The following is a 230686-nucleotide window of genomic DNA, read 5'->3' on the forward strand; positions in this document are numbered from 1 at the left end:
CCGCCCGGGTAGACGAAGGAGTCGCGCGGCGCGTACCAGCACCAGCCCTCCACCTTCAGCAGGGGGCTCGAGGGCCGCAGCGCGTAGACGGGATGGTCCTTCGCGAGGAACTCGAGCGACACCAGCTCGAAGGGCGATGCCAGCTCACCCACGTAGGGGTAGTTGCCGGCAACGAGCTTGCCCTTCAACTGCTTCACGTAGGTGAGGTGCCCGCGCGCCACCGAGGCGATCTTCGCGCCCACCTTGGCCACCGTGCGGATGATGGGGGTGCCATCCACGCGCGTGGTGGCCACCAGCTCGCCGCCGTTGAGCTCCAGCGTCGTGGTACCCGGAGAGGCGGGGACGCCGCGCTCGCGGACGTAGTTGCGCACGTGCTCCGACGAGTTGAAGTAGTGCGTGAAGAAGCGCGAGGGCGTCACTCCATCCGGAGCGGTGCGGCCCGCGAGGTCCAGCCCCAGGTACGTGAGCGAGTAGGCGCCGAAGCTCGAGGTCTGAGCCTCGGAGTCGACGATGTACTGGTTCATGTAGATGGCGCGGTTGGTTGCGGGCTGGAGTCCCTTGGGCAGCAGCGCGGCGGCGGCCTCCGCGTCCGCGGGAATCCAACTCGAATACAGCATGCGGCTGTTGATGACGAGCTGCGGTGCGGCGAGAGATGACTCGGACACGTGTACTCCCCCCTGCGAGTGTGGTGGAGCGTGATGCCAGCGCAGGAGGGAGGGGAGGCGCAAGTAAAGAGCGCCAGGAGTGTCCGGTCAGGCGGCGGGAGCGGCCGACTCGGGGGGCTTGCGGCCCACGCGGTTCTTCCGCGACTTCGTCAGCACGTGCTTGAGGTAGCGCCCGGTGTGGCTCTCCTTCACCTCCGCCACCTGCTCGGGCGTGCCCGTGGCCAGCAGCTGGCCGCCGCCCGCGCCGCCCTCGGGCCCCATGTCGATGAGCCAGTCCGCGCTCTTGATGACGTCCAGGTTGTGCTCGATGACGAGCACCGTGTTGCCCGCCTCCACCAGCCGGTTGAGCACGTGCAACAGCTTGCGGATGTCCTCGAAGTGCAGACCCGTGGTGGGCTCGTCGAGGATGTACAGCGTGCGGCCCGTGGCCACGCGCGCCAGCTCGCGCGCCAGTTTGATGCGCTGCGCCTCGCCACCCGACAGCGTGGGCGAGCTCTGCCCCAGCCGGATGTAGCCCAGGCCCACGTCCTCCAGCGTCTGCAGCACGCGCATGATGTCCTTGTGCGCGCTGAAGTGCTGCATCGCCTCGCGCACGCTCATCTCGAGCACCTCGGCGATGTTCTTCCCCTTGTAGCGCACCCGCAGCGTGGCCTCGTTGAAGCGCTTGCCGTTGCACACCTCGCACGGCACGTACACGTCCGCCAGGAAGTGCATCTCCACCAGCTTCACGCCATCGCCCTCGCACGCCTCGCAGCGTCCGCCCTTGATGTTGAAGGAGAAGCGTCCCGGCGTGTACCCGAACGCCCGCGCCTCCGGCGTCATCGCGAACACGTCGCGGATGGAGTCGAAGAGCTTCGTGTACGTGGCCGGGTTGCTGCGCGGCGTCCGTCCAATGGGCCGCTGGTCGATGTCGATGACCTTGTCCAGGTTCTCCAGCCCGGTGATCGCCTTGTGCTTGCCCGGCACCTCGCGGCTCTCGTACAGCATGCGCGCCGCGGCGGGGTAGAGGATCTCATTGATGAGCGTGGACTTGCCCGCGCCCGACACGCCCGTCACCGCCACGAACATGCCGAGCGGAATCTCCACCGTGACGTCCTTGAGGTTGTTCTCCTTGGCGCCCTGGATGACCACCTTCGTCTTGCCGGGCACGCGGCGCTGCTCGGGGATGGCGATCTCCTTGCGGCCGGAGAGGTACGCGCCCGTGGAGCTCTTCTCGTTGGCCATCACCTGCGCCGGCGTGCCCTCGGCCACCACCTGGCCGCCCAGCTCGCCCGCGCCCGGCCCGAAGTCCACCAGCCAGTCCGCCTCCTCCATCGTCTCCTCGTCGTGCTCCACCACCACGACGGAGTTGCCCAGGTCCCTCAGCCGCTTGAGCGTGGCCAGCAGCTTGCCGTTGTCCCGCTGGTGCAGGCCGATGGACGGCTCGTCGAGGATGTAGATGACGCCCGTGAGCTCGCTGCCCATCTGCGACGCCAGCCGGATGCGCTGGCTCTCGCCGCCGGACAGCGTGGACGCCGTGCGGTCCAGCGTCAGGTACGACAGGCCCACGTCCTCCAGGAAGCCCAGGCGGCTGCGGATCTCCTTCAGCAGCTCGGTGGCGATCTTCCGCTCCGTCTCCGTGAGCTGCATGTCCCTGAGCCAGCGCAGCGCGTCGCCGATCGTCTGCCGGCTCAGGTCCACGATGGAGCGCCCGTGCACCTTCACCGCCCGGCTCTCCGGCTTCAGGCGCGCGCCGTCACACGTGGGGCACGGCTTGTCGCTGAAGAACTTCTGGTAGTAGGTGCGCATCGCCTCGGACGTGGTCGTCTTGAAGCCGCGCATCAGCCTGTTGACCAGGCCCTCCCACTCCATCTCGTAGCGGCCGCCATCGCCCCACTTCACGGTGAAGCGCTTGCCCTCGGCGCCGTACATCAGGATCTTCTTCGCCTTGGCCGGCAGCTTGCCGTACGGCGTGTCCAGGTCGATGTCGAAGTTCTCGGCCAGGCTCTCCACGAAGTCCGCCGTCCAGCCCTCGCCCTTGTTCATGCCGCTGGCCCACGGCTCCACCGCGCCGTCGCGCAGGCTGCGCGAGGGGTCCGGGACGATGCGCTCCGGATCCATCTCCGCCTTGGTGCCCAGGCCGTTGCAGTCCGAGCACATGCCCAGCGGGTTGTTGAAGGAGAACGAGGACGGGCTCAGCTCGCCGAAGGACAGGCCGCACGCGTGGCAGGCGTTGAGCTCGCTCATGATGCGATCGCTCGCGATGCTGCCCGTCTCATCCGTGATGATGAGCATGCCCTTGCCCTCGCGCAGCGCCGTCTCCACCGCGTCGGTGAGCCGCGTGCGCACCTCCGGCTTGAGCACCAGCCGGTCGATGATGAGCGCGATGTCGTGCTTGGACTTCTTGTCCAGCTCGATGCGCTCCTCCAGGCTCTTCACCTTGCCGTCCACGCGCGCGCGGGAGAAGCCGCGCTTCTGCGCCTCGGTGAGGATGTCCTTGTGCTCGCCCTTGCGGTTGGTGACCACGGGCGCCAGCACCATCACCTTGGTGCCCGCGGGCGACTCCATCAGCGTGTCGACGATCTGCTGGGCGCTCTGCTTGCCCACGCGCTTGCCGCACTGGGGGCAGTGCTGCACGCCCACGGACGCGAAGAGCACGCGCAGGTAGTCATGCACCTCGGTGACGGTGCCCACCGTCGAGCGCGGGTTGTTGCTGGCCGCCTTCTGCTCGATGGAGATGGTGGGCGACAGGCCCCGGATGGTGTCGTACTTGGGCTTCTCCATCTGCCCGAGGAACTGCCGCGCGTACGCGGAGAGGCTCTCCACATAGCGGCGCTGGCCCTCGGCGTAGAGCGTGTCGAACGCCAGCGAGCTCTTCCCCGAGCCGGAGACGCCGGTGAACACCACCAGCTTCTTCTTCGGAATCTCCAGGGAGATGTTCTTGAGGTTGTGCTCCTTGGCTCCACGGATGGAGATGACGTCTGGCTCGGACATGGGGGCGCGATCTACCACTGAAAGGGCGCGCAGGTAGGGGATTCTGGCGCGCGTGACATTGAATGAGCCTCAACACCTGGCTTTTCAACGCGCATCCCTCCGCCGCCCGGGTGGAGAGCGAGCAGGCGGGAGGGGCTGGGGAGGCGGCCGGTTCCGCGTTAGGGTGCCGGGCCCATGCCCCCCATCCCCGAGCGTCTGCGCGGCTCGCCGCTGCTCGTCGTCTCCAGCCTCATGTTCGCCGTGATGGCCTTCAGCGCGCGCACGGTGGCGGGGCGGTTGTCGGTGGGGCAGGTGGTGTGCGCCCGCTTCGCCATCGGCCTCGTCTTCCTCGCCTTCTACTTCCCGCTCACCCGCACCCGTCCACGCATGGGACGGCCCGTGTTGTGGACCCTGCGCGGCCTCTTCGGCGGTGGCTCCGTCTACTTCTACTTCGTGGCCATTGATCGGCTCGCGGTGGGGCCGGCCACGCTGCTCAACGCCTGCTGGCCCATCTGCGCCGCCATCCTCGGCATCTTCATCCTCGGCGAGCGCGTGAATGGCTACCTGGCCACCGGGCTCATGGCCACCACCTGTGGAGCGGGGCTCGTCATCTGGAGCACCGTGCAGGGGGGCCTGGTCCTCACCTCGGGCGTGGGCGCGTGGGCCGGGGTGGCCTCCGCGCTCCTCAGTGGCGCGGCCGTCATCGCCCTGCGCGCCCTGCGGGGCGACACCGACGCCGCCTCCATCTTCCTCTCCTTCTGTCTCTTCGGGCTGCTCTTCGGCCTGCCCTTCGCCCTCCAGGACTGGCGGCCCGTGACTCCGGACATGGTGTTGCCGCTGCTTGGCGTGGGCCTGTCCTCCGTCGTGGCGCAGATGATCTTCACCTACGCCATGGGCTACGTGACGGCCGCGGCCGGGGGCATCACCACGCAGCTCACCCCGGCCTTCTCCTGGCTGCTCGGCGCGCTGCTGTTGGGCGAGCCTCTTCGCCCGCTCGCGATGGTGGGCTCCCTGGTGTGCATGGGTGGTGTGCTGTGGGGGACGGGGCTGGTTCCTCGCCTACTCCTACCCGATGTACGTCCCGCGCCCTGAGCGGGGAGTCCGGGGGAGTGGGTGTTTCCCTTTCTTGCCTCCGAGCTTCCGGTTTTTTCCCGTCACCTGCCGAGCACTCCGGAAATCTTTTCAACGAGGCAGGGCCGGAGGGGCAGGGTGATGCCCACTGGAGTCCAATAGTTTTCCCCGTAGTCCCTCGACTTGTCACAGCGGTGGGTAACACCGGGATGCCGCACCGCGGCGGGCCCCGGGGTTGCAAGAGCCCTCACCCAAGGTGTGGCTGGTGATCGCGCGGGTGGCCGTGGGCGCTCGCCGATCCGGGGAGGCTGCGATGTTGGGATTGCGCTGGGTGTGCGTGGCCGCGTGCCTGATGGCGCTGGTGGGGGCGGGCTGTGATCGGCCGTCATCGCATCGGGCTCCGTCGGGGCTGGGAGCGTCACCGGAGAAGCTGGAGTTCGGGCTCTCGGCGGTGGGCGTGACCAAGACGATGAAGGTCCGGCTGTCCAACCGGGGCCGCGCGCCCTTCATGGTGCACGGGGCCCGGGCCACCCTGCCCAACGTGGAGGTGGTGCCCTTCGACGCCTTCGAGCTGAAGGCCGGCGGTGAGCGCGAGGTGGAGGTGCACTTCACGGCGGACGTGGAGGGCACAGTCTCCGGCATGCTGGAGGTGCTCACCGACGCGGACAACGTGGGCCGCGAGGGCGTGGCGAAGCTGGGCCTGGATGGGCAGGGCGTGAAGGCGTTCGTGGAGGTGCCGGGACGCGCGCTCGATTTCGGCAACGTGGAGCTGGGCCAGGTGGAGATGCGGGAGTTCGTGGTGCGCAACCCCACGCAGGTGGAGACGCCGGTGCGCGTGTCCTTCGAAGGGGCGGACGCGGACCAGTTCAGCTCGAGCGAGGCGGAACAGCCCTTCGTGCTGCGGCCGGGAGAGGAGCGCCGGGTGCCGCTGGCCTTCAATCCGCAGCGGCTGGGCGCGGCGGCGGCGCAGGTGCGCGTGGGGGTGGAGTGCCCCATGTGCGAGCCCATCGTCGTGTCGTTGTCGGGCACGGGCATCGCCACGCTGCTGGAAGTGACGCCGCTGCGGGTGGACTTCGGCCGCGTGCCGGTGGGGGCCACCGCCGAGGAGCGCGTCATCGTGCGCAACCTGGGCACCGAGCCCATGGCGTACGGCGGGGTGAAGCTGCTGGACAACGCGGGCAATGCCTTCCGCGTGGTGAGTGCGCCCGCGGTGGGCGCCGGGGTGCTGGCCTCGGGTGCGGTGGCGGAGATTCGCGTGGCCTTCTCGCCCACGGTTCCCGGCCCGGTGCGCGAGGCGCGCCTGGAGTTGGACGTGCGGCCCATGGGCACCACGAAGCCGGGCCCCAAGGTGTCGCTGCGGGGCGAGGTGGGCAACTCGTGCGTGGTGCTGCAGCCGGAGCCGCTCGACTTCGGCGTGGTGGCCGAGGGCATGAGCGCCACCCGGGACGTGCAGGTCATCAACCGCTGCCGCAACGACGTGCTGCTGAGCGACGTGACGCTCACCACGAAGAAGGGGGGCTACTTCCTGCTGGCGACGGCGCCCGCCAGCCTGCCCATTCCCGCGGGTCAGTCCGTCGCCGTGCCCGTCACCTTCAGGCCGCGCGCTGGCGCGGGCGCGGGGGAGGGAGAGCTGTCCGCCAAGATTCTGAACGGCACCAGCACCTCCACCGAGGTGGTGCAGATGAAGGGCGAGGGCAAGGTGTTCGCGCCCTGCGATTACGTGCTGGAGCCGGAGGTGGTGGAGTTCGGCAGCGTGCCGGTGGGCTCCGAGGTGACGCTCGGCGCGTCGGTGCGCAACACCGGTACCTCCGAGTGCTTCCTCCAGGGGATGCAGGTGGCGGGAGGCTCGGATGACGCCTTCCGGGCGGAGCGGCTGGGCAACCAGGTGCTGAGGCCGGGACAGCGCGCGCGGCTGCTGGTGCGCTTCAAGCCGGGCGCGGAAGGGGAGTTCTCCGGCATGGCGGAGGGGTGGGTGAACAACCCCAGTGCCGGCCACCTGCTGGTGCCGCTGAATGGCCAGGGCGTGCAGGGGTGCTTCTCGGTGCAGCCCACCAGCCTGGACTTCGGCGTCACCCGGCTCACCTGCGGCCCGCGTGAGCGCGAGCTCATCGTCTACAACGACTGCCCCGGGCCCACCACGATCCGGGCCCTGCGCACCGAGGGCGACGCCGCGGACTTCAAGGTGTCCCACGGCTTCACGTTCCCGGCGGAGCTCGCCGCCAGGAGCCGGGCCACCCTCACGGTGACGTACGAGCCGTCGAGTGACGGGGATGACGCCGCCGCGCTGCGCTTCGACCTGGCCACGGGCGCGCCCTACACGGTGGGCCTGGTGGGCAAGGGCGAGCTGAAGAACGAGCAGACGGACGAGTTCGTCCAGGATTCGCAGGCCAAGGTGGACGTGCTCTTCGTGGTGGACAACTCGGGCTCGATGATGGACGAGCAGCAGAGCCTGGGCGCCAACTTCTCGGCCTTCCTCTCCCACGCGGGCAAGGCGGGCGTGGACTACCACATCGCCGTCACCACCACGGGCATCGAGCGCTCCTCGGGCGGCTGGGCGACGTGCCCGGGTGGTGCCGAGGGCGGTGAGAATGGCCGCTTCTTCCCCGTGGACAACTCCTCGCCCCGCATCATCAAGCCCACCACTCCCTCGGCCGATGCCGTCTTCGTGCGCAACACCAACGTGGGCGTGTGCCACTGGAACGAGCAGGGCCTGGAGGCCATGTACCAGGCCCTGTCGGCTCCGCTCGTGTTCTCCGGGGATGACCCGCGCACGCCCCAGTCGCTGGACGGCAACGCCGGCTTCCTGCGCGAGGACGCCAAGCTGGCCATCATCGCCGTCACCGACGAGGAGGACTTCTCGCCGCAGCCGGTGGCCGCCTACGAGACGTTCCTGCTGGGCCTCAAGGGTGGGGATCGCTCCAAGATCCTCTTCTCCGCCATCACCGGGCCGGGCGACCTGACCACCTGCCCGCGGGCCAGCAGCACCGGCAGCCGTTACATCCAACTGGCCCAGTCCACCGGCGGCGTGGTGGAGAGCATCTGCACGCCCAACTGGGCCGAGTCCCTGGAGCGCATCTCGGAGAACGCCTTCGGTCCCAACCGCTCCTTCCCGCTCAGCGAGACGCCCTCGGACACCTCGCGCATCGTGGTGCGCGTGGATGGGGTGGTGGTGACGGACGGGTGGACGTACGACGCGACCACCAACAGCGTCATCTTCGACGTGGACAAGGCGCCGCAGGCCGGGGCGAGCGTGCAGATCACCTACCCGGTGGGCTGCTAGCACCGGGAGTGTGAGGGGCTTGAGCGGGGGCGCTCCTGGCGGGGCGCCCCTTCTCATTTTTGACACACTGCGCGGTAAACCCACTCGACAGGACGCGAGGGGCGGGGCAGGGTGGTGGGCACGATGGCTCCGGAATCCCTCCTGGTCGCCGCAGTGGGAGACATCCACGGCCGTTTCCGCCGCGTGGAAACGTGGCTCGACGCGCTGGCGGAGGCGCGGGGCCGGCCGGTGGACCTGGTGCTGGCCGTGGGAGACGTGGAGGCCTTCCGGCACGCGGATGATCATCGGCGCAAGGCGGCCAAGCGCGCCATGCCCGCCGAGTTCGCCGAGTACGCGGACGGCGTCCGGGAGATGAAGCGGCCGTTGTACTTCATCGCCGGCAACAACGAGGACTTCGAGGCGCTGCATGACTCGCCGGAGGGTTTCCAGCTCGCGCCCAACGTGCACTACCTGGGGCGTGCGGGCCTGAAGGAGCTGCAAGGGCTGCGAGTGGGGTACCTGTCGGGCATCCACGCGCCGCGCTTCTATGAGCAGCCGCTGAAGCGTCCGCGCTCGTTGGATACGGCGAAGCAGGCCGGGTACTTCCGCGCGCCCGAGGTGGAGAAGGTGGCGGCGCTGCGGGACATGGATCTGCTGCTGGTGCACGAGTGGCCGCGAGGGCTGCCGCAGCGGGCGCAGGAGCGGGAGGTGCCACCGCCGGGCCGGACGCTGCCCTCGTACTGGATTGGCAACCCCATCACCCGGCGGCTGGTGGAGACGGTGCACCCGAAGTGGGTGCTGTGCGGGCACTCGCACCGGGCCTTCGCGGTGTCACTCGGGGGCAACGCGGCCAGGCCCCTGTCGCGCGTGGCGTGCCTGGACCAGGCGGCGCGGCCCGAGGAGTCGGTGTTCTGGATGGAGTTCCAGGGCCGCGAGGTGACGTGCGCCGGGTGGGGTATTTCTGGCCAGGTGTCGTGGCGGGCCGGGCAGCCGTGGGGCCTGGGCGTGCTGCCGGCGCCCCTGGATACCGAGCCCCTGGGCACCACCGGCTACTGACACGCGGCGGGTGAGGCGTCAGTGCCCTCCGCCGAGCAGGCCCACGAAGACGATGGCGTCGAGGAGCACCACGCCCAGCCCGAGCCACATCCGGCGGATGGGCGTCCGGGCCACGAAGGTCAGCACCAGTCCGCCGCAGAGCAGCAGCGCCTCGAGGAGGAGGAGCCCTGAATAGTGGAGGCTCGAGCGGTAGCGAAGGCCGCCCACCTCCGTGCCGAAGCGGTACTCCTCCGGGTGGAGCAGGTAGGAGACCAGCGTCGCCCCGCAGAGCGCCAGCAGCAGGAGGAGGAGCACCCGGAGCAACCCGTTGAGCCACCGGAGCCAGCGCGAGGCCGGTGGGCTATTCATATTTCACGGTCAGGTCCATGTCCTTGCCATAGGCCCGGAACATCTTGACGAAGTTGGGCATCTGGCCCACGAGGTCGATGCATCCGGCGGAACCCGGGTTGTCGCCTCCATGAATGGAGAACCCGCTGCGTCCGTAGGTCTTCGTCCCGGACTTGGGTTTCAGCCAGATGCGGTGCTTGCCCCAGGAGCTTTCACCCCCCGGCCAGCCGCCACGCCCCAACTCGTTGATCAACTTGTCGAGCAGGCTGCGCTCCGGCATCTGTTGGTACTCCCCCTGGGAGACGAGCCACTCTCCCTCGGGAATGGGCCCCTTGTCCGCCTTCTCCTGGTGCTCCTTGGTCTGGTAGCCGCTCCTTCCCGAGACCGCCGGCCAGCTGGTGGCGGAGATCTTGTCGGGGAAGGCCTGCCTCCAGCGCAGCATGTGGCCGTTGAAGTGGAGCGTGGCGGGCTCCACGGAGGCCCGGGGTGCCATGATGCGGGCGAGCTGTTGGATGACCTGCTCGTCCGTCAGCGAGGAGACCTGGACGGTGGGCGCCGAGGCGGTGAGCAACTGCCTCGCCTTCTGCATGCCCATGGGGGTGCTGCGAATGAGGTGCATCTGTTGCCCTGTCCAGGACATGCCGTGTTCCTCCAGGTTCCGTCAGCCGCGATCAGGTGAACTCAGTGGCTTCCGTCGAGTACGTCAAGTGCGGAATGGTTTCCGGCCAGGTGGCGTGGCGGGCCGGGCAGCCGGGGGGCCTGGGCGTACTGCCGGCGCCGCTGGACCCCGAGCCCCTGGGCATGGGGTACTGAGGCGCGTCACCATCGGTGCCAGGTGAAGAGGCAGTCGATGAGTTGGGCCTTGCCTACCTCCCAATTGGCCGTGCGCGGGACGAGGTTGGGCACAGGGGTGAGGAGGATGTCGTTGGACAGGCGGGTGAATCCGAAGGTGGACTCGATGAGTCTGGCGAGCTTTGCCTCGTGCGATTGGAATTCAGGGGGGAAGGGGGGAAAGCGCAGCCAGTAGTCCGCTCCGGGCAGGCTCTTGTCCGTGTGAGAGGCGTAGAGGGCATACACCGGGGCGAGCTGGCTCAGCAGAGCGACGACGCAGTCGTCACGAGGCCCCCCTGGCTTGAATCCCGGGAGGGAGACCCGAACACTGTAACAGGGGTCATGGTAGGGAACGGTCGTGTCCCAGAGATGGCTGTTGGGGAACGTTTCACGAAGCTGCTGGATGAAGCCCGTCCAGGCAGGTGAAGGTGTCACATGGGCGTGGACCAGCGCGGTGAGGCGCTGGCCTTCTTCTGACGCGTCGTAGCGAGGATCCTCGTTGAGAATGCCAGCCGGGTGGTAACGGTGGACGAGGTGGACGAGCTCGTCGGCTGTCGGTTTCGGATACATGAACGGGGTCCTCTAGAAGTGACGCTGGAGAGGATGTTTGGCCCGTCTCTCGTGGCCGAGGCGCACGGAGGGTTCTGTTGTCATGGAAACGTCATCGGGTTGATTCCTGGCGTCCGGAATTTGGTTACGGTTGCACCCGGGATGGAGCCGGACACTTTGTCCGTCAGGATGCTCTGCATGTGCTCCCTGAATTTGATGCAGGCCAGGGCGGTTGGCTGGTGCTCTCTCAGGACACGACGTGCGGCATGGTCCGCCGCCTTGGCGGCTTCCACTTGTGCGAATTCATTCGTCACCCACACATTCCCATACTTTTCCGGGACGCCCACTTCGAGATCGCAGGTAGCGGCTGAAGAGAACATCGGGGAAATCTTGCCCAGCAGGATGAGCACCTGGGCGACCTTCCATCCTCCTCCGTCTGGCCCGGCATAGGGCACGACGTTGGTGAACTGGAACATGGACGGCTGGATGTGGCCGCCGACGCATGCAAGCTGACAGACGCCAATGGCCGCCAGTAACAGCAGGACCCTTCGTCCAGTGGAGGATGCGCGAATGTACATGGGACCTCCCTTGGACAGACATGTGATGGATGTCTTCAGAACTGCCCGGAGAACACCACGCCGCCGAGGCCGCCGGACACGTTCATCGACATGCGCGCGGCTCGGGCCGCCGGCTCCTCCTGGCGGCCGTGGAGCAGCAGGGGCATGCCCACGCCGAAGAGGGTGCCCGCGGCGGCGCCCACCAGCACGTCCGTGAGGTAGTGCTTGTCCGCGCCCATGCGCAGCAGCCCGATGGAGGCCGCCGCCGGCAGCCCAATCGCCCAGATGAGCCAGCGGTTCTTGTAGCCACGCAGCTCGGACACCGTGCCCGCCGCCGTGACGAGCGCGAAGGCCATGTTGGTGTGCCCGCTGTAGAAGGACAGGTTGTTGTCGGTGGGGTGTTTGGTGAGGGGCTTCTGGTCCTCGGGCAGCACGTGGACGAAGGGGCGCTCGCGGCCCACCGAGAACTTCACCGCCTGGTTCACCAGCGCGGCCACCGCCACCGTCTCGATGATGATGGTGGCGTCCTCCGCGTAGTAGCGCGGCGGCGCGCCGCTCCCCGAGGACAACAGGTACTGCCCCCCGAGCACTCCGGCCGGGAGCAGGCCGAAGCCCCCGATGTTGCTCCACAGGTCCCAGCGATCACGCCCCTCGGGCGTCTCCGCCGCCACGCCTCGTCCCCACCGGTCCAACGCGTTGAGGGTGTCCGTCCCATCCGCCGAGCGGTCGCACCAGCGGCAGGTCGCCGGGGCCAGCTCCTCCTTGAAGACGGTTTCGCTGGCGATCCACAGCAGTCCGGCGGTGCCGGTGATGATTCCCTCGCGCGTCCAGTTGAAGTCGAGCGCATGAATCGTGGGGGCGTCCGCCGCCTGCTGGGCACCCGAGGGGAGGGCCTCGGAGGGGACCGGGGCAGCGGCCAGGGAGGCGAGCGCAAGAAAACAGAGAGCGGTTGGCATGCCGGCCAGCATAAATAGCGCCCCCGCCCCGTTCTACACTCCGCTGCCCCGTATGACCGATTCCCGCCGTACCCTCCAGGTCTTCCCCGACAATGGCCGCCGTCAAGCCGCCCTGCGCGCGGCTCGCGGCCATGCGGGAGTCGTGCGTGGAGATGCCTTCCTGACCTGGGAGGGCTTCCTCGACGCACTTGGAGGGGGGCGGGAGCTGGGGCGCCGTCCGTGCTCGCCCGTCGTGGCGCGTACCGTGGTGGCCTCGCTGGCCCAGGGATTGAGCGATACGCCCTTCGGCGACTACGTGCACGAGCCCGCCTTCGCCCGCGCCGCGCTGGAGGTGCTGCTGGACCTCAAGGCCGGCCGGCTCTCCCCGCGCGAGTTGCAGGACGCGCTGGAGGTGCTCCCTCCCGAGCGGCGCAACCGGGCCCGGACGCTCGCGCTGTTGCACCACGCCTACGAGCAGAAGATGGCCGAGCTGGCCCTGGCGGACCGCGAGGACGTGGTGCGCGGGGCGCGCGAGGCCCTGGAGCGCCAGGCCTGGCCCGCGGCGTGGGACGACGTGGGCGGCATCGTGCTGCACGGCATCTACGATGTGCGGCCCTCGGGGCTGGAGCTGCTGATGGCCCTGGCGGCCGTCTGTGACGCGCGCCGGGTGACGATGCGCGTGGAGACGCCGGTGGGTGGCTCGCCGGTGGCGGACGCGGCGCTGGCGGCCCTCTTCCGCGCCTTCGAGAACCGGGGCGAGACGCTGTCCCACGTGGACCTCTTCAAGGCGGACGTCACCTTCGAGTCCCGCCCCATGGTGGAGCTCGGCCGCCACCTCTTCTCGCCCCGGGCGGCGAAGGACGTGCTGAAGGACGCGGTGGAGGGCCTGCGGATGTGGAGCGCGGGCTCGGTTCGGGACGAGGCCCGGCTCATCGCCCGGGACGTGCGCCGCAAGGTGTCCGAGGGTGTGCCACCGGGGAGCATCGCCGTGGCGTGGCGCGACCTGGGCTCCGAGGCCCGCTGGGTGGCGGACGCGCTCGGCGAGCTGGGCGTCCCCGTGCGCCTGCCCTGGGGCGAGCCGCTCGCGCTGGCCGGCCCGGTGCGTCTGGCGTTGGATCTGCCGCTGCTGGTGGAGGACGGCTTCCCCGCCGAGCGCGTGGCCGAGCTGGTCTCCAGCCGTTACGCGCCCATGCTTTCCCGGGGAGCGCCCGCGGCTCCGGCGACGCTCCTCACGCTCGCGGCCGTGCGGGATGACCGCCTGGGCGCGACGCGGGGCAAGGGCGCGTATGACCTGCGCCTGGAGTCCCTGGCGAAGCGGCTGGAGCCGTTGCCGGACCAGGTGCGCAAGAAGGAGCAACAGCGCGCCCATGAGGCCCGGGTGCTGCGCGAGCGGTGCCTCTTCCTGTTGGAGTCCTGCCGCCGCATTCCGGAGCAGGGGCGGGCCTCGGAGCTGCTCGCCGCGTGGTGGCAGGTGGTGCGGCGGCTGGGGTTGCTGGACTCGGAGGGGGCGCTGGAGGCCACCTCGGAGGAGGGCCTGGGGGCGCTCGTGCTGGATGCGCGGGCCCGGGACGATGCCGCGCGGGCGGCGCTGGCCCAGCGGGTGCGTGAGCTGGAGCGGACGCTCGCGGCGGTGGGCGGAGGCCCCCGGCTGAAGCGGCGCACCTTCGGCCGCTGGCTGCAGGACATGATGCGCGACGTGCACCTGCCCGCGCGTGGGCCCGCGACGGGCGCCGTGGAGGTGCTGGACGTCCGCGAGCTGGAGGGGCGCACCTTCGACCATGTCTTCATCGGAGGCCTGGCCGAGGGCCGTTTCCCCGGCCGCGAGGCGCCCAACGCGCTGCTGGGAGACGCCGAGCGCATCGCCCTCAACAAGCACCTGGGCCGGGACATCTTCCGCCTCACGGGTGGCGAGTTCGAGGATCGCGCGCCCTGGCGTCTCACCGAGGATCGGCTCTTGTTCGCCAGTGTGCTGGCCGCCGCCGGTGAGACGGTGAGCCTGTCCTTCGCTGTGGAGGGGCAGGGGGGCCAGGAGCAGGCGCCCTCCACCTTCCTGGAGGAGGTGCGGCGGTTGACGGGCGCTGCGTGGGAGGCGCGCTCGCTGCCGGCCATCGTGCCACTCGACGAGGTGCTCACCGAGGCGGAGCTGCGCCAGCGCGTGGTGCTGGAGTCGCTCGCGCTCCAGCGGCTGCGCGTCTCCACGCCGGACCCCGCCCGGAACGTGCTGCAGCGGCACTTCGAGGTTGCACCGTGGCTCGTCTCGGCGAAGGAGATGGTGCAGGTGGAGATCGAGCGCCTGCACTTCTTCGGCGACACGCGCAAGCGCGCGGGCCGCTACACCGGCGCGGTGGAGGATCCGGCCCTGGGCGAGGCCATCCGCGAGGCGTTCCGCTTCAACGAGGAGCGGCCGTTGTCGGCCTCGGCGCTGGCCCGCTTCGGGAACTGTGGCTTCCAGGGGTTCCTGTCCTACGGGCTCAAGGTGCCCGAGCCGGAGCAGCCGGGCGAGGAGTTCGATCGCCGGGGGCAGGGCGTCTTCTGGCACCGGGTGCTGGAGGAGTTCTTCAAGCGGCTCAAGGAGCGCAAGCTGCTGGGCCGGGGCCTGGAGGAACTGCCGGAGACGCTGCTGGACGAGGTGCTGGACGAGGTGCGGGAGCACTTCGAGCAGCGGCACTACGTGGGCCACCCGGCGTTGTGGCGGCTGGCGCGCGAGCGGGCGAAGAACATGGTGCGCCGCATCCTCATGGACGAGCGGCGGGGCCTGCCCTTCGAGCGCTTCGAGCCCGCGGGTTTCGAGCTGCGCTTCGGGCCTCGCAACCCGGCGGAGGGTTGGAAAGACGTGACGCTCCAGGTGGGCGAGGACGTCATCCACTTCGAGGGCACCATCGACCGGTTGGACATGGCGGACGGCGAGGTGGGCGTCATCGACTACAAGTCCGGCAAGCTGTCGAAGTCGGAGTTGAAGAAGAAGCTGCTCGACTCGGACTTCCAGCTGCCGCTCTACCTGTACGCGGCGCGGGCGAGTGGTCATCGCCACACGCGCAATGCCGCGTGGTTCTCGTTGCGCACGGGAGACGTCATCTACCTGTCCGACGTGTTGGAGAAGGACGCCGTCGAGCTGGAGGAGTTGCTGTCCACCGAGCCGCAGGTGCGGGAGCGGCTGGCGGCGGAGGCGAAGCCCAACCTGGCCAACGCGGTGGAGGCGTTGGTGAACACGGTGAGGGCGGGGCAGTTCGCCATGAGACCGAAGGACTGCGGGAGCTGCGGTTACCGCGCCGTGTGCCGCATCACCGAGCGGCGGCTCGTGGAGGAGGAGGGTGCCCATGAGTAGGCCCTTCCACCTGGCGCTGGAGAAGAACCTCGCCCTGATGGCGGGTGCCGGCGCGGGCAAGACGTACAGCCTGGTGACGATGACGCTGCACCTGCTGGCCGGGGCGCGCGAGGGGGCGGCGCCCTTGCGTCCCGCGCGGCTGTGCATGGTGACGTTCACCGACAAGGCCGCCGCGGAGATGCGCGCGCGAGTCCGGGCTCGCCTGGATGCGCTCGTGCAGGCCGAGCCGACGGCGCTGCAGGAGCCGGAGCTGCGGGCCTCGCTGGAGAGGCTGGGGCAGCCCTTCCCCACGAAGGACACGTGGCGTGCCCTGCGCGAGGAGCTGGGCTCGGCCTCGGTGGGCACCTTCCACTCGCTGTGCGGCCAGTTGCTGCGCCGTGCGCCGCCGGGCTCGGGGGTGGACGCGTCCTTTGAGGTGCTCGATGATCTGGAGGCCCGCACCCTGGTGCTGGACGTGTGCGAGCGCGTGGTGCTGGACGCGCTGGAGGCCGGTGACGCGGGCGTGCGCGAGCTGTGCCAGGAGCTGACGTTCTCGGGCTCGGACTTCACCGAGGGACTGGTGTCCTCGCTGTCCGCCACGTACGGCAAGCTGCGCGAGGAGGGCCTGCACGCGGCCGAGGTCCGCACCTCCAGCGCGGACGAGATGCGTGCCAGCTTCGAGGCGCTCGTCGAGCGATGCCGGGGCCTGTGCGCCACGGTGAGCGAGCTGGACACCAAGAAGGGCGAGTGGCGTGAGCTGCGCGAGAAGCTCGAGGCCGCGCTGGAGGGCATCACTCCGGAGAATTGCTTCGAACCCGAGCGGTTGCCCTCGCTGAAGGCGGCCTTCCTGGAGGATGGCCGCGATGTGCGCCGGCTGAAGAAGGAGCCGGGCAACTCGATGAAGGAGCTGTACTGGGCCTTCTTCGGGAAGAGCGACGGTTCGGTGATGCGGCTGGAGGACGTGTACGCCGCGTGGCGCACGGCGCCTTTCGAGGCCTCGTTCCGCTCGCTGCTCTCCCAGGTGGAGAAGCGCCACGAGGAGGAGTTCACCCGGCGCAACGCCCTGGACTTCACCGCGCTGCTGGTGAAGACGAGGGATCTGCTGCGAGACCTTCCGGACTACCGCCGCCAGGTGCAGGAGCGCCTGGGCGCGCTGATGGTGGACGAGTTCCAGGACACCAACCGTCTTCAGCTCGAGCTGGTGCTGCTGCTGGCCGAGAAGCGCGACGGAGGCCCGCGTCCGGTGCGCCCGGAGGAGAGCCTGGTGGACGTGCTCCCGTTGGAGCCCGCCTTCCTGTGCGCGGTGGGAGACCGCAAGCAGTCCATCTACGAGTTCCGCGGCGCGGACGTGTCCGTCTTCAAGGTGCTGTCGGACAAGATCGTCGCCGAAGGTGGAGTGCTCGACTTCATCCAGGGCAACCGGCGCTCGGTGGCGCCGCTGCTCGACTTCTTCAACCATGCCTTCCCCGGCGTGCTCAAAGCAGGCGAGGGTGGCGCGCGCCCCTACGAAGTGGTGTACGCACCCGAGCAGGATGACTTCACTCCGGTACGCAAGTCCCCGCTTCAAGCGCCGGCGGTGGAGCGGCTCGTGCTGGACGACGAGGAACTCTCCACGGGGGAGTTGCGCGCGGCGGACGCGGAGTCGGTCGCGAAGCGGTTGAAGGTGATGCTGGCTCCCGGGCCAGAGCAGATTCTCGTGGCGGTGAGTAAGGAGAGCGAGGAACTGCGTCCGGTGCGTGGCGGGGACGTGGCCATGCTCTTCCGGACCTTCACGCACCTGGAGGTGTACCGGCAGGCGCTCATCCGTCACGGCATTCCGCACCGGGTGCTGCGCGGACGGGGCTTCTACGGCGCGCAGGAGGTGCTGGACCTGGCCTCGCTGTTGTCGCTGCTGGCGGACCCCGAGGACGCGCTCGCCTTCGCGGCGGTGCTGCGTTCGCCGATGGTGGGGCTGTCGGACGCCGCGCTCTTCCGGCTCGCCGGGCCCGAGGGCCTGTCGTTGTCCGCCGTGGAGCGCGGAGGCTTCTCCTCGCTGGAGGGCCTGCCCGAGGGCGAGCGGGCACGGCTGGAGCGCTTCCTCACGGCGCTGCCGTCGCTGCGGCGCGAGAGGGATCGGCTCGGAGTGCGGGCGCTGCTGCTGGCCTCGATGGAGGTGACGGGCTACCGCGAGTCGCTGGCGGGCACGCCGTACGCGGAGCAGGCGAGCGCCAACGTGGAGAAGTTGCTCTCACTGGCGGGCCGGCGTGACGAGCGTGGCACGGGTGGCTGCGTCACCTTCGCTCGCGAGTTGCAGCGGCTGGCCAACGAGGAGCCCACGGAGGCGCAGGCGGATCTGCTGGAGGCGGGAGATCCTCGTGCGGTGCAGCTGCTCACCATCCACCGCGCCAAGGGCCTGGAGTGGCCGGTGGTGATGGTACCGGCGCTCGGCGGCCTGCGGCGCTTCTCCAGTGGGCGAGCGATCTTCGAACGGACCCATGGCCTGTGTTTGCGGCCGTGGTTGCTGGACAGCCTCGAGAAGTACCGCTCCCCCCGTTACGACGAAGTGAAGGACGAACTGCGGCGGCGCGAGACGGCCGAATACCGGCGTGTGTTGTACGTCGCGCTCACCCGTGCCCGCGACAGGCTCATCCTCTCCGGCGGCGAGGAGCGCGGCGCGTCCGATTCATGGTGGTGCCTGCTCGACGAGCGGCTGGGCGAGGACACGCGGTTGCGCGGGCTCGTCGAGGACCTGGACGTGGAGACGTTGCCCGCGCCCCCTGAGCTGGACGAGACGGAGGACGTGGACCCGTTGGAGCAGGAGGCCCGCGTCGAGGCGGCCCTGCAGCGGGTGCACGACATTCCGGCGCTGGCCACGCCCGAGGTGGCGGCGGTGGGGACCGAGGCCGTGCAGGACTTCATGGTCTGTCCGCGCCGCTACCGTTACGTGCACCAGCTCGGGCTGCGAGCGGAGGGCGCGCCGTGGGAGACACCGCCGCGCGTGTCACCGCTGTACATCGAGCGGGACGCCTGGGGCTCACCGTCGTTGGGTGTCTCGGACCGGGTGTTGGCGCTGTTGCGCGGGGTGGACTTCCGGCTCGCTGGGACTCCGCCCACGGAGCGGCGGGGCCGGCTGGAGGCGCTCGTGCGCGAGGTGGGCTGGGACCTGGGGGAGGACGGAGTGGAGGAGGCGCTGGCCACCGTGGAGCGCTTCCTGGGCACGGCGTTCGCTCGCAAGCTGGCCGCGGCCCCCGTGTCGGCCGTGCATCGCGCGTTGCCCTTCGTGCTGTCCCTGCCGGGAGAGGCCCCCGCGGCGCTCGAGGGCGAAGTGGACCTGCTGTGGCAGACGCCCGCGGGCGAGGCTCGGGTGGTCGTCTTCAAGCCGGGCAAGCGGCCGCCTCGGGGTGTGGAGGCGCATGCCGAGTCGCTGGCGGCCGTGCTGCTGGCCGCACGGCGGCTGGTGCGCGAGGACGTGCCCGTGGAGGTGGGGGTGGCCTTCCTGGGCGAGGACGTGCCGGAGCCGGAGTTCCCCGCGCCCGCCGTTGACATGCAAGTCATTGCCGAGCGCCTGCGGGAAGCGGCTCGGGGGCTGGTGGAGGCGGATGTCCAGGGCCGCTGGCCGGGCCGGGAACCGTCCGTCTGCCAGACTCTGGCCTGTGGTTATGCCGGCCATTGCCATTCCGTGGCACTTCCCACTCCAGGCCGATGACGGCCCGTGGGGAAGCATGGTAAGCGGGCCGCAATATGCCGAACGTCGTCGTCATCGGAGCGCAGTGGGGAGATGAGGGTAAGGGCAAGGTCGTGGACCTGCTCACCGAGCACGCACAGGTCGTCGTCCGCTTCCAGGGCGGCAACAACGCGGGCCATACCCTCGTGGTGGGTGGCCAGAAGACGGTGTTGCATCTGATCCCCTCGGGCATCCTCCATGCGGGGAAGACCTGTGTCATCGGCAACGGGGTGGTGTTGGATCCCGCCGTGCTGGTGAAGGAGATCGACGCCCTCAAGGAGCGCGGCTTCCTCAAGGACGACGCGCACTTCCTCATTTCGGACAACGCGCACGTCATCTTCCCGTGGCACAAGCTGCTGGACTCGTACCGCGAGAAGGCCCGTGGGGTGAGCGCCATCGGCACCACGGGGCGTGGCATCGGCCCGGCCTACGAGGACAAGGTGGCGCGCCGCGGCATCCGCGTGCGCGACCTGCTCAACGCCGAGCGGCTGCGCAAGCGCATCGACGAGCGGCTCCCGGGTGTTCGCGACGAGCTGCGCGAGCTGTGCCGCGCCGCCAACGAGACGGCTCCCGAGCTGGACGTGCAGAAGTTCCAGGACGAGTTCGCCGCGCTGGGCAACCGGCTGCGTCCCCATGTCACGGACGTGTCCCTCTACCTGTCGGGCCAGGTGCAGCGCGGGGCGCGCATCCTCTTCGAGGGCGCCCAGGGCACGCTGCTGGACGTGGACCATGGCACCTACCCGTTCGTCACCAGCTCCAACTGCGTGGCGGGCAACGCGGCGGTGGGCTCGGGCCTGGGTCCCACCACCATCGACAAGGTGATGGGCATCAGCAAGGCCTACACCACGCGCGTGGGCAGCGGTCCGTTCCCCACGGAGCTGACGGACGAGACGGGTGACCGGCTGCGCAAGGTGGGTGACGAGTTCGGCGCCACCACGGGCCGTCCGCGCCGCTGCGGCTGGCTGGACGGCGTGGTGCTGCGCTACGCGGTGCGCGTCAACGGGCTGTGGGGCATGGCGCTCACCAAGCTGGACGTGCTCTCCGGCCTCAAGACGCTGCAGATCTGCAACGCCTACGAGCTGGACGGCAAGCGCATCACCGAGCTGCCCGGGGACTACGAGGACCTGGCGCGCGTCAAGCCGCTCTACGAGACGCTGCCGGGCTGGGACGACAAGCTCGCCGGTGTGCGCACCTTCGACGAGCTCCCCGAGGCCGCCAAGCGCTACGTGCGCCGCGTGGAGGAGATCTCCGGCGTGCCCGTGGTATGCATCTCCGTGGGTGCCGACCGCGGCGAGACGGTGCTCCTGCAGAACCCCTTCCGGAGCTGAGCCGTCCGCGGTTGAGGAACTCCGGACACTCGGAGTTCCTGGGAAGTCAGGCCCCAGACTCCCCTGGCGGGAAAGCGAGAGAGCGGGTGGCGGATGTCAGCCCCCCGCCTTAGCTTTTTTCGTATGAACCGGGGCGATCCGAGGGCAGGTAGGCAGGTGTTCCGCCCACATGCAGTGCTCGCGGCCATCATGGGTGCCGCGACCCTGCTCTGGCTGGGCGTCTTGGTGTACCTACTGCGTTTCGACGGGGTTCCGGTCCAGACATTCCTCTCGGCGATCTTCTTCGTCCTCTTCTTCGCCGTGTCGGTGACGTACTACGGCCGCACGCGGATCATCGTGGACTCGGGAGGCATCACGTACCGGGGCATGGTGCGCACGCGGCACTTCTCCTTCGCGGACATCAACAAGGTGGACGTACTGCCCGGGCCGGTGACGGTGTACGCCGTGCGCGGCAAGCGGGGCCTGGTGCACTTCACCAGCCTCTTCGCGCACCACCGCCACCTGGCGCGGCTCCTCGTCGAGCGGGCCGGGCTCTCGCCATTGCGCGCCTGAGCCTCAGGGCGTCAGGGCAAAGGTGGCGAGCAGTCCTACCATCGCCAGTGCCGCCCCGAGGCCGATGAGCCATCCTTCCCAGCGCACCCGCGGGCGCTCCGGCATGTCCTCGCCGGAGGGCGTCGCGGGTGTTTCGTTCGTGGGGGCCGCTTCGGCCGGAGCGGGTGTCTCGGCTGGGGTGGGGGCTGGCTCGGGCGGTGTCTCCGTCTCGGGCGAGCCCATGGGGGCCTGGAAGCGCAGCAGCGTGCGGCCCAGCTCGATGACGTCACCCTCGTGGAGCGGGGTGGGGGCCTTCACGGGCTTCCCGTTGAGGAAGAGGCCGTTGGGGCTCTCCAGGTCCTCCAGGAGGAAGGTGCCCTCGTGGTGGCGGATGCGGGCGTGGCGGCGGGACACGGCGATGTCCCGCAGGCGCACGGCCACGTCCCTGCCACGGCCGAGCTCGGTGTTCGCCTCGGCGAGGGCGAAGGTGCGGCCCACGTCCGCCCCGATGAGGCATTGCAGGGAGGCGGCCCGTGAGGGCGGTGGCTCCTCCAGGTCCATGAGGAGGTGCTTGAGCACGGCCACGGTGCCCACCTGCCGCTCGGCGTCTCCGTCCGGTGTCTTCACCTTCAGCCGCATCTCCTCGGACAGGCCCACCACCTCTCCCGGCAGCACGAGGCGGGGGACTCCCGGCGGGACCCCCACACCCCCCACCGTGAAGGCGTGGGTGGCCTCCACCATCAGCCGGTGGCTCTCGATGCGCAGCGTCAGCAGTCCCGGGGGGAGCCCCTCGAGCCGGACGTGGTCCTCGGGGGCGCCCCCCAGCAGGTGGATGCCCTCGGCCAGCTCGAAGGGGGTGGCGGTGCCCATGTGCTCGAATTCGAAGTGCATGGCCCTGGCCGAGGCAAACCCGGTGCCGCGGCGGGCGGGTGGAATCGCGGGGGGTTGCCGCGTCCAGGCCGTCTCGTCTCCGGCCCGTCGTCCACGGGAGCGGACGGGGCCCGGGTCCCTTCTCCGAGACATCCGGGGGAGGGGGCCCTAGGATTCGCGGCCCCGATGCGTTCCGCCTCCCGCCTCCTGACGCTGCTGACGCTCACGCTGCTCGCCACCGCCTGTCGCGACGAGCAGGCCGGCCCGAAACCCCGTGCCAAGGCCCTGCCTCCGCCCGCCCAGGCCCGTGTGCTGGACGCCGCGCCGGCGGACCTCACGTACCGCGGCGGGGTCACGTTCGGTGGGGGCGCGGTGCGCTACCTCGGGACGCGTGTTTCTCCGCCGGTGGCGGCGCCCGGGCAGCCGGTGAAGCTCGAGCACTACTTCCAGGCCGTGAGCGAGGTGCCTCGGGGCTGGCAGTTCTTCGTGCACGTGGTGGACGCCGCCAGCGGGCAGATGGTGGTCAATGCGGACCATGACTTCGCGGGAGGCGCGGCGCCCCTGGGCTCGTGGCCCGTGGGCAAGGTGGTGGAGGACGTCCACACGGTGCCGATGCCTCCAGCTCCCGCCCGGGTGCTGCTCGGGTTCTGGCGGGGAGACGAGCGCCTCGCGGTGGACGACCCGAAGGCTCACGGCGGCGACAACCGGATGCTGGGCCCGCAGCTCGGCGGTGCTCCCCCGTCCCTGCCCGAGTACACCGTCCGCCGCGCGGCGAAGGCCCCTGTCATCGACGGGGAGCTCGATGACGCGGTGTGGAAGGACGCGGCCCCGGTGGTGTTGCGCGGCAGCTTCGATGGCCGCCAGCCCTCGCTGCGCACCGAGGCGCGCCTGGCCTACGACGATCAGAACCTCTACGTGGCCTTCGACGTGGAGGACCCGGACGTCTGGGGCACGCTGCGCGAGCGGGACGCGCCCATCTACGAGCAGGAGGTGGTGGAGATCTTCCTCGACGCGAACGCGGACGGGCGCACCTACAACGAGATGCAGGTGTCTCCGCACAACGTGAACTTCGATGCGTACTTCCCCGCGCGCCGGCAGGGCATGGACCTGAGCTGGGACTCGGGGATGAAGACGGCGGTGAAGGTGCGCGGCACGCTGGACAATCCCGAGGACCGCGACGAGGGCTGGCGCGTGGAGATGCGGATTCCCTTCGAGCGGCTCGCCGAGGTGCCGAACCGTCCGCCGAAGAAGGGGGACCGCTGGCGCTTCAACCTCTACCGGTTGGAGCACGTGAAGCGGCAGCAGGTGGAAGGCCAGTCCTTCTCGCCACTCTTCGTGGGGGACTTCCACGCGCTGCCGCGCTTCGGTTGGCTCGTCTTCGAGTAGACGTTACGAGTGGGGGGAGATCTCCCAATGGGCGTCCGCGATGGAACGCTCGGTGGGGTCTCCCAGGAAGCGCAGGAAGCCGCGCAGCTCGAGGGTGTCGATGAGCTCCTCGGCCTCCAATTCCGAGAAGCCCTTCGTCTCCACGAGCAGGTTGCGCATGAGCGACTTGCCTCGCAGGTAGCCCACGGGCTCGCCCGGGGCCAGCATGTGCTTCAGGTCGGCGGTGAGCTGACGCAGATCCAGGTCGTCGGAGATCATCACCTCAAGGCTGGGGATGCGCGGCCGTGTGGGCAACCCTGGACTGGGGAACAGGGGGCTCGGCGGGCAGGAAGGTGCTCAGCCGGACATCGTGCCCATCGCTCTCCAGGGTGATGGCCCCGTGCACGTCCGTCCGCAGGCACTCGGTGCCCAGCGAGCGGTAGCGGGCTTCCACCTCGGGATGGGGGAAGCCGAAGCGGTTGCGGCGGCCCACGCAGAAGACGGCGAAGCGGGGACGGAGCCGTGTGAGGAACTCCTCGGTGGAGGAGGTGCGCGAGCCGTGGTGCGCCGCCTTCAGCACCGTCACCGGCCCCAGCTTCCCACTGGCGAGCAGCGCGGCCTCGCCCTCTTCCTCCACGTCGCCGGGCAGCAACACGGTGACGTCGCCATGGCGCACGAGCAGCACCACGCTCTTGTCGTTCACGCCCTCCATCAACTCGCGGTCCTCGGGCGGGCCGAGCACCTCCAGGGTGGCCTCGCCCAGCCGGAAGGACGGATGGCCGAGCTGCACTTCCTCCACGTGCGCGCCGGTGGCCGCGGCGATGAGTTGTTTCGACAGGTGCCCGTCCGTGCTGTCCGCGGAGAGCCAGAGGCGTTCGGTGGGGACCTGCCCCAGGGCGGAGATGAGCCCGAGCGCATGGTCCGGGTGGGGGTGGGAGAGGACGGCCAGGTCGAGCCGCTCGATGCGGGAGGCGCGCAGGAAGGGGACGACGACGCGGAGTCCCGGGTCCGCGCCACCGGGCACGCCGCCCCCATCGATGAGCGCATGGTGTCCCCGGGAGCTGAGCACGATGCCGTCGCCCTGGCCCACGGCGAGGAAGGTGATGCGCAGACCGGGCTCGGGGACGAGGCGCGGCAGGACGAAGACGAGCGCGAGCCCCATGGGGACGAGCAGGCCCCCCAGACGCGCGCGCCGCTCACCGAGGGCCCAGCACGCCAGCCCCGCGGCGTAGAGCAGGGAGGCCGCGGTGCCGAAGGCGGGCAGGTCCATGGTGGCCAGCGGCACGTGCGCGAAGAAGCGGGTGAGCCACAGCAGCACCTGCGAGGCCCACGCACCGCCCCACAGCAGCGGGGTGGCCAGCACGGGCGCCACGACGTAGAGGGCCGCGCCGCCCGCGGCGAAGCCGGTGAGCAGGCCGCACAGGGGCATGCAGACGATGTTGGAGACGAGCCCCGCGAGGCTCGCGCGTCCGAAGGTTCCCGCCACCAGGGGCAGGCTGGCCACCGTCACGGCGGCGCTCGCGCAGAACGTCTCCAGCACCGTCTCCCGGGTGCTCGCGAGCAGGCGCTTGAGCCGATGTTGTTCCTGTGGATTGGGCGCGGAAACGGGAAGGGCCTCGCGCAGGGCGGGGGTGAGCATCAGCAGGCTGAAGACGGCGAGGAAGGACAGTTGCAGCGACAGGTCCGCGACGCTGGAGGGAGTCCACGCGACGAGCAGCGCGGCGGCGGCGGCGAGGCTGTTGAGCCCATCGGCCCGACGCCAGAGCGCGAGTCCCAGCAGCACCACCGTGGCCATGACGGCCGAGCGCACCGCGGGAGGCTGGTTGCCGGTGAAGACGACGTAGGCCCAGACGAAGGGGATGGATGCGGGGGCGGCCAGGCGCCGGGCATCCACGCGCCGCAGGCCCTGCACGCGCGCCCCGGCCTGGACGAGCAACTTTCGCAGCAGCGCCAGCGTCATGAGCGCGAGCGCCGCCACATGCAGGCCACTCACGCTGAGTACGTGTGCCAGTCCACTGCGGGAGAAATCCTCTTCCAGCCCGTCATCGAGCGCGGCGCGCTGTCCGGCGGCCAGGGTGAGGAAGAGGGCGGCGGCCTCGGTGGAGGGGGCCACGGCGTGGACGGCCGTTGTGAGGCCCTCCTGCGTGCGCACCAGGTGCTGGCGCCAGCGCGGAGGAGGGGAGAGCACCAGCATGCTCGCGCTCTGGAAGCTGCCGGTGAAGGCGAGTCCCTGTCGCCGCCGGGTTGCGGAGAAATCCTTTTCTCCGGGATTCGACGCGGACTCGAGCGGCTTGAGCCGGGCCTCCACGCGGATGCGTTGGCCGGGCAGCAGCGAGGGGGGAGCCCCATGGGCATACAGGCTCGCGTGGAAGCGGACGGGGTTTCCGGTGCCCTGTCCCATGCGGGCCACGGCCAGGAGGACGCGGGTGGAGTCCTCGAAGCGGTCCACGCGCTCCACCTCGCCCTCCAGCACCGCGTTGCCTCCCGCCAGGAGGGGAGGCGGCACATCCACCCCGGCTTCCAGACTCGCCAGGCCCGCGCCCGTCAGCCCCAGACACAGGAGCACGCCCAGATGGGCACCAGGCAGGCGAGCGAGCGCCAGGGAGGCCGCGCCCACGAAAGAGGCGGCCATAAGCTGAAATAATCCATTAATGGAATCCGTTCTCAGTCCCAAACCCGCGCCGAGCATCAAGCTCACAGCGGGGAAGAACAGAGGACGCCCGGTCAGATCGCGCCACGAATAACGGCCCACGCCCCACCCCCACCGCCCAACGACCCGATCCGTCCCGTCGTGGTGCATCGCCCTACCGGGCGGCCGCACACACGTAAAGGCGCGCAGGCTAGTCAGGAAATTCCGGGCGGGTCAAGACTGCAATGTTGCTGTAAGGGGTGAATCGTGGTATTCGTGAGCAGCTTTCCGAGGCCGGGTGAGTCGAGCCAAGCCATCCTAGAGGAGGCGGTAAGAGTGCAGACGAGCTTCAAGACCGGCGACAAGGCTGTGTACCCTGGGCAGGGTGTGGGCGAGGTGATGGGGATTGAGCACACCGAGGTCGCCGGGCAGCGGCAGTCCTTCTACGTGCTGCGCATCCTGGAGAATGGGATGCGGATCATGATCCCCATCAACAAGGTCGGTTCGGTCGGCCTCCGGGAGATCATCAGCGAGGAGGACGTCAAGCAGGTCTACTCCATCCTGAAGGAGAAGGACATCTCGGTGGATTCCACGACGTGGAACCGTCGGTACCGGGAGTACATGGAGAAGATCAAGACTGGCTCCGTGTTCGAGATCGCCGAGGTTTTGCGCGACCTCTACTTGCTGAAGGGAGACAAGGATCTGTCGTTCGGTGAGCGCAAGATGCTGGATACGGCGCGCTCGCTGCTCATCAAGGAGCTGTCGCTGGCGAAGGACTGCTCCGAGGAAGAGATCGAGTCGGACCTGAAGAAGATCTTCAACCTGGCCTGATCCGCCCCTGGCGGAGGTAGAAAGCCCCGGTTCCCCGATGGTGGGGACCGGGGTTTTTTCATGTCCTTTTCGCATGTCCACTGAGTCGGAGCTTCAGGAGGAGCGGGACCGGCGCATCGCGGAGTTGGAGGAGCGGCTCCAGCGGCGCGGGGTGGGGGTGAAGGCGCCGGTGGCGGTATTGGCGCTGGTGGTGGGCGGGGTGTTGCTGGGGCTGTTGTGGAAGGACCTGGCGTACTTCTTCTCCTCGAGCACGCCGCTGACATTGGGAGCGGAGGGCGAGTACCGGTACGAGGCGCTGGAGTCGAACCGCTACGTGCAGTTGCACGGGGTGCCGGCGCTGCGAGGGGCGTACGGGCGGGAGGGCGAGGACGTCTACGTGGTGGTGGGGCTGAGGGAGTCGCCGTTCCTGGTGCGCCGGAGGGCGCTGCCTGGGGAGGAGTGGTCCCCGGGGAGGGTGCCGCCGAGGCCGGATCCGAGGCCCTTCGGAGTGCGAGGCCGTCTGTTGGCGGAGGAGGACGCGAAGCGCTACGGGGAGGGCTTCAAGCTGCTGAGGGAGATGGGGGAGGTGCAGCCGAGGGACGGAAGGCTGTGGCTGGTGGTGGAAGGGGAGAGGCCGGGAGGGGACAAGGGGTTGGTGTTGGCGGCGCTCGTCCTGGTGACGTTCATGCTGGGAAACGCCGCGCTGCTCTACCGGGGGCTCAAGGGAAAAGGGCTCAAAAGAAAACCCGGGTAACCCAATATCCCCTCTCCCCCCGGGAGAGGGACGGGGTGAGGGTATCCGGGCCCCGGGTTGCCATACTCCCTCTCCCTCTGGGAGAGGGTTGGGGTGAGGGTCTACTTCCCAGCCCCCGCCTGAGTCTGCGCCTGAGTGAGGGCCTTGCGGATCCTCGGCGCGAGAGATCCCCATCCCTGGGAAATCTTCTGATCCAGCTCGAGGGCGGCGGAGAGGTGCTGGACGGCGGAGGACGGGTCGCCGTTGGCGAGGGCGGCATTGCCGGCGCGCCACTCCTCCTGGAAGCGAGCGAGCGTAGTCGCCAAGGGTTCCAGCCGGGCACGCCGGGCGAGGGAGAGGGCGGAGTCGACATGGCCCGCTTCGTACTGGGCGAGGGCCTCGGCTTCGGCCTCCTCGTTGGAGACGAGCCCGGCCTGGGGCTCGGCGGGAGGGGGCTTCACGGAAGCCTTCCCACTCGTGGCCTTCACGCGCCCACCGGGCTCTCTTCTCCCTCCAGAGCCAGCGATGGACTCGGCGCTGAGGGGCCGTGCTCCGGAGCCACTCCGCACCTTCGTGGCCGGCGTCGGAGCCGAGGTCACCGGCTCCACCGCCTCGGTCTCGGGAGGTACCGCCTCGACAGGGGGAGCCACCTCGACCGTCTCGGCCTCCGCCTCGGGAACGACCTCCGCCGGAGCCTCGGCCACCGGCTCAGCCGCCACCGCTCCCAACCGCACGAAGCGCTTGGTGGCGAGCGTGAGGAACACGGCCACGAGGGCGCCGGTGGCGACGGCGAGCAGGAGGATGCGGCGGGAGCCCAGCCCCACCCGGAGTGACGAGCCCGTGCGGGTGGAGGAGGTCCGGGGGCGGGCCGGGGCGGGACCGGGTCCGCGCAGCTGGAGGATGGCATTGCCGAGGGCGAGCTCATCCCCGGAGCGGAGCTCCACCTCGCTGGAGAGGCGGGAGCGGTTGACGTAGGTGCCGTTCTGGCTGCCGAGGTCCTTCAGGGTGAGGCGGTCCCCGCGGCGGGTGAGCTGGGCATGGCGGCGGCTGATGGAGGGGTGCTGCAGGCGCAGGTCCGAGGTGGAGGCACGGCCGAGCACGAGCACGCCCTGCTTGATGGGGAGCAGCTGGCCGACGCCGGGGCCGCGCTCGACGTAGAGGAAGGCGGGGGTGTGGCCGGGGTCCTCGTACTCGCCGGAGTCGAAGCGGGTGGGCAGCTCGCGGTCGCGGCCCTCGCGGGAGGAGCCGCCGGGGCCGCGGCGGGGGCGGCGGCGGGGGCCGGCGGGGAACTGGGGGACGCGCTGGGGACGGGGGTCGTCCGCCTGGAGGGGGGCCACCTCGTCATCGTCGAAGGGGAGCTCGACCTCCGGCTCCTGGCGCGAAGCCGAGTCCCCCGGCGGGCGGGGCGAGCGGGGCGGGCGCTTGGGATTGGGAGGACTCATGGGGGTGCATTCTCCCAGATTCGACGGCTGACGGAGATGGGGGCGGGCAGGGGAGCGGAAGGATAGTCCTTTTTCGGCGGCCTGGAGTGCCCACGGGGCGTCAGAGTTGTCTCACACTGTCAGGCACTTGTGGTCCCGGACGTGGGGAAGTCCTAGAGTCCGGCTTTCCAACCCTGGGTGGACCAGCGGAGGTTATCGCACGTGGCCGCAGCATCGATTCGCCTCTTCAACACGATGACGATGCAGAAGGAGACCCTGGAGCCGGCGGTGCCGGGCAAGCTGGGGGTCTACGTCTGCGGCCCGACGGTCTACAGCTACGTCCACATTGGCAACGCGAGGACGTTCACCTCGTTCGACGTGGTGGTGCGCTACCTGCGCTACCGCGGCTTCGAGGTGAAGTACGTGCGCAACTACACGGACGTGGACGACAAGATCATCAAGGCGGCGCACGAGACGGGCGAGGAGCCGGTGGCGCTGGCGGCGCGCTTCGTGGAGGCCTTCCGGGAGGACGCCCGGGCGCTGCACCTGCTGGAGCCGGACGTCTCGCCGAAGGTGAGCGATCACCTGGCGGAGATCATCGGCATCATCGGCAAGCTGGTGGACAAGGGCCTGGCGTACGAGTCGAAGGGAGACGTGTACTTCTCGGTGAGGCACTACCCGGAGTACGCGAAGCTGTCCAAGCGCAACCTGGACGACCTGTGCGCGGGTGAGCGGGTGCAGCCGGGCGAGCAGAAGCACGAGCCGCTGGACTTCGCGCTGTGGAAGGCGGCGAAGCCGGGCGAGCCCGCGTGGGACAGCCCCTGGGGCAAGGGCCGGCCGGGCTGGCACATCGAGTGCTCGGCGATGAGCGCGAAGTACCTCGGGGAGACCTTCGACATCCACGGGGGCGGGTTGGATCTGATCTTCCCGCACCACGAGAACGAGATTGCCCAGAGCGAGGGCGCGAGCGGGAAGACGTTCTCGCGCTACTGGATGCACTGCGGCTTCCTGGATCTCGAGGGGGCGAAGATGTCCAAGTCCCTGGGGAATGTGGTGAGGCTGAGGGACGCGCTCACGAAGGTGGATCCGGAGGCGTTGCGCTTCTTCTTCGTGGGGACTCACTACCGGCACCCGCTGAACTTCGCGGACAAGGGGCTGGCGGACGCGGAGCAGCGCATGGAGTACTTCTACGAGACGCTGCGCAAGGTGGACGAGCGCGTGAGCGGGAAGGACTTCGGCAAGGGTCCGCTGTACGGGGAGCCGCACAAGCACCTCACCGAGTTCGAGTCGCAGATGGATGACGACTTCAACACGGCGGGAGCGCTGGGGGCGTTGTCGGGGCTGTTCGCGCAGATGAACGAGCTGACGGACAAGCCGCCGGTGAAGGACAAGGCGCAGGTGGGAAGGACGCTGCAGGCGCTGCGTGAGGACGTGCGGAAGGTGTCGGGGGTGCTGGGCCTGTTCGAGGACGAGCCGGCGCAGTGGCTGTTGCGGCGGAGGGATCGGGCGGTGAAGGAGCGGGGCATCGACGTGGCGAAGGTGGAGTCGCTCATCCAGGCGAGGACCGAGGCCCGCAAGGCGAAGAACTTCGCGGAGGGAGACCGGCTGCGCGAGGAGCTGAAGGGGATGGGAGTGGAGATCCTGGACACGGCGGCGGGCACCGTGTGGAAGGTGGCCCCGCAGGCGTAGCGAGCGAGGCCCCAACCTCCACCGCGTCAACATCCCCTCACCGCGTCAACCTCCCCTCGCCCTCCGGGAGAGGGACGGGGTGAGGGTGCCTGTCCCCCGGGTTGAACCCGTTCTCAAGCCGAGCAGGTGAACACGGCGGCGTGGGGGAAGCGCAGATAATCCCGCCAGTACGCCTCTCCGAGAGCCGCCAGTCCCTCGGGAGCGATCTCCGGCGCGCACCACACGATGTCCCGGAATCCAGCGGACCGAAGCGAGTCCTCGTAGGTGGACCGGGACCAGTGCCAGGCGGTAACGGAGAAGGGCATCTCGGGCACCGCGCTGACGAGCTGCGTCTCATCCCCTTCCTGGCCGCGAGAGCGGAGCTCGAAGCCATAGGGCCGGTAGTAAGCGTGCTCCGTCACACGGGCGTCCGGGTTCATGCAGATGGACACCAGGCGGCCGCCGGGGGCGAGGGCGCGACGGAGCGTGGCGCACATGCCGCGCATCTGCTCGACCGAGGAGGCGTAGTGCAGCAGGTACGTGGCCATCACCACGTCGAAGGTGCCGAGCGCTCCGGCCTGGGCCGCGTCCTGGACGAAGTACTCGATACCGAGCGGAGCCTGCTGCTCCTGGTAGCGGGCGTAGGCGATCATTCCCTCGGAGGAGTCCACGCCGACGACCCGGTTCGCGCCCCGCTGTTTGATGCGCCGGCTGTACAGCCCGGTGCCGCAGGCCACGTCGAGCACCGAGCGCCCGGCGATATCGCCCAGGGCCTTGAAGAAGGTGAACTCCTCGAAGTACTTCCGGACCGGAGCCTCCGCGGTGGCTTCCGTTATCTTCGCGAGCACATCGTACTGGTTGATCATCGGGGTCCTCGGGTGCCGGCTCGGGTGGGGCGATGGGGCAGGGCAGAGGGTCGGCCGTTCAACCATCCAGACGAAGAACCCCCCTGCTCCAGCGGTCAGGTCATGGTAGGGGCACACGAGCCATGAAGCGAACGCTGGTGCTCCTCGCCGCCCTGATCCCCCTGCCGCTCGCCGCCCAGTCCCAGCTCACGACACCGGCGGAGAAGTCCGCCGCGCAGAGCATCGAGGCGGGGGACCTCCGGGCCCACATCGGCTTCCTGGCCTCGGATCTGCTCGAGGGCCGGGGCCCTGGCACGCGGGGGGACGCGCTGGCGCAGCAATACATCGCGGCCCAGTTCCAGCTCCTGGGCCTGAAGCCCGCGGGTCCCAACGGCAGCTACCTGCAGCCCTTCGATCTGGTCGGCATGACGGGCCACCCCGAGACGCTCACCTTCAGCAACGCGACGGAGCGCATGGAGCTCCGGTTCCACGACGACTTCATCGCGAGCTCGGGGGTGCAGGAGGCGGAGGCGGTGCTCCAGGACTCGGAGCTGGTGTTCGTGGGCTACGGCATCCAGGCGCCCGAGTACCAGTGGGACGACTTCAAGGGGATGGACCTGAGGGGCAAGACGCTCCTCATCCTGAACAACGATCCGGAGGATGACCCGAAGCTCTTCGCGGGCAAGGCGCGGCTGCGCTACGGCCGGTGGGACTACAAGTACGAGCAGGCCGCGAAGGTGGGGGCGGCGGGGGCCATCCTCCTGCACACCACGCCGAGCGCGGGGTACGCGTGGCAGGTGGTGCAGACGTCCTGGTCGGGCGAGCAGTTCGAGCTGCCGGCCCCGGAGGGCACGCCGCGCCTGCAGATGAAGGCCTGGACGACGGACGAGGCCACGCGCCGGGTGCTGCGGCTGTCGGACGTGGACCTGGACTCGCTGCGCTCGGCGGCCCAGCGGCGGGACTTCCGCCCGGTGGCGCTGGGGGTGAAGGTGTCCACGCGCTTCGCCAACCGGGTGCGCCGCCGTCCCACGGCGAACGTGCTGGGCCTGCTGCCGGGGAGCGACCCCAAGCTGTCCAAGGAAGTGGTGCTCTACACGGCGCACCATGATCACCTGGGCGTGAAGGACGACGCGAAGCCGGGCGAGGACGCCATCTACAACGGCGCGGTGGACAACGCGTCCGGCGTGGCGGCGATGCTCGAGGCGGCCGAGGCCTTCACCGTGCTGCCCAAGGCGCCGCCGCGCTCCATCCTCTTCGCGTCGGTGGCGGCCGAGGAGCAGGGGCTGCTGGGCTCGCAGTATCTCGCCGAGCACCTGCCGGTCCCTCCGGGGCGCGTGGCGGCCAACGTCAACATCGACGGGCTCAACATCCACGGGCGCACGCGGGACGTGACGGTCATCGGCCTGGGCAAGTCCTCGCTGGACGGGCCCCTGACGGCGCTGGCCCGGGCGCAGGGACGCATCATCAAGGCGGACCAATTGCCGGACCGGGGCTTCTTCTACCGCTCGGACCAGTACAACTTCGCCCGGCTGGGCATCCCCGCCGCCTACTTCAGCAGCGGCATGGACTTCATCGGCCGGCCGCCGGGGTGGGGCAAGGAGCGCCGTGAGAAGTGGGAGGCCCTGCACTACCACCAGCCCTCGGACGAGCTGGGCCCCGAGTGGGACTTCTCCGGTGCGGTGGAGGACGTGCGGCTCTTCTTCCTGCTCGGGGCCCACGTGGCCCGGACGCGCGAGTTGCCCCGCTGGAACAAGGGCGACGAGTTCGAGGCCCCCCGGCTCCAGGCGCTCGAGGCCCTGAGGAGCGAGGGGGCGAAGTAGCTCCCGCTTCGTCCTTCCGTGGGCGGATCGGCGATTTGGAACCGGCATCCCCGCACTCAGGGTGTTAAACCCCTGAGCCATGCCTGAGTTCCAACTCGTCAGCGACTACAAGCCCCAGGGCGACCAACCGCGCGCCATCGGTGAGCTCACCGAGGCCCTGCTGCGCGGCGACCGCTACCAGACGCTGCTGGGCGTCACGGGTTCGGGCAAGACGTTCACCATGGCGAACGTCATCGCCAACGTGAAGCGGCCCACCCTGCTCATCGCGCACAACAAGTTGCTCGCCGCCCAGCTCTACGGGGAGTTCAAGGCCCTCCTTCCGCACAACGCCGTCGAGTACTTCGTCTCGTACTTCGACTACTACCAGCCCGAGGCCTACATCCCCACCACGGACACCTTCATCGAGAAGGACTCCTCCGTGAACGATGAGATCGAGCGCATGCGCCACTCGGCCACGCACTCGCTGCGCACGCGCGACGACGTGCTCATCGTGGCCAGCGTCTCCTGCATCTACGGCCTCGGTACCGCGCGCTCGTACGTGGACATGGCCGTCACCGTGAACGTGGGCGCCGAGCTCGGCCGCGACAGCTTCATCCGCAAGCTGGTGGAGAGCCAGTACGAGCGCAACGACCTCGACTTCCACCGTGGAACCTTCCGTGCCCGTGGCGACACCGTGGAAGTGTTCCCCGCCTACGAGGAGGAGCGCGCCGTGCGCGTCAGCTTCTTCGGCGACGAGGTGGAGAAGATCACCGAGTTCGATCCGCTGCGTGGCGAGACGCTGGGCGCGCTGGAGAAGGTCGTCATCTTCCCCGCGAGCCACTACGTCACCGAGGTGGACACCCGGCGGAGCGCGCTCCAGACCATCCGCGACGAGCTGTCCGAACGCCTCCAGGAGTTCAAGCGCGAGGGCAAGTTGCTCGAGGCCCAGCGGCTGGAGCAGCGCACGATGTACGACCTCGAGATGATCGAGCAGGTGGGGTACTGCAACGGCATCGAGAACTACTCGCGGCACTTCTCGGGCCGGAAGATGGGCGAGGCCCCGCCGTGCCTGCTGGACTACTTCCCGCGCAACATGCTGGTGCTCATCGACGAGAGCCACCAGACGGTGCCGCAGATCGGCGCCATGTACCGCGGGGACCGTTCGCGCAAGGAGACGCTGGTGGGGCACGGTTTCCGCCTGCCCAGCGCCCTGGACAACCGCCCGCTCAAGTTCAACGAGTTCGAGGACATGGTGCAGCAGGCCGTTTTCGTCTCGGCCACTCCCTCCGAGTACGAGCTGCAGAAGTCCAAGGGCGTGGTGGTGGAGCAGATCATCCGCCCCACGGGCCTGACCGACCCCGAGGTGGAGGTCCGTCCGGCGCGCAACCAGGTGGATGACGTGCTGGAGGAGGTGCGCAAGCGCGTGGTGAAGCAGGAGCGCGTCCTCGTCACCACCCTCACCAAGCGCATGGCGGAGGACCTCACCGAGTACCTCACCGAGGTGGGCGTCAAGGTGCGTTACCTGCACTCGGATATCGGCGCCATCGAGCGCACCGCCATCATCCGCGACCTGCGCAAGGGCGAGTTCGACGTGCTCGTGGGCATCAACCTGCTGCGCGAGGGCCTCGACATCCCCGAGGTGTCCCTGGTGGCCATCTTCGACGCGGACAAGGAGGGCTTCCTCCGCAGCCACGTGTCCCTCATCCAGACCATCGGCCGCGCCGCCCGCAACCTCAACGGCCGCGTCATCATGTACGCCGAGTCCCTCACGGACTCGATGAAGCTCGCCATCGAGGAGACCAACCGCCGCCGCGAGGTGCAGCAGGCCTACAACGCCCAGCACGGGATTACCCCCAAGGCGGTCAAGAGCAACATCCTCGACCTGTCCGAGCACCTCTACGACGCGGACCCGTCCGCGCTGCCCATGGCCGCCGACTCGGCCAACGACGTGCTGGAGCCCAAGGAGATCAAGCGCCTCATCGGCGAGTTCACCAAGGACATGCAGCACTACGCCGACGAGATGCAGTTCGAGAAGGCCGCGGAGATCCGCGACCGCATCCTCCTGCTCAAGGACATGGAGCTGGGACTCAAGCCGCCCAGCCGCACGCTGCTCAAGGCCCCGCCCAAGCCGGCCGACGAGAAGAAGCCCGGCACCCCCGGTCCCAAGGGCAGGCGCGGAGGCAAGGGCGGCGGTGGCCCGCCTCACGGCAAGACGGGCATCGGACCGAGGAAGAGCCGCTAATTCCGTATGGACGCGAAGCTCGAAGCCAAGCTGGAGTCGCTGCCCACCGAGCCCGGCGTGTACCTGATGAAGGACCGCCGCGGAGAAATCATCTACGTGGGCAAGGCGGTCAACCTGCGCAACCGCGTGCGCTCCTACTTCACCCGCACCGGGGACACGCGCGCCTTCGTCTCGCTGCTCGACCAGTTCCTCGGCGATATCGAGACGGTGCTCGTCCACAACGAGAAGGAAGCCCTCCTCCTCGAGAACGAGCTCATCAAGAAGCACAAGCCGCGCTTCAACGTCCTCCTCAAGGACGACAAGCAGTACATCTCCCTGCGGCTCGACCGGACCCAGTCCTATCCCCGCCTGGAGGTGGTGCGCCGGTACGAGAAGGACGGCGCGCGCTACTTCGGCCCGTACTCCAGCGCCAGCGCCATCCGCGAGACGCTGCGCATCATCAACCGCTACTTCCACCTGCGCACCTGCACGGACCACGTGCTCGCCAACCGCAAGCGGCCCTGTCTGCTGCATCAGATCGGCCGCTGCCCCGCGCCCTGCGTCTACCCCGTCCCCGAGCACGAGTACCGCAAGAGCGTGGACGAGGTGGTCCTCTTCCTCGAGGGCAAGGCGGGAGAACTGGTGGAGGGGCTGCGCTCGCGCATGAAGCAGGCCGCCGGCGAGCTCAAGTTCGAGGAGGCCGCGCGCATCCGCGACCAACTGCTCGCCATCGAGCGCAGTCTCGAGCGCCAGAAGGTGGCCACCACCGACTTCAAGGACCAGGACGTCTTCGCCTTCCACCGCGAGGGGGACCGGCTGCTCGTCTACGTCCTCTATGTGCGCCAGGGCCGGCTCAATGGCGGCCAGGCCTTCCCGCTCGGCAGCCAGGAGTTCCCCGACGAGGAGCTGCTGCCCTCCTTCGTCAACCTCTATTACGACCAGGGCAACTTCGTCCCCGAGGAGGTGCTCCTCCCGCTGGACGCCGAGGAGCGCGAGGGACTCGAGGCGCTCCTCACCGAGCGCAAGGGCGAGAGGGTGCGCGTCATGGTGCCCAAGCGCGGCGAGAAGCGTGATCTGGTGGACATGGCGCAGAAGAACGCCGAGCAGGCCGTCATCGAGCGCCGCCGCACCAAGGACGAGACCGAGGTGGTGCTCCGCCGCCTCCAGGATCGGCTCCACCTGCGCAACCTGCCGCGCCGCGTCGAGTGCTTCGACATCTCGCACTTCCAGGGCTCCAGCATCGTCGCCTCCCAGGTGGCCGCCACCGATGGGGAGATCGACAAGTCGCGTTATCGCCGCTACCGCATCAAGACCCTGGAGACGCAGGACGACTTCGCCAGCATGCACGAGGTCATCTCCCGCCGGCTCAAGCGCGGCCAGGAGGAGGGGGACCTGCCCGATCTGTTGGTCATCGACGGTGGCAAGGGACAGCTCGCCAGTGCGCTCGCCGCCGCCAAGGACCTGGGGGTGGAGGGCGTGGACATCATCTCCCTCGCCAAGAGCAGGGATCTCGAGGTGCACGACCGCGACGAGGAGAGCGCCCGCAGCCCCGAGCGCGTCTTCATCCCCCACCGCAAGGACCCCATCGTCCTGCGGCAGAATTCGGCGGAGCTGTACCTGCTCGCCCGCCTGCGCGACGAGGCCCACCGCTTCGCGATTACCTTCCAACAGAAGTCCATGCGGAAGGGCAACTTCCACTCCGTCCTGGAGGACATCCCGGGGGTGGGGGAGACACGCAAGAAACTGCTGCTGCGCCAGTTCGGCTCCCTCAAGCGGGTGCGCGAGGCCACCATCGAGGAGCTGGCCGAGGCGCTCGGGCCCACCCTGGCCGAGCGGGTTCACGCCGCCCTCCACGGCCACCCCGAGGAGGATTCGGAGGATCCCATCCGGGAAGCCTCCCTGGCGGATGCGGGTGCCCTGGTGGACGAAAAGTCAGAAGAAGGGTCGCCACCCGGCTCGCCGTGATTAATTTCCGGTCGAAAGCGGATGCGGCAAGAGCGCTGAATCCGCGATGTTCCTGGGGTTTTTCATTGCGGCTGGGCTTGGCGCTGATTTATAGCGGACACGTCCAGTCGAGACGTCTTCAAGGGGCGAGGGACCGATATGAGGCTCTATCCGAAGGTGATTCCGATCATCTCCCGGGAGGTCGTCCAGAGGCTGATGCAGGACGGGGATATCGAGGTAGAGCCGATGCGCGTGGCTGATGCCGAGATGGACCTGTCCGCCATCATGCGGGAGTACCTGGCGAACGAGGAGCGCGTGAATCAAGCCACGCGCGAGGCCCTGGAGCGCCGGGGCTACGACTACTCCAAGTTCAACCAGGTCAAGCGTGAGATGGCCGACGTCCGCGGTTTCAAGATGGGTGACGAGGGCATCGAATACGTCATCAACCAGATGATCGAGTTCCTCCTCATCAGCCGCAATGTCGAGGAGGTGTATGCCGCCGACAACGTGCTTCGGCAGAAGATCCACGTGGTGATGAAGAAGCACCTGGACGTGGATGACGAGATCGACAAGGAGGCGCGTTCCCGCCTGAAGCACCTGCAGGAGGGCACCAGCGCTTTCGACATCGAGTACAACAAGACGGTGGAGCAGATCCGCCGCGCTCGGGGCCTCATCTAACGGCCGAGGCGGGCGCTCGTCCGCCTGGCCGCTTGGGGCCGCCAACCACCGCCTCCGCTGCCTACCCTCCCTGGAGGAGGCAGCGTCGATGGCGGGATTCCTCTCCAGCTTCGTGCTCACCGGGCTGCTCGCAGCAGCCAGCCCGGGGGGCTTCAGTTTCGATGGGCCCGAAGTGTCCGCGCGGACGACGGGCAACGTCGGTTTCTTCACACAGGGTACCATCCCCTTCACGGACCTCTTCGAGCGGGGCACCGGCTGGGCCGAGCTGTCCGTCCAGGACCGCATCGAGGACTACCGGGCCACCTATGGGGATGCCGGCAGCCTGGTGGCCACCTTCGACATCGGGGGTGACTCGTACCGGGTGGAGCTGGACCAGGTGGGCTTCCCACCGGCCCAGGCCCTGGCCACGAAGCCCGGGATGGGGCCCTTGCCGGGAGCCCCGGCCCAGCCCATCGCGGGCGGGGTGGTGCTCAATCAGGACATGCACGGCGGGGCGGTGCTCGGCTTCTACAACACATCGCGGGTGCACGCGGCGGCGGCGGTCTGGGGTATCGGGCGCGTCTGGCGCAATGGGGAGCTGCTCACCGACGCGGCCCTCATCCATGCCGCCGCGCTGGACCAGGGGTCGCACGCGGACGATGACACGTTCCGCACCCTGCCCGTGGCGCGTCCGGGAGACACCGAGCTGACCGTGCTGGCGTGGAACCTGCCTCGCGAGGCCGAGCCGCGCGGATTCATCCAGTTCGACTTCGACAACGTGGCCATCACCGTGAATGGCCGGGACGTGCCCGCGGTCGCGGTGGTGCCCACGGCGGGCAATCTCGCCGGAGTAGCGCCACCGAGCTCGCCGGTGCCGGGTGGCACCTCCCTGGGGGCCGTTCCCAACAGCTCCCTGTCGCAGCAGGGGGTGGGGGGCTCCGGTGTGGCGGGGACCCAGCCCGGGGCGGTGGATGGCCTGTCGGATCCGGCGAGGACCCAGAATCTGGCGCCGGTGGCCGACACCACGCTGCCAGGGCCCGCGGCGCAGCAGGGGGTGGTCCTGGATCCCTTCCTGGACGAGGGCCGGGTGTCACCCGCCACGCAGGATCCCACCCAGCCGGGGGTGACGTCTCCCGGGTTCTCGACCACGCCCATCGTTCCGGATGCCTTCGTGACTCCGGAGATCCCGGGGCGTGTGGCGCTCAACGAGAACCAGCCCGGGGCGCCCGGCCAGCTCGACGCGCAGTTCCCCGGGCAGCGGACACCCATCGTCCCGGAGTCCTTCCAGAACAACCCCGCGCGCCTGAGCGGTGATCAGCAGCCCCAGCCCACGCTGAACGGCTTCGTGCCGCTGACGACGGCGACGCAGCAGCCCAGCTTCCTGGCCACCCAGGGCTCCTTCTCCGTGGTGCCGCTGGTGCCTGGGGTGGCCGGGCCGGAGTTCGCCTTCGGGGGGACCCGGGTGTCGGCCGGGGTGATTCGCACGCCGAGCCCGGGCCAGGTGCAGACGCCCGCCGTGCCGCTCGTGGCCACGCCCCAGCCGCTCAACGCGCAGCAGCCGGTGCCGCTGGTCGCCGGGCCGCAGCCGCTCAACGCGCAGCCCGCGGTGCCGCTCATCGCCGCACCACCGCCGCTCAACTCGCAGCCCATCTCCGGCACGCTGCCCGGCGCCACCGCGCCGACGACGACTCAGGGCGCGGGCTCTCTGCCGGGCCTGGTGCCCGCCAACCCCAACGCGGGCGCGAGTCCCGCCGCGACGACGCCGGCCGTGTCCTCGCCAGGAGCCGCGCCCTCGCCGTGACCGTCGAAGGAGAGCGGGGCGTTGCCAACGCCCAGCTCCTCGGCCAGGGCGGTGAGCACCTCCTGCGCACACGCCAGCCGCGCTTTCGGCACCCGCGAGAGCGCGCGCTGCACGGCGGTCTCCACCGTGCCCTCGGCCGGGACACTCAGCCCCTGGCCCGCCTGGGTGAGGAAGAGGGGGGCCCTGCGCGCGTCGAGTGGGTCCGCCCTGCGCTCGACGAGCCCCCGCTTCTGCAGGCGCTTCATGACGCCGGTGAGCGTGCTGGGATGGACATGGAGGATCTCCGCGAGCCCTCCCGCGGTGATGCCGGGGTACTGGCCCACGAGCCGCACCACCAGCCGCTGCGGGCCCGTCAGCCCCAGCGTGGTCTCCATGTGCTTGGAGGTGGAGCGCAGTCCCTGGTCCACTGCCCACAACAGGCGCAGGAACTCCATCACCTCGTCCAACTGGGGGGCTTCGTTCCCGTTCGCGGCGGAGGCGGTGCCGGCCGCGTCGAACTCCTTCAGGGGGGCCATGGGAGGCTCGTGGCCGGTTTGGCGGGCAGGGGCATCATCGGGGGCGTCCTTGGGGAAGGTGCTTCACGGTGCCAGTGGCTCCGTCTCCCTGAGCAATGCCCGTGCCTCGTCCGCTTCCCTGTATGGGGTGGTGCGTCAAAGCCTCCAGGAGTGGCAAAGCGCGCGCCCTGGTATGGCGAAATGCCGCTGTCGGCGCACGCCGCGGCACCTCCGGAGGGGGGAGCGAAAAATTGACCCCCTGCTACCGGCCTGTAGCTTGTCGCACATGACAACACCCGCTGCCGCCCTCGTTGCCGTTCCCGCGACGCTGCGCCGCTCGGGGGCCGATCCGCTCCGCCAGTCGATGGAGCACCTCGGCCACGTGCTGCCCGAGCGTGCCGATTCCACCGTGCTCCTGGACTTCCTGGAGGACGACCTGCGCGAGGGGCTCGACGCGCTCGGAGATGTCGAGGCGCACTTCACCGACGTGCTCGACGCCCTCCATCCGGACGCGCTCTCCCCCCTGGGAATGCTGCAGGCGGGAGACGAACAGTTGGTGCTTCAACGGTTGGAGCTGTTGATGGACGTGGTGACGCGGGTGCGCCGCCGGCTGTCGCAGGCGGCGGGGTTGATGCGTCAGACGACTACCACTTGAGCTGTTCCTTGCCCTGGGCCTGCTTCGCCTTCTCGCCGGGGCGGGAGTACGAGGTCAGGGTGGCGCGCACGGCACCGAGGTCGATGGTGCCCACGGCCGCGAGCGGCAGCCGGCGGTCGTCGTCCGTAATCCAGACGTGGACCTCGCGCTTCATCTTGGGGTTGTCCAGGCGCACGGCGACGCCCTCCAGGTGCCAGGCGTCGAACTCGCCGAGCGGCAGGGACACGTGCTCCCGCTTCACCACGGAGCCCGTCATGCGCCACATGCGGCGCACGCCGTAGACGTCGAAGCACACGGGCAGGCCCTCCTTCAGGGGCAGCTGGCGCAGCATGTAGATGGCCCCGGCCACATCCATGCCCTCGTGCTCGTAGGGTTGGTTGCTGCTGCCCGGCTTGCCCCGGACGACGTAGTCGATGCGGACGTTGCGCTCCTTGGCGTTGAAGGCCACGTCTACGGTGCGGTGCTGCTCGTTCTCAGTGGCCTCCTCGGTGTAGCGCGAGGGCCGGAGCGTCTTCGGGTGCATGTAGCTCATCGCGGTGGCATTCACCCGGCGCACCTTGGAGAAGAAGGAGTTGGTCTGGACCTTGATCTGCACCGGCAGCGAGCCGTCCTTCTTCTTCTGTACCGACATGGTCATCTTGCCGGCGGTGGCGCCCATGGCGTCGAGGTCGAACTCGAGCTCCTCGCCCGGAGCGAAGGACAACGGGGTGCGCAGGGCGGGCAGGCGCTGGGCGCAGGCGGGCACGGAGGGCTTTTCAGCCGGAGCCTGCTGGGCCGGAGCGGCGGGCGCCTTGGTGTCCTCGGGACCGTCCGCGTCGGGCAGCTGCGCCCAGGCAGCGGAGGAGAAGCTGAACAGGAGGGCTGCGAGGGCGGTGCGCATGGCGGTCATCCTTGATTCCAGGTGAGACGTCTCCAATTCACTTGGGACGGACGCCCGAACGCTTCGCGTATTCGGACGCTTCCCAGCGTTTCCTCAAACGGAGGGTCATCTCCCGGCGTACCTGCTCCCACTGCCGGGCATCCGTCTCCACTTCATAGCCCGAGCGGGTGAGCCGCCGCGCGGCCTCTCGGGCGAATGTCCGCTCCCCGAGCGACTCCAGCAGCTTCAGGTACTCGTAGTCCTCGAGCCCCTCGCGGATGCTCTTGAGGCGCAGGGAGACCACGGGCTGGTGGCGGGAGAAGCCCGGCCGGGCCGGAGTGCCCGGGTAGAAGAGGGTGCCGTCGCCGTTGCCGCCGAACTCGAAGACGTCCTTCCACGGGTCCTTGGTGTTGTAGGCGAAGACAGTGTCGAAATAGAGCTCGCCGTCCACGCCGGAGAGGAAGGCCAGCGGGCCCATGGCGCGGTTGAGCGGGGTGGGGTGGTCCACCATGTACGAGGCCCAGCCGCTGTAGACCTTCTCGGCGGCGGCGTCCGGGGTGGGCCCGCCGTTGCAGCCGTGCGAGTTGCAGCTCTGGTACCACCACACCTTCACGTGGGGGTCGAGCTTGCCGCGCAGCGTCTGAAGCGGGACGACGTTGCGGCACGTCTGGGGCCCGGGGCGGGGGAAGAAGCAGTTGAGCGTGGGCGCGAGGATGTCCGCCGAGCCACGCAGCGCGTCATCCAACGGGGCGGTGACGAGCACCGGCACGTCCTGTTTGGCCGCGCGCACGCGCAGGGCCTGGGTGCGGACGAGGGCCACGTCCTCGGGCTTGGGCTCGTCCTTGGCGTAGAAGAAGAGGCGGGCCTTCCAGCCCTTCTGGCGGAAGTGCTCGGCGAAGGCGCGGTAGTACGCGGACTTCTCGGCGTCGGTGCGGGCCGCCCTGCTGTCGCGCACGTCGGCGGTGGTGAAGCGGGCCCCCGAGTCCAGCGCGGAGCCCTCGAGGAAGGGCCCCATCTCCTTGTCGTACGCGCTGAAGTCCACCACCGCCTTGCCGCCCTCGAAGCGCACCGGCGGCGCTTCCATGCTCATGCCATGGGCGCTGACCCGGTGGGCCAGCAGGGCGCTCACGTAGTCGCGCAGCAGTGCCTGGGCCTCGGGAGACTCGGGCTTCAGCCCGTGTGCCTTGGAGATGCTGTAGAGCGAGATGCCGAAGCTGTTGGGCAGCGAGGACGTGGCGGGCAGGACGAAGGGCTGCACCTCCGCGGTGAAGGGGACGGGCGCCAGCGCCTTGCCCCCGGCCTCCACGTGCAGCGCGCCCTGGTACGTGCCCGGCGCCTGGGACTCCGGGGCGCACAGCTCCACGTAGAGGACGTTGGGCGCTCCCTCCGGCCCCGGCGGGGACTCCACCGGCACCAACGCGTCCGGCCACAGCCCCGTGGCGCCCTGGGAGTTGGAGGGCGTCTTCACGTCCAGGTACGCCTCGCGCCACACCGAGGCCTCCAGCGTCTTGCCCTCGGGCCCGCGCAGGGCCAGCGGCTTCACCTTCAGCCGCGCGCCGCCGGGGGGGAGCACCACCTGGGCGGCCTCGCACTCACCCCGCGCGAGGCTCAACCGGGCTTCCTTCGCTCCCTTCAGCTCGACGCCGGGCCGTACCTTCTCCAGCGCGGACACCACTCGAGGTTCGGGCGCCGCGGTCAGCATCTCCGCGAGCAGCCACCCCATCGCCCAACCCGCCCCCATGTCGCCCCCCTCCGCGGCCCCCGGCCGCTCTAGGTTCCGCTTCGCGCCGTCGTCATGACGGACGCCATGATCTTCCCCTGCTGGTACTCCGTCAGCTCCGCCACGAGCGAGCCCAGGGCGAGCTCCGCCTCGATGCGCACCGGCAGGCGGCGCGCGTCCGCGGTGAACCAGGCCACCATGTCGCGCTTGGAGGCCAGCTTGCCGGAGAACTCCGTGTACACGCGCATGCGGAACACGTCCTGCTTGCCCAGCACCGTGTCCAGCGTCTCGCGGGCCTCCACCTTCGCCTTCATCTGGAAGGTCCTCGAGCCGGTGAAGACGGGGTACGCGTACTCCTGGCCCACCTCCAGCACACGGTTGCGCAGCGCGAAGGTGGCCCCGGCCACGTCGAGCGTGCCCTCGGCCAGCTCGTGGATGGACTCGCGAGGCGTCTCGCCCTCCCTCTGCTTCACCACCTGGGCGGACTTGCCGTCCTCGGCCAGCTTCACGCGCACGCGGCGGCGCTTGTTGTTCTGGTCCTCGTGCATGTCCGAGCCCAGCACCCGCTGCGCGCCGAAGTCCCAATAGGAGACGTATTTGTCCTTCACGGGCCACACGCCCGCGATGGCTTCCGACCTCGCCAACGACACGATGGGCCAGACGTCCTTGCCCCACTGCTTCATGGGGGCGCCCACCGTCACCTGCGCCGAGCCCGCCGTCATCCCGAGGTACTGGATGCGGTAGCGCGCCTGCTCACCGGGACCGAATGCGGACCGCAACCCACCCTGGGCGAGGGCAGCCCCCGACAGCAGGAGGCTCAACAGCATCCCGGTGAACATTCCCTTGGACTGCATGCGCATCAATGGCTCCTGGCAAGGTAGGCAGCCGCTGGCCGAGGTGCCAATCGCACCTCCAGCCGCACTTCTCTGACTGCCACCTCACGGACGAATCGCGGGGTGGCCCATTCAACCGCAGAATTCCACCCGGGTGTGCGCTGGTTCAGGGGCGGGGAGTTGCCGGTAGGACAGCATGCGGCCGGGCACGAGCCGGGCCCGGGTGAGAGGGGGGAGCCCTTCCCCCGGCGAGGCTGCTAGCCTGAGCGGAGCCCGGCCGGCGTGGAGCCGGTGCCCGGCCCAGGAGGGACGCGATGCCGCTGGACTACTACGAGGACGAGGACGAGAAGGACTCGGGCTCGAAAAACGGCCGTAAGGACTTCGACTGCCCTGAGTGCAACGCCAACAACCCGCTCGAGGAGGCGCTCGCGGACGGCCAGGAGTTGCTCTGCAACTATTGCGGCTGCGAGTTCTCGGTGAAGGCCCAGGACAACGGCCGCTTCAAGTTCAAGGAACTGTGAGCGGGCCGTGAGCCCCGGGCGGGGCCCCCGCGCTCAGGCGCGCTCGCCGAAGATGGCGGTGCCCACGCGCACCAGGGTGGCCCCTTCCTCGATGGCCAGCTCGAAGTCGTGGGTGGTGCCCATGGACAGGCCCGTCAGCCCGTGCTGGCGGGCCAGCTCCCGGAGGGTGCGGAAGTAGCCCCGGGCCACCTGCTCGTCCTCGGTGGGCGGGGGCAGGGACATGAGGCCCTCCACGCGCAGCCCCGGCAGCGCGCGCACGGACTCCAGGAAGGGCCCGAGCGTTTCGGGAGCCAGCCCGCTCTTGCTGGCCTCGCCGCCCACGTTCACCTCCACGTAGCAGGGAATGGGCGAGTCCTGCCGGCGGCGCGACAGCTCCTGGGCCACCTCCAGCCTGTCCAACGCGTGGAAGGAGAGGGCGGCCTTCGCCACGTACTTCACCTTGTTCGTCTGCAGCGGCCCGATGGCGTGCCAGCGCAGGCCCTCCAGGTCCGCCAGCTCCGCGGCCTTGTCCCGCAGCTCCTGGGCGTAGTTCTCCCCGAAGTCGCGCTGGCCCGCCGCGTAGGCCTCGCGGATGAGGGCCGCCGGCTTCAGCTTGGACACGGCCACCAGGGTGACGGAGCCGGGCTCCCGGCCCGCCCGGGCACACGCCGCGGCCACCCGGGCTCGAATCCCCTCCAACCGCTCGGCGACGCTGCTCATGGCTTGCTCCAGGGAAGGGGGACGCCAGCCCGGGCGAGCAGCTCCAGCGTCTCGCCGAGGGGCAGGCCGATGACGTTGGTGGGGCTGCCCTCGATGCCCGCCACGAGGAAGCCGCCCTTGCCCTGGATGGCGTAGCCACCGGCCTTGTCCAGGGACTCGCCGGTGCTGGCGTACCAGGCGATCTCCCCCTCACTCAGGGGGCGGAAGGTGACGCGGGTGCGGACCACCATGGAGTGTTCGCCGGGGTGCTCGCCCCCGGGGCCGGCGAGCGCCACGCCGGTCTGGACCTCGTGTGTCCTACCTGACAGACGGCGCATCATGTCGCGGACCTCGGCCGCGTCATGGGGCTTGCCGAGCAGCTCGTCGCCGAGGACGACGGTGGTGTCGGCGGCCAATACCCAGGCCCCGGGAGTGCGGGTGGCCACCGTTCTGGCCTTTTCCCGGGCCAGCCTCAGCACGTAGGCTGTGGCGGCCTCGCCCTGGTGGGGGGTTTCGTCGATGTCCGCCGCGGACACGTCGAAAGCCAGTCCGAGCTGGCCGAGGAGCTCGCGCCGCCGCGGCGAAGCGGACGCGAGAACGAGCCGGGTTTGACCCACTGAGGTGTGCATGTTACGGCTCGCCTCTAGCAGAACTGCGCCCTGGAGTGGACCCTGGATGAATCCCGCGGACCTGCTCGCGGCCATGTCGCGCACGGTGGAGCAGTTGGCCGCCTACAACGACATCGCGAAGGCTCTGACCTCGACGCTCGAGTTGCGCGAGGTGCTGAACCTGATGATGGAGAAGGTGCGCAGCCTGTTGCGGCCCCGCAACTGGTCGCTGCTGCTCCAGGATGAGCGCACGGGCAAGCTCTACTTCGAGATCGCCGTGGGCGAGGGCTCGGAGGTACTCAAGGGGCTGCAACTGTCCCCGGGCGAGGGCATCGCCGGGGCGGTCTTCTCCTCGGGGACGGCCCGGCTGGTGGAGGACGTGACGAGAGATCCGCTGTTCGCCGCCCGCTTCGATGAGGCCTCGGCCTTCCGGACCCGCTCCATCGTGGCGGTGCCGCTGATTGCCCGCGGGAGGGTGCTGGGGGTCATCGAGCTGGTGAACGGGGCGACGGACCGGCCCTTCACGCAGGATGACCTGATGGCGCTGACGGCCATCTCGGACTTCGCGGCCATCGCCATCGAGAACGCGCGCAACTTCCGGCGGGTGCAGGAGCTGACGATCACCGACGAGCACACGGGCGTGTACAACGCCCGGCACCTGCGGGCGCAGCTGGAGCACGAGGTACGGCGCTCGCAGCGCTTCCACCACCCGGTGTCGCTCATCTTCCTGGACCTGGACCGCTTCAAGTCCATCAACGACGCGCACGGGCACCTGGTGGGCAGCGCGGTGCTCAAGGAGGTGGGCGAGCTGCTCGTCTCCTGCTGCCGGCAGTTGGACTACGTGTTCCGCTACGGCGGGGACGAGTTCGCCCTGCTGCTGGTGGAGACGGGCACGGACGGGGCGCTGACGAGCGCCACGCGCATCCGGGACACCTTCCGCAACCGGCGCTTCCAGGAGGCGGCGGGGTTGGATCTGCAGCTGACGGCGAGCCTCGGGGTGGCGACGTACCCGGAGCACGCGCTGTCGTCGGTGGACCTGGTGAGGGCGGCGGACTTCGCCATGTACGCGGCGAAGGCGCGGGGCCGGGACGACGTGTGCGTCGCGGTGCCGCACGCGGACATGCCCGGCGGCGTGGCCATGATGCCCCGCAAGAAGTAGGGCGGCGGCGCGCGTCAGTAGACGAAACAGTCGAACTGCTCGATGACTGCCCTGAGTTCTTCCGGGGTGGTTTCGAGCTTCTTCGCGACGGCGGGAGCGTACTTCGTCAGAGCCACCGTGGACGGCGGCTGGTTGTGGAGATCGTCCACGACGACACGGCCAAACAGATCGGGCCACTTGCCGCGACGTAGCTCCGAAGCCCTGCCGATGGGGTCCAGGAAGGTGAAACAGGGCCACTTGGGAAACCGAAGGGTCCGGGGGTCACACCCCATGAAGCGGCAGCCGTCCAGGCGGGCTTCGGAGAAGTCGCAGTCCTCGATGGAGCCCAGCTGGTACTCCGGCTCCGTTCCGTACTCGGGCCAGTGCCCGAAGTCGCACCCCGACAAGCGCCCCTTGAACCGGCAGCCCTTCAGAGAGGCACCTATCCACTGTTGATGGTTCTTCAATTCCTGCTTCACGTCGAAGGTGCAGTCGATGAAACGAACTCCGGTGATGAGCAGATTCCTGGCGGAGACCTTCAGGACGACGGTGCAATTGCGGAGCGTCAGATTGGGCCCAAGAAAATAGATTGAATTCTTGTCCGTTAGCTCCAACCGCTGGTTTTCGAGCGCCTGATTCTCGATGATGACGTTCGGGGATGGCTTCATGCCGGTCCTGTTCAGAAGGTGAGCATCCGGAAGAACTCGTTCGCCATGCGTCGGCCATGGTGCGCGAGGTTCGACGCCGTTCCGGAGAGAATCTCGTCTGCCTCAATACAGAATGCAGTCGAACTTCTCGACGACGGACCTGAGCGCTTCGGGGGTGGTCTCGAAACGTTTGGCAATGGAGGGGGCGTGATAGGTGATGGCTCTGGTGGACGGAGGCCGCGTGTGTAGATTTTCTATGACGACAAGGCCGAACCGGCCCGGCCATTCGATGCTATTCAACTGCTGGCTGTGTCCAATCGGGTCCAGGATGGTGAAGCAGGGCCACCTGGGAAATCGGAGGGTGCGGGGATCACTCCCCATGATGCGACAGCCATCCAGAATGGCCTCGGAGAAGTCGCAGTCCTCGATGGAGCCCAACTGGTACTCCGGCTCCTTGCCGTACTCGGGCCAATGCCCGAAGTCACACCCCGACAGCCGCCCCTTGAACCGGCAGCCCTTGAGTGAGGCTCTTATCCACTGCTGGTGGTTTTTCAGTTCCTGCTTCACCTCGAAGGTGCAGTCGGTGAACCGTACGTCGCGAATGAACAGGTTGCTGGCGGCCACCTTCAGCACCAGGGTGCAGTTCTTCAGCGTCAGATTGCGGCCCAGGAAGTAGAGGGTGCCTTTGTCCGTCAGTCCCAGCCGCTCGTGTTCCAACTGCGTGTTCTCRTAGAAAACCTTCTTGGCAATCATCCGCCGCCCTTTCAGAAGGTGAGCATCCGGAAGAACTCGCCCGCCATGCGCCGGCCATGGTGCGCGAGGTTCGACGCAGTTCCGGAAAGAATCTCGTACCGGCGACCGTTCGCTGGGTCAATGACGTCGACACCCTTGCTCAGGCTGAAGTCGTAGAGATGTCCAAGCTGGTCTTTCACCGTATTTTGCACGAAGCGGCCCCGGGCCTCGCGCTCCAATAGGTGCGCCAGCCAGTATTCGCCCTTCTTGAGGGCATCATTGATGGCTTGACGTTCATTCGGGGAGAGCCTGTGGGAGCCCCACTGCTGGGCGGCCTCGGTGACTGCCTTCTGGAGTCTGTCGCCCACCTCGTCCGTGACGGGGATGTCGTGGAGGGACATGCCACGACGCAAGTGCCACCTCTGCCCATTGGGGAGAATCACCTGCAGGTTGCCGCCCCGGTGGCGGATGGCCACGGTACCCGAGAAGCCGTTTCCGGAAGCGGCCCCACCACCCCGCCCCTTCTTGAGCATCACCACCGCCAGGGGGCCGTGCGGCGTGGCCGCCACCGTCTCCACCGCCGCCACCGCCCGCGCCAGCGCTCCCTCCTGGGCCGCCAGGGTTTCCACCCGCCCCAGTACCGCGGCGCCACCCTGCGCCCGCCATTGCGCGCTCGCCAGCCCGTAGCCCGGTAGCGCCCGTACCCGCGCCGCTACCTCGCCCACCGTGCGTCCGGTGAGTGCGCCCACCGCTAGAAGCATCGCCCGCGCCGCGTCCGTGCCCAGCAGCCGGGCGAAGCCCTCGCCCGCCTCGCGCAACTCCGCGAGGCTGGTGGCCTCGTGCGCTCGGGTGGCCATGGCCGCCCAGCCGTCCATCAGCCCCCACAGCGTGTCCACGCCCAGCCAGGCCACCAGCACGACGGACAGGCCAGCGGCCAGTAACTTGGTGGTTGGCTCGGGCACCAACCAGAGAGCCAGGTATGCCCCGAGCGTCCACATGCACGAGGCCACCAGCACCTGCGGGTCCAACTCCCGCCCCAGCGCTGCCTTCGTCTCCTCCAGCACCGAGCCAAAAGCCAGGGCGAGTGCCAGCGTGCGCCGGTCGTCCGCCTTGAGGTAGGGCCCGTCGTCCAGCAGGCGCAGGCAGTCGCCCCCGCCGTGTCCCCGGGTGCACCACAGCAGGTACCCCTCGCGCAGGGCCTCGTCCGCCACGGGCTTGAGCCGACTGTCCTCGTCCTCGGGCACCAGCGTGAGGACGCGGCCCTTGTCTACCTCGGCCACCCACGTCCCGCTCATCTGCTCCCATTCCGGGTGCTGCTCCACCTGTCCCTTCAGCCACTCGCGTGCTGCCTCGCGCGGGCTCTTGCCCTCGTGCTGCACCTGGTGGGCGATGTGCCGCAGGGCGCGCTGGAAGTCCGCCCGGCTCACCGGCACCGGCCGGGTGGTGCCACCGCCCGGCTCCACCACCGCCACCTCGTACACCACCGCGCCCGTGAGCTCGGCGTCCGAGGCCGAAGGGCTTTCCTCCTGGGGAGCCGGTGGCGGGGTGAGCGACAGCGAGGGTCCCCGGCCCGAGAACATGCTCCCCGGAGGATGGCCCGTGGCACATGCCGAGAAGAGCAACGGCACGAGCAACACCCACCAGCGGCGCGGCGGCGGGCCCATGGGTTGGCGACTCTTCACACGAGGGGACATGCCGCACCGCTCCCTCCAGCCGGGCGGGCTGGGGCCTGGGGTTTCCGCGAGTACACGGAAACGCGGGCGCGACCGTCAAGCCACTGGGTAGGAAGAGCAGTTGAGGATGTGTCGGGTTGGAAATGGGCACGAGCGCTACGGGAAGGTGACGTTCCCCAGGGTGACGGTGCGCTTCTGCTCGGCGTCCCAGAGCGTGAGGGTGTACGTGCCCCGCGCCTCCGTCTCCGACGCGGGCACCTCCACCACCACGCGGCGCCTGGGCTTCTGCTCGTCGGCAACGGCTTCACGTGGAGGAATGGGCTCCGGCTGCCAGAGAGGCAGCACCTTCAACACCTCGCCCTTGGGCCCACGCAGCACCGCGCCCGCCGCCATCCACGGCAGCGTGCCGGGATTCTTCAGCCACACCTCCACCGCCACCCGGCCCTCGGCGCGGTAGCTGTAGACGTCACGCGGGACCAGTGCGTTGCCCTTCGGCTTGGTAACGATGTCCGACAGGTCCTTGAAGGCAATGCGCCCCTTTTCCAGCAACCCCGACGCCAGCACGCCCCGGAGTCCCTCGGGGGCGCCGCGCTCGGCGCGCAGCTGGTGCACCTCCTCCTGGCACTGCCGGGTCTCGGCCCGGGCCACCTTCTCCCCCTCTTGGAAGGACGCCATTGGGCGGGGCTCGCGAAACACCTTCACCTGCTGCATGCCCAGGGCAGGGTGGGCCAGCAGGACGAAGGTGGCGCAGGCGGGGGCCGCGTCATCCGCGAAGCACGCCTCCACCTGGAGGCGCTCCCCGGCCGCCAGGTTCTCCGGGGGAGTCAGTGTGAAGCCGCGCTGGCCCACCGACACATCCGCGAAGCGCTCCCGCTCCTCCAGCCGCACGGACTCTGGCCGGAGCGCCGTGTCGAAGCGCAGCGTGAGGGGCAGGTCCGGGCTGATGCACACCACGGGCGGCTCCGCGGGAGGCCTGGCCGTCAGCACCAGCTGGGGACTCGCCGTTTCACACACGTCCGGTGAGGACGGCTCGGCGGCCTGGGAGGAGATGGCGAGGAGGGCCAGCGCGAGCAGGCCCACGGGGGACGCAAGGAGCACGGGGAGTCAACCTCCAGGGGAAGGCGAGGCGGGGTGACGGGAGGCGTTGGCCTCTACCACACCTCCCTGTTTCCGTGCCCCCTGCGTCCTACTCGAAGCGCTCCACCGCCCGGAGACCTTGTGTAGTGATGACCACGGCGGCGTCGGCGGGGCCGCCAACGTCGTCCCGGGGAACACCGAGCGTCTCGCCGTCGCGGGTGACCAACTCCAGGCACACCGGGCGCGTCCTCCCGTCACGCCAGCTGGCTTGCGTGAAGCGGCCGTACACGCGCTCCGGCCCGAGGTAGAGCCGCCCGGTGAGCGTTAAATTGCTCAGCCGCTTCATGCTCTCAACCTCCATCGGCGTGGACTCGCGCACGGTCTTGAGCAGGCGGCCCTCTTCTTTATCGGGATCGCCAAAGGACGCGATCCCCACGTCCCCAATATCGACGCCCAACTCCTTCATCGTCTCCACGGCACCGGGAGGGCAGTCGGCGGGCCGGGGCGGGGGGCGCACCACCTGGGGCGTACCGGTGCAGCCGGTGAGCAGCACGGTGCAGAAGCCCACCACGCACATCTCCTGGCGGCCCGGCACACAGTGCAACGCCTTGCGCCGCGACCGGGCGGCGGGCTTCTCGTCGGGCTTCGGGCGGGTGTCGTTCTCGCGGAGCATGGAAGTGAGCGCGGGGAAAGGGTCCGGGAATGCAGCCGCGCTCCTTTCAGCTTCGGACGGCTCGCCCGGCTCCGCCACTTCGCGGACGAGCGCGGCGTGCAGCGTGGGATGGCTCGTCCACCACCTGGCAGGTGCTGGCACCACCGGAGCGGCCAGTGCCGGCGAGCGCGCGTCCCTGGACTCCAGGCGGGAGTGCAGCGCCCATGTGCCCGCCAGCACCAGCAGCAGGGCCACGGCCGCTGCCGCGGCGCGAACTGGCCGCCCTCGGCCCGGCCTCCGCGCGGGGGGCATCTCCGCCACCACGCCGTGCCCGGGTGCGGCGTCGTGTCTGGCTTCGGGGGCGGGCCCGGGTGCGGCGGCGGCCTCGTGCGCCGACACGGGCAGGGGCGGCTCATACAGCCGCGCTTCCAGCGATTCCACCATCGCCTCGAAGCTTCCGGCCGGCCCCTCTTCTTCCAGCGCGGCCACGGCGGCGGCGGCAGGTGCCTGGGGCGGGGGGGGCGGCTCACTCCGCGCTTTCTTGCGCACCCGCCCGCGCCGGGGCATCACCGCCTTCAGCTGCTGCTGGACGCGCTCCCACGTGCTCCGGTCCACCACCTGGCCGGGGAGCTCCTCCGTGGTGCGCACCTCCGGGGCGAAGGGGTCCATCAGCGGCATGTCCCAGTCCGCCCCCGCCCCCGCCAGCGCCGCCTCCAGCGCCGCGGCCACCGCGTCCATGTCCGCCAGTCTCTCCCCGGGCTCCTTCTCCAGCATGCGCATGCACACCTGATTGAGTGCCACCGGCACCCGCGGGTTGCGCTCGTGCGGCGCCAGCGGCGTGCGGGTGCGGATGTCCTCCACCATGCGCGGGTTGCCCATGCGCGAGCCGAAAGGCAGCCTGTCCGTCAGCAGCTCGTACAGCGTGACGCCGAAGGCCCACACCTCGTCGGCCACGCCCGGCTGGTAGCGCGCCTCCTCCTCCGGGTGCTCCCGGAGGAAACGGTACGTCTCCGGGCTGGTGTACTCGGGTGTCCCCGGCGGCAGCCGCCGCATGCGCGGCAGCGTGGCGCGGCCCTCCAGGTGGCCCACCCCGAAGTCCACCCACACCGGCCTGCCGTCCGCCGCCCTCACCAACAGGTTGTCTGGTTTCACATCCCGGTGCAGCACGCCCCGGCGGTGCACCACCGCGAGCGCCCGCGCCGCCTCCAGCATCAGCGTGGCGCCCGTGCGCGCCGAGGGGTTGTGCTCCAGCGCATGGCGCAGCAGCGTCCGGCCCTCCACGTACTCCATGACGAGGTAGAAGTAGCCCTCCTCCGGGTACGGCCAGCGCCCATGGCCCAGCACCCGCACCACGTTGGGGTGCTCCAGGTGGCGCAGAATATCCAGCTCCAGCTCCCCCGAGTGGCTCACCGGCAGCGAGCGGAACAACTTGAGGACATAGGAGCGGCCCTCCCACCCGGCCAGGAAGACGTGGCCCTGGCCGCCCTGGCCCAGCGGGCCCACCACCCGGTACTGGCCCACCTTTTCATCGGGCTGGGGCAGTCTGTAGACCCACGCTCTCCTCACTGGTGCTACCTCCAAGGTTCGGAGGCTAACATGACTCGTTGGCTCCTCCCCTCTCGGAGGGCGGGGTGGAAGCGCTTCACCGAGACGGGCTCGCCGGGGCGAAGCGCAGCCGATGGGACGCGCTCCTGTTCCGCGTGTTTCACGACGCGGGCGTCAGACGGGTGCTGGCCCGTTCCAGGTGTAGATGTCTACACTTGGTGTGGGTGTTTTCGTTACATTTTCAGGTGTAGATATCTACACCTGAAGCCGCTCGGAGCCTTCTGGGCGAAATCCCCGCTCATCCAGGCGTGAGGCGCGCTCAAGGCCCGGGGAACGCGAATGGCGGCTCTGGCCGGTCCGTTTCCCGAGAGGGGACTTCCGTGCCGTCGCGTGTGTCCCGGGCCGGTTCGAGCGGCAGCTCCAGGGTGAAGACGGCGCCGGCTCCCGGCCGGCTCTCCACGTGGATGTCGCCTCCGGACGCGCGGGCGATCTCCCGGGAGATGTAGAGGCCCAGCCCCAGTCCGCCGTACTGCCGCGTGGACACCGCCCGCTCGAAGCGCCCGAAGATGCGCTCGAGATCCTCGGGCGCGATGCCGATGCCGTGGTCCCGGATGCTCCAGTGCGCGCGCCCTCCCGAGGAGGTGACGTGGAGATCCACCGGGTGGCCCACGCCGTACTTCAGCGCGTTGGTGATGAGGTTGGTGAGCACCTGCTCCAGGCGCATCCGGTCCCACTGGCCGGTGGTGGCGCCCGCGGTGGTGACGTGCAGCGTGCAGCCGGCGGCCCGGGCCTGCTCGGAGAAGCGCTCGGCCAGGTCCCGCGTCAGCTCCACCAGGTCCACCTGCTCCAGCCGCAGGCGGAGCCGTCCGGAGGTGAGGCGGGAGACGTCGAGCAGATCATCGACGAGCTGGGACAGGCGCCTCTCCTGCGCGAGCGCCTTGTCCACCTTGGTCATGAGGCGCCCGGTGCCCACCCCGTCTCCACGGGTGGCCAGCGCGCGCTGGAGGGTCTGAAGGTGCAGGCGCAGGGGCGTGAGGGGCGTGTGCAACTCGTGGGAGGCCACGGAGAGGAAGTCCTCGCGCAGGCGCACCGCCTCCTGGGACTGGCGGTAGAGCCGGGCATTGTCCATGGCCACCGAGGCGCGGCGGGCCAGCTCCCGGGCGAGTGACAGCTCATGCGGGCCATACTGGAAGCCCGGCGTGTCCGAGACCAGCAGCAGGGCCGCCAGCGTCTGTCCCCGCACGGAGATGGGAAGAGCGATGGCGGTCCGCGTCCCGAGCCGCCGCAGCAGCTCCGGGTAGCGTGCGCCGGCGTCCCCGGCGTGGCGCAGGGCCGCGAGGGCCTCGTCCGCGAGCAGGGGCTCGCCGGTGCTCAATACCCGCACGGTGGGTTGGAGCGAGCTCCAGTCCGGAGGGGCGAGCTCCGCCAGCTCCCGCAGCAGCTCCTGCCGGGCCGGCTCCTGGTGTACCCAGGCCGCGCGGTGCAACCGGCCCACGTCATCCACCCTGTCCACGAGGCACCACTGGCCCAGTTGGGGAACGGCCAGCCGCGCCACCCGCTCCAGCGTGTGCGTCTCGTCGTGCAGCTCCGCCAGTTGCGTGCTGGCCTCGATGAGGAAGTGCTGCGCCTCCTCGGCGCGCTTGCGCGTGGTGATGTCCACGAACGTCGACACGATGCCCACCTGCCCGCCGCCCTGGCGCATGGGGTACGACCAGCGCTCCACCGGGAAACACGTGCCGTCCTTGCGCCAGATGACGTCGTACTCGCCGTGGTCCTCGAGTCCCTCGTGCAGGGCCCGCAGGATGGGGCACTCGCTCTGGGGAAAGGGCGAGCCATCCGCGTGCGAGTGGTGCCACAGCTGGTGCGCATCCCGGCCCAGCAGCTCTCCGGCGTCCGCGTAGCCGAGCATCCGCAGCGCGGAGCGGTTGACGAAGGTGCAGCGCCCCTCGAGGTCCAGCCCGAAGATGCCCTCCGCGGCCGAGTCGAGCAGCAGCCGGATGTGGGACTCGCGATCCTCGAGCTGGGACTGGGTGGTGCGCAGGCGCTCGGCCATTTCGTCGAAGGCGCGCCCCACCCTGGAGAGCTCGTCGCGCCCGGTGAGCCCGCCGCGGGCCTCCCAGTCGCGCGCGGCGAAGCGCTGGGCCGTGGCGACCAGCCGCGCCACCCGGCGCGTGAGGACGAAGTGGAAGAAGAGCCAGAGCAGTCCCGCCAAGACCGCCAGCAGGGCGCTGCGCTGCACCACGCTCGCGCGCACCTGGTCTCGCGCCTGATTCTTGAGGACGGAAAGGTCCCTCTGCACCACGAGCATCCACACCCGCTCGGAGGTGGGCTCGCCAGCGTCCCCGGACACCCGTACGGGGTAGCGGGCCACGAGGTCCTCGCCATCCACGGTGGTCTGGATGCTGCCCGCGAGGTGCTCGTGGGCCCGCTGGACGAGCGGCTCCGTCTCCGGGGTGAACAGCTCGGGATGGAGCGCCCGGCCCGGTTGCCCCATCTCCACGCGCCGGTTCGAGGCCACCACCCGGCCGGTGTCGTCGAGCAGCAGCGCGGCCTCGATGTGGGGATCCGCCCCGAGGCTGGCGACCTCCTCCTGGACGCGCCCGGTCTTGCGCAGGTTCAGGAGGAGCTCCAGGTGCTCCTTCTGCTCGCTCATGCGCCGGGCAAGCTCCTGGCGGGTGAACTCCTCCACCCGGCGGCAGGCCAGGCGCGTGTTCTGATGCAGATCGTACAGGCCCACCGTGGTGGCGAAGAGCAGCAGCACCGCCGGGATGGTGATGCGCAACGGCGGAAGGGATGGCAGCCGGGCGCGCTTCATCACCGGACCTCCTCGAGCACCTCGAGGGACCGCACGTCCAGCAACCGCTCGGGCCGCATCGGCTCCTCACGGTCGAGTCCACCCTGAGAGGAGAGGAAGAAGGGCCCGCTTCCCGGCCAGGGGAAGGTGCCAACGCGCGGGGGTTGCTCCTCCACGGGCGCGCAGGCGGACACAAGCACGAGGAGGGACAGCAACGGACCGGACACCCTGACGAGGCTTCGCACGGAGACTCTTCCTGGAGCACCTCGTCAAACGCTTGGGTCGGGGAGGGGGTGCCGCAAGGCTCCCCGGGCGGGCACACCGGGAAGCGTCGTTCCGTCCGGCGGCCCTGGCGCGAGGCCTCGTCTCAGGAGGCCGTGGGCTGGGAAGCGCGGCGCGGGCGCTCCACGGCGGCCTTGAGCTGGCCGCAGCCGGCGTCGATGTCGATGCCGCGGCGCTGGCGCACGGTGCTGGGCAGGCCGTAGCTGGCGAGGATGTCCTGGAAGGCGCGCACGGCGTCGGGGCCACTGGGCCGCTGGGCGTAACCCACCGTGGGGTTGAGCGGGATGACGTTCACGTGCGCGTCCATCCCCTTCAGCAACTGGCCCAGGGCGTGCGCCTGCTCGGGCGTGTCGTTCTTCCCGGAGATGAGCGCCCACTCATAGAAGATGCGGCGCTTGCGCTTCTCCGAGTAGTAGCGGCAGGCCTCCATCAGCTCGGCGAGCGGCCACTTGCGCGCCGCGGGCACCAGCGCGCCGCGCTCCTCCTCCGTGGCCCCGTGCAGGCTGACGGCGAGCTGCACCGGCCTGTCCTCGTCCGCCAGCCGCCGGATGCCGGGCACCACGCCCACGGTGCTCAGGGTGATGAAGCGCGGCGCCAGCGCCAGCCCCGAATGGTCCACCATGATGTCCACCGCCTCCATGGTGCCCTCGTAGTTATGGAGGGGCTCGCCCATGCCCATCAGCACCACGTTGCGCAGCGACTCGTTCGTCTCGCGGAGGATGCGGGTGACGTGCAGCACCTGGCCGATGATTTCCCCGGGCGTCAGGTGGCGCACGAAGCCCATCTGCCCGGTGGCGCAGAAGACGCAACCCATGGCGCAGCCGGCCTGGGTGCTGAGGCACACCGTGGCCCGGCCCTTGAACCGCATGAGGACCGTCTCCACCGTCTGCCCGTCACGCAGCCGCAGCAGCAGCTTCCGGGTGAAGCCGTCGGAGCTGAAGACCTCGTGGTGGGTGGTGGGCCGCTCCAGGCGGGTGCGCTCGCGCAGGGCCTGGACGAGGTCCGGCCGCAGCCCGGTGAGGGCGTCGAACGATTCCACCTGCTGGCGGTAGAGGGCCTCCCAGAGCAGGTCACGGTGGTAGGCGCTGTAACCCCAGCCAGCGAGCAGCTCGCCGAGGGCGGCGCGGGGCAGGTCGTACAGGTTGACCAGGGGGGTGGGGGGCGTGGGCTGCATCGTCACGGAGCGATAACACACCTGGGCGCCCGGCTCATGGGGGGCGGGCGGCCGGGCAGGCCCCGGGCCGGCCTCTCCTCCTTCCCTTCAGGACAAGAATCGTGCACGGCCGCCTGGAGCCTGGACAGTCAAGGGGGGATGTGGGAGCCGCCCCCAGGGTTTACTGTCGGGGTGTGAGATTCGAGCAGCGGTGGGATGTACTGGTGGTCGGTGGAGGGGCCAGCGGCACGCTGCTGGCGGCACAGCTCTTGAGGAAGGCCTCGGGGCCCCTCCGGGTGGCCCTGCTGGAACGCACGGGGCGTGTGGGTCCCGGCCTCGCCTACTCCACGGAGAACGCCAGTCATCTGCTCAACGTCCCCGCCGGGAGGATGAGCGCCTTCCCCGAGGACCCCGAGCACTTCCTCCGGTGGATCCGCCGCCTCGAGCCGGACACGGGCCCGGGTGATTTCGTCCAGCGCAGGCGCTATGGCCAGTACCTGGAGGCGGTGCTGCGCGAGGCGCGCGAGGGCGCGGTCCCCGGGGTGGGCCTGGAGTTCCTCCAGGGCGAGGTGTTGTCCATCTCCCAGGAGGGAGACGGCGCGAGGGTGGCGCTGGTCCGGGGCCCGGTGCTGAAGGCGAGCACGGTGGTGCTGGCGGTGGGCAACGCCCTGCCCGCGGACCTGCCGGTGGCGGACGGGGGCCTGTACGCGAGCCATCGTTATATCCGCTCGCCCTGGCTGGAAGGCGCGCTGCGTCGTGTGCGGCCCCACCATTCGGTGCTGCTCATCGGCACGGGGCTGACCATGGTGGACACGGTGCTCTCGCTGGCCGAGCGCAGCCACGAGGGCCGCATCCACGCCATCTCCCGGCACGGGTTGCTCCCGCAGGTGCACCGTCCCGGCGTGGTGCCGGGCCCGTCCGTGGCCCTGGCCGAGCCCCAGCGCGTCCGCTCCATCCTGGGCGCGCTGCGCCACCACTCCCGGCACCCGGGCGAAGGCGGGGACTGGCGCGCGGTGATGGACTCCCTGCGGCCGGTGACGGCCTCGCTGTGGCGCGGCCTGCCGGAGCCCGAGCGCCGCCGCTTCCTGCGCCACCTGCGCTCCTTCTGGGACGTGCACCGCCACCGGATGGCGCCCGCGGTGAACGACACGCTCGAGCAGCTCCAGCGTGCCGGCGTGTTGCGCATCCACTCGGCCCGCGTGCGTGGCTTCCAGCTCTCGGACGAGGGCTGGGTGCTGGCGCGCGTCCGGCCCCGGGGCTTCTCGCGCGAGGCCACGTTCCGCGTCCAGCACGTCATCAACTGCACCGGCCCCGATGCCTCCATCGGCCGGGGCCACCCGCTGCTGCGCGGGCTGCTGGAGTCCGGGCTCGCCCGCGCGGATGCGCTGGGGCTCGGCCTGGCCACGGACGAGGAGGGCTCCCTGCTCGACGCGCAGGGCCGCGCCTCCTCCGTGCTCTTCACCCTGGGCCCCCTGCGCCGGGGTGACCTGTGGGAGAGCACGGCCATCCCCGAGATACGGGTGCAGGCGCTCTCCCTCGCACGGCGGCTGTTGGAGCAGCTCACCTCCCGTCCGGGCGTGTCCGCTTCCGAGTCCGCTCCTCAACCCACGCCCTTCCCCTAGGGCATCACACCTCCGCTCATCTCCGCTCCATATGGGACTTCAAATCCAGAAAGAGACCTTCGAGCCCGAGGAGTACGAGCGCTTCAGCCAGCGTCTGGCGGACAGTCTGGAGGCGCTCCGGCGGATTCTGGCGCGTCCCGGCTTCGGCGTGGGGCCGCGCACCATTGGCGCCGAGCTGGAGATGTTCCTGGTGGACGCCGCGGGCTTCCCGCTGCCGGTGAACCGGCAGGTGCTGGGCCAGACGATGGACCCGCGGGTGACGGTGGAGATCGACCGCTTCAACCTCGAGTGCAACCTGCGGCCGGGGCCGCTGGCGGGGCGGCCCTTCACGGCGATGCGCGAGGAGTTCGAGAGCGCGCTGGCCGAGGTGCGGCGCGCGGCGGCCACGCAAGGGGCGCGCGTGGCGGTGACGGGCATCCTCCCCACGCTGCGCGAGAAGGACCTGGGCATGGGCTCGATGACGGCGCTCCCGCGCTACCGGGCGCTGTCGGCCGCCATCCGCCGCCGGCGCCGGGAGGAGCCGCTGCGCGTGGTCATCGGCGGCGAGGACACGCTCACCCTCGAGTGGGACGACGTGACGCTGGAGGGCGCCAACACCTCGCTGCAGTACCACCTGCGCGTGGACCCGTCGGACTTCGCGAGCATGTACAACGCGGCCCAGCTGGCCACGCCGGTGGTGCTCGCGGTGAGCAGCAACTCGCCCTTCCTCATGGGACGGCGGCTGTGGGACGAGACGCGCGTGGCGCTCTTCCGCCAGGCGGTGGATGACCGGGGCGAGCCCCAGTCCGAGGCGCCGCAGCACGGGCGCGTCACGTTCGGCCATGGCTGGGTGCGTCAGGGCGCGCTGGAGCTGTTCGCCGAGTCGGTGGCCCTCTATCCGCCGCTGCTGCCGGTGCTGGGGCCGGAGTCCCCGCTGGAGTGCCTGTCCCGGGGCGGATTGCCCCGTCTGGACGAGCTGCGGCTGCACCAGGGCACTGTGTGGAGCTGGAACCGCGCCATCTACGACCCGAGCGGCACGGGCCACGTGCGGATAGAACTGCGCGCGCTGCCCGCGGGCCCCACGGTGGTGGATATGCTGGCCAACGGCGCGCTGCTGCTGGGCCTCACGCTGGGGCTGAGCTCGGACATGGAGGCGCTGCTGCCGGGGCTTCCCTTCTCCTGCGCCCGGGGCAACTTCCTCCGCGCGGCGAAGGAAGGGCTGGACGCCAGGCTGCTGTGGCCCGAGCGCCACGCGCCCTCTCCGCGGCTGGTGTCCGCGGGGGAACTGGTGGAGCGGCTGCTGCCGGTGGCCCGGGCGGGGCTCGTGGACGCAGGGGTGGCCTCCGAGGAGGCGGACGAGCTTCTCTCCATTGTGCAGGCCCGGGTTCGCGCGGAGTGTACCGGGGCACGCTGGCAACGGAAGATGTTGGCCCGGTTGGAAGCCCACATGCCCCGGCAGGACGCTCTGGCGGCCCTGCTGGAACGTTACATGCTCCTGGCTTCGTCCGGCAGGCCGGTCCACGAGTGGCCGCTGGACTGAAGTGAGGGAATCCCGCTTCGAGACTTGCGGCCTGCCCCCTTCCTTTGCGACGCTCGGCTCCGTCTTCCATGCCCCTCGTTGCGTTGGTCTGCCCTGGTGAGTGAGCCTGTTGCTGCGAAGGTCCTCGTCGTCGAGGACAACCGGACGATGCTGGCCTTGATGCAGTACTACCTGAGCAAGGACTTCACGGTGTTCCTTGCCCGGTCCGCTGAAGAAGCACTTGAAGTCCTCCAGCGGGAACAACTGCACGCGGTCGTATCGGATCAAAATCTTGGTGACGGGCTGATGGGGGTCGACCTCCTCAAGCGCGTCGCCGAGCTACAACCCCATGCCGCGCGCATTCTGGTGACGGCGTCCCAGAAGCTGGAGGACGCGCAGAAGGCCATCAATGAAGCGCGAGTGAACCACTTCCTCACGAAGCCGTTCACGGAACAGGAGTTGAAGAACACGGTGGGCCAGGCGGTCCACAACGCCGCCCTGCTGTCCATCCGCGACAAGATGGTGCAGGAGCTCAAGGACCAGCTCGGACTGGGCCGGGGAGGTGCCGGCAAGCCCGCCGCGGGCAAGCCGGGAGCCCCGGGTGCACCAGGAGCGCCAGGCGCGCCGGGTGCGCCCGCCATGACGCCCCGTCCCAAGACGGCGGAGCCCCAGAAGGCGGATGCCAAGGGCGCCGCTTCCCAGTCGCTCATCCCCGAGAGCGAGCGGCTGGCGTTCCGGGACGGTCTGACGAGCCTCTACAACCACCGCTACTTCCAGGAGGCGCTGAGCGCGGGCCTCCTGAGTGCGCGGCGGCGGGAGCAGAAGCTGGCGCTGGTGCTCATCGACATCGATGGCTTCCGCCGCTTCAACCTCTCGCGCGGCTACGCCGAGGGCGACAAGCTGTTGCGCCGGGTGGCGCAGATGGTGACGGACATGATGGAGGATCCCGTCACCCACGCCCGGAGCGACAACTCCTCGGAGATCGCCGCCCGGTACGACTGGGACGTGTTCGGCGTCATCCTCTGCAATGCCGACGTGGAGCGGGCGCGTACCTACGCCGAGAAGCTCCGCAAGGCGGTGGAGGAGCTGGACTTCCCGGAGGGTACCGGCAGCGACGTGGGCGAGGTGACGGTGACGGCCGCCGTGGCTGTCTTCCCGGACCAGGCCCGCAACGAGCAGGAGCTCATCTCCGCCGCGGAGAAGGCGCTGCGCTCCTCCAAGGCGAGCGGTCCCAACCGCGTGGTGTTGGCTCCGCGCTAGTTGCTCCCGCCCACGTGTCGGTGGGCGGACAGGTGACCGACAAGGCCGGCTGCGTGTCGGCCCCCTCCCAGGGATGGTGGCTCCCACCCCCTTCCCTGGGAGAGTCGAGCCATGAAGATGTTCGTTGTGAGGCCGTGGATCGCCCGTCTGGCGCTCGCGGCCGTGCTGAGCGGGTGCCCGCAGCAGGAGCCTCCGAAGGAGGACCCGGTCCAGACACCGGTGGCCCGCCATTCCTACGTGTCCTTTCCGGCGCTCGGTGCGCCCACGCCGCTGCAGGTGGCGGGGCGGCTGAGCATTCCCACGAGTGCGCAGGGCAAGGTGCCCGCGGTGGTGATTGCCCACGGCTCGGGGGGCGTGGACACGCGGGGCAGCTACTACGCCCAGGCGCTGCACGAGGCGGGCATCGCCACGCTGGAGATCGACATGTGGGCCGCCCGTGGCCTGTCCGGAGGCTCGGAGGGCCGTCCGAGGGCCGTGTCCGAGACGATGCCGGATGCGTGGGGCGCGCTGAAGTTCCTGTCCTCGCACCCGTCCATCGACGCCTCGCGCATCGGCATCATGGGGTTCTCGTGGGGCGGGGTGATGTCCATGCTGAGCGCCACCCGGAAGTACGCGTCGGGCGCCGAGCCGGGACAGCGCTTCGTGGCGCACGCGCCCCTCTATCCGGTGTGCTGGGTCTACAACCGCGTCCCCGGCTACGAGTTCGGTGAGCTCACGGGCTCGCCCGTCTTCCTCCAGGCGGGGGAGGCCGATGCGTATGACGATCCGGACTCGTGCCAGCGGCTGGTGGACAGCCTGTCGCCCGCGGATCGCGACGACATGGCGCTGACCGTCTACCCGGGCGCGACGCACGGGTGGGATCGGCTGGAGCCGGCCATCCGCATCACGGATCCGTACGCGCACACGGGCAAGGGCGGAGAGGTGGACATCGTGCCCTCGCCGGAGACGGCGGAGACGTCGCGGCGGGCCGTGGTGGACTTCTTCCGGACGCGGTTCGGCCTGTCGCCCTGAGCCCGTCTGGGGCTCACTGCCTCACGGGCCGGATTCGTCCTCGGTGCCGCGGCGCAGGCCGAGCATGCGCCGCAGCTCGCGGGCGGACTGGCGGCTCACCTCCACCATGTGGCCGCGGGCGGTGCGAGCGAGGTAGCCGCCCGTCTCCAGCGGCTCCAGCCGGGTGACGTGGGCGAGGTTGACGAGGGCGCGGCGGTGCACCCGGTAGAAGCCCTCGGTGGGCAGCCGGTCCACGAGCTCCTGCAGGGTGAAGTCCGTGAGGAAGTCGCCCTGCGAGGTGAAGACGGTGACGAGCTCGTCCTCGAGCGTGGCGTGGGAGATGGTGCCGGGGTCCACCAGGACGATGCCCTGGCGGGTGGGGATGGGCAGGCGGGCCAGGGGCCGCGCGAGCTGCTCGATGGCGGAGCCCTTGCCCGGCTCCGGGGCCTTGGCGGCGAGCCGGACGCGCACCCGCTCCAGGGCCTTCTGCAGGCGCGAGGCCTCGACGGGCTTGAGGACGTAGTCGACGGCGCCGTGCTCGAAGGCCTCCACCGCGTGGTCGGCGTGGGCGGTGACGAGGATGACGTGGGGGCCGCCCGAGGGCAGCAGCGCGAGCGCGTCCATGCCGCTGAGCCCGGGCATGTGGATGTCGAGCAGCACCACGTCCACCCCGCCGGCGCGGACGGCCTCGAGCACCGCCTCGCCATCGGCGGCCTCTCCGTGGACGGTGACATCGGGGAAGGCCGTCAGCAGGCGCGAGAGACGTTTGCGGGCGACGAGCTCGTCATCGGCGATGAGGACGGACAGGGGAGGGCTCACGGGGCCGAGTCTAATCCCTTCAGCGAGGACCGCGAAGGCGCCCCCCCGGACACGGCCCCACGGTTGCCATGAGCCCCGTCACACCCCGCTGTGGGCTCGTAGGAGGATGTCCGCCACTCCCTGCAGGACGGGCTCGAGCGCGCTCCGCCGCACGCGTGTCGAGACCAGGAAGCGAAGCTGGAGCGTCTGGAAGTCAGGCAGGCGTCCGGAGCCGTTCAGGGTCACGGCGCAGGGTTGGCCACGGTGGTACCTGCGGAAGTGCTGCTCGGCCCCGAGGTCCAGGACGCTGGAGTCCACGTCCTCGATGATGACTCCGTGGATTTCCTCGGCCCGCTTGGAGAAGGGGACGAGGGGAATGCGCTGCTCGGCGGCCAGGCGTGCGAAGAATGCGTCCAGGCCGGGGCGGGCGCGCTCGAGCCACCGCTCATATGGCGCGGACTTCTCCCGGAAGTATCGGCCGATCGCGGTCCCGTCATCGCCTGGCGGCCGCGCGTAGGACACGTTGATGCCACTGCCGACGAAGAGGCCGTAGTACTCGCTGTCGAGCTGTGCGCCTGCCTGCCCGCTCATCCGTTTGCCTCCTGGGTGACTGCGAGCGAGTCAAACATGCTTCCTGTGGGGCGAGGGAGTGCAAGAGTCACGGGATTGCACTTCAGGGAGGGTTCTTCATGAGGAAAGCAGCCGAGGTGGTGAAGGAGATCAGCGCGGCACTCCGGGAGGTGGACGAGCAACTGCGCCGCCATCCCTATCCCGAGGCGCTGGAACGGGGCGAGGTGCCGGTGGCCGCGCTGCGGGCGTTTCCCGGGACGCAGTACCACGTGGCCACGAGTGACCTCCGCTCGATGGCGATGATGGTGCAGCGATTTGGCCACACGCCCGCGGGCGGTTTTCTCAATGGCCTCCTGCAGGGCGAGTTCGCCGCGCTGGAGGGCTTGCGGGTGCTGGCTGGCAAGTTGGGGATGACGCGGGAAGACCTGGAGCGATACGAGGTCACGCCCGAGGGTTTCGCCTACGCCACGAACATGGCCTGGATGGCGGCGAACGTGTCCGTGGCGGAGTTCGCGGTGGGCATCCTGGTGAACTTCCCCGCGTGGGGACTCACCTGCGGGCGGATGAGCCGGGCGCTGCGAGCGCGTTATGGCTTCACGGAACAGGAGACCGCGTTCCTGGATGGCTTCGCCAACCTGCCTCCGCTCGAAGACGCCATCCTTCCCATCATCCAGGAGGGATTGGACCAGGGCGTGGAACCCCGGTTGCTCCACCGAGCGGCACGCTTCTTCCAGGCCTACGAGAAGATGTTCTGGGACGCGATGATGGCGGCGGCCCTCAGTCCGAATGGATGACGGCCTTGAGCGACTGATGGTTTCGTCGAGACGATGATGTGCGGCGGAGCCGTCGTCACTTCTTGCGCCCCTTGCGTTTGAGCGTCGCGCCGCGCGCCGGGGCGATGTCGATCGCGGCGTCGACGCCGGCCTCCAGCACGAGCCGGTTCCGCGCTGCTTCGATGGCACGGTGCAGGCGTTCCTCGAGCACCTCACGAGGGGGCAGTTCCGTCAGGTACTCGGCGACATGGATGCCCCGCGTGTCGAGGTCCAGGTACTCGACCGTCTCGCGCTTCTTGCCCGCGCACAGGATGATGCCAAGCGGGGGCTGCTCGGATGGCTGGCGCTCATGGCGGTCGAGCCAGCGCAGGTACAGCTCCATCTGCCCGGAGTCGGCGGGCTTGAAGTCGCCGAGCTTCAGCTCGATGGCGACGAGCCGCTGCATGCGCCGGTGGAAGAACAGGAGGTCGAGGTAGTAGTCGTCGCCGTCGAGCGTGATGCGCTTCTGCCGCTCGACGAAGGCGAACCCCGTCCCCAGCTCGAGGAGGAAGCGCTCGATCTCGCGAAGGATCGCCGACTCGAGGTCCTTCTCGCTGTACGTGTCGGCGAGTTCAAGGAAGTCGAGCATGTACGGGTCACGGAACACGAGCGCCGGCGAGAGCTCGCCCTTCTCTCGCAGCGCGGACAGCTCCTTGCGGATGAGCGCCTCCGGCTTCTTCGAGAGCGCCGTGCGCTCGAACAGCATGCCGTCGAGTTGCTGTCGCAGGTCACGGGTGCTCCAGCGCTCGGCCCGGCACATCTCGGCGTAGAACTCGCGCTTCAGCGGGTCCTTGAGCGGGATGAGCATCGTGAAGTGGGTCCACCCCAATTCTCGCAGCAGCGCTGCGACAATCTCCACGTCGGGGAAGACCGCGGAGAACTGCACCATCCGGCGCAGGTTCTTCTCGCCGAAGCCCCGTCCGTACCGGGCCTCCAATTGCTTGCCCACGGTGGGCACGGCCTGGACGCCGTACTCCGCTCGCTGCCCCTCGAGCACCTCCGTGCGGACACGGTGGCCGATCTGCCAGTACAGAGTCACGAGCGTGGCGTTCGCGGTGACCGACACCTGCCTCCGCGCGGCGTCGATCATCACGCCGATGTCGTGCACGAGTGTCGCCACCTCGGCCTCGAGGTGGGCGCCGGGCACGCGGGCGGTCTTCTCCATGGCGGCGCCCGGCAATTGTCGCAGCGGTGCTGCGGCTTTCTTCGAGTTGCCCGTCTTGGGCTTGTTCGTCGTGCGCGGCGGACGCCCAGCCGCCTTGCGCGAACTCATGACAGCTCCTCGGTAGACGCGCCGTGTGAGCCACGGCACGGATCACCTCTACGCCCACCCGTTTGCCTAGTCCTGGACTCGCCCCAAGATGCACGAATGGATCGACTGACACCGCTCCTGATTATGTCGAAAAATTTGTAGGACATTCCACCAGTCTCTGACGTCTCCTGACGCACGCAGGGTCCGGCTCCGAGGTGGAGGCCGGGCCCTTCTGGTGTCTGGCTGTCATTATGGTGGTCGCCCCGGACGGGCATCGCGTACGGGTGACTCCGCTTCATCACTTTGGCTCCCCGTCGTCAACGACTCTGGGCGTGAGCGGCGGGAACTGCGGGGCGCGCGACACGCATTCCCGAGTGGGTGTGGCTGATGTCCGGGTGCTTGAGACTCATCGGCCGCGGGCTCCTCGAGACGAGCGCGGAGATGGCACTTCCACCACGGCGTCTCCGGCAATGGCGAAGAGGCGTTCGCCCGCGCTGGGACGGATGTCCATGCCCCCGGTGAAGGCGCTGAAGGCGGGTAGCACGCCCACGCCCGTGCCCAGGTGGAAGCATGGCAGGCGCAGCCGGTCCGCCCCCGTGCTCAGGCGCACCGTGGGGTGGAGGTGGCCGGCCCAGACGTAGTGTCCCCGCGCGGGCTCCGGGTGGTGCGCGAAGCGGAAGGGGCCCTCGTCCAGGTGTGGCTCCAACATCTGCATCCGCCACGCGGCGGGCAGCGCGTCCAGGTGCCGGTCGTGGTTGCCGCGCACCAGCACCATCTCCACGTCGTGCTCCGTGCGCCAGTCGGCCACGCGCCGCACCACCTCGGGTGTGAGGCCCCGGCGCGAGTGGACCAAGTCCCCCACCAGCAGCAACCTGCGAGCCCCCGTGGCACGCAATGCAGCGGAGAGCCGCGCGAGGTCGTCCTCCAGCACCTCGGGGGGCAGCGGAATGCCGTGCTGGTGGAAGCTCTCCGGCTTGCCCCAGTGCAGATCCGCCACCGCCAGCACGCCGCCCTCGGGCCAGTACAGGGCGCGCTCGGGGCGCAGCTCCACCTCGGTGCCGCCTAGGCGGACAGGGAGTCCTCTCGCAGCCATTTCTCCTTCATTCGCTCCACACGCTCCAGCAGCGATTCGTTGGAAACGGTGGCGCCGATACGCTCGACGACGAGCGGAAAGCCCAGCGGCGTCGGCCGTGGGACGTGGATGCACTCCAGCGGCGAGCCCCCCAGCCGCTCCAGGGTGCTCACCAGCCGCACCTGTTCAAAGTGTTGCTCCAGCACCTCGCGCCGTGCCTGGGCGAGCAGCAGGTGGTCCGGCTCGTAGCGCGCGAAGACGTCATAGAGCAGGCCCGCGCTCGCCTGCACCTGGCGCGTGGACTTGCGCGCCCCGGGCAGCCCCGGCAGCACCAGTCCGGCCACGCGCGCCACGTCACGGAACTGGCGCCGCGCCAGCTCGCCCAGGTTGACGCTCTCGAGGATGTCCTCCACCAGCCGCTCGCGGGTGAAGAGCGCGGGGCGCAGCGCCTCCTCGAAGGGGAAGGGCGAGGGCGTGAGCAGCTCCAGGCCGTAGTCGTTCACCGCCAGGCTGAAGGTGGCCTTCTGCAGCCGCGTGAGGCGCAGGGCCAGCAGCGCGGCGAGTCCCTCGTGCACCAGCCGTCCCTCGAAGGGATAGAGGAAGAGGTGGTGGCCCTCTCGGGTCTGGCACAACTCCGCCAGGCACGTGTCGCGCGAGGGCAGCCGGGACAGGCGGGACTGCGCCTCCAGCACGGGGCGGGCCGCTTCCAACTCGGCGGTGGTGAGCTGCCCGTGGCGCACGGCGTGGAAGGTCCGGCGCACGGCGGCGGCGAGCGAACCGGAGAGGGGCAGCCGTCCGCCACTCCAGCGGGGCGTGGCCGAGGCGCGCTCCTTCGCGGCCTTCACGTAGGCGGTGAGGTCCTTCATGAGGCGGAACTCGAGCCGCTTGCCGGCGAAGAGGAAGGTGTCGCCCGGGCGCAGGCGGCTCACGAAGGACTCCTCCACGGTGCCGAGCCGGGCGCCCTTCAGGTAGCGCAGCTCCACCGAGGCGTTGGCGGAGATGGTGCCCACGTTGAGCTTGTGGAGCCGGGCCACGCGCGTGTCCGCCACCACGTACCGGTCCTCCAGCCGCTGGACACGGCGGAACTGCGGGTAGGCGCGCAGCGTGGGGCCGCCCTCCGTCACCAGCACGAGGGTGCGGTCGAAATCCTCCTCGGAGAGCTGTTGGTAGGCGAGCGTGTCACGCACCTCGGCGAGCAGGGCGTCGCGGGTGAAACCGCCACCGAGCGCGCAGGTGACGAGGTGCTGGGCGAGCACATCCAACGGCTGGCGGAGGGGCGCGCGGGGCTCCACCTCTCCGTGGGCGAGCGCCTCGCGGGCGGCGCTCATCTCCACGAGCTCGAGGGCATGGGTGGGGACGAAGAGCAGGTGCGCGGTGGCGCCGGGGCGGTGGGCGCTGCGGCCGGCGCGCTGGAGGGTGCGGGCGATGCCCTTGGGGCTCCCCACCTGCACCACGCGCTCCACCGGGCCGAAGTCCACCCCGAGGTCCAACGAGGACGTGGCGACGACGAGGCGCACGCTGCCGTCCTTGAGCCCACCCTCCACGCGCTCGCGGGCCTCGCGGTCGATGGAGCCGTGGTGGAGCGCGAGGACGTCCTCCCACTCGGGGTGGAGGAAGCGGAGGCCTTCGTACCAGCGCTCGGCCTGGGAGCGCGTGTTGGTGAAGAGGAGGGTGGCGCGCTCGGGGTCGAGCCAATCCGCCACCTTGCGCAGCATCGAGAAGCCGAGGTGCCCGGCCCAGGGGAAGGCATCGACGGAGTCGGGCAGGAGCGTCTCGACGCGGACGGGGCGGTCGAGCCCGGCGCGGATGAAGGTGGGCGTGACGTGGGGACCCACGGCGGCCCGAGCGGCCTCGTCGAGGTTGGCGAGGGTGGCGGAGAGGGCCCAGGTCCGCAGGGCGGGCGCGAAGCGGCGCAGCCGGGCGAGGGCGAGCTCCACCTGGGTGCCACGCTTGGAGCCGAGCAGCTCGTGCCACTCGTCGACGATGACACAGCGCAGAGTGGCGAAGAGCTCGTGCGCGCGCTCGTTGCACAAGAGGAGCGAGAGGGACTCGGGGGTGGTGATGAGGACTTCGGGAAGCCGCTCGCGCTGGCGCCGGCGGACGGAGGAAGAGGTATCTCCGGTGCGGCTCTCCACGGTGATGTCAGCGTCGAGCGCGGACAATGGCGCGTTCAGCGCGAGCTCGATGTCCCGGGAGACGGCGCGCAGGGGAGTGACATAAAGGATCTGCAGCCCCTTCTGTCGATGACGAGCGACCTCGGCGAGGGGGCCGATATAGGCGGCATAGGTCTTCCCGGCGCCGGTGGGCACATGGATGAGCCCACTTCGCCCGTGGGCATACGCCTCCCAGGCCTCGAGCTGAAAGGGAAACGGTTCCCACCCCTGCGCCCTGAACCAGGAGAGGAGTTCTGTTCCCTCGCCCTCCGGGAGAGGGGACGGGGGTGAGGGTGCCACGTGTACCCGGGTTGAGCCCTCTCCCTCTGGGAGAGGGACGGGGTGAGGGTCTACACGAAGACCCGTGCCGCTCCGTGAGCGCCTACGCGGGGGCATGGAGCAGCTCCTCGAGACGCTCGAGCGAATCCGCGTCACGCGGTGTCTTGTCCGAGCGCCAGCGGGCGATGCGAGGGAATCTCAAGGCAATCCCCGACTTGTGGCGAGGGGAGGCGGCGATGCCCTCGAAGTGGAGCTCGAAGACCTGGAGGGGCTCGACGGAGCGGACGGGGCCGAACTTCTCGCGGGTATGCGCGCGGATCCACCGGTCGAGCCGGGCGATCTCCTCGTCGGTGAGGCCCGAGTACGCCTTGGCGATGGGCAACAGCTCCTCGCCCTTCCAGATGGCGAACGTGTAGTCCGTGTAGAGCGAGGCCCGCCGCCCGTGGCCGGGATGCGCGTAGAGCAGGATGGCATCGACGGTGAAGGGATCGATCTTCCACTTCCACCAGTCCCCGCGCTTGCGGCCGTGCTGGTAGGTGGACTCGAGGCGCTTGATCATGAATCCCTCGACGTTGCGCGAGCGGGACTCATGCCGGGCCTCGGCGAGGGCCTCCCACGTGGGGGCCGTGATGACCGGTGACACGGGGAACATCGGCCGGTCGCGCAGCAGTGCCTCCAGACGCGCACGCCGCTCCCGCAGGGGCAGCTCACGGAGATCCTCCCCATCCTGCTCGAGCAGGTCGTACGCCATGAAGGCGGCGGGAGCCTCGGCGAGCACCCGGGCGGTGAGCTTCTGGCGTCCGATGCGGCGCTGGAGGCGGCTGAAGGGGAGGGGTTGCCCGTCGGCGTAGGCGAGCACCTCGCCATCGAGCACGGTGCCGTCGGGGAGGCTGGCGGCGGCCTCGGCGATCTCCGGGAAACGCTCGGTGATGAGCTCCTCGCCGCGGCTCCACAGGTAGACGCCACCCTGGCGGCGGATGAGCTGGCCGCGGATGCCATCCCACTTCCACTCGACGAGCCAGGTGTCGCGTTCGCCGAGCTGAGCAGGGGGCTGCTCCAGGGGACTGGCGAGGTAGAACGGATAGGGGCGCGAGCGGTCCCCATCGGAGACATCCGGGGCGACGAGCTGCTCGAAGAAGGCGCGGGAGGGAGCCCAGGTGCCCATGAGGCGATGGGACACGGCGGCCGGAGGCAGCCCGGCGTGCTGGGCGAGGGCGCGGACCACGAGCGTGTCGGAGACGCCGACGCGCAGCTCGCCGGTGAGCATCTTGTTGAAGAGGAACAGCTCGCGGCGGGGGAGCACGTGCCACCAGCCGGTGACGCGCTCGCGCTGCTCGGGGAGGGAGAGCCCGGCGAGGGGCAGCACCCGTTCCTCCATCCAGCGGGACAGGGGCAGCTCCTCGGTGGTGGCGGGGCGCTCGGTCTGGTCGAGCAGGAGGGCGATGACCTCGGCGAGGTCGCCGACGACGGCATACGTCTCGTCGAAGAGCCACTCGGGGGTATCGGTCAGCTCGCGGACCCACTGGCGCAGGGCCTTCGAGGGGATGAGGCGCTTGAGGCGGCGGCCGGTGAGGAAGAACAGCCCCCACGCGGCGTCCTCGGGGGGCGTGTCCCGGAAGTAACCCACCAGCGCCTCTACCTTGGCGTTGGTGGATGTGGTGGCGTCGAGCGCCTCGTAGAGATCCGCGAGCCGGTGCACGGGTCAGTCCTCCGTCTCGCCCTCGAAGGGAGTGGAGAGCGGTGCGGCGTCGAGGCCCAGGTTCTCGCGCAGGTAGCGCGCGAGCGTGTCGCTGGAGCCGTGGGTGACGAGGATGCGCGAGGCGCCCGTCTCCTTCGCGGTGCGCAGCAGCCCCGGCCAGTCCGCGTGGTCCGAGAGGACGAAGCCCCGGTCATAGCCCCGGCGCCTCCGGTTGCCTCGCACCCGCATCCATCCCGAGGCGAAACCCGTCTCGTGCTCGCCGAAGCGGCGCATCCACGTGGAGCCGGCGGCACTGGGCGGCGCCAGCACGAGCGCTCCCGCGTACGAGGTCCCCTTCTCCAGCTCGGAAACAGGGCGGGTGGGGAGCATCCGCACGCCGGCCTCGCGGTAGCACTCCACCAGCGCGTGCGTGGCGCCGTGCACCAGCACCTCGCGGTCCGTGAGCCGGGCCAGCTCGGCGAGCAGCCGCTGTGCCTTGCCCAGCGCGTAGCAGAAGAGCACCGAGGCCCGGCCCGCCTCGCGGTTGCCGTCCCACCAGCGCAGCACCTCTTGTGCGACGAGCCGCGTGTCGTCCCAGCGGTAGATGGGCAGGGCGAACGTGGCCTCGGTGATGAAGGTGTCACAGCGTACGGGCTCGAAGGGCAGGCACGTCGGGTCCGGGTCGCGCTTGTAATCGCCGGACACCACCCACACCTCGCCCCGGTGCTCGATGCGGATTTGAGCGCTGCCCAGCACGTGGCCCGCGGGGTGGAAGCTCACCGTCACGTCTCCGAGCTTCAGCCGCTCGCCGTAGCCGAGCGTGGAGATGTTCGCCTCCGCTCCCAGGCGCTTGCGCAGCAGGCCCACGGAGGGACTCGTGCCCAGGTAGCGCTGGCTTCCCCAGCGGGCGTGGTCCCCGTGCGCGTGGGTGATGAGGGCGCGGGCCACGGGCCGCCAGGGGTCGATGTGAAAATCCCCCTGTGGGCAGTAGAGCCCATCGGAGGTCACCGTCACGAGCGGCTGCCTGTCGAGCACGGGGGAGACGTTCATCCGGCTTTTGGGATAACGCTCACGGGGAGGTGCGGCCACGGGGCCGCCTGGAAGGACAGGGTCTGGCCGTCCGCCTGCTCTCCGGACGGAAGAGGGATCTCGTAGTAAGAGGTTGGCTCCATGAGCGGAGCGAGGTGACGGTGGTGCGAGCGGACGTCGAGCGGGGCGAGTGAGGCATGCGGCTCAACGAGGGCTACGCCTACCGTGAGCAACTGGGAGCTCGGGCGCGAGGACAGACCACGCTCTCCTATTTGATTGATTCGTACCGGCACTCCCCGGAGGCGGTGTGGCGGGAGCGGCTCGCCCGGGGCGAGGTCCTCCTGGATGACACCCCCGCGACGGGTGAGGAGCGCCTGAAGCCCGGCCAGAGGCTCGTCTGGAACCGGCCGCCCTGGGAGGAGCAGGACGCGCCGCGCGACTATTCCATCGTGCACGAGGACGAGGCGCTCCTCGCGGTCCTCAAACCGGGCGGGCTGCCGATGATGCCGGGTGGGAACTTTCTCGCCAACACCTTGCTGGGTGTCGTCCGGGAGCGTTTCCCGGAGGCGAGCCCCCTGCACCGGCTGGGACGCGGCACCTCCGGGCTCGTGCTCTTCGCTCGCACCCACGACGCTGCGGCGAAGCTGTCGCGCGCCTGGCGCGAGCACGAGGTGGACAAGCGCTACCGGGCGCTCTCGAGTGGCGTGGCCACCGAGGAGCGCTACGACATCACGGCGCCCATTGGCATGGTGGCGCACCCGCGCCTGGGCTTGACCCATGGCGTAGCTCCAGAGGGCAAGGCGTCCCGGAGCCATGCGCGCGTGCTCGAACGGCGCGCGGCGAGCACCCTCTTCGAGGTCGATATCCTGACGGGCCGGCCCCAGCAGATCCGCATCCACCTGGCCGCCATCGGTCATCCGCTCGAAGGCGATCCCCTCTACGGCGCGGGGGGCGTGCCGCTCGCCGGGGAGCCGGGTCTGCCTGGAGATCTCGGCTACCTGCTGCACGCCGAGCGCCTGTGCTTCGTGCATCCGCTCTCGGGGGAACGTCTGGTGCTGCACGCCCCGGTGCCGCCCGAGCTGCGACGGGAGGGCGAAGGTTCTCAGCCCACCTGAGCACCTCGCTCCCGTGCGCTGACCGGACGGAGCTCAGTCGTCCTTGGGCTCGTCCCGCTTGGGCACACCGCGCCCGCCGTGCTTGTCGTATTCGTCGGACAGGCCCCGCTCCAGGCTCCTGTCGTTCCAGGGCGAGCCCACTTCGGAGCGCTGGCCGCCGTTCTGTTCGGTCACGTCATTCAAGTGCTCGGCCCGGCCCTCGGCGGGAACCCGGTCGCCATGCTCTTCGGGGTCCTTCTGCTTGTTCGGGTCCACGGGGATGCCCATGGGCCGCTCGAGCCATTCCTTCTTGTCCATGGCGTCGCTCCTGGTGTGAGTGTCCGCGCCACGTGTTCCAGAGATGGACACGCGTCGTCCCCTCATCGTGTGCATCGCGAGACACCGTGCGGGGCTGCACCGCCTTGCGCTCCGTGGAATGGTTGGAGGGCGGGCATGGAGGCGAGCGATGGTAGGGGGCGGCGCCAGGCTCGGAACGGACAGGGGGGAAGACATGCCACTGGTGGATCGGCTGCGGAACGAGAGTCAGGCGCACCATGCCTGTGTGGAGTCACTGCCCTGCTTCCGGGCCCTCGCGAACCGGACCCTGCCGCCCGGGAGCCAGCGCGCTCTGCATCAAGCGCTCGCCCTCCTTCATGAGGCGCTGACACAGGCGCTCGCCGCCACGTCCCATCCCGCCCTGATGGCGCTCGGGGCCGAGGCTCCGCCCGTTCATCCGCTCCTCGATGCGGGCCTCGTCTCCAGCGCGCCCCAGGACAGGCTCGAGAGCCCTGTCGTCATCGGCGCCATCGCGCTCGGGGAGCGGATGCGTTCCGCGGCGCACCGCGAGCCGCTGTCCCTGCTCGGCTACCATTACGCGCTGCGCCTGGCCCTCCTCCCTCTTCCTGGCACGTCTCCCTGGAGTGATTTCGCGCAGTGGCTCGAGGGCAGGGCGCTGGATGCCGCGGAGGAAGAGGGGGTGCTTCGCACGGTGGGCGAGAGCTTCACCCTCGTCCGGAATCTGCTCGACGCGCTCCATCCTCCTCGCGAGCACCCGCCCGCGTGGTGGCTCAACCGGGATGCCGGATCACATCCCATCACCACGGACCTCGACGAGCTGCGCGCCGCCCTGCGTGCCGCCGAGGCCTCCTGGGAGGAGTTTCCCTATTACGCCTGGCGCTACGGCGAGCACGGCCGTCAGTTCTCCTGGAGCGACAGCGCATGGCTGGTGACGCTCGGCGGACAGGGCGAGGCGCAGGTGTGGAAACACATCTCCTGGCTGGGCGGGCTGCTGGCCAACCGAGGCATGCCGCGCCTCATGCTGGAGCGCCACCTGCGGGTGCTCTCCCGTGAGCTCGTCCACGCGAAGCCCATGCACCGGCGGGCGTATGACGTGCTGTCCCGGGTCGCGGAGCGCATGGCCGGGGAGCGGCGCCGGATCCTCGGTGACGACGAGCTGCGCATGTTCGGAGAGGACTTCGACGCGCGCGTGGGTCCGGAGTGGAGCCAACGGTTGCGTGGGGCGGGAGAGCTGCTGGCGGCCGCCGTGGCGGACGAGTACGGGGGCATCGCCCAGGCGGTTCCGAGCCTCGCCTCGTGGATGCGCGAGCCCTCGCGCTTTCCCGCTCCGTGGATTCGCGCGGTCGAGCGGACCCTCCTCCAGGCCCGCTCGCTCTGCCGGGCCCGTTTCCCCTCCGGCGTGGCCGGGCGGGAGTGACGCCGGCGGGCTCAGCGCGGCACGGGCTCGTCCTTCCAGAGCGCGAAGCCCCCCAGCAGCCCGGCGACGTTCTCGGTGATCTGCACGTTTTCGGGGAGCGGGGTGTCGAGCAGCCGGGCGTTGCCGCCTCCCACGTAGATCTTCCGGGGGTTCCAGATGGGTTGGATCTGCTCCAGTACCCGCTGCACGTGCTTGACCCACTTCTTGTGGCCCACGCGCTTCAGCGCGGCGTTGCCCACGTACTCCTCATACGTCTTTTCGTGACGGAAAGGGTGATGGGCGAGCTCCAGGTTGGGCACGTACTTGCCATCCACGTACAGGGCGCAGCCCATGCCGGTGCCCAGCGTGAGGACCATCTCCACGCCGCGTCCCTCGATGACGCCGAACCCCTGCACTCCGGCGTCGTTGAGCACGCGCGTCGGGCGGCCCGTGACCTTGAGCAGCTCCTCGGCGAGCGGGAAGCCCGCCCAGCTCTTGTGGAGGTTGGGAGCCGTCTTCGTCACCCCTTCCTCCACCACGCCAGGGAAGCCCACGGAGACGCGATCGAACGTGCCGAGGGGCTTGATCAGCTTCTTCAGCGCGCCCATCACGGCCTTGGGCGTGGAGGGCTTCGGAGTGGCCACCCGCTGGCGCTCGGTGAGCGGCTTCCCATCCGGTCCGAGCACGAGTGCCTTGAGTCCGCTTCCTCCGATGTCGATGGCCAACGTCCTGGGACCCGGGGCGGCGGTCTCCCGTGCGGTCTTCTTGCGTGGTGACGGTTCGGGGGCCTCGTCGGGGGACATCGATTCCTCCATCGGTGGAGCGCCAGTGTAGGGCCGGGCGCTCGGGGGGCAACGGTTCCAAACCCACCGCGTGCCGAGCCGTATGCGATTGGACATGTGACGAAGCCGCGTAGGATGGGCCCCTTTTCTGGAGACCTCATGAATCGGACTCTCGGCTGTGTGATGGCGTGTCTGGTGCTGTGCCTCCCGTGGTCGCTCCGGGCCCAGGAGGCCGCCGGTGGCGGCGCGGCGGAGGTCGAGGCCACCCACCAGGCCCTGCGCGCCATCAAGAACGACATGGAGCAGGCGCTCAATGCGCAGGACCTCGACAAGCTGCTCTCGCACCTGCACCCGAACGTCGTCTTCACCACGATGAACAACGACGTGCGCGTGGGCAAGGACGCCATCCGCGCCTACTACGATCAGATGATGAAGGGCCCGGACCGCATCGTGCAGAAGCTCGACGCGAAGTTCGAGGTGGACGAGCTGACACGCCTGTACGGCAACACGGGCGTCGCCCAGGGCTCCTCGGCCGACCACTACGTGCTCACCGATGGCACGGACATCACCGTGAACTCCCGGTGGACCTGCACCCTCGTCAAGGAGGGGGACCGGTGGCTCATCGCCGCCTTCCACTACTCGACCAGCGTGTTCGACAACCCCGTGCTCGACAAGGTGAAGAGCGCGGCGCTGGTCTATGGCGGTATCGCCGTGGTGGCCATGCTCCTCGCCGGTATCTTCGTCGGCCGCTTCACGGCGCGCCGGAAGGCCACGAGCTGACCGCGGCTGTCTCGCGCAGGAACGGGAGCTTCCGGGGCAATCGCTTCGCCCAGAAGCTCTCGATGGAGCGGTGGAACAGCCGCAGCAGGGCCACGCCGGAGCGGCCCTCGAGTCCGGCCAGTTCCACCGCCGATTGGTCGAGCAGGGCGCGTGCCCGGCCGTGTTCGGCCACCACCCAGGCCCGCCCCGCCGCCGAGCCCACCAGGTCCTCGTAGCGCAACGGGTCCAGGCCCTCGGCCCGTACCGCCTGGAGGACCTCGGCCGGCACGTTGAGCAGGCCCTTGCGGAGGTCCTCGTGCAGGTCCCGCAGGGTGGAGCACCAGCCGAAGGCGTCGAGCAGGGACGGTGCGTCGGATGCGCGGACGCCGGCTCCGGCCACGTGCAGCATCATGCCCACCGACAGCCGGAAGGTGTCCCGGTGGTGGGCACGGAGGGCCTCGGCCTCGAGCTCCTGGCGGTGGAGCACGCGCTCCCGGTCCCGCCGCATGACGCGCACGAGCCGCATTGCATCCGCGCGAGCACTCTCGTCTCCGAGCCCGGCGAGGAACTCGCGGCCCAGGGTGGAAGCCACGTCCGTGCCGCTCCAGTGGCCGCTCTCCATCTGGACGAGGAGGGCATCCACCCACTCGAGCGGCTCTCCCGGGATGGGGCGATCTCCGTCCAGCACGTCATCCACGAGTTGGAGGAAGCAGAAGCCCGTGCGGGCCACGCGGGTCGCGCGCCACCGGGGCAGTGAGTAGCGGTAGAGCCCCAGGGCGATCAGCAGGTAGCGCAAATGGCGGCGGGAGAAGCGGTACAGCTCCCGTGCGCAGAGCGCCTCCACGCGGAGCGCCTCGAGGAAGTCCGGGCGGGAAGCCCGGGCCTCCACGAAGCGCCACGTTCCCCAGGCGAGGAGCGCGCCCGCCACCACGTCGGCCAGGTGGTGCTCGTGGATGAGCAGGGTGGACGCCGCGATGGCCGTGGCCCAGAGGCCGAACAGGCTCCGCGCGAGCCAGCCCCCGCGCCCGCCATAGGCCAGGGCGGCCGTGCACGCGAACGCCACGTGCAGCGAGGGCAGGTAGTTGCGCTCGAGGTTCATCGTGTCGGCCAGGAAGAAGACGCTGGCCCAGCTTCCGCTCACCTCCCGGGGCGGCCACATCACCTCGACCGGGAGCACCAGGAAGCAGGCGGCGCCCACCACCGTCTGCAGGCAGAGCGCGAGCACGAAGGGCACCATCTCGCGCCACGTCCGGAAGACGAGCAGCGAGAGCATCAGCAGCACGTCCATGCTCACGTAGACGGCCGCCCAGGCGGGCACGAAGGGGATGTGCCGCTCGAAGGGCAGGTCCACGCGGATGCCCCACGTGTAGAAGCCCGTCACCGCGCTCGCGCCGCCGTAGACGAGCAGGAAGAAGAACGTGAAGCCGAGCGCCATCGCGCCCGTGAGGAGCAGCTCGTCACGGCGGGGCCAGCCGAAGAGGGGAGGGCGCGCGCTCATCGCTCCTCCACGGGCGCGGGGAGGGGCTGGGGGCCTCGCCACATGGACAGCCAGATGCGCAGGAAGGAGGGGCGGGGCACGTTGTCGTCCACGTAGCGGCCCAGGTACAGCCACGGCACGCGCGGATGGCGGTGATGGGCGCGGTGGTAGTGGTAGTTGAGGAACAGCCAGCGCACGGGCGCGGCCACGCGCAGGTCCCACGCCCCATCGCGCACGTGCAGAGGGGACCAGGCATGGTCCGCGTACTGGAGCGAGCTCCAATTGACGGCGAACGCCGCGTAGCACAGCACCCACCCGGACAGGCTGAGGTCCAGCGCGAGCACCAGCCCGGCCTGCACGGCCACCATGAGCAGGAGCTCCAGCCGGATGGTGGCGCCCGGCGCGTCCTCGAGCCGTCCGAGGTAGGCGTCGGCGCCGGTCTGCTCTCCGTAACGGGTGCCCGTGCCCCGGAGCCGTTGCAGCAGGCTCGGGAAGAGCGCGAAGGCGAGGCAGCCCACCGGCACGAAGGCCCAGTAGAGCCCGGTGAGGATGGAGTACCACTGCGCGTGTTTGAGGAAGCGGTTGTCCCCGGAGCGCAGGTAGTCGAACTGCTCCAGCTCGGTGCGGTTGTTGCGGTGGTGGGTGAGGTGGAAGGTGCGCTGCAGCGTGTACGAGGTGGGAAAGAAGGCCGCCGCGAGCCGCCCGAGCCAGTCATTGGCGCGCCGGGAGGAGTGGAGCACGCCGTGCGTCGCCTCGTGGAGCAGCGAGAAGACGGTGTTGTTCACATAGGAGAAGGCCCCGGCGGCCAGCAGCCGCGCGGCGAGCGGCTCCGCGTGCGAGGCGAGCCAGAGGCACCCGGCGCAGGCGGCCAGGGCGGCGGCGAGGAGCACGGTGTTGAGCGTGGCCGGAATGGGGGCTTCTTCACCCGCGCTCGTCATCGGTGTCCTCCGGGAGCTGGGCGGCGAAGTCGAGCAGGTGGCGCAGCACGGGGTCGGCCGTGGCGGCACCCGGATTGAAGCGCATCCCATCGAGCACGGAGAGGTCGCGCCGCAGGAACGAGGTGAAGAGCCACCGCGACACGGCGAGGCGGAGGCTGTCCATTCCCGGGACACGGCCAGGAGGCGCAGCGAAGGACATCAGCACGGACGTCCCTTCCGCGTGGGGACGGAATCCGGCGAGCAGGGCGCTGCGGGTGCGGCCCAGGTCGCTCTCCACGGACATGAGCGTTCCGCCATGCAGGGTGATGGTCACGCGGATGTGGTCGCGCGACAGCGCCTTCATGAACCGGTCGCTGAGCCCCGTACCGATGACGCGGGAGGTGTAGCGCAGCCGGAGCGTGAATGGGTCCACGCGCTCCACGCCAGGTGCGTCCCGGAGCTCGCGGTGGTGCACGGTGCGCAGGTGCTCGATGTCGAAGGAGTTCGCCGCGATCGGCAGCCACGAGCATCCGACCGTCACGGGAGGGCCGGTGCGCCAGCGCAGCTCGGGGCCGCCCACCTCGGGTGGGGGAAAGAGGCTCACCGGCCCGTTGAACACGAGGATGGCGCCGTAGCGTTCCACCACGGGGAAGGCCCGCTGTCCCGGCCTGCCCGAGGCGTCGGCGTGTCCCGGCACCGCGCGGCAGATGCCGCTGCCGTCGAACTGCCAGTGGTGCAGCGGGCAGCGCAGGTGCTCGCCGATGACGGTGCCATGCGCGAGGTGGGCCCCCATGTGGGCGCAGTGGGCGGAGAGGGCCTGGACGCGTCCACTCTGGCCGCGGAAGAGCACGAGCTCCCGTCCGCCGAGGCTCCAGCCCATCACCTGTCCGGGCCGGAGGGCTTCGGATGGACACGCGAGGTACCAGGAGCGCAGCCGGGCCGGCTCGGAGCGACGGACCGGGTCCGCCCACGCCACGACATTCACCGCCATGGCGGCAACCTACCGGATGCTCCGCTACCAGGTGAAGCGCAGGACGAAGTCCAGGCCCGGCTCGAGCAGATTCTCGACGGAGACCGAGATGGGTTGCCGCCCCAGCCGTTGGGCGCCGCACACGAAGATACCGCGCGTCCACGCCGGTCCCATCAGCTCGCCCTGGAAGAAGATGCGGGCGCCGCCAGGTCCGAGCTGTTCGTACCTGCGCTGGCCGTGCGTCATCGCCGAGCGGATGGAGGCCAGGGACCATTTCAGGATCTCGTGCATGTCCCGGGACGCCATCATCCACATCCCCTTGCCCAACGGGGACTCGAGGAATCTGTGGATGCTGAAGCCCGCGAGCTGCTCGAGGACCTCGCCATAGGGGCACCCGGTCCGTCTCTCCGCGGTGAGCGCCGCCACGTCGCAGAGCTTCAGCATGTCCGCCACGCGGTAGTTGAAGGAGCCCGGGCCCACGAGGGCCGGGACGAGGCCTTGGACCTCCTCGGCCACGGCGGGGCCATAGAGCTCCGAGAGGCCGAGCAGGATGTCCTCCTGGTTCTGCCCATGGGTGAACGCGTCCGGTGTGGCCCGCGTGACGCGGTGTAACAGCGCGTCTCTCGTGTCCATTGCTCCTCCATTCTACGCTGTTTGCCTCTAACCTGTAGGCGTGGCCGCCCGAGAGAACAATCCCATGAACAAGCCGCCCCTTCCCCGGACTCAGCCGCCTTCCCAGACGGCTCGACCCCAGGCGGGAGCTCCGGCCCGCCAGGCCGTCCGCACCGCGCATCGTCCCGCCCCGTCTGGAGAGGGGACGCCATGGCTGGCCAGCGCCTGGGCCCGGCATCCGCTCGTGGCGATGGTGCGGCACCGGTCGCGCCTTACCTTCTTCCAGGGGCTGCACAGCATGATCCGGGCAGGACTGGCGCTGCCCATCGTGTTCTCGGAGCTGTCGCGGGGGGCGGCGAAGGACCCGTTCCGCCGCGCCGTGGCCCAGGTGGGCGAGGACGTGGCCGCGGGCTCCGGCCTGGCCGAGGCGATGCGGCGGCAGCCCGCGTGGTTCGAGCCGCAGGTGGTGGAGTTGCTGGGCGCGGCGGAGGCCTCGGGCACGCTCGAGTCGGCCCTGGCGCGCGTCACCGCGCAGATGGAGGAGGCGCAGCGGCTGCGCTGGCGTGCCGTCTCGCTGTGCGCCTACCCCGCCTACCTGCTGGTCGCGTTCATCTTCGGCGGCGCCCTGCTGGACACCGCGAGCAGCCTCATGGCCTCGGGGAAAACGAACGACATCCTCGGGGTGTTCGTCTCGCATTTCCTCCGGAAGGTGGGGCTGGTGTCGTTCTTCGGGGGGGCGCTCTTCCTGATGCCCCTGGTGCTGGCGTCACCGGCCGTCGAGCCGCACTGGGAGCGGCTGCGCATGAGCGTTCCCCTGCTGGGCCGGTTCCACCGCGAGCTCCAGGCCAGCCGCTTCAGCCTCGTGCTGGGCGTGGCGCTCGGAGCCGGGCTGGAGGCGGGGCGCAGTCTCCAGATGGCGCTCGAGGCCACCGGCAGCTCCCTGCTGCGCGGGCGCGTGAACCTGGCCCTCCACCGGCTCCGCTCCGGCGCCACCCTGACGGACGTGGTGGAGTGGCTCGACGTGCTCGATGGGCCGTCACTCCAGCAGCTTTCCACCGGAGAGCGGACCGGTGACCTGGAGCCCATGCTCGCCCAGGTGTCGCGAGGACACTCCGAGTCCGCGATGCGGTGGCTGCGCACGCTGATGTTCGTGGTCATCGCGATGCTGTCGGTGTTCCTCTTCGCCACCAACATCGGCAAGGTCGTCGGGCTCCAGGGCGGCTACCAGCGCCAGTTGGAAGGGTTGAGCCGCGAATGAGCTGTCATGGGGCCGAGCTTCCAGGCGAGACCCGGCATCGGTGGCGCGTGTCGGTCCAATACATTGGACTGCAGCGGAGCAGCGGCGAAGCCGGGGCATCCTCGGCGAGGGGTTGAAGTTCCTTTTGAAGAGCGCAGTGGGGCTTGTCGGGGCTGAACCACGAGCACTGAGCGGCCTGGAGGCGCTCCTTGGGCTCCCAGATGGCTGTCCGGCTCTTCGTCTCGTCACACAGCTCCTGCTCCGGACCCGGATTGACACACTGGAGCTCTGGCCGGGCCTGGGGATCACTCGAGGCTTCGAGCCGCTCGCACCACCGCAGCGAGACGCGTTTCCGGCACTTCTCATCGGTACCGCTGGGGCCCGTCTGGATCAACTCGAACGGCCGCAGCTCCCGGGACAGGCCCACCGCCGTCGTGCGCGATGGGTTGTCGTGGTTGTAGTACCCCCCCGTCCAGAACGGACGTCCTTCCCGGAGCGCGATCGCTGCCTCGGGGTCCTGAAGACCCAGGTTGCAGGCGTTACCGGGCGGAAGGCCCACGAGGGTGGATGTCACCGTGTCGAGGTCACAGGTCGGGCACTGGACCGTCTCGCGCTGGAGCGCCACGGGAACGGGAGGCAGCCTTCCCGTCCTGAGCCAGTCGAGCTCGATATCCCCCCGGGAGATCGGCCGGGTCCGGGAGCACAGAATGGCGACCAGGCGCCCTTCATCCTCGGACGCATAGACGAGGTATTCCTCTCCGGGCACGAACGGGAACTCGCAAGGGCCGGCTCCCGTGCCGGACGGCAGCATGAGCTTCGAGCCCACGGGGCCCTTGAAGCGTTCGATGACGTCGAAGGCCGCCTCCCCAAAGCCCCGGCCGAAGATTCCGAGGGGACCCCCGCTGCGTGCCACCGACACCACCCGGCCGAGGAAGACGGCATCTGAACCGTCCCGGGCCTCGCGAAGGTCCGTCACCAGGTCTCCGGTCCCGAATGAACAGCTACAGGCGTCGGCGGGCACGGGCCAGGTGACGAGGATGCAGGTGAGAACCAGGAGGACGCTGAGTCTCATGGCCACGAGCGTACGTGCATCCAGGAGGACGCGCGAGTGGCGGAGCCGGGTCCGCCGCCGCTCTCAGGTGACGACGCCGGGGACGGGGCCGGAGCGGGGCAGGGTGACGGTGAGGCGGGTGCGCGCGTCCCCGTCCCCGGAGGTGAGCGAGAGGCTGGCGCGTCCCTCGTAGGCGAGGGCGAGCCGGCGCTCCACGGTGGGCAGGCCGCTGCTGCCCTCGCGAGGCCCCTTGGAGGCGCCGGGGTTCTCCAGGGTGAAGACGAGCGCGTCTCCCCGGGCCTGGACGCTCAGGGAGATGAGTCCCCGGTGGCCGGCGGCGGGCCCGTGCTTCACCGCGTTCTCCGCCAGCGGCAGCAGGACGAGCGGCGGCACCGGGAAGGACTCCAGCGCGGGGTCCACCTCGATGGAGAGCTGGAAGAGGTCCGGGTCGCGCAGCAGGTGCAGGTTGAAGAGGGTGCGCACCAGCTCCAGCTCGCGCTCCAGGGGCCACGTGGCGGCGCGCACTCCGGCCAGCACGCTGCGCAGCATGGCGGAGAGCCGCAGCACGGCGGCCTCGGCCACCGCCCCGTCCGTCTGGCACCACTCGGCGATGGCGTTGAGGGTGTTGAAGAGGAAGTGCGGATCCAGGTGGCTGCGCAGCGCCAGCAACTGGGCCTGCTCGGCCTCCACCTCGAGCCGGGCGGCGCGGGCGCGCTCCAGGGCGAGGCTCTCCTCGAAGCCGATGTCCCGGCCCAGTCCCCAGCCGCCCACGAGGAAGAGGGCCGCGCAGACGGCGAGGCTGTAGCGGTCCGTGAGGAAGGTGGGCCCCATGTCCAGCACCTTGGGCACCACGGCGCCCACGGACAGCACGACGCCCACGCCCACGGTGGCGTAGAGCAACAGACGGATGCCGCCGTGGCTGAAGTCGAGGCCCTCGGGGAAGAGGACGCGGTAGGACACCGGCGCCACGGCTACGCACAGGGCACACAGCAGGATGCCCAGGGGCGCCGCCATGGGCTCATACGGGCTGAAGCGGACCTGGGCGGCCACCAGCGGCAGGCTGATGAGGACGATGGGGAGCAGCCGCCTGGGCACGAAGAGCGCCTTGAGGGTGGCGCGGACGATGGAGCCTTCGTTCATGGCGGACCGGGTGTGAGCATACCACCCCGTCCAGGCCCAGGCGGTGGGGCTCACGTGGGGGTTTCCCTCGCTCCGGTGGTGCCGAGCGCCAGGGCTCCGAGCAGGACGAGGGGGAAGAGGATGACGGCCAGGGGAACGAGCAGGGCACGGCTGGGTGAGGCCATGGTGTGCTCCGGGCTGTGGGGGGTCATCCCCACAGTGTCTCGTTTCCCTCTGACATGGGCGGCCGGCCGGCCGAGCGGTCGGAAGCCGGGGGTGAACGGTCTCCCGGCGCACCTCAGCGCGCGAGTGTCTCCGCCAGCGCCTCGGAGTTGCGGACGCAGTCGGTGAGGCCCACGCCCTTGTAGGCGTTGCCGGTGAGGTACAGCCCGGGCAGGTGGGCCAGGCCCTCGTCGATGGCGGCCATCCGCGCCAGGTGGCCCACGTTGTACTGGGGAATGCCCCGCTTCCAGTGGAAGACCTCGGTGAAGACGGGCTCGGCCGAGACGCCTGCCAGCTCCCGCAGCTCCTCTCGCGCCAGCGTCACCAGGGCCGCGTCGTCCAGCTCCACCAGGTCCGGCCGCTTCGCCCCGCCCACCATGCACGTGTAGAGGACGCGCCCACCCTCGGCGCGCCAGGGGAAGGTGGCCGAGGCGTGGATGACGCCCAGCACCCGCCGCCGCTCCGCCGTGGGCACCAGGAAGCCGAAGCCGTCCTGGGGCGGCACGGTGCCCGGCGCGTAGCCCAGGTGCACCACGGCGACGGGCGCGTAGGCGATGCCCGCCACCCGCGTCGCGAGCTTCTCGTCCAGGGGCCGCAGCAGCTCCGCCGCCACGTAGGCCGGCACCGTCAGCACCACCTTCTCCGCGGCCAGCTCCGCCTGCTGTCCGTGCTCCTCCACCGCGAGCCGCCACCCGTTGCCCTCGCGCCGCAGCCCCACCACCTTCGCCCCGGTGCGCGCCACCGGCCCGAGCGCCTGGGCCAGGGCGTCCACCAGCACCTGCAGGCCCCCGTCGAACGAGGCCACCTGGCCCGAGGGCCTCGGCGCGCCCTCACCGGGGGGCAGCGCCTTCCGTGCCTCCTTCTGCGCTCGCACCATGCCCAGCACGAGGCTGCGGTGCTTCTTCTCCAGCTCCACCGCCTTGGGGAAGATGGCGCCCACGCTCAGCGTCTCCATGTCGCCCGCGTAGATGCCCGTCTGCATCGCATCCACCAGCACCGCCGTGGCCGTGCGTCCCACATGGCGCCGCCCGAAGTCCGCCAGCGACTCCTCGCCGTCCGGCGCGCGCCGGGTGAAGAGCTCGCCCATCATCCGCAGCTTCGCCCCCCAGGGCACCACGTCCGACTTCAGCAGGGCCGGCGGTGACGAGGGCACCTCGCGCAGCCTGCCCCGCGAGTAGACGTAGCGCCGCTTCGCCGCGGGGTCCGCTGTCCGGATGCGCCCCTCGATGCCCAGGCTGGCCGCCAGGGCGCGCAGGGTGGGCTCCCGGTCCACGAAGCTGTTGGGGCCCGCCTCGGTGATGAACCCGTCCCGGCCGCGCGACTGGATGTAACCCCCGAGCCTCGGGCCCGCCTCCAGCAGCGTCACCCCGGCTCCCCGCGAGCGCAGCCCGTAGGCCAGGGACAACCCACTGATTCCGCCTCCAATGATTACGACGTTCATGCTCGGTTCCACTCCCGGTGCAACCCGGGTTTCCACCGACAGTCATTCCCGGTCAAGTACCTCGGGGCAGCGTGTCTTTTCGGGGTAGAGCGGGCATTTAATGGACGTCATGCGCTACGCCATTACCGGTGCCAGTAGAGGTCTGGGCCTCGAGTTCGTTCGTCAGCTTCTCAACCGTGGAGACACCATCGAGGCGGGGGTCCGCTCTCCCTCCGAGGCTCGTCAGCTCCAGGAGCTCGTCCGGGGCGCGGAGGGCCGGCTGCGGCTGCACGCGCTGGACATCTCCGATCCGAAGAGCGTGGACGCCTTCGCCGCCACGGTGGGGCAGGGCGAGGCGCTGGACGTGCTCATCAACAACGCGGGCGTCTACGGGAAGGATGGGGCGCTCACCGAGCTCGACTACGAGTCGATGGCGAGCACCTTCGCCGTCAACACGCTGGGGCCCCTGCGGCTCACCGCGGCCCTGCTGCCGGCCCTGCGGCGCGGCTCGGCGCGGCGCATCATCCACATCACCTCGCAGATGGGCTCCATCGGCGACAATGGGATGGGCGGCTCCTACGGCTACCGCATCTCCAAGGCCGCGATGAACATGGCCATGCGCAACATGCACGTGGACCTGCACGGCGAGGGCTTCGTCACCATCTCCCTGCACCCCGGCTGGGTGCAGACGGACATGGGCGGACCCAACGCCCCGCTGCTCCCCGAGGCATCCGTGCGGGGGATGATCAACGTCATCGACCGGCTCAAGGCGGAGGATGGCGGGCGGTTCTTCAGCTACGAGGGGCAGGAGCTTCCCTGGTAGCTCACGGGTAGAGGATTTCCGTCTTCCAGCCGTTGCCCTCGCGCAGGTAGACGAGCCGGTCGTGCAGCCGGCTCGGACGCGCGTGCCAGAACTCGATGCGGTCGGGCACCACCCTCAGGCCCGACCAGTGCGGCGGCCGGGGCACCGGCTGGCCCTCGTACCTGCGGGTGAGCTCCTCCACCCGGTTCTCCAGCACCTCGCGCGACGGCAGCGTCTGGCTCTGCAGGCTGGCCCAGGCTCCCACCTGGCTGCCCCGGGGCCGGCTCTGGAAGTACGCGTCCGCCTCCGCGTCCGGCACCCGCTCCACGCGCCCCTCTATCCGCACCTGCCGCTCCAGCGGCTGCCAGAAGAAGCTCAGGGCCGCCCACGGGTGGCCCAGCAGCTCCCGCCCCTTGCGGCTCTCCAGGTTCGTGTAGAAGACGAAGCCCCGCGCGTCGAAGTCCTTCAACAGCACCACGCGCGTGGACGGCCTGCCCTCGGGCCCCACCGACGCCACCGTCATGGCGTTGGGGTCCACGGGAATGACGCGCTTCGCCTCCTCGTAGAGGGCCGCGAAGCGTTCGAACGGATCCTGGGGAAGTTCCACGCCCCCCACCATACCAACCCGTTCCCGGAGTGCGAGCCGCGTGTTTGGGTTGACTCGCGCGTCACACACGGCATCGTCTCATTCCATGAAGATTCTCTACGTGGCCTCCGAAGTCGCCCCCTTCTCCAAGACGGGCGGCCTCGGGGACGTCGCGGGTGCGCTGCCCGCGGAGCTCGCGGCGCTCGGCCACGAGGTGAAGGTCGTCACCCCCCGCTACGGGTCCATCAAGACGGATCGTCTCACCCCCACCGGCCACCACCTGGAGCTGCGCTTCCCCTTTGGCGTCGAGCGCGGGCCCATCCTCTCGCTGCGCCCCTCGCCCAACCTGGAGCTGCTCTTCCTGGAGCACGGGCACTACTACAACCGCGGCGGCATCTACGGGGACGCGTGGGGCGAGTTCGGCGACAACCACCGCCGCTACGCCTATCTGTCCATCGGCGCGCTCCAGGCCGCCCAGCGCCTGGGCTTCACCCCGGACATCGTCCACCTCAACGACTGGCAGACGGGGTTGACCCCGGTGGCCCTCCGGCGCGCCTACCAGGCCACGGCTCTGGGGCGGGCCAAGAGCGTCCTCACCATCCACAACCTCGCCTACCAGGGCCAGTTCGGCAAGGAGATCATGGGCGACCTGGGGCTGCCCTGGGAGCTCTTCACCGCCGATCACGGGCTCGAGTTCTACGACACCGTCAACTTCCTCAAGGGGGCCATCCAGTTCTCCGACGCCCTCACCACCGTCTCGCCCACCTACGCCCAGGAGATTCAGCAGCCGGAGGGGGGCGCCAACCTGGATGGGCTGCTGCGCAGGCGCCAGGGGGTGCTCACCGGCATCCTCAACGGCATCGACGTGCACGAGTGGAACCCGGAGACGGACACGTACCTCCCGGAGCGCTTTGGGGCGAATGACTTGAAGGGCAAGGCCGCGTGCCGGCGCGAGCTGCTGCGGCGCTTCGGGCTGGACGCGGACACCCAGGCCCCGGTGTTCGGCATCGTGTCGCGGCTGGCGTGGCAGAAGGGGGTGGACCTGCTGCTGGAGGTGATGCCCCAGGCGCTCCAGGCGGACATCCGCTTCGTGGCGGTGGGCAGCGGCGAGGGCCGCTACGAGGATGGGCTCCGGGCCCTCCAGCACCACTTCCCCGGGCAGGTGGGGACGTTCATCGGCTTCGACCAGGGGCTGAGCCACCTGGTGGAGGCGGGGGTGGACTTCTTCATCATGCCCAGCCGCTACGAGCCGTGTGGGCTCAACCAGATGTACTCGCTGCGCTACGGCACGGTGCCCATCGTCCGGGCCACGGGCGGGCTGGTGGACACGGTGGATGGGAGCATGGACGGGGATGGCATCCTCTTCGAGGCCTTCCACCCGGCGGCGCTGCTGGCGGCCCTGAGGCGGGCCCTGGCCCTCTACGCCGAGCCGGAGCGGCTGCTGGCCTTCCGGCGCCGGGGCATGGGCCGGGACTTCTCCTGGGCCGCGTCGGCGCGGAAATACGAGCGGCTATTTGCGTCCCTGCTGACGCAATAGTGGGTGTCCAACACAAAGCGGGGTAGGCTGGGGACGTGTCGCAGCAAGCACCTGACCTGGGCGGGTATGAGGTCGTCGGCCGTCTGGCGGTTGGCGGGATGGCCGAGGTGTACCAGGCGCGGGCGAAGCCCACGACGCAGCGCTCGCCAGGCGAGCCGGACGACGTGGTGCTCAAACGCCTGTTGCCCACGTACCGCAACGATGGCGCCTACGTGAAGTCCTTCGTCGACGAGGCGAAGCTCACCGTGCGTCTGCGCCATCCCAACATCGTCCGCACCTTCCGCCTCTTCAAGGCGGGGCCGGACTACCTGATGGTGCAGGAGCTGGTGTCGGGCCGGACGCTGGGCTTCATGCAGGAGCTGCTGACGAAGGCCCGGACGGCCATGCCGCCCGAGGCCGCCTGCTACATCTGCTGGAGCACGCTCAAGGCGCTGGACTACATCCACCGCGCGAAGCTGGGCGAGGGCGGGGCCGGGGGCAGCATCGTCCACCGGGACGTGAATCCGGCCAACATCCTCCTGAGCGTGGCGGGGGACGTGAAGCTCACCGACTTCGGCGTGGCGGACGTGGAGGGCGTGACGCGCGGGGACGCGGGCTCGCTGCGCGGCACCCTGCCGTACATGAGCCCGGAGCAGGTGCTGGGGCTGCCGGTGGATGCGCGCAGTGACTTGTACTCGGTGGGCGTCATCCTCTGGGAGCTGCTGGCCAACCGGCGCCTGTACGTGGGGGAGGGCGAGGCGGAGATGATGCACAGGGTGAGGGACGCGCGGGTGCCGCTGCTGTCCTCGCTCGTGCCGGAGCTGCCGGACTACGCGGTGCAGGTGGCGCGCAAGGCGCTCTTCGCGGACAAGGCGCGCCGCTTCCAGTCGGCCACGGAATTCATCCGCGCGCTGGAGGTGCTGGCCCGCCGCGCCGGGTGGCCGCTCTCGGTGGAGGCGCTCAAGCCCCTCCTGGGGGGCTGATGCGCCGCTTGCCGCTCCTCCTGCTGGTGCTGCCATGGCTGGCCGGGTGCGCCGGGGTGACGTTGCGGCCGCACGCCATGGACAAGGCGGTACGGGTGGAGGAGGTGGGGATTGCCTTCACGCCGGAGGGCTCCGGAGAGCTCACCCTGCGCCTGGACGTGGAGAACCCCACCTTCTGGGACGGGGAGGTGACGGGGGTGGACTTCGAGCTGGTGCTGAACGGGCGGCGCTACGCGGTGGGGACGCGCGGGTTGAGCGGCCTGCCCCTGGCCGCGGATGCGCGGCGCACCCTCACGGTGTCCTTCCCGTTGGAGGCCGAGCCCGCGGCGAACGAGCCTCCGCGCACGTGGCGGGTGGAGGTGGGCGGCGGGGTGGCGATGACCTTCGGGGAGTCGGTGCGCCTGCTCCCCTTCCGCGACGAGCGCTACCTGCGTCTCCAGCACTTCCGGCCCGGCATGCCCCGGCCGGATTGAGGTGGGTGCTCTCGTCCATGGAGACGGGCGCCTTGTCCCGAGGTCACGGGCCTTGACCTGACCGGGCAAGTCACGTTTCATGGCCTACGTCCAAGGTGATTCAGGGGACGGGCGTGTGGGCGGCTGGCCGCTTTCCATGCGACGCTTGGTGCCGGACCCGCTTGGTCACCTTCAAGGAGGGACTTAGTGTGTCTACGGGCACCATGAGCGCTGATTCCTACCGCGTCGATCCAGACGATCCGCGTGCACCGCCTCAGGACGTCTGGGAGCGGCTCACGCCGGAGGCGCGTGCCCAGATCGTTGACAGCCTTCCTTCCGAATTTCCGGTCTCCGAGGCCAATCCTCCCGAGGGGGATCCGCATTTCGACGCCAAGGTGCGTGTGCGCGAGGTCCTGGGGGGGTTCTTCTCTCGAGTCGGGCGCAAGGTGTACCTGGCCTGCGAGTTGCCCGTGTACTACCCGGGCGAGCGCATGTTCGCTCCAGACGTCATGGCCGTCATGGACGTGGAGCCCCACTCGCGCATGCGGTGGATGGTGAGCGCCGAGGGCAAGGGGCTCGATCTGGCTCTGGAGGTTCATGTCGCGGGCGAGCGGCGCAAGGACCTGGAGCGCAACGTGGAGCGCTTCGCGCGGCTTGGCATCCGCGAGTACTTCCTCTTCGACCGGGGACGGCTGAAGTTGACCGGCTGGCGGCTGGCTGGGGAGGGGCGGCGTGTCTACCAGCCCATCGTGCCCCAGCAGGGCTTCTACACCTCCGAGGTCCTGGGGCTGGAGTTGCAACTCGAGGGCGAGCGGTTGCGCTTCTATCTCGGACGGGCGCCACTGCCCGAGGCAGGCGAGATGATCGCCACGCTGGAGCGGATGGTGGGGGAGGCGGAGCTCCATCGTACCGAGGAGGCGCAATTGCGCGCCGAGCTGGAGCAGCGGCTCGCTCAGGAGGCCGAGCGGCGCGAGGACTCCGAGCGCAAGCTGGCCGAGGCCCTCGCTGAACTGGAGCGGTTGCGCGGCGGCCAGCATTGAGCCAACGGGCTCAGAGCTTGCCCCCCGGCAACAACCCTCCTTGGCCCCTGCGCTCCAGCTCGCCACAGGCCTACATGTCCGAAGTAGAGGAGCGCCGGGGCTCCGGAACGCGGTCCGGCTCAGTACTCTCCGGGGGGGTGGTACCCGAAGGAAACGAGGGACAACGCCTGAAGATGGTTCGCGAGCCAGCCGTATGCCAGATCGATCGCGGGCGTGTTCCCGTGGAGATACACAACGGTACTGGTAATGCCCTGACTGAACCAGGACACGGCTGCCGGGGAACGCTCACGGAGCAGTGCAAGGCTCTTCGCGGTGTCTTCGATGCACGCCCGACGAAAGCCAACGAGATCGAAATCCGCGGGTGCGGCCTCGATGACGACGTCCGATTTCAGCCCCGACGGGAGTGGACGGACGCAGTACTCCAAACCGGGATCTCCCCGAGCGTCGAACTCCAGGAAGCCCTTGAGTCCAATCGGGGAAGCGCACGCCCAATCCAGCGTTGGATGGAGCGCGGGCAGCCAGGTGGCGACCAGTTCCTCGTAGATGTCGAGCGCCGCCGAGTAGACCTCCCGGACGAGGCGCAGATGCGCCTCCTGGCTGTACAGGCCCGAGATGGACCCGCTACGGCTATCGGGACGATCCGGTACGGTCCAGGGGCGGCGAAGCAGGCCGTCAGCGCCTATGCTCCTGCCCGCCATGAGCTCGGAAGCGAATGCACGGAGCTCCTCTACTTGGACCGTCGGGTGTTCATCCTCCAGGTCACCCAGCTGCACGGACCCGGCATCGTTGACGCCATCTGGGGACGCGAGAAGCCGCCGCACGTGGGTCAGGGCGACGTCCGCCCGGATGGGGGTGTGGAGCAGGTCATCCTGTGAGCCCGTGAGGGTACGGGCGAGAGCCCACCGCCGCTCCGCGCGGCCCGGGGAGGTTTCTCGGAGCGGGAGATCCTTCGCGGAGAGAACCCTCTCGATTTCCTTCCGGAGCCACCTCAACGACACCATCCACGGCCATGCGGGCTCGGCGGAGGCGACCCGCTCCGAGTACAGCCACAGCGCACCCGTGGGAAGATCCCACTCCCAGTCACGAGGCAGCTCCCCTCCACGCACGGCCGTTGGCGCCTTCTCCGTGCGCCAGGCACTCGTCACGAGCTGCACCCTCCCTTCCGTGCGCGCCGCGAGGGTCAAGGACTCCACCTTCGGACACGCCAGCCGGGTTCGCTCGCCGAGCGGTCCGAGTGCCTGGACCCATGACGTGAGCGCGCCGTGGAGTCGGCGTGCGCATTCGGCACCCGGCGGCAGGGCGGGCGCGTTCTCGATGTCTTCTTTGAAAACAGGGCCATTCTCCGAGAGGGCCTTGTGGACGACCCAGGCGGCCGCACCGGGGTAGCGCCCGGCCAGACCGGTGAGCAGTGTGGAGACCTGCTCCCAACTCCCGGAGCCCACGGCGAGAACCACGGCATCGTGCCAAAGATCGAAGGACTCCAACGAGGCCCATATCGTCTCGGCCTTCACGGTACCGGTCAGCAGGGCTTGCCCACCGAAGTACTGCTCGATGATGGGTAGCGTGAATGCGAGCGTGCGCCCCCGCCGCACGACGAGACGCGTGGCGAGCAGCCGCTGGATGTCCTCGTCCACCCCGTATTCGCCCTGGGCAATGGTGCCCCCAGAAGTCAGGGTCAGCGAGGCCAGCCGCCGTAGTCCTGCCTGAGCGTCGTTCTCCAATTGCCCGGTGCGCTCCAGCGCTCGCTGGACGAGTGCTTCCAGGAATTCCGCGGTCGTGCGCGGAATGAACCTGCCCGGAGTCTTATTCAGGGACGCGGCCACGATCGTGAACAGGGGACGTCGAGCGGTCTCCCACACAGAGGAAGGCCAGCCTGTCCAGCCTGAAACGCCCGCGATGCGCTCGGCGAGGGCCTTCACCTCCTCGTTCGTCAGGAGGGGCATGGACACGTGCTCCTCCTCGGGGTGGCCGCGCAAGTCGGAAGGACGCGCCGTCAGGAGACACCGGGTGAGTGGCCACAGGCGCACGAGGAGTCGTGCCTGTTCGAGGAAATCCCTGGCTGCCTGGAGTCCGGGCTCGTCGATTCCATCGAGCATGATGTGGGCACCCTGCTGGGCGGGAGAACCCAGGCCGTCCGCGGCGCGAAGAACGGCCTCCTTGAGCGAGCCCCTGACCTCACGGGCGGAGAGATACACGGGGATTGGGGCCGTGGGCTCCTTCAGGGCTCGCTCCACGGCCCTCTGGTGGAGCCGCTCGCCCGCCGTGGACTTCCCCGAGCCGAAATCCCCTTTCAGCAGGACGAGGCCCTTCCCGGGAAGGGATGCACTCAAGCCTTGGGGCAAGCCGATGCTCGCATCCGCGGCGAAGGCCTTGGCCTGTGCATCCTCGAGGCCCGCGGAAAACCAACGGGTGACCAGCCGGGCTCGTGACTCACTCAGCAGTTCCTCCAACCGCCGCTGCCACTCGTCCTGGACGTGGGGATGCGGTGCGGAGGCTGGAAGTGGCTCGCAAAAGACCCGCTCCCATTCAGGGCCGAAGAAGCGGCGCACCAGCGTGTGGTGCGGACGGAGCATTTTCGAAAATTTGTTCTGATCCCACACCTGCAGGCGGATGCGTTTGTTCGCCGTCTTGAGCTTGTGCAACTCATCGAGGAGTTGCGTGCTCTCGACCGGACAGGCGACGGCCACCGCCAGCCAGCGACTCTTGAAGGGCCGCTTCCCCTTCGTGAACTTATGGACGGCCGCGCGGAGATCGCCCGTCGTGAAGGCCCGGACGTTTTTGACCTGGCACGTCCTCACCGTCTTGTCAGCCATGTATCCGTACAGGTCGATTCCATGTTGGGTCTGTCCCTTGACCCCGTAGCGATGGACGTCCTGCCATTTGAGCACCTCGTCGACGAAGGCCTCGACGAGCCTCTCGAAGTCCTCCCAGGTGAGTTGCTGGAGCGGCAGCGTGGCGGCTCGGGGTTCAACGGGTGGCAGGGGGAACCGCCCGGAGGGTGCCATCGATGTGGCCGGTAGTTCCTCCGTTACCCACTCATGCGCTCGGGTTGTCTCGACCGAGGGCTTGCTTCTTCCGGTCTTGCGGCGGCGATGCATCCCTCCGCCAGAGCACAGACGCTCGGGAAGAACAAGGCGCCGGGTGGTGTCTCTCGGCTGCTGGGGGTAGAGGTTTCCCCGCTGGGGACTGCCGTGGGACTCCTCATTGGCTCCAGCAGCTACCTTCTCGTGGACTCTCCTGTTCCTGGCGCGACGAGGACAGCCATCGTGCGGCGCACTACGGGAACACCACACCCTCGAAGAACTCGCCCCCGTCTGCTTCTTCCTCCTGGCTCCATAGCTTCAGGGTGAAGGTGCCGCGCGCGGCCTCCTCTGTTGCTTCCACCTCCACCCCGATGCTGCGTTTCTGGCCCGGAGGAATGGGTTCTTGCGTCCACACGCCCAGCACCTTCAACTCCTCTCCCTTCGGGCCTACCAGCACCGCCCCCGTCGGCGTCCAGGACGTGCTCCCGTGGTTTCGTAACTCCTGCGCCACGGCCAGCCGTACCACCTTGCGCCCGCCTTCCACACGCCCGGTGTCCGCGCGGTAGCTGCGCGCATCCATGGACTTGAGGGTGTTGTCCGGACGAGAGATGACATTCTTCGTGATGTTCTTGTCGGAGATGCCTCCCTCCCTCAGCAGCCCCCGGGCGAGCAGGCCCAGCAGTCCACGCGGCCCGCTGCACTCCGCCTCCAGGCGCGCCTTGTCCTCCCCGCACAGTCGCGCTTCCGCCCACGCCTGCCGCTCGCCTTCCCTGTAGGACTCGAGCGAGCGCGGCTGACGTGTCACCTGCACCAGTCGCGCGGCCTCGGATGCATGCACCACCAGGAGGAAGCGCACGCCCGCCGGGTCCGCGCCGTCCTCGAAGGTGACACTCACCGGCACGCGCTCTCCTGGAGTGAGGGCCCCCTTGGGCACGAGGGTGAGCCCTGTCTCATCCGCTATCACCCGGAACCGCTCCCGTTCGGGCAGTTCCACGCGCCCCAGCTTCGCGTCGAAGATGATGCTGGTGGGCAACCCCGGACGGATGCACACCGCGAGTGCCTCAGCGGGCATGTCCGCAGTCAACTCCAGGTGACGCGTGCCCACTTCACAGGCAGGTGGCGCGGAGGCTTCCATGGGAGCGGCAAGCAACACGAGTTGTAACAGGGGCGCGGAGAAGAGCACGAGCATGAGGAAGGCACCTCACGTGGATGGGACCGGAGGAGTAGGGCTCTACCACACCTCCTGCCCGGTCGTGTCCGTCCCAACTCCGGGATGCCCCCTACGGGAAGCGGTCCACCACCCGCACTCGCACGACCGGGTCCACCATCATCTTCCCCGGCTCGCTGCCGGGCTGGAGCTCGAGGCCGACGTTGCCATCCGTATCCGTCAACTCCAGGCACACCGGGTACGTCACCCCGAGGGGCGTGCGGGCTTCGGTGAGGCGGCCGTACACCCGCCCCTCCTTGACGTAGAGCCGTCCGGAGATGCGGGTCTGGTCCGGCAGCGCGATCTTGTAGCCCTTGCCCGTGTGGTCCGCTCCTGCCTCCCATGCGCCACCCACGTATACGGGAGTGCCCTCGTGCACGTGCACGGACCTGCCCCGCACGTCGCTCCACTCCACACTCGTTTTTTCCCCAATGCTCAAGCCGAGCGTGTTCGTCATGGTCTCCACGGCCCCGATGGGGCACGCCTGGGGAGGCGGAGCGGGGCGCTCGGGCGGCACCTGCTGCTGCGTACCCAGACAGGCCTGGAGGGCAGCGCCGGTGAGGCCCAGGCACGCGGTGCGCACGGCGGCTGCCCGGTGCTTGGAGGGTGCTTCGGACTGGGAGCCAGACGTCTGCTGCTGCTTCACGGGGGCACTGTCCTTTCGGAGCGCCAGCGGCGGGGCGGCGGCCGGGGGAGGGGGCGCCTCGGCAGGAGGCGCGGCCACGGCTCGCACAGGTTCCGGCGTGGGCCCTCCCGGCGCTACTTCCTGGACGGAGCCGAGCCACCAGGCCCCCAGCGCCACGGCCAACCCCACGCCCACCACCGCCAGCCTCTTCCACCCTCGCGCCCGTGGCTTCACCGCGGGCCGACGCTCCGGGTGTAGCGGCGCCGTCCACACCACGTCCGTGCGGGCCCTCAACGCCTCCAGCGCCTCGTACAGCGCCACCGCGCCCGGGTAACGCGCCTCGGGCGTCTTGGCCAGCAACCGCAGGCACACTTCCTCCACCGCCCGGGGCACGTTCGGGTTGACCAGGTGCGGCGGCAGGGGCGTCTGATGCAGTACCGCCTCCACGTCCTCGCCCCCGTGCTCGGCGGGCCGGAAGGGGAAGCGGCCCGTCAGCAGCCGGTAGAGGACGACTCCCACCGCGTACAGGTCATCCCCCGGCCCTGCCCGGTAATGCGCGCCCGGCTCGCCCGCGTGCGCGCGGCCATAGGCCCACGCCTCGGGGGCCCGGTAGGGCAGCGTGCCCGGGGGAAACATCCCCTTCGTCAGCGTGGGGTCGCCCTCGTGGTAGCCCACGCCGAAGTCCACCAGCACCGCCTGGCCGGTGCTCAGGTGCACCAGGATGTTGGCCTCCTTCACGTCACGGTGCACCACCCGCGCCTCGTGCATCACCGCCAGGCCGCGCACCACCTCCAGCACCCGGTCCACCACCTCGCCCACGGTGCGCCCGGGGTCCCGCCCCCACTCGTCCAGGGTGGGGCCCTCAATCAGCTCCAGCTTCAGCCACACGAAGCGCGGCTCGTCCTCGGGCCATTGGCCCGCTGCCACCTGACGCCCGAGGTTGGCGTGGCGCAGGAGCATGCCCAGCGACAGCTCGCGCCAGGCGCGCTCGGCGCGTTCGGGGCCAACGTCCAGCGGAAGCAACTTGAGCGCGAACAGGCGGCCCTCGGGGCTGCGCACCCGGTAGACGATGGCGAAGCCGCCGCGGCCCAGCACCCCCTCCACCACGTCTCCGCCAATGCGGGTGCCCACAGGGAGCGGAGGCGTCTCGAGTGGATGCAGGGCGCCCCCGTGGTGCGGATGCACCGGGGGCTCGGATGTGGGGGAGGGCGAAGGAGTGGACACGCGGGGCCTACCTCGTAGAACCTCAACGTAGCAGGTTGAGCGCCCCGGCCGGGGTCATGCACCTTCGCGCGCGCCGCCCTCGTCACTCGTAGTCGACTACGAGTGATGTGGGTTGAAATGCCACACCGCTCGTAGTCGACTACGAGTGGCGTACGGCTGCCTGTCTTCGTGCGCGTTTGGGAGGTGGCGCAGCGCACTGCTTGCACCGTTGTCCGTGCTCGCTCCAGCTCAATACCCTCTTGGGCCGCTCCGACTCCTTGATGCGAGCCATCCACAGTAGGACGGCATGGTGGAGACGCGCTACCGCGTCGGCGACACGACATTGCCCTGGCGTGTGCCCTGTTGACGCTGCTGGGGGCTGCTGGCGAGAGCCACCTCCAGGAAGCGTACCTGCTCCCTCTTCCATGAGGGGCTGCCTTAGCCCGCGCGGTTCAACGGCCACTCAGGAGAGCACTCGCGGGTTGAATGGCAAGGTAATGATGAAGGTCGTTCCATCATTCTCGGTGCTATCGAACTCCAGTGTCCCCTCATGCCGCTTGGTGATGATGCCATGGCTGAGCGACAGCCCCAGCCCGACTCCTTCCCCAGGCCGCTTCGTGGTGAAGAACGGCTCGAAGATCCTTTCGCGAACCGCCGCCGGAATCCCGGTCCCGTTGTCCTGGATGCGAATCTCCACACGGTCGCCCTGGCGGAGGGTGGAAACGCAAACGGCCGGAGCATAGCCGCTGAGCCCTTTCTTGTGCTGCTCGCTGACGGCATGGAATGCGTTGTTCAGGAGATTGAGCAGGGCGCGCCCCAGTTCCTGAGGGATGACCTCGACCCGGGGGAGTCCTGGCTCGAGCGCTCTCTCAACCGAGACAGGGAAGCCGAGCCGCTGGCCCTTTGAATCCTGAAGGATGACTCCGATGTGCTCCTCGATGAACCGGTTGAGGTCGACCGGACTCCTCACTCCTGGCCGCACGGTTGCGTGCTCCAGCATGCCGCGCACGATTCCATCCGCGCGTTTCCCATGCTCGGCAATCTTCTGGGCTGTCTGTCTGCAGTCGTTGGCGAGCATCACCAGCTCCGCCTGCTTGTCCGCTGGCAGGCTCTTGAACTCCTGCAACAACTCATCCGTCATCTCCACCAGCGAGAGCGAGAAGTTGTTGACGAAGTTGAGCGGATTCTTGATTTCATGCGCGACTCCCGCCGCGAGCTGCCCCATGGAAGCGAGCTTCTCCGCCTGAACAAGCTGCTCTTGCTTGCGGAGAATCTCCTCATTGGCCTGCCGGAGCTCGATATTCCGCAACCGGTGGATCTCGCCCTCGAGCGCCTGGCGCCTGGCGGCCTCGTTCTCTTTCTTCGCCTCGTTGATTCGATTCGCCAGCGCCAGCGCGAATAGAATCATTTCCATTGCCGAGCCCATCATGACGAGGTGCCCGGTCACCATGCGGGTTGGCAGCCACCCCAGATTGGAGAGGGGAACAAGAACAACGGCCAGGCAGAGCGAGCTCCAGCCCGCGAGGAAGAAGCGCGCTGGCTCGAAGCCACGCCTCCAGACGACAATGGAAGTCACGAGCAGCAACGGCCCAGACGCCAGCGCCAATGTGTTCCCAATGAGGAGTGACACTCGAACCGGAATGAACATGGCCAGCAGCATGGAGATGCCGCAGAACGCGATCCATCCGCGCAGGAGCCGATCCAGCCTGGGCACTGTCCTGGAGGTATGCAGGAACGAGCGCGCGAACAGCACGACGCACAACCCCCCAAGATGCGCGAGGGACTGAGGAATCCGTATCAGCCAGGGGCCCGCGTCGGGAAAATATTCATCGCCGATTCCCGAGAATCTCAACAGGATGAAGTGGCCGAAGAAAACGATATAGAGGACATAGTAGAGGTATGCCCGGTCCCTCAGAAAGACATACAAGACCGTGTTGAACAGCACCATGCTGGCCAGGATGCCGGCGTAGATCCACCATGGAACCAGGAGAGACGCGGCGGCTCGTATCAGCTTGTCGCCCGTCAGGACCTCCACGGGCAGGGTCATGAGGGACGAGGTTTGAACGCGGATGTAGACGGTGACCGGTTCAGTGCTGGCCTCGGGCAGGTGGAAACCATGAAACCGGTGGGCAACCTCCCGCCTGTCCCATGGAACCCGCGCCCCACCCCGCCGGACATCGAAAGACCCGTCTGGCCGCTGAAAATAGACGTCTACATGCTCCAGGGACGCGTTCATCACGGCCAGGAGCCAGCGCCGTTCTGGCGCCAGATCCTTTTTGAGATAGGAGAAGCGCACCCAGTAGACGCTGCGCGAGAAGCCATGGGTTGGCGGGTCCATGGACGCGCGGATGAAGCGATGGGCGAACTCGGGCCGAGACACATCCCCGATGGTCAATGCCTGGGACTCATCCTCCAACACGAACAGGCGCTGCCCGACGTGCCAGATGTCTTGTGAGCCCTCCACCACGACATCCGGCTGAGCCGCGAAGGAGGCTGACACGCTGATGAAGTACAGAAAGAGCGCGATTGCCTTGGGACTCCTCGAGCACTTCATCATGGGATTGAGTACGACCCGAGCCTCCAGCGGACGTCAGGCCTTGAGTTCCTGGCCCGCGCCGTCCTTGCCGGTGGCGTCCTTGGACGCCGCTGCGGGCTCCTTGCTGGCCGTCTTGAGCTTCGTCATCCGCACGCGGTCGATGCGCGCGCCTTCCTTGGCGTGCACCGTGAAGGCCCAGCCGTTGTAGGTGAAGCGCTCGCCCACGTCCGGCAGGTGCCCGGCCAGCGACGACAGGAAGCCACCCAGCGTGTCGAAGTCGCCGTCCGGCAGCGAGAAGCCGAAGGCCTGGGTGAACTGCTCCACCTCCATGGCGGCGTCCACCAGGAAGCTCCCGTCCTGCTGCTTCTCCACCTGCTTCTCCTCCACCTCGAACTCGTCGCCAATGTCGCCGACGATCTCCCGGAGGATGTCCTCCAACGTCACAATGCCCATGAAGCCGCCGTACTCGTCCACGACGATGGCCATGTGGATCTTCTTGCGCTGCATCTCGCGCAGCAGATCTCCAATCGGCTTGAGCCACGGCACGAAGTGGGCCGGACGGATGATGTCCTGCAGGACGATGAGCTCCGGGTGCTGGAGCAGCGGAATCAAGTCGCGCGCGTGCAGCACGCCGAGGATGTGGTCCACGTCATCCCGGTAGACGGGGATGCGCGAGTGGTTCTCCTCGGCCAGCAGGCGCAACACCTGCTCGGGCGGGGTGGAGATGTCCACGCACACCACCTCGGTGCGAGGCACCATCACGTCGCGGCAGCGCTTGTCGGACAGCTCGAAGATGGAGCGGATGAGCTGGGGCGCGCTCTGGTCCACCTCCTCCTTGGCGGCCTGGGCGGCGAGCAGCTTCTCCAGCTCCTCGAGGGGCGGAGGCGGAGGCTCGAAGCGCAGGGTGCGGCCGAAGCCACGGGCCACGAGGTTGATGGGCGCCATGAGCAGCCGCATGGGCGGGTAGAAGAGGAAGACGAGCACCGACACGAGCCAGGACAGGCGCAGCGCCCAGCGCTCGGGGCCGGCGTTGGCCAGGCCGCGCATCGTCACCTCGATGAGGGCGGCGAGCACGCCCACCAGCAGGGCGCCCGCGAGCACCGTGGCCACTTCCAGCCAGAAGGCATCGCCCCAGCGCTTGAAGTCCAGCAGCTGCGGGGGCACGAAGGAGCCGATGGCGGCGGCGAGGAAGCCGCACAGCACGCTGCCCATGCGCAGGGCGGTGGCGGTGGCTTCCCGCTCGGTCTTGTGACGGAGCACCCGGCCGCCGGCTTTCGGAGTGGACTGCGCCAGCTCCTGGGCACGCAGGTCGGAAGTGCCGTAGAGGGCGGACTCGGCGGCGGCGACGAAGCCCCGGAGCAGGGTGAGGGCCAGGCAGGCGGTCCAGAGGACCCAGGTAAGCATAGGGCCTTCCTACATAGCCCGTGGTAAGAGGAGACGCACACTTTCCGAGAGGAACCGGGTGCAATGCGTCCACCAGTGAGCCGCAGGGCCCTTCCATTGCTCGCTTCCCTGGCCGCCCTCCTGCTGGCGCTGTCGCCCCTCCCGGCCCCGGCCTGGCCGGTGGACCTGGTGATGCCGCTGGAGCCGGGCAAGGAGCGCTTCCACAAGCTGAGCGTCGTGGACTTCGTGGAGGTGGAGGACCCGTCCATCGCCACCGCGGAGATACTCGAGGGCAGCAACGAGCTGCTGCTCACGGGGCTCAAGCCCGGGCGCACCCTGTTGTTGCTGTACGCCGAGGGGAAGTTCGCCGTGTGGAGGCTGGTGGTGGGGACGCCTCCCGAGCCCCTGCCCGCCTCGGAGCCCCTGGTGGCCGCGGCGCGCAAGGCCTGCCCGGGACTCAAGGTGAGCCAGGGGGCCGAGCGGGGCCTGACGGCCGAGGTGAAGGACTCCCGCTGCCGTGAGGCGCTGCGCGCGCTGCTGAAGACGGACGCGTTCCTGGCGCGCGAGCTGGAGCTGACCTTCGAGCTGCCCCTGCTCCAGGAGCAACTCGGGGCCCTGACACCGGCGTTGAAGGGCCTGGGCCTCGGCGTGAGCTATCACGGGGCCGGACTGGTGCTGACGGGCACCACCTCGCCGGAGGGCCACCGGAAGGCACTCTGGGAACTGTTCCGTCAGTCCGTGGGCCGTGTGCCGCTGGAGGACCGCGTCACCGTGAACCGGCCCGCGCCTTCCGATGCCGGCACGCCGCCGAGTGAGCCCCTGAACCCTCGCTGATACCGTGCCCATTTCCCCTCGCCCTCCGGGAGAGGGACGGGGTGAGGGTGTCTCGCATCCCGGGTTGAACCCCTTGTCCACACTCCGGGCCACGGGTTGGAGAACGGACCCTGGCACCCTCACCCCCACCCTCTCCCGAGGGGAGAGGGAGTGTGCGCTCACGGCGCCGCGGCTTCCTGACTCCGGGGCGTTTCGAGCACCGCCCGGGCCGCGTCGATGGCCTCGTGCGTACCCGCCAGCGCGAGCACATCCCCCTCCCGCAGCACCTCCTGCGCCGTGGGGACGACCGCTTCACCGTCACCCCGCTGGATGGCGAGCACCGTGGCCCCCGTCATCCCGCGCAGGTTGAGCTGCGCGAGGCTCTGCCCCACCGCCGGACTGGACGCCTCGAGCCGCACCGGTGTCGGCTCGCCGAGCCCGGGCAGGATGGCATGGAGCGTCTTCAACCGGTCGCCGTGCTTCTCCTCGTTCCCGGGCACATGCGTCTGGGCCGCGAGCGCCGAGACGATGACCTGCGAGCCCGCGCGCACGTGCCCCTGCAGATTGGTGGCGCTGCGCCAGAACCCCACGGCGAGCACCGAGAGCTGGACCAGCAGCACGGCCGCGCCCTGGAAGCCAGGAATGAAGGGCTGGGTGAGGGCGACGAGCGGTATGCCCACGCTCAGCAGGCTCGCCAGCTGGAGCGTCACCACCAGCGCGCGCCGGGGCGCGGCGGCCCGGTCCAGCTTGCCCTCGTTCGGAGGCAGGGCCAGGTCCGCGAGCAGCACTCCCAGGCTCCTCGCCATCCGGACGAGCCCCACGAGGAATGGCACCGCGAGCGCCGAGGCCAGGCCGATGACGAGCAGGCGCGCCACCGACGCCCCCAATCCGCCCCGGTTCTCCACCGTCGTGATGAGCCTCTCGATGAACACGGACGTCCCGATGACGAGCGCGGCGAGCAGCGCCGCGTCGAGCACCATCAGGCGCACCATGCGGCGGATTTTCGCGCCGGTGGTCTTCTGCGTCGGCGCGGCGCGCAGGCCCTCCACCCAGCTCCCATAGAGCGCGGCGAACGTCTGCAGCGGCCGGGGCAGCTTGCGGTCCACGAGGTTGGCCACCGGCCCCGACGCCCGGATGAGGAAGGGCGTGGTGAGGGTGGTGATCGCCGAGACGGCCACCGCCACCGGGTAGAGGAACTGCCCCGTGGCGTTCAGCGACAGGCCCAGGCCCGCGATGATGAAGGAGAATTCACCAATCTGCGCGAGGCTCAGGCCCGACTGCACCGCCGTGCGCGTCCCGTTGCCCGTGAGGAACACGCCCAGGGCCACGCCCACCAGCTTGCCGAGGATGACCACCAGCGTCAGCACCGCCACGGCCACCCAGTGCTTCGCCACGAGCGCCGGGTCGATCAACATGCCCACCGACACGAAGAAGATGGCCGCGAAGACGTCGCGCACGGGCTGCACCAGGTGCTCGACGTCCTTCTCCTTGCCGGACTCCGCCACGAGCGAGCCCGCCAGGAACGCGCCGAGCGCCACCGAGTAGCCGAACTCCTGCGCCAGCAGCGCGATGGCGAAGCAGATGCCCACGCTCGTCACCAGCAGCGTCTCCGGCCGGTTCAGCTTGTGGACGGCCCGCACCACCCGGGGGATCACCAGCAGCCCCACCACCACCAGCCCCACCAGGAACAGCCCCAGCCGGCCCATGGTCAGCGCGAGCTGTCCCGCCGACAGGCCCGCGCCGGTGGACACCGCCGTGAGCGTCGCCATCAGCATGATGGCGATGAGATCCTCGACGATGAGCACCCCGACGACGATTTCCCGCAGCTTGCCCTTGATGCCCTGCTCGTCGAACGCCTTGGCGATGATGGTCGTGCTGGAGATGGCGATGATGGCGCCCGTGAAGATGCTCTCGAGCGCCGTCCAGCCGAAAGCCCGGCCCACGACGAATCCGAGCCAGATCATCAGGCTGCATTGGATGATGGCCGTGACGCTCGCCGTGGGGCCCACCTGGAACAGCTTGCGCAGGCTGAACTCCAGCCCGAGCGAGAACATGAGGAGGATGACGCCCAGCTCCGACAGCGTCTGAACGATGCCGGAGTCCGCGACGAGCGGGATGGGGACATGGGGGCCGATGATGAGGCCCGCGATGATGTACCCGAGCACGACGGGTTGGCGCAGCCGCTGGAAGATGATGGACGTCACCGCCGCGACGCAGAGGACCATCGCCAGGGCCTTGAGGAAGTCGTGAGCTCCGTGCATCGCTGAATCACCTGCTGGGAATCTAGGGAGGGTAGGGAAGGAGAAGGCCTCGGAGGAGCGCACCGGCCCCGGAGCGGCCGAGGGGCCGGTGCGCTCGCCCCATCATCAGCCGAAGCGCTCGAAGGCGATGGCGGCGCCGATGATGATCAAGATGACGGCCGCGGCGAGGATGAGCCGTCCCACCTCCCAGGCGGCGTGACCCGCGTTCGCGGGGAGGGGAGACTTCGTCGTGTCGTTCTGTTCGTTACGCAAGGAATGCCTCACGCGCACCAGGGTTTCTGGCGCGCGGGTGAAAGAGTGGAACCCTGGGGACCGGAACGTCACGCGGTCCGCGGAGGTCCTTGCGCGGGACAGTTGGCGACCACGGGGCGATCCGCGATCCGGCCGTGGCTCGTGGGCAGCACGCACGACAATTGCCGTCTCGTGCGTTCCGCGAGCAGGGCTTCTGGCCGGATCGCGGGGCCGGGGCGTGTATCGGACCGTGGGTGGAACGGGAGCGGCTTGCTGGCGGGGCGCGGCAGCTCCAGCTGACCCTGCACCGGTGACGCCTGGACGCCCACCAGGCCCTGCTGCCGCACGGGCAGATGGGCCGAGATGGAACGCGGATGCTTCGGTCCCCGCGCCGTGGTGACCCACCGGACCTCCGCGTGAGCGGGGGCCTGGGTGCTCAGGGCGCACACGCCGGCCACGACGGCCATCAGGAGGGCGCAGGCCGCGCCGACCAGGGCCATCCATCGGGCGCTCGAGTGCTCGCGCCAGGATGCGGGGCCAACGGTTCTCATGAAGATGGGTGCTCGAACACTCCTAACATCCAGGGTGCTTCCAGGGAAAGGCACTCTTCGAGAGCCGCCCAGGCCACTTGCCGCTTTTTTCCGTACGGTTCTGGAGGCCTCGCGTGGCTCCGCCCTCCAGGCAGGCGGCCATGGTCTCGTACCTGGGGGCGCGCTGCCCCCGGACGCCGGGTGCCTAGCTTCGGGCAGTGGGGGCGCACCGGGGCGCCAGGGAGTGGTGGGGGAGGGGCGCGCGGATGGTTCAGCACTCGTTGCCGTTGAATCTGGACTGGGTGACACCCGAGCTGGCCGTGGGGGGCCGCTTCCCCATCGAGGCCGCCGAGCACCTGGCCCGGAGGCTCGCCATCCGTCACATCGTCGACGTGCGCCAGGAGTGCCGTGACGACGAGCGCGTCCTGCGCCAGCACGGCATCTCCCTGCTGCACCTGCCCACCGAGGACATGTGCGCCATCAGCCGCCACATGCTCGACGCGGGCGTGCGCTGGGTGCACGGCCACCTGTCGCTGGGGCACAAGGTCTACATCCACTGCGAGCACGGCATCGGCCGCAGCGCGCTGCTGGCCCTGTGCGTGCTGGTGGAGCTCGGGCACCCCCCGCTGGAGGCGCTCTCCCTGGCCAAGCGCCAGCGCCGGCGTGTCGCCCCCAGCCCCGAGCAGCTGGAGACCTTCATGGCCTGGTCCGAGGAGCGCCGCGTGGCGCGCTCGCTCCCCTGGGCCGTGCCCACCTTCGACGAGCTGGCGGACATCGCCTACAACCACGTGCGGACCACCCCGTCCCTGAGCTGAGGGCGGGGTGGCCCCTCCCGGCGTGAGGCCGCGCGTGTGGAAGCGTACGGTGGGCCCCCCCTCCTGATGGCTGGCGGACGCTCCATCTGTCTGGCGGGTGGACGCTCCACCTCTCCGGGGTCGGAGACACCGTGAAGTCCTTGAAGAGTGCGATCACCACCCACAGATTTCGCGCACTCCGTTTGAAAGGACAGCGACGCGTATGACCAGGGAAGTCTGGCCGGGCAAGCCGTACCCTCGGGGCGCCACCTTCGATGGCACGGGGGTGAACTTCGCGGTCTTCTCGCAAGTGGCCACCCGCGTCGAGGTCTGCATCTTCGATTCGCAGAACCCCTCGAAGGAAGTGGAGCGGTTCGAGCTGCAGGCGATGACCGATGACGTCTGGCACGGCTACGTGCCGGGGCTGGAGCCGGGCACGCTCTACGGCCTGCGCGTCCACGGGCCGTATGAGCCGCAGAAGGGCCACCGCTGCAACCCGTACAAGCTGCTGGTGGACCCGTACGCCAAGGCGCTCCATGGCGAGGTGGACTGGTCCCAGCCCGTGTTCGGCTACACGCTCGGCAACGACAAGCAGGACCTGATGCGCGACGAGCGCGACAGCGCCGCGGGCGTGCCCAAGAGCGTGGTGGTGGGGGACTACTTCGACTGGGGCAACGAGCGCCGCCCGGACGTGCCCTGGCGCAAGACGGTCATCTACGAGGCCCACGTGAAGGGCCTCACCATGCGCCACCCCAAGGTGCCCGAGCACCAGCGCGGCACCTACGCGGCCCTCGGCCACCCGGCCGTCATCGAGCACCTGCTCAAGCTGGGCGTCACCTCGGTGGAATTGCTGCCGGTGCACGCCTTCGCGGATGACTCCTTCCTCGGCGAGAAGGGCCTGTCCAACTTCTGGGGCTACAACACCCTGTGCTACTTCGCCCCCGAGTCCTCCTACGCCAGCCGCCGCACGCCGGGCGGCGCCGTCAACGAGTTCAAGGGCATGGTGAAGGCCCTGCACGCCGCCGGCATCGAGGTGCTGCTCGACGTCGTCTACAACCACTCGTGCGAGGGCAACCACCTGGGGCCCACGCTGTCGCTCAAGGGCGTGGACAACGCCAGCTACTACTGGCTGATGCCCGAGGCGCGCTACTACCTGGACTTCACCGGCTGCGGTAACAGCATCAACGCCTCCAACCCCCAGGCCGCGCGCCTCATCGTGGACTCCCTGCGCTACTGGGTGGAGGAGATGCACGTGGACGGGTTCCGCTTCGACCTGGCCACCGTGCTCGGCCGCGTGGGCAAGGGGGAGTTCTCCCCCTCTGCCCCCATCTTCCAGATCCTCAACCAGGATCCCGTGCTCAGCCGGGTGAAGCTCATCGCCGAGCCGTGGGACGTGGGGCTCGGCGGCTACCAGGTGGGCGGCTTCCAGGCGCCCTGGCGCGAGTGGAACGGCAAGTACCGTGACGCCCTGCGCCGCTACTGGAAGGGGGACGAGAACCTCGCGGGCGAGGTGGGCCACCGGCTCACCGGCTCCTCGGACCTCTACCAGGGCGCGCGCCGCCGGCCCCAGGCCAGCATCAACTTCGTCACCGCCCACGACGGCTTCACCCTGCACGACCTCGTCACCTACAGCCACAAGCACAACGAGGCCAACGGCGAGCACAACCGCGACGGCGCCGACGACAACCAGGCGTGGAACTGCGGCGTGGAGGGCGAGACGGACGACCCCGGCGTCGTCTCCCTGCGCGAGCGCCAGAAGCGCAACCTGCTCGCCTCGCTCTTCCTCTCGCAGGGCGTGCCGATGCTCGTCGCCGGTGACGAGATGGGCCGCACCCAGCGCGGCAACAACAACGCCTACTGCCAGGACAACGAGCTGTCCTGGGTGGACTGGAACCTCGATGACCGCCGGCTGGCGCTTCTCGAGTTCACCTCGCGCCTCATCCAGTTCCGCCACCGCCAGCCGGTGCTCCAGCGCCGCCGCTTCTTCCAGGGCAAGCACATCTGGGACTCGGAGTACAAGGATCTCACCTGGTTCCGCCCGGATGGCACGGAGATGGGCCAGGAGGATTGGCAGAAGCCCTTCACCCGCTCGCTCGCGTTCCTGCTGGGGGGTGACGCCATCCCCTCGCCGGATGAGCGCGGCCAGCGCATCATCGGCGACGCCCTGCTGGTGTTGCTCAACGCCCACCACGAGCCCGTCCGCTTCACCGTGCCGCCTCCGGCCGAGGGCTCCCGGTGGGTCATCGAGTTCTACACCGCGGATGACTCGCGGGGCCCCGAGGAGCCGGTGCCCGCCGGCCCCTTCGAGCTGGCGGGCCGCTCGCTCGCCGCCTTCCGCGAGGTGCCGGCCACCTAGGCCCGGTGCCCGGGCGGGCGGGCATCCCCCCGCCCCTCACGGAATAGGGGCCCGGCTCCGGTCCCGTGCTTGTCTCCCGCCCTGGCCGTGCGGACCGTGTCTCCCGGGGGACGACTCGCCCGTGGAGGGACGGGCGCAAGGAGCCATACCGTGAGCGCGATCGAGTTGTTGAAGCAGCAGCACCGGGAAGTCGACGGCCTCTTCCAGCGCATCAAGTCCAGCACCGGCGACGAGCGCATCTCCCTGCTGGGCCAGGTGGCCGAGGCCCTCACCATCCACGCGGCCCTGGAGGAGCAGTACTTCTACCCCTTCGCCCGGGAGCAGGGGGTGGACGGCCTCGTCGACGAGTCCTTCCAGGACCATGCCGAGGTCAAGCAACTCCTGTCGGAGATCCTCCAGGTCAAGCAGACCGACCCCCGGCTGGACGGGCTGTGCCTCCGCCTGGAGCGGATGGTGACCGAGCACGTGGGCCAGGAGGAGAGCGCGCTGATGCCCAAGGTGGAGGCCGCCGCCGGCGCGGAGGAGCTCGTCTCCCTGCGGGACGACATGCTGCAAGCCATTGACAATTGGCGAAACAAGGAGCTGCTGCGCCTGGCCGAGCACCAGGAGTCACCCCCACCGGCGGTGTGAGCGGGCAGGCAGGGTGCCGTTCCCCTCCGGATGTGGGTGTGAAGACAATGATGGAGCCACGGGTGAGCACATTGCCCGTGGCTTTTGTCACGTGGTACCCATTGTCCTCATGAGTCCTCCGACGGGGGAGTGCCGCCGGATTTTGGTGGTCGACGACAACAGTGCCATCCACCAGGACTTCCGGAAGATCCTCGCCAAATCCGGCCAGGGTATCGAGGAGCTGGATGCGATGGAGTCCATGCTCTTCGGGGACGCGCCCCCCCGGAGCAGTACCACCCGCTTCGAGCTCGACTTCGCGCTGGGTGGAGAGGAAGGCGTCCGCCTGGTGCGCGACGCGGTGCGTGAGGGGCGCCCCTACGCCGTGGCCTTCGTGGACATCCGCATGCCTCCGGGCATGGACGGGGTGGAGGCCACCCTGCAGATGTGGCGGGAGGAGGCGGATCTCCAGGTCGTGCTCTGCTCGGCCCACTCCGACTATTCCTGGGACGAGCTGTCACGCAAGCTGGGGACGAGTGAGCGGCTGCTCATCCTGCGCAAGCCCTTCGACAGCATCGAGGTGCGCCAGATGGCGCACGCCCTGTGCGAGAAGTGGGAGCTCTTGCGCGCCGGCCACCAGCGGATGGAGGACCTGGAGCGGATGGTGGAGGAGCGGACGCGGGCGCTGGCGGAGGCCAATGCCCGGCTGGTGCACGCGCAGAAGCTGGAGGCGCTGGGGCGCATGTCGGCGGGCCTGGCCCACGAGGTCAACAACCCGCTGAGCTACATCCTGTCCAACCTGCGCCACGTGGTGCGGGGGCTGGAGAAGCTGCCGTGCGCGGAAGAGGCGGTGCGCGCCCGGGACGAGCTGAGGGATGCGTGCGGGGATGCCGTCACCGGCGCCGAGCGCATCGAGCGCATCGTCCAGGACGTACGCATCTTCGCCCGGATGGACGAGCCGCCGAAGGAAGTGGTGGACGTGCGCCATGTGATGGAGCTCACCATCTCCATGGCGGCGCGGGCGCTGCGTCCGGAGCTGAAGCTGGTGCGGGAGTTCCAGGAGGTGCCGCACGTTTGGGGCAGCGAGCACGGCCTGGGGCAGGTGTTCCTCAACCTCATCGTCAACGCCACCCACGCCCTGGCGGGCCGCGAGGAGCCCACGCTCCGGCTGGGCATCCAGCAGCGCGAGGATGGCCTGGTCGCGGTGGAGGTGCAGGACAACGGCAGCGGCATCCGGCCGGAGCACCTCAGCCGCCTCTTCGAGCCCTTCTTCACGACGAAGCCGGTGGGGACGGGCACGGGACTCGGCCTGTCCATCTGCCATGGCATCGTGACCCGTTTGGGAGGTGACATTTCCGTGGACAGCGCGCCGGGCAAGGGCACCACCTTCCGGGTGCTGCTGCCCACGGCCTCCGAGCAGGGGGCGGAGTCCGCTATGCTGGAGCGGAGGCGCTCCGGGTCCTAGGTCCGGCGCGCGCTCGAGCGCCGACCAAGGGGAAGTGATGGGCTGGAGCCCGCGAGCATGGGTGCTGGAGTGGCTGGACTCCAGGCTGACGGAGTCGCAGCGCCAGCTGCCTCCGGGGGAGTTCTGGCGCTACCGGGTGCTGCTGGGGGCCACCACCCTCATGATGGTGCTCGCCGGTCTGTACGTGCTCGGCATCCCCACCTTCGCGCCCGAGGAGCGCCTGCCGCAGATCCTGGTGGTGGGGGTGTGCATGGCCGCCTTCGGGGCGGTGATGGCGCTGACGCGCAGGCTGCCCTCTCCCACCCTGCCGTCCCTCCTCCTGTGCCTGGGTCTGTTCGTGGGCTTCGTCCTGGGCACCCTGCCCGTGGACGCGTCGGGCGCGGTCTCCCATGCGGTGGGCATGTTGATTCCGGCCCTGTCCGTCTACCTGCTGGGGCCGCGCCGCGGGTTCTTCTTCACCGCGCTCCTCATGCTCTACGTGGGGCTCTTCCACCAGCTCTACCACTCCGGCTTCGGCCAGGTGCGGCCGGTCTTCCATCACCCGGGCATCTGGCTGGGCAACCTCGTCTCGTGCGTCAGCCTGTTGATGAGCTGGGCGCTGAGCTGGCTCTACGGCACCGTGCGCGAGGAGTCCCAGGCGGCGCTGCAGCAGGCGCTCAAGACGCTGCGCGAGAGCGAGGGCAAGCTGCTCAGCGTCCTCGAGAGCACGGAGGACGTGGTGGTGGCGCTCGACCGGGAGGGGCGCGTGGTCACCGCCAACATGATGGCCAAGGCCGTGGGCCGGCACCTCTATGGGAGGGATCTCGAGCGGGGTGCCCACCTGGAGTGGATGGCCTCTCCGGGCCTCCAGGAGATGTTCCAGAAGGCCCTGCGGGGCAAGCGGGAGCGGGTGGAGATGTCCGTCCCCGCGCCGGGCCGCCCCCTGACGCTGGATGTCACCTTCAACCCGGTGTGGGAAGGGGAGCGGGTGGTGGGGGCCACGCTCTTCAGCCGCGACATCACGGAGCGCAAGGAAGCCGAGGCCCGCCTGGCGGAGCTGCACCGCGGCCTGGTGGACGTGTCGCGCCACGCGGGCATGGCGGAGATCGCCACCGGGGTGCTGCACAACGTGGGCAACACGCTCAACAGCGTGAACGTGTCCGCCCACCTCGTGGTGGAGCGGCTGCGCACCTCGCGGGCCGCGGGCCTGGACAAGGCCGTGGAGCTGCTGCGGGAGAACGCCTCGCGGCTGGGCGCCTTCCTCGAGGAGGACCCCCGGGGCCGGCAGTTCCCCGCCTACCTGGCGGCGCTCTCGGGCCAGCTCGCCCAGGAGCGCGAGTCGGTGCTGGAGGAGCTGCGGCGGCTCACCGAGAGCGTGGACCACATCAAATCCGTGGTGAGCATGCAGCAGCAGCATGCCCGCTTCTCCGGAGTGATGGAGCGGGTGGAGGTGCCCACGCTGCTGGACGACGCCATGCGCCTGAACGCGGTGTCCTTCGAGCGCCTGGGCATCCAACTGCGGCGCGAGTACACCGCCTCCTCCTCGGCGGTGATGGTGGACCGGCACAAGCTGCTGCAAATCCTGGTGAACCTGCTGAGCAACGCGCGCCATGCGCTGGTGGAGAGCCAGCGGCCCGACAAGCAGCTCACCCTGCGCGTGGAGGAGGCCGGGGCGCGGCTGCGCATCGCCGTGGCGGACAACGGGGTGGGCATTGCCCCGGAGATCCTGCAACGCCTCTTCAGCCAGGGCTTCACCACGAAGAAGGACGGGCACGGCTTCGGGCTGCACATCAGCGCCCTGTCCGCCGAGGAGCTGGGCGGCTCCCTCCAGTGCGAGAGCGAGGGCCCCGGCACGGGGGCCACCTTCATCCTGGAGCTGCCCCTGGCGTGAGGGTCCACCGGCCGCGGCGGGTGGGCTCCTCGAGCGCCCGGCCGAGGGCCTGGAGGAAGCGCTTGCGCGGCCAGTGCTCGGCCCCGAAGCGCGCCAGGTGCTCCGTCTCCACCTGGCAGTCGATGAAGTGGAAGCCCCAGGACTGGAAGCGCTCCACCGCGGTGGTGAAGGCCACCTTCGAGGCGTCCGGCGCGTGGGCGAACATGCTCTCGCCGAAGAAGGCCGCCCCCAGCGACACGCCGTAGAAACCGCCCTTCAGCTCGCCCCCGGCCCACGCCTCCACCGAGTGCGCGAAGCCCAGCTCGTGCAGGGTGAGGTAGGCCTCGAGCATCTCGTCGGTAATCCACGTGCCGTCCTGGCCGGGACGTGGCGTGTGGGCGCACGCGGTGATGACGTCCGCGAAGGCGGTGTCCCAGCGGATGTCATAGACGCCGGCCTTGAGCGTCTTGCGCAGCGAGCGGCCCACGTGAAGCTTGTCCGGCGTGAGGACGAAGCGCGGGTCCGGCGAGTGCCAGAGGATGGGCTGGCCCCGGCTGTACCAGGGGAAGATGCCCTGGGAGTACGCCGAGAGCAGGCGCTCGGGGCTCAGGTCCCCGCCGACGGCGAGCAGCCCGCCCCGGTCCGCCTTCTCCGGCGGCGGGAAGAGCTCCGGATCTTCTCCGAGTAGGTAGATGGGCACTACCGCGACACGTTGAGCTTCACGTCTCCGGACAGCGAGTAGGGGACGCGCACCAGCGGGCCCGTGAGCTCGCCCGCGACCTCATACGGCAGCGTCCCCTTGGCGATGAGCGCCCGCACGTCCTGCCCCCACGTCTCCTTCGTCACCGCCACCTCCACGGGATACACCCCGGTGGCCGACGCGTCCACGGTGTCGTACTTGCCTTGCGTCCCCTCGCCCAGCTTGCGGCCTCCCACCGAGACGGCCCAGGTGAGCTCCTCCATCCGGAGCGGGAAGGGGTTGGGGTTCTCCACACCCAGGCGCAAGAGCAGGTCCACCTGCTCCTCCGAGTAGCGGGCCCCATCCAGGCTCTCCACCTTCACCACGGGCAGCCGGGGCACGCGCACCGCCCGGGAGGCGGCGAAGGGCAGCGTCCGCACCTCGTCCCCCACGCGCACCGTCAGTGTGCCGCGCAGCGCCACGAGCAGGGTGCCACCCCGCTGGCTCAGCGTCCTCAGGTCCTCCGGCGTGCGCACGTAGGCGGCCTCGGCCTGGAAGGAGAAGGGAGTGGGGGCGGCGGGGGCCAGGGTGACGCCCAGCGGCGCCGAGCCCTTCTGGACCACCTGGCCGTCGGAGACGAGCTCGTAGTCCGCCTTCTCCAGCACGGCGGGGCCGGGGCTGGTGAGCTGGCCGGAGTAGCGCAGCTTCATCTCACTGAGGCCCTGGGAGGCGACGGAGGCCTCCTCGGCGCCGAGGGAAGCGGGGCCCACGGGGGCGGGGGGCGGCGTGGAGGCACACCCGGCCAGCCAGGCCGCGAGCGTCAGGAGGTGGACGATGGCACGCGGGGTGGAACGCATGGCGCCAAGGTGGGGCGGGTTCGGGCTGGCCTCAAGGTCATTTCGGGTACACTGTTGACTACAACCGTGGCCCACCGTCGCCCGAACCTCAACAAGGCCATCCGCGCGCTCATTCGCGACATCGCCGCGAAGATGCCCGAGTTCGCCCATGTGAGGGCCAGCCGCATCCTGGTCATCGCCGGAGAGGCGCGGCGGGCCTCGCGGGGCACGGTGAAGCCGTTGTGCTTCCGGGGTGGGCTCAGCACGGACCGGGCCGGGCGCCGCAAGCCCATCGTCCGGCTCAAGGGCAAGCGGATGCTCTACTGCATCACCCTGCGCCCGCTCTTCTTCCGCTCCTCCACGCCCAAGTCCCGCATCGAAACGGTGATGCACGAGCTCTTCCACATGTCGCGGCGCTTCGACGGCACGCTGCACGCGGGGCGCAGGCACTCGGTGCTGGGCAGGGACTTCCCCCGCCGGCTGCGGCCGCTGGTGCGCCGCTACCTCAAGCACTGCCCCAAGGAGGTGCTGGATGCCTTCGCCTACTCGGGCGAGGTGAAGGTGCTGCAGTGGCTGGAGCGGCCCGGCCCCGCCTACGTCCCCGGCACGCGCGGGGTGCGCAAGGTGTACACCGAGGAGCAGCTCTACTACGGCATCGCCCGCATGGTGACGCGCAAGCGGCCCCGGCCCTCCACCGAGCCCAAGCTCCCGCGCAAGGAGCGCGTGGAGAAGGTCCGGGTGCACTGACTAACTGACTAATTGAGGTACTTGGGGCGCGGCGGCACGGGCGGCTGCGGTGGCCCGGCCTCCATCATCTCCAGCCCCTGACGGGTGAGCAGGAAGCGCACCACGCCGGAGCCCCGCTCCGTTTCGATTTCCGCCTCGAAGGCGGGGCCCGAGATGCTGCCCATCTGCACGTCCTTGCGCAGGTTGTGCACCTTGCCCGTGAGCAGATCTCCCGCCACCGGCTGCACGGTGTCGCCACGCCGGTAGAGGTCGTACGCGACCTGATGCAGCGTCATGGCCAGCGTGGGCGACAACGGCTGGGAGCTGAACAGGACCGAGATGAGGACCCAATAGGGGGGGGACTGTTCGGCCATTTCCCCCATCCTAACGCCCCCCTGGCGCGTGCCCCATCCGTTTTCACGCTCCCATCGGTTCACCGGGGGCGGAATTCCTCTCGCTCCCTGGGAATAAAAGCGTTCTGCCCAGGATGTTTTCCGCGCCGGTGCTCGCTCGAGCAGCAAACGGGCTGTAAATCGCCTCCCGGTTTCCCCCCTGTTTCACTCGGAGCACCGCATGTTCACGAAGAAGGTGTCTGGCGGAAGGGTGTCCCTGTCGTGGGCCCTGGGCCTGCTGGCGTCGACGGCCGCGTACGCGGGCCCGCTGGATGGCAACAGCAGCGACGTGATGCTGCAGGGCTTCCACTGGCGGTCCACCGAGACGTCCCCCTGGTGGGGCGTCATCCAGGGCAAGGCCTCGGACATCAAGGCCAGCGGCTTCACCATGGTGTGGTTCCCGCCCTCGGGGGACTCGGCGGCCCGGGAGGGCTACCTGCCGCGGCAGCTGTACGTGCAGAACAGCTCCTACGGCACGGACGCGCAGCTCAAGAGCGCCATCGGCGCGCTGCACACCTACGGCGTGAAGGCCATCGCGGACATCGTGGTCAACCACCGCGTGGGCACCTCCAACTGGGCGGACTTCACCAACCCCACCTGGGGCTCGTGGTCGGTGGTGCGGGGCGATGAGTGGACGGGCGCCACCGGCAGCTCCGACACCGGCGACGGCTTCAGCGCCGCGCGGGACCTGGACCACACCCACGGCACCGTCCAGAGCGACATCAAGGGCTGGATGAACTGGCTCAAGTCCAGCATCGGCTACGACGGCTGGCGCTATGACTACGTGAAGGGGTACGGCGGCTCGTACGTGGGCGGCTACAACAACGCCACGGTGCCCTACTTCTCCGTGGGCGAGCTGTGGACGGACCTCAACCTCAACGACGTCAACCCGCACCGCCAGCTCATCATGAATTGGATCAACGCCACCGGGGGCAACTCGGGTGCGTTCGACTTCACGACGAAGGGCATCCTCCAGCAGGCGGTGCAGTACAACGAGTTCTGGCGGCTCAAGGCCAGTGATGGAAAGCCCCAGGGCGCCATCGGCTGGTGGCCCGCCAAATCGGTGACGTTCATCGACAACCACGACACGGGCCCCAGCCACCCGAGTGGTGGGCAGAACCACTGGCCCTTCCCCAGCGACAAGGTGATGCAGGGCTACGCGTACATCCTCACGCACCCGGGCATCCCCTGCGTCTACTGGGTGCACTTCTATGACTGGGGCCACGCCGCGGCCATCAAGAGCCTCATCGCGGCGCGCAAGGAGAAGGGCGTCACCTCCACCTCCGCGGTGAGCATCGTGGCCGCGGACACGACGAAGTACGCCGCCACCATCACCGGCAACAGCGGCAGCCTGGCGATGAAGCTCGGCCCCGGCTCCTGGTCTCCGGGCACCGGCTGGACGCTGGTGAACTCGGGCACCAACTGGGCCGTCTGGAAGAAGTAGGCCCGGCTCGGTTAGCGTTGCGGGTGATGATCCAGTTCACCCGCAACTACACCGACCGCTCGAACGAATACGGCTTCCAGTTCGAGTTCCATTGCGACAAGTGCCGCAACGGGCACATGTCTCCCTTCATCGCCAACAAGATGGGCCTGGCGGCGGGCTTCCTGAAGGCGGCGGGCTCCCTCTTCGGGGGCTCGCTGTCGCGCGCGGCCTACGCGGGCGACCACGTGAAGGACGCCCTGCGCGGGAGCGCCTGGGACGATGCCTACGCCGAGGCGGTGGAGGAGGGGAAGAAGCACTTCAAGCACTGCACCCGCTGTGGCCAGTGGGTGTGCCCGCAGGCGTGCTGGAACGAGTCGCGGGGCCTGTGCGAGTCGTGCGCGCCGGACCTCCAGGAGGAGGCCGCGCACATCCAGGCCAAGGTGTCCGTGGAGCAGGCCTGGGACAAGGCGCGCAAGGTGGACCAGGTGGAGTCGCTGGACATGAAGGCCCACCGCACGGCGGCGGCCCCGGCCTGCCCCCACTGCAACGCCCGCGTCGAGGGAGGGAAGTTCTGCTCCGAGTGCGGCAAGCCGCTGGCGGCCGCCAAGGTGCACTGCACCCAGTGCGGCACGGAGATGAAGCCCAACGCACGCTTCTGCGGCGAGTGCGGCACGCCCCGGGGCGGCTGATCCGTCCTCCGTCATGGCACAACCATGACGAAAGGACCGCGGAGCCGTGGAGCAGTGGAGAGGGGACTTGCCTAGGTTGGCGTCCCCTCTCAACGACTGGACCGCCATGTCGAATCCCCTCCGCCGTCTCGTGTTGATTGCCGCTGGCTCCTGCGCCGTGGGTGCCCTCGGCGCGTGTACGGGCGTCTCCGCCGCCACCCAGCCCACCGCCTCGCTCTCGGTGCGCGAGCTGAACATCGTCGACGAGCACGGCCAGGCGCGTCTCCGCATCGGTGCGCCGCTGCCCGACCCCAAGGGCCTCAAGCGCGCGGTGAAGGCGGTCGGCATCCAGTTCATGGATCCGGACGGACACGAAATCGGCGGGCTCGGCATGCTCGATTCCATCGGAGTCACCGGGCTGTGCTTCGACAGCAAGGAGGGCTACGAGGCGATGTGCATGGGCCTCATCAAAGGAGAGCCCAACATCACCTTCCGGCACGACTGGAAGGAGCGCATCACCCTCGGCGTGGAGAAGGGCGTGGCGAGCATCGTCCTCCACGACGCCCAGGGCACCCCCCAGCTGCGGCTCGAGGTCGACAAGGATGGCAAGTCGCGCGTCGAAGGGGTGACGCCCGCTCCCGCGAGCCGGTAACGCGGCTCAGTCGTCGCTCTTCGGAATCTTGGGCTGATCCAACAGGGGCTGCTCCTCGGGCTCCCGTGGTGCCCCGGGGTTGCGCACCTCCACCATCAAGGCGATGGGCTCACCCTCGGCGATTTCATACGTGGCGCGCACCTCGCCGCCCTCGCGGATCTCCGCCACGGTGGCGGGACGGCCATCCACGCGCACCTCCGTTCCCGAGATGATGAGCATCCGTACGTCCTGCCCCTCCGCCGCGGTCAGTACGTGCAACTGGTTGCCGGTGACGGCGAGCACCTCCCCCGAGACCTGACGGGCTTGCGTGGGGCTCGCCGCGGTGTCGTCCGGCTCCCGTTGGGCCGGTGGCTCGGTGGGCCGCTGCGCTTCGGCCCTCGCCGGGGGCTCTTCGCGCGGGGGAGGCCGTGCGGCCGGAGGAGGAGGTGTGGACCGGCTCTCGCTCGTGGTGCCGGGCTCCGATTGCTCGGGTGCCGACGCCATCTCCTGCTCCCGCACCGGTGCCCGCGTCTCGCGCTTCTCGCAGCCGACCGCCATGAGGAGCATCGCCACTCCCGCCATCAGTCCGCTCGTCCTGGGTCGCATGCCGCCTCCCGTGCCTCTCGGCATCCTGTCCGTCTTGCTTCTCCGTCTTGCTTCTAATGATGGGGAGTCGCCTTCCCGCCTCCCACCAGGCCTGAGTGTCCGGCTGCATGGCTCCTCCGCGAGGGCGCTGGAGAGCGCTCGATGGCGGGGGCCAGGGCCGGGTCCTCCCGCATGACCATCCTTCAGGTCTCACCTCCCTCTTCCGAGCGCTGGATGCCACGGAGCACGATGACGCCGAGCCGGATGGACCTGCCTTCCGTGGAGTGGAAGCGGGTGCTCGTGCTGTTGCTCGTGCTCGGGGGGCTGGTCCTGCTCGCCTCCTCCGAGGCGTTCCAGTCCGCCATGACCTGGCTCCTCGGGAAGGCCGGGCCCGTCATCGAGGCGCATCCCTTCTGGGGCGCGGCGCTCTTCATCCTCCTGTCCGCGTTCTCTGCCATGCTGGCCTTCTTCAGCAGCGCGGTGCTCGTGCCCGTGGCCATCCACACCTGGGGCGAGGCCGTGTGCGTGCTCCTGTTGTGGTGCGGGTGGATGCTCGGAGGTGCTTGTGCCTACCTCATCGCCCGGGCCTGGGGCCGGCCGGTGGTCCGTCGGCTCGTGTCCAACGAGCTGTTCGGCCGCTACGAGGAGCGCATCTCCCAGCACAGCTCCTTTGGCCTGGTGCTGCTCTTCCAGCTCGCGGTCCCCTCCGAGATTCCCGGCTACGTGCTCGGGCTGGCGCGTTATGGGCTGCGCAAGTACCTGCGGGTCCTCGCCGTCGCGGAGCTGCCATACGCGGTGGGCACCGTCTACCTCGGCTCCAGTCTCCTCGCGCAGCGCTCCCTCGTGCTCCTGGCCCTGGGCGTGCTCGGCATCCTCTTCAGCGCGTGGGCCTTGCACGCCCTTCGCAAGCGGCTGGGCCCCTGAGCCAGCCGAAGTAAGTCCGTTCAGGGGTCTGTCCTCAGCTCGAAAGCAGGAGGGACCCCTCCGGGTCCGGTCTCGCCAGACTTGTCCAACAGTTGGACAAGTTCGTGAAGAGCGCGCCCGGAAGGCGGACTCGCTCTCCCCTGAAAGGACTTTGTTCCGATGGCCTGGCCCGGCTCCCTGGAGGGCTCAGGAGAGCAGCCCGTTGCGCAAGGCCGTCGGGGAGTAGCCGAGCATCCGGCGGCACGTGCGCGAGAAGTGGGCGAGGTCGGCGAAGCCCGCGAGGTGCGCCGCGCTCGTCGCATCGAGGCTCGCGGACGCCGCCACCGCCACGAGGAGCCGGCGCCAGAGCTGGAAGGTGCGGATGGGCATTCCCACGTCCCGGACGAACAGCGCGCGCAGGTGCGCCGGGGAGAGCCGCGTGCGCACGGCGGCGAGGCGCCAGTCGGCGTCCGGAGTCCGCAGGGCCTCGAGGACCCGGGCGATGCGGGGGTCCGGCTCGGAGCGCGGTGATTCCTTCACGAGCCAGTCCGCGTATTCGCGTGCGAGGCCGGCGAGGACCTCGGGCCGGGACAGGGAGGCGCGGTGCGCGGTGAGGGCCGATTCGAGACGCGCCGCCAGCCTGCCTTCGAGCGGGAAGGCGCCGCCACGCCCGTGTGCGTAGCTCGCGACGTGGGATGCCAGTTCCGGGTCGTAGAGGAGCCCGAGCGTGGGTCCGGGGCTGGCCACGGCATGCGGCTGGTGGGCGGGCACCACCACCACCCGTCCGTGCACGCTCGCCCGGCCCGGTTCCGTCACCGTCACGTCGCCGTCCAGTCCGACGAGCAGCGCCACGCCGTGCTGCGCGTGGAGTGTCGACTCCGTCGCCGTCGAGGCCCGCACCGCGAACGCTTCCGTGATGACCGCTCCAATCCGCGATTCGTTCAAGCGCTCCATGCCACGCCCACCCTAACGTATCCCTCCGTTCCTCGATTCCGGGCCTGGAGGCCGTGAACGATGATGAACCTTTTCTCCGATGAGGTCCGCCGCAATCCCTATCCCGCATACGCGCAGCTCCGCGGCCGCTCTCCCGTGCTGCATGAGCCGCACTCGGACCTGTGGATGCTTTTCGACTACGAGAGCGTGAAGCGCGCGCTCCAGGACCATGAGGCGTTCAGCTCCATCGTGGCGCCCCCGTCCGCGATGACGTCCCAGTGGCTCGTCTTCATGGATCCGCCGCGCCACACGAAGCTGCGCGCCCTCATCATGCGCGCCTTCACCCCCCGGGCCGTGGCGAGCCTCGAGCCGCGCATCCTGGCGCTGTCCCACGAGCTGTTGGACCGGACGCGCTCGCGCGGGGAGATGGAGCTGGCAGAGGACTTCTCCGTCCCGCTTCCCCTGAGGGTGATCGCCGAGATGCTCGGGGTACCCCTCGCGGACCAGCCACGCTTCAAGCGCTGGAGCGATGTGATGATGGCGCTCGGCTACGCCGTCGCGGGCAGCGAGGATGCGGCCCGGGTCCATCGGGAGTTCGCCGAGATGACGGAGGAGATGCGCTCCTATGTCCGGGACCTGGCCGCGCAGCGGCGGGCGGCTCCGCGGGATGACCTGTTGACCCGGCTCGTCGAGGCCGAGGTGGATGGCGAACGGCTGACCGGGGATGAGCTCCTGGGCTTCGTCCAGCTCCTCCTCTCGGCCGGCCACGAGACCACCACGAACCTGATCAACAACGCGCTCCTGTGCTTCCTCGAGCACCCGGAGCAGCTCGCCCGGCTGAGGGCGGAGCCCGGTCTGCTGCCCTCGGCCATCGAGGAGGTGCTTCGCTACCGCTCTCCCGTCCAGGCGATGTTCCGCGTGACGAGGGCCGAGGTCTCCCTGCACGGCCAGGTGATTCCCGCTGGGAAGATGGTCCTGGCGATGATCGGCTCCGCCAACCGCGACCCGCGCAAGTTCCAGGAGCCGGACCGGTTCGACATCACCCGAGAGCCCAATCAGCACATCGCCTTCGGGCATGGCATCCACTTCTGCATCGGGGCTCCGCTCTCGCGGCTGGAGGCTCGGGTGGGGCTCTCCGTACTGCTGGAACGGATGCGGGACTTCGTTCTGGTGAGCGATGCGCCCTGGGAACCTCGCAGGGCGATTCATGTCCACGGGCCCACCCGGTTGCCCATCCGATTCACGCCGGGGACGTGACAGGGAGGCAACCCGGGGTCCTCGATACCCTCACCCCGTCCCTCTCCCGGGGGGCGAGGGGATATTGGGGCGAGTGGGGATGATTGGGTTCAGCGGCGCTGGAGGACGGCGTGGGCCGGGGCCGCCGCTCCCAGCGGCTCGGGCTCGGGCTCCGTCCGGGGTGCTTCGGCCCGCTCGAGCGACCAGCCCGTCTTCAGTCCCACCACGAACCACGCGAGCAGCACCGCCCCCACCGCGAAGAGCACGTCCCCGGGCACCCGCAGCCAGCGCAGCGTGTCCATCAGCGGCGTCTGCATGAACTCCGCGCTGCGCGCCCACCACGTGCCCTGCTCGATGGCCGCCTGCGTCTGCAACACCCCGATGGGCAATAGCGACAGCACCACCATCAGCACCAACCCCGCGTTGATGCTCCAGAAGGCCCACGCCAGCGGCTTCGTCTTCCACTTCGCGTCCGGCTGCATCATCCGGAACGAGAAGAGCATCAGCGCGATCCCCAGCATGCCGTACACCCCGAAGAGCGCCGTGTGGCCATGCAGCGGCGTCAGGTTGAGCCCCTGCATGTAGTAGAGCGCGATCGGCGGGTTGATGAGGAAGCCGAACAGGCCCGCCCCCACCAGGTTCCAGAACGCCACCCCGATGAAGAACAGGATGGGCCAGCGGTACTGCTCCATCCACCCCGGCAGCTTCGACAGGCGGATGTGGCTCCACACCTCGCGGCCCACCAGCACCAGCGGCACCACCTCCAGCGCGCTGAACGTCGCGCCCAGCGCCATCGCCGACGCCGGTGTCCCCGAGAAGTACAGGTGGTGGAACGTCCCGATGATGCCGCTGCCCAGGAAGATGGCGGTGGTGAAGAGCACCGCCGGCACCGCCGCCCGCGGCGACAACACCCCCAGCCGCGTGAAGAGGAAGGCCATCACCACCGTGGCGAACACCTCGAAGAATCCCTCCACCCACAGGTGCACCACCCACCAGCGCCAATACTCCACCATGCCCATGTGGCTGCGCTGCCCGTACATCAGCCCCGCCCCGTAGAAGGACGCGATGGCCAGCGAGGAGATGACGAAGAGCACCAGCAACGGCCGGCCCTCGCTCGGCTTCTTCAGCGCCGGCCACACCGCCCGCGCCGTGAGGAACAGCCACACGAAGAGCCCCACGAAGAGGAAGATCTGCCAGAAGCGGCCCAGGTCCACGTACTCCCAGCCCTGGTGGCCGAACCAGTACCAGTAGTCCCCGCTGCCCATCCGCTGCTGCACCGACGCCCACTGCCCGAAGAGCGCCCCCACCACGATGATGAGCAGGCACACGAAGAGGAAGTTGACGCCCGCCCGCTGGTACTTCGGCTCCACCCCGCTCACCGCCGGGCCCACGAAGAGGCCCGTGGCCAGCCACGCCGTGGCGATCCAGAAGATGCCCAGTTGCGTGTGCCAGCTGCGCGTCACCGCGTAGGGCAGATACTTCGCCAGCGGCACGCCGTAGAAGCCCGCGCCCTCCACCCCGAAGTGCGCCGTCACCCCGCCCAGCCCCACCTGCGCCAGGAAGAGCGCCACCACCACCAGGAAGTACTTGCCCGTGGCCCGCTGGCTCGGGGTGAGCTGCATCCCGGAGAACGGATCCTTCGCGGGCGGCACCGGCTCCTCCTCCTCCTTCTTGCCGCTCAGGTACCAGACGAGCGCGCCCACGCCGGCGATCAGCAGCACCACCGAGGCCAGGCTCCACATCAGCACGCCCGGGGCCGGCTGGTTGCCCACCAGCGGCTCGTGCGGCCAGTTCTGCGTGTAGCTGACGGTGTCCCCGGGCCGGTTCGTCGACGTCACCCAGCTCGTCCACCAGAAGAAGGCGCCCAGGTCCTTCAGCTTCTCGGGATTCGTGAGCGCCCCCTGGGGAATGGCGTAGGCCGAGCGGCCCTGGGAGAAGACGTCCGCGTAGTGGGCGGCGTTGTCACGCATCGCCTCGGCGCGGACGGGGTCCACCGTCACCGTGCCCGTGCTCGCGTCATACGTGTTGGTGCGCATCATGCCGGCGAGCCGCTCGCGCAACGCCGCCTGCCGCTCGGCCGGAGCCAGGGCATAGGAGGCGCGGCTCTCGGCGCGGGCCCAGGTGTCCAGCACGAAGGTGGCCTCGCGGTGCAGCCAGTCCGCGCTCCAGTCCGGCGCCACGTACGCGCCGTGGCCCCACACCGAGCCCACCTGCTGCCCTCCGATGGACTGCCACACGTTCTGTCCCCGCATGATGGACTCGCCCGTGAGCAGCACCGTGCCGTCCGGCGTCATCACCTTCTCGGGGATGGGCGGCAGCGTGCGAGAGATGCGGACTCCCTGGCCTCCCAGCACCAGGAAGGAAACGAGGACGATGGCGCCAAGGCCGAACCAGAGCTTTCGGTGTTGCATGACCGCGTGCTCCTGAAAGGAGGGTGTCAGTGGGTTGAGCCCTCCCAGAGCAAGGCCCGTTCCAGGCCGTTTCCCCTCGGGCCCACACGCTCCGTGCGCGCAACCGGTGCGTTCGCGAGCGGGGGGACGCAAAATGTGCATGGCTGGTACATGTTTGTGGGGAAGGGGGGCGGGGAGGCGAGGGGGTTGAAGTCGAGGGGCTCCTCGCGTGGAGTGCGCGGCCTTCCCGCGTCTGTTCCCCGGAGGTGTGTTGAGTTCCGCCGCGCTGGTGCTGGTGCTGTCGTCCGCGTTCTTCCACGCGCTGTGGAATGCGCTCCTCAAGCGCCACGAGGATCCGGAGTCCGCCGTGGTGGGCGTCATCGCCGTCACCGTGGTGTGTGGGGCGCTCTGGGCGCTCGGCCTGGAGGGGGCGGCGTTTCCCACGTCCGCGGCCCTGTACTGGTCGCTCGTGGCCGGGGTGCTGGAGAGTGGCTACCTCGTCGCGCTCGCGCGGGCGCTGCGCCGGGCGCCGCTGGGGCTGGCGTACACGGTGTCCCGGGGGGGCGCGCTGCTGCTCGTGTGGCCCGTGTCCGTGCTGTGGCTGGGCGAGCAGCTCACCCCCGGCTCCGTGGCCGGCGCGGCCCTGGTGGCGCTGGGCATGGCGGCGATGAACCTCGTGCTTCCCCGGGGCTCGGTGGGCGAGGGGGTGCTCTGGGCCCTGGTGAGTGCCGCGTGCATCGCCGGCTTCAACCTCAGCTACAAGCGCGCCCTGGGCGAGGGCGCCCAGCCTCCGGCCCTCTTCACGCTGTCACTCGGGGTGGCGCTGCCGTTGATCATCCTCATGCGCCGGCGCGAGGAGGCGGGCTGGGGGGTGCTGCGCCGCAAGGTGATGACCCGGCCCCTGCTCCTCGTGGTGGCCGGGCTGTTGTGTACGCTGTCCTTCTCGCTGTTGCTCCTGGCCCTGGTGCACAGCGGCACGGGCGCCGTGCTCACCCTGCGCAACACGTCCATCGCGTTCGCGCTGGGGCTCGGCGCGCTCCAGGGCGAGCGGATGGGACGGCGGCAACTGCTCGGTGCTGGACTGGTGATACTGGGGGCCGTGCTGCTGGGGTGGCCCCGGCCTTGAGCTCCCGGCGCCCGGCACTGTCACCCAGAGGATGGAGCGGGGCATGAGGGCTCCTCGTGACGGACTCTGGACCCTGCACCGTGTCAGCCGCGTGCCAATGTTCCCGGCATGAACGCGCCTCCTCCGTCCCCCCGAACCGCCGTCATCCTCCTTCATGATGAAGAAGACGGTCCCGGGCAGCTCGGCCCCGCGTTGCGGCGCTCGGGCTTCTCCCTGGATGTCCGCACGCGAGAGCCACACCCGGAGGACACGGAGGCGGACCTGGTCGTGGTGATGGGGAAGTCGCTGGGCCACCCGGAGGGAGAGCCTCCCGCCGTGTGGGAGGAGGAGCGGCGCTTGCTGGCCCGCCGGTTGGAAGCGGGCCGGCCGAGCCTGGGCATTGGACTGGGCGCGCGGTTGCTCGCCGCCGCGGCGGGGGCCCGTGTCGGCCCGGGTGAGAAGGGCCCGGTGCTGGGCGTGCACCCGGTGTCCCTGACGATGGAGGGACAGGCGGACCCGCTGTTCGCCGGTTTCGAGGAGTTCTTCGACGTCCTGCACTGGCAGGGGGACGCCATCGAGCCCATCCCGGGAGCGCAGGAGCTGGTCTCGACGGCGCGCTATCCGCATCAGGCCTTCCGCGTGGGCAAATCCTATGGTGTGCGGTTCCATCCCGAGGTGGATGGGGCCCTGTTCGAGCGGTGGGCCGGCCGCTCCCAGGAGGACGTGGGCCGCGTGGGGCTCACCGCCGAGGAGCTGCTGAAGCGGGAGGGGCCCCGGGTGGTGCGGGTGCAACAACACGCGATGCTGCTGCTGGAGCGGCTGGCCGCCTTCTTCGCGCGGCAGGTGGGAGCGGGAGGAGGGGAGCGCTACCTGTTCACCGTGGATGCCATCCAGCGGCTGGCGGGCCGGGGGGTGCTGCTCTCGCCCGGCATTCCCCGGCGCGCGCCCATCGTGCGGGTGGGGCAGACGCTCTCCCTCAAACGGCCGGATGGCTCGCGCGTGGAGGGCACCGTGCGCGGCATGGCCAGCTTCGGGGATACCGGGTCGGCCATCCCCCTGCTGGTGCTGCTGGACTCGCCCGATGACGAGGTGCCGCCCGGTTCGGAGGCCCTCACCTCGGAGCCCCTGACGGTATAGAAGAACCGGCAATGAAGCAGATCTTCCGGAACGAGTACTTCACCGCCCTGGTGGATGAGGGGACGGGCATCGTCCGCAACATTCGCAGCGACAAGCCGTTCACGTCGATGCGGGACCTGGAGGTCTCTTTCGAGGGGCTCATCAAGGCGCTGGATGACCTGAGCCGTGCCCGCTACGCGCTCCTCATCGACATCCGGGCGGCTCCGGGCCGGAATGATCCCCAGTTCGAAGCGGCCCTCCAGCGTTTCCGCCTGCGGTGGATTGGTGGCTTCCGCAAGGCGGGGGTGCTCGTCCAGAGCGCCGTCGGGCTGCTGCAGGTCAAGCGTTACGCGAAGCAGGATGGCGTGACGCGGCTGGTGACGGACGACGAGTCCGAGCTCATGCGGTACCTCACCGAGACGGATTGAGCCCGGGCCCTACTTCCGCTTCGTCCGGGCCGCCGTCCTGGGGGCGCGCGTCTTCTCCGGCACGGGCTGCTTCTTGCGGGGGGCGGGGCTCCGGCTGCCGCGCAGGGGCTTGCCCTTCTTGTCGAAGAACACGTCGAACAGCTCACTGCCCGTGAGCCACGAGGGCGAGGCGGGCGCTGGAGCCACATCGACGTTGCCGTCCTCATCCTGGCGGAGCACGAGCACCTCGTCCTGCTCCAGCCCCGGCAGCAGCATCGCCGAGTGCGTGGTGGCGATGAACTGGAGCCGCGGGAAGATCTTCTTCAGCGCGGGAACGAGCGCCGTCTGCCACCGCGGGTGCAGGTGCAGGTCCAGCTCGTCCACGAGCACCAGCCCTTCCATCTTCTCGGGCGCCACGGGCTTGCCCGCCTCGAGCAGCATGTGGCCGATCAGATCCGCCAGCCAGGCGATGGAGCTCTGGTACCCGTGGGACAGCCACGTGGCGGGAACCTGGATGCGCTGGCCGCCCATCTCCAGCTCGAAACGGTGGGCATCCAGCATGTCCTGCCGCGTGCGCACGATGCCCTGGCTCTTCAGCTCCAGGTCCACCAGGCCCGGCAGCAGGTTGCCCTCCAGCAGCACCTGCTTCAGCACCCGCGAGTACGCCTTCGCCTGCGCCGGCTCGAAGACGTCCGCGAAGCCGGTGGCGATCAGACTGCCCTGGTCGAAGAGGTTCGCCAGCCGCTGCTTGATGGGATCCGCCAGACCCTCGCCCTGGATGGCGTTGGGGCGGGGCAGGGCGCGCGCCACGCCGTAGCCCGCGACGAACCACCCCGGCAGCTGCGTGCGGCGCGCCTCGCGGATGGGATCGAAGACGCGCGTGTGCTCCACGCCCACGTACCTCGAGTTGCCCACCAGCTCGCGCCAGGTGCTCTTGGCCGCCACCGAGCTGCGCACATAGGGCGGCAGCGAGTGCTTCTTCTCCAGGCCCGGGTAGTCGCGCCCCTTGTGGCCTTCCGTTCCGAAGGTGAACTCGGCGCCGATGAGCATCAGCTCGCTGGAGGGCAGCCGCCGGTCCGGCAGGGAGGTGACATCCGCCAGCTCGCTGCCCAGCGACGAGCCGCTCGCGGCGAGGGCGATGGCCTGGAGGACGGCCGTCTTGCACAGCCCGTTCTCCCCGACGAAGACCGTCCAGGGCCGGATCTCCCCGTCCGAGCGGGTGAAGGAGATGGCGACGTCCCGCAGGAGCTTGAGGTTCTGGAGCGTGAGGCTGCGCAGGTACATGCGGAGGGCCAACGTGAGCGGGTGGGGCCGCACCATATCCTCACCGGGCCCCCTTGTGGGCATTCGTGAGATGTTGGAGCCCCAGGGGGCGCGGGCGCCGGATGTAGGGAACTCTTACGGTCATACGGCTCTTCTCCGGCCATACGGTCCGTACGGGGTGACGCCCTCGTGAAGTGTCAGGGGGCCATGGGAAGCACGGGGCGAAGCGAGTTAAAAAGAGAACCCCACTCATGGAGGTTGTATGAAGTTCCAGTCGTACGGCGCCGTCGGAGTCCTCACGGCGTGCCTGCTGTCCGCCCCCGCCTTCGCCAATGCCACTGGTGCTACCGGCTACTCGGGCAAGTCTGCCGCGACGTGCACCATGTGCCACACCCCGGGCGCTTCGGTGCCCACTGTTACGCTCACCGGCCCCTCGTCGCTCACCGCGGGCGCAACGGGCGAGTACACGCTCACCATCACCGGGGGCCCTGGCCTGAGGGGCGGTTTCAACGTGGCCGTGGACAACACGGCGGCGTCGCTCGAGCCCGGCACGGGCTCGAAGAAGCAGAGCAACGAGCTCACCCACACCGCGCCCAAGCCCGCCGCCAGCGGCGCCATCACCTTCAACTTCTCGCTGGTGGCGCCTCCCTCGGCCGGCACCGTGAAGATCTTCGCCGCCGGTAACTCGGTCAATGGCAATGGCTCCGAAGCCGGTGACGCGTCCGCGACGACGTCGCTGACCGTGAACGTCACCGGCAACAACGAGCCGCAGGAGGAGGAGGGTGGTTGCTCCTCCGCCGGTGGCGCTCCGGTGCTGGCGTTCGCGCTGACCACGGGCCTGGCGCTGCTGCGCCGCCGCCGCCGTAACTGAGCCGTCCGCTGTTGTGTACCTCCTCCCGTGTCCGGCTGGGGCCCGGGAGGAGGGCAGTCCCCCGCCGTCCCCCCGTGTCTCCTGCTCCCGAGTCCTCCCGTGCTGCCTTCCCTCCGCTCGCGCAACATGTTCCAGCCGCTGTCTCGCGTCTGCTGCGGCCTCCTCTCCGCGCTGCTGGTGCTCGCCGCTCCGGCGGCCGAGGCCGCTCCCAAGAAGTCCGCGAAGTCGTCGAAGTCGTCCCGGACGCGCGCCTCCAAGCCCGCCGCCGCGGAGCCGGCCGCTCAGCCCGCCGCGGAGCCCGCTCCGGCCGAGCCCGCTCCCGCCGAGCCCGCCCCCGCGGCCGAGGCGAAAGCGGCTCCCGCGCCCGCCGCGGAGACGAAGGTCGCCGAGGCGCCTTCCCGGCCCGCTCGCGAGTCCAAGGCCGAAACCCGGGCAGCTCCGGCGCAGAAGTCCTCGGCGTCCCGCTCCGCCGCCGCCAAGGAAGCGCCCCTCGTTTCGGGCCCCATGCGCATCGGCCTGAGCCCCGACCTCTACCTGGAAGGGGCGAAGATGTCGGGCGTGCAGTTCATCAACAGCACGCGCCTGGATGAGTCCTTCGACTACTCGGCGGGCTTCCTGTCCATCACGGCCTGGGTGAACACGCCCGTGCCCACGGTGAGCGAGCGGCTGCGTCTGGGCGCGGGCCTGCGCATCTTCGGCAACTACGCCGCGTCCGGAGGCCAGCAGTTCGGCTTCGGCATCTACAATGAGCTGTTCGCCTCCGGCGAGTACGGCCTGCCCGTCGCCGACAAGATGGAGGTCGTCTTCGCCGCCCGCGCGGGCCTCTCCCTCCTCATCCCCGGCCTCGAGTTCGCGGAGACGATTTCCCGGCTCCAGACCCAGGGAGTGGCCGTGTGGAGCGTGCCGCGCGTGGGCTGGCTGCTGGGCCCGTCCGTGGGCGCGCGGCGGCGCATGTCCGACAAAATCTGGCTGCGCGCGGATGTGCTCGGCCAGATTGGACAGCAGTACCTCTTCGCCACGAGCCAGGAGATCTCCGGCTTCAACTACTCCAAGAACTGGAGCACCCTGGGGCTGCGCCTGGGGCTGTCTCTCGGGGCTGAATTCTCCCTCTGAAGCACCCTTTTCCGCAGGGAGTCGTGCATGACTGTGTCTCGGACGCTCTTCCTTTCCGTCCTCACCCTGTTGGCCGCGTGCCAGCCCACCTACACCTTCGATCCGGACCATGTGGCCCAGGGCCCCGGTGGAATGGTGGGCAACGGCGATCCCATCACCTCGGGCACCTTCGCGGGAGGGGATGACACCCTGCCCGCGGCGCGCGCGGTGGGCTCTCTCCCCAACGAGACCCGCCCGCCCGATTGTGACGCGGATTGCGTGGCGTACTGCAACGGGGCGGGGCTGCAGAATCCCGTCAACCGCGGCCTGTGCCGCAGCCTCTGGGGTGTGGGCCTGTCCAACCGGCCCATCCTGCACACCGAGGCCTGCCGCCGGCTCTTCGTGGACATGCTGGGGCGTGTGCCCGGCGCGGACGAGGCCGAGGCCACGTGCGTGGACGGGTGGGGCGCCACGGTGAATCGGTTGATGGAGATGGACGAGTTCATCCTCATCCAGCAGCGCCGGGCCGCGGACCGCTTCCTCTACAGCAACGAGGTGACGAGCATCCAGGCCATCTACGACATGGACCGGTTGGTGGAGAAGCTCTACCGCGGCAAGGTGCCGTATGACCTGTTCGCCGCGGTGGTGAGCGCCCACCCCGTGTTGACCCGCCGCTACGCGGACCCGGGTGACAAGGCGGAGGCGCTCTTCAACCACTTCCTGGGCCGCCCGCCCTTCGAGCACGAGCGCGCGGACATGTCGCGCCTCTACAAGTTGTGGCACTCGGGCTACTACGACCATCCGCAGATGGGCCTGCGCATGCCGGACGCCTTCATCCGCTTCCGCTGCCTGGACGACAACGGGCAGGTGGACGAGGTGTCGCGCGGCGAGTGCGCCAGCGTGCTGTGGGGCTACAACGAGCTCATCTTCACCCCGGACCTGCGCGCCTCGCGCGACCCGGGGCTGCGCGAGTCCACGATGTGGAGCGGCCTGCTCAAGCCCGAGGAGTGGGCGAAGTTGCAGACGCCGGGCCGCATCCTCGCGCGCGACATGGCCTTCTGGGAGCGCGCGGTGGACGAGGTGCTCGTGCAGTACCTGGGCTATGAGCTGTCCGCGAGCGTGCCCGAGGTGCGGGAGGAGCTGGTGCGCTGGCTGCTGGACAATGACGGCGACATCCGCTCGGTGCACTACGCGGTGGCCACCTCCGCCGCCTACCTCCAGTCCGCCGAGGGCGCCTCGGCCTCCGCCTACCGGTGGACCTATGGCCCGCTCAAGCAGGTAGACGCCGAGGTGTGGATCGAGTCCATGGCGCGCAACACCGGCTTCGAGCTGCCCGGCTGCGACCACCGCATCAGCCAGCCCGAGGCCCTGCTGGACTCGGGAAGTGTCGCCAGCTTCAGCCTGCTGCAGGAGTCGCGCTGGCAGTTGGACGAGGAGGGCGAGCTGGACGAGCGCTACTCGGACCTGGCGCGCACCCTGGGCGGCTGCCCGGAGAACGTGTCGGGTGGGCGCTTCCGCGTGGTGAGCATCCTCACCACCGCCACCCAGCTGTCCTTCGTGCAGGAGCTGTGCAACCCCACGCTGGACCCCAGGGTGAAGGGGGCCGCGGTGGAGAAGCTGCTGCCCGAGGGGGTGGGCCCGAGCCGCGCTGTTGACCCGGACCTGGCCGAGCAGATCGCCACCCACCAGTACCGGCTGCTGCTCGGCCGCTCGCCGGATGACACCGAGAAGGCCGAGGCCCGCGAGGCGGGCACCGCGTGTGCCCAGACCCTCTGCAAGGCCGAAGAGTTCGCCCGTCCCTTCTGCTTCGCGCTGCTCGGCAGTGCCGAGCGCGTCTTCTACTAGCCCCGGAGCCCCTTCCCATGTCCGACTCCGATGACACGAAGTCCGTCACTTTCGGCCGCCGCCGGCTGTTGCAGGGTCTGGGCGCTGGCACCGCCGCGCTGGCCTTCCCCCACCTGTGGCTGCCGGGTGAGGCCCGTGCCCAGACGCCCGGGCGCGGCAGCGTCCGCCACCTCATCTACATCCGCCTGTCCGGTGGCTTCCGCTTCACCACCGCCTTCAACAGCGACGTGGCGGACGAGTTCAACCCCTTTGGCGCCTCGGACAAGCGCGCGTCCGGCACCGAGTGGGGCGTGGGCAAGCTGCTGGAGCGCGCCACGTGGCTGGAGGGCGAGGCCAACAAGCCCCGGCGTGACCTGGGGATGACGCCCGTCACCGACTTCACCAACGAGATGTGCGTGCTGCCGTGCGTGGACCACGAGCCCTTCTCGGCGCGCGCGGACGGTGGCCACGGCACGGGCCTGGAGCGCTTCCTCACGGGCTACGTGGGCGGGGCCACCGGCTTCCTCACGCTCGTCAACTACGGGGTGCGCGAGCGCGTGAAGGAGGCGGCCTCGCGAGGCATCACCCTGCTGCCGGCCTTCAGTATGGGCGAGGCGGGCATGGCCACGGGCGCGGGCGACTACGCCACCTACCGGCCGCCGGTGCTGGAGGGCAGCGGCTTCGAGCGCTTCAGCGTGGACCCGGACTCGACGCTGCCGGCGTGGGCCAAGGGCCTTCCCGGCAAGATGGACGCCCGCTTCCACGCGCGGCTGCACACGGCGCTGCGCGGCGGCGTGGAGACGTACCAGCAGACGCGCAAGGCCACGAGCGACTACGGGAAGATCTTCCGCGACCCCCTGCTGCGGGTGAGCAGCGAGGGGCAGGCCTCGCAGGAGCAGGTGGACGGCATCAGCAACGCCGAGCTGCGCACGCTGCTGGGCACGGACGGCACGGGCCAGCGGGCGGCGCTCGCGCTGCGCCTCTTCCACTTCGGCTGCCCGGCGGTGTTCCTCAACCAGGGCGGTTACGACTACCACTCGCGCGAGGACATGGAGCTGCCGAACGAGATGGACGCGGCCAACCGGCTGGTGAGTGGCCTGCGCACGGCCCTCCAGAAGATGCAGCACCCCGAGGGCGGGACGTACTGGGACAAGACGCTGGTGGTGCTCGGCAGCGAGTTCGGCCGCACCACGGGCGGCAGCCGTTACAACTCCGCCAACGGCAGTGACCACGGCAGCGACCTGGCCACCCGGTGGATGTCCATGCCCTTCATGGGCGGTGTCATCACCGCCGCGGGCAAGGGCGGCAAGAGCCTCGGCTCGGTGAACCGCTCCAACCTCAAGGCCACCGGCCAGGTGTATTCGTACCGTTCCGTGCTCAAGACGATGTTGGACATGCTCGGTGCCGACCACCAGGGCATCTTCCCCGCCGACGCCCCCATCCAGGACTTCTTCGCATGAAGCGCTCTCTTCTCGCCGCCACCCTCGGAGCCCTGGCGCTGGCCTGTGGCTCTCCGGGCCCCAACACGGGTGACCCGGGCACCATCCCCTTCGATCCGCAGCGCCCCACGCCGGCTGGCACTTCGGACGTGACGCCGTACTCGGGCTCGGACGTGGATGTGCTGGGGGCCCAGCTCATCTACCCCACGGGGATTGATCTGCACCGCAAGCTGGTGATGCGCACCTGCAGCGGCACCAACGGCGTGTGCCACAACCAGAAGGAGTACCCGGATCTGCACACGCCGGGGACCTTCGTGGCCTCCATTGGCGCTCCGTGCAACGTGCAGTCGGGAACCGCGACCGGCGTGTTCGACCGGTGCGAGCGCCTGGGAGACCGCTTCCGCTTCAGCGAGCCGGCCTTCAAGGAGATAGAGATTGGCTGGTTCGATCTCGTCCGCGGAGAGACTCCGGAGCTGGGGGGAGGGGCGCGGCCGGACGAGAACACGCCGGGCCTGCACCTGCACCTGCACGACGCGGTGCCCGTGACCAGCGACCGCATCAACGCCACGGGCACTTTCATCCGCAACTTCATCAACGACCAGGGAGACGTGCAGGAACTGGCCTTCGCCAGCTACGAGACGCGCTGGTGGATTCTCGGTGACCGGAAGCACCTCTTCGCCGAGGTGCGTGAGAACCAGCGCGACACCGTGGAGGGCCTGGTGGCGAGCGGCATCGTCCAGGGGGACCAGAACCGCAACGACGTCTACGGGGCGCGCATCATCGGCAACACCGTGCCGCTCATCAAGCCGGGCAAGCCCGAGGAGAGCTACCTGGTGGCGCGCTTGCGCGGGTACATGAAGGGGTCCACGGGAGAGGAGCAGCCGGTGCCCGGCACGCGCATGCCGCTGGCCAACCAGCCGCCCAACGTGCAGGACATGCTGGCGCTGATGTGCTTCATCGAGGGGCTCGATCCGACCGCCAGGCAGTGGAGCCTGAGCTCGGCCATCGACTACACCAAGTGCTCGTACTCGGCGAACCCGTCGGCCCTGAGCCTCGCGGGCTCCGGGGACACGTGGAGCGCGCGCGTGCTGCCCATCCTCCAGTCCAACTGCGGCGGCTGCCACGGTGGCGAGAATCCGCAGGGCGGGCTGAACCTGCTCGGCACTTCGCACGAGGTCTACGAGCGCCTGGTGCTCAAGCCCTCCATCCAGAAGCCCACGATGAACCTCATCCAGCCGGGCAGCCTGGACAAGAGCTACCTGGTCCTCAAGCTCACGGGTGACGGCAGCATCGTTGGCGCCCGGATGCCCATCAACCCGCTCAATGGCAACTCGCCGCTGCCCGATGAGGAGCGCCAGTCCATCGAGAACTGGGTGTTCCTCTCCGGAGCCGTGGAGAACTGACGTGGGCAGGGGCCGGGGTTATTTCCCGGCCCTTTGCTTCTCCTCCTCCCATTCACTCAACGCGGAGGCCACGGGGTGAAGCGTATGGCGCTTCAGCCTCTTGTGGTGCACCGCGAGGTGGCTCTCCCCTGCGATGGAGATGAAACCAAAGGGAGAAACCGGGTGCTCTGAGAGCCATGCTGATGCGTCCTCGCGGCTTTCGAAGGATGGCACCGCGGGAGGTAGTCCTCTCGCAGTGAGCGCTTCGATATAGGGCTCGATGACGTAATCGCGAGCGATGGAGCGAGCGTTATCTTCGCGAGAGCACCACACCAGATGGTACTCGTCGCCGATGATGATTCGAGCGGGGCTTGGCGGCTCCACGAGTCCCCGCAGCCATGCTTCCGCCTCGTCTCGCGTCGCGAACCAGGCCATGGCGAGCGGGGCATATTCGAGCCGGTTTTTGACGTAGTCGTCGAATGCATCGGCCTGGCCCGTGTCGGCGATGAAGTCGAGAAGGCGAGTGAGAACGAGCACGGGCTGTCTCTGTCCAGGCTCGGTCGTTTCGTCCCACACTTTCAGGAGGAGCTCCATCGCTTGTCGCGCGCTCCCTTTCGTTCGCGCCTGTAACGCGGCGCTTGGATGTGGACGAGTAGCAGGGTCGCGCCCCTTGAGATGAGCCTCGAACCGATAGGCCTGGCCTGTTTCCCGGATGAAGGACGGGAGTTCATAAAGGTAGTCCCAGAGTTCTTTTTCCTCTGCTTGACCCTTGGTCCTGGCAGCGCTCCATCGGGGCGAAGTGAATTGCGATGCGTCCGCGAAGATCTCTTCGATTTTCACGGTGTCATCTCCGCGATCGGGGCAGCGGGATGCTCTTCCTGTGGGGCTTCCGCAATCATCAAGATGTCCTGGTGTCCATGTAGGAACTCCTGGAGATGGGCCCAGGCTCCGCTACGGGACGATCTCGACGAGCAGGTCCCGGGTGAATGGCTGGCTCATCGTGGTGGGCGCTCGGGCGCACGGGATGTCCACCGTGGACTCGAGCGCGCCCCCGGTGAAGGTCACCTCTCCGGTGCATGAGGCAGTCGCCGCGTCCGCGTCGTCGAAGACGTACTTCAGCGCCAGGGGCCCGTTGAAGGTGTAGCTGCCGTACCGTGCCACGTCCTGGGTCTGCCGGACCGTGAGGCGGATGACCCGGCGGGCGCTGTCGTAGCTCCAGGTGCTCGTGAGCTTCGGCCAGCCCCTGCCGTACACCCACTCCTTGAAGAAGGGAGTGAAGTCCACTGCGCTCTCGGCGTTGAGCAGTGTGATCAGCTGGGTGGTGCTGTACGGCTTGAAGCGCGTGGCCGCGTAGAACCTCTTCATGAACGCGGCGAAGGCGGACTCTCCGAGCTGGAGGCGGATCATCTGCCAGATCCAGGGTCCCTTCACGTAGGGCGCGGCGAAGGAGGCCCGGGTGGTTTCGCCGGGGACCTCCTCGGGGTGGCGTGACCAGCGGAGCGCGTCGTCATCGTAGCGGGCGGGTGACTTGAAGATCGCCGCCTTCATCCGGTCCAGCTCCGCCTGGAATGCGCTCCTGCCACCGAGCACGCCGAGCGCCTCGGCCGTGTAGAAGGACGCGAGGCTCTCGTTGAGCCAGAACTCCTCCCAGCTCGCTTGATGGGCGCTGTCTCCCCACCAGTGGTGGAGCATCTCGTGGATGACGAGCTTGTTCCCGTGACCCTCTTCATCGGGCCCCTCGGTGCGGGTGTCGGCGATGGACACCACCGTGGCGTGCTCCATGCCGCCCAGGGCCGAGGGCACCTGCATCATCGCGTAGCGCTCGAAGGGGAAGGACCCGAGCGCCTCATTGAGGTACTTCATGGCCCCGAGTGTCCCGGTCCACCAGAGCGGGGGAACCGCGCTCTCCGTGGCCACCGGGTACATGTACGCCTCCACCTGGACCCCATCCACGGTGCCGATCGGGACGCGGGTGTAGTCCGAGGCGATGAAGTTCAGGGCGTAGGTGGGCACCGGCTGGCGCAGGAGGAAGGTGCGGCGGTGGGGCGTGCCCTCGGACTCCTGGACGAGCACGCCGTTGGCCTGGACGGGGAGCCCGTTGTCGATGCTGACGCGGGCGATGGCGCGAGCGATGTCGCGGGGATGGTCATGGCTGGGAAGCCAGCGGCGCGTGTGGTGGGGCCACCCGAAGGTCTGCACGAGCGAGTGCCCCAGCTTGCCCTCCCGCCTCATGAGGCCCGTGAAGTAGAGGTCGTGCTTCCTGTCGGAGATGGGGTTGAGGGGCCCCTGATAGGCGACCGTGAGCACCTCGGAGGCGTTGGCCTCGAGCGGCGTTCCGAGCGTCACGGTGAGGGTGCCCGCGGTGGAGTCCTGGGTGAAGGCCAGCGCGGCGCCCGAGCGGCTCTTCACGGAGGTGACCGTGTACGGTGTGTACGGTGCCGTGCCTTCCTCGACGGGGACCTCCACCGTCTTGCCCACGTCGAGGGTGACGGTGGCCGTGCCGCCGCGCGTGGCCACGAGGAAGATGCTCACCTGGCCGGAGAAGGTGCTCGCGGCGGTGTCGACGTGCAGCGTGTAGTCGTAGAGCTGGACGTCATAGGCCAGCGCCGTGTCGATGGCGGCCTCGCGGCAGTAGCCGGTGGGGGCGTCACAGACCTGGTTTTCCCAGCACAGGCCGGGCACCTCGTTGCAGTCGAGCTTCTGGGCGGCCACGCACGCCCCGGTGCCCTGGTTGCAGAGCAGCCCAGGGCCGCAGGCATCGGCGAGGTTCTCCCGGCAGTCCATCAGGCACTGGCCGTTGGCGGCGCAGGTGGTGCCCGAGCCGCAGATGGACTCGGAGTGCCGGCAGTCGGAGGTGGCCTTGTCGGACCTCGTGCTCCGATGACAACCGGCGAGCAGCAGCAATCCGCACAGCAGCAGGGAGAGGCGTCCTCTCATGCGTCATTCCGCTCCAGGAAGGGGAGCGAACCATAGCGCATGCCGCTGGGGACTCTCCGGTCACGGTTGCACGGAGTGGGGCTCGCGTCGCTTCTTCTCGTGGGATTTCGCCGAGACCGGCATGTAACACTTGCCCTGGTACTCGGCCTGGTTCTCGTAGCAGGGAGGGCGCTTCGCCAATTCCACCCAGCACCCGCCGTTGATCTCCACCTCACCTGACTTGGGAAAGCAGGGGGTCTTGGCCTGGTCGCTGAAAGGCCTGGCGGGCAGTGGATAGGTGATGGCCGGCACGTCCGAGGGATCGAGGTCCACCAGCGTGGGAGCCTTTGGCTCGGTCATCACCACTGTGCCGGCACCGGTGCTGGCCTGCCCCTCGCTGTCGGGTGCGGTGGAATCCCCCAAGAGGCGTGGCAAGAGGAGCACACAGAGGGCGAGCGCGGTGAGGCCAGCGATCAGGAGTCCGCGGGGTGAGCGCAGCAGCCGTTTCATGCGCCCCACCCACCGCTTCCAGGTGCTTACCGCGCCGCCCGTGAGATGGGCTCGGGCCTCTTCGTTCTTCTCCAGGCGCTCCACGGCGGAGGTGAGGAGGTCGAGCATGTTGGACAAATCGGGTAGTCGGCCCGAGGCGGGTGCCTGCTCCACCTCCAGCGCGAGATAGGGAGGCTCGGCCTGTGAGGTGGCGCGGACGCGCCAGGACGCCAGGTCCGCGTGGTCTGGGGGCATGACGACCAGGGCCGCGTTGCCTGTGTCGACATCATGCGCCGCGTAGAGTCGGCCCAGGTCCGTCCCCACATTCTTGTACCGTTTACCGAGGTGGAACGGTCCCAGGCGTCCGCCCTTCCAGGTCTTCTTTTCAGCCACGCGTGGACTCCTCCGTCATCCCACCGTTGTACCTCCCTGGTGCGCGGTGGGGGAGGTCGTTCTGTTTCACTTGTCACCGGTGACAAGTGGAATGCGCCTGCTCCATTTCACTTGTCACCGGTGACAAGCGGAATGCGCCTGCTCCATTTCACTTGTCACCGGTGACAAGTGGAATGAGAGGAGTCCCGTCTCGTGGACGGTTTTCTCCGTGAACTGGGACCCTTCAGAGAGGAGTGCTCACGCAAGTAGGCGAATTCCTGGAGCCATTCCCCCGGCCCGGTATGTGCCACGTGTCCGGTCCGCCGTGGTGGACCACGGCGTCTTCACCTCTTCTCCACTTTTGGGGGGAATCATGGGAACGAACGCAAGCAGCAACCTCCTGACGTTGACGCTCGAGCAGGTGCGGGATGCCATCCTCGCTCACCTGAAGGAGGGCAACGCCGGGCACTACAACATCGGCCGCCTCTACAACTACGTCGTGGACAACAAGTTGGCGGAGCAGAACAAGTACGAGAGCGCCCAGGTGTACTTCAACCAGCACATCCAGGAGCTCTCGCAGTCCACCCTGTCCCGGTCCGGCGCCGTGGCCCGGGAGTTCACCGAGGAGGTGTGCAGGACGCACGGCGTGACGAAGCTCTATACGCTGCGCACCTACGCGAAGGAGGCCGGTATCCAGCCCACGGCCGGAGACCCGGGCCTCACGCCCATCGAGGTGCCTCGGGAGGGCGGGAAGGTGGAGCGGAAGTCCTTCGCCGAGTGCAGCCTGGAGGAACTGAGGCAGGCGGCGAAGCACAAGCGCAAGCCGTCCCGCGCCACCATGCCCGCCACGGACGCCGCGCGCATCCAGTTCCTGCGAGACAGCTTCTCGCGGCATTTCGCCCAGGGTGGCCGTGTGCAGCTCAAGACGAGCATCCAGGGCGGCGAGACGCTCCTCACCATTCAGGGCGTGCCGTTGGCGCAGGTGGAGCGGCTTATGGAGGCGCTCCTGGATGGCTTCCAGCCCCAGCCCATGCGCGCGGTGGGGTGAGTAGAGGCAGCTCGCTCTCTCCTCGTGTTCGGAGAGAGAGCAGGGTAAATGCTCGCCGAGCCCCGTGGTCGAGGAGCTTGACGACGAGCGCGGGGCATGAGGGAGCGCTCACCGCGGTGCGACAGCCAGCGCGGCGCCCGGTCAGCTCAAGACAGGTGGGAATGAGTGCCGTGGCGAGTCAGCCCGCAGCGGACTGCGCGAGCTGGTTGGGCAGGGGAATCGCTTCCCCGCGCAGGGCCGCCAGCGCGGCCTCTCGCAGGTAGCGCTTGGGGTCCACCCCGCCCAGCTTCGCCGTCTCCATCAGGCTGTAGTAGAGGGCCGCCACCTCGGTGCCACGCCGGCTCCGGCTGCCGTAGTGGTTCTTGCGCCCCAGCGCCAGCCCGCGCATGGCGCGCTCGGTGGCCCCATTGTCCAGCGGCACCCGCGGGTCCGTCAGAAACCGCGTCAGCCCCGTCCACCGGTTGCTCATGTATTTGATTGCCTGGCCCAGCGCCGACTGGGGCAATGCGCGCTGCTCGCACGCCCACTGGTGCAGCCGCTCGATGATGGTACGACTCTTGTGCTGTCGCAGCTCCAGCAGGCGCTCCAGGCTCTCGGGTCCCTCCTTGTACTCGCGCTCCACTGCGTACAGCCCGGCAATCATCTCCAGAGCCTCTTCGGCCTGGGGGAAGGCCTCCACGCACTCCACGTACTTGCGCCGCGCGTGCATCCAGCAGTTCACCAGGGTCAGCTTCCCCCCGGAGCCCGCGGCGGCGCTCTCGTAGGTGCTCAGCCCATCCACCATGAGGATTCCGCCATAATCCTGGAGCATGTTGCGCGCGGCCTCGGTGTCCCGGCCCTCCTGTATCCGGTACACCACTGCGTCGGGGGCGCACAGCGCCCAGGCGTGCCAGCGCGTCTGGCTCTTGCTGCCCAGCAGCGGCCAGCGCGTCTCGTCTCCCCCCAGAATCTCGCGCGTCAGCAGCGCCGCGTGCAGCGCCTCGTGCGCGGGCGACAGCAACCGCGCCAGCGCGTCAATCTGGTCCCAGAGTGTCTGGCTGTCCACCACCAGCCCCTCGCGCTCCATGCTTCCCACCTGCCGCTCCAGGGGCATGTGGTCGAGGTACTTGGCCACGGCCACCTCCACGGCGAAGTCCACGGAGTAGCGCCCACCGGCCTGGAGCTTGGGCGGGCCCAGGGCCGTCTCCACGCACCCGCCGCAGCCGCAGCGATACTTCTGGCGCTTGTGGCGGCGCAGCACGAAGCGCCGCTCCACCACGTCCACCTCCTCGGCCTCCTCGTAGCAGCCCTTCATCTGCGCCAGCGCCCCGCCGCACTTGGGACACTGCTTGTCGGGCTCCTCCAGCGTGTGTTCCACCTCCAGCGTCGGCAGCGTGGGCTGGGCGCGCGGGCCGTGGCCGTGCGTGGGCGGCTCGGGTTTGTTCCCCTCGTCCTGCTCGCGCTGGGGGCGCTTCTCGCTGGAGCGGCCAAACAGCTCGCCGGTGCGCTGCGCGAGCTGCCGCTCCAACTCCTGCAAACGCAGCTGCAACTCCTCGGCGTCCTTGCCCTGGGCGCTCATCAGCTTGCGCGTGAGCTCCACCACGCGCGCCACCAGGCGTCTGTTTTCCGCCTCCAACAGGAGGGCCGCCTGGCGCAGCCTCTCCACGTCCTTCTCCGTCGTAAGCTGGAAGCTCATGCGCGGGTAGTGCCATGCCAGCACCCGCCCGCGCAAGTAGTGCGCGCGGCATGACTCACGAAGTCACCGCCCCAGCGTCCTCCGGCTGGAAGAGCGGCGCCAGCGTGTACGGCGCGGGCGACAGCGGCGCTCGTCCCACCAGCTCGCTGCCCTCCAGAAACAGGGCCAACTCCGACACCGTCAGCACCAGCGGCGGCTTGTCGCTCTCTGGCTGCCACAGCGGCGCGAAGCGTCCTTTCTCCAGCCGCTTGGCGTACAGGCACAGCCCGGTGCCGTCCCAGAAGAGCGCCTTGGCCCTCTTCCTGTCCCGTCCCACGAAGAGGAAGACGTCGCCCGAGAGGAAGTCGCGGCCCAGTGCCTGCGTCACCAGCCCGCTCAGCGCGTCGTAGCTCTTGCGCATGTCGCACGGCTGCCCGTAGGCGTACACCGCGAGCCTGCGCGTGGAGCCAATCACAGCAGCCCTCGCAGCAACCTCACCGCGTCCTCAACGCACAGGCCCTCTACCCGTACTCCTCCGGGCCCGTGCGCCACCAGCCCTCCTCTTCTGGCCTCGGGGCGCGCGTCCTTCACCTCCACGGGGACCAGCGCTGCCCTCGCGGGCTCCTCATGAGTGGCACGGCGAGCTGCGCTGCCCCAGCGGCTGAGCGTCCAACTGCTCACGCCCAACTCCTTCGCCGCTTCCTCCCTGCTCGCCCCCTGTTGCTGGCGCGCTCGCATGTACGCCACCGCTTCCTGTCTCTGCTCCTGCGTGTAGCGCGTACGCGGGCCCACTTCGCCCCGCTCGAGTACCTGCCGCCGGAACTTCTCCGCCTGCTCCTTCATTTCCATCGCTTCCTCCTCCTTCACGGGGGCGACGGACATGCTCACGCCTCTGCTCTCGCGTCACGACGGGCTCGGGCGAGGATTTACAGAGCAGGGGCTGACCCCGGGCTCCGGGATTGTCCCGGAGCCCATGTCATCCTGGCCTCTGAGCAGCGGTCCCCGATGCCGTGAACAGGGGACTGCGGAACACCGGTCAGCGGATGGCGGCGCTGCTTGTGGGGGCGCGCGGCATTGGTACGCTCCACCCATGTCCACGAGCGGGGGTGGTACGCGGAGGGTCGACGTGGTGATCCTGACGGCGATAACGCTGGAGTACCAGGCGGCGCTTCAGGTGGAGGCTGGCGCTTGGGTGGGGAGTCGCTGGGAGCAGGAGAACGGTCCCAACGGTCTTCCGGTCGCATTCCGTACGTTCTATGGCAAGGGGAACCGTGGACTCCGCGTGGCAGTGGCACAGGCGGGGGACATGGGTGGAGTGGCGGCGACGAACGCGCTGCTTCCCTTGGTGGCGGCTTACGGCCCCCGGTGCGTGGCGATGTGTGGCGTGTGCGCGGGACGCCCCGGCAAGACGAATCTCGGGGATGTGATCGCGGCGGAGCGGTTGTTCTTCCACGACACCGGCAAGCGGCTCCCCGAGGAGGTGCAGCAGGACCTCAAGACGTACAACCTCCGCGACGATTGGAAGGTGGCGCTCGAGCACTTCGGCTTCGCCTCACGCTTCCAGGACACGGACTGGTGGAAGCGCCGCCCAATCCCCTACGAGTGGCAGGAGAACTGGGTACTGGCGAAGCTGCATGAGGGCATCGCGGATCCATCGACACTTCCCGAATGCCATGAGGCCTGCTCGCAGTGGGAGAAGGTCATCGAGTCACTCTGGACGTCCGGCCACGTCCAGGATGGCGCGCTCATTCTCACCGAAGAGGGAAGGAAGCATATCGGCCGGATTCTCATCAAGCATCGCAACCGGTTTCCCGATATCTCTCCTTCGGGTTCGCTGGTTCCTTTCAAAGTCCATGTCGCACCCATGGGCAGCGGTAACCAGGTCGTCGAGGACGAGGCGGTCTGGAGTTTCATCTCCGAGCACATGCGCAAGACGCTGGGTCTGGAGATGGAGGCCGCGGCCCTTGGCGCTCTGGCTCATGCTCAACGGGACCGGAAGCTCGACGCGTTGGTGATGAAGGGTGTGATGGACTTCGCCAACCATGGGCGCGACGACCAATTCAAGGAGTTCGCCGCCCGGGCATCGGCCGAGTGCCTGTTGGCATTCCTCCGCGAGAACCTCGACGTGGAAGTGGTTCCTGGAGTTGACGACATCCTGGTGCCTGGAACCGAGGCGACGCTACCGGAGAACCCGCCTCCGTCTGCGCTCCTCAATGCACGCTACGAGGTAGTGCTCTTCCACGAGCGAGGACGAGAGGAAATCCTCGCGGAGTTCGAGCGCTGGTGCGACGAAGGACCGCCAGTCGCGGTGCGGTTGCTCCATGCCGAGGGTGGTGTGGGCAAGACGCGGTTGGCTATGGAATGGACACGTCGTCGGAGGGCCAGGGGTTGGGCCGCTGGTTTCCTGCCGAAGGTGGTCTCCGGCGATTGGTTCGAGCGTTTGTGGTCGCTCGGGCAACCTGTGCTGGTGGTGCTCGATTATGCAGAGAGTCGCTCCGATCTGCGCGAGGTTCTCCTTCGCATTCTTCACTACTCGAAGCAGGAGGGCACGGGCGTCCTCCGCCAGATGCGTCTCTTGCTCCTGGCTCGCAATAGTGGCGATTGGTGGCAGTCGCTGCGGCAGGCTGACACGTCCTTGGAGGCATTGCTTGATGCGACGCCTCTACGTGAATTGTTGCCATTGGCGATGAATCTGGCCGAGCGCGAGCAGGTGTTCCACGAGGCAGCGGAGAGGTTCGCCGCGAGGCAAGGCAAGGTGTACGTGAAACGCTCTCCGCCCTCGCTCAGTGACGAACATTTCGAGCGGGTGCTCTACCTGCATATGGCTGCGCTTGCATCGGTGGAGGGACTTCCATTCGAAGCGAACACGTTGATGGACGTGAGCCTCGACCACGAAGAGCGCTTTTGGGAAGTGCGCGCCCGGCAGTCTGACGTGGCGTTTTCGCTGCAACGCTCATTGGCTCGCCAGATGGTTGCTGCGGCCACGCTTCGTGGAGGGTTTGCGGACTTTTCCGCTGCGGCGGCCGTTGCTCGTCGGCTCCTTGATGATTCCTTCTCCAAGGATGAGAGGGAACTGCTTCTTTTGCTTCAGCGGATCTATCAGCGGACGGACGAAGGCGCTTCCATGTTCCTTCCTGCCTTGGAGCCAGACCTCATGGGCGAAGGGATGATTCTCCGAGCCACCTCGCCGAAGCTTCATGGAGAGCGTCTTCCGCCGGATTGGATCGACCGAGTGTTCCCTTCCGATGAGGAATCCCAGATAGTGCGCACGGGGCTGGAAGTGCTTGGACGTGCATCCGCTACCCATCCTGAGGTTGCTCGGCCATGGCTCGAACGACTCCTTGCTGGCCCGTTGGATGCTCGCGCCCTCCTTGCGCTGGATGCAGCGAAGTCCATTGGATTGCGTACCGCCTTCTCAGTACTCGGCGACATACTGGCCGACCGGCTTGCGGCATGCGGTGATGTGAAGCTGGCCCTTGAGTTGGAGTCAGCAGGTATTCCTGTGTCGACTGTTTCGCTTCGTAGGGTCGCCGAGTGGACGAGTCGCACGCTCCTGCATGGTTCACCGATATCGAAGGAGGAGCGAGGACTCTCAGAACGGGCGCGGCTGAGTAGCAACTTGGGTAACAGGTTGAGCAATCTGGGAAGAAGGGAGGAGGCGCTGGATGCGGCGAGAGAGGCTGTCGAACTTCATCGAGCCCTGGCGGAGCGCAACCCGGACGCCTTCCGGCCCGACCTCGCCATGAGTCTCGGCAACCTGGGCACCATGTTAAGCGAATTGGGAAGAAGGGAGGAGGCGCTGGAGGCGACGAGAGAGGCTGTCGAACTTCATCGAGCCCTGGCGGAGCGCAACCCGGACGCCTTCCGGCCCGACCTCGCCATGAGTCTCAGCAACCTGGGCGCCATGTTGCTCAATCTGGGAAGAAGGGGGGAGGCATTGGAGGCGGCAAAGCATGCCGTCGCAGTCTACCGAGTTCTGGAGGAGCGCAGTCCGGACGCCTTCCGGCCCGACCTCGCCATGAGTCTCAACAACCTGGGCCTCATATTGCGCGAACTGGGAAGAAGAGTGGATGCGTTAGATGCGGCGAGGGAGGCCGTTGAACTCCGTCGACCCATGGCAGAGCGCAACCCGGATGCCTTCCTGCCTGATTTTGCTGCAAGCCTCAACAACCTGGGCCTCATGTTGAGCGAACTGGGAAGAAGGGAGGAGGCGCTGGATGCGGCGAGGGAGGCCGTCGTAGTTTACCGAGCCTTGGCGGGGCGCAACTCGGACGCCTTCCTGCCTGATTTTGCTGCAAGCCTCAACAACCTGGGCCTCATGTTGAGCGAACTGGGAAGAAGGGAGGAGGCGTTGGATGTGGCGAGGGAGGCCGTTGTAGTCTACCGAACTCTGGCGGAGCGCAACCCGGATGCCTTCCGGCCCTACCTCGCTGCAAGCCTTAGCAACCTGGGTCCCAGGTTGAGCAACTTGGGAAGAAGAGAGGAAGCGCTGGATGCGGTGATGGACGCTGTTTCAGTTTACCGAGACTTGGCAGAGCGCAACCCGGACGCTTTCCGGCCCGATCTCGCTGGAAGCCTCAACAATCTGGGCACCACGTTGAGTGAAGTGGGAAGAGGGGATGATGCGCTGGAGGCTACGAGAGAGTCTGTTGAGCTTCGTCGCGCTCTGGCGGAGCACAACCCGGACGCCTTTCGGCCCGACCTCGCTGGAAGCCTCAACAACTTGGGCAATAGATTGAGAGAACTGGGAAGAAGAGAGGAGGCGTTGGCGGCAGCGAAGGAGGCCGTCGCAGCCTACCGATCCCTGGCGGAGCACAACTCGGACGCGTTCCTGCCCGACCTTGCAGGAAGCCTGCACAACTTGGGCACCATGTTGAGCGAAGTGGGAAGAGGGGAGGATGCGCTGGAGACGACGAAGGAGGCTGTCAAAATTCGTCGCGCCCTGGTGGAGCGCAATCCGGATGTCTTCCTGCCCAACCTTGCAGGAAGCCTGCACAACTTGGGCACCATGTTGAGCAAAGTGGGGAGAGGGGAGGAGGCGCTGGAGACGACGAAGGAGGTTGTCAAAATTCGTCGCGCCCTGGCGGAGCGCAATCCGAATGTCTTCCAGCCCGACCTTGCCGTAAGCCTTAATAACCTGGGCAACTGGTTGAGAGAATTGGGAAGAAGAGAGGAGGCTCTCGCTGCCCTAGAAGAAGCGATTGAGGTGCTCTGGCCCTTCTTTGAACAGCTCCCGCTCGCCTTTGCTCAGGACACTGCGAGCATTCTTCGACAGCTTCTGGCGCTTCACGAATCCCTCCAGCGCCCGTTAGCTCCCGTGCTTCACGAGCGCATTGCCTCATTCGCACGCCTCATGGAACATTGATCCGGTATTTCTCCTTCGCAGCAGAGTGCCTCACGGCTTGTAGCTCTGAATCCGTGACTCGGGCACGCGTTTGGCCAAGCGCTCCATGGTGCTGGCCACCTCATTGAGGATGCGCTCCTTGTCGAGCGTGAGGTGGCGACGCTCGCGCATGATGATGCGGCCATCCACCATGACGGTGTGTACGTCGCTGGCTCGTGCGCTGTACACCAGTCCGGCCGTGAGGTTGTGCGGCGGCTGCCAGTGCGTACCCCTCGTGTCCACGAGGATGATGTCCGCCTGGTAGCCGGGCGCGAGCTTCCCAATCCGGTCCCCCATCCCCAGCGCCGCGGCGCTGCCCCGCGTGGCGATGTCGAGCGCCTCGGGAATGGGCATCACCTCGGGGTCCATCGCCTCGTGCTTCTGCATCATCGTCATGAGGCGCAGGCTCTCGAAGACATCGAGCGTGTTGTTGCTGACCGCTCCATCCGTCGCCAGGCCCACCGCGATTCCAGCCCTGCGCAGAGCCCGGATGGGGGTCATTCCCATCGCCAGCTTGAGATACGTCTTCGGGGCGTGGGCAATCCCCACGCTCGCGCGATGTTTCTCCAGCAGTTCGATGTCCTGGGGCAGCAGGCCGCAGCCGTGGGCGATGAGCGTGGGCACGCCGAGCACCCCGGTGTCCTTGAGCACCTGGATGGGCGTCAGTCCCCGCTTCTCCAGGCTGGCGTTCGTCTGGTTCATCTCCTCGGCGGCGTGGATGTGGATGCCAATGCCCAGCCGGTTGGCGTGCCCGGCGGAGGCGCGCAGGAAGCCGTCATCACAGGTGTAGGGCGCATGCGGGGCCATGCAGGTGGTGATGCGGCCCCCGGCTCCGCCCCTCCATCGCTCGGCGAAGGCGGCCGTCTCCGCGAGCACCTTGAGCCCATTGCTGCCGAACACCGCCCACCCCAGGTGTGCCCGGGTGCCGGCCTCCTCCACCGCCTGGGCCACCCGGTCCATGTGGAAGTAATGGTCCGCCACCGTGGTGACGCCCCCCTCGAGCATCTCGAGCAGGCCCAACTGCGCGCCCCAGTACACGTCCGCCTCGGTGAGGTTGCTCTCCAGGGGCCAGATGAACTCGTTGAACCAGCGCTCGATGGGCACGTCCTCGGCCAGCCCGCGGAAGAGCACCATGGGGACGTGGGCGTGGGTGTTGATGAGCCCGGGCATGGCGAGCATCCGCTGCCCCTCAAGCACCGTGACACCGGGCTCCAGGGGTCCACCGGTGGGACGGATCTCCGCGATGCGGCCGCCGCGCACCAGGATGTCCTGGTGGCGGGCGATGGTGAGCGTGCCGCTGGCGTCCGGTACGAGCGCGTGGCAATCGCGGATGCAGGTGTCCGTCATCGAGGGCCTCTCTTCGGGGTGCTCAAGCACCGAGTATGCTCGTTCATCCAGGTGCTTGGTGCATGAACCTGCTCCTGCCGATGGATTTTCGGCAGCGGGTTCGTGGCCTTGATCCGATTCTCAGGACACCTCGATGAACTCCGTGCCCGTGACTCCTTCGCGTTCCAGGGCCTCTTTGATGTCTTCCGAGACGATGAGCATGGGCCAGCCCCAGAGGCGGAAGAGGCGGGCACCTCCAACCTTTGTGGGGTCGATTCGAAGGCCGTCTACGGCCCGGTACTCACCGACCCTCTCGGGCCTTCCATCCTCGGGTCCCCAACGGGTGAGCCGCTCGCATCTGGCCTCGTCGATGCATGGAATGAGCCGGGTTGGATTCAACACGAAGTAGGGCTCGGACCGTGACTCGACCTCGGCTGCGAGGAACTGGACCTCTTGTACGGACAGGCGCTCGAGGAGTGTTTTGACCCTCTCGTGGATGACGGGGATGGCGAAGCCTGCCTCGGTGAAATCGAGGGGGCTGCCAGGCACGCTCATTCGGAAGAGGAGTCTTCCCTGTACGTTCAGGGTACGCCCGGCATCGAACTGCCACGGATCGACCCTACCTCCCTTCGCATCCACCGGGTTTTTCAGGTGCCAGCGTTCGGGCACCGATTTGTCATCGACGAGCCTGAAGTACCGTGTCATCGCTCTTGTGCTCTGCCCTAATGGGAAGACATGAGTTTCGTGAGGTAGCTGTTCAAGATGCTTCCTGGCGTGCAGATCTCTTCCGCCAGCATCCTGAGCTCGGCCACGAGCGCTTCTCTGCAACTTGCCTCATCAGCGCATCGGCTCAGTGCCAGACGAAGCCGGTCGTAGATCCGTTGGTGGTATTCTTTCGGATGAGGGCCGTAATGGCCTTTGAGATAAACGATGTTGGCCTTGTCTTTCAGACTCATTCCCGCTTCAGCGAAGAGTTCTTCGAACGGGGGCGTCCAAGGTCCGCCGCGGAGCGTGGATTTAGAGTTGCGGCTGGTGGCCATGTGGTGCTCCTCATAGCCATCTCCCTTGCGGTCACTGCAAATGGAGCCCTGGCGCGTGGATTGGGCCGTCACACCGGCACCTGTTCCGGCAGTCATCAGGAGGCTTCCATCCGCCGCCACCTGAATGGACGTCACCGCGCTCCCGTTCGGAAGAGTAGGGCCGGACGGAGCCATTCGAACTCCTCCGGGACCCCCGGGTGGCACCGCTGGCAGCAGTTTGCCCATCTGCCGGCTTGCAACCATGACCATGATCCGGAGCACCGTGGCTCCCGCTGCTCTCCCGAATCGCTCCGCGGCGGCTTCCAGTTCCGCGAGAGTACGCGCCTGCTGCGTTTGGACGTGGAGTGACCACAGCGCCTCCGCCGCGTTCCTCACTTCCGCCGCTGTGAAGACGAGCATCAGCGCCAGGGTCATCGCAACCGCCGCCGATTTCGTGAAGAGCGGTTCCGGTGCCGACCATTCCGCCAGATAGAAGGTCATGGACGCCATCACACCCGTGACGAACATAGGATCGGTCAGCAGCTCCTGGGCTGCGTCGCGGGAGCCATCGGGCATGTACTTGGGGGCCAGTTGAAGCGCCAGACGGAACCGATGTTGCTCGAGTTGCTCAGGGATGGGGAGATGGTCCGTTCCGTAGCGACGGGCGTAGTCCTGCCAGAGTTCCTGCTGCCAGGCGGTGTGGGGGCCATGAGGTGGGTAGGCGGCCAGTTGCAGCCTCGGCGGCGACCGTGGGGACGGCCATGTGGCTCGGAACTCGGCGAGCATGGCTCGCGCCTCCGCCACGGAGAGCGGCTCCGCGTTCAGCGGTGGACGCTCCAGGAGAAGGCGAAAGCGCCCGTCCGCGAGAGGGGTCAACGACGTTGGGCTGGCTGCGGACGGGATGCCGGGGGCAGTCGCGTGGCGTGGCCCCATGCAGGCCGACGTAAAGATGATGACGAGCAGTCCGGTGGTCAGGCTCTTGAGGCGGGAAAGGGTGGCCTCTCCAGGCATTCGTCTCATCGAACTCTTGATGGTCCTCACAGGTCGCAGATATTCGCGGGTCCGAGTGTATCCATACCTGTCGGGGCTACTGTGGGAACCCTTCTTCGGGTGGGCGGGGGGTTCTTACCCGGTGTCAATGGCGGGTAGGGGGGGCCCCGGGTTAGATTGCGGTCGCCGTGCCCGAGAACTCCGCACCCCCTGATTCCGCCCCCGATGGGGGCGACCGCACCCTCATCCGCCCCTCGGCCTCCTCTACCCAGGAGCCCCCCTCCGGGCCGCTCTTCGCCGGGCGCTATTCCCTCGTACGCATGCTCGGCCGGGGAGGCATGGGCACGGTGTACCAGGCTCGCGACAGCCTCGTGGGCGACGTGGTGGCCCTCAAGACGCTCGAGCTCGGCAAGGACGCCGGCCCGGATGCCCTCGAGCGCTTCACCCGGGAGGTCCGCCTCGCCCGCCGCATCACCCACCCCCACGTGGCGCGCATGCACGACCTGGGCACCCATGAGGGCCAGGCCTTCCTCACCATGGAGTTCGTCGAGGGCGAGGACCTGCGCGCGCTGCTCGTCCGGGAGCGTCCTCTGGCCCCGGCCCGCGCCGCCCGCATCGCCCTGGCCATCTGCGAGGGGCTGGCCGCGGCCCATTCCGCCGGCGTGGTGCACCGCGATCTCAAGCCGGCCAACATTCTCATCGAGTCCGGCGGCCGGGTCGTCCTCACCGACTTCGGCATCGCCCGGGCGGTGGCGGGGGAGGCCGCCTCGCGCACCCTGGGCACCGTGGGCACGCCCATGTACATGGCGCCGGAGCAGGTGTCCGGCGATCCGGTGGACGCGCGCGCGGACCTCTACGCGGTGGGGCTGTTGCTGTACGAACTGCTCACCGGCGAGGTGCCCTTCTCCGGGGACACCCCGTGGGCCGCCGCCATGGCCCGCCTGCGCCAGCTCCCTCCGGACCTGCGGCAGCGCGTCACCATCCCCCCGCCCCTCGCCGAGTTGGTGCACCGCTGCCTCGGCCGTGCGCCCGAGGAGCGGCCGGCGAGCGCCCTCGAGGTGGCCGGGGCGCTGCGGGATTGGCTCGTCAGCGTGGGGGAGCCCACCCTGTCGGGTCCGCCCACCCCGGGACCGATGACGGGGGGACACACCCCCGCGCCCCTCACGTCGGCGTCCGCCACGCGGCACACGCCCCGCACCTCCACGCCGGTGCCCAAACAGGGCGTGGCCATCCTCCCCCTGCGCTTCCAGGGCCCTCGTGATTCCGAGTACCTGGGCGACTCGCTGACCGAGGCCCTCATCGACCAGCTGTCCCGGGTGCGCGGGCTGCGCGTGCCCGGCACCGGGGTGATGGCGCGCTTCCGCAACGAGCGTGACCCGAGGACCGTGGGGCACGAGCTCGGGGTGGAACTGGTCGTGGAGGGGACGGTGCAGAGCGCGGGTCCCTCGGTGCGCGTCTCCGTCCGGTTGCTGGAGGCGCAGTCCGGCACCCAGGTCTGGAGTAACCGGTTCGAGTACGCCTCCACCGACGCCTTCGAGTTGCAGGACCGGCTGGTGCCGCGCATCGCCGAGGGCCTGCGGGGCGAGGTGGTCCTCTCGGCGTGGCGCGCGAGCACTCCGCCCGATGTCCTGGCGTTGTACCGCCAGGCGGATTCCCTGCTGCACGGGGCCTTCCGGGGAGGCCGGGACGGAGGCCCCCTGGCGCTGCTCGAGTCGTGTCTGGAGCAGGCGCCGGACTTCCTGCCGGCGGTGGCGCTCCATGCCATCGCGAGCCTGCGCGTGTTGTTCATGGGCGTGAAGGAACCCCAGTGGGACCCCGCCGCGCTCGCTCGCTCCAGCGTGGACCGGGCCCTGCGGCTGGCGCCGGAGCATGCCGAGACGCATCTGGCCCGGGCGATGCTCGCCGCCCAATCGGATGACTGGCGCACGGCGGTGACGTCCCTGCGCACGGCCCTGGACATCGCGCCCTGCCATGCCCCCACGCTGCAATACCTGGGCAGCCTCCAGTGTGAGGCGGGCCGCGCGGACGAGGGGCTCGTGCGGCTGCGCCTGGCCTACGACTTGTCACCCACGCTGGTGTCGGCACTGTTCGAGCTCGCCCGCTGCAGCGCGCTGCGCGGACAGATGGAGGACTACCGGTGGGCGGTGGAGCGGTTGATCGCGTCGCCGATGCACCGGACCGCGGCGGAGTCGTTGCGGGTTCGCGTCGCCGGGTGGACCCGGGACATGGAGGATCTGCGGCGCAGCAAGGCCGTGGCCGCCACGGATTCGGACTTCATCTCCACCATGGTGGGCCGCTATGCCAGCGCGGTGCTGGGGGAGGAGGATGTGCTCGAGTTGCTCCCCATGTTCGAAGAGGCGCTCGCCCGGACGAACAGCCCGCGGTTCGCTACCCTGCTGTGCCAGCTCGGAGCCGAGGTCCTGGGCCTCTGTGGTCAGCCGGAGGTGGGGATGAAGTACTTCCGGAGGGCCGTGGAGACGGCGCTCATCGACCTGGAGTGGATCGACAGCTGCCCGGCGCTCGTGCCTCTCCGGCCGTTGCCGGGTTTCGCCGAGGGGCGGCGTCAGGTGCGCGCCCGCGTCGAGGCCATCTGGCACGCGTGAGTCTCGTCATGTAGCGCTCACGCCGGCTCCGCTTCGAACGGGCCGCGCAGCCCCGAGCGGAAGAGGAGCAGGAAGAGGGTCGTGGGGATGGCGCAGATGATGGCCACGGGCACCGCGACTTCTCCGCCCACCGGCTCGCCGAGCAGGATGGCGGCGACGAACAGCCACGCCAGCCCACAGGCGCTCAGGCCGATGCCTCCCAGTCCCAGCTTGAGCCAGGAGAAGAAGGTGCGCTGGGGCTCGCGAGGCGGACGGTTGGCCAGCGGCACGTGCGCGATGCCTGGTTCCGCGGAGACGGTGGTGGGACCCACGCCTCCCACGGCCATCCGGGCGGGCTCCTCCAGCTGGAGTGGCTCCTCCACCCTGAATCGCCGGGTCACCAGCGAGGTGCCCAGGAGGATCTGCTCGCGCTGGAGCCCCTTGTAGAGGCCGTGGCCCCAGCCCACCGAGGTCAGCAGTGCCGGCAGCGCGAGGAAGGCGAAGCCCGTCCCCGTCATCAGGAAGGCGTCATAGGCGCCGTGCAGGAGGATGGCCCAACCCAGTCCGGCGGCCAGCAGTCCGAAGCGCTGGGCCTCGTCCTGGGCGAACCGGGCCCGGCCCAGGAATGCGCCCATGACGACTCCGGTAAAGCCATGTTGTGGCACGGCGGTGAGGGCGCGCAGCACCGCCACCCCCAGGCCTCCATCCCCCACGTAGAGGATGTTCTCCAGCGTGGCGAAGCCGAGCGACGCGGTGGCGCCATACACCACGCCGTCCAGCGGCTCGTCGAAGGCCGGCTTGTTCCACACGTACCAGCGCAGCACCAGGTACTTGAAGAGCTCCTCGGGGATGGCCGCGCCGAGGAAGGCGCGCACCAGCGCGGTACTCCACACGCCCGTCTCCCACTGCTGTCCCAGCGACTCCAGCCAGATCGCCACCGGCACCACCGGCACGCAGATGGCCGCTCCCAGCAGGAACGTCTTGAGCAGGAGGCCTCGCGGCTCCGGGTTCCTGTCCCTGGCGTAGACGTACCAGAGCAACAGCAGGGAGGGGACGACCGCCGAGCCTCCCAGCACGAGGATCGTGGGCATGGCTCCACCGTAACAGAGCCTCCCTGCCCGCCGCACCGGCCCCGCTTCCGCTCTGGGCGTGTGGAGCCTTTTCCCGGGGTGCGCGAGCCCTCGAAGAATCTCTCCGCGGCGTTTTCACCCCCTACCTTCGCCCGCTGTACCGGGTTACCCTGATGTCCATCACCTCGCCCGCCCGGTGCCGGAAGGGAGTTCATGGACACGCCTGTCACCGTTCAGCCGTTGCAACTCGGTACAGACGAGGAGTTGAAGTGGCGCTTGTCGCTGATTTCGCCGGACGATCTCATGCGAGGGCTCTTCCACAACAGCCTGTTGGACCTGGTGCGGCGGCTGGAGGGAGACGAGGCGGTCAAGCAGTGCCTGGAGGTGTGTGGCGAGGCGCGTTTCCTGGACTTCTTCAACTACGCCCACCACACGTACATCAAGCTGCTCTACGCGTCGGCACGGCGGATGAGTGAGCGGTTCGGCAGCTTCGAGCGGGCGATGTGGGAGATTGGTTACGAGGGAGGGAAGTCCTTCTATGCGTCGGCGGCGGGCAAGGTGCTCATCCTGATGGCGCAGGGGGACCCGAGGCGGCTGCTCAGCAACATCCCCACGGGCATGCAGACGGCCTCCAAGCACGTGGATCTCAAGGTGACGCTGACGGGGCCGCGGAGCGGTGTGCTCGTCAAGCACGAGGTGATGCCCCGGTTGCACACCGAGGGCGGGCTCCAGGCGATGTGCGAGGTGGCGAAGGTGAAGGGCGCCAAGGTGACCTCGCGCCCGCTGAGCCCCACCGACAACGAGTACGAGGTGACGTGGGACTGAAGGGGAGGGGGGCTGGGCAACCCGGCCCGACTTCCGCTATGGCACGGGATGTGATGAGAACCGTCCTGTTGCTGCTGTCCGCCCTGCTCGCCACGGGCTGCGGGTTGACCACCCAGGTGCGCCCGGTGCCCCGCGGCGCCGTGCAGGTGGAGGGGGCCCTGGGCGGACCCCTCGTGAACCTGGGGCCGGTGATTCCCGTGCCGCTGAGCACCGTGGGGGCCCGCTATGGCGTGGCCGAGCGCGTCGACGTGGCGGCCCATGTGCACCTCACCTCGCTCACCTTTGGCGTGGCGGGCCTGGACGTGGGTGGCAGCTGGCTGGCGCTCGCGCAGGACGGCGCGGTGCCGGCCCTCTCCCTGGGTGGACGCCTCTATGGCTTCACCAGTGTGCTGGCCTCGCGGGAGGCCCCCCCGCGCGCCTACCTCGAGGTGTCGCCCACCGTCAGTTACCTGCTGGGCGGGCGCTTCCTCACCTATGCCTCGGCCACCGGCCTGGTGCAGCTGGCGGGCGGGCCGCCCCTGCTGTCGCTGGCGGTGGGCGAGGAGGTGCGGCTGGCCTCGTGGGGCGTGCAGCTGGAGTTGCGCTGGTACCAGCCGGATTACGCCACCCGCTTCAACGCGGCCAACTGGCAGGGGATTGGCGGCATGGGCGCGCTGGGTGCCTTGCTGGGGGTGCGTTACCGCTTCGGAGGGGATGAGGAATGAGCCGCCGTCTGCTGGCAGTCGCGTTGTTGAGCGCCGGAGTGGGTGTGGGGGCCTGTTATGACCTGGACCCCTTCCTCTACAGCCGCACGCGCGTGGACCATTACACGCTGCCCGCCGAGGGCGACACGCCCGAGGAGACGGTGTCTCCCGAGCAGATAGAGCCGGTGGAGCTCGTGGTGGACGGGCAGGTGCGGTTGGGGGCCGCGTATGTGAAGTCCCTGCAGCAGCCGCCCCGCGCCTACGTCCTCTATTTCCACGGCATCTGCTGCAATCTGAACCAACACATCTCCCGGCCCAAGGGCCTGGCCAACCTCGGCTACGACGTGCTCGTCTTCGACTACCGGGGCTGGGGCACCTCCACCAACGTGGCGCCCTCCGAGCCGGGCCTGCTCGAGGACAGCAAGGCGGCGCTCGCGTGGCTCTCCGCGCGCTCCGGCGTGCCGGCGGACCGCATCATCTATTACGGGCGCTCCTTTGGCTCGGCGGTGGCTTCCCAGCTCGCGGCCCACGAGCCGCCCGCGGCGCTCATCCTCGAGTCTCCCTTCAGCTCCGTGCAGGGGCTGGTGCGCGACTCCAGCAACATGGACCTCCCCGGGGGCTTCTTCTCCAAGGGCTCCTGGGACACCGAGGGCCGGGTGGCCTCGCTCCAGGGCGTGCCCCTGCTGCTGATGCACGGCACCGCGGATGATTTCATCCGCCCCGAATTTTCCCAGCACCTCTACTCCGTGGCCCACGAGCCCAAGCAGCTCGTCCTCGTGGAGGGCGCGGACCATGACACCGTCCCCCAGCGCTTGGGGATGGTGGACTACGCACGTACCTTGGGCGCCTTTCTGGAAGGCACGCGCACCCATCCCTGAACGACACCCCACACTCCACGGTTCCAACGCGTCATCAAGGCGATAGTCCGGCGAGCCCCGGATGGCACCTTGAAAGCCTGTTTTTATTATCCAGGCACTCCCGTTGGAAAAACACGTTTGCCCGTCTTGCCCTGGACGTCTGTGTTCAGGAGCGGGAGTTCCGGCCATGCGTCTGTGCAGAGGGGATGGGGTATTAATGTATTCGTATAGCCATACGAGAATGGGAAGCGGCATCCGCCAAGGGGTGCTGCTGGCGTTGAGCGTGTTGTGGGTGGCGGCATGCGGTGGCGAGCCGCCGCCGGAGGCGGAGAGCGCGAGTCCGGCGCCGGTGGCGCCCACGGCGGTGAGCACGCGTCCCCAGGGAGTGGGCAGCACGAACAAGGTGCTCATCCTGGCCAGCACGGTGACGTCGGGCATCAACAGCGTGGAGGCGGTGGCCGCGCGGAGCCTGGGCTATACGGTGGAGGTCGCCTCCAACGCCTCGTGGGCCGCGAAGAGCTCGGCGGACTTCGCGGGCTATCGCGCCATCATCCTGGGGGACGCCACGTGCAGCAGCAGCCTGAGCCTCATCACCGCGGCGGAGAACAACCGCCGCACCTGGGGCCCCGTGGTGGATGGCAACGTCCTCATCATGGGCACGGATCCCGTGTTCCACGGCAAGGATCAGGTCACCCGGAACGCCGTCCGGTTCGCCACCGCGCAGGAGGGCAAGACGGGTGCCTATATCAACCTGAGCTGCTACTACCACACCTCCGCATCCGGGACGCCGGTGCCGGTGCTGGAGCCGTTTGGCGCCTTCACCGTGACGGGCGTGGGTTGCTACGACGACGCCCACATCGTGGCCACGCACGACGCCCTGTCGGGCCTGACGGACAGCATGCTCTCCAACTGGGTCTGCTCCGTGCACGAGGCCTTCGACAACTACCCGGCCGCCAACTTCACCCCGCTCGTCATCGCGAGGGACCCCGTGTACGGCGAGCGTCTGCCGGGCTCGAAGGACTTCGCGGATGGTTCGCGTGGCGTGCCCTACATCCTCGCCCGGGGAGCCGTCCCCGTGCGCTGTGGCGACGGCGTGCTGCAGTACCCCGAGGAGTGTGACACCGGTGACAGCAACGGGGTGCCGGGCACGGCCTGCTCGTCCGTGTGCCGCCTGCACTGGTGCGGTGACGGCACGGTGGATCCGGGCGAGCAGTGCGACACCGGCGCGGCCAATGGTACCGGCTCGTGCAGCGCGTCCTGCCGCTCCGTCGTCGTCAGCCGTGCTCCGGTGGCGAAGTGCAAGGACCTGACCCTGACGGCCGACAGCACCTCTTGCTCCGCGACGGGCTCCATCGATGACGGCTCGTATGATCCGGATGGCGACCTGGTGGGCTGCACCCAGTCTCCGTCCGTCTTCGGACAGGGCGAAACCACCACGACGCTCCACTGCAGGGACGTGACGGGCCTGGAGTCCACCTGCACGGCGAAGGTGACCGTCGTCGACGTCACGGCTCCGTCCATCGTCTGCCCGGGGAATGTGCTGGCCGAGTGCGTCGATGGCGGTGCCGAGGTGGATCCGGGCGTGGCGTCCGGAGCCGACACCTGCGGCCTCGTGACCCATTCGAGCAGCCCGGGGGCCGGGCGCTTCCCGGTGGGCAGCACCACCGTGACGCACACCGTGGCGGACGCCTACAGCAACACCGCGGCCTGCACCAGCCGCGTGACGGTGGCCGATACCCAGGCTCCCGAGGTGGCGGTGGTGGGCTATGACTCGATGACGGTCGAGTGCGGCAAGCCCTACTTCGATCCGGGCGCGGCGGCCTTCGACGGCTGCTACGGTGACCTGAGCCACACGGTGACGGTGTCCGGCTCCGTCAACATCCGCGTGGCGGGCACGTACACCCTCACCTATACGGTGAAGGACGCGGCCGGCAACGTGGGCACCGCCACCCGCACGGTCAGGGTCGTCCCGGGTGCCTCCGGCACGTGCGAGGATCGCCACGGCGGGTGGATCCTCACGGGCAGCATGGCCCTGCCGAGGATGCTGCACACCGCCACCCTGCTGGACGATGGCCGGGTGCTGGTGGCCGGTGGCTTCAACACCACTTCGGAGCTGTACGATCCGGTGACCAAGACCTGGTCCGCCACGGGCAACACGCTGGGCGCGCACCGCGGTCACACCGCCACGAAGCTGCCTGACGGCCGCGTGCTCATCGCGGGCGGCGGCGTGTGCCCCATCACCAGCACCACCGCCGAGCTGTACGTCCCGGCCCTGGGGAAGTGGAGGCCCGCGGGTGCCCTCAACACCCAGCGCTACCACCACACCGCGGTCCTGCTGCCCAATGGCAAGGTGCTCGTGGCCGGTGGCCGCGCCGGTGAGTTCGGTAGCGACACGCTGGCTTCCGCCGAGCTGTATGACCCGGCCACCAACACCTGGTCCTATACCGGCAGCCTGAACACGGCCCGCGCCTACCACACCATGACCCTGCTGCCCGATGGCAAGGTGCTGGTGACGGGCGGCAGCGATGCCTCCGATGGCTTCATCACCTCCGCGGAGCTGTACGACCCGGCCACGGGCATGTGGACCACCGTGGCCTCCATGGGCACGGGCCGTGCCTCGCACACCGCCACCCTGCTGCCCAACGGCAAGGTGCTGGTCGCCGGTGGCTCGGGCATCGACGTGGCGCTGAGCGCCTCGGCCGAGCTGTATGACCCGGCCACGAACACCTGGGCGGCCACGGGCAGCATGCTCTCGCCGCGCCGGTTCCACACCGCCAACCTGCTGCCGGATGGCCGCGTGCTGGTGGCCGGTGGTTACCACCAGCTGACCGGTATCCAGACGGCCTCTGACCTCTACGACCCCGCCACGGGCAAGTGGACGAAGACGGCCGCCATGAACGTGGACCGCTACAAGCACACCGCCACCCTGCTCAACAACGGTACGGTGCTCGCGGTGGGTGGTGTGAGCAACCACGACCAGGCGTCGGCGGAGTACTACGACCTGGACGAGCTGTAGGGATTCGAGCCCGGACGTAGCGGGTTTTCATACGGGGGGCGCGAGGCTTCCGGGAGATTCCCGGGCCCCGTGCCCCCCGTGTCTTTTGGGAGCGTGCCCGGCGGTGGCGCCCCCGTGAAGGGAGGGAGCGGATGGCTCATCGGTCCATGATGGCGGTGTGGCGCCTGGTGCTCGCGTTGGCGGTGGGGAGTGCTTTGCCGGCGCGGGCGGAGGGCACGCCGCACCCGGGGTGCCGTCCTCCCGCGGTGCTCGGGGATGTGTCTCCGGGCGCGGGCGGCGCATCGCCTGGCTCCTTCCTGCGCATCGGCGGGACGGTCTACTTCGTCGCGGACGATGGGGAGCACGGCACCGAGTTGTGGAAGAGCGATGGGACGGAAGCCGGCACGGTGCGGGTCAAGGACATCCAGCCCGGACCCGAGGGCTCGAATCCCGGATTGCTGACCGGGCTGAACGGAGTGCTGCTCTTCATCGCGAACGACGGCACCCGCGGCTTCGAGCTGTGGCGGAGCGATGGGACGCCAGCGGGCACGGTGATGGTCCGGGAGATCAACGCCGGGCGGGAAGGGGGCAACCCCACGGACCTCGTCGTGATGGGCGGGAAGGCCTGGCTCGCCACCGGCGATCATCTGACGGGCCGCGAGCTCTGGGTGACGGACGGGACGTTCGACGGCACGCGGCTCGTCAAGGACATCCACCCCGGCACTGGCACCTCCATCACCGCCCGGTCCATGCGGGCCGTGGGCAACACCCTCTACTTCTCCGCCGATGATGGCACCCATGGTTTCGAGCTGTGGAAGAGCGATGGGACGGAGGCGGGCACGGTGCTCGTCAAGGACATCGCCGCGGCGGAAGCCAGCGCCTGGCCCGGCCGGCTGACGGGGGTGGGGGACACGCTCTTCTTCACGGCCAACGACGGCACCACCGATGACGACCTGTGGCGGAGCGACGGGACGGAGGCGGGCACGGTGCGCGTCACGGAGCTCTTCGGCAAGCCGTTGCACCCGGCGCCCGAGGAGCTGACGGCGGTGGGGGGCAGGCTCTTCTTCCGCCTGGACGACGAGGTGCATGGTCCCGAGCTCTGGGTGAGTGATGGGACGTCCGGTGGCACGCGGCTCGTCAGGGACATCCACGCGGGAGCCACCGGCTCGAATCCCCACTCCTTCGTGGCCTTGGGGGACACGCTCTATTTCGCCGCGGACGATGGCCACGGAGGAGTCGAGCTGTGGAGGAGCGATGGGACGGAGGCGGGCACGGTGCTCGTCAAGGACCTCCGCGCCGGGAGCCTGGGGGCGTCACCCGGGGAGCTGACGGCGGCGGACTCGAGGCTCTTCTTCACGGCGGACGATGGCACCGGTGCCACGCTCTGGGTGAGCGACGGGACGGAATCGGGAACGCGGGCGGTGGATGCCGGGGTTGCGGGCGGTGAGCCGCTGGCGCTGACGTACACGGGAGGCACCCTCTACTACTCGGCGAACGCCGAGGGCCGGGGGCGGGAGCCGTACGCGCTGTCCCCTGCCTTCTTCGGGGACTGTACGCCGCCCGTGCTCACCTGCCCGGCGGACGTGGAGGCCGTCGCCACGGGCGCTGGAGGCGCGGTGGTCCACTACTCGCCCGCCCAGGCGACGGACGGGGCCTCGGAGGTCACGCTCGGCTACGGCACGCCGTCTGGCGCCACCTTCCCTCCGGGTGAGCACCCGGTGCGCGTCACGGCGTCCGATGCGGCGGGCAACACGGCAAGCTGTACCTTCACCGTGCAGGTAGACGCCGCTCCAGGCGGCGGACTGGAGGACTCCGGGTGCGGTTGCACCTCCGGCTTCGCGGCGGATGCGCCCTGGCTGTTGCTGGGGGCGCTCGTGCCACTCAGGGCACGCCGCCGCCGATCTTCCCGATAGCTCCTTCGTCCCGCTGTACCAGCCACCGCGCGAACTGCGCGTACACCGACTGGGGCTGCCACCGGGCGAACACCGCGTCGCGCTCGGCGGGTGGCAGCGCGGAGAGCGCGCTCGTGCTGCCCTCCGGAATGAAGACGTTCCACATCGCGGACCAGGCATCCGCGGCGCGGGTGACATCCGCCTCCAGGGCGAGTCTCCCCACGGCCTGCCTGTCCACGAAGGTGTGGGGCGCGCCGTCCTCGTCCACGTAGACCAGCGCGCCCACGAAGCGGCACGTCCGCGGCTCCTGCCCATGGGCGAGCCTCAGCAGGCCCGCCACGCCAATCGTCTCCAGCATGTACTTCGTCACCGGGCCCGGGAAGCCGGCCAGCGAGTCCACGCTCAGGCCGCTGTCCTCCACCACCAGCGGCTCCTCGAAGTACGCGAACGCCTGCCGCGCCTTGTCCAGGGCCACTGCCTCCAGCGTGCTGCCCTGGGGCTCGATGATGGGCAGCTCCAGGCGCTCGAGCTCGTAGCCCACCGCCGCGAGGCACTTCTCCAGCACCTTCGCCTTGCCGCGGTTGGTGCTCACGAACGTGATCTTCTTCTTCACTGCTGCTCCTCGGGCGGCGTCGGCGCTCAGAACCATTTGGCGGGAAAGGGCGGGGGCACGTAGGAGTCCAGGTAGGCGAAGACACCCTCTGGATCCGGGGCCATATGGTACAGGTGGCGGTGGTGCTGCGCGCTGGCGAAACGCTCGCGGAAGAGGTGCTCGAAGAGGGCGGTCAGCGGCTCCCAGAAGCCCTTCGTGTTCACGAAGACGATGGGCTTGCGGTGCATGTGCATCTGCTTGGACGCGATGATCTCCAGTGTCTCGTCCAGCGTACCGAACCCGCCGGGCAGCACCACGAAGGCATCGGCTCGCGTCTCCATGGCCGCCTTGCGGGCGCGCAGGTCCCGGGTGACCACCACCTCGGTCGAGGGCTCGAAGACATAGGGCGTGCCTTTCATCACCTCGGGGATGACGCTGATGACCTGGCCTCCGTGCTCGCGCGTGGCGTGGGCCACCGCGCCCATCAACCCCGTGTTGCTGCCACCGAAGACGAGCCGGTCCCCTCGCTTGCCAATCTCCGCCCCCAGCCTGGAGGCCAGCTCGAACCAGGACGGCTCCACCACGCCGCTCGAGGAGCAGTAGACACAGATGGTCCGGGGCTCCTTGCGCGCGCTCTGCGTCCTCCAGGACGTGGTCTCCACCTCCGGGGGCGTGTCGCGGAAGCACTCCTCCAGGAGGAGGTTCAGGTCCTCGCGCTCGCAGCGGCGCAGGCGATCAATGACCGAGAGCGCCAGGTCATGCACGAAGGAGCGGAGCTCGGCGGGGGCCTCCTTCACGCACTGCTTCAGGTCTCCCACCATGTGACGGACCGCTTCCGGGACGCCGATCTCCAGCAGCGTGTCGCGGATCCGATCATGCAGTCCCCGCGTCCGGTCCGACACCTCCGCATGCCGTTGCTGGAACTCGACCAGCGAGGAATGCAGCAGCGGGCGGTAGTTGTCCCAGAGCTGGTCGACGCTCCGGGCGAACTCGGGCTGGCGGGCGAGCGTCAGCATCAGGGGCCGGGTGATGATGCCCATCTGGAGATCATCGTTCTCCCCCTGCTCGTCGCGGCGCTCGAGCAGGCCGACGATGTCGTCCACGTCCTGGAAGATGTAGCTGAAGCGCTCCACGGCGGCGAGCGGCAGGGGGGGACGGCCGTTGAGGGCGAGGGAGCTGTCGATGGCGAATTGCGTGGCCACGCGCGTCTCCGTGTAGCGGTGCTCCAGCCAGCGCTCGAACAGGGCCCGCTCCGGGTAGGTGTTCTGCCGCTCCCAGAGGAACATGGAGAAGAGGTCGAGCACGTAGCGGATGGTGGCGTTGAGGAACTCGGGAGGGCAGCGGCCGTTCTGCTCGGCGATCAGCATGAGCAGGGCGCCGGTGAAGGGCGTGGCGCTCACGTCGCCGAAACGCCGGGGGAAGCTCATCCTCCCGGAGCGCATGGGCGTCCTGTCCACGGTGTCGTCGACGATGGCGGTCACCTCCATGCTCAGCAGCATCGTCGGCAGGGCGTCGATGTGCCGCTGGGTGATGCCCCCGGAGGCCTCGGCGGCGGCGAGGAACATCAGGGGGATGAGCATGAAGGCCGGCTGGGTGCTCTCCACGGTGACGTGATCGAAGAAGGGCCGCAGCTCCGAGGGGATGGGGGCCGCGTGGACCTTCTTCAGCGCATCCACCAGGAGGGGGCGGTAGGTGGACTCGACGCGCTGGAACAGGCCCTGGAACTGATTGGGAAAGTGGATGGGAATGGCGGCTGCGGTCATGGGCTCGGGGTGTGGCGGTGGGGGAGAGGGGGGAGGGGTTCAGCCCTCCTCGGGCCGCGCGAGGCGGTACTCGCGCGGCGACGCGTGGAGGTTTTCCGGCGGGTGGTGGCGGCTGATGGTGGGGTGCTCCAGGACGACGTCGGGGTCCGGCCCCGTGCACTGCGCGGCGCTCCACTACCGAATGGGTAGAGCGTGCCAGCGCGCTCGGGGTCCGGCGGTACCGGGGAGAAGGGCCATGCCGCGAGCCGGTTTCCGCGAGCCCACTTGACGGCGATGGGGGGCGTGGAGAGGGGGGCGGAGAGCGCGGAGGACATGGGCGCCTGGGATTCTAGCGTGATACGAGGGCGGCCATGCGCTACCGCCACCTACCTCTGCTGTTGTTGACTTCCTGCGCAACCGTTGCCCCGAGCACACCTGCTCCTACCAACCCCCCTGCAAAGGTTGCTTACTCACCGAGCGTCCCAGCACGGACGTGGAACCAGACACGCGCGGTCGTGGTGCGTCATGCGACGGTGATGCCCGCCTCGGGGTCGGCCATCGAGGACGGGGCGGTGGCCTTCGCGGAGGGGAAGCTCGTGGCGGTGGGGCGCAACGCGGAGGTGGCCACCCCGCCGGGCGCCGAGGAGGTGGATGGAACAGGGCTGTATGTGACGCCCGGCATCATCGACGCGCACAGCCACCTGGGCGTGTACGCCTCGCCGGAGACCACCTCCACCAGTGATGGGAACGAGGCCACGGCCCCGGTGACGGCCGAGGTGTCCGCCGAGCACTCCTTCTGGCCGCAGGACCCGGCCCTGCGCCGGGCGGCGGCGGGTGGCATCACCTCGCTGCTGGTGCTGCCGGGCAGCGCGAACCTGATTGGTGGACGGGCCTTCCCGGTGAAGCTGCACTTTGGCCGCTCGGCGGCGGAGATGCGCTTTCCGGGGGCGAAGGACGGGCTGAAGATGGCGTGCGGGGAGAATCCGCGCCGGGCCTACGGGGCCGCCCAGCGCCGCGCGCCGGCCACGCGCATGGGCAACGTGGCGGGCTACCGGCAGGCTTTCGCCCGGGCGCGCGAGTACCAGGAGCGCTGGGAAGCCTGGGAGAAGAAGCGCGCGAAGAAGCCCGAGGAGGCCGGGCCGGCCCCGCTGAGGGACTTGCAGCTGGAGACGCTGGTGGAGGTGATGCGCGGCAACATCCTCGTGCAGAACCACTGCTACCGGGCGGACGAGATGGCGGTGATGCTGCAGGTGGCCGAGGAGTTCGGCTACCCCATCCGTGCCTTCCACCACGCGCTGGAGGCCTACAAGGTGAGGGACAGGCTGGCGGAGAAGGGCGTGGCGGTGGCGACGTGGGCGGACTGGTGGGGCTTCAAGATGGAGGCCTGGGACGGGATTCCGGAGAACGCGGGCCTGGTGTCGCAGGCGGGTGGGCGCACCGTCATCCACTCGGACTCGGCGCTGGGGATTCAGCGGCTCAACCAGGAAGCGGGCAAGGCGCTGTGGCGGGCGCGTGAGTCGGGCATTCCGCTGACGGAGGAGGAGGCGCTGCGCTGGGTGACGCTGCACGCCGCGTGGGTGATGGGGGTGGAGGACCGGACGGGCTCGCTGGAGCCGGGGAAGATGGCGGACGTGGTGCTGTGGAAGAACCACCCGCTGTCCGTCTACGCCCGTGCGCAGCGCGTCTGGGCGGACGGTGTCGTGACGTTCGACGCGGACAGTGGCGTGGTGGAGGCGAGCGACTTCGAGCTGGGCGAGCGTGCCGGGGCCTCGGCGAAGCTGGTGGTGCGGCCCGCGGCGGCTCCGGCGCTGAAGGACGTGGGGCTGGAGGCGCGTTGCGAGCCCTCGAAGGAGGAGGGGTGTGCGCGGCCGCTGGAGGTGAAGGACGGCGCGTGCACCGCGTTCCAGGACGTGGCGGTGCTCTCGGGGGGCACGTGGCGGGCCCACACCTCGGTGCTGGTGGAGAACGGGAAGGTGACGCGGGTGCAGGCGGGGGCGCTGGGAGCGGTGCCCTCGGGGTGCCGCGTGGTGGACGGCAAGGGACGGGTGTTGACGCCGGGCCTGGTGGATCCGCTCACCAGCCTGGGGGTGGTGGAGGTGGGGATGGAGGACACCACGGTGGACGACACGCTGCGTGGCGAGGCGGCGAAGGATCCCATCCGTGCCTCGCTGCGAGTGGTGGACAGCCTCAACCCCGCGGCGGAGACATTCCCGGTGGCGAGGCTGGGAGGCGTGACGACGGCGGGCGTGGCGCCGGTGGGCGGGCTGGTGTCCGGGCAGAGCGCGTGGGTGGGGACGGATGGCACGGTGCGCCGGGCGCCGCTGGCGCTGCACATCCAGTTGGGGGTGACGGGCCGTAACGCGGTGTCCGGCCCGAGGGCGCTGGTGCTGGAGCGCCTGCGGGAGTTGCTGTCGGATGCGCGCGAGTACAACAAGCGCAAGGCGGAGTTCGAGCAGAACCGCATGCGCGAGCTGGCGGCGAGCCGGTTGGATCTGGAGGCGCTGCAGCCGGTGCTGACGGGAGCGTTGCCGGTGGTGGTGACGGCCAACAAGGTGTCGGACATCCGGGCGGCGCTGGGGCTCGGGCGCGAGTTCGGGCTGAAGCTGCTGATTGCCGGAGGCCGCGAGGCGTGGAGGGTGGCGCCGGAGCTGGTGGCGGCGAAGGTGCCCGTCATCGTGCAGCCCACGCAGAACCTGCCGTCGAGCTTCGACGGGTTGAACAGCCGGATGGACTCGGCGGCGCTGTTGAGCGCGGCGGGGGTGAAGGTGCTCATCTCCACGCTGGGCGAGCCGTACATGGTGCGCACGCTGACGCAGGAAGCGGGCAACGCGGTGGCGTGGGGCCTGCCGTACGAGGAGGCACTGCGGGCCATCACGTCCAACGTGACTGAGGCCTTCGGGCTCGAGGGCGGGCAGGTGGCACCGGGGCAGGTGGCGGACCTGGTGCTGTGGAACGGGGAGCCGCTGGAGGTGAGCAGCCGCCCGGTAGGCATGTGGCTGGGAGGAAAGCAGGTGCCGCTCACCAGCCGCCAGCAGGCGCTGTACGAGAAGTACCGCACGCTGGCGAAGTAGAGAGGGGGCGCCGGGTCATCCCCGGCCGTATCTCGCCCAGAGCCTGGGGAACCTCCGCTGGAGGTTCCCCTCGTCCTCGTTCCAACGCTCTCCAGCGGGCTCCTCGGGAGACGGTCCTGCGTACTCGGGGAGCTCCTGCCCTGTCAGCTCCTCGTAGACTTCAGCTGGCACATACTGGAACTCCTCGAAGAAGACGTCCTCGACTCCAGGCGCATCGGCGGCCTCGACGAGTGATTCCGCGTCCGACATCGCGGCCTCGAAGACGCCGCGGCCCATGGAAATCAACCAGCTTCGGAAGTCCGCGAAGCCATCATCCGAGCAACCGCCCGCGATGAGGTAGGCGGCCCCCCACAGGTCCCAGTGATATGCCGTGGCCATCCGTTCCAGGAAATGGTTACGGAAGTCCAGGATCTCCTCGGGTGGCAACTGCAGCAGCAGGCGCCTGAGCTCCTCTCGTTGCCGCTCCATGTTCCCGTCAATCCGGTCTGGGTCGAACCCGCTCCGGGATGACTCGATGAGCTTCCAGAATTGCTCGGCGTTCATGCGGATGAGTCTCCTTGAGTTCAGCCACCTCCCGGGCGCGCTCTTCACGAACTTGTCCAACTGTTGGACAAGTTTGACGAGACCGTGCCCGGAGGGGCCTCTCCTGCTCTCTAGCTGAAGGCAAACCCCTGCACGGACTCTCTAGAGAAACAAACCGGGGCGGATTTTTTGACCCCCTCTCTTCATTTCCAGGTTCACGGGCGGTATCAGTGAACCTCCTGAAAAGGAGGTTCTTTCATGAAATCCCCCTCCCATTGCAGAGCAGTGCTCGTCATGGCGTTGGCGCTCGTGCTGACCCAGGGTTGCAGCCCCGTGCAGCCGGAACCCGAGGCGCCCCAGCTGGGGACGAACCAGCAGCGGGCGGTGAGCGGCTTCGCGGAGCTGCACCACCACATGTTCGCCGAGCAGGCCTTCGCTGGCGGCTGGTTCCACGGCGGCCACACCGGCGCGCTGACGCGCTGTGATGGCGGAGCTCCGGAGAGCGACCATGCCCGCGTGCGCATGGACCTGAGCGAGCTGCTCAACCTGTGCCCCAACTCGGGCAGCGTGGACCTGCGCGGGGTCCCGATTCTCTCGCAGTTCTTCGGCATCGCGGGCGCGGTGGGCTCGGAGTTCATCGGGAAGATCGAGGGCACGGAGGGAGACACGGGCCTGCACCTGGGCCGGCGCGAGGTGGGCTCCGAGTGGCCCCGTTGGGACACCATCGCCCACCAGCAGTCCTGGGAGGGCTGGCTGCGGCAGGCGCACCAGGGCGGCATGTCGCTGGTGGTGGTGTCGCTGGTGAGCAATGGCTTCCTGTGCAGCGCCCTGCCGTACCAGAACCTCGAGCGCCCGTGCGACGAGATGGCGGACGTCGAGGTGCAGTTGCAGATGGCCCGCGACTTCGACGCGCGCACGGACTGGGCGGAGATCGCCCTGTCGCCCGCGCATGCCCGGCAGATCATCGGCGCCGGCAAGCTGGCGATGGTGCTCTCCATCGAGACGAGCAAGCTCTTCGGCACCAGGGACTGGCGCAGCGAGCTGGACCGCTTCCACGCGCTCGGGGTGCGCTCCATCCAGCCGGTGCACCAGTTGGACAACCGCTTCGGTGGCGCGGCGCTGCACAACGCCATCTTCCAGGCGGCCCAGTTCATCGAGAACTGCCACATCGACTTCGACTGCGGTGTGACGACGGGCTCGTTCACGCTCGGCTTCGACGTGGCCCGGGACGCGGCGGGCAACTGCCGCAACACCAAGGGCCTGACGGCGGACGGCAAGGCGCTGGTGCAGGCGATGATGAACAAGGGGATGCTCGTGGACATGGCGCACCTGTCCGAGAAGAGCACCCAGGACGCCTACGCCATCGCCCAGGCGAACAACTACTACCCGCTCTACATCTCGCACGGCCACTTCCGCGAGGTGATGAACCCGAAGCTGGCGGAGGACGAGAAGACGACGCCGTCGTGGGCGGTGCGCTACGTGCGGCAGACGGGCGGCATGTTCGGTCTGCGCACGGCGCATGACGAAACGCGCGCGTACACGAAGTCCGGCATCGCCAACAACTGCCAGGGCTCGAGCCGCTCGGTGGCGCAGGCGTACGAGTATGGCCGCCAGGGATTGAAGGTGCCCATGGCGTTCGGCGCGGACTTCAACGGCTTCATCCAGCAGACGCGGCCGCGTTTCGGGCCGCACGGGGCGTGCTCGGCCGGCTTCCAGGCCGAGGCGGATGATCAGGCGCACCAGCAGGAGGTGTCCTGGCCGGGGCGGTTGGGCACGGACTTCGACGAGAAGGGCCTGGCGCACGTGGGCCTGCTGCCGGACCTGTTGAGGGACCTGGGGCGGCTGGGGGCGAACACGGCGGGGCTGTCGGGCTCGTCGGAGACGTTCCTGCTGATGTGGGAGCGGGCGAGCGGGCCGCGCGCGGGCATGGCGGACCCGGCCTCGGACATCGACACGACGGGCATTGCCCCCTACGAGGACAAGTCCGTGCGTGAGGCGCGTTACCCCACGGTGTGTGGCATGGCGTACGCGCCGGACTCGAAGACGCTGAACGAGGGCTGCCGCTTCGATGCGGAGTGCATCAGCGACCAGTGCACCTCGGTGCTGTGCTCGACGTTCGATGGGCGCTGCGTGTGCAATGACGACGGGGACTGCGGCGCGACGAGCTACTGCCAGAACGAGATTCCGGCCAACCCGGGGGACAACGACTGCGTTGCGAAGAAGGGCAACTGGGCCTCGTGCAGCCGGGATGGGCAGTGCCTGTCGGGGGCGTGCGGCGGCTGCGCGGACGCGGTGGGGTGGTGCTTCACGCCGCGGTCCAAGGCGTATGGGCAGACCTGCAAGTCGGACAAGGAGTGCACGACGGACCGGTGCAGCGCGGACTGCTACATCAACCCCACGGGCTCGTGCCTGTGCGACAGCGATTCCCACTGCGCGAGCAACCAGTATTGCGGTTGGGGAACGAACTCGGGCAAGTGCCAGAACAAGAAGTCGCGCGGGGCGGTGTGCGGGAGCGACCGGGAGTGCATCTCCAACAACTGCCGCTGGTCGTTCACCTGCGCCTGAGCCACTTCCCCTCTCCCACCGGGAGAGGGTCGGGGTGAGGGTGCCGGAGACACCGGGTTCCCCTCCGTGAGGACGGAGGGGACCCGTGCTCCCATCCAGAGCGTCAGTTCCCCGAGTAGATGCCGATGGCGCCGGGGACGCGGTTCTCGTCGCTGCCCTTGAAGCCGACGAGGATGCGGCGCCCGTTGCCGCGGTCCACCTGGATGTCGGCGACGGTGCTCATGCACAGCCGCCGTCCGAAGTCGGTGCAGCCGTAGGTGTGCACCTTGCCGTCCTTCACGCGGAAGACGGCGCCGAGCCAGCGGGCGCCGGTCCACACGCTGCCGTCGGTGGAGTCCACGGCCACGGTGGACAGGTGCGGCACCCCGACGTCGAGGTAACGGACGTCACCGCCCTCGGCGTTCATCCGCGCGAGCCCCTTGGTGAAGGAGCTGACCCAGACGGTGTCATCGCCGGCCACGGACATGCCGGACACGTGGTCATCCACGCGGTCGGCGGGCCGGGAGAGGTTCGGCTCGCCCACCTTGTCCGGCCAGAGGTCGAAGCGGTTCCAGGCGTAGGGCTGGTCCTCGCTCATGCTCTGGGCGCGCCAGTAATTGTGGCTGTTGGAGCCGTACCGGAAGCGGGTGGAGCGGTTGGAGCCGCCGAAGAAGACGTCCCCGCTGGGGTGGACGGCCACGCCGTAGTAGGCGTCGGTGAGGAGGACGACGTTGCCCTGCTCGTTCAAGGCGTTGATGTGCGGGTGCACGTGCTCCATGACGCCCGAGCAGGAGAGCTGGCCGTTGCAGGTGTTGTTGCCCGTGTAGCGCGCGTCGCCACGGGAGAAGCCGTGGTTGCCGCCGAACCAGACGCTGTTCGAGTTCTTGTCGTAGGCGATGCGGAGGATGTTGCAGATCTTCTCGCGGCCGCGCAGCTCGTCGCGCACCACGCCGGGGCCGGAGAAGATGTCGTAGTGGACGACCTCGAGCGTGCCATCCGCGCGCAGCGTCACCTTGTCCGCGTCACCGCTCTTGTAGCGGGAGGGGTCCGGGCTGGGGCCGTCCCAGTTGCTCTCGCAGTGGTTCGAGCCCGTGCCGGGCCTGCCCTCGTAGCCCACGAAGACGGTGCCCGCGGGGCCGCCCGCCACGGAGATGACCTTCAGGTACTTCTCGCCCGGGGGCGCGCTGCCGTCCGGCATGAAGCCATAGGGGCGCAGCCCGTCCGCCATGGTGTAGCGCTGGAGCTTGTCGGCGCCCGGACGGAGCAGGAAGAGGCCGTCCTCGCCGCCGGCGACCCAGACGTTGCCGCCCTCGTCCGCGGCGACGCCGTAGACGCGCCGGGGTCCGCCGTGCTGGGTGCCGTAGAACCGCCAGCCCGGGGGAGAGGTGAACTGGATGGCCTCCTCGGGTGGAGGCGGCGGTGGAGTCACCGGCCCCGGGCCGGGCGTCACCGGGCCTGGATCGGGCGTCACCGGGTCCGGACCTGGCGTCACCGGGCCTGGATCTGGCGTCACCGGATCCGGGGTCACCGGGTCCGGGTCCGGGGTGGGCGTCACGCCGTCCCCCTCATCCCGGGGCGAGTCCAGTCCGGGGTTGTTCCGCTCGGACTCGTCATGTCCGCTTGTCGTCTGCGTGCAGCCCGTCCACATCGCGCCCGTCACGACGAGCGCCGTCGCCCACCGCCATCCGCCCTTCATGTCGCTGTCCACCCGTTGCGAGGAATCCGGGTACCCACGCGGTACCCTCGTCCCGAGCTATCGCAAGCCGGGTGCCAGCCCGGTCCGTCCCGGAGACGGGCCCTTGCGTCGGCTCCCGGACAGCCCCTGGGTACGCCGATGCCCAGGAATGGCAGGGTCCTGACCCCGCTGCGCCTCCAACCGTGCTAGTCCGGAGCAGATGGCCGGAAACGACACGCGTGGCCGCACGCCGCTCTCCCTCGTCGGGCAGGAACCCGACATTCCCTTCTACACGCGCCAGGCGGCCGAGCATGGGGGCCCCGTGCTGGTGCTGGGCGCGGCCAACGGGCGTGTGGCCTGGGCGCTGGCCGGGGCGGGCCTGTCCGTGCTCGGGGTGGACCCGTCCGAGCGCATGGTGCAGGCCGCCGAGGAGCTCCGGAGCTCGGAGCCGCCCGAGGTGGCCGCCCGCGTGCGCTTCCTCCACGCCGACCCGCGCTCGCTGCGCCTGCCCGAGCGCTTCCCCGTGGTGCTCGCTCCCCAACATGCCCTGGGGATGATGGGCTCGCAGGAGGACCTGGAGGCCTTCCTGTCCACGGTGCGCCACCACCTGGAGCCGGAGGGCATCTTCGTCTACGACGTGCTCAACCCGCCGCCCGAGCCCACTTCGCTCCGCGAGGACGAGGAGCCCGGTGCCGGGCTCGAGCCGCGCCGTCCGGTGTTCGCCTTCCACCTGCGCGAGCGCCGGCAGCCCGGGGCGCCGCTCGGCATCCGCCGTCTCAAGCTGAGGCCCTTCACCGCCGAGGAGCTGGACGCGGCGATGAAGGCCTGCGGGCTCACGCCCCGCGAGCGGTATGGCCGCTTCGACGGCAAGCCGTTCGATCCCGAGGACACGCGGCACATCGGCGTGGTGGAGGGGTGAGGCTCAGTACCTGAAGGTGGCGCCGCCGAGGAGGACGGGGGTGGACAGGATCCGGTTCCGCCCGGGCTCGAGGACGGCCTCGAGTTGGCCACGGACGAAGAGGCGGGAGAAGCGCGTCACGTCCACCTGGGCCTCGGCATGGGCCCCGAGGTCCGCGGGGGCGGAGAAGCCACTGCCCCCAGGGTCCCATCCGAGGCCAATGCTCGCGCTCCCACCGAGGACGAGTCCGAGCCGGAGCTGCGTTCCGAGTTGCAGCTCCGCGCCGGTCTCCAGCGCCAGGGTGGCGGCATGCATGCCCTGGAAGGCGTACCCATCGGACGGGTGGAGCGCCGCCTTGTAGCCGGGCGAGTCCAGCGCCACGGCTCCGAACACGCCCGCCCGCTGCCGCTCGCCGAAGCGCTTTCCGAGCCGGGCGCGGACGCCGATGACGGAGGTGTCGACGCCGAGGCTCCGGTCGAGCGCGAGGAAGCGCGTGAGGCGCAAGGGGAGCAGGACCACCCCGATGGCGAGCTCCTCGCCGGTGGCCGCGTTGTTCAGCTCGAAGCGGCGTTGGACGGGGGTGAAGCGGAGGTCGGCATACGGGACGGTGACACCCTCCGGGGTGGAGCCCAGGGCGATGTGCCCGTCGAGCGAGGCCCAGAGCAGGTACTCCGGGGTCCGCACGGCGTCCCACGTATCCTCCGGCCCCACGGTCTCGTGGAGCAGGAAGCGGGTCCGGAGCAGGGCATTCCACGCGGAGCCGTCGTTGCGGAATCCGCCGCCGCCGAGCTCCAACAGCGGCCGGAGGATGGCCTCGTCGAAAACCGGGGCTTCGTACCGGGGCGCGGGCGTGGAGGGCTCCGTCGCCGCGTTCTCCGGCCCGGCTCCGGAGCTTCCGCCCGTCTCCGCCGCGAGCTGGGCGAGGTCCGGCGGGTTCCGGCCGCAGGCGGCCCAGATGGAGAAGTCCTGCTGACGAGGGACCTCGCCCCGGGCGAGCAACTCCCGGACGTAGCGGGTGTTGAAGTCGTCGGGTTTCCGCGGGTAGCGCGCGTAGAAGCGGTAGTGCTCCAGGAAGGTCTCGCTGTCGAGCCGGGGGCAGTAATCCCGCCGCAGGTTGGCGCGGACCTCTTCCCAGCGCATGGGGACGAACGCGGAGTTGTTGACGGTCTCATCGAACTGGGGAGAGACGTAATCGCGCCAGTCGAAGGGCCGCGTCAGCCGCCATCCCTGGGGGGTCTTCAGCAGCCGGGGATCCTCGTCCCGGCAGAGGCTCCGGTAGAAGAGGAAGCCCTGGTAGTTGGCCTCGAGATCTCCGAACGAGAAGACGCCCGTCGTCACGGAGCCCAGGGTGCCGCTCTCCGTCTCCACGCCGTAGCGGACGATCCGCTCGAGCGCCTCGCGCTCGGGGACGTCCTTCTTCATGAGCTCGCGGAAGCGCTGGTGGTACTTCCATCCCGTCTGGAAGAAGTGGGAGAGCTTGTCGGCGCCCATGTGGACACCGGCGACGGTGAAGGTCGCCTTGATGCCGAAGGACAGGCCCCAGTCCCAGAGGCGCGCGTTGCGGTAGATGGAGGATTGGGCCTCGAATCGCCGGTGGTCTTTTTTGGTGGGCACCCGGTCGATGCGGGGGGAGTTCTCCGCCCAGAGCTCGATTTTGTGGAGGCCCGAGATGCGGAAGCGCTGGTAGACGCGGTGGGCGACGTCCTGGCAGGAGTACTGGTCCCAGCTCGCGCGCCGGTTGACGAGCGCCAGGGCGCCGAGGATGTCCCGGTTGATCTTCTCGTTGAGGACCTCCAGCGAGTCGCGAGGCGGCTTGTCGATGGCGAAGTACTGGTCCGTCTCCGTCGCCCGGGCACTTCCCGGGAAGGCGGCCCACAGGCTCAGGGCACCGAGCCAGGACCGCCACGGGATGAGGGAGTGCCGGCGGAGCATGGGCGCCTCAGCGCTCGAAGCGGTAGCCGAGCCCGCGCACGGTGAGGAAGTGCTTGGGGGCCTCGGGGTCCGGCTCCAGCTTGAGCCGGAGCTGGCGCATGAAGTTGTCCACGGTGCGGGCGCTGCCCTCGTAGCCGTAGCCCCAGGCGGCGCTGAGCAGCTCCTCGCGGCTGAAGGTGCGCCCCGGGTGCGCGAGGAAGTAGGCCAGCAGCTTGAATTCCTGGGCGGTGAATTCCACGGGCTGTCCGCCGCGGGTGACCGTCTTGGCGCTCAGGTCCACCTGCACGTCGCCGAAGCCCGTGGTGAGCGGTTGACCCTGGACGGGGTAGCGGCGGCGCAGCACGGCCTTGATGCGCGCGAGCAGCTCCTGGAGGCCGAAGGGCTTCACCACGTAGTCGTCCGCGCCCAGGTTGAGGCCGAGGATTTTATCCATCTCCGCGCCCTTGGCGCTGAGCACCACCACGGGGATGTCGCGGCCGCGCTGGCGCAGCTCCTTGAGCACCTCGAAGCCGTTGAGCTCGGGCAGCATGACGTCGAGCACCAGGAGGTCCGGCGACTCGTCGAGGGCGCGGGCCAGACCCTGGCGGCCGTCCTGGGCCTGGAGGACCTCGTAGCCCTCGAAGTTGAGGTTCATGGACAGGCCGGTGAGGATGGCCAGGTCGTCCTCCACCACCAGGATGCGTGTTGGCTTGTCGCTCATGCCTTCCCCACGGGGAGCTGGATGGTGAAGCGGCTGCCCTTTCCCAGTTCGCTCTTCAGGGTGATGTGCCCGCCGTGAGCCTCCACGATGTGCTTGGCGATGGCCAGTCCCAACCCACTGCCCTCCGTCTTGCGGGTGAGCAGATTGTCTACTCGATAGAAGCGCTCGAAGATGCGCCGCCGGTCGCGTGGCGCGATGCCCACGCCGTGGTCCTCCACGGTGAGGTCCACCCAATTGCGGCGGGCGCGGGCGGTGAGGGTGATGCGCTTGTCTTCCTTGCTGTACTTGTAGGCATTCTGCAGCAGGTTGAGCAGGGCACCGGCGATGGCCTCCTTGTCCACGAGGACCGGGGGGAGCTGCCCGGGCAGGTCCACGGAGAGTTGCAGCTCGCTCTCCAGGCGCTGGGCGCGGAAGGCGGACACGGCGGCGTCCACCACGGTGGGCACCGGGAGGAGCTCCGGGTGGTACACCTTGCGGCCGCTCTCGATGCGGGCCCAGTCCAGCACGCGCTCGACGAGGGTGCTCAGCCGCTCGGTCTCCTGGGTGAGCATCTGCAGCACCTGCTGGGTCTGCGCGGGGTCCTTCACGCGGCCCAGGGCGAGCGTCTCGATGAACATGCGGATGGAGGTGATGGGGGTGCGCAGCTCGTGGCTCACCAGGGAGACGAAGTCCGTCTTCATGCGCGAGAGCCGGGCCTCGCGGTACAGGACGCGGCCGGTGTAGACGACGCCGAAGGTGAGGGTGACGTAGAAGAGGCCGAGCAGCACCACGTACACCACGCGGTTGCGGGTGGAGGCGCGGGCGATGGGGTCCTCTCCGGTGGGCACCACGGCGAGCCGGAAGTCCTGGAGGGGAGGGGGCAGCACCTGCTCGGCGAGCACCAGCGGCCCGAGCGCGTTGGCGCGGGCCTGGGCCACCTCCAGCGCGAGCTTGCCCATGAGGCCCTCGCCGGTGGCCTCCTGGCGGGCGAGGAGGACGAAGCGCACGGGCTCGTTGGAGGTCACCGGCTCCTCGGCGCGCTCGGTGAGCAGGGCCTCGAGGGCCTCCTGGGAGAGCCGGACGCCGTGCACCACGTCCCCCTGGCGCTCGGCGGAGAAGAGCGCGGCGCGGCCGCCCACCATGAGGGAGAAGTGCGAGGTGCCGGCGGGGAAGTCCCCGGCGGAGAACGGGGTGGCCTGCAGGGCGGCGGCGAGCTCCGCGTCGGAGGAGCTCACCTGCTTGTCCTCCGCCCGGAAGGAGACGGGGGTGGACAGGAGCCGTCCACCGGGGGCCACCACGCGGGGCTGGCCGTCCACGAGCTCGAAGCGCGAGGCCCGGAGCGCCGAGGGCAGGTCCTCGATGAGGGCCTCGAGCGTGCCCTGCCAGGTGGCCTCCAGCCGTTTCTCCACGGCGGCGCGCTCGTTGATGATGGCCACCACGCCGAAGCCGGAGAGCCCGGCGGAGGGCAGCACCACGAGGACGATGAGCAGCGCGAAGGTGCGCCGGAAGCTGAGGATGACGGAGGGTTGTGGACTCGGCACGGCCCCCCTCCTTTACCTCTCCGGTGGGCCGGACGCTCGCGCGACGTGCCAAGCGGTGTCTCGGGGCGGCACCAAGGCCATCCAGCTCGGCGATGCTCCAGGTGGGGGCTGGTCGTACATCCCCCCCGTGCCGGGTCATTCGTCGGCGGAGTCGGATCCGGCGTCGGGGGGCTCGGGGATTGCGATGAGGCCCGCGCGGTCGAGCCGCTCGCGGATGCGCTGGGTGAAGGCCACGTGCTCGGGATTGTTGGCCGTCATGGGTTCCGGGGAGAGGACGAGGAGCCAGCCGAGCGCGCCCACCGGTGAGACATGTACGGGGGCGGGCAGGGGGGGCAGGGCACCCAGGCGGCGAGACAGGTACGTCAGCCATCCGACGCGGACTTCACGCCTTCCCTGCTCCACGAGGCGCACCATCTCCGTCGAGCTGGCGATGGCGTAGTCGGGCTCCCACGCGGTGGCCATGGAGGTGAGCACCTCGGCGAGCACGGGCGCGCGCAGCAACCGCTCCCGCACGGTGCTATCCGAGGACGGGTCGAGCAGGCATGTATTGGGTCCACCCCATGGCGAGTACTTCCCACACGAGAGCGAGAGGAGGGTGAACTTCTGCTTCGTGTTCCACGTGGTGATGCGGAAGCCTAGATCCTCGATGACGTTCTTGCCGAGGTCCGTGCGCGGCCTCCCCTGAAGGAACAACCGCTCCAGTTCATTCATCTCCGGATGGAGCGGGTGGCCCGGCAACTCGCGGGGGAAGCCACGGCCCTTACGATACCACTGGGCGAAGGAAGGATCGCACCGTGCCAGCATGTGGAAGTACAGCTCCGCGCGCCGGGCGCACTCCAGCGCCGTCTCCTTTCGAGGGCCCCAGTATGCCCCCACATAGTAGTCCTCTTGCATGTGTGCTCCTCACTGCGCTGGTCGTGTATGGCGGACGTCGATGTTGCTCCATCCTTCTTTTTCGAAGAGTCTGCCGAGGATCTTCACAACCTCCGCATCCGCCACGTGCCAGATCAACGGCAGCTTCAACCGCTCGGCGAGCTTCGACTGTTTCTCGGCCTGGACCATCAGCTCGTCAAATCCCCCTGAACGCATGTACCAGGGCCGGGGGGTGCCTTCCGGGGTGAAGAAGTTCTTGTAGTTGGGGCCCTTGGCCTCAAGCAGCGCCTTGCCCGTGAAGCCGTCGAACTCCACCTCTCCAATCATGTACACCCGCCATGCGGGCTGCCCTGTCACCTGTTCCTGGTAGTCCAGGGCGTCCTTGGATTTGGTGGTGGGCGTCTTGTGGGCCCACCGGCCGGGCCCTTGCGGCGGGGTTGCCTTGCCTCCGCCAGGGCCGCTCTTCCCCTGGCGGCTGCTTGCCATGTGAAGGATGGAGAGGGAGCCTGGTCCGGCACCGAGCGTGGTCGTGACCGTGCCCGCTGGCACCACCGCCCTGCTCAGGGCCAGTTCGCCTCTTGCTGTGAGCGACAGCACGGGCAACTCCGCGCCCAACCCGCCCATGCGTCCCATCGTGGCTGCTCCACCCCCGAGCATCATGACCACGTGCGTGGACAGCCGCGCTGCCTCGCGTATCTGGTCCTGCAAGGACATGGCGCCAAACCGCGCGAAATACTCGGGGGAGGAGGCGATGAGGAGCGCCACCGTGGTGGGGAGCTGGGCGAGACCCTCCATGCTCCGGATGGGGTGGAGGATGGACTGGGCGAGCGCCAGGGCCATCTCGCCCATTGCGTCCTGCGCTCCGTCCAGGGCGGTGTTGAGCCAGTCGCGCTCCAGGCCCAGCTCGGCCCAGGGCGGGGTGTCCGCGCGCCGCAGGGCGTCGTTCACGGGGTAGATGACACCCGCGTGCGAGAAGTAGAATGCGCCCACGACGAGCCGCCCCACCTTCCATTCCCCCTCTTCCAGGGTCACCTGCCCCATGCGCTGGAGGGGCTCTCCGGTGAGCGCGGTCACCAAGTAACCGTCTGGACGTACCAGCACCAGGAGCTCGAATCGTTCCGTGCGCCTCAGCACCTCCGCGTAGTCCACGCGCTCGCCGCCCGCGAGCACCTCGCCCAGCAGCCAGGTGAGGACCCGGCGCGGGGCGAGATTCCTCTGCGTTACTGGTGTCCTGGCCAACCGGTTCCAGAGCTGATGCGCCTGTTCCGGGGAGAGCGCCGCGCCCACCGGATGCTGGGACTCTTCCTCAAGTCCACTGGACTCCTGCACTAACTGGAAGGCCTCCGTTTCCTGTTCGAAGAAACCGCCCCCACTGCCTTCCTCCTCGGTGCGCGTAGGAGACGAATCCAATCGTGGTGTTTTGGAACTCAAGTCTGAGTGGAACGTCGGGGCGGGCGTGTTGTGGCTGTATCCGCTCAGCAGGCTCTGGCGTGGATGACTTGTGGCGCACCCCTCCAGCAGCACCAGCGCCACCAGTGTCAGGAAGACCGTGCCGAAGGGGTCGCAGCGTGTGCAAGGTTCTAGCTTTGAGCGAATAACAGACATGCCCGCCTCTTGGAGGGTCATCACTTGGTGGTGACGACGAGCCCATCAGTGCATGAATAAGAGCCAGTTTCGGTAGACCTCAACCTTGACCAACTGCTCCTCGGACGAGAAGAGGGCGAGGGCTGCTGGGGACGAGAAGAGGGCGAGGGCTGCTGGCGAAACAGCCTCTAAGGCGGGTGCAAGACGCCTATCCGAGAAAGTCTACGAGTGCACCAATGGCAGGTAGCCAGCCATCAGCGTTTCCGGCTCCTGGCAGCTCTCGTGCTATACGTTCTGCCTTGAGTGTGAGTAACCATTGACGAAACTCGGTCCTATCGAATGGCTGCGTGCCTTCTTCCAGGTACCCGCCGACAAGTGCATCGACCAACGTTCTATCTGTTGGGCAGCCTATTGCCATCAAGTTTGCGGCCTCTACAAATCTGACGCCGTACTCCATTCGGCGCGCCAATTTCTTGGATTCTCCTTGGACATCTTCCTTGCCAATTGCGCCTGCCATGCTCCCAGCGGCACGTAGTACCCACGCCCATCGCTGCGTTACGTAACCACCAAAGAACACCGCAAGTTGCTCAACATCTTCTTCTAAGAAGGCGGGTAGTTCATGATTCAGCCCTGACAGCCACTCATCAATGTCTTTTCGCTGAACGCTGTCCTTGGTCAACATTTGTGCAATTTTCGGCAGAGGGGTTCCTGAGAGCCACGCTAACACGACATTGGTAAAGCTATCGGCCTTGATAGGATAACCTTTGCGTCCATCCCTGATCGACTCAAACTCGCCGGTCTCCAGTTCAATCACAAACTCCCCCTCCAGCACGTGTTGCGCAAGCGCGGCGACAAGTGGTTCCCACTGGATTCCAAGTCGTTGCCGAATTCTTTTGCCAATCCGTGGTTCCTCTCCGGGCAAGTAGGAGTCCAGAAATCGCACGAGATTGAGGCACGAACGGCCAGACAATCCAGTAGCCAGCGCGACACGACCAAAAGGAGTCAGGCTAAGAGGGCTGTTTACCTGCATGAGGGGGTAATCTTCTGCCTCGACCATTTCATCCGAGAATTGTTTTAATCTTTTCATGAGTAATGGCCGGACCTTCGTGTCTTTTCCTGCGAATAACGAGGAGGCGAATCTTTCTTCCTGATGGTCTTCAAACGTTGAGGCATCCAGGAATGCTGCAAACTGTGATTCCAGTGCTGCACTGGCTTCACGTGAAAAACCAACCTCCTCGTCGTCATTTCTGGCGCTAAGTTCTAGGCTTAACGCTGATTTGAGTGAAATATCAGAGGGCTGGACATATAGGCTCAGGTAGCTCCTGAGCCTTTCCTTGAACCGCACTCCCGACTGTTCGGGATTGTCCGCGATGATGGTGTCTCCTTCTACGTAAACTCCCGCACGACCGCATCTTCCAGCGATGTTCCTGAAAAGCAAGGAGGGCATCGGTTGTTGTCGGCCAAAGCGCCTTTGTTGCCAGCCGGCCATGACTACGACTCTGAAAGGCAAATCGACACCTTCCGCTAGTGTTGTGGTTGCCATTACCAGCTTGAGTTCTTTCTTCTCCATCAATGCTTCGAGTTTCTCTCGAACCCACCCGGGAAGTGATGCGTTGTGGTATGCGACTCCATGGCGTAGTGCACGCGCAAGTGTTTGTAGGTATGGAAATCTCCGCGACACTTCTTTGGCGAGCGAGACGGCAGCGGAATCATCGTTCAGTTCGGACAAGCCACTAATTGCCAGTTGTGCTAATGCTCGAGTCTGTGCCCGATTCATGCAGACTACCAGCACAGGTTCGCCAAAGCGTGTATGCTGTTCAAGCGCAATTGCGGAGATATTATCCAAAACCCGACGTCGTTGGATGTTTATCAAGCCATAATTGGGCGGTGCAGCCAGTACATCAATGCGATGCGGAAGAGTCACCTCGCCGGTCCAAGCGGGCTCGGAGTCACGGCGACGCTGGCTGTGAAGCCTCTCTCCCGGCGTAAAGTAGTTTACGGCGCTGTCTGGTGTGGAAATTGCAATCCTTCGAGCTGTTGGTTTCCAACTAGAGGAGAAAATACTATCCTCTGAGATGTGGAGCCAATCGCTAAGTGTCTCAGAACGAGATAGTACGGGAGACAGTGCTACAATTCTTGGCGCGTATATGGTGTCAAGCGACATTAACCGGGCAGCAAGTCCTTCGTAGATTAAGCCTCGGCCTGGCTGCTCAATCAGGTGGAATTCATCGAAGACACAGCAGGAAATTTGTGGGTATAGTTCTGGATGTTCTCGCATTAGAGCATCGAAGGCTTCAGGTGTTGCGACAAGCACGCGTTGTGAGTCGTGGTCCGCGTGCTGCTTTCCTTCAAGATACCCGCCCCTGCGTATTTCACAGCGAATGCCAAGTGCTTGAAGTCGCCGCTCCATTCGTCGGGCTACTTGATCTGCGAGCGCTCGGTACGGAGCCAGGTAGACTGCGAGTGGCCGCTCATCAGAGAGTGAGGTGAGCATCGCCAGTTCACCTAGAAGGGTCTTTCCCGTACTTGTAGGGAGTAGAACCAACGCGTTCCCAGGGCGGCTCAGAAAGCCTTTTTCTTCTAAGACGTGTACCTGCGAAGGGAAGAGCAATGCCGACGTGTCCATTCGCAGCGCGGCAATGTAGCGGGCGTTTTTGAATCCACTTTTCGTCAATACGCGTGCCGCCGATAGCTGCCAGCAGCGATTGTGAATTGCACGCCAAAATAACAAGAGGAAGCGATCAAACTCCGGCCACCAACTGCTTGCCTCGCCACATACGACGTTGAATTCGTGTGTCGCTTGTTCGAAGTCAACTGGATCGCCGGAACTGAGCGCGGTATCTAATTTTCGTGCATACCGGCGCAAAGTTCGCGGTGAATTTGAAGAGAGATGTTGAACGCGTGTTGCGAGGGTGCTGACAATCCAATGCTCGAAGGACTCTTTATTTGTCTTGGGCAGGGCTTTTCGTGCCCAAACTGAAGCAGAAGCAAAATTGCCGGCAATGGCGTATGATACCGACGCAAGCACGTAAAAGGTTGCGGCCGACTTTTGTCGGGGACGTCCCAGGTTCCCCAGTGCACGCGCAAGTAGTGTGGTGGCATGATCCGCTGAGCCATCTGGTGCGAATAACCCTGCAGGATCCAGGGTTGCGCACTCCAAACTTAGCCTTAGTAGTACATTCTCGGCTTCGAGTCTTGTCCCTAGAGGTGGCTCTTCAAATTTACGGACCCATCTGGCGATCTGATGCTCGATTTTGTCTAAGTCGAGTGTTTGGCATTGAGTCTCGAAATCACTTGGTCTGATCATTGGAATGTTTTTTGAATTGTCTTCTTCAGGAAGTCATTTAGGTCGTTGAGTTCGATTGAATTTAGTCGCACCTGTGTAGGTTGCCATCCCTTCTTGATGAGCCAGTGCTGTAGTCGTGTGAATGCCCGCTCTCGTCGGGCGATGTGGGATGTATTGCTCCCAGTGCAGCAAACCAAAACGCCAATAAGTTGGATTTTTGGTGATGTGCTCGGCTTTGTGCCGACCAGCCGTTTGACGGGCTCAACCATGTCTGGCCTGGACATTTTGAGTTCCAAGTCAGATAAAATAGCCCCGATTCGAATGGTTAGGCGACCACGCGCATTCCTCGAAAATAATCCACTGAAATCTGCTTTCAGGCTGGATTTCTTGCTCGCGATCAGCTTGGTGCCAGAGATGGAACTGGACTTGACTTCGATCACTAGCAGTGTGAGTGGGGGCCCTGGTCTTATCGCAAGGATGTCGAATCCCGGATCGGAAGACTTTTTCCATGGCGTTGTGGCATTTGCCACCCACGTCCACCTCTTCTTGAATAGGGCCCAGTATTCATCCCCGAGTTCATACACCAGTGTTTCTGCGAGATTCCCTTGCAGGGATTTGTTTAGTCTGGGCTTTGTTTCTGGCAGTGGAGCTGGGAGTCTTCTTAATGCTGCGGAAAACTTACGAATCAATCCCGATTCATTACTGACGATCTCTCTTCTATAAGTCGCCATCGGGTACGCATTGAGAACTGATGCGTACGAACCACGAGTTGACTTTGCAGTTCTTGTGCGAGGTGGCACAGGCCCCTTCCCTCAGCGAATTGCCAGCGAGTCCCCTGTCCGCCCATCCCCTTGTCCCATGAATTTACTCAAAGCAGGCAGGCTAGCAGGCGCTTGGCCGCAAGAGCAATTGACTTTAAGTTTCGCCCTTGTGCCACGCAGGAGTTCACTTGCGTGGGGGTATGGTTGATAGGCACGAGAAGAAGGGCACCAGCAGTCTTGGTCGGCATGCGCTTGCTGCAGCGCTCCAGCTGGCTCCGCGTCAAGAAGCGAAATTCCCGCGCTGTTCTCAGCCTCTCAGGGCAGGCCCGCGTCGGAGTCCGGGCCGGCGTCCGGCGTGGAGCCGCCGATCGCGGGCAGGGGGGTGGCTTGCATGAGGCGCTCGCGGGTGAGGCCGAAGAGCGTGGTGCGGGCGAGCTCGGGGGCTCTATCCCTGTTCTTGCCCAGCCAGGTGATGACGACGCCGCAGGGGGTGTCATCGTCCCAGGCGACGACCTGCATCATGCCGGGCACGGGCTCGCGGCGGGCGGCGGCCTTGCCGAGCGCGGGGATTTCCATGCCTCCCGCGCGCAGGGTGGGGGCGAGCAGTCCGCGCACGTCCTGCCCGTCGGGCAGCTGGTGGCAGTCGTAGGCGATGGAGACGGTGACTTCCTTCTGCTCCTGCTCCGCCGAGCGGAAGGTGCAGAGCGGCCCGCAGGTGGGGCACGTCCGCTCCTCCTTGAAGGTGAAGCCGGGCAGGGCGTCGCGAATCTCGGGGGTGATGAGGCCCTCGCAGGCGAGGGCGCTCGGGGGAGGCAACATGCCCGCGTCCGGCGCGCCCGCGTCCTGTGAGCAGCGGCATGCACCGAGCGACAGTGCCAGCACCACTCCCGCGCCCCATCCGACCCTCATCCCTGGCTCCCTCTGTGTACGCATACCCGTGAAGCGGCGGATGCTAGACCGGCCTGCCCCCCGCGTGGCCACGATGAAGTGCTGGTCCGGGTACCGGCCTGCCCGCTGGCGGACGCTGCGCCGCTCGCTCGTTGGGAGTCCTCGTTCCCGGGTGGGGTGTGGTCTAAGCTGCGCCTCCCCCCTCGTCCCTCGGGAGACTTCCCCCATGCGCGCCAGTGTCATCGGCTCCGGCTCTTTCGGTACCGCCCTCGCCAACGTGCTCGCCGTCAATTGCGAGCAGGTGGGCCTGTGGGGCCGGGACGCCGCCCTCGCCGACGCCATCAACACCCGCCACGAGAATTCCGGTTACCTCCCTGGCATCCCCATCTCCTCGCGTGTCCAGGCCACCACGGACCTGAAGACGGCGCTGGAGGGCTCGGAGCTGGTGGTGCTGGCCACGCCCAGCCATGCCACGCGCCAGGTCATCTCCCAGGCGCTGCCGCACCTGCCCAAGCACGCGCCCCTCGTCACGGTGGCCAAGGGGATTGAGAACGAGACGCTCCTCACCATGACGGAGCTGCTCGAGGACTGCCTGCCCGAGGAGCACCACCCCTACATCGCCGTGCTCTCCGGCCCCAGCTTCGCCAAGGAGCTGGCCCAGCGCATGCCCACCGTCGTCACCATCGCCTCGCACTGGGACAAGGTGGCGGTGCGCTGCCAGAAGGCACTGCAGACGGAGACGTTCCGTTCCTACACCTCCAATGACGTGGTGGGGGTGCAGTACGGCGGCGCGCTGAAGAACGTCATCGCCATCGCCGCCGGCATCGCGGATGGGCTGGGCATGGGCCACAACGCCCGCGCCGCCATCATCACCCGCGGCCTGGCGGAGATCACCCGCCTGGCCGTGCGCAAGGGCGGCAATCCGCTCACGCTCTCGGGGCTGTCCGGCATGGGGGACCTGGTGCTCACCTGCACCGGCGAGCTCAGCCGCAACCGGCACGTGGGCATGGAGCTGGGCCGGGGCCGCTCGCTCCAGGACATCCTCGGCGACATGCGGCAGGTGGCCGAGGGCGTGAAGACGGCGAAGAGCGCGAGGGACCTGTCGCGCAAGGTGGGGGTGGAGCTGCCCATCTGCGATCAGGTGTACGCCATCGCCTACGAGGGCAAGAGCGCCCGCGCGGCGGTGGTGGAGCTGATGACGCGCCAGCCCAAGTCCGAGCTGGTGTGAGGAGGCGGAGCGGGGCGGCGCTCAGTACGCGGCGCCGCCAACGCCCTTCACGCGCCACACGGTCTGCCGCTGGGTGGTGGTGTGCGAGACGATGACGCCATCCTGCTGCATCTGGTCCAACAGCCGCACCAGCTTGCTGCGGTCCAGGCCGGTGGCCGCCGCGAGGGCCGGAGTCTCCAGGCCCGCGGGGTAGCGGCGCAGCTCGTCGACGATGAGCTTCTTGAACTCGGCCTTCACGGCGCCGTCCATGTCCTGGGCCTTGGCGGCCTGGAGGATGGCGGCGGCGATGAGCCCCAGCACCACCATGGCGAGGGCCGGGTAGACGATGTGGCTGTTGCGCTCGAGCATCTCGAAATAGTTCGGGTCCACCGATGAGGCGGGCTTTTCGAGGCTCGTACCCAGGCCGGGGATGGGCACCAGGGCCAGCAGGGACGGAGAGAAGAGGGAGGGCATGAGCACGGCACCGGGACTGTAGAAGGCCCCGGTGCCTGCCCGCAACCCCTGGCCCGGGGCCTATGCTGCCCCGAGGTTCTGCTCGGGCTCCTCGGCGGCCTCGAGGGGCTCCTCCGAGGGGCTCTCGGCCATCCCGAAGGTCCCGAAGGTGTGCGCCGGGTCCGGGGTGACGACGCCGAGGTTGCGCGAGGCGCCCTCGGCGAAGAGGGTGGTGTCCGCCTTGGCCAGGAGGGCAGCCAGGCCCTCGCGGCTCGCCGCGCTGATGGCCACGCCGCCCGCGGTGCGCAGCAGCGAGCCCACCTCGTCCGGGTTGAGCAGGTCCGCCTTGTTCCACACCATGAGGCGCGGCTTCTGCATCAGGTCCAACGAGTCGAGGATGTTCTCGACGGCCTGCACCTGCTCGTCGCGGGACGGATCGCTCGCGTCCACCACGTGCAGCAGCAGGTCCGCGTCGTACAGCTCCTCGAGCGTGGCGCGGAAGGCGGCCACCAGGTCCTTGGGCAGGTCCCGGATGAAGCCCACCGTGTCGGTGATGATGACCTCGCGCTCCTGGGGGAAGCGCAACCGGCGGCTGGTGGGGTCCAGCGTGGCGAACAGCTTGTTCTCCGCGAGCACCTCGGAGCCGGTGATGGCGTTGAGGAGCGTGGACTTGCCCGCGTTGGTGTAGCCCACGATGGAGATGACGGGCAGCTCCCTGCGGTTGCGCTGCGCCCGGCGGACCTCGCGCTCGCGGGAGAGCGCGTCGATGCGCTTCTCCAGGTGGTTGATGCGATCGCGCGCGCGGCGGCGGTCGATTTCCAGCTTCGTCTCACCGGGGCCGCGTCCGCCGATACCACCGGCCAGACGGCTCAGGGAGGTGTCGCTCTGCACCAGGCGGGGCAGGCGGTACTTGAGCTGGGCCAGCTCGACCTGGAGCTTGCCCTCGGCGCTCTGCGCCCGCTGGGCGAAGATGTCGAGGATGAGCTGGCTGCGGTCGATCACCTTGAGGCTGGTGGCCTCGCTGATGTGGCGGCCCTGGGACGGGGTGAGGTCCTTGTCGAAGATGAGGACGTCCGCCATGGCCTGCATGGAGCGCAGGTTGAGGTCCTCCAGCTTGCCGCGGCCGATGAGGTAGCGAGGGTCCGCCTCGCGGCGCATCTGCAGCACGCTGTCGATGACCTCGACGCCCGCGGTGCGCGCGAGCTCCTTGAGCTCGGCGAGGCTGGCCTCGGCCTGGGCGCGGTTGCCGTTGAGGCACACGGCCACGAGGATGGCCTTGTCGCGGCCCGAGACGGTGCGCGCGGCGGCTTTGCGGTTGAGCTCCTCCTCGAGGGCTTCCAGGGTGTCGAGCACATCCGGCTGGCCGTCATGGACGTCCGGCAGGGTGGTGACGCTCCAGAAGTCACCGGTGCCGTTCTCGGGCACCAGGTGCGCGTAGTGCAGCACGCCGGGCAGGCCGGTGTCGCCCACGCCCACCGCGGCGACCATGTCCAGGCGCAGCAGCGCGAGGTCCGTCAGGTCGTCCTTGGTGAGTGGCTCGCTCTTGAGGTGGGTGTGCACCAGGCGCAGACCGCGCAGACGCACTTGTCCGGCGCGGGCACGGCCGATGTCGGGCAGCTCCAGCTTGTGGGCGTTGCCCACCACCACGTACTCGATTTCGCCCTTGCGGTTGAGCAGGACGCCCACCTGGCGGTTGGTCTCTCGAGACAGCTCGGTGAGGTGACGGGCGAGCTCGGGGGAGACGATCTCATGCGGCGAGACGCGGCGGCGGTAGGTGTTGCGCAGCCGGCTCTGCTCGCTTGCCTTGAGTCCGAGGGTGTTTCCGTAGATTTCCTTCAAAAGTGTCCTTCTCCCGCGCGGAGGGAAGGGCGCCCGCGCCACGCCGTCGTCCTGTCCCTTTTCACATCTTGAGGATAGGTGCCTTCGGCTCCGGATTCACCTCCGGGGTTCCCGAAAGCCCGACCTCGTACAACACGCCCTGGCGGCGGTTGCTTCCGGGGAGGGACGGCTTCGGGTGTCCCTCCTGACACCTTGGATGGCATAACCTGGAGATGTGAGTTCTTCCGGACGAAACGCGGTGCGCGCTGCCCGGCGCGTGGTGGTGAAGATCGGGACCAATGCCCTCACGAACGCCACGGGGCGCTTCAACCGGGCCCACTTCGAGGCGCTGGGGGAGGATCTGCTGTGGGCGGCCCAGGGCCGGGAGTTGGTGGTGGTGTCCAGCGGCGCCATCGCTCTCGGCGTGGAGCGGCTGGGGCTGCCCGCGCGCCCCAAGGACATCCCCGGCAAGCAGGCGTGCGCCGCGGTGGGTCAGAGCCGGCTGATGCAGGCGTACGAGGAGGCCTTCGGCAAGGCGGACCGGCGGGTGGCCCAGGTGCTCCTCACCCATGGAGACGTGCAGGACCGTCGGCGCTACCTCAACGTGAAGCACGCCCTGGAGCGCCTCATCGAGGCCGGGGTGGTGCCCGTCATCAACGAGAACGACACCGTCTCCGTGGACGAGCTCAAGTTCGGTGACAACGACACCCTGGCCGCCCTGGTGGCGGGCGTGGTGGAGGCGGATGTGCTCATCGTCCTCTCGGACGTGGAGGGGCTCTTCACCGCCGACCCGCGGAAGGACCCCAACGCCCGCCTGCTCTCCCAGGTGGATGCCGTCACCCCCGAGTTGCTGGCGCTGGCCGGCGGCTCCGGCTCCCTGGTGGGCACCGGTGGGATGGCCACCAAGATTCGCGCCGCCGCTCGCGTCACCGAGCTCGGCGTCCGCTGCCTCATCACCTCCGGCGCCGTGCCCGGCCGGTTGCGCTCCGTGCTGTCCGGCGAGCCCGTGGGCACCCTCTTCGAGACCTCCGGCTCCCGGCGCAGCGCCCGCATGGCGTGGATCGCCCACGCGCTCAAGCCGAAGGGGAAGCTCATCGTGGACCCGGGAGCGCGCGAGGCCGTGGTCACCAGCAAGCGCAGCCTGCTGCCCTCGGGCATCCGTCTGGTGGAGGGCGACTTCGGCCGGGGAGACCCCGTGGATCTCGTCGACGAGCAGGGGCAGGTGTTCGCCCGCGGCCTCAGTGCCTATGACGATGGGGAGTTGCGGAAGATCGCCGGCCTCAAGAGCGCCGATATCGAGTCGGTGCTCGGCTACCGGTACCTCGACGAGGCCGTGCACCGCGATGATCTGGCGGTGCTGTAGACCCTCTCCAGAGGGAGAGGGAGCGCACTCAGATGGGACGGCCGGAGCCACCCACGGCGGCGTCCTCGCTCAGGTCCATCAGCGCGCGGAACTCGGGCGAGTCCACCTTCATGAGCAGCAGTGAGACCTCCAGGTCGCCCGGGTAGCGGCCCAGCTGCACCCGGCGCTGCTGCCCGTGCAGCAGGGCCAGCTCCGAGTGCCCCTTGATCTCCGGCAGCATCAGATCCAGCTCCAGGTGGAACGTCTCGCCCTCGGCCGTGGGGGTGAGCACCAGACGGTAATCCGGCTGGCTCGCGCCCGGCTTGCGGCGCTCGGCGCGCACCGTGCGGCCCGTCTCCCCGAGCAGCTTGGGCTGGGCCACCAGCCGGCCCTCGCGCCGCACTTCCAGCGCGAAGTACAGCGGCTCGGCCTCCGCCTGCGTGGGCACCGCCCCGATGCATGCCAGTCCCACCAGCGCCAGCCCGAGCCATGCCTTCTTGATGAGGGTGGAGCGCGTCATGTGGGTCCTCGCAGTGCGTGCGGCCAGACGAGCCCGCCCCGATCAGGCGTGTACGCCGTCGATTCCTAGGAATATCCCAGTTGCCCGCCGTTCGCGAGCCCGCCTGCCGTGAACGCCTGCTCGCCAACCCTCGGGTCGGTTCCGCACATTCATGGACACACCTGGACGTGCGTTCAGCAAAAAGCTGTTCAGGTACTGTTCCTCCGGGTAGATCCACGATCGCACGGGGCGTGAGCGGACATCCGTCCGTTGTCGTGGCTCCCTGCCTTGACCCGACCTGACGCTTTTGCGCATTGTCGAAAACCTTCCGATGGACCGTACCGAACGCCTCCTCGATCTCGTCGCGCTGTTCCTGGATGCTCGGGAACCGATCTCCTGGGCGGAGCTGCGTGAGCACTTCCCCGCCGACTACATGGGCATTTCCGATGATGCCGCCGAACGCAAGTTCGAGCGCGACAAGGCGGAACTGCTCGAGCTGGGCTTCCCCCTCACCTACATCCAGGGAGATGACGAGCGGAAGGACGGCTACATCGTCGACCGCGACGCCTACTACCTGCCCGAGGTGGACCTCACCAAGGAGGAACTGGCCGTCCTCTACGCCGCGGGCAGCGCCGCGTTGACGTCCGGGGCCTTCCCCGGCCGCGACGACCTGTCCCACGCCCTGCGGAAGATCGGTTTCTTCGCGGGCAACGCGCTGCCCACCCCGCGCGTGCGCATGGAGCTGGGCTCGGAGCAGGATGGGCCGCAGCTCGCCGCGAACCTGGAGTCGCTCTGGGACGCGTGTGCCTCGCACAAGTGGGTGCAGATGTCCTATGCCTCGCCCAAGCGGCCAGACCTCACGGATCGCAAGGTGGACCCGTACGGCCTGGTGCTGCGCCGGGGCATCTGGACGCTGGTGGGCTACTGCCACCTGCGCCAGGGGGTACGCACCTTCCTCGTGCACCGCATCCGCTCGCTCAAGGCGAACACCGCCCGTCCGCGCACCCCGGACTTCGAGGTGCCCGAGGGCTTCTCCTTCGACAACCACGTGGCCAGCTCCCCCTGGCAGCACCGCTTCCACGAGAGCGTGAACGCGCGCCTGCGCCTCACCGGCGAGCTGATGACCCGCGGTGCCTCGCTCTTCCCGGGTGCCACCGTGGCCCCGGCCGAGGACGGCGAGGGCGTGCTGGTGGAGTTGCCGGTGACGTTCCTGGATGGACTGCTGCGCTTCTGCCTGCAGCTGGGGCCGGAGTGCCGCGTGGAGGCGCCCGAGGATGCCCGGCAGCGGGTGAAGGACATGGCCTCGCGCATCCTCGAGAAGCACGCACCCCGTGAGGAGGTGGCGGCATGAGTGTCCACGAGCGTCTTCGCCGTCTGCTGTTCCTCGTTCCCTTCGTCTCCTCGCGCCCCGGTATCTCCGTGGAGGAGCTGGCGCGCGCCCTCAACGTCAGCCGGGAGCACCTGCTGGAGGACCTGGATCTGCTCACCTGCGTGGGCCGGCCCCCCTTCAACCCGGACGACTACATCGACATCTACGTCGAGAACGACCGCGTCTACGTGGACCTCGACCAGCGCCTGTCCGCGCCGCCGCGGCTGACGGTGGGCGAGGCCTCGGCGCTGGCCGCCTCGGCGGAGCTGCTGCGTCCGGCGGCGGGCGATGCGCTGCGCAGCGCGGTGGAGAAGCTGGAGGGCGTGTTGCCTCCGGGCGCGGGCGAGCGTTTCCGCGAGATGTACCGGAAGATCGACGCCGCGGTGGAGGCACCGGAGGCCCTGGGGCCGCTCACCCGGGCCATCCACGAGCGGCGCGAGGTCTCCTTCGACTACGCCACCCCGGGCCGGGGCGGCCTCGAGTCGCGCCGGGTGCGGCCGCACGAGCTGCTCAGCCACCGGGGCCAGTGGTACCTCCAAGCTTGGGACCTCAACCGTCAAGACGATCGGCTCTTCCGGGTGGACCGGATGCAGAACCTGGCCGTCACGGACGCAACATTCCAGCCACGCGAGGATGCCCGGGCCGAGGTGCCCAACCCGGCCCGCACCAACGCGGCCGTCCGGGTGCGCTTCACCCAGCTGGTGGCCCCCTACGTCCGGGAGCGCTTCGGCGAGGACGCTCGCCTGCTCGCGGATGGGGGCGTGGAAGTGCGGGTGGCGGGCGACAACGAGCGCTGGTTGACGCAGTGGGTGCTATCGTTCGGCGGCGAGGCCGAGGTGCTCGAGCCCGCTTCGGCCCGTGCGGCCGTGGCCCGCGCGGCGAAGGCCGTGTTAGGAGTCTGAGGTTTTCATGAGCTTTCAGCTGACGATCGCCGAGGGCAAGGAGGCCGGGAAGGAGTTCGAGTTCGAGCAGGACTCCGTCCTCATCGGCCGCGTCAACGAGTGTGACGTCGTCCTGTACGACGCGGGCATCTCCCGTCGTCACTGCCGCATCTTCGTCGAAGGGGGACAGCACTTCGTCGAGGACCTGGGCAGCTCCAATGGCACGCAGCTCAATGGCAAGCTGGTGAAGGAGAAGCAGCCGCTGGGGGAGGGCGATCAGCTGTCGCTCGGGCCGGTGGTCTTCGTCTTCAAGCCGCTGGCGGCGGACATCGTCACGGACGCGGGCGTGGGCGGCGGCGAGAGCCCCGACAGCACGCGCATCGTGTCCGTGGAGAACGTGGCGCGTCAGCGCAACCGCGGCGCGGCCCTGGCCCCCGAGGGGGCCAACGAGGAGGAGTTGGAGGAGGCGCGGCTCAACACCACCCGCCCCATCCAGGCCCTGCGGAGCACCACCCGTGCCGGGACACAGCCCGCGATGCCCGCGGTGGGGGGTGCTGCCTCGCGCACGGCCACCCGTCCCCAGGTTCCGGCCGCCGGGCCCGGTGCCCTGACGCGGGCTCCGGCGTCCGCACCCACGGCCGCGCCCCGGCGCCCCACCTCCAACGCGGTGGCCCGTTCCGCTCCGGCGGCCCAGGGTGGTGGAGGCCTGTCCGCCGCCGAGCGTGCCCGCATCCGCCGTGAGTCTCCGGGTCTGGTGGCGCAGGCACGGCTGTTCTGGGCGGATGCCACGCCCATCGTGCGCAACGCCCTCATCGGCCTGGGCGTGTTGAGCGTGATGGGCATGGTGGCCCTGGTGTACTGGCTGGTGCTCGGCGGCGAGGCCAAGGTGACCCGTGGTCCCGAGCCCGTCGTCATCGGCCCCACGCCCATCGATGACTCCTTCGGTTACGGCGAGGGCGTCATGTGGGAGAACAAGGACCAGAAGATCTTCGAGTGGGAGTACACCGCCGCCACCCGGGCCCTGGCCATCGTGCACTTCCAGGCGCACGGCATCTCCGAGGGCGAGGTGATGGTGACGATCAACGGCGTGGACCTGAGCAAGGTGCCTCCGGACACGCTGGCCAGCCAGGATCGCATCCTGGAGATCATGATCCCCTCGGCGCAGCTGAAGAAGGGCGAGACCAACCGCATCACCTTCGACAACACGAAGAACCCGCCCGGCGAGGAGGAGTGGCGCATCTGGAACATCTGGCTGGAGAAGGTGCTGTTGCCGGAGATTCCGCCCGACCAGCTCGTCGAGGAGGCGCGCAAGGCGTACAAGCGCGGCGTCAAGAACATGGAGAACAAGGAGGTGGGTGCGCGCAACCGCTACGAGGCGTGGAAGTCCTTCCGCGAGGCGTGGCTGTTGCTGGAGGCCCACCCCGAGCCCAAGCCGGACCTCTATTACGAGGCGCGCGAGCGCGTGAAGGACACGCAGACGGAGCTGGACCGGGTCTGCTCCAAGCTGATGCTGGAGGTGGAGGGGTACGTCAACCAGAACAACTGGCAGGCGGCCTCGGCCACGTTGGACCACACGCGCGAGTACTTCCCGGGTGAGTTCGATCAGCGCTGCGCCCGCATGGCGGAGATCCGCCGCGCGGACCTGGGGCTGTAACCGCCTCGTGTCCTGCGGGTGACGTCCGGGCCGCTCGGGGGATTGCCCCGGGCGCCAGGTGGACAGGTTGCCGGACGCCGGTGTCATTCCCACCCTTGTCCCACCATGCGTGAGCAGGAGGTGGGCATCAGTTCGGCGTTCGAGGAACAGGCGGGGGAGTCACCCAAGCAAGAGGCTGGCTGCCCGCCCGCTCATGAGCCGGTGTGGAGCCCTCACGTCTCCTCCGCGCTGCTCGCCCGGTACTACCTGCCGCGCTCGCACGGGGTGATCCGCGGCAATGGCTGCCAGTTGTTGCGCGACGGGGTGGAGGCCTACCCGGCGATGCTGACGGCCATCCGGAGCGCGCGCCGCTACGTCCACCTCGAGACGTACATGTTCATCTCCGACGCGGTGGGTGAGCTGTTCGGCGAGGCGCTGGCGGAGGCGGCCGAGCGGGGCGTGCACGTGAAGGTGCTCTACGACGCGCTGGGCTCCTGGACGAGCCGGCGCGGATTCTTCGAGGCCCTGCGGGCGCGCGGGGTGGACATCCGCCCCTTCAAGCCCTTCAGCAGCCTCGGCCGTGGCTTGCGCCACCTGTTGCGGAGAGATCACCGGAAGATTCTCGCGGTGGACGGCGAGGTGGCCTTCATCGGTGGGGTGAACATCTCCGCGCACTGGGCGCCCGAGGGGGAGGGCGGTGCCTGGCGCGACGACGTGCTGCGCGTGGAAGGGCCGGCGGTGTACGAGTTGGAGCGCCGCTTCGTGGCCACCTGGCGCATGGCCTTCCAGGACAGGTTCCGCTCCTGGCGGGAGACGCGCCGGCGCCGGCGGGCGGCCCGGTTGCATCGGCGGGGAGACGTGAGCCTGGCGGTGCTCTCCAGCCGCCGCGGCATCCACCGCGCCTACCTGCATGCCATCTCCCGCGCGCGGCGCAGCGTGCTGGTGGCGGCGGCCTACTTCATTCCGGACCGGAAGCTGGTGGCCGTGCTGCGCGAGGCCGCCCAGCGCGGGGTGGAGGTGAGCCTGCTGCTCAACGCGAAGAGCGACCACCCCTGGCTGGTGCACGCCACGCGCGCCTTCTACGAGAAGCTGCTCACCGCGGGCGTCCGCATCTTCGAGTGGGAGCGCTGCGTGCTCCACGCGAAGACGGCCGTGGTGGATGGGGTGTGGGGCACCATCGGCTCGTTCAACCTCGAGCGGCGTTCGCTGCTCTTCAACCACGAGGTGAACGCCGTCTTCGCCGACCCGCGGCTGGGGCGCAGCCTGGAGGAGTCCTTCCGCGGCGACTGCCAGAGCTGCCGCGAGGTGGACCTGGCCGAGTTCCGCCGCCGCCCCCTCTGGCAGAAGCTGTTCGAGCGGGTGCTGTACGCCTTCCGCAAGGTGCTCTGAGGCGGGGCCGCACTCCGCCATGGAATGGAGCGGGGGAGAATCAGGCCTCCTCGTCGGGCAGGAGCGTGAGCAGCAACTCGTCGTCAGGGCCGGGCGGACGCCAGCCGGGCGGCGGTGGGTTGGCGAGGAGCGCATCGCCAGCCTTCCTGACACGCTCCTCATGCGTTTCAGGGGTGTAGGCCGACCAGAGGCCGAGCGCCTCGGCGACAGCGAAACGGGCTTCGTCCTCCATCACGGCCGGCCAGCCGTCTGGGAGTGCTTCGGCCAGTTCGCGCACGAGTTGCCCGCGCACCAGACGCGTGACCTTGCCGCTTCGCTCCGCCTCGGCAACCAACCCGCTGAATACCTGCACTGCCGCGATGTCATCAGGGCCAAGCTCGTCCGCGAGTTCCACGAGCGAAGCGGTGGGATGAGCCTCGGCGAAGGCGGTGAGCGAGTCGTAGCCGCGCTTGCGGACCCGCTCATACAGGCGCGCCTTGACGTTGCCCTGCCAGGCACCTCCGTCGCTCATGGTCCTCTCCACGGGACGAAATTCATCGGGATCCTGTAGCGCTTCATGTTGGATGCGACAATTCTCAGGATCGCATTGCGCGTCAACATCCGGCCAGCCCTGGTCTCGGCCTCATACAGCGCCTTCATGACCATCCGGTTCCATTCGCCGGGCCATGTGCGGCCCAGCTTCCAGTCGCCACCGCCGTGAATGGCCTCGTGGTGCGCCTGCTCCAGCTTGACGCAGAATTGGTCGATGTCCATGTCGCCAGTGAAGCCGCGCTTCTCGAACCACTCGCGGAACTCCTTGGGCAGAACGTGGTGCCGAGGGGGCTCGGCCATGCCGGCCCCAGCTTTGTCCGTCACTCGCATGCCCCGTACCTCGGGCCCGTCGCCGAGTGCCTCGCGCACGCCGCGCGGCAGCTCGCCGTGCGCCATCATCATCTGGCCGGCATGAATCCGCACTGCGGCGCTGACGGCGGGCAGGGACAGGACGCCCGCCCGCACCAGCCGGTTCACCATCTCCACCCACTCGGCGGAGACGACAATGCGCGTGCCCATCATCACGCCGTTTTCGCCCATCACCATGCCCACCCCGAGTGTCACGGGGGCCGAGGGCCGCAACGTGGGCAGCGAGAACTTCAGCGCCGACCTCATCGTCACCAGCTCCATGAGCTGCGCCAGCAACATCACCTTCTCGACGTTCCTCAGCCCCGAGTGAAGGCGCTCCGCCGTCCTGTTGAACTCGCCGGACAGGTAGCCCATCAGCGCGGGCATGTTCTCTGCCGCTGCCTCCACCTGCCCTGGTTCCAGTGAGGCCAGTGCCGTCATGGCCGGTTCCCCCATCTTCCGCCAGCGGTCCATGTCCACGAACAGCGTCTCCACCGAGTTGTACCCCTGCTTGAACGCCACATCGAGGAGGTTGAGGAGGTCCACCCATGCCGCGAGCAGCAGCGAGCCCAGCATGGCGGCCTCCAGCCGTGGGCCCGCCAGACGCAGCAGGGCCAGCTGCATGTCCGGGTCCTCCACGTCCGCGGCGGCGTGGGCCAGCCGGGTGGCGGCGGCGAGCTCGGCGTCCAACCATCGCAACTGGCTCTGGCCATACTCGATAGAGGGCACGAAGAGGCCCGCGGCCTTGCCGGCGATGCCCCAGTGGCTCTTGCGCAACCTGGACAGCTCCTCGGAGAGGTTTCGGGTGGAGCCCGACACGTCGAGCAGGGCACCGCGAACCGCCAGGTGGGCCGCCAGGGCGCTCTGCCACAAAGCCGTTTCCTCCGTGCCGTCAGGGCCCACCGCCGTCACTGCCTCCCGCACGTCCTGGCGGCGGTGCAGCTGCTGTGAACCCCCGGGCTTGGGCGTGGACTCCTCGCCCGGGTCTCCGGTCCATGTGGGCGCGGCTGCATTGTGCGGCGTGTAGCGCAGGTGTGTCCCCCTGCCGGGTGGTGACGTCAGCGGCGCACAGGCGTTGGATAGCAGGGCCAGGGCGAGCAGCAGCCCTGTCCTCCTGAATACTGGCGACTCATCGCGCATGGTCCACCCTCTGGCTCACGTCCGGGCCGGAGTATCCTTGCCGGAAGCCACCGCGCTGCGTGCGCACTTCCAGCCGCAGCTTCATGTCCAGCGTGGGGGTCATCGCATCCGCGCTTGTCCCCACCACAAAACTGTTGCCTGCCTGCTCAGGGCAGCTCGTCACCCGAGTTGTCCAGCCACAGCTCCTCGTAGCGCACCTGGGGCGGTGTCTGGTGCAGCCGCAGTCCCTGCACCCGGCCGCTCGCCGCCGCGTGCACGCGCGGGTGGAAGAGGGGAATGATGGCGCAGTCCTCGTAGGCGAGCTTCTCCGCGCGCCGGTAGAACTGCTTGCGCTGCTCGGGGTCGATGGTGACGCGCGCCTCCGCCGTGAGCCTGTCCAGCTCTCCGTTGCGGTAGTCCAGCACGTACAGCTTCTGCGCCTGCGAGTTGAGCAGGAAGTGGAGGAAGTTGTCCGGGTCCGGGAAGTCGGAAATCCAAAGCAGCCGGAAGACGGGCAGCCGGCCCTCGCGCCGCCGGGACGAGTACTCCTCCGCTTCCAGCTCCACGTGCTCGAGCTCCACCAGCTTCGCATCCACCAGGGGCCGGAAGAGGAGGTCATCCTCGGCCGACGTGTTCCGCCCCGCCGTCTGGAACAGCGTGACAGGCACCCGCCGCATCCCGGCCTCGCGCAGCAGCCGCTCGGCCAGTTCGAGGTTCAGATGGGGCTCGGGCAGCACGCCTTCGCCCAGCAACTCCGGGGGGGTCAGCGTGCTCGCCAGCCGTGCGCCCTTGTAGAAGTGCTCCACCAGGGCCCGGACGTCCATCCCCGCGCGGATCGCCCTGCGCACCCGCACGTCGTTGAAGGGTGGCTCGCGCAGGTTGAAGCCCACCAGGGCCGTGGACGGCGTGACACCCGTGGCCACCTGCAGCCCCTGCTGCTCGGGCTCCCTCACATGCGTGGCATGCAGGTAGGAGACGAACTCCACCGTCTCCTGGCGCAGCTCGGTGATGCAGCCCTCGCGCGAGTCCCGCAGGTGGAACTCGAGCCGGTCCAGCAGCGGCAGCCCCTGGCGCCAGTAGGTGGGGTTGCGCTCGAGCACGATGCGCTCCTTTCCGAGTTCCACCTGCCGGAAGGGGCCCGTCCCCACCACCTGTCCCCGGGCATCCATCTTCGCCACGCCCGTGGCGGACTGCGCCAGCAACTGGAGGAAGAAGGCCTTGGGCTCCTCCAGCCGGATCTCCAGCGTCCGCTCGTTCAGCACCTCGATGCCGGCCACCTCGCGGAGATGGCCCTCCGCGAACGCCCGGGCGCCCACCACGTCCCCCAGCAGTCCTCTGTCCGGCGACTTCTCCGCCGGGTTCAACAGCCGCTCGAGGTGGCGCTTCACGTCGATCGCCGTCAGGGGCGTTCCGTCATGGAAGGTGACGCCCTGGCGCAGGTGGAAGCGGTAGCGGCGCGCCGAGGGGTCCACCTCCCAGCGCTCGGCCAGCTCCGGCACCAGCACGCCGTCTTCCAGCCGCAGCAGGTTGGAGAAGACGCAGGCGCACAGCTCCGCGACCTGGATCTCCACGCTGAAGAGCGGATCCAACCGGCCCACCGAGTCGATCATGGACGTCTGGTGGAGGCCCGCGCGCAGCGTGCCGCCCGCCTTCGGCTCCGGAAGCCGGAAGCGGAACACCTCGCCATCCAGGCTGGCCGCCTCGTGCGCCAGCTGCTCCACCTTGCGGCTCAGCCCGTCGCCGATGCGGATGACCTGCAGGGCGTCCTCGCGCACCCGCGCCACCTCCTCGCCGATGGACGAGTCCCCCCTCATCAACACGCCGTGCGCCGCGCGGATCTCCTCGATGGCCGTGCTCAGCTTCACCACCGCGGTGGACAGATCCTTGCCCGTGCGCGCCTGGCCCTCCGCCTTCTGCGAGGCCTCCTGCGCCAGCTTCGCCATCTGCTGCGTCTGGTGCACCAGCTCGCGCCCGTGCCCCGCCTGCTCCATGGCCGCCCGTGTCACGTCGTCCACGCGCCGCGCCACCCGGTGGCTGGCCTCCACCACCGTGGAGCCCTGCGCCTCCAGCCGCTTCGTCTCGGCCTGCATCGCCTCCACCGCCGAGAAGGTGCGCTGGGTGATGGTGCGGATCTCCATCAACGCCTCGGCCGCCCGGTCTCCCAACTGCACGCCCGTGCTGGCCTGCTCGCGGCCCTCCTTCACCAGCGACACCGTCGTGTCCACCTCCCGGCGGATGCCGCCCACCATGGTGGCGATCTCCCGCGTGGAGCGCGCGGTGCGCTCGGCCAGGCCGCGGATTTCGTCGGCCACCACGCCGAAGGGACGGCCCTGCTCACCGGCCTGGGCGGCGATGATGGCGGCGTTGAGCGCCAGCAGGTTCGTCTGGTCCGCGATCTCCTGGATGACGTCCACGATGCGGCCGATTTGAGTGGAGCGCACACCCAGCGAGTCCACCAGCTCGGCGGCCTTGCGGACCGTCTCCTCCACCCGGTACATGCCCTGGACGCAGTCGTTGACGAGCACCTCGCCGCGCTCGGCGGTGGCCGTCACGGCGTGGGCCAGCTGGTTGGTCTCCGAGGCCCGATGGCGCACGGCGTCGATGCCGGTGTGCACCACCTGGACGAAGGCCTCGGCCTCGCTGGCGAAACGCGCCAGCTCGTCACCCGAGGAGGCGATGTGGTGCAGCCGCTCGCTCATGGCCTGCACCTGCTGCGTGGTGCGGTGCGAGAACTCGTCCAGGGAGAGCAGCGCCTCGGCCACCTGCCCGAGCCGCTCGGTCATCTCCATCAGCGAGCCCTTCGTCTCGCGCGTGAAGTTCTCCAACTGGGCCACGCGCTTGCCCGCGGCCTGGAGGCTCTGGCCCATGCTGGCCGTCGACTCGCGGGAGCGCTCCACCGCGTTCCCCTGGCGGCGCGCGGCCTCCAGCAGGGCCCGCACCTCCTCGGACACGCCCTGGCAGGTGCGGCGCACGTTGCCCGTCATCCGCTGCACCTGGCTGAGCGCCCGGCGCAGGGAGATGAGGAGCCGGCGCACTTCGCGCTGGTCCCCCATGCGCTCGTGGGCGGGGTGGGTGAGGTCCCCCTCCGCCAGCAGGGAGAGGAAGCGGGTGCGCTCCTGGTCGGGCCGTGACTCTCCCAGGAACCAGATGGCGTACCGCGTCAACCACAGCAGTGGGGGGGTGCCCAGCAGCAGCACGGCCCAGCCCGCCGCGTCATGGGGGTGGCCGGTGACGAGGTATTGGAGTCCCCCGAGGGCGAGGGCGAAGGGGAGCCCTCCGAGGACCACGGAGGCATGGAGGTTCTTGGGGGGCGGCATGTCGGAGTGGCGCAGACGTACACGCTATCCCGCTCCCGCCAGGGTCCCCAAATCCCCCGGGAGGCCGCACGGCGGGTTGCTGGGACGTTACGGAAGGTAACGTCCGTTTCCGCCCGTGACGCCTCGACGCAGTGCGTCCAGTTCGCAACCTATCGGAAGCACGCGAATTCCGAGCAGGGCATGGTGCTTGCGTTGTAGGCACTCCACCTAGAACCCGAACCCAACCCCTGGGGAGAGAGACCATGCTTGTTGCGCCCAAGGAGCCCATCACCGCGCGCGCCCGCGTGAAGAACCTCGAGGAGTACCGCCGGATGTACCGGCAGAGCCTGGAGGACCCCGCGGGTTTCTGGGGCGAGCAGGCCAGGCGGCTCGAGTGGTTCCACCCGCCCTCCAACGTGCTCGACGTGGACATGAAGGAGGTGGACTTTTCCTGGTACGGGGGAGGCAAGCTCAACGTCTGTCACAACGCGGTGGACCGGCACCTGCACACGCAGCCGGACAAGACGGCCATCATCTGGGCCGCCAACGAGCCGGGGCAGTACCAGCACGTGACGTACCGCGAGCTCAAGCACCAGGTGGCGCGCGTGGCCAACGTGCTCAAGGCCTATGGCGTCCGCAAGGGTGACCGCGTCTGCATCTACATGCCCATGACGCCGATGGTGGCCTACACCATGCTGGCGTGCGCGCGCATCGGCGCGGTGCACTCGGTGGTGTTCGCCGGCTTCTCCGCCGAGTCCCTGAGGGATCGCATCCTCGACTCGGGGGCGCGCATCGTCGTCACCGCCAACGAGGCGCCGCGCGGTCCCAAGGCCGTGGCGCTCAAGTCGATTGTCGATCAGGCGCTCGAGGGCCTCACCCAGGTGGAGACGGTGCTCGTCAGCCGCCGCACCAACAAGGCCGTGCCCATGAAGGAGGGCCGCGACCGGGTGCTCGAGGACGAGATGCAGAAGCACCGCTCCACCTGCCCGGTGGAGTGGATGTCCAGTGAGGATCCGCTCTTCATCCTCTACACCTCGGGGAGCACCGGCAAGCCCAAGGGCGTGATGCACACCACCGCCGGCTACACCGTCTACGCGGCGATGACGCACGAGTACGTCTTCGACATCCGCCCGGACGACATCTACTTCTGCACCGCGGACGTGGGGTGGATCACCGGCCACAGCTATCTGATTTATGGCCCGCTGGTGAACGGCGTGACGACGGTCCTCTTCGAGTCCACGCCGATGTATCCGGACCCGAGCCGCATGTGGCAGGTGGTGGACGACCTGAAGGCGACCATCCTGTACACGTCGCCCACGGCGCTGCGCTCGCTCATCCGCGAGGGCGATGACTGGGTGAAGAAGACGTCGCGCAAGAGCCTGCGGATTCTCGGCAGTGTGGGCGAGCCCATCAACCCGGAGGTGTGGCGCTGGTACCACGACGTGCCGGGCGAGGGCCGCTGCGACGTGGTGGACACGTGGTGGCAGACGGAGACGGGCGGCATCCTGATTACCCCGCTCCCGGGAGCCACGCCGGCGAAGCCCGGCAGCGCCACCCTGCCGTTCTTCGGCATCGAGCCGGTGCTGGTGGACGAGAAGGGGACGATCATCGAGGGCAATGACGTCTCGGGCAACCTGTGCCTGAAGCGTCCGTGGCCGGGCCAGGCGCGCTCCATCTGGGGAGACCACCGGCGCTTCAAAGAGACGTACTTCTCCACGTACCCGGGCCTGTACTTCACGGGTGACGGGTGCCGCCGCGACGAGGACGGGTACTACTGGATTACCGGCCGCGTGGATGACGTGCTCAACGTGTCGGGCCACCGGCTGGGCACGGCGGAGATCGAGAGCGCGCTGGTGGCGCACGACGCGGTGGCCGAGGCCGCCGTGGTGGGCTTCCCGCACGACATCAAGGGCACGGGCATCTGCGCGTACGTGACGGTGAAGCCGGGCGACCTGAACTCCGAGCAGTTGGTGGGCGCGCTGAAGGAGCAGGTGCGCCGCATCATCGGGCCGCTGGCCACGCCGGACCGCATCCGCGTGGTGAGCGGCCTGCCGAAGACGCGCTCGGGGAAGATCATGCGCCGGATTCTTCGCAAGGTGGCCGAGGGCCAGATGGACAGCCTGGGTGACACGACCACGCTGGCCGAGCCGCAGGTGGTGGAGGAGATCGTCCAGCTCGAGCAGCGCGAGAGCGCGAAGGGGCGCTGAGGCGCCGCCAAGCTAGGAAGTGGCACCCGCGCCCGGTCCCGCACCGGGCGCGGCCGTGTCACCGGGCGGGAGTCTCCTTCCCGGGCGCCTCGAACGTGATTCCCTCCACGCGAATCCTGCGCGGGCCGCCGTCCTTCTCGAGCACCTCCAGCGCGAAGCGCTCGGTGCCGGAGCGGGGCAGGTCGATGACGAAGCTCATCAACCCCACCTCACCAAACTCCACGCCCTCCTCGGGCACCTCCGACTTCATGGCGAGCAGGCGCACCGTCTCTCCCGTGGCCTCGCGCCTCAGCGCGTACTCGCCCGGCCTCCAGCGCCGCTCGGGGTCCATGTTGAAGACGGAGAGGACCACCACCGCCTGATGCGGCATCCAGTAGCTGATGCTGTTGCCCATCATGCCCACCTTGCCTCCACCTCCCTCCTGGCCATTGATGGTGAGGCGGCCCGCCGACTCCCGCCGGTGCAGCCACGAGGGCAGCTTGAACCCGCACTCGTGTGGCACGGGCTCGCAGCGGAACCGCGACTCCTGAATGCCGCCGCCGCCCACGCGGGGTGCCTCGCTCTCCTCGGGCGAGCAGGTCATCTGCCCCTTCAGCAGTTCATGCTCCTCGTAATCCAGGGTCAGGCCCGCCAGGCTCTCCGCCAGCGCCGCTTCCTGCTCCTCCTTCGTGGGCGGAGGCCGCTGGTACACCCGCACGCTGATATCCGTCCGAAGCTCGCCCCGCACCAGCGTCAGCTCCAGCCGCTGGCCGTCCCGGTAGGCCACCGAGAGCGGGAGGCGCTCGCCTGGCTTCAGGTCCCCCACCACATCCACCAGCAGCAGGTTGCCGTCCTGTTGCTTCAGCCGGATGCGCTCTCCGGCCCCCTCCAGCGTGGTCCGCTCCAGATCGACCTGCCCATCCATCAGCTCCACCACCGAGAGGAACCTGCGCGTCACCCGCACCTCGCGCTCGGAGGCGGAAGGCCGCTCGTAGAGCCTGAGCTCGCGGTCCTCGGGCTGCCAGCCCTCGGGCAGCCAACTGCTTTTGGCCGCGGCTACTCCGGCGGACAGGGGGAGCAGCAGCAGTGACAGCTGGAACAGGATTCGTAGAGTAGGGCGGGACATCTTATCTCCTGGGTTGGGCTCTGCATACCGCAGGAGATTCCGGAAGTCACGTTCACGGAGATGACCGCCGAAGTGGACTGGAGCTTGCCCGCCCGGCGCCGCCGCGGTTAGCGTGGACCTCCTCACGGCGAAGGGTCCGCGTGCGCTCCGTCTCCTGGGTGGCTCTCCTCGTGCCGCTCCTCTTCTCGTCCTTGCCAGCCGCCGCTCGGGATCGGCCCGTCGAGCGCGTGTCCCGCAAGCGCACCGTTCACGCCTCCACGGCTGTGGGCGGGGCGCTCCCCGAGCTGTCCGTGGCGGGCGGCAGCGCCACCGTCATCACCACCGACGTCCCGCTCGGCCCCGGGGGCCCGGTGCTCCAGGACGAACGCGGGCGCGTCCGGCTTGTCCCGGTGGATGCGACCTCCTTCATCCTCCTGCCTTCCTCGGACCTCCCGGAGGGCGAGCGCCTGGTGCTCACCGTGCCGCTGCCGCCGGGCGATTCCCTCCAGCTCTCGCTCGTCACCCGCCGCGGCGAGGTGGATGGGGAGGTGCGGCTCGTCCGCATTCAGGCGCCCGTCGCTGGCCAGGAGGGCGTGAGCGACGTGGCCCGCCTCCTCCAGGCCGCATCGGCGGCTCAGGTCGGGCTGGCCCTGTCGAAGAAGTGGGTGCACCTGAGGGCTGCGATTCACGCGGAGGTGGAATCCGTCCTTCGCATTGGCCCGCACGTCTTCATCACGCTGTCCTCGCGGCCTGGCTGGGATGGCAATCCATCTGTCCGGGACTGGGAGCGGCTCCAGCTCCGGGCGTCACGGGGGGATGGCTCCACGCTGATGCTGCCCCTGCTCCATGTTCCGCCGCCCTCGGGAGATGCCGTTTCGCGGCACACCGTGGTGGCCACCCCTCCTGGAGGGACCGCGCACCTGTTGCTGACGGTGGAAGGCTCGGCTCTCCCGGAAACCGTTCTCGCATTGCCATGAACAAGCCCCTGCATCCCAACCAGCTGCGTCCGGGACACAGGGTGCGGGAGTACCTCGTGGTGCGCCGCCTGGGCGTCGGCGGCTTCTCCCTCCTCTTCCTGGTGGAGCACGAAGGCGATTCGTACGTCATGAAGATGGCGTTGCAGCCGGCCTCGGACGAGGACGAGGATCGTGTGGACGGCTGGATGCGCCGGGAAGCGGTCTCGCTGGAGCACCTCTCACACCCCAACCTGTTGCCTGTCCACGAACTGGGGAGATGGCCGGACCCCAGGACGGGTTACTCCTTCTTCGTCACGGACCATGTTCCAGGTGTCACCTTCCACGACTGGCGCTGGAAGAAGCGGGCCACGACCCACCAATGGGTGGGCGTGCTGATCGAAATCCTGCGCGCCCTGGAGGTGATGCACGAGCGTGGCGTGTGCCACCGCGACCTCAAGGCCGACAACATCCTGGTGCGTGAAGGAGATGACTGGCCCTTCCTCATCGACCTGGGGGCCGTCCACCTGCCGTGCGCGCGACCGCTGACGGAGGGGCTGGCGCCGGGCACGCTCTACTGCCAGCCCCCCGAGGCCATCCGCTTCCTGTTGGGGAAGGAGGTGCTCGAGAAGGGCGCGCGTTTCGAGGCCCGGCCCGCGGCGGACCTGTACGCCATCGGCATCCTCGTCTACGAGGCGCTCACGGGTCTGCGCCCCTTTGATCCGGCGCTGCCGATGGAGCAGTTGCTGGTGGCCATCCTCACCGTCTCGCCCGCAGAGCCCCGGCAGCATGCTCCCGAGGTTCCCGCGTCCCTCTCCGCGCTCGCCATGCGGCTGCTGGCCAAGGAGCCCGAGCAGCGCCCCGCCAGTGCCCGGGCCGTGCGCGAGGAACTGGAGCGGCTGCGGGCGGAGGAGGGGCATCTGGAGTCCTGGCAGGTTCCGTCGGTGCCGCTCTCCGAGCGCGAGAGCACTCCGGCCGCGGCGGGTACGCAGTCGGAGCCGGGCCCCACTGGAACGCCTGGGGATTTCGCGGGCGCGGACCGTGCGAGGCGCTGGCCGGTGGTTCTCGTGGAGTGGGCCTTCGTGCTGGGACTGCTCGGGCTAGGGTGGTGGCTGCTTCACTTGCCTCCTCACGTGGAGTCCACCGCGCCGGCTCCGCCGACGCTCGCCGAGCAAGGAGCACCGCCCGTGCCGTCTTCCCAGAACAGCCAGGACCCTTCCGCCATCACTCCCTCGCCCGAGGCCTCCGCGCGCTGGTGCGCCACGATGCGTGCCGTGTGGGGGGCGACGTTCGTGCAACTCGCTGGATGTGCCCTCACCACCGCCGACGTGCGTCCGTACTCGGCCGGTTTCCTCGAGCAGTGCCCACCCGAGGCCCGCGCCACCCCGCTCGCGCTGGGTTTCAAGCCTGAATACCTCTACGCCACCTTTATGACGTCAGGCACCCCGGCCTCATCGGCCCAGCCTCGCGAGGAGGCTGGACCCCTCAACGTCAAGGCCGGGCCTGTCACGGCCTTCATGAAGCCGTTCAATGATGACCGGAAGTTCAACGTGGAGGGCGAGGCGAAGGTCACGCCGATGCGTGTCTACATCCGCATCAATCGCATCCAACGCCCTGACGGCTCCTGGTTGCCCATCTGCGGAGCCGCCGTCAGCTCATGGGAGGAGGTGTATGGGATTCCAACGTATGATGGATACCCTGTGACCTATGCGCCGTTGGATCAGGTGGACCGCGGCGAGGGCAGCATCATCATCAACTGGCCCCGCTTCGAGACCGCCATCATGCCACCCGAGGGAGAGCCCCGGCCCGACGTGCGCCAGGTGGATCCCAACGAGCAACCGGATCTCCGATTCCAGAGCCCAGCGAAGCGCCAGCGCTACTGAGGCCGGGCCCCGGCCGCACGCGTTGACGTCGAGGTGTGCTGCCGGGGAGCGTCAGGGGGGCGGGTTTCCCGGGACGGGAGCGCGGTGGCGCTCCGCCTCGCGGTAGAGCTGCGTGAGGGAGAAGTCGAGCAGGGACTGGCGGGAGCGCAGGTAGTACCAGGCGCGGATGAAGGGCAGCCAGACGCGATCGCCGACGAGCACCTGGTTCTCCATGAGCTTGTCACGCGATATCCACTGGCCGTCCAGGTGGTGCACGAGCACCTGGCCCAGGTAGGCGCCCACGGCGGGCACGGCGAGCTTGTCGAGGCCCTCGCGGGAGCGGGTGTCGGGGACGTCCTCGCGCCAGAAGAAGAAGTCGATGTCGGTGAGGGACTCGGGGGTGGCCTGGCGGACGGAGGGGACCTCGATGTGAAGCATGGCCACGAGGTGCTCGGCCAGGAGACTGTAGCGCTCGAGGACGCGCTGGGGGTCGGCCACGTCCTGGGGGAAGGCGGCGCTGGAGGGCAGCCACTGCATGCGCTCGGGCAGCTGCCAGGCGTTGAGCTCGGTGGTGAGGCGCGGGCGCTCGTGGCTGGAGACGTGGTCGACGACCCGGGAGAAGAGCGGGGCGACATCCGGGTGGAAGTGGGGCTGCACGGGGGCGAGGGCGGCGCTGCGCTCGCGCAGGCCGTGGAGCAGGGTGTCGAAGTCGAGGTCCGGCCGGAGGTGGGCATGAGCGCGGGCCTGGGCGAGGCGGGCCGCGTCACTGGCGAAGTCGGCGGCGGTGGGCCACGTCACCAGGAGGATGGAGCCGTTGGGCAGCTCCTCCACCCGGTGCGCTGGCGTGGACAGCATGCGCTCGCGGCCGACGCTCCGCACCAGCTCGGGGCCGAAGACGTTGAGCCACCACACCTCGTAGATTTTGTCGAAGCCGTCTCTTCGTGAGGTCTTCTCATCGCGGCCGAAGCGGGGGGCGCCCGATAATATCCAATCATCAGAGCTGTGGGCCCAGGCATGGGAGACGGGGTAGCGGGAGGCCCAGGCACGCACCATCTCCACTAACTGCTGGCAGCGCTCCGCTTCCGTGAAGAAGTGGAGAGGCTTCATGCTGCTCGTGAGGTCGAGTTCAGGAGGGAGCGGTGGAAACCAGAGCCGCAGTGTCATGTCCAACGCGGGCCACTTCGTCCGGTAGAGCCCGATGAGCGTTCCTCTGTCGTGGCGCTCCTCCTCGAGGGCCTTCCAGATGGCGGCATGCGAGTATTTGCGCCGGCGCTTGCCTTCAACGACGTCCGGCATCCACCCGCCCGCGTACTCCTCAAGGGACTGGAGAAACGGAGTCAGCTCATTTTCGATGGACGCCTGCGGGTTGATGGTGCCCTTGAAGGTGAGCCGGAGGGTGTCTTCCGGCTTCAAGTCGCGCACGCTCAGCACCTTCATTGGAACAGTACCTCCACTCCCGGAACTCTACCCTGGATACGGTCCCTGAGCGCATCGAGGTCGATTGTCCGCATGGGCTTGAGGTCTCCTCCCTCGTAGATGAGGCGGACCCGCTGGACCTGTGCGCGCAGCTTGAGCCCGGGACGGACGATGTCCAACGTCTCACCGTAATACGCCAGGGCTTCCCTCGCATCCGCGAGCATCTGTGCTTCCACTGCCTTTTCGTTGAGCAGCGAGAAGTCACGGCTCTTGTAGCTGAAGGTCTCCACGCGAGGAGGTTGTGCGGCGGGTGGCTTCTGCTCGATGACGAGCACGTCCGCGAAGCGCAGTCCGGTCTCGGGCTTCTTCACGCCCACGTAGGTCTCGACGCGCGGGGAGTCGAAGTCCTGGAGGAAGTGGCGCTGCGCCCGGGGAAGGGCCGCATCGTCGCGCAGCAGTTGTGCCCTGCCGCGCTCGAACCTCACCCCTCGTAGGAGCAAGTCACGCATCCGCTGGTAGCCGTCCCACTTGAGGGGCGGATCGAGTTGCCCGCCTTTCTTCGGCTTGCCGCCCTGCCGCAGGTCCGCCAGGCGCCCCTTGCCGTACTGGAGGTACTCGCTCCAAAGCGCGTGTTCCGTGGCGCCGGCCGGCGGCGTCTTCTCCAGGGCCGCCAGCTGCTTCTCCAGCACCGCCACGTCCCCGGACAGGCGAGGGCCGGGAATCTCGAGCTCAATCTCCAGGACCTTGGAGTCCAGGACCTCGCGGGAGAGCCCCGCCGCCTCGTCCACGAGTGAAGCGACGCCGCCCGGGCCCTGGGTGGCTCCGCCGCGCGTCCGGGAGGCGCCGGGCCGCTCGGACTTCGCCTGGGACAACCAGGCCTGTGCCCTGGGCACGTTGCCCCGGGCCTCGTGGAGGGCCAGCGCCCCGGCCTCTCCGCCATCGATGACGAGCAGGGCCGCCTCGGGGTCCGCCCGCAGGTAGCGGGCCACCTCTCGCAGTCCTTCTCCTCCCAGTTGTTCCCGCAGCCGCTGTGCCGTGGCCTTCAACCCCTCCAGGCGCAACTCCAGTACCTGGGCCCGCCCCTGGGAGAGGACGCGGACGCTCTTTCCACCCGCATACAGGGCCACCATGAGCGCGGCGGGCGTCAGCTCGCGAGAGGCCTGCTCGTACTGGCCCTCCGTCAGGGACTGGACGCCGTGGCCCACCCCGGCCGCCAGGGAGTAGAAGCCCAGTGGCACGCCGAAGGTCATCTCGTCCAGGACGCCCAGAAGCACGTTGCCCGGCTCGAGGGCCCGCCGCGCCAGCGCGTCCTCCACCGCGTCGAGGGCTTGCCGGTAGGGCGGAGGCAACTGCCCTTTCTGGGCGGCGTAGCTCAGGAGCGGGCCCGTCTGGAACAACGGGGCGGAGGAGAGGGCATCGCCCAGCCCCTCGCGAGCACCCCGCAGGCCATCCCCGAGGTGCTCGGGCCGGTCCGGGTAGTCCGGGAGGAGCAAGCCGCGCTGTCGCAGTTGCTCGCGGGCGGTGGCCATCTGCCCCAGCGTCTGCCCCAACCGCTTGTCCGCGGCGAGCTGGCGCAGCACCTGCTCCAGGTCCTTGTCGAAGGAGGAGTGGAGGAGGAAGAGGGCGAACACCTCGGCGAGCGCGGGGCCGTACTCCCGGGTGGCGGTGACGAGGAAGGAGGCGCGCTTGCGGTTGAGGATGTCGGTGGCCTCGGGAAGCACGGGCCCCAGGGCGCCCAGCCGCATGGCGCTCCAATCATCCAAGCGCTCCACCAGCCGGACCATGTCCACCCCGCGCTGCAACTGGACGAAGGCCGCGGGCGAGGTGCACGAGAGGAACGGGGCGAGCAACTCCTCGGCGTCGCTGGAGGACTGTCCGGGCCAGCCCGGAGGTGGCGGTGCGCAGCCATCCGCCGGGGGCTTGTTCTCGCCGGGGCCGGCCTCCGCACCTTCCACGGCGTGCGATGGCTCGTGAGGGCCGGGCGTCCCCGCGGTGTGGCGGAAGGAGACACTGGCGCCCGCGGTAGTGCACCCGCCCAGAAACACCAGTACCGCCACCGCCAGGAGGGCCCTCCCATCGAAGTACATGGGGTTCTTCTTCGTCATGGGAGGCGCTCCGTTGGGATCACAACCGCCCTGAAGGATAGCCAGATGGCCTGCCTACCCATCAGGAGGGCGGGGGGCTTCCTCCGCTGGTTCATCCCCCGTGGCGACTCCGCGAGTCATCCCCTCCGCTTGACGGGGAAGGTAAAGGGAGCGGGCCCCGGTCCGGCTTTTGCCAGGCAAGCCGTGCATGCCGACCCTTGGGGGGATGGCGACCTCGCGACGATCCAAGACTTCCGCTCGTGCGCGCCTGAAGACGTACCGCGCCAAGCGTGACTTCTCCCTCACCTCCGAGCCCGCACCGGAGGTCCCGGCTCCGCGCGGTGAAGGCGGCTCCACCTTCGTGGTGCACAAGCACGACGCCACCCGGTTGCACTATGACCTGCGGCTGGAGATCGACGGCGTGCTGGTGAGCTGGGCCATTCCCAAGGGCCCCAGTTACGACCCGGCCGACAAACGGCTCGCCGTCCAGACCGAGGACCACCCCCTGGCCTACGCCACCTTCGAGGGCCGCATCCCCGATGGGGCCTATGGCGCGGGTGACTCGCTCCTCTGGGAGGAGGGCACCTTCGACACCGTGCCGCCGGGTCAGGCCTCCGAGCAGCTCGCGCGCGGCCGGCTGCATGTGGTGCTGCATGGGCACAAGCTCGAGGGCGGGTGGCACCTCATCCGCACGCGCCCGATGGGCAAGAAGGCGCAGTGGTTGTGCTTCAAGGCCAAGGATGGCACCGAGCAACCCGGCTACGACGTCACGGTGAAGCACCCCGAGTCCGTGAAGTCCGGCCAGAGCGCCACTCGCGGGCCCGCCCGCCGCATCGCGGCCCGACGTGCCCCGGCCAAACCTGTGCGCGCCTCCCGCCCTTCCCGGACGAAGGGGAGCGCCCGCACGCCCGAGGCGCTGCTCGGCAAGGTGTGGCCACCCATGCTGGCCACCCTGGCCCAGGTGGACGCCACCGCGGACGCCGACTGGCGTTTCGAGGTGAAGTACGACGGCTTCCGCGCCATCGCCGCGCTCCAGGGCGGGCGCATCGCCCTGCAATCGCGTAACGGGAATGATCTCTCCCTGCGCTTCCCCGCCATCTTCCGGGCGCTCGAGACGCTCGGCGGGCACGAGGCCGTGGTGGACGGGGAGATCGTCGCCCTGGATCCAAAGGGCCGCTCGCGCTTCCAACTGCTCGGCAAGGGCGTCGAGGAGCGGTACGTCATCTTCGACGTGCTGTGGCTCGATGGGGAGGACGTCCGCGCCCTGCCGTTGGAGGAGCGCCGGGCGAGGCTGGAGAAGCTGCTCAAGAGGGTGAAGCCGCCGCTGGAAATCGCCGAGCAGGTGAAGGGCAGCGCGAAGCAGTCGCTGGCGCAGGCGAGGCGGCGCGGGCTGGAGGGCGTCATGGCCAAGCGCGTGGGCAGCCCGTACACGCCGGGCCGCGGCGCGGACTGGCTCAAGCTCAAGGTGCAGGCCAACCAGGAGGTCGCCATCGTGGGCTTCACGCCCATGGCCAACGAGCGGCCGGAGTTGGGCTCGCTGCTGGTGGCGGTGCGCGAGGGCAACACCTGGCACTACGCGGGCAAGGTGGGCACGGGCTATTCCACGAAGGTGCGGCGTGAATTGCGCACGCTCCTGGCCCGTGACGTGGTGAAGAAGTCCCCCGTGAAGGATGCCCCGTACGTGCGCGACGCCCTGCACAACGAGGAGGCCTTCTGGGTGAAGCCGCGCCTGGTGGCCCAGGTGGCCTTCACCGAGTGGACGGAGGATGGCCGGCTGCGCCACCCGTCCTTCCAGGGGTTGCGCAATGACAAGCGTCCCGAGGAGTGCGTGAGGGAGAAGCCACGCAGCACGCCCGTACGCGCCACGCGGGGCCCGCACCGGAGGACCGGGACGAAGGTGCGTCAGGGGAAGCGGGCCGCGGGCAGGACGGCCGTGGCGCGGAAACAGTCCACCCGGACTCCCCGCCCGGTGGCGCCCGTGGTGCTCACCCATGGCGATCGGGTGCTCTTCCCGGAGAAGGGCTTCACCAAGGCGGACGTGTTCGCCTACTTCCGGGACGTGGCGCCGCTGATGGTGCCCGCGCTCGCCGGCCGCCCGCTCGCGCTGCAGCAGTGGCCGCGAGGCGTGGACGAGCCCGGGTTCTTCCGCCAGGGGGTGCAGGGCACGCCGGACTGGCTCACCACCGAGGTCATCCACCACGAGGCCCGCACCCTGCCCCACGTGGTGGTGGACCGGCCCGAGTCGCTGTTGTGGCTCGCCAACCAGTCCGCCCTCACCCTGCACATCTGGTCCAGCCGGGTGGGGCACCTGAAGGAGCCGGACTGGGTGGTGTTCGATCTCGACCCCGGGGAGGGTACCTTCGGAGACCTCATCCAGCTGGCCACCTCGCTGCGGCGCTACCTGGAGGAACTGGAGCTGGCCAGCGTGCCGAAGACGTCCGGCAAGCGGGGCCTGCACGTGTTGGTGCCGCTCGCACCCGGGCACACCTATGAGCAGGTGGGCGCCTTCGCGACCAGGGCCTTCGAGGCCCTCGCCGCCGAGTACCCGCGGCTGGCCACCGTCGAGCGCTCCAAGGAGCGGCGCGAGGGCCGGCTGTACCTGGACGCGGGGCAGAACGCCTGGGGCAAGACGGTGGTGGCGCCGTACTCCCTGCGCGCCCTGCCTCACGCGCCCGTGTCCACGCCGCTGGCCTGGTCCGAGGTGACGCCGAAGTTGGACCCCACGCGCTTCACCCTGGACAGCATTCGACGGCGCCTGGACAAGGTTGGAGACCTGTTCGCCCCAGCGTTGGGTGGTGGACAGTCGCTTCCATCCGCTTGAGACCGGCTCGGTGGTAGCGTGCGCCATCTGTGAGCGTGAGCACGGTGATTGACGGAGCCGACAACCTTCTCCGGCCGAGGGAGCTGGCCGCACAACTGGCCGCCGGTGGGCGTGTGGATCTGGCCCTGGCGGAGCTGCGGAAGCTGGAGCAGCAGGGCCTCCGCGAGGAGGCCGCCGCGGGCTTCGAGGCCCTCGCCAGGGCCTGGGCGCAGGGCAGCCAGTTGCTGCGCGCCATCGTCGCGTGCAAGGAGCTGCTGCGGCTGGAGCCCCAGCACACGCGCACGCAGGCCTTCATCGCCAACCTCTACGCGCGCTACCCGGTGCAGCCCCCGGAGGGCGCGGCGGAGCAGGTTTCCGCCGAGCTCGAGCTCATCCCGGAGCGGGAGGATCCGGTGGCGGTGCCCCTCTTCTCCATGCTGTGCCGGGATGCCTTCGTCGCCCTGCTGGAGGCGGTGGAGGTGCGCACGTACGCCTCCGGCCAGCCGGTGATGAGGGAGGGGGACCCGGGCGCCTCCATGTTCTTCATGGTGGAGGGGCGGGGCGAGGTCTGGCGGCTGCTGGAGGGCAAGGGGCCGCAGGAGGGGCCGGCGTTGGAGGGAGCCGTCTTCGGGGAGATGGCGCTCGTCACCGAGGGGCCCCGGTTGTGCACCGTGATGCCGTCGGTGTCCTCGGTGGTGTTGGAGCTGACGCGGGCGCGGATGGCGGAGGTCTCCAAGAAGCATCCGCTGGTGGAGAGCGTGGTCCAGGCCTTCTGCCGCAAGCGCGCCGCGGACAACCTGCTGCGCACCCACCCCATCTTCTCTCCGCTGCGCCTGGAGCAGCGGCGGGCGCTGGCCCGGGAGTTCCAGCTCCAGCGGGTGCCGGCGGGCACCACGCTGCTCACCGCCGGCGCCATGGGGGATGCCCTCTACCTGCTGTTGCGCGGCCGGTGCACGCCCTACCACGTGCACCCGGACGGGAAGGAGACGCCCTACCCGGTGCTGCGCGAGGGGGACGTCTTCGGGGAGATCTCCCTGCTCATGGACAAGCCGGTGACGGCCATGGTGCGGGCGGATGTGCCCAGCGTGCTGCTGCGCCTGGAGCGCTCCTCCTTCGAGCGCCACATCTTCAGCCAGCCGGGCATGCGGGACGCGCTGTTGAAGATTGGGACCGAGCGCCTTCAGCGCACCGCCCGGATGCTCGGGGACCGTTAGCCGGGCCACCCGCCGGGGGCCCTCACGGGCAGTGAACGCCGCCTGGACCGTCCGCTCCTGGCAGTGCCCGCAAGATCCTTTTGCAAGCCGCTGTCCGGGGGCCTAGAAGACGCCCGGAGATTCTCAGCGGACGGAAGGAAGGACGGCACTCAAATGACGGACAGTTTCAAGAGCAAGAGTCAGCTCAAGGTCGGCGCGGCCACGTACGACTTCTACAGCCTGGCGAAGGTGGGCAAGGACCACGCCTCGGTGGCCCGCCTGCCCTTCTCGCTGAAGATCCTGCTCGAGAACCTGCTGCGCCACGAGGATGGCCGCGTGGTGAAGCGCGAGCACGTGGAGAAGATGCTCGCCTGGAACCCCAAGGCCGAGCCGGACACTGAAATCTCCTTCCACCCGGCGCGCGTGCTGCTGCAGGACTTCACCGGCGTGCCCGCGGTGGTGGACCTGGCCGCCATGCGCGAGGCGCTCGCCGCCATGGGTGGAGATCCCGCGAAGATCAACCCGCGCAACCCGGCGGACCTGGTCATCGACCACTCCTTCCAGGTGGACGTGTTCGGCACCACGGACGCGTTCCGCGCCAACGCGGAGCTCGAGTTCGAGCGCAACCAGGAGCGCTACGCCTTCCTGCGCTGGGGCCAGAACGCCTTCAAGAACTTCCGCGTGGTGCCTCCGGACGTGGGCATCTGCCACCAGGTGAACCTGGAGTACCTGGCCCAGGTGGCCTTCCGCCAGGGCAACGTGGTGTGCCCGGACTCGCTGGTGGGCACCGACAGCCACACCACCATGGTCAACGGCCTGGGCGTGGTGGGCTGGGGCGTGGGCGGCATCGAGGCCGAGGCCTCCATGCTCGGCCAGCCGATTACGATGCTGATTCCGCAGGTGGTGGGCTTCAAGCTGACGGGCAAGCTGCCGGCGGGCGCCACCGCGACGGACCTGGTGCTCACCGTCACGCAGATGCTCCGCAAGAAGGGCGTGGTGGGCAAGTTCGTCGAGTTCTACGGCAACGGCCTCCAGAGCCTGTCGCTGCCGGACCGCGCCACCATCGCCAACATGGCGCCCGAGTACGGGGCCACCATCGGCTTCTTCCCGGTGGACCAGGAGAGCCTCAACTACCTGCGCTTCACCGGCCGTCCCGAGGAGCTCGTCTCCCTGGCCGAGGCCTACTTCAAGGAGCAGGGCCTCTTCCACACCGCCAACACCCCGGACCCGGTCTTCACCGACACGCTGGAGCTGGACTTGTCCACCGTGGTGCCCAGCCTCGCCGGCCCCAAGCGCCCGCAGGACCGCGTCACCCTCAAGGACATGAAGGGCGCCTACGAGAAGTCCCTCGTGGAGATGCTGGCCGCCGGCAAGAGCAAGGGCGAGGACGACGAGGGAGGCGGCAAGGCCAAGGCCCCCGCGGCCGCGGTGCCCCCCGAGCGCCTCAAGCAGACCGTCACCGTGAAGGCCGGCAACCAGAGCTACGAGCTGGGCCACGGCGCCGTCGTCATCGCCTCCATCACCTCGTGCACCAACACCTCCAACCCGGCGGTGCTGCTGGGCGCGGGCCTGCTGGCCAAGAAGGCCGTGGAGCGCGGCATCAACGTGAAGCCCTGGGTGAAGACGAGCCTCGCCCCGGGCAGCCGCGTGGTGACGGACTACCTCAAGGAGGCCGGTCTCATGCCCTACCTGGAGGCGCTCGGCTTCCACGTGGTGGGCTACGGCTGCGCCACCTGCATCGGCAACTCGGGCCCCCTGCCGGATCCCGTCGCCGACGCCGTCACCTCGGGTGACCTGGTGGTGGCCGCGGTGCTCAGCGGCAATCGCAACTTCGAGGGCCGCATCAACCCGCACGTGCGCATGAACTACCTGGCCTCCCCGCCGCTGGTGGTGGCCTACGCGCTCGCCGGTGAGGTGGGCAAGGACCTGGATAACGAGCCCATCGGCACCGACCGCAACGGCCAGCCGGTGTTCCTCAAGGACATCTGGCCCTCCTCCGAGGAGATCCAGCGCTTCATCACCTCCGCGGTGAAGCCGGAGCAGTTCCGCAGCCAGTACTCGCGCGCCATGGAGGGGGACCAGCTCTGGCAGAAGCTCTCGCCCGGGGGCGGCAACACGTTCAAGTGGGATCCCAAGTCCACCTACGTGCGCAAGCCCACCTTCCTGGAGAACATCCCGGCCGAGCCCAAGCCGCTCGTGGACATCAAGTCCGCCCGGGTGCTCGCGCTGCTGGGTGACTCCGTCACCACGGACCACATCTCGCCCGCTGGCAACATCGCCAAGACGAGCCCGGCCGCGAAGTACCTCATGGACCAGGGCGTGCAGCCCAAGGACTTCAACTCCTACGGCGCGCGCCGCGGCAACCACGAGGTGATGGTGCGCGGCACCTTCGCCAACATCCGCCTGAAGAACCTGCTGGTGCCCGGCGTGGAGGGTGGCGTCACCGTCCACATCCCCAGCCGCGAGCGGATGAGCATCTACGACGCCTCCATGAAGTACCAGCAGGAGGGCACCGCGCTGGTGGTGCTCGCCGGCGCCGAGTACGGCACGGGCTCCAGCCGTGACTGGGCCGCCAAGGGCACGGCCATGCTGGGCATCAAGGCCGTCATCGCCAAGAGCTTCGAGCGCATCCACCGCTCCAACCTCATCGGCATGGGCGTGCTGCCCCTGCAGTTCGAGGCGGGCCAGGACGCGCAGAGCCTGGGCCTCACCGGCCACGAGACGTTCGAAATCACCGGCATCTCCACGGACCTGGCCCCGCAGAAGAAGCTCACCGTGAAGGCCACGGGCGAGGGCGGCACCAAGGAGTTCACCGCGCTGTGCCGCATCGACACGCCCAACGAGCTCGACTACTACCGCCACGGCGGCATCCTGCTCTACGTGATGCGTCAGCTGGCCAAGGCGTAGTCCTGTGTAGGTTCCCCTCTCCCTTTGGGAGAGGGCAGGGGTGAGGGTCTTTCCCCTCGGTCCCCGTACAGACGGCCCGGCGTGCCCTTCGCGGTGCGCCGGGCCGTCTGCTTTGGAGTCGAAGCAGTGTCCTCGACTGAACCGTTGTAGTATCCGGGGCTGCGGCGGTGCTCACCGAGCTGGAGGCCGCTGGAAACACGGCATGGGTACTGAGTTGAATCCGGGCAACGACACCGCGCAGGACGCGGAGCAGGATCTTCAGCATCGGTTGGGCCTGGCGACGCCTCAGCACACCACGCGGGGCTTCCTGTTCTCCTCCCTGCTGCGGGTGGTGCGGGAGCTTGGCGGGGACGAGGACGTGGTGCAGCGCTGCCTGGCGGCCAGCGGCGAGAAGTCCTTCGTGGAGTTCTTCAACTACCCCACGCGCTCGCTCCTGATGTTGCTCTCCGCCGCGGCCCGTTCCATGAGCGGCAAGCTGGGCGGCTACGAGGAAGTGCTCCGGCAGATCGGCTTCAAGGCGGGCTCCAGCTACATGGAGACGCCGGTGGGGCGCACGGCGCTGCAGCAGGCGGGGAGCACGCCCCAGCAGTTCATGATTGCCCTGCAGACGCTCTACTGGGTGCTGACCACGTACGGGAAGCCCGCGCTGACCTGGCCGGGAGCCAACCGGGGCGTGCTCACCATCGAGGTCACCTTCATGCCGCTCGCCTACCATGTGGGTGGGGCGCAGGCGATCGCCAAGCGGCTGGGCGTGAAGAACGTGAACATCAGCGCCCGCAAGACGGGGGACCTGAGCATCGCGCTCGAGGTCTCCTGGTAGGCGGCTTCGGGTAGGCCCGAGGTCTCACCCCTCCTGGAGCCGGGCCCAGGCGGCGCGGTAGCGGGCCATCCGCTCCGCGTCCCTCTCCGTGAAGGCCAGCAGCCGCCGCACGTCCATGTTGTCCTCCAGGTCCGCCCGCTTCACGCGGCGCGCGAGCGGGTGGGGGAGGACGCGCTCGATGAAGGCCTCGTACGTCTCGCCCTCGCGCTTCGTCAGGCAGTCCAGCGCGCTCAGCACCTCCTCGGGGTAGCCGAGCCCGCGCAGCCGCTCCAGCGTCCAGGGCGTGTCCTCCACCACGTCGTGGAGGATGGCCACCATGCGCTCCGTGTCCGTCTCCAGGCGCATCATCACCCGCAGGGGGTGGAGGATGTACGCCTTCCCGGACTTGTCGCGCTGGCCCCGGTGGGCTTCCACGGCCAGGGCGATGGCGTCCTCCAGCGTGGGGGCGCTCACCACTGCACCTTCTTGCTGCGCTGGGCCTTCTTCTCGCCCTCGCGCTTCTTGGTGTCCAAACGACGCCGCTGGGAGCCCTTGGTGGGCTTCGTCTTGTGGCGCTTCTTGGGCACGTAGGTGAGGGCCTGGAGGCCCTCGCGCAGGCGCTCGAGCGCGGCGCCCTTGTTCTGCGACTGGCTGCGGCGCTCGGTGCCGGTGACGGACAGCCCGGTGGGCGGGTGGGTCAGGCGCACACCGCTGGCGGTGGTGTTGCGGTGCTGGCCGCCCGGGCCGGAGGCGATGAAGAACTCCACCTCGCAGGTGCGGAGCAGTGCGTCGTCATCCAGGGCGAGCGCTTCCAGCGCGGCTTGTCGGCGGGAGGGTTCGACGGTCATGAGAGGGCCAACCTAGGTCGTACGGGGTGTCTTCTGCACCCGCGCCTGACGGAGCGGAGCACGGGGGCCTGACTTCGCTCCCAGTGGGATGACGCGTCATTCCAGTTATGCGGGAACGCCCTGGGATGCAGGGGACACCCGGAGAGTCGTGTGTCACCCAGTTGCTTATAAGTCAGGGTTGTCTGCATATGGGTGTGCTCGGTGCCTGACTGACGGAGTCAGGACCTGGGGCTCCATGCCCCGGGTTGAGCACGGGGGGGCTGTGTATGGGTAACGCAAGCCTTGCCTCGAATCCGTCGTTGCCGAGGCATGAACGAGAGGGATGCATGATGGGGAGCACCTTGTCGAGGAGCCTGCCGGTGACGCTTCTCCTGGCCATGGCCTCGCTGGTGGTGGGATGTGGGGAGAGGGAGGGAGAGGATGACGGAGCGCGGGCTCATCGCCGTGCGCCCATCATCAGCGTGCAGGGCCTGCCCTACCGCCTGGCGGGGGGGTTGGGGCACTCGCTGTACGTGTTGCCGACGGGCACGGTGTGGAGCTGGGGCAACAACGCCCAGGGGCAGCTGGGGGATGGCACCACCCTCCAGCGGCTGAATCCGGTGCAGGTGGTGGGCCTCACGGGGATGATGGCCGTGGCGGCCGGCAACAACCACTCGTTGGCCCTGGGTGACACGGGCCGGGTGTGGGCGTGGGGTAGCAATGGGGATGGGCAGTTGGGGGATGGCACCACCACGCAGCGCACGAGCCCCGTGGAAGTGCCGGGGCTCACGGACGTCGAGGCCCTCGCCGCCGGCAACCTGCACTCGCTGGCGTTGAAGACGGATGGCACGGTGTGGGCGTGGGGGAACAACGCCCAGGGCCAGCTGGGGGACGGCACGACGGCCAACCGCAACGCCCCGGCGCAGGTGCCGGGGCTGACGGGCGTCTCGGCCATCGCGGCCGGGGACACGCATTCGCTGGCCCTGCTCGAGGACGGCACGGTGTGGGCCTGGGGCAACAACGCCTCGGGCCAGCTCGGGGATGGCACCACCACCTCGCGCACCACGCCGGTGCAGGTGAGCGGCCTCACGGACATCGAGTCCATCGCCGGAGGCGGCGCCCATTCCGTGGCGGCGCGCGAAGATCGCACGGTGTGGGCCTGGGGGGACAACTCCCGGGGCCAGCTCGGAGACGAGGGGACGGCGCCGTCGCTCACGCCGGTGCAGGTGCACGGCCTGACGGGCATCGTGGCCGTCGCCAGTGGGACGCACCACGTCATGGCCAAGCACATCGACGGCTCCGTGCTGATGTGGGGGGACAACACCCAGGGCCAGGCGGGCCAGAGCCTCGCCGGCCCGCTGCGCCTCCCCGTGCTGGTGTCCGGAGTCACTGTCCAGGCGATTGCCTGTGGCAACTCCCACGTGCTGGTCGGGCGCAGTGATGCCTCCGTCCAGGCCTGGGGCTCCAACTCCTTCGGCCAGCTGGGCAATGGCAGTGCCGGCTGGCGTCCCGTGCCGGAGCGGGTGCAGAGCCTCTCCGGCATCTCGGCGGTGGCCGCGGGGGACGTGCACGCGCTCGCGTTGAAGCCGGATGGGACGGTGTGGGCCTGGGGCGACAACGGCCAGGGCCAGCTGGGGGATGGCACCTTCTCCCAGCGCCCGCTCCCGGTACAGCTGACGGGGCTGTCGGGCGTGGCGTCCGTCTCCGTGTCCAGCTACCACTCGCTGGCGCTGAAGCCGGACGGGACGGCGTGGGCCTGGGGTGACAACTCGTTCGGCCAGCTCGGGGACGGCTCGGGCGGCAAGCGCGCCACGCCGGGGCAGGTAACGGGGGTATCGGGCGTCACGGCCCTCGCCGCGGGGGGCTACCACTCGCTGGCGCGGAAGTCGGATGGCTCGGTATGGGCCTGGGGCGACAACACCTACGGCCAGCTCGGGGACGGCACCACCTCCTTCACCCCGCGCCCCACGCCCCAGCAGCTCTCGTCGCTCTCGGGCGTCACCCACGTGGCCGCCGGCCTCTACCACTCGCTGGCGCTGAAGCCGGATGGCACGGTGTGGGCCTGGGGTGACAACGCCTACGGCCAGCTCGGGGACGGCACCACCACCGCGCGCAGTTCCCCCGTGCAGGTGCAGGGGCTCTCCAACATCGTCGCCATCGAGGCCGGGCCCTTCCACTCGGCGGCGCTGAAGTCGGATGGCACGGTGTGGATGTGGGGGGACAACTTCTACGGCCAGCTCGGGGACGGCACCACGAATGCCCGCTCCCTGGCGGCCCGCGTCACGGCCCTCGTCAACCCCATCTCGGCCCTCTCCTCCCGCGGCAGCCACGTGCTGGCCCAGGGCACCGACGGCCAGCTCTGGACGTGGGGACGCAACGCGACGGGCCAGCTCGGCCTGGGGACCAACACCTCCGTGAGCACTCCGGTGCGGGTGCCGGGCTTCTCGCGCGTCACGGCCCCGTCGGCCGGTGGCCGGATGTCCGTCGTGCTGCGCGAGGGCGGCACGGTGTGGACCTGGGGCGACAACTCCTATGGCCAGCTCGGCAATGGGGCCACCAGCGCGTACCCCTTCCCCGTGCGGATGCGGGGCACTCCGGGCGCGGCGCGGCTCTCCGCGGGCTCCAGCCACTCCCTCTATGCGCGCACCGACGGCTTCGTCTTGAGCTGGGGCAGCAACAGCGACGGGCAGCTCGGCGTCGAGGACGTCTCCTTCAGTGAAGCGCCTTCCCCGCTGGCGGAGCCCCGCTGCGTCGAGGCCGTGTCGGCGGGCGGCGACTACTCCCTGGCGCTGCGCTGCGATGGGACGGTGTGGGCCTGGGGCGACAACACCTCCGGGCAGCTCGGGGACGGCACCACCACCTCGCGCACCGCGCCAGCGCAGGTGCAGGGGCTCTCCAACGTCATCGCCCTCTGGGCGGGCGCCGGCCATGCCCTGGCGGTGCGCGCCGATGGCACCGTGTGGGCCTGGGGAAGCAACACCACGGGCCAGCTCGGGGACGGCACCACCACCTCGCGCACCACCCCGGTGCAGGTGCAGGGCCTGATGGGCGTCAAGGCCGTCGCGGGCGGCTCCGGCCACTCGCTGGCGCTGCGCGAGGACGGCACGGTGTGGGCCTGGGGGGACAACGCCTCCGGCCAGCTCGGCAATGGCAACCTCTACTCGAGCGGTGTTCCGGTGCTGCTGCCCTCGACGGAGCTCACGGGCATCACGGCCATCGCCGCGGGGGGGGCGCACTCGCTGGCGCTGCGCGAGGACGGCACGGTGTGGGCCTGGGGCGCCAACACCTCCGGGCAGCTCGGGGACGGCACCACCACCGCGAGCGCCGAGCCGGAGCAGGTGACGGACCTCGAGAACGTCACGGCCATCGCGGCCGGCCAGGGGCACTCGCTGGCCCTGCTGGGCGATGGGACGGTGTGGGCCTGGGGTGACAACACCTCCGGTCAGCTGGGGGATGGCACCACGGCCTCCAGCACCCGCGCACTCCAGATGCTGGAGTTCACGGGTGTCACGGCCATTGCCGCGGGCAGCTCCCACTCCCTGGTGCTGAAGCCGGACGGCAAGGTCGGCGCCAGGGGCGACAACGCGTACGGCCAGCTGGGGGATGGCACCGCGGGCTTCCGGGTGGTGGCGATGGACCTGGAGTGACGGCCATCGGGGTGACGCTCATCGCGCCAGGCGCTTGAAGCGTGGGGGCTTGCCCTCCTGGAACAGGAAGCGGGCGAGCCTCTGGCCGAACGTCAGCAGCACGAGGCCCACCAGCACCTGGGCACCGAGGATGATGCGGTTGACGTCCACCGCCGGCATCCAGCGCACCTTCCCGTTGCGCAGGATGAAGGCCCCGGCGGGCCGGGCGTTCAACCCGAAGCCGCTGCCGTAGCCCTTGCTGGTGCTCTCCACCCCCTGGGCTCCCTCGGCCACGGGGCCCTCGCCACCGCCTCCCCCGCCGCCTCCCGTCACCCGGGCGGCGGGGATGACCGTCACCTCGCCCTGTTGGATGGGCTCTCCGTAGACACGCCGGACACTGAATGCGTCGCGGGCCCTGTCGATGACCTCGTTGACGTCCATGGTGAGACCTCCGCGTTCGAGCCTCTCTCTGGAATGAGGTAGGCACCCGCCAGGGGGCCAGCACCCGCGGAGGGTCCGTTCCCGGCGCCCGTCCGGTGGCCCGGGAGGCCCTGGAGGGCCGGGCGGGCGGCTCCCGGATGGACGGAGAGGCGCTCTCCGGATGATAGCCGGGGACTCTCATTTTGAGAGCCTTGCTCCCGTCGGGAGGGGGGCGGCTCATGTAATTCCAGGGGTTTATGTGTTGGCAGGCGGGTTGCTCTAGGGGAAGGCCAGAGAGGCACTTCCCAAGGAGACAGCTCCCATGGCCATCGAGACCTGGCACATCGACCCCCAGCACACCTCCATCGGCTTCACCGTGCGGCACATGGTGGTGGCGCGGGTGCACGGCCGCTTCACCCGCTACGAGGGGAGGCTGTTCACGAACGGCGACCTGCTGAAGGCGCAGGCGGAGATGAAGATCGAAGCGGCGAGCATCGACACGCAGGTGGAGGCCCGGGACAACCACCTGCGCTCGCAGGACTTCTTCGACGTGGGGGCCTTCCCGCGCGTCATCTTCCACAGCAAGCGCGTGCAGGCGGTGGGCAAGGACCGCTACGTGGTGGTGGGGGACCTCACCATCAAGGACACCACGCGCGAGGTGGCGCTGGAGACCGAGTTCCTCGGCCGGGTGACGGATCCCTTCGGCACGGAGCGCCTGGCGTTCAGCGCGCGCACGAGCGTGGACCGCAAGGACTTCGGGCTGACGTGGAACAAGGCGCTGGAGACGGGCGGGGTGCTGGTGGGCGAGCGCATCGACATCGAGCTGGACGTGCAGGTGGTGAAGGCGGCGGCGGCGGGGAAGGCGGCGTGAGGCGGCGGATGGCTGGCCGGGGCCCGGGCCGGCGTGAAGTGGTGGGTGGGTTGCTGGCCGGCGTGACGGGCCTGCTGGGCGGGGTGGAGCTCGCCCGGGGCGAATCGCCACTGGCATCCCGAGCATCCAAGAAGATTGGAGAGAAGGAGTACCCTATGTTGATCGTTCGACCCTCTGAAGCACGCGGCCATGCGAACCACGGCTGGCTGGATTCCCACCACACCTTCTCGTTCGCGGACTACTACGACCCGAGCTTCATGGGCTTCCGCTCGCTGCGCGTCATCAACGAGGACCGTGTGGCGCCGCGCAGTGGCTTCGGGACGCACCCGCACCGGGACATGGAGATCATCACGTACGTGCTGTCGGGGCAGATCGAGCACCGGGACAGCATGGGCACGCTGGGAGTGCTGAAGGCGGGAGAGCTGCAGCGGATGACGGCGGGCACGGGCGTGCTGCACAGCGAGATGAACCGGAGCGGAGAGGAGCTGCACTTCCTGCAGATCTGGATCCTCCCCGAGCGCCAGGGCCTGACGCCGAGCTACGAGCAGAAGGCCTTCACGAAGGAGGAGCGGCAGGGCCGTTTCCGGCTGGTGGTGTCGCCGGAGGGGAAGGATGGGGCGCTGAAGGTGCACCAGGACATGCGGCTGCACAGCACGCTCCTGGGGAAGGGCGAGAAGGCGGAGTACGCGCTGGAGGCGGGCCGGCACGCGTGGCTGCAGGTGGCGCGCGGGGCGGGCACGCTCAACGGCGTGGAGGTGAAGGCCGGGGACGGGGTGGCCGTGGCCGATGAGGCGCGGTTGGTGCTCTCGGCGACAGAGCCGCTGGAGGCCCTGCTCTTCGACCTGGCGTGAGGGGGGAAGAGAAGTAACCTGGGGGTGGGTTCATTCGTAGAGGCAGGTGGAGGAGACACCATGAAGCCAGCCGGACACGTTGAAGCACCCACCTCCCGGTTGCTGCCGGTGGACGCGATGGAGACTACGCGGGTGGAGACGGCCACCTTCTCGTTGGGTTGATTCTGGGGTCCTGACGCCCAGTTCGGGCGTCTGCCTGGAGTGATTCGGACCCGTGTGGGCTACACCGGCGGGAGCCAGCCGGACCCGACGTACCATCAGCTCGGGGACCACACGGAGTCCTTCCAGCTCGACTATGACCCGGCGCGCATCTCGTACGAGACGCTGCTGGAGTGGTTCTGGAAGGAGGCGGACCCGGCCGAGCGCCCCCGCAACCGGCAGTACATGGCGGCCGTGTTCTACGCGGACGAGACGCAGAAGCGGTTGGCGTTCGAGACGGCGAAGCGGGCCATGGGAGGGAGGAGCGGACCCATGGTCCTGCCCATCCTGCGGCTGGGAGAGTTCTACCGGGCCGAGGACTACCACCAGAAGTACTACCTGCGCCGCTACACGGACCTGATGCGCGAGTTCAGCGGCTATGGCGAGCGCGAGTTCGAGGACTCGACCGTGGCGATGTGGCTCAACGCCTGCGTGGGAGGCTACCTGAAGCGCGAGGAGCTGGAGGCCGAGGTCGAGCGTCTGGGATTGCCGGAGGCCGAGCGGCAGCGGATGCTGAGTCTCGGGAAGGCGGCCCTGGCGCACCGCCGCCGGTGAGACCTGGAACTGGCTCTAATCCTCAGGGTCATCCAGGCCCTCTCACTCGCGCGATACAAGTCCAGTGTGGCGCTCGTCCTCCACCTCATCAGCCTGCCCAAACAGGCGAGTGCCCCTCAGGCCTGAGGGACGAACAGGCTCTTATCGGGTCACCGGGCGTGGTGGGGTTTCTTCCCGGAACACCAGCAGCCCATCCATGACCGTTGCCCAGGGGGCCGTCATCCACGAGTAGTCCAAGGGACGGGCCACCTTGGGCCCGAGGTCACGAAGCTGGCTCCCATCCAGATAGCGGGTGTCCGCGGTGTGGTTCGAGAACGCCTGGCCCTCCAGGGAGTCGGCCGGTGCGGGCGCGATGGCATGTGTGCGAGCACTGCTGCCGATGGAATAGCTCCCGGAGAGCGCGGAAAAGCCAAGCACGAATGACTGCGCCCCGAACTTCTCCTGGACATAGGACCCGAAGGAAATCCCGTGTCGTGCGTCCGCATCCAGGCCCTCGAGGTTTTTCGCCGCATGAAGGGTGGCGAGCCAGACAATGGCCTTTCTGGGCCTGGGGGACTGGGACAGGAGCCATTCCAGATTCATGAACATGGAGCGGGAACGCTCGTTGAAAGCGCTCCAGTCCCGGGTCCCTCCGGCTTGCTCCGAAGCCCGGGACATCGCGGCGGCTTGACGGGTGAATGTCCGTTCCAGGTTGCGGACCATCTGCAACTGGCCTTGGGTCTCCGGTGTCGCGGCCGCTCCGGGCCGGGAGAGCGCCGTCTCCATCTCCTTGCAACAGCCCAGGATGAACTTCACGGTCTCCGCCGTGTACGGGTGGGCGTCGTCGTACTTCCATGACATGTGCCTCTCGAATTCCGCTCCACACTCGGCCTGCCTCGGGCCCTCCAGGGAGGAGATGAGCTCCTGCGTCATCTGGCGCTGTGCGTAGGTGCCTCGGCCAATCTGATCATCGATTCCACCGGCGACGAGGGTTCCCGCCTCGAGCCGCTCGGACAGGAACGGAATCAGGGGCGCCATCTCCTGGTTGGCCCACATCCCGCCAATCGCGGATGCGACCATGTCCTCGCTGATGGGTTGGCCAGCCTTCAGCAGCGCCTGGATGTGGAGGAAGTCATAGGTGCCTGCCTCGATGAAGAATGCATCGTACTGGCATTCCTCCACGAGCCTGCGGATCAACCCTGCTTTGAAGGTGATGGTCCTGCCATTTCCGTGGTGGGCCTCCTCGCCAAGCAGGGCGAGCCTCTTGTCGCAAAGGTCACGAACGATCCGGTCGGCGTCGGATACCGCCACGGCCCCCTGCGCAGCCGCGCCTCTGGAGGATGCAGCACAGCTCGAAAGCAAAGGAAGCAGGAGCAGGAGGTATCTCATTCGCGGCCCTTCCGTGAGTGGGAATGCCGTGTTGTACCATTCTCAGGCGGCGAATTCGCTACGGCAGCGGGCAATGAACTCCTCCGTCACCGCGAACAGTTCGTGCGCCCAATCATGACAATCGAGCATCGCCGCCTGTATTTTCTGTCTGAGTTCGATGTTGGCCTTTTCGTCGTTGAGGTATTTCGCGAGCTGTTTCTTCGGTATGTCCGATGACCTTGCTTCGATCGATTCCAATCCTGGCATATCTCGCGCGTCCACTTTGACGTGATACACGGTGCTGGAACGGTTTCCGATCAACCGCTGCGGCGTACCGATGATCTTCGCCACGGTGCCAATGAATGGCTCCACCAGCGCTCGTGGAACGCGATGGATGGACATCTGGCCCAGCGTGCTTCCCACGCCTGATATTTCGGTCACGACTACCTGGCACGGGTCATTCCGGGCATCGATTTCGAGCTGATAGCGCGTGGCGGAGAAGCATCCGGCCAGACCGGCTTCTATCCTCAATTTTTTCGTGTCCATCATGACTCACCTGCGCGACGGTGCCGGATGGCTCGGTTTGGCGAAGGCCACTGGCGGCAGTTCGATTCGCGCCGGCAATCCCTCTGTCTTGCCCGAGCGCAGGAACTCGTAGACCTGCGCCGCCGTTTCCGGCCGTTCGCGCAAGAGGGCGAACGTTCCGTTGTGCTGAGCACGGTGGACGATGATCGTGCGGCTGTTGGGGAAGTACGGCAGCATGGCCAGGGTGTTTTCGATGGGGGTCGAGGTGTCCCAGTCGCCCTGGACGAACAGAATCGGCGTCGGGTCATGCACGGGCGTGCGGAAGGTGTCGCCAGCGTCGGGGGTCGGCCATTCGCCCTTGGTCGCCAGGTAGCTGGCGAAGTTCCAACTGCCCAGCACCGGCAGGGCCGGATCACTCCACAGCAGGCTCTTGCGGGCGGCGCTCATGTCCAGGCCGACATTGATCAACGGGTTGATCAGCGCGCGGGTGCCGGCCGAGCGCTGGCCGATCGCATCGGCGGCCAGGGCCTCGTAATGGCGGTGATAGGTGTCCAGCACGAAGCGCGGGAAGGTCGCCGCCCGGGCCGAGGCCCCGATCAGGGCGAGCTGGTAGTCCTCCAGGCCCACCACGACGGTGCGTTCGACGCCGTCGGCGCCCTTCGCCTTCGCGGTGACCGGGGCCTTGGCCAGGCGGTCGAGCGTGGCCCGGATCGCGCCGATCAATCCGCCGGGAGGCAGCCAGGGCTTCAGGCCCGGATCCTGGTCGGCCTCCCAGGCGATGCGCTGGAAGGCGGCGAACACCTGGGAGGGCATGTCGTAGCCGTGGTCCAGGGGTTCGGCCGAGGAGATGACCACCCGCGCGGCCAGGCCCGGATGGGCTTTCATCACGGCGAAGGCCCATTGCGAACCGAAGCTGGCCGCCACCAGGCTGACCTTGTCGTAGCCCAGGGCGCGGCTGAGATCGGCCACGTCGTTGGCGCATTGCACGATGGTGTAGCCGGACAGGTCCTTGCCCGGGTGGGCGGCCTGGGCGCGCCGGGCGAGGTCTCGGGTGAGCTCGACGTCGTCGGCCACGACCGAGGGGCGGTCGAGCGGCAGGGCCTTGGTGGTCAGTTCCAGCCGGTCGCCGCGCAGGCTGTAGCCGCGCTGCTCGATGACCACCAGGTCGGCGGCCTGGGCGTAGTTCTGCCAGACCTTGACCCGGCGGCGCGCGGCCTCGTCGTGGTCGAGCACGATGTCGAGCATGGTCACGCCCGGCCCGCCCGCCAGCAGGACGATCGGCGGCGCGCCGGTCGGCTGCGCTGCCTTCACCCGCGCCCAGCCGACGCCAATCAAACGGCTGTCCGGCTTGAGACGGTTCTCCGGCACGTAGAGCGTGCCGATTTCATAGGCCATGCTCGAGCCATCGCTCGCCGTGGTGGTCCCGGTTTCGGAAACGATTTGGCCAGCGCGGCGCGGTTCGTGGGCGAAGGTGGCGGGGGCGGACAGGGCGGCCGCCAGGGCGAGCGCCGCGCCGCCCCGGATGAGGAGTCGTTTCATGGAGCGTCTCTCCTGGGCTTCGAGAGACAGCGTTCTACATCCATCGTGCTTCCACGTCACAAAACCCGGGTCACTCCCTCCACCTCTCCTGGATCCATCGCGGGACGCCGCGTGACGCATTCGAGAGGAAGGCCATGGAGGCGGAGGAAATCCTGATCGAAGAGGTGGAACTGTTGCTGGATGACGTCGCGCCCAACGAGGCGGATACCGCCGCCCTCTATGTGGAGAGCCCCGGGAGCTTCCTGGACAAGGGCTCCGACGAGCGGGCCTTCGGTATCCCAGGGGCCGGATTCGCCAGTCTGGTCGGCCCCATCCTCGTCGGTTTCGTGGTGATGATCGCGAAGAGCTTCATCGAGAACGTGGTGAAGAAGGGGACCGAGACCGCCGCGACGTCCTTCCTGGCTCGCCTCATGCGGGTGTTCCGGCTGGAGCCCGCCACGGGGGCTCCTCTCAAGGAGAAGACCGTGAAGGCCATCACCTCCGCGCTCATCGACGCGGGATGGGATGCCGGACGGGCAGGGGAGACGGCGGAGAAGGTCTGGCGGTCTGGCATCAGCGCCGGAGAGCGGCTGGCGGCGGCCGGCTGAGCCCTGCGGCCCCCTGGTCAGGAGCGCGCTCATGAAGAAGCCACTCGACCCACGAAAGGTGGAACTGGAGCCGTTCTTCCAGTTGTGCTGGCTGGGCGCCTTCACGGTCGCCTACGCCCTGCTGTCCATGCTCTGGGACGGGGGCACGCTCCAGGGCCGGCCCCCGTACTGGGCGGCCGTCTTATGGTTGTCCCGGTTTCTGACCCAGGCCGTCGCACTGGCGCTTGCCTGGGGCGCGCTGCGTGTGGCTCGCGAGCGGGGCGAGACGAAGCTGGGGCTGGCCACGGCGGCCTTCTTCGCCATGCACTGGTGGGGCGCGCTCTTCTTCCTGAGGATGCGCGCCCAGGACAGTGGGGACCTCCAGTCCTGGATGGTCTGGGGCGCCAGTGTGTGGAGCACGTGGGTGGCCTACCGCTTCTTCTGGGCCCACTGCCGTACCCTGGGGAGCCGGGACTCCGGAACGCGGTCCTCGGGCCTGCCGGGCATCCTGTTCCTCTGCCTGCCGGCGCTGACCCTCCACTTCGTGGATTTCATCCGCCGCTCCCTCCTCGAGGGGCGCCCGTTCTCCGCGAGCATGGTCGTCGGACTCATGTTCCTGGAGCGCTGGCTGACCGGGGTGATGCTCCTCTGGGCCATCGCGAAGATGGGTCTGGTCAGCGCCAGGGAACAGGGGCGCGAGCGGCCTGTCCTCCCGAGGGCGATCCGGTCGAGTCTGGTCCTGCTGCTGTTGAGCGGGCCGGTGCTGCTCGTGCAGCAAGATCTGGGCTTGCTCGTGCCCACTCCATGGGCCCCCCTCACGATGATGCTCATGCTGGCTCCCCTGCTCGTGGCGAGCCTGGGAGCGGGACTGCTGGCCCATCGCCTGTCCGCTTCCGTGGGAGCCGCTGGCCCGGCTCCTGCTCGATTCAGCACGGACCTCCGGACCTGGGCCCGGAACGCCCTCCAGAAGAAGCCTCCCAACCCACACATGGTGGAACTGGGGCCGTTCTACCAACTGTGCTGGCTGGGGCTCCTCTTCGTCCTCCTCAACCTGCTGTTCGTGCTCTGGATGATCAGCGTGGGCCTGCTGGTTGCGCTCTGGGGGCCGGGCCCGAGCTATGGCCACCCCGCCGCCATCGCCCTCACCGGTGGTCTCCTGGTGCTGTTCCTGATGGCCTGGCGGTTCATCCACGAGCGCCAGAAGGGCGGGCAGCAGGCTCGCGCGGCCCGAGGGAGCACCTCCGTGCGGCCCCGGCTCCAGTCCAGGTTCGATGCGCTTCGCGACAAGCTCCGGGAATTCTCGGGGGATGCCTCCGCACGGCTCGTGCTGACCCCGGAGACCGCGGTGGTGCTCTCCACCGTTCGCAGCAAGCACGAGCCGCTGGTGGAGGTGACCGCCGGCTTCTGGAGCACCTACGCCAGCACGCCCCATCTCATGGACGCCGCGGTGGCTCACGAGGCGGGACACATCGCCGCCCGCGACGTCGAGCGTTTCCTGCGGATGCTCAGCCTCATGCGGACGCTGGTCTGGTTCTTCCTGCCCGTTGCCGCCGTGCTGGCCGGCAGCGCCACGACCTCATTCGAGTTGATCAAGCTCCTGGGCGTGGGCCTCGCACTGGCACTCGCCTGGAGCGCGCTGCTCGTGGCTCGTGAGGTCCAGGCGGATGTCTTTGCCGTGAAGGTGCTGGGAGATCGGCGTCCCCTGGAATCCTTGCTGGAGAGACAGCGCTCCCTGCGCGCGGCGCAGTCGGGCGGACGGGCCCTCTCCCAGCGGCTGCGCACCTGGCTCCTCCAGCCCAACCTGCGATGGCGCGCCACCCTCCCCGCCCTCCGCGGCCACCTGGGCGGCCGGGTCGAGGCGAAGCTGGGGCTGGCCACGGCGGCCTTCATCGGCATCTCGTATTACGGGACGGAGTTCGTGACGCTCGTCCTCCTGGAAAACCACGCCCTCCGCTCCTGGACTCTTCGGGTCATGGGAGTGTGGATCGCGTGGATCAGCTATCACTTCCTCTGGAGCCGCAGCCGGGCCCTGGGGAACGAGGACCCGGGCGCACGGCCCACCGGGCTGCTGAGCCTCCTGTCCTTCTGCCTGCCAGGGCTGGCCTTCCTGTGGGTGAGTGGTGTCTTCCTGAAGGTCACGACCGGCACTCCGTTCGTGGAGAGCACGGTGACCGCACTCCACTTCGTGAAGGATCTGCTGGTCCGGGCGGTGCTCCTCTGGGCCACCGGAAAGGTGGCCCTGGTGAGCGCGAGGGAACGGCGGCGCGAGCGGCCCAGCCTCCCGCGTGCGGTCCTTTCGCTCCTGGGCATCGTGCTGCTGGTCATGGGGGTTCTGTTCGCGGTGAGCCTCGTGAGTGGGTTCATGCCTTCCTCTTGGTTCCAGCTCGATATGGCCCTGCATCCCATTGCCGCCTCGGTGGGGCTGGTGACGGGGCTGCTGGCCCATCGCTTCTCGCGCCGGGCCTGAGCGCGGGCCTGCTGACGCATTTCCCGCCGCTGACGCGTTTCGCTCGGGGGCTTCCTCTCCGGGCAAGGGCGCGCCAGGGCTCGGGCTTGATCCGGTCTGATGGGGTTCGTACGATTTTTTGAGTTTTTGAGAGTGGCCCGGGCTCGGCCATTCCATGGCCGATGGGGCCTCGACGGCCATGACGACACCCAACGCCTTGCCCTACACCATCGTCGCGACCCTCCAGCGTGGGGAAGGCAACGGAACACGCCTGCTTCGTGCGATCCGCAACGCCGATCACCACCCGGTCCTCCTCAAGGTCATCGACTCGAAGCGTGGCCGCCCCCAGGACCTCGAGCGTTTGAAGCATGAGCTCGAGATCGGCAAGGCGCTGGACGTCCGCGGCATCACCCGTCCGCTCGCTCTCGAGACGTACGAGGGTCTACCGGTTCTCGTCCTGGAGGATTTTGGCGGCGAATCGCTCGAGCACCTCCTGGGCGCGCCCATGGACGCCGGGCGATTCCTCCCCCTCGCCCTGCGCATCACGGCGGCGGTCGCGGACATCCATCGGCAGGAGGTCGTCCATAAGGAGCTCAGGCCCCGGAGCATCCTCGTC

The 230686-nt window shown here is 68.9% G+C and carries 179 protein-coding genes and 1 pseudogene (2 of these 180 only partly in view); 85 read left to right on the forward strand and 95 right to left on the reverse strand.

Annotated features, from left to right (window positions below; genetic code table 11):
- Together BO221_RS17265 and uvrA are read right to left on the reverse strand one after the other, a co-directional pair.
- Positions 1–665 carry the 5' portion of a hypothetical protein gene (locus tag BO221_RS17265; protein ID WP_073561560.1) on the reverse strand. Its footprint begins 22 nt before the window's first position, so 665 of the gene's 687 nt are visible here — the first part of the coding sequence; it begins with the start codon at positions 663–665; the stop codon falls past the left edge of the window.
- Between the two features lie 87 nt (positions 666–752).
- Positions 753–3638 carry an excinuclease ABC subunit UvrA gene (uvrA, locus tag BO221_RS17270; protein WP_073561561.1) on the reverse strand — a complete coding sequence of 962 codons (2886 nt, stop codon included), beginning with the start codon at positions 3636–3638 and terminating at the stop codon, positions 753–755.
- A gap of 174 nt (positions 3639–3812) precedes the next feature.
- On the opposite strand from uvrA, the gene BO221_RS17275 reads away from it, so the two are divergent.
- From BO221_RS17275 to BO221_RS17285, 3 genes are all read left to right on the forward strand, one after another.
- Positions 3813–4709, forward strand: coding sequence for a DMT family transporter (locus BO221_RS17275; protein ID WP_073561562.1), 897 nt, complete (start codon positions 3813–3815; stop codon positions 4707–4709).
- 292 nt (positions 4710–5001) lie between these two features.
- A complete protein-coding gene (locus tag BO221_RS17280; RefSeq protein WP_073561563.1) occupies positions 5002–7968 on the forward strand; it encodes a choice-of-anchor D domain-containing protein in 2967 nt (988 codons plus the stop codon).
- A 123-nt stretch (positions 7969–8091) separates the two neighbouring features.
- The gene (locus BO221_RS17285; protein WP_073561849.1) at positions 8092–9003 is read left to right on the forward strand and encodes a metallophosphoesterase; all 912 of its coding nucleotides are present in this window, start codon (positions 8092–8094) and stop codon (positions 9001–9003) included.
- Between the two features lie 18 nt (positions 9004–9021).
- Here the strand turns inward: BO221_RS17285 and BO221_RS17290 are convergent, their stop codons facing one another.
- Together BO221_RS17290 and BO221_RS17295 are read right to left on the reverse strand one after the other, a co-directional pair.
- Positions 9022–9351: a hypothetical protein gene (locus tag BO221_RS17290; protein ID WP_143195501.1), complete on the reverse strand. Its 330-nt coding sequence runs from the start codon at positions 9349–9351 to the stop codon at positions 9022–9024.
- Positions 9344–9970, reverse strand: coding sequence for a DUF2778 domain-containing protein (locus tag BO221_RS17295; RefSeq protein WP_083681116.1), 627 nt, complete (start codon positions 9968–9970; stop codon positions 9344–9346). The genes BO221_RS17290 and BO221_RS17295 overlap by 8 nt, the downstream gene beginning before the upstream one ends.
- Positions 9971–10014: 44 nt before the next feature.
- Here BO221_RS17295 and BO221_RS57075 point away from each other — a divergent pair, with 44 nt between their 5' ends.
- Complete coding sequence (locus BO221_RS57075; protein ID WP_255408470.1) at positions 10015–10143, forward strand: hypothetical protein; 129 nt, start codon at positions 10015–10017, stop codon at positions 10141–10143.
- 6 nt (positions 10144–10149) lie between these two features.
- On the opposite strand, the gene BO221_RS17300 is transcribed toward BO221_RS57075, so the two are convergent.
- From BO221_RS17300 to BO221_RS17310, 3 genes are all read right to left on the reverse strand, one after another.
- Positions 10150–10731 (reverse strand): hypothetical protein, encoded by a 582-nt coding sequence (locus BO221_RS17300; protein ID WP_073561565.1) that lies wholly within the window; start codon positions 10729–10731, stop codon positions 10150–10152.
- Positions 10732–10811: 80 nt separating this feature from the next.
- A complete protein-coding gene (locus BO221_RS17305; protein ID WP_073561566.1) occupies positions 10812–11288 on the reverse strand; it encodes a hypothetical protein in 477 nt (158 codons plus the stop codon).
- Positions 11289–11323: 35 nt separating this feature from the next.
- Complete coding sequence (locus BO221_RS17310) at positions 11324–12223, reverse strand: phosphatase PAP2 family protein (RefSeq protein WP_073561851.1); 900 nt, start codon at positions 12221–12223, stop codon at positions 11324–11326.
- A gap of 52 nt (positions 12224–12275) precedes the next feature.
- Here BO221_RS17310 and BO221_RS17315 point away from each other — a divergent pair, with 52 nt between their 5' ends.
- The 4 genes from BO221_RS17315 to BO221_RS17330 all read left to right on the forward strand — a co-directional run bounded on the left by BO221_RS17315 (position 12276) and on the right by BO221_RS17330 (position 21089).
- On the forward strand, positions 12276–15527 hold the full coding sequence (locus BO221_RS17315; protein WP_073561567.1) for a PD-(D/E)XK nuclease family protein: 3252 nt from the start codon (positions 12276–12278) through the stop codon (positions 15525–15527).
- The gene (locus BO221_RS17320) at positions 15520–19191 is read left to right on the forward strand and encodes a UvrD-helicase domain-containing protein (RefSeq protein WP_073561568.1); all 3672 of its coding nucleotides are present in this window, start codon (positions 15520–15522) and stop codon (positions 19189–19191) included. The genes BO221_RS17315 and BO221_RS17320 overlap by 8 nt, the downstream gene beginning before the upstream one ends.
- Before the next feature lie 35 nt (positions 19192–19226).
- The gene (locus BO221_RS17325) at positions 19227–20537 is read left to right on the forward strand and encodes an adenylosuccinate synthase (RefSeq protein ID WP_073561569.1); all 1311 of its coding nucleotides are present in this window, start codon (positions 19227–19229) and stop codon (positions 20535–20537) included.
- 189 nt (positions 20538–20726) lie between these two features.
- Positions 20727–21089, forward strand: coding sequence for a PH domain-containing protein (locus BO221_RS17330; RefSeq protein WP_198956140.1), 363 nt, complete (start codon positions 20727–20729; stop codon positions 21087–21089).
- A gap of 3 nt (positions 21090–21092) precedes the next feature.
- On the opposite strand, the gene BO221_RS17335 is transcribed toward BO221_RS17330, so the two are convergent.
- Complete coding sequence (locus BO221_RS17335; RefSeq protein ID WP_198956133.1) at positions 21093–21959, reverse strand: FHA domain-containing protein; 867 nt, start codon at positions 21957–21959, stop codon at positions 21093–21095.
- 165 nt (positions 21960–22124) lie between these two features.
- Here BO221_RS17335 and BO221_RS17340 point away from each other — a divergent pair, with 165 nt between their 5' ends.
- Positions 22125–23324, forward strand: coding sequence for a carbohydrate-binding family 9-like protein (locus BO221_RS17340; RefSeq protein WP_073561572.1), 1200 nt, complete (start codon positions 22125–22127; stop codon positions 23322–23324).
- Positions 23325–23327: 3 nt separating this feature from the next.
- Here BO221_RS17340 and BO221_RS17345 read toward each other — a convergent pair whose 3' ends face one another.
- Entirely contained in the window at positions 23328–23582 is a 255-nt protein-coding gene (locus BO221_RS17345) for a hypothetical protein (protein WP_043403048.1), read from the reverse strand.
- 4 nt (positions 23583–23586) lie between these two features.
- Complete coding sequence (locus tag BO221_RS17350) at positions 23587–25935, reverse strand: DNA internalization-related competence protein ComEC/Rec2 (RefSeq protein WP_233166078.1); 2349 nt, start codon at positions 25933–25935, stop codon at positions 23587–23589.
- Positions 25936–26268: 333 nt separating this feature from the next.
- Between BO221_RS17350 and BO221_RS17355 the strand changes: the two genes are divergently transcribed.
- Both BO221_RS17355 and BO221_RS17360 read left to right on the forward strand, forming a co-directional pair.
- Positions 26269–26763: a CarD family transcriptional regulator gene (locus BO221_RS17355; RefSeq protein WP_013939202.1), complete on the forward strand. Its 495-nt coding sequence runs from the start codon at positions 26269–26271 to the stop codon at positions 26761–26763.
- A 73-nt stretch (positions 26764–26836) separates the two neighbouring features.
- Positions 26837–27496, forward strand: a complete 660-nt coding sequence (locus BO221_RS17360; RefSeq protein ID WP_073561574.1) for a hypothetical protein — start codon at positions 26837–26839, stop codon at positions 27494–27496.
- A 101-nt stretch (positions 27497–27597) separates the two neighbouring features.
- Here the strand turns inward: BO221_RS17360 and BO221_RS55475 are convergent, their stop codons facing one another.
- Entirely contained in the window at positions 27598–28917 is a 1320-nt protein-coding gene (locus BO221_RS55475) for an FHA domain-containing protein (RefSeq protein WP_073561575.1), read from the reverse strand.
- 201 nt (positions 28918–29118) lie between these two features.
- Here BO221_RS55475 and cysS point away from each other — a divergent pair, with 201 nt between their 5' ends.
- Positions 29119–30585: a cysteine--tRNA ligase gene (gene cysS / locus BO221_RS17370; RefSeq protein ID WP_083681118.1), complete on the forward strand. Its 1467-nt coding sequence runs from the start codon at positions 29119–29121 to the stop codon at positions 30583–30585.
- A 113-nt stretch (positions 30586–30698) separates the two neighbouring features.
- On the opposite strand, the gene BO221_RS17375 is transcribed toward cysS, so the two are convergent.
- Positions 30699–31430, reverse strand: coding sequence for a class I SAM-dependent methyltransferase (locus tag BO221_RS17375; protein ID WP_073561577.1), 732 nt, complete (start codon positions 31428–31430; stop codon positions 30699–30701).
- Between the two features lie 122 nt (positions 31431–31552).
- On the opposite strand from BO221_RS17375, the gene BO221_RS17380 reads away from it, so the two are divergent.
- From BO221_RS17380 to BO221_RS17400, 5 genes are all read left to right on the forward strand, one after another.
- The gene (locus tag BO221_RS17380) at positions 31553–33229 is read left to right on the forward strand and encodes a M20/M25/M40 family metallo-hydrolase (protein ID WP_073561578.1); all 1677 of its coding nucleotides are present in this window, start codon (positions 31553–31555) and stop codon (positions 33227–33229) included.
- A 79-nt stretch (positions 33230–33308) separates the two neighbouring features.
- Entirely contained in the window at positions 33309–35450 is a 2142-nt protein-coding gene (gene uvrB / locus BO221_RS17385) for an excinuclease ABC subunit UvrB (RefSeq protein WP_073561579.1), read from the forward strand.
- A 6-nt stretch (positions 35451–35456) separates the two neighbouring features.
- Positions 35457–37394, forward strand: coding sequence for an excinuclease ABC subunit UvrC (uvrC, locus tag BO221_RS17390; protein WP_073561580.1), 1938 nt, complete (start codon positions 35457–35459; stop codon positions 37392–37394).
- 138 nt (positions 37395–37532) lie between these two features.
- On the forward strand, positions 37533–38051 hold the full coding sequence (locus BO221_RS17395; protein ID WP_043403067.1) for a DUF507 family protein: 519 nt from the start codon (positions 37533–37535) through the stop codon (positions 38049–38051).
- Between the two features lie 88 nt (positions 38052–38139).
- Complete coding sequence (locus BO221_RS17400) at positions 38140–39831, forward strand: hypothetical protein (RefSeq protein ID WP_073561581.1); 1692 nt, start codon at positions 38140–38142, stop codon at positions 39829–39831.
- Here the strand turns inward: BO221_RS17400 and BO221_RS17405 are convergent.
- Positions 39720–40346: a MarR family winged helix-turn-helix transcriptional regulator gene (locus BO221_RS17405; RefSeq protein ID WP_083681119.1), complete on the reverse strand. Its 627-nt coding sequence runs from the start codon at positions 40344–40346 to the stop codon at positions 39720–39722. The two genes, BO221_RS17400 and BO221_RS17405, sit on opposite strands and share 112 nt — an antisense overlap.
- 265 nt (positions 40347–40611) lie before the next feature.
- Between BO221_RS17405 and BO221_RS17410 the strand changes: the two genes are divergently transcribed.
- Positions 40612–40980, forward strand: coding sequence for a hypothetical protein (locus BO221_RS17410; RefSeq protein WP_198956134.1), 369 nt, complete (start codon positions 40612–40614; stop codon positions 40978–40980).
- Here the strand turns inward: BO221_RS17410 and BO221_RS17415 are convergent.
- The 3 genes from BO221_RS17415 to BO221_RS17425 are packed head-to-tail and all read right to left on the reverse strand — an operon-like array spanning position 40970 to position 44419.
- Complete coding sequence (locus BO221_RS17415) at positions 40970–41869, reverse strand: DUF3108 domain-containing protein (RefSeq protein ID WP_073561582.1); 900 nt, start codon at positions 41867–41869, stop codon at positions 40970–40972. The genes BO221_RS17410 and BO221_RS17415 overlap by 11 nt on opposite strands.
- A 28-nt stretch (positions 41870–41897) precedes the next feature.
- Complete coding sequence (locus BO221_RS17420) at positions 41898–43580, reverse strand: DUF4091 domain-containing protein (protein WP_073561583.1); 1683 nt, start codon at positions 43578–43580, stop codon at positions 41898–41900.
- A 29-nt stretch (positions 43581–43609) separates the two neighbouring features.
- Complete coding sequence (locus tag BO221_RS17425; protein WP_073561584.1) at positions 43610–44419, reverse strand: DUF3108 domain-containing protein; 810 nt, start codon at positions 44417–44419, stop codon at positions 43610–43612.
- Between the two features lie 287 nt (positions 44420–44706).
- Between BO221_RS17425 and BO221_RS17430 the strand changes: the two genes are divergently transcribed.
- On the forward strand, positions 44707–44913 hold the full coding sequence (locus BO221_RS17430) for a hypothetical protein (RefSeq protein ID WP_073561585.1): 207 nt from the start codon (positions 44707–44709) through the stop codon (positions 44911–44913).
- Between the two features lie 33 nt (positions 44914–44946).
- On the opposite strand, the gene BO221_RS17435 is transcribed toward BO221_RS17430, so the two are convergent.
- Together BO221_RS17435 and BO221_RS17440 are read right to left on the reverse strand one after the other, a co-directional pair.
- Positions 44947–45612: a YggS family pyridoxal phosphate-dependent enzyme gene (locus tag BO221_RS17435; protein ID WP_073561586.1), complete on the reverse strand. Its 666-nt coding sequence runs from the start codon at positions 45610–45612 to the stop codon at positions 44947–44949.
- Positions 45609–46220, reverse strand: coding sequence for a nucleoside triphosphate pyrophosphatase (locus BO221_RS17440; RefSeq protein WP_073561587.1), 612 nt, complete (start codon positions 46218–46220; stop codon positions 45609–45611). Before BO221_RS17440 ends, BO221_RS17435 begins: the two co-directional genes overlap by 4 nt.
- Before the next feature lie 46 nt (positions 46221–46266).
- Between BO221_RS17440 and BO221_RS17445 the strand changes: the two genes are divergently transcribed.
- Positions 46267–47358, forward strand: a complete 1092-nt coding sequence (locus tag BO221_RS17445) for a diguanylate cyclase (RefSeq protein WP_073561588.1) — start codon at positions 46267–46269, stop codon at positions 47356–47358.
- A gap of 14 nt (positions 47359–47372) precedes the next feature.
- Here BO221_RS17445 and BO221_RS17450 read toward each other — a convergent pair whose 3' ends face one another.
- The 8 genes from BO221_RS17450 to rlmN all read right to left on the reverse strand — a co-directional run bounded on the left by BO221_RS17450 (position 47373) and on the right by rlmN (position 57913).
- Entirely contained in the window at positions 47373–48005 is a 633-nt protein-coding gene (locus BO221_RS17450; protein WP_073561589.1) for a pentapeptide repeat-containing protein, read from the reverse strand.
- A gap of 102 nt (positions 48006–48107) precedes the next feature.
- The gene (locus tag BO221_RS17455; protein ID WP_073561590.1) at positions 48108–48737 is read right to left on the reverse strand and encodes a hypothetical protein; all 630 of its coding nucleotides are present in this window, start codon (positions 48735–48737) and stop codon (positions 48108–48110) included.
- Between the two features lie 11 nt (positions 48738–48748).
- Positions 48749–50380, reverse strand: a complete 1632-nt coding sequence (locus BO221_RS56215) for a hypothetical protein (protein WP_233166080.1) — start codon at positions 50378–50380, stop codon at positions 48749–48751.
- Between the two features lie 165 nt (positions 50381–50545).
- Positions 50546–51487, reverse strand: coding sequence for a DUF2381 family protein (locus BO221_RS17465; protein ID WP_073561592.1), 942 nt, complete (start codon positions 51485–51487; stop codon positions 50546–50548).
- An 88-nt stretch (positions 51488–51575) separates the two neighbouring features.
- Complete coding sequence (locus BO221_RS17470; RefSeq protein WP_158079865.1) at positions 51576–53684, reverse strand: serine/threonine-protein kinase; 2109 nt, start codon at positions 53682–53684, stop codon at positions 51576–51578.
- Positions 53685–53982: 298 nt separating this feature from the next.
- The gene (locus BO221_RS17475; RefSeq protein ID WP_073561594.1) at positions 53983–56478 is read right to left on the reverse strand and encodes a HAMP domain-containing histidine kinase; all 2496 of its coding nucleotides are present in this window, start codon (positions 56476–56478) and stop codon (positions 53983–53985) included.
- Positions 56478–56702 (reverse strand): hypothetical protein, encoded by a 225-nt coding sequence (locus BO221_RS17480; protein WP_143195503.1) that lies wholly within the window; start codon positions 56700–56702, stop codon positions 56478–56480. Before BO221_RS17480 ends, BO221_RS17475 begins: the two co-directional genes overlap by 1 nt.
- 122 nt (positions 56703–56824) lie before the next feature.
- Positions 56825–57913 carry a 23S rRNA (adenine(2503)-C(2))-methyltransferase RlmN gene (gene rlmN / locus BO221_RS17485; RefSeq protein ID WP_073561596.1) on the reverse strand — a complete coding sequence of 363 codons (1089 nt, stop codon included), beginning with the start codon at positions 57911–57913 and terminating at the stop codon, positions 56825–56827.
- 173 nt (positions 57914–58086) lie between these two features.
- On the opposite strand from rlmN, the gene BO221_RS17490 reads away from it, so the two are divergent.
- The 4 genes from BO221_RS17490 to BO221_RS17505 all read left to right on the forward strand — a co-directional run bounded on the left by BO221_RS17490 (position 58087) and on the right by BO221_RS17505 (position 63283).
- Positions 58087–59514, forward strand: coding sequence for an FAD/NAD(P)-binding protein (locus tag BO221_RS17490; protein WP_073561597.1), 1428 nt, complete (start codon positions 58087–58089; stop codon positions 59512–59514).
- Positions 59515–59545: 31 nt separating this feature from the next.
- Positions 59546–61033 carry a glutamate-cysteine ligase family protein gene (locus BO221_RS17495; RefSeq protein WP_073561598.1) on the forward strand — a complete coding sequence of 496 codons (1488 nt, stop codon included), beginning with the start codon at positions 59546–59548 and terminating at the stop codon, positions 61031–61033.
- A gap of 96 nt (positions 61034–61129) precedes the next feature.
- Positions 61130–62272 (forward strand): diguanylate cyclase domain-containing protein, encoded by a 1143-nt coding sequence (locus BO221_RS17500; RefSeq protein WP_143195504.1) that lies wholly within the window; start codon positions 61130–61132, stop codon positions 62270–62272.
- 111 nt (positions 62273–62383) lie between these two features.
- The gene (locus tag BO221_RS17505) at positions 62384–63283 is read left to right on the forward strand and encodes a dienelactone hydrolase family protein (protein ID WP_073561600.1); all 900 of its coding nucleotides are present in this window, start codon (positions 62384–62386) and stop codon (positions 63281–63283) included.
- Between the two features lie 21 nt (positions 63284–63304).
- On the opposite strand, the gene BO221_RS17510 is transcribed toward BO221_RS17505, so the two are convergent.
- Positions 63305–64081 carry a LytTR family DNA-binding domain-containing protein gene (locus BO221_RS17510; protein WP_073561601.1) on the reverse strand — a complete coding sequence of 259 codons (777 nt, stop codon included), beginning with the start codon at positions 64079–64081 and terminating at the stop codon, positions 63305–63307.
- Positions 64082–64159: 78 nt separating this feature from the next.
- Positions 64160–64651 (reverse strand): hypothetical protein, encoded by a 492-nt coding sequence (locus BO221_RS17515; protein WP_073561602.1) that lies wholly within the window; start codon positions 64649–64651, stop codon positions 64160–64162.
- A gap of 98 nt (positions 64652–64749) precedes the next feature.
- Here BO221_RS17515 and BO221_RS17520 point away from each other — a divergent pair, with 98 nt between their 5' ends.
- Complete coding sequence (locus BO221_RS17520) at positions 64750–65424, forward strand: hypothetical protein (RefSeq protein WP_083681121.1); 675 nt, start codon at positions 64750–64752, stop codon at positions 65422–65424.
- Between the two features lie 55 nt (positions 65425–65479).
- Here the strand turns inward: BO221_RS17520 and BO221_RS17525 are convergent, their stop codons facing one another.
- From BO221_RS17525 to BO221_RS17545, 5 genes are all read right to left on the reverse strand, one after another.
- Entirely contained in the window at positions 65480–66715 is a 1236-nt protein-coding gene (locus BO221_RS17525) for a YhcG family protein (RefSeq protein WP_233166082.1), read from the reverse strand.
- Positions 66716–67100: 385 nt separating this feature from the next.
- Positions 67101–67787 (reverse strand): ligase-associated DNA damage response endonuclease PdeM, encoded by a 687-nt coding sequence (gene pdeM / locus BO221_RS17530; protein WP_073561604.1) that lies wholly within the window; start codon positions 67785–67787, stop codon positions 67101–67103.
- Complete coding sequence (locus tag BO221_RS17535) at positions 67757–70219, reverse strand: ligase-associated DNA damage response DEXH box helicase (RefSeq protein WP_073561605.1); 2463 nt, start codon at positions 70217–70219, stop codon at positions 67757–67759. Before BO221_RS17535 ends, pdeM begins: the two co-directional genes overlap by 31 nt.
- A gap of 82 nt (positions 70220–70301) precedes the next feature.
- Positions 70302–71897, reverse strand: a complete 1596-nt coding sequence (locus tag BO221_RS17540; RefSeq protein ID WP_073561606.1) for an ATP-dependent DNA ligase — start codon at positions 71895–71897, stop codon at positions 70302–70304.
- 3 nt (positions 71898–71900) lie between these two features.
- On the reverse strand, positions 71901–72926 hold the full coding sequence (locus BO221_RS17545) for a ligase-associated DNA damage response exonuclease (RefSeq protein WP_073561607.1): 1026 nt from the start codon (positions 72924–72926) through the stop codon (positions 71901–71903).
- Positions 72927–73102: 176 nt separating this feature from the next.
- Between BO221_RS17545 and BO221_RS17550 the strand changes: the two genes are divergently transcribed.
- Positions 73103–74020, forward strand: a complete 918-nt coding sequence (locus BO221_RS17550) for an RluA family pseudouridine synthase (protein WP_073561608.1) — start codon at positions 73103–73105, stop codon at positions 74018–74020.
- 33 nt (positions 74021–74053) lie between these two features.
- Here the strand turns inward: BO221_RS17550 and BO221_RS17555 are convergent, their stop codons facing one another.
- A complete protein-coding gene (locus BO221_RS17555; RefSeq protein WP_073561609.1) occupies positions 74054–74317 on the reverse strand; it encodes a hypothetical protein in 264 nt (87 codons plus the stop codon).
- Positions 74318–74510: 193 nt separating this feature from the next.
- Between BO221_RS17555 and BO221_RS17560 the strand changes: the two genes are divergently transcribed.
- Positions 74511–75713: a hypothetical protein gene (locus BO221_RS17560; protein ID WP_073561610.1), complete on the forward strand. Its 1203-nt coding sequence runs from the start codon at positions 74511–74513 to the stop codon at positions 75711–75713.
- Between the two features lie 11 nt (positions 75714–75724).
- Here BO221_RS17560 and BO221_RS17565 read toward each other — a convergent pair whose 3' ends face one another.
- A complete protein-coding gene (locus tag BO221_RS17565; protein WP_083681123.1) occupies positions 75725–76495 on the reverse strand; it encodes an ROK family protein in 771 nt (256 codons plus the stop codon).
- A gap of 138 nt (positions 76496–76633) precedes the next feature.
- Between BO221_RS17565 and BO221_RS17570 the strand changes: the two genes are divergently transcribed.
- On the forward strand, positions 76634–77254 hold the full coding sequence (locus BO221_RS17570; RefSeq protein ID WP_073561611.1) for an SgcJ/EcaC family oxidoreductase: 621 nt from the start codon (positions 76634–76636) through the stop codon (positions 77252–77254).
- On the opposite strand, the gene BO221_RS17575 is transcribed toward BO221_RS17570, so the two are convergent.
- From BO221_RS17575 to BO221_RS17590, 4 genes are read right to left on the reverse strand one after another with little or no spacing between them, the layout of a single operon-like run.
- Positions 77226–78731 carry a phosphatase PAP2 family protein gene (locus BO221_RS17575; RefSeq protein ID WP_073561612.1) on the reverse strand — a complete coding sequence of 502 codons (1506 nt, stop codon included), beginning with the start codon at positions 78729–78731 and terminating at the stop codon, positions 77226–77228. The genes BO221_RS17570 and BO221_RS17575 overlap by 29 nt on opposite strands.
- A complete protein-coding gene (locus BO221_RS17580) occupies positions 78728–79648 on the reverse strand; it encodes a fatty acid desaturase (protein ID WP_073561613.1) in 921 nt (306 codons plus the stop codon). The genes BO221_RS17575 and BO221_RS17580 overlap by 4 nt, the downstream gene beginning before the upstream one ends.
- The gene (locus BO221_RS17585) at positions 79632–80618 is read right to left on the reverse strand and encodes a Rieske 2Fe-2S domain-containing protein (RefSeq protein ID WP_073561614.1); all 987 of its coding nucleotides are present in this window, start codon (positions 80616–80618) and stop codon (positions 79632–79634) included. The genes BO221_RS17580 and BO221_RS17585 overlap by 17 nt, the downstream gene beginning before the upstream one ends.
- Before the next feature lie 24 nt (positions 80619–80642).
- The gene (locus tag BO221_RS17590) at positions 80643–81230 is read right to left on the reverse strand and encodes a DUF2378 family protein (protein ID WP_073561615.1); all 588 of its coding nucleotides are present in this window, start codon (positions 81228–81230) and stop codon (positions 80643–80645) included.
- 64 nt (positions 81231–81294) lie between these two features.
- On the opposite strand from BO221_RS17590, the gene BO221_RS17595 reads away from it, so the two are divergent.
- The gene (locus BO221_RS17595; protein WP_083681124.1) at positions 81295–82467 is read left to right on the forward strand and encodes a type II secretion system F family protein; all 1173 of its coding nucleotides are present in this window, start codon (positions 81295–81297) and stop codon (positions 82465–82467) included.
- A gap of 4 nt (positions 82468–82471) precedes the next feature.
- Here BO221_RS17595 and BO221_RS54880 read toward each other — a convergent pair whose 3' ends face one another.
- The 3 genes from BO221_RS54880 to hemG form a co-directional block, all read right to left on the reverse strand.
- Positions 82472–83524, reverse strand: a complete 1053-nt coding sequence (locus BO221_RS54880) for a hypothetical protein (RefSeq protein WP_233166084.1) — start codon at positions 83522–83524, stop codon at positions 82472–82474.
- Between the two features lie 57 nt (positions 83525–83581).
- Positions 83582–84637 carry a sensor histidine kinase gene (locus BO221_RS17605; RefSeq protein WP_073561618.1) on the reverse strand — a complete coding sequence of 352 codons (1056 nt, stop codon included), beginning with the start codon at positions 84635–84637 and terminating at the stop codon, positions 83582–83584.
- Positions 84638–84914: 277 nt separating this feature from the next.
- Positions 84915–86279, reverse strand: a complete 1365-nt coding sequence (hemG, locus tag BO221_RS17610) for a protoporphyrinogen oxidase (RefSeq protein ID WP_073561619.1) — start codon at positions 86277–86279, stop codon at positions 84915–84917.
- Positions 86280–86388: 109 nt separating this feature from the next.
- On the opposite strand from hemG, the gene BO221_RS17615 reads away from it, so the two are divergent.
- A complete protein-coding gene (locus tag BO221_RS17615) occupies positions 86389–87081 on the forward strand; it encodes an SDR family oxidoreductase (protein WP_073561855.1) in 693 nt (230 codons plus the stop codon).
- 1 nt (position 87082) lies between these two features.
- Here BO221_RS17615 and pdxH read toward each other — a convergent pair whose 3' ends face one another.
- On the reverse strand, positions 87083–87667 hold the full coding sequence (pdxH, locus tag BO221_RS17620; RefSeq protein ID WP_369865084.1) for a pyridoxamine 5'-phosphate oxidase: 585 nt from the start codon (positions 87665–87667) through the stop codon (positions 87083–87085).
- Positions 87668–87752: 85 nt separating this feature from the next.
- Between pdxH and glgA the strand changes: the two genes are divergently transcribed.
- The 4 genes from glgA to BO221_RS17640 all read left to right on the forward strand — a co-directional run bounded on the left by glgA (position 87753) and on the right by BO221_RS17640 (position 91637).
- A complete protein-coding gene (gene glgA / locus BO221_RS17625) occupies positions 87753–89183 on the forward strand; it encodes a glycogen synthase GlgA (RefSeq protein ID WP_073561621.1) in 1431 nt (476 codons plus the stop codon).
- Positions 89184–89218: 35 nt separating this feature from the next.
- On the forward strand, positions 89219–90145 hold the full coding sequence (locus tag BO221_RS17630; RefSeq protein ID WP_073561622.1) for a serine/threonine-protein kinase: 927 nt from the start codon (positions 89219–89221) through the stop codon (positions 90143–90145).
- Positions 90145–90618, forward strand: a complete 474-nt coding sequence (locus BO221_RS17635; protein WP_073561623.1) for a hypothetical protein — start codon at positions 90145–90147, stop codon at positions 90616–90618. Before BO221_RS17630 ends, BO221_RS17635 begins: the two co-directional genes overlap by 1 nt.
- 203 nt (positions 90619–90821) lie before the next feature.
- Entirely contained in the window at positions 90822–91637 is an 816-nt protein-coding gene (locus tag BO221_RS17640) for a Uma2 family endonuclease (protein WP_073561624.1), read from the forward strand.
- Between the two features lie 119 nt (positions 91638–91756).
- Here the strand turns inward: BO221_RS17640 and BO221_RS17645 are convergent, their stop codons facing one another.
- From BO221_RS17645 to BO221_RS17665, 5 genes are all read right to left on the reverse strand, one after another.
- The gene (locus BO221_RS17645) at positions 91757–94642 is read right to left on the reverse strand and encodes an NACHT domain-containing NTPase (RefSeq protein ID WP_073561625.1); all 2886 of its coding nucleotides are present in this window, start codon (positions 94640–94642) and stop codon (positions 91757–91759) included.
- A gap of 271 nt (positions 94643–94913) precedes the next feature.
- Complete coding sequence (locus BO221_RS17650) at positions 94914–95849, reverse strand: DUF2381 family protein (protein ID WP_073561626.1); 936 nt, start codon at positions 95847–95849, stop codon at positions 94914–94916.
- A 91-nt stretch (positions 95850–95940) separates the two neighbouring features.
- On the reverse strand, positions 95941–97623 hold the full coding sequence (locus BO221_RS17655) for a serine/threonine-protein kinase (RefSeq protein ID WP_158079866.1): 1683 nt from the start codon (positions 97621–97623) through the stop codon (positions 95941–95943).
- Positions 97624–98158: 535 nt separating this feature from the next.
- Positions 98159–100252: a 7TM diverse intracellular signaling domain-containing protein gene (locus BO221_RS17660; RefSeq protein ID WP_073561627.1), complete on the reverse strand. Its 2094-nt coding sequence runs from the start codon at positions 100250–100252 to the stop codon at positions 98159–98161.
- A 33-nt stretch (positions 100253–100285) separates the two neighbouring features.
- Positions 100286–101635 (reverse strand): hemolysin family protein, encoded by a 1350-nt coding sequence (locus BO221_RS17665; protein WP_073561628.1) that lies wholly within the window; start codon positions 101633–101635, stop codon positions 100286–100288.
- A gap of 63 nt (positions 101636–101698) precedes the next feature.
- Between BO221_RS17665 and BO221_RS17670 the strand changes: the two genes are divergently transcribed.
- Positions 101699–102448: a pilus assembly protein N-terminal domain-containing protein gene (locus BO221_RS17670; RefSeq protein WP_143195506.1), complete on the forward strand. Its 750-nt coding sequence runs from the start codon at positions 101699–101701 to the stop codon at positions 102446–102448.
- 158 nt (positions 102449–102606) lie between these two features.
- Here the strand turns inward: BO221_RS17670 and BO221_RS17675 are convergent, their stop codons facing one another.
- From BO221_RS17675 to BO221_RS17680, 3 genes are all read right to left on the reverse strand, one after another.
- Entirely contained in the window at positions 102607–104688 is a 2082-nt protein-coding gene (locus BO221_RS17675) for a cation:proton antiporter (protein WP_073561629.1), read from the reverse strand.
- Positions 104689–104793: 105 nt separating this feature from the next.
- Positions 104794–104940, reverse strand: a complete 147-nt coding sequence (locus BO221_RS54885; protein WP_158079867.1) for a hypothetical protein — start codon at positions 104938–104940, stop codon at positions 104794–104796.
- Positions 104941–105008: 68 nt separating this feature from the next.
- Positions 105009–105470, reverse strand: coding sequence for a hypothetical protein (locus BO221_RS17680; protein ID WP_143195507.1), 462 nt, complete (start codon positions 105468–105470; stop codon positions 105009–105011).
- Between the two features lie 245 nt (positions 105471–105715).
- Between BO221_RS17680 and BO221_RS17685 the strand changes: the two genes are divergently transcribed.
- From BO221_RS17685 to BO221_RS17705, 5 genes are all read left to right on the forward strand, one after another.
- A complete protein-coding gene (locus BO221_RS17685; RefSeq protein ID WP_073561631.1) occupies positions 105716–106264 on the forward strand; it encodes a dual specificity protein phosphatase family protein in 549 nt (182 codons plus the stop codon).
- Between the two features lie 202 nt (positions 106265–106466).
- The gene (glgX, locus tag BO221_RS17690; RefSeq protein WP_073561632.1) at positions 106467–108599 is read left to right on the forward strand and encodes a glycogen debranching protein GlgX; all 2133 of its coding nucleotides are present in this window, start codon (positions 106467–106469) and stop codon (positions 108597–108599) included.
- A gap of 150 nt (positions 108600–108749) precedes the next feature.
- Complete coding sequence (locus BO221_RS17695; protein WP_073561633.1) at positions 108750–109229, forward strand: hemerythrin domain-containing protein; 480 nt, start codon at positions 108750–108752, stop codon at positions 109227–109229.
- Positions 109230–109374: 145 nt separating this feature from the next.
- Positions 109375–110670 carry a sensor histidine kinase gene (locus BO221_RS17700; protein WP_233166086.1) on the forward strand — a complete coding sequence of 432 codons (1296 nt, stop codon included), beginning with the start codon at positions 109375–109377 and terminating at the stop codon, positions 110668–110670.
- Positions 110671–110707: 37 nt separating this feature from the next.
- Entirely contained in the window at positions 110708–112540 is a 1833-nt protein-coding gene (locus tag BO221_RS17705) for a nitrogen regulation protein NR(II) (RefSeq protein ID WP_233166088.1), read from the forward strand.
- On the opposite strand, the gene aat is transcribed toward BO221_RS17705, so the two are convergent.
- Both aat and BO221_RS17715 read right to left on the reverse strand, forming a co-directional pair.
- Complete coding sequence (gene aat / locus BO221_RS17710) at positions 112515–113219, reverse strand: leucyl/phenylalanyl-tRNA--protein transferase (RefSeq protein WP_073561634.1); 705 nt, start codon at positions 113217–113219, stop codon at positions 112515–112517. The two genes, BO221_RS17705 and aat, sit on opposite strands and share 26 nt — an antisense overlap.
- The gene (locus BO221_RS17715) at positions 113219–114055 is read right to left on the reverse strand and encodes an LEA type 2 family protein (RefSeq protein ID WP_073561635.1); all 837 of its coding nucleotides are present in this window, start codon (positions 114053–114055) and stop codon (positions 113219–113221) included. The genes aat and BO221_RS17715 overlap by 1 nt, the downstream gene beginning before the upstream one ends.
- Before the next feature lie 66 nt (positions 114056–114121).
- Here BO221_RS17715 and BO221_RS17720 point away from each other — a divergent pair, with 66 nt between their 5' ends.
- On the forward strand, positions 114122–114781 hold the full coding sequence (locus BO221_RS17720; RefSeq protein ID WP_073561860.1) for a hypothetical protein: 660 nt from the start codon (positions 114122–114124) through the stop codon (positions 114779–114781).
- An 8-nt stretch (positions 114782–114789) separates the two neighbouring features.
- Here BO221_RS17720 and BO221_RS17725 read toward each other — a convergent pair whose 3' ends face one another.
- Positions 114790–115134, reverse strand: coding sequence for a hypothetical protein (locus BO221_RS17725; protein ID WP_073561636.1), 345 nt, complete (start codon positions 115132–115134; stop codon positions 114790–114792).
- A gap of 199 nt (positions 115135–115333) precedes the next feature.
- Between BO221_RS17725 and BO221_RS17730 the strand changes: the two genes are divergently transcribed.
- The 3 genes from BO221_RS17730 to BO221_RS17740 all read left to right on the forward strand — a co-directional run bounded on the left by BO221_RS17730 (position 115334) and on the right by BO221_RS17740 (position 117895).
- On the forward strand, positions 115334–116596 hold the full coding sequence (locus BO221_RS17730; protein ID WP_073561637.1) for a glucan 1,4-alpha-maltotetraohydrolase domain-containing protein: 1263 nt from the start codon (positions 115334–115336) through the stop codon (positions 116594–116596).
- A 26-nt stretch (positions 116597–116622) separates the two neighbouring features.
- Positions 116623–117264, forward strand: coding sequence for a zinc ribbon domain-containing protein (locus BO221_RS17735; RefSeq protein ID WP_073561638.1), 642 nt, complete (start codon positions 116623–116625; stop codon positions 117262–117264).
- A 106-nt stretch (positions 117265–117370) separates the two neighbouring features.
- Positions 117371–117895: a hypothetical protein gene (locus BO221_RS17740; RefSeq protein ID WP_143195508.1), complete on the forward strand. Its 525-nt coding sequence runs from the start codon at positions 117371–117373 to the stop codon at positions 117893–117895.
- A 6-nt stretch (positions 117896–117901) separates the two neighbouring features.
- Here BO221_RS17740 and BO221_RS17745 read toward each other — a convergent pair whose 3' ends face one another.
- Positions 117902–118480 (reverse strand): hypothetical protein, encoded by a 579-nt coding sequence (locus BO221_RS17745; protein WP_143195509.1) that lies wholly within the window; start codon positions 118478–118480, stop codon positions 117902–117904.
- A gap of 213 nt (positions 118481–118693) precedes the next feature.
- Here BO221_RS17745 and BO221_RS17750 point away from each other — a divergent pair, with 213 nt between their 5' ends.
- Positions 118694–119383 (forward strand): TVP38/TMEM64 family protein, encoded by a 690-nt coding sequence (locus tag BO221_RS17750; protein WP_083681164.1) that lies wholly within the window; start codon positions 118694–118696, stop codon positions 119381–119383.
- A gap of 186 nt (positions 119384–119569) precedes the next feature.
- Here the strand turns inward: BO221_RS17750 and BO221_RS17755 are convergent, their stop codons facing one another.
- Positions 119570–120316 (reverse strand): AraC family transcriptional regulator, encoded by a 747-nt coding sequence (locus BO221_RS17755; RefSeq protein ID WP_073561641.1) that lies wholly within the window; start codon positions 120314–120316, stop codon positions 119570–119572.
- A gap of 60 nt (positions 120317–120376) precedes the next feature.
- On the opposite strand from BO221_RS17755, the gene BO221_RS17760 reads away from it, so the two are divergent.
- A complete protein-coding gene (locus BO221_RS17760; protein ID WP_073561642.1) occupies positions 120377–121552 on the forward strand; it encodes a cytochrome P450 in 1176 nt (391 codons plus the stop codon).
- Between the two features lie 89 nt (positions 121553–121641).
- On the opposite strand, the gene BO221_RS17765 is transcribed toward BO221_RS17760, so the two are convergent.
- The gene (locus tag BO221_RS17765) at positions 121642–123942 is read right to left on the reverse strand and encodes a nitric-oxide reductase large subunit (protein WP_073561643.1); all 2301 of its coding nucleotides are present in this window, start codon (positions 123940–123942) and stop codon (positions 121642–121644) included.
- Between the two features lie 247 nt (positions 123943–124189).
- Between BO221_RS17765 and BO221_RS17770 the strand changes: the two genes are divergently transcribed.
- The 3 genes from BO221_RS17770 (at position 124190) to BO221_RS17780 (ending at position 126570) form a co-directional block, all read left to right on the forward strand.
- Positions 124190–125047 carry an EamA family transporter gene (locus BO221_RS17770; protein ID WP_369865096.1) on the forward strand — a complete coding sequence of 286 codons (858 nt, stop codon included), beginning with the start codon at positions 124190–124192 and terminating at the stop codon, positions 125045–125047.
- 108 nt (positions 125048–125155) lie between these two features.
- A complete protein-coding gene (locus BO221_RS17775; protein ID WP_083681127.1) occupies positions 125156–126163 on the forward strand; it encodes a type 1 glutamine amidotransferase in 1008 nt (335 codons plus the stop codon).
- Positions 126164–126174: 11 nt separating this feature from the next.
- Positions 126175–126570 carry a hypothetical protein gene (locus BO221_RS17780; RefSeq protein ID WP_073561645.1) on the forward strand — a complete coding sequence of 132 codons (396 nt, stop codon included), beginning with the start codon at positions 126175–126177 and terminating at the stop codon, positions 126568–126570.
- Positions 126571–126579: 9 nt separating this feature from the next.
- Here BO221_RS17780 and BO221_RS17785 read toward each other — a convergent pair whose 3' ends face one another.
- Entirely contained in the window at positions 126580–127869 is a 1290-nt protein-coding gene (locus tag BO221_RS17785) for an AAA family ATPase (RefSeq protein WP_073561646.1), read from the reverse strand.
- Positions 127870–128074: 205 nt separating this feature from the next.
- Between BO221_RS17785 and BO221_RS17790 the strand changes: the two genes are divergently transcribed.
- The 5 genes from BO221_RS17790 to BO221_RS17810 all read left to right on the forward strand — a co-directional run bounded on the left by BO221_RS17790 (position 128075) and on the right by BO221_RS17810 (position 134441).
- Entirely contained in the window at positions 128075–128683 is a 609-nt protein-coding gene (locus BO221_RS17790) for an MXAN_6652 family MXYO-CTERM-anchored protein (protein WP_073561647.1), read from the forward strand.
- Positions 128684–128782: 99 nt separating this feature from the next.
- Complete coding sequence (locus BO221_RS54890; RefSeq protein WP_158079868.1) at positions 128783–129796, forward strand: hypothetical protein; 1014 nt, start codon at positions 128783–128785, stop codon at positions 129794–129796.
- A 27-nt stretch (positions 129797–129823) separates the two neighbouring features.
- On the forward strand, positions 129824–131620 hold the full coding sequence (locus BO221_RS17800; protein ID WP_073561648.1) for a hypothetical protein: 1797 nt from the start codon (positions 129824–129826) through the stop codon (positions 131618–131620).
- 17 nt (positions 131621–131637) lie between these two features.
- Positions 131638–133059 (forward strand): DUF1501 domain-containing protein, encoded by a 1422-nt coding sequence (locus tag BO221_RS17805; RefSeq protein ID WP_073561649.1) that lies wholly within the window; start codon positions 131638–131640, stop codon positions 133057–133059.
- Positions 133056–134441, forward strand: coding sequence for a hypothetical protein (locus BO221_RS17810; RefSeq protein WP_073561650.1), 1386 nt, complete (start codon positions 133056–133058; stop codon positions 134439–134441). The genes BO221_RS17805 and BO221_RS17810 overlap by 4 nt, the downstream gene beginning before the upstream one ends.
- 18 nt (positions 134442–134459) lie before the next feature.
- On the opposite strand, the gene BO221_RS56220 is transcribed toward BO221_RS17810, so the two are convergent.
- The 3 genes from BO221_RS56220 to BO221_RS17825 all read right to left on the reverse strand — a co-directional run bounded on the left by BO221_RS56220 (position 134460) and on the right by BO221_RS17825 (position 138218).
- Positions 134460–135260, reverse strand: coding sequence for a hypothetical protein (locus tag BO221_RS56220; protein ID WP_233166091.1), 801 nt, complete (start codon positions 135258–135260; stop codon positions 134460–134462).
- A gap of 111 nt (positions 135261–135371) precedes the next feature.
- Entirely contained in the window at positions 135372–137357 is a 1986-nt protein-coding gene (locus BO221_RS17820) for a M1 family metallopeptidase (RefSeq protein WP_073561652.1), read from the reverse strand.
- Positions 137358–137417: 60 nt separating this feature from the next.
- Positions 137418–138218, reverse strand: a complete 801-nt coding sequence (locus BO221_RS17825) for a hypothetical protein (RefSeq protein WP_073561653.1) — start codon at positions 138216–138218, stop codon at positions 137418–137420.
- A gap of 352 nt (positions 138219–138570) precedes the next feature.
- On the opposite strand from BO221_RS17825, the gene BO221_RS17830 reads away from it, so the two are divergent.
- Positions 138571–139245 carry a hypothetical protein gene (locus BO221_RS17830; RefSeq protein ID WP_073561654.1) on the forward strand — a complete coding sequence of 225 codons (675 nt, stop codon included), beginning with the start codon at positions 138571–138573 and terminating at the stop codon, positions 139243–139245.
- Between the two features lie 178 nt (positions 139246–139423).
- On the opposite strand, the gene BO221_RS17835 is transcribed toward BO221_RS17830, so the two are convergent.
- From BO221_RS17835 to BO221_RS17845, 3 genes are read right to left on the reverse strand one after another with little or no spacing between them, the layout of a single operon-like run.
- Complete coding sequence (locus BO221_RS17835; protein WP_143195195.1) at positions 139424–140920, reverse strand: IS66 family transposase; 1497 nt, start codon at positions 140918–140920, stop codon at positions 139424–139426.
- A gap of 55 nt (positions 140921–140975) precedes the next feature.
- Positions 140976–141374, reverse strand: coding sequence for an IS66 family insertion sequence element accessory protein TnpB (tnpB, locus tag BO221_RS17840; protein WP_083680609.1), 399 nt, complete (start codon positions 141372–141374; stop codon positions 140976–140978).
- Positions 141371–141781: a helix-turn-helix transcriptional regulator gene (locus BO221_RS17845; RefSeq protein WP_073558437.1), complete on the reverse strand. Its 411-nt coding sequence runs from the start codon at positions 141779–141781 to the stop codon at positions 141371–141373. Before BO221_RS17845 ends, tnpB begins: the two co-directional genes overlap by 4 nt.
- Before the next feature lie 244 nt (positions 141782–142025).
- Here BO221_RS17845 and BO221_RS17850 point away from each other — a divergent pair, with 244 nt between their 5' ends.
- The gene (locus tag BO221_RS17850; protein WP_073561655.1) at positions 142026–146264 is read left to right on the forward strand and encodes a tetratricopeptide repeat protein; all 4239 of its coding nucleotides are present in this window, start codon (positions 142026–142028) and stop codon (positions 146262–146264) included.
- A 30-nt stretch (positions 146265–146294) separates the two neighbouring features.
- Here BO221_RS17850 and BO221_RS17855 read toward each other — a convergent pair whose 3' ends face one another.
- The 3 genes from BO221_RS17855 to BO221_RS17865 all read right to left on the reverse strand — a co-directional run bounded on the left by BO221_RS17855 (position 146295) and on the right by BO221_RS17865 (position 149638).
- Positions 146295–147629 (reverse strand): amidohydrolase, encoded by a 1335-nt coding sequence (locus BO221_RS17855; RefSeq protein ID WP_073561656.1) that lies wholly within the window; start codon positions 147627–147629, stop codon positions 146295–146297.
- 120 nt (positions 147630–147749) lie between these two features.
- Positions 147750–148313: an imm11 family protein gene (locus BO221_RS17860; protein ID WP_073561657.1), complete on the reverse strand. Its 564-nt coding sequence runs from the start codon at positions 148311–148313 to the stop codon at positions 147750–147752.
- 17 nt (positions 148314–148330) lie between these two features.
- Complete coding sequence (locus BO221_RS17865; protein WP_158079869.1) at positions 148331–149638, reverse strand: AHH domain-containing protein; 1308 nt, start codon at positions 149636–149638, stop codon at positions 148331–148333.
- A 167-nt stretch (positions 149639–149805) separates the two neighbouring features.
- Between BO221_RS17865 and BO221_RS17870 the strand changes: the two genes are divergently transcribed.
- On the forward strand, positions 149806–152220 hold the full coding sequence (locus BO221_RS17870) for a serine/threonine-protein kinase (RefSeq protein ID WP_233166093.1): 2415 nt from the start codon (positions 149806–149808) through the stop codon (positions 152218–152220).
- Between the two features lie 17 nt (positions 152221–152237).
- On the opposite strand, the gene BO221_RS17875 is transcribed toward BO221_RS17870, so the two are convergent.
- Positions 152238–153290, reverse strand: coding sequence for a PrsW family intramembrane metalloprotease (locus BO221_RS17875; protein ID WP_073561659.1), 1053 nt, complete (start codon positions 153288–153290; stop codon positions 152238–152240).
- A 192-nt stretch (positions 153291–153482) separates the two neighbouring features.
- Here BO221_RS17875 and BO221_RS17880 point away from each other — a divergent pair, with 192 nt between their 5' ends.
- The 5 genes from BO221_RS17880 (at position 153483) to BO221_RS17900 (ending at position 160542) form a co-directional block, all read left to right on the forward strand.
- Positions 153483–154094 carry a TIGR02265 family protein gene (locus tag BO221_RS17880; protein WP_073561660.1) on the forward strand — a complete coding sequence of 204 codons (612 nt, stop codon included), beginning with the start codon at positions 153483–153485 and terminating at the stop codon, positions 154092–154094.
- A gap of 53 nt (positions 154095–154147) precedes the next feature.
- On the forward strand, positions 154148–154798 hold the full coding sequence (locus BO221_RS17885; RefSeq protein WP_143195515.1) for a hypothetical protein: 651 nt from the start codon (positions 154148–154150) through the stop codon (positions 154796–154798).
- Complete coding sequence (locus BO221_RS17890; RefSeq protein WP_073561662.1) at positions 154795–155655, forward strand: alpha/beta hydrolase; 861 nt, start codon at positions 154795–154797, stop codon at positions 155653–155655. The genes BO221_RS17885 and BO221_RS17890 overlap by 4 nt, the downstream gene beginning before the upstream one ends.
- Positions 155656–155875: 220 nt before the next feature.
- On the forward strand, positions 155876–158650 hold the full coding sequence (locus BO221_RS17895; RefSeq protein ID WP_233166095.1) for a kelch repeat-containing protein: 2775 nt from the start codon (positions 155876–155878) through the stop codon (positions 158648–158650).
- Positions 158651–158781: 131 nt separating this feature from the next.
- Positions 158782–160542, forward strand: a complete 1761-nt coding sequence (locus BO221_RS17900) for an ELWxxDGT repeat protein (protein WP_083681130.1) — start codon at positions 158782–158784, stop codon at positions 160540–160542.
- Here the strand turns inward: BO221_RS17900 and BO221_RS17905 are convergent.
- Both BO221_RS17905 and BO221_RS52600 read right to left on the reverse strand, forming a co-directional pair.
- A complete protein-coding gene (locus BO221_RS17905) occupies positions 160511–161134 on the reverse strand; it encodes a non-canonical purine NTP pyrophosphatase (protein WP_073561665.1) in 624 nt (207 codons plus the stop codon). The two genes, BO221_RS17900 and BO221_RS17905, sit on opposite strands and share 32 nt — an antisense overlap.
- 26 nt (positions 161135–161160) lie before the next feature.
- Positions 161161–162876 carry a TIGR00730 family Rossman fold protein gene (locus tag BO221_RS52600; protein ID WP_083681132.1) on the reverse strand — a complete coding sequence of 572 codons (1716 nt, stop codon included), beginning with the start codon at positions 162874–162876 and terminating at the stop codon, positions 161161–161163.
- Between the two features lie 515 nt (positions 162877–163391).
- Here BO221_RS52600 and BO221_RS57350 point away from each other — a divergent pair.
- Entirely contained in the window at positions 163392–165926 is a 2535-nt protein-coding gene (locus tag BO221_RS57350) for an amidohydrolase family protein (RefSeq protein ID WP_304528714.1), read from the forward strand.
- Positions 165927–165941: 15 nt separating this feature from the next.
- Here the strand turns inward: BO221_RS57350 and BO221_RS17920 are convergent, their stop codons facing one another.
- Entirely contained in the window at positions 165942–166469 is a 528-nt protein-coding gene (locus BO221_RS17920) for a DUF4240 domain-containing protein (RefSeq protein ID WP_073561667.1), read from the reverse strand.
- Positions 166470–166742: 273 nt separating this feature from the next.
- On the opposite strand from BO221_RS17920, the gene BO221_RS17925 reads away from it, so the two are divergent.
- Complete coding sequence (locus BO221_RS17925) at positions 166743–169013, forward strand: membrane dipeptidase (RefSeq protein WP_369865162.1); 2271 nt, start codon at positions 166743–166745, stop codon at positions 169011–169013.
- Positions 169014–169116: 103 nt separating this feature from the next.
- Here the strand turns inward: BO221_RS17925 and BO221_RS17930 are convergent, their stop codons facing one another.
- A complete protein-coding gene (locus BO221_RS17930) occupies positions 169117–170688 on the reverse strand; it encodes a hypothetical protein (protein ID WP_073561865.1) in 1572 nt (523 codons plus the stop codon).
- A gap of 199 nt (positions 170689–170887) precedes the next feature.
- On the opposite strand from BO221_RS17930, the gene BO221_RS17935 reads away from it, so the two are divergent.
- Complete coding sequence (locus BO221_RS17935; protein ID WP_073561669.1) at positions 170888–171586, forward strand: bifunctional 2-polyprenyl-6-hydroxyphenol methylase/3-demethylubiquinol 3-O-methyltransferase UbiG; 699 nt, start codon at positions 170888–170890, stop codon at positions 171584–171586.
- A 3-nt stretch (positions 171587–171589) separates the two neighbouring features.
- On the opposite strand, the gene BO221_RS17940 is transcribed toward BO221_RS17935, so the two are convergent.
- The 8 genes from BO221_RS17940 to BO221_RS54895 all read right to left on the reverse strand — a co-directional run bounded on the left by BO221_RS17940 (position 171590) and on the right by BO221_RS54895 (position 183130).
- Positions 171590–173497, reverse strand: a complete 1908-nt coding sequence (locus BO221_RS17940; RefSeq protein ID WP_073561670.1) for a hypothetical protein — start codon at positions 173495–173497, stop codon at positions 171590–171592.
- A 7-nt stretch (positions 173498–173504) separates the two neighbouring features.
- Positions 173505–174197, reverse strand: a complete 693-nt coding sequence (locus tag BO221_RS17945; RefSeq protein ID WP_073561671.1) for a response regulator transcription factor — start codon at positions 174195–174197, stop codon at positions 173505–173507.
- A complete protein-coding gene (locus BO221_RS17950) occupies positions 174194–175717 on the reverse strand; it encodes a cell wall metabolism sensor histidine kinase WalK (RefSeq protein WP_073561672.1) in 1524 nt (507 codons plus the stop codon). Before BO221_RS17950 ends, BO221_RS17945 begins: the two co-directional genes overlap by 4 nt.
- A 135-nt stretch (positions 175718–175852) precedes the next feature.
- On the reverse strand, positions 175853–176611 hold the full coding sequence (locus BO221_RS17955) for an Imm52 family immunity protein (RefSeq protein ID WP_073561673.1): 759 nt from the start codon (positions 176609–176611) through the stop codon (positions 175853–175855).
- A 9-nt stretch (positions 176612–176620) separates the two neighbouring features.
- Positions 176621–178000: a Tox-REase-5 domain-containing protein gene (locus tag BO221_RS17960; protein ID WP_233166097.1), complete on the reverse strand. Its 1380-nt coding sequence runs from the start codon at positions 177998–178000 to the stop codon at positions 176621–176623.
- A 382-nt stretch (positions 178001–178382) separates the two neighbouring features.
- Positions 178383–181481 carry a DEAD/DEAH box helicase gene (locus BO221_RS52605; RefSeq protein WP_083681168.1) on the reverse strand — a complete coding sequence of 1033 codons (3099 nt, stop codon included), beginning with the start codon at positions 181479–181481 and terminating at the stop codon, positions 178383–178385.
- Complete coding sequence (locus BO221_RS53805) at positions 181478–182191, reverse strand: hypothetical protein (protein ID WP_143195517.1); 714 nt, start codon at positions 182189–182191, stop codon at positions 181478–181480. Before BO221_RS53805 ends, BO221_RS52605 begins: the two co-directional genes overlap by 4 nt.
- 345 nt (positions 182192–182536) lie before the next feature.
- Positions 182537–183130 (reverse strand): hypothetical protein, encoded by a 594-nt coding sequence (locus tag BO221_RS54895; protein WP_073561675.1) that lies wholly within the window; start codon positions 183128–183130, stop codon positions 182537–182539.
- Between the two features lie 205 nt (positions 183131–183335).
- Between BO221_RS54895 and BO221_RS17975 the strand changes: the two genes are divergently transcribed.
- Positions 183336–184337, forward strand: coding sequence for an NAD(P)H-dependent glycerol-3-phosphate dehydrogenase (locus tag BO221_RS17975; RefSeq protein ID WP_073561676.1), 1002 nt, complete (start codon positions 183336–183338; stop codon positions 184335–184337).
- A gap of 21 nt (positions 184338–184358) precedes the next feature.
- Here the strand turns inward: BO221_RS17975 and BO221_RS17980 are convergent, their stop codons facing one another.
- Both BO221_RS17980 and hflX read right to left on the reverse strand, forming a co-directional pair.
- The gene (locus BO221_RS17980; RefSeq protein ID WP_233166098.1) at positions 184359–184790 is read right to left on the reverse strand and encodes a hypothetical protein; all 432 of its coding nucleotides are present in this window, start codon (positions 184788–184790) and stop codon (positions 184359–184361) included.
- 60 nt (positions 184791–184850) lie between these two features.
- On the reverse strand, positions 184851–186608 hold the full coding sequence (gene hflX, locus BO221_RS17985; protein WP_233166100.1) for a GTPase HflX: 1758 nt from the start codon (positions 186606–186608) through the stop codon (positions 184851–184853).
- Between the two features lie 214 nt (positions 186609–186822).
- Here hflX and proB point away from each other — a divergent pair, with 214 nt between their 5' ends.
- Entirely contained in the window at positions 186823–187950 is a 1128-nt protein-coding gene (proB, locus tag BO221_RS17990) for a glutamate 5-kinase (RefSeq protein WP_073561677.1), read from the forward strand.
- A gap of 28 nt (positions 187951–187978) precedes the next feature.
- Here the strand turns inward: proB and BO221_RS17995 are convergent, their stop codons facing one another.
- Positions 187979–188449 carry a hypothetical protein gene (locus BO221_RS17995; protein ID WP_073561678.1) on the reverse strand — a complete coding sequence of 157 codons (471 nt, stop codon included), beginning with the start codon at positions 188447–188449 and terminating at the stop codon, positions 187979–187981.
- A gap of 310 nt (positions 188450–188759) precedes the next feature.
- On the opposite strand from BO221_RS17995, the gene BO221_RS18000 reads away from it, so the two are divergent.
- The 4 genes from BO221_RS18000 to BO221_RS18015 all read left to right on the forward strand — a co-directional run bounded on the left by BO221_RS18000 (position 188760) and on the right by BO221_RS18015 (position 193700).
- Positions 188760–189779, forward strand: coding sequence for a YafY family protein (locus tag BO221_RS18000; RefSeq protein ID WP_073561679.1), 1020 nt, complete (start codon positions 188760–188762; stop codon positions 189777–189779).
- A complete protein-coding gene (locus BO221_RS18005) occupies positions 189776–190699 on the forward strand; it encodes a YafY family protein (RefSeq protein ID WP_073561680.1) in 924 nt (307 codons plus the stop codon). Before BO221_RS18000 ends, BO221_RS18005 begins: the two co-directional genes overlap by 4 nt.
- Before the next feature lie 7 nt (positions 190700–190706).
- Complete coding sequence (locus BO221_RS18010) at positions 190707–192332, forward strand: FHA domain-containing protein (protein WP_073561681.1); 1626 nt, start codon at positions 190707–190709, stop codon at positions 192330–192332.
- A 105-nt stretch (positions 192333–192437) separates the two neighbouring features.
- Positions 192438–193700, forward strand: a complete 1263-nt coding sequence (locus BO221_RS18015; RefSeq protein ID WP_073561682.1) for a phosphatidylserine/phosphatidylglycerophosphate/cardiolipin synthase family protein — start codon at positions 192438–192440, stop codon at positions 193698–193700.
- A 40-nt stretch (positions 193701–193740) separates the two neighbouring features.
- Here the strand turns inward: BO221_RS18015 and BO221_RS18020 are convergent, their stop codons facing one another.
- From BO221_RS18020 to BO221_RS18030, 3 genes are all read right to left on the reverse strand, one after another.
- Complete coding sequence (locus BO221_RS18020; RefSeq protein ID WP_073561683.1) at positions 193741–194211, reverse strand: NUDIX hydrolase; 471 nt, start codon at positions 194209–194211, stop codon at positions 193741–193743.
- Entirely contained in the window at positions 194208–195719 is a 1512-nt protein-coding gene (locus tag BO221_RS18025) for a DUF2380 domain-containing protein (RefSeq protein WP_083681133.1), read from the reverse strand. Before BO221_RS18025 ends, BO221_RS18020 begins: the two co-directional genes overlap by 4 nt.
- Before the next feature lie 146 nt (positions 195720–195865).
- Entirely contained in the window at positions 195866–199015 is a 3150-nt protein-coding gene (locus BO221_RS18030) for an ABC transporter substrate-binding protein (protein ID WP_073561684.1), read from the reverse strand.
- A 242-nt stretch (positions 199016–199257) separates the two neighbouring features.
- Between BO221_RS18030 and acs the strand changes: the two genes are divergently transcribed.
- Positions 199258–201201, forward strand: a complete 1944-nt coding sequence (gene acs, locus BO221_RS18035; protein WP_073561685.1) for an acetate--CoA ligase — start codon at positions 199258–199260, stop codon at positions 201199–201201.
- Between the two features lie 58 nt (positions 201202–201259).
- Here the strand turns inward: acs and BO221_RS18040 are convergent, their stop codons facing one another.
- Positions 201260–202306, reverse strand: a complete 1047-nt coding sequence (locus tag BO221_RS18040; RefSeq protein ID WP_073561686.1) for a DUF2381 family protein — start codon at positions 202304–202306, stop codon at positions 201260–201262.
- Positions 202307–202446: 140 nt separating this feature from the next.
- On the opposite strand from BO221_RS18040, the gene BO221_RS18045 reads away from it, so the two are divergent.
- Together BO221_RS18045 and BO221_RS18050 are read left to right on the forward strand one after the other, a co-directional pair.
- The gene (locus BO221_RS18045; RefSeq protein ID WP_073561687.1) at positions 202447–203262 is read left to right on the forward strand and encodes a DUF2381 family protein; all 816 of its coding nucleotides are present in this window, start codon (positions 202447–202449) and stop codon (positions 203260–203262) included.
- A complete protein-coding gene (locus BO221_RS18050) occupies positions 203259–205121 on the forward strand; it encodes a serine/threonine-protein kinase (RefSeq protein ID WP_073561688.1) in 1863 nt (620 codons plus the stop codon). Before BO221_RS18045 ends, BO221_RS18050 begins: the two co-directional genes overlap by 4 nt.
- Positions 205122–205172: 51 nt before the next feature.
- On the opposite strand, the gene BO221_RS18055 is transcribed toward BO221_RS18050, so the two are convergent.
- Both BO221_RS18055 and BO221_RS18060 read right to left on the reverse strand, forming a co-directional pair.
- Positions 205173–206537: a hypothetical protein gene (locus BO221_RS18055; RefSeq protein WP_073561689.1), complete on the reverse strand. Its 1365-nt coding sequence runs from the start codon at positions 206535–206537 to the stop codon at positions 205173–205175.
- A complete protein-coding gene (locus BO221_RS18060; RefSeq protein WP_073561690.1) occupies positions 206534–208621 on the reverse strand; it encodes a hypothetical protein in 2088 nt (695 codons plus the stop codon). Before BO221_RS18060 ends, BO221_RS18055 begins: the two co-directional genes overlap by 4 nt.
- A 205-nt stretch (positions 208622–208826) precedes the next feature.
- On the opposite strand from BO221_RS18060, the gene ligD reads away from it, so the two are divergent.
- The 4 genes from ligD (at position 208827) to BO221_RS18080 (ending at position 216320) form a co-directional block, all read left to right on the forward strand.
- Positions 208827–211421 (forward strand): DNA ligase D, encoded by a 2595-nt coding sequence (gene ligD, locus BO221_RS18065; protein ID WP_073561691.1) that lies wholly within the window; start codon positions 208827–208829, stop codon positions 211419–211421.
- Between the two features lie 44 nt (positions 211422–211465).
- Positions 211466–212614, forward strand: coding sequence for a cyclic nucleotide-binding domain-containing protein (locus tag BO221_RS18070; RefSeq protein ID WP_233166102.1), 1149 nt, complete (start codon positions 211466–211468; stop codon positions 212612–212614).
- A 153-nt stretch (positions 212615–212767) separates the two neighbouring features.
- Entirely contained in the window at positions 212768–215500 is a 2733-nt protein-coding gene (gene acnA / locus BO221_RS18075) for an aconitate hydratase AcnA (protein WP_073561692.1), read from the forward strand.
- A 202-nt stretch (positions 215501–215702) separates the two neighbouring features.
- The gene (locus BO221_RS18080) at positions 215703–216320 is read left to right on the forward strand and encodes a DUF2378 family protein (protein WP_073561693.1); all 618 of its coding nucleotides are present in this window, start codon (positions 215703–215705) and stop codon (positions 216318–216320) included.
- A gap of 24 nt (positions 216321–216344) precedes the next feature.
- Here BO221_RS18080 and BO221_RS18085 read toward each other — a convergent pair whose 3' ends face one another.
- Positions 216345–216773, reverse strand: coding sequence for an HD domain-containing protein (locus tag BO221_RS18085; protein ID WP_073561869.1), 429 nt, complete (start codon positions 216771–216773; stop codon positions 216345–216347).
- Complete coding sequence (locus BO221_RS18090) at positions 216770–217147, reverse strand: peptide chain release factor-like protein (protein WP_043414484.1); 378 nt, start codon at positions 217145–217147, stop codon at positions 216770–216772. Before BO221_RS18090 ends, BO221_RS18085 begins: the two co-directional genes overlap by 4 nt.
- Positions 217148–217473: 326 nt before the next feature.
- Here BO221_RS18090 and BO221_RS18095 point away from each other — a divergent pair, with 326 nt between their 5' ends.
- Positions 217474–220773, forward strand: a complete 3300-nt coding sequence (locus BO221_RS18095; RefSeq protein ID WP_083681135.1) for a hypothetical protein — start codon at positions 217474–217476, stop codon at positions 220771–220773.
- An 18-nt stretch (positions 220774–220791) separates the two neighbouring features.
- On the opposite strand, the gene BO221_RS18100 is transcribed toward BO221_RS18095, so the two are convergent.
- Positions 220792–221193 carry a spore germination protein GerW family protein gene (locus BO221_RS18100; protein ID WP_073561694.1) on the reverse strand — a complete coding sequence of 134 codons (402 nt, stop codon included), beginning with the start codon at positions 221191–221193 and terminating at the stop codon, positions 220792–220794.
- Positions 221194–221494: 301 nt separating this feature from the next.
- Here BO221_RS18100 and BO221_RS18105 point away from each other — a divergent pair, with 301 nt between their 5' ends.
- The 3 genes and pseudogenes from BO221_RS18105 to BO221_RS18115 all read left to right on the forward strand — a co-directional run.
- A complete protein-coding gene (locus tag BO221_RS18105; RefSeq protein WP_073561695.1) occupies positions 221495–222043 on the forward strand; it encodes a YceI family protein in 549 nt (182 codons plus the stop codon).
- Positions 222044–222198: 155 nt separating this feature from the next.
- A complete protein-coding gene (locus tag BO221_RS18110) occupies positions 222199–222894 on the forward strand; it encodes a pirin family protein (protein ID WP_073561871.1) in 696 nt (231 codons plus the stop codon).
- 174 nt (positions 222895–223068) lie between these two features.
- Positions 223069–223647, forward strand: a pseudogene (locus BO221_RS18115) (peptide-methionine (S)-S-oxide reductase MsrA); the annotation flags it as partial.
- Between the two features lie 141 nt (positions 223648–223788).
- Here the strand turns inward: BO221_RS18115 and BO221_RS18120 are convergent.
- From BO221_RS18120 to BO221_RS18130, 3 genes are all read right to left on the reverse strand, one after another.
- A complete protein-coding gene (locus BO221_RS18120; RefSeq protein WP_233166104.1) occupies positions 223789–224937 on the reverse strand; it encodes an erythromycin esterase family protein in 1149 nt (382 codons plus the stop codon).
- A 120-nt stretch (positions 224938–225057) separates the two neighbouring features.
- Positions 225058–225543 carry a hypothetical protein gene (locus tag BO221_RS18125; protein ID WP_073561698.1) on the reverse strand — a complete coding sequence of 162 codons (486 nt, stop codon included), beginning with the start codon at positions 225541–225543 and terminating at the stop codon, positions 225058–225060.
- A gap of 3 nt (positions 225544–225546) precedes the next feature.
- Positions 225547–227058 carry an alpha/beta hydrolase gene (locus BO221_RS18130; protein WP_073561699.1) on the reverse strand — a complete coding sequence of 504 codons (1512 nt, stop codon included), beginning with the start codon at positions 227056–227058 and terminating at the stop codon, positions 225547–225549.
- A gap of 134 nt (positions 227059–227192) precedes the next feature.
- Between BO221_RS18130 and BO221_RS18135 the strand changes: the two genes are divergently transcribed.
- The 3 genes from BO221_RS18135 to BO221_RS18145 form a co-directional block, all read left to right on the forward strand.
- Positions 227193–227645 (forward strand): hypothetical protein, encoded by a 453-nt coding sequence (locus tag BO221_RS18135; protein ID WP_073561700.1) that lies wholly within the window; start codon positions 227193–227195, stop codon positions 227643–227645.
- A 31-nt stretch (positions 227646–227676) separates the two neighbouring features.
- The gene (locus BO221_RS18140; protein ID WP_073561701.1) at positions 227677–230091 is read left to right on the forward strand and encodes a M48 family metalloprotease; all 2415 of its coding nucleotides are present in this window, start codon (positions 227677–227679) and stop codon (positions 230089–230091) included.
- A 178-nt stretch (positions 230092–230269) separates the two neighbouring features.
- Positions 230270–230686 carry the 5' portion of an ATP-binding sensor histidine kinase gene (locus BO221_RS18145; protein WP_073561872.1) on the forward strand. 5250 nt of this gene lie beyond the right edge of the window, so only the first 417 of its 5667 coding nucleotides appear in the window; its start codon is at positions 230270–230272; its stop codon lies beyond the right edge, outside the window.

The sequence above is a fragment of the Archangium sp. Cb G35 genome, assembly GCF_001896145.1.
GTDB lineage: Bacteria > Myxococcota > Myxococcia > Myxococcales > Myxococcaceae > Archangium > Archangium violaceum.

Excerpts from the sequence above, each read along its gene's own strand:
- uvrA (WP_073561561.1), bottom strand. The coding sequence starts at position 3,638 with ATGTCCGAGCCAGACGTCATCTCCATCCGTGGAGCCAAGGAGCACAAC.
- BO221_RS17275 (WP_073561562.1), top strand. The coding sequence starts at position 3,813 with ATGCCCCCCATCCCCGAGCGTCTGCGCGGCTCGCCGCTGCTCGTCGTC.
- BO221_RS17280 (WP_073561563.1), top strand. The coding sequence starts at position 5,002 with ATGTTGGGATTGCGCTGGGTGTGCGTGGCCGCGTGCCTGATGGCGCTG.
- BO221_RS17285 (WP_073561849.1), top strand. The coding sequence starts at position 8,092 with ATGGCTCCGGAATCCCTCCTGGTCGCCGCAGTGGGAGACATCCACGGC.
- BO221_RS17290 (WP_143195501.1), bottom strand. The coding sequence starts at position 9,351 with ATGAATAGCCCACCGGCCTCGCGCTGGCTCCGGTGGCTCAACGGGTTG.
- BO221_RS17295 (WP_083681116.1), bottom strand. The coding sequence starts at position 9,970 with ATGTCCTGGACAGGGCAACAGATGCACCTCATTCGCAGCACCCCCATG.
- BO221_RS17300 (WP_073561565.1), bottom strand. The coding sequence starts at position 10,731 with ATGTATCCGAAACCGACAGCCGACGAGCTCGTCCACCTCGTCCACCGT.
- BO221_RS17305 (WP_073561566.1), bottom strand. The coding sequence starts at position 11,288 with ATGTACATTCGCGCATCCTCCACTGGACGAAGGGTCCTGCTGTTACTG.
- BO221_RS17310 (WP_073561851.1), bottom strand. The coding sequence starts at position 12,223 with ATGCCAACCGCTCTCTGTTTTCTTGCGCTCGCCTCCCTGGCCGCTGCC.
- BO221_RS17315 (WP_073561567.1), top strand. The coding sequence starts at position 12,276 with ATGACCGATTCCCGCCGTACCCTCCAGGTCTTCCCCGACAATGGCCGC.
- BO221_RS17320 (WP_073561568.1), top strand. The coding sequence starts at position 15,520 with ATGAGTAGGCCCTTCCACCTGGCGCTGGAGAAGAACCTCGCCCTGATG.
- BO221_RS17325 (WP_073561569.1), top strand. The coding sequence starts at position 19,227 with ATGCCGAACGTCGTCGTCATCGGAGCGCAGTGGGGAGATGAGGGTAAG.
- BO221_RS17330 (WP_198956140.1), top strand. The coding sequence starts at position 20,727 with ATGGGTGCCGCGACCCTGCTCTGGCTGGGCGTCTTGGTGTACCTACTG.
- BO221_RS17335 (WP_198956133.1), bottom strand. The coding sequence starts at position 21,959 with ATGCACTTCGAATTCGAGCACATGGGCACCGCCACCCCCTTCGAGCTG.
- BO221_RS17340 (WP_073561572.1), top strand. The coding sequence starts at position 22,125 with ATGCGTTCCGCCTCCCGCCTCCTGACGCTGCTGACGCTCACGCTGCTC.
- BO221_RS17345 (WP_043403048.1), bottom strand. The coding sequence starts at position 23,582 with ATGATCTCCGACGACCTGGATCTGCGTCAGCTCACCGCCGACCTGAAG.
- BO221_RS17350 (WP_233166078.1), bottom strand. The coding sequence starts at position 25,935 with ATGGCCGCCTCTTTCGTGGGCGCGGCCTCCCTGGCGCTCGCTCGCCTG.
- BO221_RS17360 (WP_073561574.1), top strand. The coding sequence starts at position 26,837 with ATGTCCACTGAGTCGGAGCTTCAGGAGGAGCGGGACCGGCGCATCGCG.
- BO221_RS55475 (WP_073561575.1), bottom strand. The coding sequence starts at position 28,917 with ATGAGTCCTCCCAATCCCAAGCGCCCGCCCCGCTCGCCCCGCCCGCCG.
- BO221_RS17375 (WP_073561577.1), bottom strand. The coding sequence starts at position 31,430 with ATGATCAACCAGTACGATGTGCTCGCGAAGATAACGGAAGCCACCGCG.
- BO221_RS17380 (WP_073561578.1), top strand. The coding sequence starts at position 31,553 with ATGAAGCGAACGCTGGTGCTCCTCGCCGCCCTGATCCCCCTGCCGCTC.
- uvrB (WP_073561579.1), top strand. The coding sequence starts at position 33,309 with ATGCCTGAGTTCCAACTCGTCAGCGACTACAAGCCCCAGGGCGACCAA.
- uvrC (WP_073561580.1), top strand. The coding sequence starts at position 35,457 with ATGGACGCGAAGCTCGAAGCCAAGCTGGAGTCGCTGCCCACCGAGCCC.
- BO221_RS17395 (WP_043403067.1), top strand. The coding sequence starts at position 37,533 with ATGAGGCTCTATCCGAAGGTGATTCCGATCATCTCCCGGGAGGTCGTC.
- BO221_RS17400 (WP_073561581.1), top strand. The coding sequence starts at position 38,140 with ATGGCGGGATTCCTCTCCAGCTTCGTGCTCACCGGGCTGCTCGCAGCA.
- BO221_RS17405 (WP_083681119.1), bottom strand. The coding sequence starts at position 40,346 with ATGGCCCCCCTGAAGGAGTTCGACGCGGCCGGCACCGCCTCCGCCGCG.
- BO221_RS17410 (WP_198956134.1), top strand. The coding sequence starts at position 40,612 with ATGACAACACCCGCTGCCGCCCTCGTTGCCGTTCCCGCGACGCTGCGC.
- BO221_RS17415 (WP_073561582.1), bottom strand. The coding sequence starts at position 41,869 with ATGACCGCCATGCGCACCGCCCTCGCAGCCCTCCTGTTCAGCTTCTCC.
- BO221_RS17420 (WP_073561583.1), bottom strand. The coding sequence starts at position 43,580 with ATGGGGGCGGGTTGGGCGATGGGGTGGCTGCTCGCGGAGATGCTGACC.
- BO221_RS17425 (WP_073561584.1), bottom strand. The coding sequence starts at position 44,419 with ATGCGCATGCAGTCCAAGGGAATGTTCACCGGGATGCTGTTGAGCCTC.
- BO221_RS17430 (WP_073561585.1), top strand. The coding sequence starts at position 44,707 with ATGCCGCTGGACTACTACGAGGACGAGGACGAGAAGGACTCGGGCTCG.
- BO221_RS17435 (WP_073561586.1), bottom strand. The coding sequence starts at position 45,612 with ATGAGCAGCGTCGCCGAGCGGTTGGAGGGGATTCGAGCCCGGGTGGCC.
- BO221_RS17440 (WP_073561587.1), bottom strand. The coding sequence starts at position 46,220 with ATGCACACCTCAGTGGGTCAAACCCGGCTCGTTCTCGCGTCCGCTTCG.
- BO221_RS17445 (WP_073561588.1), top strand. The coding sequence starts at position 46,267 with ATGAATCCCGCGGACCTGCTCGCGGCCATGTCGCGCACGGTGGAGCAG.
- BO221_RS17450 (WP_073561589.1), bottom strand. The coding sequence starts at position 48,005 with ATGAAGCCATCCCCGAACGTCATCATCGAGAATCAGGCGCTCGAAAAC.
- BO221_RS56215 (WP_233166080.1), bottom strand. The coding sequence starts at position 50,380 with ATGGGCCCGCCGCCGCGCCGCTGGTGGGTGTTGCTCGTGCCGTTGCTC.
- BO221_RS17475 (WP_073561594.1), bottom strand. The coding sequence starts at position 56,478 with ATGAAGCGCGCCCGGCTGCCATCCCTTCCGCCGTTGCGCATCACCATC.
- rlmN (WP_073561596.1), bottom strand. The coding sequence starts at position 57,913 with ATGCAGCCCACGCCCCCCACCCCCCTGGTCAACCTGTACGACCTGCCC.
- BO221_RS17495 (WP_073561598.1), top strand. The coding sequence starts at position 59,546 with ATGGGACTTCAAATCCAGAAAGAGACCTTCGAGCCCGAGGAGTACGAG.
- BO221_RS17505 (WP_073561600.1), top strand. The coding sequence starts at position 62,384 with ATGAAGATGTTCGTTGTGAGGCCGTGGATCGCCCGTCTGGCGCTCGCG.
- BO221_RS17515 (WP_073561602.1), bottom strand. The coding sequence starts at position 64,651 with ATGAGCGGGCAGGCAGGCGCACAGCTCGACAGCGAGTACTACGGCCTC.
- BO221_RS17520 (WP_083681121.1), top strand. The coding sequence starts at position 64,750 with ATGAGGAAAGCAGCCGAGGTGGTGAAGGAGATCAGCGCGGCACTCCGG.
- BO221_RS17525 (WP_233166082.1), bottom strand. The coding sequence starts at position 66,715 with ATGAGTTCGCGCAAGGCGGCTGGGCGTCCGCCGCGCACGACGAACAAG.
- pdeM (WP_073561604.1), bottom strand. The coding sequence starts at position 67,787 with ATGGCTGCGAGAGGACTCCCTGTCCGCCTAGGCGGCACCGAGGTGGAG.
- BO221_RS17545 (WP_073561607.1), bottom strand. The coding sequence starts at position 72,926 with ATGAACGTCTCCCCCGTGCTCGACAGGCAGCCGCTCGTGACGGTGACC.
- BO221_RS17550 (WP_073561608.1), top strand. The coding sequence starts at position 73,103 with ATGCGGCTCAACGAGGGCTACGCCTACCGTGAGCAACTGGGAGCTCGG.
- BO221_RS17555 (WP_073561609.1), bottom strand. The coding sequence starts at position 74,317 with ATGGACAAGAAGGAATGGCTCGAGCGGCCCATGGGCATCCCCGTGGAC.
- BO221_RS17560 (WP_073561610.1), top strand. The coding sequence starts at position 74,511 with ATGCCACTGGTGGATCGGCTGCGGAACGAGAGTCAGGCGCACCATGCC.
- BO221_RS17565 (WP_083681123.1), bottom strand. The coding sequence starts at position 76,495 with ATGTCCCCCGACGAGGCCCCCGAACCGTCACCACGCAAGAAGACCGCA.
- BO221_RS17570 (WP_073561611.1), top strand. The coding sequence starts at position 76,634 with ATGAATCGGACTCTCGGCTGTGTGATGGCGTGTCTGGTGCTGTGCCTC.
- BO221_RS17575 (WP_073561612.1), bottom strand. The coding sequence starts at position 78,731 with ATGAGCGCGCGCCCTCCCCTCTTCGGCTGGCCCCGCCGTGACGAGCTG.
- BO221_RS17580 (WP_073561613.1), bottom strand. The coding sequence starts at position 79,648 with ATGACGAGCGCGGGTGAAGAAGCCCCCATTCCGGCCACGCTCAACACC.
- BO221_RS17585 (WP_073561614.1), bottom strand. The coding sequence starts at position 80,618 with ATGGCGGTGAATGTCGTGGCGTGGGCGGACCCGGTCCGTCGCTCCGAG.
- BO221_RS17590 (WP_073561615.1), bottom strand. The coding sequence starts at position 81,230 with ATGGACACGAGAGACGCGCTGTTACACCGCGTCACGCGGGCCACACCG.
- BO221_RS17595 (WP_083681124.1), top strand. The coding sequence starts at position 81,295 with ATGAACAAGCCGCCCCTTCCCCGGACTCAGCCGCCTTCCCAGACGGCT.
- BO221_RS17605 (WP_073561618.1), bottom strand. The coding sequence starts at position 84,637 with ATGAACGAAGGCTCCATCGTCCGCGCCACCCTCAAGGCGCTCTTCGTG.
- hemG (WP_073561619.1), bottom strand. The coding sequence starts at position 86,279 with ATGAACGTCGTAATCATTGGAGGCGGAATCAGTGGGTTGTCCCTGGCC.
- BO221_RS17615 (WP_073561855.1), top strand. The coding sequence starts at position 86,389 with ATGCGCTACGCCATTACCGGTGCCAGTAGAGGTCTGGGCCTCGAGTTC.
- glgA (WP_073561621.1), top strand. The coding sequence starts at position 87,753 with ATGAAGATTCTCTACGTGGCCTCCGAAGTCGCCCCCTTCTCCAAGACG.
- BO221_RS17635 (WP_073561623.1), top strand. The coding sequence starts at position 90,145 with ATGCGCCGCTTGCCGCTCCTCCTGCTGGTGCTGCCATGGCTGGCCGGG.
- BO221_RS17640 (WP_073561624.1), top strand. The coding sequence starts at position 90,822 with ATGAGCGCTGATTCCTACCGCGTCGATCCAGACGATCCGCGTGCACCG.
- BO221_RS17645 (WP_073561625.1), bottom strand. The coding sequence starts at position 94,642 with ATGGCACCCTCCGGGCGGTTCCCCCTGCCACCCGTTGAACCCCGAGCC.
- BO221_RS17650 (WP_073561626.1), bottom strand. The coding sequence starts at position 95,849 with ATGCTCGTGCTCTTCTCCGCGCCCCTGTTACAACTCGTGTTGCTTGCC.
- BO221_RS17660 (WP_073561627.1), bottom strand. The coding sequence starts at position 100,252 with ATGATGAAGTGCTCGAGGAGTCCCAAGGCAATCGCGCTCTTTCTGTAC.
- BO221_RS17665 (WP_073561628.1), bottom strand. The coding sequence starts at position 101,635 with ATGCTTACCTGGGTCCTCTGGACCGCCTGCCTGGCCCTCACCCTGCTC.
- BO221_RS17670 (WP_143195506.1), top strand. The coding sequence starts at position 101,699 with ATGCGTCCACCAGTGAGCCGCAGGGCCCTTCCATTGCTCGCTTCCCTG.
- BO221_RS17675 (WP_073561629.1), bottom strand. The coding sequence starts at position 104,688 with ATGCACGGAGCTCACGACTTCCTCAAGGCCCTGGCGATGGTCCTCTGC.
- BO221_RS17680 (WP_143195507.1), bottom strand. The coding sequence starts at position 105,470 with ATGAGAACCGTTGGCCCCGCATCCTGGCGCGAGCACTCGAGCGCCCGA.
- BO221_RS17685 (WP_073561631.1), top strand. The coding sequence starts at position 105,716 with ATGGTTCAGCACTCGTTGCCGTTGAATCTGGACTGGGTGACACCCGAG.
- glgX (WP_073561632.1), top strand. The coding sequence starts at position 106,467 with ATGACCAGGGAAGTCTGGCCGGGCAAGCCGTACCCTCGGGGCGCCACC.
- BO221_RS17705 (WP_233166088.1), top strand. The coding sequence starts at position 110,708 with ATGGGCTGGAGCCCGCGAGCATGGGTGCTGGAGTGGCTGGACTCCAGG.
- BO221_RS17715 (WP_073561635.1), bottom strand. The coding sequence starts at position 114,055 with ATGCGTTCCACCCCGCGTGCCATCGTCCACCTCCTGACGCTCGCGGCC.
- BO221_RS17725 (WP_073561636.1), bottom strand. The coding sequence starts at position 115,134 with ATGGCCGAACAGTCCCCCCCCTATTGGGTCCTCATCTCGGTCCTGTTC.
- BO221_RS17730 (WP_073561637.1), top strand. The coding sequence starts at position 115,334 with ATGTTCACGAAGAAGGTGTCTGGCGGAAGGGTGTCCCTGTCGTGGGCC.
- BO221_RS17735 (WP_073561638.1), top strand. The coding sequence starts at position 116,623 with ATGATCCAGTTCACCCGCAACTACACCGACCGCTCGAACGAATACGGC.
- BO221_RS17740 (WP_143195508.1), top strand. The coding sequence starts at position 117,371 with ATGTCGAATCCCCTCCGCCGTCTCGTGTTGATTGCCGCTGGCTCCTGC.
- BO221_RS17745 (WP_143195509.1), bottom strand. The coding sequence starts at position 118,480 with ATGCGACCCAGGACGAGCGGACTGATGGCGGGAGTGGCGATGCTCCTC.
- BO221_RS17750 (WP_083681164.1), top strand. The coding sequence starts at position 118,694 with ATGCCACGGAGCACGATGACGCCGAGCCGGATGGACCTGCCTTCCGTG.
- BO221_RS17755 (WP_073561641.1), bottom strand. The coding sequence starts at position 120,316 with ATGGAGCGCTTGAACGAATCGCGGATTGGAGCGGTCATCACGGAAGCG.
- BO221_RS17760 (WP_073561642.1), top strand. The coding sequence starts at position 120,377 with ATGATGAACCTTTTCTCCGATGAGGTCCGCCGCAATCCCTATCCCGCA.
- BO221_RS17765 (WP_073561643.1), bottom strand. The coding sequence starts at position 123,942 with ATGCAACACCGAAAGCTCTGGTTCGGCCTTGGCGCCATCGTCCTCGTT.
- BO221_RS17775 (WP_083681127.1), top strand. The coding sequence starts at position 125,156 with ATGAACGCGCCTCCTCCGTCCCCCCGAACCGCCGTCATCCTCCTTCAT.
- BO221_RS17780 (WP_073561645.1), top strand. The coding sequence starts at position 126,175 with ATGAAGCAGATCTTCCGGAACGAGTACTTCACCGCCCTGGTGGATGAG.
- BO221_RS17785 (WP_073561646.1), bottom strand. The coding sequence starts at position 127,869 with ATGGTGCGGCCCCACCCGCTCACGTTGGCCCTCCGCATGTACCTGCGC.
- BO221_RS17790 (WP_073561647.1), top strand. The coding sequence starts at position 128,075 with ATGAAGTTCCAGTCGTACGGCGCCGTCGGAGTCCTCACGGCGTGCCTG.
- BO221_RS17800 (WP_073561648.1), top strand. The coding sequence starts at position 129,824 with ATGACTGTGTCTCGGACGCTCTTCCTTTCCGTCCTCACCCTGTTGGCC.
- BO221_RS17805 (WP_073561649.1), top strand. The coding sequence starts at position 131,638 with ATGTCCGACTCCGATGACACGAAGTCCGTCACTTTCGGCCGCCGCCGG.
- BO221_RS17810 (WP_073561650.1), top strand. The coding sequence starts at position 133,056 with ATGAAGCGCTCTCTTCTCGCCGCCACCCTCGGAGCCCTGGCGCTGGCC.
- BO221_RS17820 (WP_073561652.1), bottom strand. The coding sequence starts at position 137,357 with ATGAGAGGACGCCTCTCCCTGCTGCTGTGCGGATTGCTGCTGCTCGCC.
- BO221_RS17830 (WP_073561654.1), top strand. The coding sequence starts at position 138,571 with ATGGGAACGAACGCAAGCAGCAACCTCCTGACGTTGACGCTCGAGCAG.
- BO221_RS17835 (WP_143195195.1), bottom strand. The coding sequence starts at position 140,920 with ATGAGCTTCCAGCTTACGACGGAGAAGGACGTGGAGAGGCTGCGCCAG.
- BO221_RS17845 (WP_073558437.1), bottom strand. The coding sequence starts at position 141,781 with ATGTCCGTCGCCCCCGTGAAGGAGGAGGAAGCGATGGAAATGAAGGAG.
- BO221_RS17855 (WP_073561656.1), bottom strand. The coding sequence starts at position 147,629 with ATGACGGACACCTGCATCCGCGATTGCCACGCGCTCGTACCGGACGCC.
- BO221_RS17860 (WP_073561657.1), bottom strand. The coding sequence starts at position 148,313 with ATGACACGGTACTTCAGGCTCGTCGATGACAAATCGGTGCCCGAACGC.
- BO221_RS17865 (WP_158079869.1), bottom strand. The coding sequence starts at position 149,638 with ATGCCTGGAGAGGCCACCCTTTCCCGCCTCAAGAGCCTGACCACCGGA.
- BO221_RS17875 (WP_073561659.1), bottom strand. The coding sequence starts at position 153,290 with ATGCCCACGATCCTCGTGCTGGGAGGCTCGGCGGTCGTCCCCTCCCTG.
- BO221_RS17880 (WP_073561660.1), top strand. The coding sequence starts at position 153,483 with ATGGACACGCCTGTCACCGTTCAGCCGTTGCAACTCGGTACAGACGAG.
- BO221_RS17885 (WP_143195515.1), top strand. The coding sequence starts at position 154,148 with ATGAGAACCGTCCTGTTGCTGCTGTCCGCCCTGCTCGCCACGGGCTGC.
- BO221_RS17890 (WP_073561662.1), top strand. The coding sequence starts at position 154,795 with ATGAGCCGCCGTCTGCTGGCAGTCGCGTTGTTGAGCGCCGGAGTGGGT.
- BO221_RS17895 (WP_233166095.1), top strand. The coding sequence starts at position 155,876 with ATGGGAAGCGGCATCCGCCAAGGGGTGCTGCTGGCGTTGAGCGTGTTG.
- BO221_RS17900 (WP_083681130.1), top strand. The coding sequence starts at position 158,782 with ATGGCTCATCGGTCCATGATGGCGGTGTGGCGCCTGGTGCTCGCGTTG.
- BO221_RS52600 (WP_083681132.1), bottom strand. The coding sequence starts at position 162,876 with ATGACCGCAGCCGCCATTCCCATCCACTTTCCCAATCAGTTCCAGGGC.
- BO221_RS57350 (WP_304528714.1), top strand. The coding sequence starts at position 163,392 with ATGCCCGCCTCGGGGTCGGCCATCGAGGACGGGGCGGTGGCCTTCGCG.
- BO221_RS17920 (WP_073561667.1), bottom strand. The coding sequence starts at position 166,469 with ATGAACGCCGAGCAATTCTGGAAGCTCATCGAGTCATCCCGGAGCGGG.
- BO221_RS17925 (WP_369865162.1), top strand. The coding sequence starts at position 166,743 with ATGGCGTTGGCGCTCGTGCTGACCCAGGGTTGCAGCCCCGTGCAGCCG.
- BO221_RS17930 (WP_073561865.1), bottom strand. The coding sequence starts at position 170,688 with ATGAAGGGCGGATGGCGGTGGGCGACGGCGCTCGTCGTGACGGGCGCG.
- BO221_RS17935 (WP_073561669.1), top strand. The coding sequence starts at position 170,888 with ATGGCCGGAAACGACACGCGTGGCCGCACGCCGCTCTCCCTCGTCGGG.
- BO221_RS17940 (WP_073561670.1), bottom strand. The coding sequence starts at position 173,497 with ATGCTCCGCCGGCACTCCCTCATCCCGTGGCGGTCCTGGCTCGGTGCC.
- BO221_RS17945 (WP_073561671.1), bottom strand. The coding sequence starts at position 174,197 with ATGAGCGACAAGCCAACACGCATCCTGGTGGTGGAGGACGACCTGGCC.
- BO221_RS17955 (WP_073561673.1), bottom strand. The coding sequence starts at position 176,611 with ATGCAAGAGGACTACTATGTGGGGGCATACTGGGGCCCTCGAAAGGAG.
- BO221_RS52605 (WP_083681168.1), bottom strand. The coding sequence starts at position 181,481 with ATGATCAGACCAAGTGATTTCGAGACTCAATGCCAAACACTCGACTTA.
- BO221_RS53805 (WP_143195517.1), bottom strand. The coding sequence starts at position 182,191 with ATGGCGACTTATAGAAGAGAGATCGTCAGTAATGAATCGGGATTGATT.
- BO221_RS54895 (WP_073561675.1), bottom strand. The coding sequence starts at position 183,130 with ATGAGGGTCGGATGGGGCGCGGGAGTGGTGCTGGCACTGTCGCTCGGT.
- BO221_RS17975 (WP_073561676.1), top strand. The coding sequence starts at position 183,336 with ATGCGCGCCAGTGTCATCGGCTCCGGCTCTTTCGGTACCGCCCTCGCC.
- BO221_RS17980 (WP_233166098.1), bottom strand. The coding sequence starts at position 184,790 with ATGCCCTCCCTCTTCTCTCCGTCCCTGCTGGCCCTGGTGCCCATCCCC.
- BO221_RS17995 (WP_073561678.1), bottom strand. The coding sequence starts at position 188,449 with ATGACGCGCTCCACCCTCATCAAGAAGGCATGGCTCGGGCTGGCGCTG.
- BO221_RS18000 (WP_073561679.1), top strand. The coding sequence starts at position 188,760 with ATGGACCGTACCGAACGCCTCCTCGATCTCGTCGCGCTGTTCCTGGAT.
- BO221_RS18005 (WP_073561680.1), top strand. The coding sequence starts at position 189,776 with ATGAGTGTCCACGAGCGTCTTCGCCGTCTGCTGTTCCTCGTTCCCTTC.
- BO221_RS18010 (WP_073561681.1), top strand. The coding sequence starts at position 190,707 with ATGAGCTTTCAGCTGACGATCGCCGAGGGCAAGGAGGCCGGGAAGGAG.
- BO221_RS18015 (WP_073561682.1), top strand. The coding sequence starts at position 192,438 with ATGCGTGAGCAGGAGGTGGGCATCAGTTCGGCGTTCGAGGAACAGGCG.
- BO221_RS18020 (WP_073561683.1), bottom strand. The coding sequence starts at position 194,211 with ATGAGCGACGGAGGTGCCTGGCAGGGCAACGTCAAGGCGCGCCTGTAT.
- BO221_RS18025 (WP_083681133.1), bottom strand. The coding sequence starts at position 195,719 with ATGCGCGATGAGTCGCCAGTATTCAGGAGGACAGGGCTGCTGCTCGCC.
- BO221_RS18030 (WP_073561684.1), bottom strand. The coding sequence starts at position 199,015 with ATGCCGCCCCCCAAGAACCTCCATGCCTCCGTGGTCCTCGGAGGGCTC.
- acs (WP_073561685.1), top strand. The coding sequence starts at position 199,258 with ATGCTTGTTGCGCCCAAGGAGCCCATCACCGCGCGCGCCCGCGTGAAG.
- BO221_RS18040 (WP_073561686.1), bottom strand. The coding sequence starts at position 202,306 with ATGTCCCGCCCTACTCTACGAATCCTGTTCCAGCTGTCACTGCTGCTG.
- BO221_RS18050 (WP_073561688.1), top strand. The coding sequence starts at position 203,259 with ATGAACAAGCCCCTGCATCCCAACCAGCTGCGTCCGGGACACAGGGTG.
- BO221_RS18055 (WP_073561689.1), bottom strand. The coding sequence starts at position 206,537 with ATGAAGGTGCTGAGCGTGCGCGACTTGAAGCCGGAAGACACCCTCCGG.
- BO221_RS18060 (WP_073561690.1), bottom strand. The coding sequence starts at position 208,621 with ATGACGAAGAAGAACCCCATGTACTTCGATGGGAGGGCCCTCCTGGCG.
- ligD (WP_073561691.1), top strand. The coding sequence starts at position 208,827 with ATGGCGACCTCGCGACGATCCAAGACTTCCGCTCGTGCGCGCCTGAAG.
- acnA (WP_073561692.1), top strand. The coding sequence starts at position 212,768 with ATGACGGACAGTTTCAAGAGCAAGAGTCAGCTCAAGGTCGGCGCGGCC.
- BO221_RS18080 (WP_073561693.1), top strand. The coding sequence starts at position 215,703 with ATGGGTACTGAGTTGAATCCGGGCAACGACACCGCGCAGGACGCGGAG.
- BO221_RS18090 (WP_043414484.1), bottom strand. The coding sequence starts at position 217,147 with ATGACCGTCGAACCCTCCCGCCGACAAGCCGCGCTGGAAGCGCTCGCC.
- BO221_RS18095 (WP_083681135.1), top strand. The coding sequence starts at position 217,474 with ATGATGGGGAGCACCTTGTCGAGGAGCCTGCCGGTGACGCTTCTCCTG.
- BO221_RS18100 (WP_073561694.1), bottom strand. The coding sequence starts at position 221,193 with ATGGACGTCAACGAGGTCATCGACAGGGCCCGCGACGCATTCAGTGTC.
- BO221_RS18105 (WP_073561695.1), top strand. The coding sequence starts at position 221,495 with ATGGCCATCGAGACCTGGCACATCGACCCCCAGCACACCTCCATCGGC.
- BO221_RS18110 (WP_073561871.1), top strand. The coding sequence starts at position 222,199 with ATGTTGATCGTTCGACCCTCTGAAGCACGCGGCCATGCGAACCACGGC.
- BO221_RS18125 (WP_073561698.1), bottom strand. The coding sequence starts at position 225,543 with ATGATGGACACGAAAAAATTGAGGATAGAAGCCGGTCTGGCCGGATGC.
- BO221_RS18130 (WP_073561699.1), bottom strand. The coding sequence starts at position 227,058 with ATGAAACGACTCCTCATCCGGGGCGGCGCGGCGCTCGCCCTGGCGGCC.
- BO221_RS18135 (WP_073561700.1), top strand. The coding sequence starts at position 227,193 with ATGGAGGCGGAGGAAATCCTGATCGAAGAGGTGGAACTGTTGCTGGAT.
- BO221_RS18140 (WP_073561701.1), top strand. The coding sequence starts at position 227,677 with ATGAAGAAGCCACTCGACCCACGAAAGGTGGAACTGGAGCCGTTCTTC.